Below are 230,686 nucleotides of genomic sequence, written 5' to 3'. Positions count from 1 at the left end.
GCAGTTGAAGGAAGTCCCGGAGGCCGCCCTCGCCGACCGCGACCTGACCGACCAGGAGCGCGAGGCGTTGGCCAGGACCGACATCCGCGAGTTGTTCCAGCTCGGTGTCCACCCCTTCCTGCTCTACAACTTCGGCCTCCGGCTGAACGGCGGCTTCTCCATGGAATGGATGGCGTCTTACCTGGAGCAGCTGAAGGGTCTGGAAGTCGGCGACGTGACGACCTGACCGCGTGACCAGGGCGGCGTATCGACGGCCAGACCCCTCGGCCGCCGACCGGGCCAAGTAGTCGTCGCCTGCCGACGCAGCGGCACAGGCCGCGCCGTCCATCCTTCTCGTGAGTATGTCGCTCAGCGAAATGACAGCTTCCCGGCGAAATAACTCCGGGTCAGAAATGCCGTACCACCATCACCGCCGGAGGAATTTCATGGAGCATCTGATCGACCGGCAGCGCGCCCGTTACCAGGCTTTGCTGGAGCTGGCCGACCGTCCCTTCGACGTGGAGCGGCCGGCGGTGTTCAGCCCGGCGGCCGCCGCGCAGGACGAGGCGAACGTCAAGGGTCTGCTCTTCCGTTGGACGCCCGTTTTCATCCCGTACGAGTACACCAACTGGGGCGAGGAGAGCCTGGCCCATGTGCGGTCGTGCTACATCGGCGACTGGTCGGCCATCGGCAAGCTCCGCGTCCACGGGACCGAGGCCCTGACCGCGCTCACCCGCATCGGCATGAACAACCTGTCACGCTTCGAGCCCGGCCAGATCAAGCATCACGTCCAGCTGGACGAACGCGGCCACATCGCCTCCGAGGGCCTGCTGTACCGGGTGGCCGAGGAGGAGTTCGTCTACAGCGGCGGCGGCGTCGACTGGACCGCCTGGCAGATCGACCAGGGCGACTGGGACGCCAAGAGCGAGGTGATCAGCCCCGACATGTTCATCTTCGAGATCCAGGGGCCGACGTCGCTGTTCGCACTCGAGGCCGCGACCGGCGAGAGCCTGCGCGACATCGGCTTCAACCGGAGCCGCATGACCAGTATCAGCGGCATCCCCGTGCGGATTCTGCGCTCGGGGATCTCCGGGGAGCTGGGGTACGAACTGCACGGGTCCGCCGACGACGCCAACGCGGTCTGGACGGCGGTCGTCGAGGCCGGGGCCGAGCACGGCATCCGCCAACTGGGGATGCGCTCCCAACTCGTGGCCCACATCGAGGCGGGCATCGCGACCGTCGGCATCGACTACCTGCCTTCGTCGATCATCACGCCGGGGGCGCCCAGGCTCTTTCCCCGCGGGATGCCGGACGGCAGTTTCGTCCCGACCGACGTGACGGAGTTCTTCCGCCGCCCCGGTGAGCTCGGCTGGGGCCGTCGCGGAGCCCTCACCTCCCACGACTTCATCGGACGCGACGCGCTGGCCGCGGAGGCGGCCGAAGGCGGCCCGGCGCGCCACCTGGCAGGCCTGCACTGGAACAACGAGGACGTGATCGCCCTGTTCGCCTCCCAGTTCGGCGACGGCCCGGTGCCCGAACCCATGGAGATGCCGCGCAAGATCGGCGCCAGCCTCGACCAGGTGCTGGTCAACGGACGCCCGGTAGGCGTCTCGACCTCCCGCACGTACAGCACGCACCTGCGCCGCACCATCTCCCTCTGCGTCATCGATCGCGACCTGGCGGCACCGGGCACCGAGGTGACGGTGCTGTGGGGGAACCCCGGCACCGCCCAGCGCGAGCTCCGCGCCACCGTCACCTCCCTGCCCATGAAGGAGGACCGCCGTCGCACCGACGTCAGCACGCTGTGATCCTGTCGTGACGCGCGCGTACCTCCTGCGCCGTCGGTGATCGACGATATCCGCGCCCTCCTTTCATCCGTCGCACAAGAAAGGTGAACTTCGTGAAGGCAGCCGTGATACCCGCGGTCAACGGCAGGTGGGAACTGCGCGAGGTGCCTACTCCACAGCCGGGGCCCGGCGAGGTGCTGATGCGGGTGCGCGCCTCCGGCGTATGCGTCAACGACGTCCTGGCCACCACCGGGGCGATCCGGTTCCCCTCGGTCGACCCGGCGATCACCGGACACGAGCCGGCGGGCGAGGTCGTCGCGGTCGGGCCGGGGGTCACCACGCGCCGCGTCGGTGACCGGGTGGGAACCCACTGGGTCCGGGCCGCCTGCGGACGGTGCGACTACTGCCGCCTGGGCCTGCCGGTGACCGGGCAGGCCGCCTTCGCGTGCGCGGCACCCACCACGACCGGTTTCAGCGTGCAGGGCGGACATGCCGAGTACATGGTCGTGGGCGCCGAGGAGACCGTACTCCTGCCCGACGGGCTCCCCTTCGAGTTGGCCGCGCCCATGCTGTGCGCGGGCTACACGGGCTGGTCCGCCCTGCGCGCCGGGGAGCCTCAGCCGCACGAGCGGGTCGCCGTGCTCGGCATCGGCGCGGTGGGCCATCTGGCGGTGCAGTTCGCGCACGCCTGCGGCCTCGAGACGATCGCGATGACAAGCTCGCCGGACAAACACGACGTGGTACGGCGGCTGGGCGCGGACGAGGTCGTGGCGAACGGCGCCGAATTGCGCGCAGCGGGCGGCGCCGACGTCATCTTGGCGACCGGCACGTCGTATCCGGCCGCGGCGGAGGCGCTGACGGGCCTGCGGCCCGGTGGGCGACTGGTCCTGTCGGGCATCGACCCCACCGCCCCCTTCACCGTCCCGCCCTCCGGCAGGGGCCTTCCGTTCATCGGCACTCGCATGCAGGTGATCGGTTCCACCCACAACGGGCCGCAGTACCTCCGGGAGGCCCTCGACCTCGCCGCCGCGGGAAAGGTCACCCCCATGGTCGAGACGTTCCCGAAGGAGGAGGTGGCCACGGTGGTCGGCAAGGTCGCCAAGGGCGCCGTCCGCTTCCGTGCGGTGGTCACCTACTAGGAGGTCGTCCGGGCGGCGACCTCGCCGCCTCGCCGCGCTAAAACAGAAGCACGTTGATGAATTAAGTCAGGGGCAAGGCACCGCTCTATGCTCGACCCGTGACAAAGCAGGCGAAGGCAGCGAGCAGCGGGGCCCGCGGCCCCCGGGGGTCCTATGCGAAGACCGCGGAGGTGCGGCAGAAGATCCTCGACGCCTGCGTCGAGGCATTCGGCGCCGGAGGCTTCCACGGCGCCACCATGAAGGACATCGCAGAGCGAGCCGGCATCAGCCAGACCGGCCTGCTGCACCACTTCGGCAGCAAGGCGGAACTGCTGGTCGAAGTACTCGCCGCACACGAGCGGGAGACGGCCGCGATCGTCCGGGAAGCCGATGACCTGGATGTTCTGCAGACTCAACTGCGGGTCGTACACGCCAACAAGGCCCGACCCGGACTGATCCAGCTGCACAGCATCATCTCGAGCGAGGCCACAGCCGACGGGCATCCCGCTCACGAGCTGTACCGGGCCCGCTACGACAGCCTGCGCCTGCACCTGACCCGCATCTTCGCCGAGTTGCGCGGTCGCGGACGCCTGAAGGTCGACACCAGGCCGGAGGTCCTCGCGAACCTGCTCATCGCATCCATCGACGGACTTCAGATGCAGTGGCTGTACAACCCGGGCGCGGTGGACGTGTCGACAGGCATCGAGGCCTTCCTCGCAGGGGTGGTCGACGACGAGGCCTGAGAACTTCCATGCGACTGAAACCGTGTGCTAGCGTCCACCTCAATCTCGAAATACGAATCTAATTTCGAGATTGAGGTGATCGGTTCGCCGATCGCGCACGCGCAGTCAAGGAGACCTCACATGCCTCGCTCTCGGCCATCCGAGGCTCGCACCCCGGCCGAGACATCCGCTGCATCCGCGCCGTTGGCCGACGCCGCCGCGCCCGCCCCGAGCACGGTCCACGATGTGACCTCGTCCGGTACCGGTCTGCGGCGAAGGCCCCGAGCCGGCCGCCCGGCTCTCCGCCGGCCTCGTCGGCGCGCGACCCCGACCGCACCCGGCGTGGCGGAGGCCGGCGAACACTTCCCCGGGTACGGCACATCCGAAGGCGCAGGCGACCAAGGCATCGATCGGATCGGGCATGCCTTCGTCGACGAGCACCCTGCCGACACGTATCGAAGACCCCGGCGACCCTCCCGCTGAAGGCCGCCGAGGCTCCTCCGGGCGCGGCCGGCCTGTGTGCCCGCGCACCGGCGAGACCGGGATCCGGCTCCTTGTGGGCGACCAGGCGAGCCATGAGCGTGCTCGCGCCTGGTCGGCCGACCCGTCTCGAAGCGGCTTGAGCGCACGACGCCAGATGCCGCGGCGGCGTCGACGGCGGCGGGTCACGGAGACGTCGCAGCGCGCGGCTACGACATCCACGGACGCCGCGCCCCCGATCATCGCCGAACACCGGGACGGCGGCACGCCGACCCCGGAGACAGCCGCCGTCCCGTGTCCCCGGGCGCCGCGAGCCCGGCACGGACAGAGAAGCGAAGCATGACTACAAGGAGACGGACCATCTTGAACGGCAGGCGCGTGAGGATCCCCGCGACACTCGCTCTGGGCGCGGTGATGGTCTTCGGATGCAGTCACCCTCCCGCCCAGACAGCCGAGGCAGCCCGGACAGCCGGGGCAGCCGCGGCAACCCGCACCGATACCGGCATCGCGCTGGTGAACAAGAAGCGACTCTCGCCGCGGCTCAGCGAGCTGACCTTCACCTCGTCCGCTCTCGACGGCACGACCAAGGTGCGCGTACTTCTCCCCCGCGGCTACGACGCGCAGAAGGGGCGCCGTTACCCCGTCCTGTACCTCTACCACGGTGGCGGGCAGAGCGCTTCGAGCTGGACACAGGACGGTGCCGCAGAGGAGATCACGGCCGGCCTGCCCACGATCGTGGTGATGCCGGACGCCGGCTCCACGGAGTGGTATGCCGACTGGTGGAACAACGGCCACCGCGGCCGGCCGATGTGGGAGACCTTCCACATCAACAGGCTCCTCCCTTGGGTGGACGAGCACTACCGCACGATCCCCGAGCGCGGGGCTCGGGCTGCCGCCGGACTGTCGATGGGCGGGTTCGGGGCCGTCTCGTACGCCGCTCGGCACCCCGACCTCTTCGGTGCCGTCGGCTCGTTCTCCGGAGACGTCGACCACCAGAACGTCCAGATGCGCACCATCATCGAGCAGCTCCACCCTTCCCTCTGGGGCCCGTGGGCGACGCAGGAAGTCCGCTGGCGCGGGGACAACCCCTGGGACCTGGCGGCCAATCTGGCCCACACGGACGTGTCCCTGTACACGGGCAACGGCCGGCCCCGGCACGACGGCGAGGCCGTGGACCCCACGGAACAAAGAATCCAGCAGGAGAACGTGTCCTTCCACGAGCGCCTGCTGGATCTCGGCATCCGGCACCGGTGGCACGACTACGGACCCGGCAGCCACACATGGCCCTACTGGCAGGCCGACCTCCGCGCCTGGATACCGCACCTGAAGGCCTACTTCGCCCGCCACTCGCGGCACCGCGCCACTCCCCGGTCGTTCACCTTCTCGTCGATTAAGCCGCAGTACAGCGCCTACGACTGGACCGTACGGATGCGGCGGGAAGTCACCGAGTTCAGCGCACTGAACGTTGCGCGCCAGCGCCGCTTCACGGTGGTCGGGAACGGCTCGGCCACCGTACGGACGCCCTCACTGGCTCGCCCGGGCACGCGGTATCGCGTCACCGTCCGCGACCACGAGGGCGCTTCAGCGCGGTCGGCCACCACCGACGCCCAGGGGCGCTTGACGATTCCCCTCGTACTGGGCACCGGCAACCCGCACCAGCAGTACTCGCCGCACGCCGACACGTCGAGTACGGGCCCCAGCCCTGACGACATGCCGTTCCACACCAGGGGTGACAGCTCCCGCTTCAACCGGGCCGAGGTGACGATCCTCCCGCGTTGAGATCCGCTCGCCCAGCCCTCCGGGCCAGAGGCCCGGGGGGACACCGAGGAAGATCAGCAGAGCCATTCATGCACATCCCGGCACCGGGCGAGGCTCCGCCGCTTGAGCGACTCGGACGGACGTCACTATCGTCTTGCCCAGAGGTGAGACACCTCTCTGCGATGAGGCATCCCGGGAGGCTCCCCCTGACGGTCAAGAACGAGGAACAGGGTGCTGGGCGCGGCATGCGCCGCGACGCGGTCCGCAACCGGCGCAAGCTCCTGGAGGCCGTGGGGGAAGCGCTCAGGACCGAGCCCGGCGCGATGACCATGGCGGTCGTCGCGGAGCGAGCCAACCTGTCGCTGGCCACGGCCTACCGGTACTTCCCGTCGGTCGAGGAGCTCCTCAAGGCCTACCTGCTCGGCGTGATCGTCCAGCTGCGCAACTACAGCCACGACTGCCCCAAGACCGGCCCGGCCCTGTTCGAGGACGTGGTGCGGGAATGGGCTCGTCTGGTCCGCAGCTACGGCCCCGCCATGGTCCAGATCCGGTCGCGCACGGGGTTCCTCACCCGCCTGCGCGGCAACGACGAGGTGATCACCCCGGTCCGGGACGCCTGGGAGCGCCCCATTCGCAGTGTGATGCGGCACCTGGACGTGCCGGATGATCATTTCGATCACGCGTTGTTCCTGTACAACGCCATGTTCGATCCACGCGAGATCCTGGACCTGATCAGCACCGGCCTCCCGGAGGAGGAAGCGATCAGCCGTCTGACGGCGGCCTACTACGGGGCTCTCCAAGGCTGGGCAGGCGCCTGAGGCGCACGATCGGCAGCCGGTGAGGGGCGACTCCCGGCGGGGGCCGCCCCTCAGTACCAGGAACCAACCTCCCACGGCGTCTGCGGTGGGCTTCAGGCATGCCCACCGGACCACAGCGCGCATGCAGCGCGCCCACCGCGGACCCGCTCGGGCATCAACCACCTGCCTCCGGCCGATCCAGCCGCGTCCCCACCCTTGAACCGCTCATCACGATGTGAGAATGTTCTCGCACTTTACATCCATCGTGACTCCCTGGAGATCGGATGAGCGTCCCCTCCCGAACGGCCGGTTCTCTCCCGGAACGCATCAGAGCAGCGTCGAGGCGGCCCAAAACACTGGGCGGTGCGGTGCCGGGCGCCATCTCTCTGGCCATGGGTGAACCGGACAGCAACACGCCGCAGCCAGTGGTGGAGGCTGCCGTCCGGGCGTTGCGCGCCGGTCGCACTCGATACTCGCAGATCACGGGGTCTCCGGATCTCCGCCAGGAAATCGCCTCCCACCTGGCGCGTTCCCAGGGCGCCGGGGTCGACCCTGCGAATGTCGTCGTCACTCACGGAGGCAGCGCCGGCCTCGCCGCCACCGTCCTCTCTCTGCTGAACCCGGGCGATCGAGTGCTGCTCCCCGAACCGACCTACTCCCTGTACGCGGACCACGCAGCCATGGCAGGGGCCGAGGTCGAGTGGATCTCCACGCGCCCTGACGGCTCGATCGACCTGCGCAAACTCGCGGCGGCGGCACCCGGTGCCCGCATGCTCATCCTGTGCAATCCCGTGAATCCCACCGGAATGGTGTTCTCCAAAGCCGATATCGAAGGAGTCGGTGCCATTCTCCGCGCTCACCCCGACCTCTACCTCCTGTCGGACGAGGCATACAGCGACATCGTCTTCGACGGCATCGCGTTCACCTCGGCATCCGAACTGATCTCCGTGCAGGACCGCGTGGTGCTCTCCGGCACGTTCTCCAAGTCGTACTCGATGACCGGCTGGCGCATCGGTTTCATCTGCGCCGCCCCCGCTGTCGCCGAAAAGATCAACCTCGTCCACCGGACGATCAACGGGCCTCTGAACACCTTCGTCCAGGACGCGGCCATCGAGGCGCTACGCATTCCCGACAAGGATCTGCACGCACTCTCGGCGCGCTTCCAGCACCGCCGAGATCTGGTCATGCGGCACCTCGACGGTCTCGACGCGGTGAGCGTCGTCCGGCCTCTCGGGGCGTTCTATGCATTCCCCCGTATCGACAGCGCCCTGTCCTCCGTCGAACTTGTGCAACGGTTCGCCGACGGAGGCGTGCTCGTACGCGCCGGGTCCGAATTCGGCCCGTTGGGCGAGGGACACGTACGCCTGTCCTTCGCCACGGACGACACGGCACTCGAAGAGGGTCTGCGCCGCTTTACGCACGTCATCAAAGCGCTTTAGCACTGCCCTCCTCGATTTCGATCACATATCGGCCTGACCGACAACGCCCATACATTGACTCCCGGAGATCTCGAGTGCGTCACAGAGGTCCCGAACTCCGTGCTGCCCAGCAACTCTTTCAGTGACGAGCCAAGCTCTTTACCAAAAGTCGACGAGGAAGCGTTGACAGGCGGCGCACCCGACCCCATAGTCGACGCAACTGAGACTCGCTTCGCACTTCAGAGTGAGCCGCTCGGTTCGAACGCAAGCACTCCGAGCCTCGGACCCTGCTTCGCGGGGCCAGCGCATCACGTAGGCCAGACGGGCCAACAAGGGCTGGCGCACACCTCAAGTGAAACCCCAATCGCAAGCCGTTCGGCAGTGTTCGTAGGGATGAGTCCCCGATGACGGGAAGCTCACCAACGACTCCGTGCGCGACACGCCGCTCGCAGATCAACCGGCAAGCTCCGCAAGGCGGACGGCCGACGGAAGGAGTTCCCATGGCTTCACGGTGGGTGAAGGGGGCCGGGGTCATGTTGACCGTTGCCTCGCTCGTCACGCTCAGCGCCTGCAGCGGGTCCGGCGACTCGGGCGGTTCGAGCTCCGGCGGCAAGCCGGTGACGGTGGAGTTCTGGGGGGCGGCGGTCGGCCTCGACAAGTCCGTGGCGCTGTGGAACAAGTCCCACCCCGACATCAAGGTCAAGTACAGCCAGATCCCGGCGGGCAGCATCGGCGGCTACGCCAAGATGCAGAACGCGGTGAAGGCCAGCAACGCACCCTGTCTCGGTCAGGTGGGCTACGACACCCTCTCGAACTTCATCGCCACCGGCGCGCTGGAGGACATCTCCCAGTACGCCGACTCCGCCAAGGACAAGTTCGTGCCGTGGACCTGGCAGATGTCCAGCGTCGGCGACAGGGTGTTCGGCATCCCCGTCGACACCGGGCCCATGGCGATGTACTACCGCACCGACCTGTTCAAGAAGTACAAGATCTCGCCGCCGAAGACCTGGGACGATTTCGCCGCGGCCGCGCAGAAGGTACACAGCGCCAACCCCTCGGCCTACCTGACGACCACGCCGCAGGACGCCTATGACCTGGGGGCACTGACCTGGCAGGCCGGGGGCAAGTGGTTCGGTACTGCGAACGACCGGTGGCAGGTGACCATCGACAACCCTCAGACGAGCAAGGTCGCGCAGTACTGGCAGGGCCTGCTGGACAAGAAGCTGGTCACCAGTGACCCGATGCTGGACACGGCCTGGTTCAAGAAGGTGCAGGACGGGCAGCTGCTGTCGCTCGTCAGCGCCGTGTGGGCGGCTCCGCTCATCTCCAAGAACCTGCCCGAGCTGTCCGGCAAGTGGGCCGTGGCGCCCATGCCCCAGTGGTCCGCCGGGCAGGAGGCGGCCGGTAACCGCGGAGGCTCGGCGACCGTGGTGCTCAAGGGCTGCGAGCACCCGAAGGAAGCCACGGAGTTCGCGACCTGGATGAGCACCGACAACGACAGCGTCACCAGTCTGATCAAGAACACGGGTATCTACCCGGCCGCGACGAGCGGACAGCAACTGCCTGCCGTGGACCAGCCGTCGGCGTACTTCGGCGGACAGAACATCTACGACGTGTTCAGGACAGCGGCCGCGAACACGAGCACGGGCTGGGTGTGGGGCCCGACCATGAGCCAGGTTCAGTCCGACATGAAGGACGGGCTCAAGAAGGCCGGAGCCGGGCAGGGCACCATCCCGAAGACCGTGACCTCCGTCCAGGACAGCACCGTCGCGGCCATGAAGAGCCAGGGGCTGAGCGTCGGGAAGTGACGCGCGCGGTGAGCGACGGCGGGCGCCCGGCGGCCTCCCTGACCTGCCGGGCGCCGGAGCCGCGGCTTCACGCCCTTGCCCTCGACATGCGAGTGTCCGTCCTCCCTCGTGCCACCACCGCCCGCGCCCCCGCAGGGCGACGACCAGCCCGACCAGCACCAACGACCAGTCGGTCCCTCACTTCACGGGACCACTTCACGAGCAAGGAGCAGGCATGGCGACAAGAACGCCTGGCGACGCTCTCGCCCACCCCATCGCTGGCTCGGCAGCGAAGCGAATCCCCGGCCGTGGCCACACTCGTTCCGCGGTGCTCTTCCTGGCACCGTTCGGGCTGCTGTTCACGGCGATGTTGCTCGCACCGATCGGCTACGCGGTGTACCAGAGCTTCTTCAGGACGCGCCGCAGCGGCCTCGGACTGGGACCGTCGACGACTGTCTTCGCCGGGTTCGACAACTACGTGACGGCTCTGCACGACAGCCGGTTCATGTCGTCGTTCCTGCGGGTGTTCACGCTCGGCATCGTGCAGGTTCCGGTGATGCTGGGCCTGGCGCTTCTGTTGGCGCTGCTGCTGGACTCGCGTGGCGCCGTGTTCAAGAAGGTCTTCCGGCAGATCTACTTCCTGCCCTACGCGCTGCCGGGCGTGATCGCAGCGATCATGTGGTCGTTCCTGTACGCGCCGAGCGTCAGCCCGTTCACCGCTGCCCTGCGGCACGTCGGGCTCGATGTGAACTTCCTGTCCGGCGACCTCGTGCTCGCCTCGATCGGCAACATGATGACGTGGGCCTGGACCGGCTTCAACATGCTGATCATCTACTCGGCCTTGCAGGCGATCCCCGGCGAACTCACCGAAGCCGCCGTGATGGACGGCTGTTCCGGGTGGCGGGTCGCCTGGCACGTGAAGATTCCCGCGGTACGGCCGGCGCTGATCCTCACCACGGTGTTCTCCATCATCGGTACCGCCCAGCTGTTCAACGAGCCCGCGGTGCTGAGTCAGGTCGCCCCGACCGTCTCCCCCACCTACACGCCGATCCTGGCCACCCAGCAGTCGGCGGACATCAACAACTACAACTACGCGGCCACCCAGTCGGTCATCCTCGCCCTGCTGACCTTCGTGCTGTCGTTCGGCTTCCTCAAGTTCACCCAGCGGAAGGGCACCTTCGCATGACGACCGTCACTCCCTCCGCAACACGTGCCACCGCCGGGCCTCCCGGCCGACTGCGTACGTCATCGCTGGCCGGCCGGGCGGGCGTGTTCGCGGTCATGGCGCTCTTCGCCCTGTACACGCTCATCCCGGTCTGGTGGCTGCTGGTCACCGCGACCAAGAACAGCGGCTACCTGTTCACCACGAACGGGCTGTGGTTCTCCCACTTCGACCTGTGGACCAACATCCGTGACGTCTTCCAGGAACAGGACGGCATCTTCGCCCGGTGGCTCCTGAACAGCGCCCTCTACAGCGTCGGCGGCGCGGCGGTGAGCACGACGCTGTCCGCCATGGCCGGGTACGCGCTGGCCAAGTACCCCTTCCGCGGTCGGGACCTGACCTTCAACGTCATCCTCGGTGCCGTCCTGATCCCGGACGTCATGTTCGCGCTGCCCCTGTACCTGATGTTCAGCCAGGTCCACCTCGTCAACACCTACTGGGCCGTCTTCCTGCCCAGCGTCGTCAGCCCGTTCGGGGTCTACCTGTCGCGCATCTACGCCGGAGCGTCGGTACCGGACGAACTGATCGAAGCCGCGCGACTCGACGGTGCCGGCGAGGCCCGGATCTTCTGGCGGGTCGCCATGCCGATCATGTCCCCCGCACTGGTCACCATCTTCCTGTTCCAGTTCGTCAGCATCTGGAACAACTACCTGCTGCCCCTGCTCATGCTCAACAGCGACGAACTTCAGCCGGTCACCGTCGGGCTGGCCAACTGGAGGGAAGGGGTGAACCAAGGCATCCCCTACAACATCACCATCACCGGCGCGTTCCTCTCGGTGATCCCTCTGATCGTCGCGTTTCTCTTCCTACAGCGGTTCTGGCGCTCCGGACTGGCCGCCGGGAGCGTGAAGTAGGCCTGCCCGCCCAGCATTCCGGCCGGCCACGCGGCTGAGCGGATATCCCCCACCGCCTCCCGCCTACGCGCGCTGCACCCGATCCCCCCGCACCCCTGGAGACCTGACCCTGATGGCCCTGCATCCCAGCATCTTCGCGCGGCTCAGCCAGATCGAGGACCTCCCGTCCTGGCGCGAGGCACTCGCCGATCCGGCCGTGCAACCTCGCCTGCAGGAATACCGGACCTGGAAGGCGGCAGCGGCACTGCCCTCCGTCGAAACCAGCGACGTGAGCATTCCCGGCCCCCACGGCCCGATAGCCGTCCGCGTCTACCGGCCGCCGTCAGCACCGCAGCGGCCTCGCCCTGGCCTGGTCTGGGTACACGGCGGCGGATGGGTCTTCGGCGATCTCGACATGCACGAGGCCGACTGGACCGCCCGCGAGGTGTGCGCCAGGGCCGACGTCGTGGTCGTGAGCGTGGACTACCGGCTCGCGGTCGACGGCGTGACGTATCCAGTGCCGCACGACGACGTCGTGGCGGGCATCCGATGGGTGCGCGAGAACGCCGCGGTGCTCGGCATCGAACCGGCGCGGATCACCGTCGGTGGCGCGAGCGCGGGGGCGAACCTCGCCGCAGGAGCCGTACTTCGCCTGCGGGACGACGACAACTGGCTGCCCGCCACCCTGGTACTGGCCTATGCGACCATGCACGCCGTCTCGCCGCCCCTCGCGCCGGCGCTGGCCGAGGCATTCGCGCCATTGCCGCGCATGGTCCGGATCCTGCCGGAGGACGTGGCCGAGATGACGGCCAACTACCTGGGCGACACGCCGGATCCGCACGGCTACGCCCTCCCCGCGGGCACCGTCCTGGACGGACTCTGTCCCACCCTGGTGCTCGACGCCGAGTACGACGATCTGCGCGCCAGCAGCGAGGCATTCGCGACTGCACTCGTGAAGTCGGGCGTACCCGTGCGGCAGGTCACAGTGCCCGCCGTACTGCACGGCTTCCTCAATCTGCCCGCTTCCCTGGAACCGGTGGACCACGCGCTCGCCGTCCTGGCCCAGACGGTGGCAACGGCTCATGCGGGAGAACTCGCGCCGGACCAGGGAGAACGCGAATGACGGAGCGCCTGTACTCAGTTCAGCTCTATACGCTGCGCGACGGCATCACGACGGATCTCCCGGGGACGCTGGAGCGCGTCGCCGCGATGGGATTCGAGAACGTGGAGTTGTGGAGGTTCGAGCAGTACCGGGACGAGTACCGGCGCGCGCTGTCTGAGACACGGCTGCGCCCGCTGAGCGCACACGCCGATCTCGTCGACGGAGGCGGAGACGCTTCCGCGGTTGTCCGCGCGGCGGCCGAGCTCGGGATCGGCACGCTCATCGAACCGCGGATCGGCGCCGAGCGATGGACCACGCGCGGGGACATCGAAGCGGCGGCTGCGAGACTGAACGCCGTCGCGAGGCGTGCCCGGGACGAGGGCGTCACCATCGGGTACCACAACCACGACCACGAGGTCCGTCACGACTTCGACGGCAGGACCGGCCTCGAAGTCTTCGCGGAGGCGCTGGACGACGACGTCGTCCTGGAACTCGACACTTTCTGGGCCGAGGTCGGTGGTGCTTCCGCCGTGGAGTTGATCTCGCGGCTCGGAGCACGCGTCAAGTTCCTGCACGTCAAGGACGGCCCGTACACCACAACCCTCTCGGAACAGCAGCCGGTCGGCCAGGGTGCGATGCCGGTGACCGACATCCTGAAGGCGGCACCGGAAGCGGTCCGCATCGTGGAACTGGACGACTACGCGGGCGACATGTTCGACGCCGTGCGGCAGAGCTTGCGTTATCTCATGGAGGTCGACCGATGAGCTCGAAGCGGGTGGGGGTCGGTGTCATCGGCGCCGGCGTCATCAGCCGGTACTACCTCGAGAACATGACGCGGTTCCCTGATCTGAACGTTGTCGCGGTAGCCGACCTCGACCAGGAACGCGCCGGTGCTGTTGCAGGTAAGTTCGGGCTGCGGTCCATGCTCGTCCACGAGCTCCTGACGTGCGACGACATCGAGATCGTGCTGAACCTCACCGTCCCCGCCGCCCACTTCGACGTGTCGGCCCGGATCCTCGCGAGCGGCAAGCACGTCTGGAGCGAGAAGCCCCTCGCCACCAGCCGTAGCGACGCACGGACACTGCTGGACGAGGCGGGCCGGCAAGGGCTTCGCGTGGCCTGCGCGCCGGACACGTTCCTCGGTGGTGCCCTGCAGACGGCACAACGAGCGGTCCTCGCGGGCCGCATCGGCGAACCGAAGAGCGCACTGGCGATCATGCAGTCCCCAGGACCGGAGGGCGCGCACCCGAATCCCGCCTTCTACTACGACCAGGGAGCCGGCCCGCTGCTGGACATGGGGCCTTACCACGTCACCGCCCTCGTGCAGACCATGGGCGCCGTCCGGCGCGTGAGTTCGGTTTCCTCAACCGCACGGGCCGTCAGGCGCGTCCTCGTCGGTGCGGACGCCGGGACCGAGTTCGACGTGCGCGTACCGAGTCAGCACATGGCCCTTCTCGAGTTCGCCTCCGGCGCTCGGGCGACCCTCGTCACGAGCTTCGATTCGGGCATCCGCCGCGACCTCCTCGAACTCCACGGGACGCAAGCGTCACTGGAGGTGCCCAACCCCAACCGTTTCGAGGGAACGGGCAGGCTCGTCCCCTTTCACGCCGAGCCGGAAGACGTACCCGCTGTCGGGTCCACGTGGGGCCGGGGAGTGGGGGTGCTGGAGCTCGCTCGCTCGATACGCGACGACGTACCGGAACGCGCCTCCGGCGCTCTCGCCTGCCACGTTCTCGACGTGCTCCTCGCCGTCGAGGAGGCGGCACGGGCCGGGACACCGCTGACCCTCGAATCCACCGTGGCATCGCCGGCTCCCCTGGACGAGGACTGGGACCCCACGGCCGCGACCCTCTAGAACGATCGAACAAGGAAGTTCAATGATCCGCATCCCGTTCAACGACGCGTGGCGCGTCGGCCCTCTCGTGTCCGTTCACGAGGCGATCGTGGTCGCCGGTGCCGGCGAGGAAGAAGTCACCCTGCCGCACGACGCCATGCTGGGGGGAGGGCGGTCCGCGGAGAACTCCGGTGGACCGCAGACGGGCTACTTCCGCGACGGAAAGTGGACCTACGAGAAGCAGTTCGACGTGCCGGAGGAATGGGCGACGAAGCGAGTCACCTTCGAGTTCGAAGGTGTTTACCGCGACGCGATGGTCTACATCAACGGTGCTCTCGCCGGACAGTGGGCAGGCGGATACTCCCGCTTCCACGTCAGCGCGGACCCCTTCCTGAAGTACGGCCAGGTCAACACGATCCGGGTGGACGCCCAGGCGCACCAGGACTCCCGCTGGTACTCGGGAGGCGGCATCCATCGTCCCGTCAACCTCCTCGTCGGCGACCTCGTCCACGTCACCCCGACCGGGCTGCGACTCACCACGCCGGACATCGACGCCGATCTCGCCACCGTGGTGGCGGCGACCGAGATCGTCAACGAGGACGTCTCCACTCGCGTCGTCGAAGTGCTTCTCGAGATCCTGGACGCCGGGGGCGAGGTCGTGACGTCCGACCGGGCCCGGGTCACGCTCCTGGCGGGCGACAGGATCACCACCCACCAGCGGGCGTACGTCCAGCGGCCGTCACTGTGGAGCGTCGAATCACCCCACCTCTACCACGCGTCCGTGCGCCTCTCCGACGACAGCGGCCCGCTCGACGAGGCTTCCACGCACTTCGGTATCCGCACCGTCACCGCCGACCCGATCCGCGGCCTGCGGATCAACGGCAAGACCGTCAAGCTCCGGGGCGGTGCGATCCACCACGACAACGGCATCCTCGGCGCCGCCGACTTCGCCGACGCCGCCGAGCGGCGGGTGCGGATGCTGAAGGCCGCGGGCTTCAACGCCGTACGCTCCGCGCACAATCCGATGAGCGTCGCCCTGCTCGACGCGTGCGACCGCCTCGGCATGCTCGTCATGGACGAGCTGTTCGACGTGTGGACGGTCGCGAAGTCCGGTGACGACTACTCGCGCAGATTCCCGCAGTGGTGGGAACGCGACGTCGACTCGCTCGTGGCGAAGGACTTCAACCACCCCAGCGTGATCATGTACTCGATCGGCAACGAGATCATCGAAGCCGGAACCCCCCACGGCACGCGCCTGGGCCGCCGCATCGCCGACCGGGCACGCGAGCAGGACTCCACCCGCCTGGTCACCCACGCACTCCAGGGCATGTACATCGCCCGCGACAAGATCCCCGCGCTGAAGGCCGAACTGGGCCAGGACGCCGCCCCTGTCCGGGGCCTGAACGACTACCTGGGCCAGGTGACACATCTGATCGACGCCCTCATGGCCTCGCCGGTCGTCGGAGAGCGACTCGCCGAGCCCGCCTCCGTTCTCGATGTCGTGGGGCTCAACTACGGCGAGAGCCGGTACGTGCTGGACAAGGAGGCCCACCCCAACCGCGTCGTCGTGGGCTCGGAGACCTTCCCGACGAAGATCGACCGGCTGTGGCAGCTCGTCACCGAGAACCCCCACGTCATCGGCGACTTCACCTGGACCGCATGGGACTTCCTCGGCGAGGTCGGAACCGGCCGGCACGTCTATCCCGAGGACCAGCAGGTACACCGCGCCCCCTACCCGTGGCTCACCGCCGAATGCGGGGACATCGACATCATCGGGCAGCGTCACCCGATCTCCTACTACCGCGAGATCGTCTACGGGCTCACACAGACGCCCTACCTCGCCGTGCGACACCCCCGCGACGACGGCTACGTCATCAAGCCCAGGGCATGGACCTGGACCGATGTCTCCCCCAGCTGGACCTTCGACGTTCCCGTCGGCTCGCCGCTCCATGTCGAGGCCTACGCGGCAGCCGAAGAGGTCGAGTTCCGGCTCAACGGCACCACCGTCGCGACCGTGCCCGTCGGCACCGAGCGGAACTTCGTCGCCGAAGCCGACGTGCCCTACGAGCCCGGCGTCCTGGAGGTCGTGGCGTACCGCGACGGAGCGGAAGTGGGACGCTCGGCGCTCCACAGCGCCGGCGAACCCACGCACCTGAGCCTGGAGACGGACCGCACCGAACTCAGCGCCGATCCCCAGCGGTTGGCCCACATCGGCATCGCCCTCGTCGACGACAACCGCGTGCTCAACCCGGCCCGGGACACGAAGATCACGATCCGGGTCGACGGTCCCGGGGTCCTCCAGGGATTCGGTACGGGAGCTCCGGCCACCGAGGAGAGCTTCCTCGACGATTCCGCCACGTCGTTCAAGGGACGTGCCCTGGCGATCGTCCGGGCCACCGGGGAAACGGGACGGATCACCGTCACAGGCCGGGCACACGGACTCCCGGACGCCTCCCTCGAGATCGACGTCGTCCAGGCACCCATTCATCACGTGACAGGGGAAGGACAGAAATGACCTACGCGCCGACATCGGCCGGCTCGCCCAACATCGAGGTCGGCCCGAAGTGGCAGCGCCCTGACGGGGAGTTGCTCGCGCAGTTCCAGCGGCACTCGGTCGCGAACATCGGAGACGCACTCGGGCGCCTCGGTATGCCCGACGGTGGCATCACACCTCTCTGGGACGGCTGCCGTGCCGTGGGCAGCGCCCTGACGGTCCTGACGGTCGCCGGAGACGATCTGGCCGTGATCGACGCCGTCGCGCACATCGAACCCGGCGACTTCCTCGTCATCAACGGATTCGGCTACGCGGGCCGGGCCGTGATGGGCGACATCCTCGCCCATTACTTCTCCTCACGGGGAGCCGTAGGAGCGATCGTCGACGGAGCGGTTAGGGACCGCGACGAGATCCGGCAGCAGCAATTCCCCGTATGGTCGCGTTCGGTCACGCCCGCAGGGCCGTGGAAGCACGGCCCGGGAGCCGTCGGGACACCCGTCGCCATCGGCGGTGTCGTCATCAACCCCGGTGACATCGTCGTAGCCGACTCCGACGGCATCGTCGCCGTGCCCCTGCAGAAGGCGCATGACATCGCCGCCGAGCTGGCGCGGATCGCGGAAGCCGAGCAGAGCATGCGCACGCAGGCCAAGCAAGCATCCGCGAAATGAGCCGCGTACATGAAAAGGACGCGCATGCGCAGGGACCAGCGGTTGAACAACGCCAAGCTGATCCAGGCCGCTGCGGAGCTTTTCGAGCGGTGTGAACAGCCGATCAGTCTCGCCGACATCGCCCGGCAGGCGGACGTGTCGGTCGCGACCGCCTACCGGCACTTCGAGTCCGCGGACAACGCGCTCAGCGCCTACCGACGGGACATCGGGAGCAAGTTCCGCGATCACAGTCTCGAACAGCCGAGCCACGGTCTGGCCCTGCTCGAGAGTGTCTGCGGCTACTGGGTGGATCTCGTCCTCGCCGAAGGGGCCGCGCTGGTGCACCGACGGTCGTCGGAGGGATTCCTCGCGCGGTACAAGGCCGATGAGCCCTACCTGGAAGGCCAGGCGGAGGCACTCGCCCGCCCCATCCGCGAACTCGTCGTGATCCTCGGAGTCAACGAGCTCGCCGGAGTCGAGGACGAGGCCGCCTTCCTGTGGAACGTCCTCTTCGACCCTCGGGAGATCTTCGACCTCCGGGACACACTCGCGCTGTCGCCCGCGCAGATCACGCACCGACTGGTGTCGGCGTTCCGCGGCGCACTGCTCGGCTGGGCGACCGCGCGGCTGACTGAACCCGTATGACGGCGAGGAAATCATCAGCGGGCTGGAGCATACCTGCCCCAGCCCTGAGGTCCGCGGCCGGACGTGGTCGACATACGTGCCACAGATTGTTGTCAGGGAGAGGACGATGACTGCATCCACCACCGAGACCGAGCAGCCGGCCGACCGAGGCTTCCAACTGGACGACCGCTATAGCCGCGAAGACGGCATCGTGCACCTCTCCGGAGTCCAGGCTCTCGTCCGTGTTCTCCTGGACCGGTCCAGGCGTGACCGCCGGAACGGGCTGCACACCGCGACGTTCGTATCGGGGTACGAGGGATCACCACTCGCCGGCTACGACATCGAGTTGGGCCGACGCGGGGCGTTGTTGCACGAGCACGACATCGTCCACAAACCGGGTCTGAACGAGGAGCTCGCCGCGACCGCCGTCATGGGCAGCCAGTTGGCCGGCCAGATCGGCACCTCACGGTGCGACGGCGTCGTGGGCATCTGGTACGGCAAGTCCCCCGGCCTCGACCGCGCCTCCGACGCCCTCCGCCACGCGAACCTGGTGGGCACCGACCCCTCCGGCGGCGCTGTCGCGCTGGTCGGCGACGATCCGGGAGCCAAGTCGTCCAGCGTGCCGTGTGCCAGCGAGGCGACGCTCGCGGGCCTGGCGATCCCGACGCTGTACCCGGCCGACGCCCAGGATGTCCTCGACTTCGGGCTCCACGCACAGCTCCTCTCCCGGTTCAGCGGCCTGTGGTCGGGCCTGAAGATCGCTACCGCGGTGGCGGACGCGGCGTCCACAGCCGTCGTGGCGCGCGATCGCATCACGATCACCGAGGGTGACGCGGGCCCCAGCCCGCACAAGCCGAGCTCGCTGCTCCTGGGCGCCAACCTCATGGCCCTCGAGCGCAGCCTGCACGACATACGTCTCCCCCGCGCCGTGGAATACGCCCGGCTCAACGGCCTCAACCGCGTGGTCCAGCGCGGGCCGTCGGACAGGATCGGCATCCTGACGTCCGGCAAGACCTATCTCGACGTCCGCGAGGCCCTCCGCACCATCGGTCTCACCGACAAGGACCTCGCACGGTACGGCATCGGGATCCTCAAGCTCGGCATGATCTTCCCCCTCGAACGCGACGCCGTCACCGAGTTCGCGGACGGCCTCGACCAGCTGGTCGTCGTCGAGGAGAAGCGGCCCTTCCTCGAAGCCGCCGTCAAGGAGATCCTCTACAGCCGCCCCAACGCCCCGTTCGTCCACGGCAAACAGGACCAGGACGGGCAGTCGCTGTTCAGCCGCTCAGGAGAGCTCGACGCGGACAGCATCGCCACCGGACTGTCCAGGGTGCTCTCACCACTCGGCATCGAAGCCGCCCGCGCCTGGCGTCAGCGGCCCAGGGCCCGTACGGCGTTGTCGCTGCCGCTCCTGGCACGCAGCCCCTACTACTGCTCGGGGTGTCCGCACAACACCTCGACCACCACCGGCGGGGACTCACTGGTCGGCGCTGGGATCGGCTGCCACTCGATGGTCGTGTTCATGGATCCCGCACAGGTCGGCACGGTCGTCGGCATGACCCAGATGGGCGGGGAAGGGGCTCAGTGGATCGGGATGGAGCCGTTCGTCGACGCCGACCACTTCGTGCAGAACATCGGTGACGGCACCTTCATGCATTCGGGCAGCCTGGCCGTCCGGGCGGCGATCGCCGCGGGTGTCAACGTCACGTTCAAGCTGCTCTACAACGGAACGGTCGCCATGACCGGCGGCCAGGACGCCGTCGGCGCCCTGCCGGTCGACCGGCTCGCCGCCACGCTCCTCGACGAAGGCGTCGCCAAGGTGATCATCACGACCGAGGACCGGGCACGCATCTCCCGGGCCCGGCTTCCGAAGTCGGTGAAGATTCTCGACCGAGCCGGGATCGAGGACGCACTGGCGGAACTGAAGGCCACTGCCGGTGTCACCGTCCTCATCCACGACCAGGAATGCGCCGCCGAGAAACGGCGGGCCCGTCGACGTGGCAAGGCCGAGACCCCGACGACGCGAGTCTGGATCAACGAGCGCATCTGCGAAGGCTGCGGCGACTGCGGCCGCAAGTCGAACTGCCTGTCGGTTCACCCGGTCCCGACCGAGTTCGGCCGCAAGACCAGGATCGACCAGTCCTCGTGCAACCTGGACTACTCCTGCCTCGACGGCGACTGCCCCGCGTTCATGACCATCACACCCGCAGGCAAGCCGAAGCGCGCCGAACTTCCCGCCCTGGCCGCCACCGACGTCGCCGACCCGGCACGCACGGCCGGTACCGGCTCCTTCAACATGCGGATCACCGGGATCGGGGGAACCGGCATCATCACCGTCTCGCAGGTGCTGGCGACCGCGGCCGTCATCGACGGCCGCCACGCCCGCAGCCTCGACCAGACCGGCCTCGCCCAGAAGGGCGGCGCCGTCGTCTCCGACATCAAGTTCACTGAACATGTCGTGGAACAAGGCGCCAAGATCTCCGAGGGGCACTGCGACCTCTACCTCGCGTGCGATCCGCTCGTCGCGACCGACCCGAAGTACCTCTCCGTCGCCTCCGCGGACCGCACCGTCGCCGTCATGACCACGACCGAGATACCCACCGGGCAGATGGTGGTCGACACCGCCGTCAGCTTCCCGGCTCCCGATGTCGTGCGCCATGCCGTCGACGACGCGACACGCCAGCTCGTCGCTCTGGACTCCGGCGCACTGGCCACACAGCTCTTCGATGACGAGCAGTACGCCAACATGCTGCTGGTGGGCGCCGCGTACCAGACCGGGCTGCTGCCGATGTCGGCTTCAGCCATCGAAGAGGCCACCGCCCTGAACGGAGTCGCCGTCGAGCGCAACGTGCAGGCCTTCCGGCGCGGCCGCCAGGCGGTCGCCGACCCCGAGGCCCTGAGTGCCGCGCTGGCCGACCCGACGCTCCCGGACGTGGAACTGCGGCTGCCCGCCGAGACCACCGAACTCGTGGCGTTCGTCACCGATGATGAGGAATCGGAGCTGCATCGCCTCATCACCGTGCGTGTGGCCGACCTCATCGACTACCAGGACAGGCGCTACGCCCGCGCCTACGTCGACTTCGTCCAGACGGTGGCGGCCACGGAGCGCACTGCCGCCGACGGCTCGACCGAGCTGACCGAGGCTGTCGCCCGCTGCCTCCACAAGCTCATGGCCTACAAGGACGAGTACGAGGTTGCACGACTCGCCATCGACCCGGCCGTGGACGACCGCATCACCGCGGCATTCGGAAGCGGGAGCCGACGCTCCTACCGTCTGCATCCGCCCGTCCTGCGAACCCTGGGCATGGAAAGGAAGGTCGCTCTCGGAAGCTGGTTCCGCCCGGTCCTCAAACTGCTCCGTGGGCTGCGGCGCGTTCGAGGAACCCGCCTCGATGTGTTCGGACTCCAGCACATGCGACGCATCGAGCGCGATCTCATCGCCGAGTACCGGAAGTCGATCAACACCGCACTCGCTCTCCTGAACGAGGAAAACCTGGCCGAAGTCCGCCGACTCGCGGAACTGCCCGATGCGGTCCGTGGATACGAAGGCGTCAAACTCGCGGCCATTGAGCGCTACCAGGCCGAGCAGGCGCGCATACTCGGCAAGTTGCGGGAGAGCGCGGACCCCGTCCCGACGGAAGCCGGGCAGGGCCGTTGAACTCGATGTGAGGCAGGCCGTCTCGCGGGAGCCATCGGCTCAGGGAGTACGGCCGTCCGGACCGGAGGCTCGCCCACAGGTCCGTTGCCCCGCCCCGGACGCGCGCATGGTGAAACTGCCACCATGCCGGTTCCACAGGGGGGACGCGGTCGGCATGAGTGGCCACTCCAACGAGACGCCCAGTTGGTCGGTTCCGTGATCGCCCGCCGTGCGGCTACTTCATTCCCGTGGTAGCGGTTCCCTTGACGAGGTAGCGCTGGCCGACCAAGAGGAAGACGAAGGCCGGGATCAGTCTGATGTCGACAGGGCTCCTCACCTCTCACAAACAGGGGCAACGCGCCGGAAATACAGGGACCTGCCCTGCGCATGTCTCCTTGCCGTGGGCCACCTGGACCGCACAAGACGCGATCTACAACCTGCGCCAAGTCGTACCACCGGGATGCTCCCGCCATTGATGCTCGACATCCCGATCCGCCTCGCAAGATCCGGACCAGGCGCGGGCCAATTCCGCTCCTCACCAAGCGATTTCATTCATTTCCGCAGGTCAGAAGTACATGTGACCGTGTACCGCCAGCAGACGAAGAACCTCCTGGTGTCGTACTCGCCGAAGAAGCTGGGCTTCTTCTAAAGCCTGAAGTCGGTTGCCTGGAGAGGTCGTTGCGCTCCAGGCAACCCGAGCTGAGCATCCCCAACCTACGGGCCGCCAGCTTCTTCCTCAGCCTGCCGCAGCAGCGACGCCGCTGCGGCAGGCCCTCTACGCGGTCATCGCATCGGCTGGCTCTGAGCCATGTTCACCTCGGAAACCTTTCCGGTCTGCATTGCCTTGAGCGCTCAGAACCCAGCAGCACAGAGGCAGCTGATTTTCCCACTCACATGGCGCTGGCATCCTCCGGGACGTAGCGCACTTCTGGATGGGCGGGATCAAAACGAGGCATGCCAGCAGGAAGCACCGGCGCCAGAACGCGAAATACATCACGCATGGCATCGTCGGAAAAATCCATTAGCGTCTCGGTAGACTGGAGTACCGCACCGCCGGCCGCCAGTGGAATCACCCTGCAGAAAGCGCCGCTGGCGGCAAGTGCGGATACCCCGCCAAGCCTTCTGCACAGCTCGTCCGGGCATACCGTGATCCATGAATAGCCGCGCAGAAATTGCCTTGCTTCATCAACGGAATAACGTGGCCGCCGCTCCAGAACCACGTCAAGATTTGTGTCATCTCCCCACGGACCTGTCACATCAACACGAGCGAATGCAGGATTCACATCATTCAGGCTTGCGACAAGGAAATCTGCAATACCTGAGCAGTAGCCCGGGTCCGCCATCTCGTCATCACCAATTTCGAGCAATACCGAGAGAGACATTTTAGGATGGCGAACTGTAATACTGGAGTTCTTGACGTGCGCTGCCGGCCCGTCTCCGCCCCCTCTAAAGAAGAGCAAGTCCCCTGATTCGGGAGCGCTTGAAAGCTCCCGCTCCATGAATGACCACTTCCGCGAAACCGGCGAATAATCCAACTCGCGGCTCGTTTCATCCCTTTGCGTACACGCGATAGAAGACACTTGGCCGCCCTGCTCCTCTACCTGCCGCAGGCCTGACAGTGGCCCGGCAAGAGCAGCCCTGTACCACCCTGCGACGGAACTCCCGATTCCGCCCGCAGTCAACGTGTCCAGAGATGCGCTTATGAACAGATACATGCCCTAGCCTCACTCCAACGCTTTCCTTCTCTGCCTCCGGCGGAGAAGAGCATACGTTCAGGCAGCCAGCGTGAAGAGGCTGGCTCCCCCAACCGTGACTACAACTTCATACGGCGTCATGAAGATCGTGAGCGTTCCAGCGAGCCCACTGCCCACCATTCCCGCTTCGCTGCCCGTCCACGAGCGCTCCGATGGCGGAGCCGTACTATAGAAGCCCGTGGCCGAAGGTGTGGGCTGCGGCGAGGGCTCCGCCGTCGATCTTGGCGCTGCTGTAGTACCCGGGCCGGGGCTAGGGCTTGGCGTCGCACCCTTCTTATCGTCGTCAGGGTCTGTTCCGTAATATCGCATTCCAGAGAACCCATCTCGAGACCACACGGTCCCCGTCCGCCCTCTCGCCCCATAGGTGAATTTTGCGGGAGCGAGACCGGGTCCTACCTCCACTCTCCTTTGGTCACCCGCATCATCGAGAAGGTCCTGGAGCTTTTGCACGTACCTTGCGAGTTGTTTCGGCCCTCCAACGAAGGCACGCTTACTCTTGTCGACCGCATTTTTATCGCTTTTATCTGGATTCAGGGAAGCGTTCGGCTTGACCTCCCATATGTACACCCTGTCTTTCGTCCAGAGCATGACGTCGGCTCGTCCATCGCTGCCCGAGCCGTCCGCCTTGGCACCAGGGATCTCGTTGGCCGTGTGTCCACCTGTTCCGATGTCCACGGTCACATATGCATCGATATGGTGCTCTTTAGCCCAAGCGAGCGCCAGAGCGCCGGTCATGCAAACCGCGGCGTCATGCGGGCTTGCCTGCACTCCCGCACAGTTCTCAAGGTTCGACTCTCCGTGGTTACGTACGACAGTGCTCGAGGCGTCGTTCGATCCCTCTTCGGTGCCGCCCCCAACATTGGTTTCGCTGGCGCCGCCCTCGTTGATGGATTTGATGTTGTCCCGGCTGCAGCTGGGATGGTCGGGTCCGCAGCTTTCGAGACCAGTGGGGTCGCTCCGTGTGATGGGGTTGTTGTTGGCGTAGGCGTACCCGTTCATCTGAAGCGGGTCGGCGAGATTGAAGATCGGGTCGGCGGAGACGAAGCGGCCGGTGTTCTGGTCGTATTCGCGAGCGCCGAGATGGGTGAGACCGGTATTGGTGTCGTCGATGCCGACGCCGAGGTATGTGTGCTGATTTGGCCAGTTGCTCGGCTTGGTGCCACGCGTCTCGCCGTAGGGCTTGAAGGCGCGGCGGGTGACCGTCTGGTCCTTGCCGAGGTCGACGGCGATGCTGGCGGTGCCGAGCTGGTCGGTCAACAGGCAGCTCAATTTGTGACCGGTGTTCGAACCGTTGGTCGTTCGGACGACGGTCGGGGCGCTGGCCTGGCCATAGATGCGGACGGCGTTGACGGGGGTACCGGAGCCGTCGGTCATGACCTCGGTTTCACCGAGGTAGAGCGTGGTGCCCGTGGAGGAGTGCTGGAGTATGCGGTTGCCGCCGGCGTCGTAGACGTACTGCGTCGAGGTGCCCTCGGCAGTGGCGGTGTCCAGCTTCTCTTCGGCTGTCCAGGTCAGGGACTGGTCCTGGGTGGCGCCAGGACGGGTAATAGTGTTGCCGGCCGCATCGAAAATGTACGACTGAGTGCCGGTGGCGGTGCTGCCCTTTGCGCTAGTAAGAGCGGTGAGGGTGTGTGGCTGGATGAGTGTCGACTGACTCGTACCATTTCCGGTGACGAGCTTGCCGTATCCATATGTGCGCGTGACGTCCTGGGTCGTGTCGAGGCCGCTTGCGGTGGCGTGCTGGGTCTGGCTGAGCCGGTTGCCGATGGCGTCGAAGGTGTATGCGTCCCAGTAACTGGTGCTCGTCCCGGTGGCCACAGCGGTGGCGTCCGGGGCAGCGTTGGCGAGTGACGCCTTCAGGGCGTCGTCGGGTGCCGTGGCGTCCGTCTGGCTATCCGGGGCGTTGGCGACAGGGCCAGCCGAGCGTTGGCCGTCGCTTCTGTAGCCCCAGGTGGTTCCGTTCGCCGACTTGCAGCCCGTACCCCCGGTGCCAGGTGTGATGTTCGAGGTCCAGGCATGGACCAGTTCGCCCATCGCGTCGTAGGTGAAGCACTGGGTGTCCCAGGTGGAGACGGTTGCGGAAGTAGCGTTCTGGGATGCTTCGGACGTCACATTGCCGACCGTGTCGTACGAGTAGCGGGTGTCTGCCAGCCGGTGCGGGCCCGCGGACTCCCGGTCTGTGACCGTACGCTGTAGACGACCGGTGCGGTCGTCGATGAAGTTGGTGGTCCATACCCGGTAGGGCTGTGGACCGGTGGCTGTCCGTAGGGCTTCGCCGTAGGGCGAGTAGCTGACATCCGCGGTGTACCAGGCGAGACCCGAAGTCGATTCAGCCAAGCCATCGCCGTCGTAGCGCGTGATCACTTCTTCCCGCGCGAGGCCGCCGGGAGTGGCGGGGAGAGTGGTGCTGCGTGGCTTACCTGTGGGCGTGTAGGTGTAGGCGTATTCGTAGGTGCCGGCGACGCCCTTGGTGAGCGGGGAAGTGTTGGGGATGACGACTTGGCGGCTCGTGACGCGGTAGTCGGCGTCGTAGCCGGTGATGCGGTTGACGTAGTCGCCACTGGGGTCATGTCGGGTGGTCGCGGCCAGCATGCCGTTCGCACCGGGCAGGGTGTCGTACTCCCATTCACGGGTCGGTGTCGCGGACTCGCTGCCTTCACGTGTGGCCTTGACCCGGCCGATCGCGTCGTATTCCGTGTAGACGGACCTTTCACGCGCGTCGACGGCTTCCGTCCGGCGGTCGAGGTCGTCGAAGCGGAAGGATGAATGCCCGGTGTCGGGGTCGTAGGAGTCAGTGAGCCGACCACGGGCGTCGTAGACGTAACTCCAGATGTTGCCCGCCTCGTCGGTGACCTTCTTACGGTTGCCGCGGGGGTCGTACTCGTAGACGGTGTCCCGCCACTGGCTCAGGTCGGACTTGGTGTAGTGCTGGACGCGAATGACGCGACCGAAGGCATCCATCCAGGTCTTGGTCGCGGGTGTGGCGCCTCCGGCGGGCTTGGCGATGACGTAATCGTCGCCGTACACACTGGAGCTGGCGTAGACAGCCGTGCCGCTCTGGACCGTGGTGGCCTTGACAGGACGTTCCAGACCGTCATAGGTCATGGCGCTCCCGCTCGGGACGAGCGTGTCACTCTTCGGCTTGAACTGTTCCGCCTGCGGTTCGCCCTGAGCCAGGTAGGGGTTGTTGGTCTGGGATACCAGGCCGTGATCGTTGTACTTGGTGTCCGTGATGACTCGGCCTGGACCGTGGGCCGGGCTCTGGGTCTGAATGGGCCGCAACATGCCGTCGTAGAGGGTGATTTCCTTGTCGTAGCCTCCGTCGTCACGCAAGGTCTGCACGGTCACAGCGGTGGGCCTGCTGCCGGAGGTGATCTGGTAGGAGATCTGGACGTCCGGGTCCTGGTTTCCGGAGGAATGGGACGGCATCCAGCCCTTCACCAGGCGGCCGAAGGCATCGAACTCGCTGCTGGTGACGTGGCCGTTGGTGTCGGTGCGTGTCAGCACCAGGCCCCGGCCCGGGTCAAGGTCGGTCGTGACCTTGTGCCCGAGGCCGTCGAAGACCTTCATCGACGTGACGGGACCGCCCGTGTCTCCTGGCGTGTACTCGGTCCGGGAGACCAGTTCGTTCTTGGCGTTGGTGACGGTGCGAATACGGCCGAGCGGGTCGTAGGTGTTCAGCGCACTGCGGATCCAGCCGACACCGTCGGCCGCGTTGGTCTGCTCGGTGGTGACAAGCCCAGCAGTCGGGGGATCGCCCCAGGCCTTGTTGTCATAAGCGTCCCGTACAGCGGAGATCAACTGGTCCGTGGTGGCCGTTGCCGCACCGGCGCAGGAGGTGGCGGTAGTGCGGACTTGTTTGGGCAGGCCGATGATGTTGGCGTCGTCGTTGTTCGCATAGTCAGTCTTGGCGCAGGTGTAGTTGCTGTGTTTCTCGGTCCCGCTGCTGTCGGGCTGGACGACGGAGGTTTCGACGGCGAGTGGCAGGCCGTGATCCGGGTCCCTGCTGATGGTCTCGGTGCGTACGGATCGCCAGCTGGAGCCGACCGTCTGCACCGCGTCGCTGCGCTTCGTCCAGACACGGAAGGCGAGGAGGGGGCCAAGCCCACCGTCACGGGCGCGTGAAGCAGTCTGCTGAGAGTCGGGGAAGGTGAGGGTGCGCTTGACCGGCTTGGCATTGTCGGCGCTGCTGTCGTACGTGAGTGTCTCGGCGGCCAGACCCGTGAACTCCGGGCGGTCCTCGCCGAGTTCGATTGTTTTGTTGGAGTCCTTCAGCGTGCCGCCCCCGCCACGGAAGTAGCGTGTTACGGACTTGGACTGCGTCTGGGGTACGTCTGGGCCTGAGGTGGCATCGCCCTTGAGGGTGGTGACCTCCTGGTAGCCGCGCCACACGTTGTAGGTGCGCAGGTCCGGCTTGCTGAACTCGTCGTCGTCCTTGCCCCAGCCTGCGTTGTCATAGCCGTAGGACGTGGTGATGTCCTTGCCGTTGGAGGAGACCTTGTCGTGCCGGTGGACGGAGGAGACGACGTACTTGTTGAACCAGGCGAGGGCGGGCTTCTTCTCATCTCCGTCCGGGGACCAGCGGACGGGGAAGCAGGTGCCGTGGTTGTTCTCGGGAGCGACCGACGGCTCGGTCTTGCATCCGCCGGTGTAGGTCACCTCGATGTCCTCGCCCGCCTCGGTGGTGATCGTGCCGATGCGCGGCCGGGTGAAGCCGGGGCGTGCATCGCCGCTGTAGCGGGGAACGAGGTTGGGCAGGTACTTGTCGGTCAGGTAGTCGCCGAGCGGGTCGTCCGCGTCGACCAAGTATGCGGAGAAGGTCACCGGGGGCAGCTTGGAGCCCTTGGTGTCGCCGGGTCCATAGGCGTAGTGCGTGATGGAGTTCAGCCACAGGCTCGGAGACGTGTTGTACCAGTCGCGCGGGAAGGACTGGTCGAGATCGTATCTGTCGACGGTGGCGAGGCCGCTCACTCCGGGGCGTGCGGCCTCGGTGCTGACGGCGTCCAGGCGCATGCGGGTCCAGAAGGACGGGAAGGCGGGGCACATCTTCGAGTCGGACTTGCAGTTGAGGTTGCCCGGGCTGTCCCACCATGGGCGGTAGGCGGCCGGGTCCTTGGTCTTGTCAAAGTTGGCGGGATCGCACGCCGTGTCGCTGGCGAGGCAGCGCTCCTTGACGTCGAAGACGACCCGCGCAGCCGGGCTGGTCAGACTGTTGGGCCGCAAACCGTACTCGATGCTGGTCGGGTAGCCGCCGCGGACGTACTTCACCGGGCTTTTGAACTTCTTGTTCGCGGCGTAGTAGTTGGTCTCCTGCTGCCAGTTGACGATCATCGTGTTGCCGCTGGTGTCCACGACCTTGTCCAGACCCCACTGCCAGGCCTGTGTACAGCGAGAGGCCGCGAACGTGTCCTTGTGGCACGGCTCGTCGGGGTGGTTGCCGTAGACGGGGGCGGTGAATACGGAGTGAGTGTCCGCGTGCGAGCCGCCCACCTGGTTCAGGCCGTAGTAGTACTTGGCGCCGTCGGAGGTGGTGACGGTCCAGTACGAGTGGCTGTCATCCTCGTTGTCACCGGCGGCATGCAGTTCGACCCGAGTTCCGTCGTCGCTCTGAGGCCGGTAGGTGTTGGTGGTTCCGACCCGGACGAGTTCGGTGGTACGACCGTTGAGGGACATCACTGCGTTGTACGACGCCCAGCACAGGTCCGAGGTCTTGTCCTTCTTGGCTGTGTTGTTCGGTGTCTTGCCGCCAACGTCCTTGGTGTCGTCCTGGCAGGACCGGTAGCGGCGCTCGATGTGTCCTGGGTCGTAGCTCCAGCCTTCACCGATCCATGAGGCTTGCGGCGAGGAAACGGCGGTCTTTCCGTCCACTGCCTGGGAGTTGTACCCGAACGAGACCTGAGGCGTCGGGCCGGCCGGTGCGGGCGGAACCTGCACCGGATACGAGTAGGAGAACGCTCCCGACGAACCGCCCGCCTCCCATTTACCCGAAGCGGCGAGCGGCGTCGCCTTGAAGGTGCCACTGGCTCCCGCCCCGGAGTCGACGGCCGCTACGACGGCCTTGTCGCCGGTGGCCGCGATGGGCTGCGCGTACGAGGCCTGGACGGCCCCTGACGAGCCGCCTGTGGACTCACCGCTCGTCGAGGCCTGGCTTACAGTGCCGTCGGCGGCGGTGTCCACTGTCGCCGAAACCGTCTTGGCAGCCGAGTCGTTGACGGTTTCCAGCTCCTGGTACGCGTCGCACCCCTCGGCGTCGGGGGTGCTCAGATAGCACTCGGGGAACTGGACGAACTTCAGCCGGGACGCCCAGTCGGCGCCGTAGAGGTTCTGGAACTGGGAGTAGTCCAGCTGGACGTCGATGGGCACGGAACCGGTGGCCGGGGCAGTGACCGTCATCAGGGCACCGTCGAGTCCACTTGCCAGGGCGTCGGACCGGTCGTACAGCTTCACCTGCCAAGTCCCGGTCGGTGCCGGTGATTCGGCGGCCTGGGCGAGCTTGACCGGCAGCGTCCCCGCTTGAGTACCGGTGGCTGCGGAAAGCGCATGGGCCACTGACACAGGCGTCGCGCTAGTGGAGGCCGTCGTGGCCGAGCCAGTCGTCGCCGACGTGCTGAAGACGACCGAACCCGTGTCACCGACAGGGACCACGACGGTCTCCTCCGGAGGCGATTGGGAATGCACCGGCGCCCGGAAGGCCATTCCAGTACGGGAGACCGGCTGTGCGGTGCCGGAGGTCAGCGCGTCTTGCTGCAGATCCTCCAACTCAACCCCGCTGCGATCGGGGTCCGGCGGAACCGCCAACGCTTGTGTCGGCAGCAGCGTCACCAACAGGGACGCACCCAAAACTGACACGACCATGCCACGCCATGGCGTCCGCCGGTTCATCGCGAGTCCCCCCACACACTTTGATCAGGTCGCGATGATTCTGTGTGAGGCGCGTGAACGATGAACAGATCAACAAAGTTCAAGTGATGATCGTCACATGCTCAATTAAACGGAAGATATGGCGATGAGTCTTATCCGCTGATGAGTCATCACAAATGATGGCCGCATAGGACGTTTATAGCTTGATGGTGCGTCATTGTTCGTTCTCGCAACACACGTCGCATCTCTGCCGCCTTTACGCGTAGTTGCGGAGGTAATGCCCGGAATCCTGATCCCGGCAAGGGCAGCGCCCTGGCTGTTGTCTCTGACTGAGGTCACGTGTGGACACGCAGGGCACCACTCCTTCGCCGCGCTCCACCCCGATACCAAGGTGATGACGTAATCCGGGTCCTGAGCCATGATCTGCTCCCGATATCCGCGCGCCGAGCCGTGCCGACAGGTGCTGGTCCAGGGGCGGAGGGGGGACTCCTGCACATGTCCATCACATGGCGCCGCCGACCACAGCGCCTTACAGTCGCCGTCACCACCGTGGCCGCCGTCCTCGTGGGCGGTCTCACGTATGCGGGCCTTGACGGTTCCGACCGGGATCGTGCTCCGGCACCGCTTGGGGAGCACGCCGCCCAGCAGCCCTCTCTGATGAGCGAGGCCGATGCCGTCGCCAGTGCCGCCAGGGCCGATAAGCGGGTCGAGGCCACGGCGCTGCGCACCGCTTACTCGACCACCTGGGCCGAGCCCGATGGTTCCCTTCACCGCCGCATCCACGCCAGCCCGATCCGGGCGAAGGTGGACGGCAGCTGGAAGCCGATCGACCCCACCCTTGCCCGCACAAAGGGCGGCTGGTCACCAAAGGCGACCAACACCCAGGTGATCTTTTCCGCCGGCACTCACAGCACCCACTCCGGCCGGACATCCCGTTCACAGACGTCCCGTACACAGCTGACCTCGGGCACCACCACCGAGGACGAAGCGACGACGGGCAACCCTCTCGTCACCCTCTCGACGGGTGGACACGACGTGGTCCTGACCTGGCCCGGCGAGATCCCCGAGCCAGTAATCGACGGTTCCCGGGCTCTCTATCCGGAGATCGTTCCCGGCGTGGACCTGGTCCTGGTGGCGGACGACGGCGGCTTCGCCCAGCTGCTGGTGGTGAAGAACCGTGCCGCTGCTGACAATCCGCGTCTGGCCCAACTGGCGTACGGGCTCTCCTCGCCCGACCTGTCCTTCGCTCTCGATCCCCAAAGCCGCATCCTCCACGCGCGAGACGAGACCGGCAAGGACGTCGCACTGTCCCCCACTCCCCTGATGTGGGACTCCGCGGGACACCCTGCGACCACACACGGCACCACCGACAGCGGGCCGACGCCCAGCGCGAGCGAGGACGACCCAGCGGACGGCGATTCCACAACCGAGGAGACTCCAGAGGAGGAATCCTCGTCTTCTCCGTCGACCACGGCACCGGAAACCCCGGCGCCGGCGGATGGCGAGCGCTCGGACCCCTATCCCGAAACACGGCCAGCCGCGACCGACGAAGCTCCAGCCCCCTCCGCCCCCGACAGCCCCGACACCGGCACGCCGACCCCGCTCGCCGAGCCGACTTCGACCCCGGCCCACACCGGCACCGCCGCGACGCTCGACCTGCCCGGTCTCAGCGGCCCCCAACCCGATTCCCACGGAACCCTCGTCGGTGCCGCCCTGGGCGGCCACACCTGGACTCTGACGCCGAGCCAGAAAATGCTCACCGACGACGACACCGTCTACCCGGTCTTCATAGATCCGCCGTTCGAGAAGCACACCAACGACTGGACCACCGCCTACAGCCTCTGGCCGAAGGCCAAGTTCTACAACGGCAAGGGTTTCAACTCCGGTACGCACGAAGCCCGTGTCGGCTTCGAATCCGACACCTGGGGAACCTCCCGCTCCTTCTTCACCATCGACTGGGATCCCAAGCTGAAGGGCGCCAAGGTGTACAGCGCCACCCTGCACGCGCGCGAGACCTACTCGTGGTCCTGCGACGGGCGCGTCGTCGAGGTGTATCGGACCGGTGCCATAGACGGCGACACCTCGTGGTCGAATCAGCCGAAGTGGTACGAGGAGCTGGATTCCAAGGACGTCGCGCACGGCTACCGTTCGTCACGCTGCCCCGACGACTACGTGGACTTCGATGTCAAGGACGCCGCTGTCCAGGCCGTCGACGGCGGCTGGGACACCCTCACCCTGGGCCTTCGCGCACACAACGAAAACGACCAGTTCGCGTGGAAGAAGTTCCAGGCCGACGGCGGCGACGACCCGTACGTGGATCTCGACTACAACCGGCCACCCAAGGAGCCCACCAACCTCGACATGGATCCCGACTTGTACTGCGACACGACCGCGGACAAGGACGGCAAATACGTCACCGTCGGCAAGACGGCCATCACCCTCTATGCCAGCGCCAGCGACCCTGACGGCAACCTGTCGAAGATCCACTTCGACCTATGGCCCACAGGTGACGGAGACCATCCCATCACCCACCCCGACATCTCCGTCGGCGGCGACGGAGGGTCCAAAGCTCGAGTCCACACGGACGAGATCCCCGCTTCGAAGTTCGTGAACGGCAAGACCTATTCCTGGCAGGCTCGCTCGATCGACAAGAGAGGCTCCTCCTCGACGAACGCACCCAAGGGCGACGTACCGTGCCGCTTCACCTTCGACGGCACACCGCCCCAATCGCCCAAGGTCACCTCTACCGACTTCCCGGACGCCGACGCCAACCACGACGGCGACACCGACGACAACGGCGACAGCGCCTGGAGCGGCAAGAAGTTCGGCACCGCCGGCGGCTTCAGCTTCAAGAGCTCCAGCGACGCAGTGCGTTTCGAGTACGGCTTCAACGGTTCCTACGACCTGCCGCCGGTCACGCGCAAACTCACCGACTCCACCACCGTGACCGTCAGCGGCGTCAAACCGCCGGAGGCCGGACCGAACCTGCTGTATGTCCGCGCCGTGGACAGCGCGGGGAACGTGTCTCAGCCCAGCAAATACTTCTTCTATGTCACGCCCCGCGACACCGCTGACGCACCCGGAGACGCGACCGGCGACAAGCTGCCCGACGTGTTCGTCATCGACGGCAACAGCGATCTTCGGCTCTACCCGTCCGAGGCGACCACTGACCTCACCAAGGGCACCGGTGACCTGCACATCTCCATGCCCGGCGCGTACCGCAACAACCCTGACCGGGACCCGAACGATCCGGACGAGCCGAAATACTCGCCCCTGCCGACGGGCTACTGGAAGGACGCCCTGATCACCCACCTCGGTGACAGCTACCACGGCGACGGGGTCCAGGACCTCGTAGCCCGCCTGGGCGGCAAGCTCTGGCTCTACCCCGGCGACGGCTACGGCGCAGTCAACGTCGACCGGCGCCAGGAGATCTACCTGCCGTCCACCGCCCCCGACCCGGCCTCGTACAGCCAGATCGTGGCCACCGGTGACATCACTGCCGACGGCAACCCGGATCTGTTCGTGGTAACTACCGATGGCCAGCTCTGGGTGTTCTCCGGCTACGAAGGCGGCTCCTACAAGTCGGCCAGCATGCTTGCCTCGTCGGCATGGACCGACCGCGACCTCGTCAGCGTCCAGGACATCAGCGGGGACAACGTCGCCGACCTGCTGTACCGCACCAACGCCAGCGGCCGCCTGCTGCTCCGCACGGGCAAAGCGGCTACGAGTGGCGGAGGCGTCGACCTGAACTCACTGGCTTCCGCGGCGGCTTCTGCGGGTGGCAAGGACGGTGAGTACGCAGCGTCCGGCTGGTACCGCACCGACATCCGGCTGTTCCGTGGCACACCGGATGTCAACGGAGACAAGATTCCGGACATCTGGGCACTCATGGCCGACGGTTCGGCCCGCTTCTATCCCGGAGGCCGCAGCACGGTCGGCACACCCTCCACCGTCATCGGCTCCGGAAGCTGGACGTACAAGCAAGCTCTAGGCTGACCTGGAGGCCGCCAGGCCACCCAGCAGCGCACAGCGACACGCAGGGCCTTCTGGCGGGGAAAAGGGGTGGCGCCCCCGTTCCCCGCCAGGAGGCCCTGTGTCGCCTCGGCGCAGGATCCCGGAACCGTCACCGCCGGTCGACGGTTCGACGGTTCGACGACGCTGTCTACTTGCAGTGCGGGTTGTGGGCACGCTGGTCGTATGACGAGCCTTTTGGCGGACGGCCGGTTGGCCTGCGGCTGTGGTGAAGATCAGATTCCCTGGATGCTGGCGAAATTCGGGTTCCTGGGGCTGGCGGGGCTGGTTCTGACGGTTCTGGTCGTGATGACTCTGGCGGGGTGGTTGATGGCCTCGACGGTGTCGCTGGTCGTGCGGTGGCGGCATCCACCGGTGACGGTCGAGGAAACTCCACCTGGCTCTCTGGACGGTTTCACCTGGCGGACCGACGAGCCCCGCTAGGGTGCGGTCCGTGACCGCCGAGACGTCGGGGGTGGTCGCCGAAGGCCGACAGGCGACCGACTTCATCAACGGCCTGCACGGGGTCGCCTGGACATCTGAACCTGCCGACCCGTGCTCGGCAAACGGGGGAGGTCCCCGGCGGAATCCAGCTCGTCGCACTGCCGATCACAGCGGCGGTCCGAGGAGGCCTCGCCCAGCAGCAACACCTTGCGCCGAGACGGACCAAGATCCGGACCATTTCCGGACCAGACCCCTACAGTGAGCCGCACCAACTGCTGTTTCCCCTGGTCAGCTTTGGTGCAACTGCTGTACCACCAGCAGACGAAGAACCTTCTTGTTTCGTACAGCCCGAAGAAACTCGGGTTCTTCTAGAGCCTGAAGTCGGTTGCCTGGAGACTCCGTTCCACTCCAGGCAACCCGACGCGATATCCACTCAGGCGCTCCGAGCCGAAGGCTCCTCCCCCCTGCCTGACCGAGCCTGCACAGGCCGCCACAGAGCCCGTACAGACAGCCACGCAGCCTGCCGCACAACGACCCCCGCCCCGCCGAAATACGCAGGCGCCACCCCCGTCCGCCAGGCAGAATCGCCCTCATGTTCCAGCGCGCCGAACACCTGCTCACAGCCGTCGACCGGCTCTCCTACCCCCACCGCATGCGTGAGCTGGCCTCCGCTGCCCGGCGCGCCGCGGCAAAGGGGGCGGTCGACGAGCTTGTGACCGGGCTCGCCGCCCACGGCGTCCACGGGCGGCGGCTCGCCGCCACCGTGGCGGACATGGTGCGCCACGACGCGTATCTGCAGGGCTGCCTCGCGGACCCCGACCGCCTCGTCCGCGCCCCCGCGATCAGGGCGCTGCTGCAGGGGCGGCTCACGGACGCCACCGTGATCGAGGCCATCGAGGACGCACCCGCCGCCGTACGGCAGCAGCTCGTGCACGCCATCGCCGTGGCGGGGCGTACCGGCCTCGCCGAGGCGCTGGTCGAGCCGACGTACCGGCGATGGGGCGCCGCAGCCGCCGCGGAACTGCTCGCCTCCTGCACGGCGGAGACCGCCGCCCGGCTGCTGCCCCGTCTGTTCCGCGGACTGAGCTCCTACCGGCTGCTCGCCGCCCGCCATCCCTCTCTGGTGCTCGCCGAGATGGAGCGGCAGCTCGACACCCTCCCCGCCGTCGTACGGGACGGCTGGCTGGCGTCCCACGCGGACGCGCTCGCGCTCCTCGCCGAACGGGATCCGCGCGGCGTGCTGGCTGTGCTCGAGCGTTACGAGACGCTGCCGATGCCCGTGGACCGGAAGCTGCACCTCCTGGTCGAGGCGGATCCCGGCCGCACGGCGCGGCTGCTGCTCCGCCCGAAGCTGCGGTCCCGGCTGAACAGCGGCCACCTCGAACCCGCCGTGCTGCGCCGCCTCGTCCGCCACGCCCCACCGGAACTCACCGACCTCGCCCGTGCCTGGAGCGACAACGCAGCCGCTCTCGCCCGGCTGCTGGCCTGCCTGCCGCCCTCCCGCCGCGGCGCCCTGTTCGACGCGGCGATGGAGGGTAAGGACCTCGCCCAAGCGGACCTCAGCCCCGCCCTGCTCGACGTACTGCCGTACGAGCGGCGCACTGCCGAGGCTCGGCGGATGGCGACGCTGGCCCGCGGCAGGGGCGCGCACTGGACGCAGATACTGACGGCAGCCGCCTATCTGCCGCCGGACGAGGTCCGTGACGACCTGCTCACCGCCGTCCGCCGCTCCGCCGCGGACGACCGCGCCACGGCGTACCCACTGCTCGTCCGCAACGCAGCACGCTCCCGCGACCCGCAGGAAGTGAGCCGGTTGCTGCGTGTGCTGCTGCGGCTGCGCAATGAACAGGACCCGGTCCGCAGCGCCGCCCTCTCCGCACTGGCGGAGGTGCGCCCTTCGCTGTTCGCGGAGGACGCCGCCGAGGACCTCGGACGAATCGCCGTCGACGCCGTCGAAGCCCGCGACTCCTCCTGGAGCACCTGTCACGCGCTCAGCACGCTCGCCTTGTCCGTGCTGCGCGAGCACGCCGTCACGGGTGGCACGCGGCTCGTCGGCTGGGCCCTCGACACCCTCACCCGGCTGTCCGGCCACACCGGCGGCGCGAACGTCGGCCGCCTCGACATCGTGTTGCGGCGCGGCCAGGAGTACGAGGTGCTGGCGGCGCTGAGGCCGTGGCTGGAGGCCGCCACCGACAAGGCCGACTACTCGCTGGTCTTCGCACTCGTACGAGCACTCGGGCGGCGCGCGTGGGGGATGGCAGAACTCCAGGAGTACCTGTGGCAGGCCGTTCAGTTCGGCAACGACGCGTCCGTCCGCACCGCCGTCGACCTTTGGCTGGAGCAGCCGAAGGGGCGCGACGAGCGGGTGGAGCGGATCGTGCGGCTGGAGCCGTCCGCCGCCGTCCTGCCGTCCGTTCTGAGAGTCCTGACGGGCCGGCGTACGGACCTACTCGACCCGGTGCTGGCCGACACCCCACCATACGGCCGCTTCCTGACCGCCCGCAGTCACTGGACGCCACCCACCTACCGGGCCCACCGCTGGGTGCCGCGCCAGCAGCGAGCGGCGGCGGAGCTGCTTGAGCGCACGGCGGGCGACGCGGGGCAGCCGGTGCATGTGCGCGTCCAGGCCCTCTCGGCGGCGGCAGTGATCCCGGAGGCGGACCTGGAAGTCGTCCGCCGCTACACGGGATCGTCGAACGTCCCGCTGGCGGAGGCGGCCCTCGGCGCACTGCCGTGGACCGACCGCCCCGACGAGGTGCTGCCGCTGCTGCTGGAGCACGCGGGCGGCGACCGCGCCCGGGTCGCGGTCGCCGCGGCGACGCGGGCCGCGCAGTACGTCGCGCCGTCGCGGCTGGCCACGGAACTCCGCAGGCTGCTCACGCCGAAGGAGCCGCGGACGGTGAAGGTCACCAGCCGCAAGGAGGCGGTGCGCCTCGCGGCGACGATGCTGCCCCCGGCGCAGGCGGCGCCGCTGCTGCGGGAAGCGTTCGAGCTGCCCGGGCAGCACCACGACGTGCAGTCGGTGTGCGTCGCGTTTGCCCGGGGGATGCTGGCGGAGCCGGCCAGCTGGCCCGTGCTGGAGTCGGCCGCGCAGGGACGCACGGAGCTCCGCCAGGAGCTGGCACGGGCGGCCGTGGCCGAGGTGGACGAGGAGCATCGGGCCAGGTACGCAGGGCTGCTGTACCGCGCCTGCGAGCCGCTCGAACCGGAAACGGCTGCGGCGCTGTTCCCAGCACTGGCGGAATGGGCACCGTGGCAGCCGGAGATCGCCGAGATGCTGGTGGCCGCCACCACTGACCTTGCCGATCGGGCGGTGTGGGCGATGGCCGGGCAGGAGCTGGTGGAGCTCGCGGCGGACGACGACGGCCCGTACCTTCGGGCCCTGCGGGCGATGCTGGAAGCCACAGGAGACCCGGACCAGCCCGACGCCGAGCCCGAACGCGACCGGCCGGCCCGGCAGCGGGCCGCGAGCCTGCTGCACCACCTCCTGCTCCACCATCGCCACCGGGGCGGGGGCCGGCCGACGGCGGACGTACTGCTGCGCGCCGCCGACACCGCCGCCCGGCACGAGGATTTCGCACGCTCCGTCGCCGAACTCCGGCTGTACGCCCTCGAACTGAACAAGGACGCCACCGCGTTGTCGTCGAGCCTGCGCCGATTGGCTGCCGACTGCGAAGGACGTCCGCTGCTCGCCCGGGACATCGCCGAAGGACTCAGCTCGCGGCTCAGCGCGATCAGCGGCCCCGCGCCAGCCGCGTGGTTGGAGACCGCCCGCACGCTGGGTGCGGAACCGGGCCTGGCACAGGGCCTGTTCTCCATCAGGCTCACCGTCTCCGGCGGCAGCCGCTCTCGGTGGACGGAGCCGTGGCGCGGCCGGCTCCGCACCCTGCGCCGGCACGCACACCCCGACGTCCGCGCGTCGGCACGCGAGACGGTCACGGCACGGGAGGCGCCGCCGTCGGTCCCAGGGACGATCCAGTGGTGACCGGGTACTGGCCCGCGCTGTCCGACCAGGTGGAAGACCTCCGGGGCAGCGTAGCTTTTGAGGCAACGGACGATTTGCGCCGGGTCTTGCCCTCCTTGATCCGGCGCTCGTAGTAGTCCTGAGTGCGCGGATCGACCCGTAGACGGGTGAACACGATGCGGTGGAGCGCGGCATTTGCCTGACGGTCGCCACCACGGTTGAGGCGACGGAACTGCCGGCGTCCCGAGGAGCGCTGGACAGGACTGACCCCGCACAGGGCGGCGAAGGACGCCTCACTGTCCGGGCGTTCCGGGTTGTCCCCCACCGTGATCAGCAAAGCGACCGCCCTGTCCGGTCCGATCCTCACCACGTCGAGCAGCTGCGGGGCATGACATTCCACGAGCAGGACCAGACGAGCGTACACATTGCGGATCTCCTCGGAGAGCTGTCCGATCCGGTGAGCCAGCAGATCCAGCGCGATCCGAGTGGCCTGCAGCACAGACTCCTTGCCGACCTCCTCGCGACCGCTGACGTAGGTGAACCGCGCGCAGGTGCGGAAGAGTTCGGCATTGCCCAGTCCGGCCAGATCTTCCCGCAAGGCGTAGTCGGCAGTGATGAGGACGGACTTGAGCTGGTTGATGGCCTGGGTGCGGGCTTTGACGGCTGTGTATGTGCTTGCTCACCTGCCGTAGCCCCCACACAGGTCACCCACTCGACGCACTCCGCGCCGATCACCTCGTGCTTGGACCTCTTTCTCGCCGCGTAACCAGAATTGGGCAGCAGGATCATCGAAGATTGCTACAACTTGCGTCGACCAGGGGCTACCCCCTCGTGCGCGAGACCCATTCGTTGAACGCACCCAAGAGAACATCCGCTTTGGAGCTCTTCCCGCGTATGCGAGGCCGACAACGAACTGCTAGGTCCTGACGAAGTTTCGGGAACTGTGCACGCGTGCGCGGGGACCGACGGGGGGCCGCAGTTGGTAATCCGGCTCCGGCCCCGCTGGGCTGCTGATGAAGCCGCCCGCCCCACGCCCTCGCAACGACGCCCGCTGGGCGGCGTACGCAGAGCGGACCACGGGGCAGCTCGGCTGGCTGGTGAACGGGGGAAGCGAGACACTGGTGGGGAGTCCACTCCTGAGCTGGGACCCACAGGAGTGTTGCCGCCATTGTGCCGCATTCAACAAATCTGACCTGCGCCCTGGCGGGGCGGAGACAACGACCGAGTCAGCCCAGCTCTGACGCTGTTGGGCTCCTGGTACGACTGTTCCACGTCACGCTGCGTCGCCCGGGCTGGGCGCGGACAGGGAAAGCCATGAATCAGTCACCTGCTGACCCCAGCCGTCCGCGGTTGCTGGCGGGACGGTACCGGCTGGTCGAGCAGTTGGGCCACGGGGGGATGGGTACGGTCTGGCGAGCTCGCGACGAGTTGCTCGATCGCGAAGTCGCGGTGAAGGAAGTACGGGTGAGCGGTCTGTCACCGGAGGAACGGTCCGTCTTGCATGCCCGGATGCAACAGGAGGCGCGGGCTGCGGCACGCATCAAACATCCAGGTGTGGTCACCGTGTTCGATGTGCTGCAGGAAGGTGACAGCCCCTGGATCGTCATGGAGTTGATCGACGGCCATTCGCTGGAGGACATCCTCCTCACCGAGGGAACCCTTCTGCCACGGGACGCCGCTCGGTTCGGAGCGGCCATTCTGGCCGCTTTGGACAAGGCACATCAGCTCGGCATTCTGCACCGAGACGTCAAACCGGCGAACGTGCTCCTGGAACGAAGCGGCAGGATCGTGCTCACCGACTTCGGCATCGCACTCCTCGACAACTCCCCGGGGCTCACCCGCACCGGCGACATCGTGGGCTCACCCGACTACCTGGCCCCCGAGCGCGCCACCGGCCATCGGCCGGGCCCGCCCTCGGATCTGTGGTCCTTGGGCGCGACCTTGTACGCGGCAGTCGAGGGCCAGTCGCCGTTCCGGCGCAGCTCGACTCTGAGCACACTGCAATCCGTGATCTCGGACCCGCTGCCCGAACCGCGTCACGCCGGCTCTCTGACCCCCGTCATCGAGGCGCTGCTCCGGAAGGACCCGGAGGCGCGGCCCACGGCACGTCAGGCGCAGCTCATGCTTGAGGAGGTGGCTGCGGGAACGGCAGCCCCACAAGCCGCACACCCCGCGACCGCGGTGATTCCTCCTCAGGCAACGGCGGCCGCGACCGAAGCGCGCGCTGGTCGGTCCGCAACACCGTTGCAATCGACGCCCCCGCCGCCGCACGACACGGACACGGCTTCAGCCGTCACATACTCGCCTCTGGAACCCCCACGCGCCCGACCCGGTCGCCGCATCAGGCTGCTGGTCGTGCTCGTCGCTGCACTGGTGACAGTCCTCATAGGGGGGCTGGTCTGGGCGCTCACCTCCAGAACCGCAACCCCGCCGGACCCGCAGAACAAAGCGCCGGCCGTCGCCGAGACTCCCTCATCGCAGCCTACGAGGCAGTCCCCGAGCCTCACGTCGACGTCCCCGAGCCCCCCACCGACATCCGCGGCCTCCCCACCCACGTCGGCGAGCTCCCCACCGGCACCGGTGAGCTCCGCACCATCGCCGCCTCCAGTCGCGAGCGGCCCGGGGGCTGTCGTGACGGCGTACTTCGATGCCCTCAACGCCGGTGATTACAGGCGTGCTTGGGAACTCGGCGGCAAGAACCTTCAGCGGGGATCGTACGACTCCTTCAGGAACTCCTTCGCAGGTACGGCCCATGAGTCAGCCACGATCACCTCCGTCGCCGGCGAATCCGTGGGGATCCAACTCGACGCCACACAGACGGACGGCACCCACCGCTACTTCTCCGGCACATACACCGTGCGCGACGGTGCCATTGTGGCGGCCGACATCCATGTCAGTGACTGACCGGACGCAGGCCGCGGCAGTTCGGGTTCTCTCGGGCGAAGGGCCACGACCTTGTTCACCGAGAAGTTCCGGAGCCGTGTGCCGCGCGTGGGCCGTAACGCACGCGTCGTCATCGCTTCCTTGCTCCGTGTGCTCGAGAAGTCGAGGGCCCGAGTGCGGCGGGCTCGCCCCGGGCGCTGAGCGCGTGGTTCGACGCCATCCGCCCTCTTAACTGTGCGCTCTTCCCCACGGGAAGGCCCCGTGTGCGCCGGTAGCCTTACTGGCCCTGACAAATACCGGTACACCTCAACCGCCTTCCTGCTGAGCGGTCGTGGGCCGTCGGCGCGGCCCACGATCGTCAGTCGTGCGGCACCAGCGCGACCGGCCGAGTCACGTGGTGGATCAGGGCATGGGCGACCGTGCCGGTGTGCGAGCCGACCGCGGCACGGCGCATCCGGCGCCCCACGACCAGCAGGCCGGCACCGTTCGCCGCCCGTACGAGGACGTGCGCGGGACGACCCTCGTGCAGGTTCTCGCGGACAGCCACAGCGGGGTACTTCGCGCGTCACGGTTCGAGCAGTGCCGCGAGTTCGCGTTCCGCCTCCGCCCTGATCAACGCGCGCTCCTCGGTTCCGGGCGTCGGCCGGGTGAGGGGGACATGCCAGGCATGCACGGCGCGCAGCGGTGCCTGCCGCAGTTGCGCCGCGCGGAAGGCGAAGTCGAGGACCTCGTCGCAGGATCCGCCAATGTCCACGGCTACCGCGACATCGCGGTAGGGGGTACGAGGCGACGCTGTGCCGGAGCCGTCCGGGAGACGTTCGTCCGCCGCTGTCCCCTCGGCGCGGACAAGGACGACCGGGCTCTCGACGTGGGCCGCGGTGGCCGTGGCGACCGACCCCGCCATGAACCCGCCGATGCCGCCGAATCCCTGGCTTCCGATGACCAGCAACTCGGCGTTCTCCGCCTCGGCGAGCAGCGCGGGACCCGGCTGCCTGCGCACCTGCTCGGCGGCGATGTACAGCTGCGGGTACCGCTCGTTCAGCCGCTCGACCGCGGCACGGAGCACCCGGCGTGCGTGGTACTGCGGCGCCTTGAGCTCGGGCAACTCCGCGTCGCCGTCGTTGTCGGGCAGCCCCATGACGACACCTCCAGAATGAGGTCTGGTCCACCTGTCACTACCAGCGGCGCGCCGTCTCGCAGGTGCGGGGAGGGACTGTCCAGGTCCTCCGGAGGTCCGATCGGTCCCTGTTGGAGGGGCGTCCGGCCGAGGTCGCGGCAGGACGGCGGGTCAGTCCAGGACGTGCCGGTGGTCGAGCACCTCCGCGGTGTCCGGCGTGATCCACTCCTGCCCCGGGAGTCGGAAGCGCAGCGGCAGCCGGTTCGGCAGGTTGACCATGTCCTCGTTCTCGACCCGGCGTCCCGCGACCTCCGAGGTGAGCCGGTTGTAGCAGCCGGCCGCGTAGGTGCCCGGGTAGTGCACGTCGTCCGCCGCGCATTCCGGAAGCGCCCCGCGGGTGGCCAGGTATCCGTTGCCCAGGGTGCACAGCGACTCCCTGAGACGCTCACCGGCGGGCTCGTAACCGTCGTACTCCCAGGCCCAGGACGTCACCGTCGTCCTCCCTCTTGGAGCAGCTCCGCGAGGTCGTGTACGACGATGTCGGCGCCGTGCTCGAGCAGTCGCGCCCCGCTCTCCTGGTCGTGGGCTCGGTTCACTCCGACAACGAGGGCGAACCCACCCCGCCGACCTGCTTCGACTCCCGCCAGAGCGTCCTCCACGACGGCGCAACGCCCGGTGGGCACGCCAAGGCGGCGGGCAGCCTCCAGGAAGAGGTCGGGCTGCGGTTTGCCCGCGAGGCCCAGGCGGGCCGCCTCACCCCCGTCGACCAGGACGTCGAAGAGGTCGAGGACCTCGGCCCGGGTGAGGAGCTCGTGGGCGTGCCGGGACGCGGAGGCCGCAGCACACGGCATCCCGGCCCGGCGCAGGGCGCGCACCAGCCGTACGGTCCCCGCGTAGGCGACGATGCCGTGCTCGCGCAACCGCTCGGTGAACAGGCGCTCCTTGTGCTCCGCCACGGCGCGCACGGTTGTGTCTGTCGGGTCGAGACCACGTGACAGGAGGAATGCGGAGGCACCGTCGAACCGGGACTTGCCGTCCACGTAGCGCACGTAGTCGTCCCGGATGCTGAAGGGGCGCCGCTGTCCGGGGTCCTCGGGCGGGTGCTCGGCCAGCAAGGCGTCGAAGGCGGTTTTCCATGCGGCCGCGTGCACGCGGGCGGAGTCGGTGATGACTCCGTCGGTGTCGAACACGACCGCCTTGACGTCCCGCAGCACGGCTGCGATCACCTCGTGGGGCTGGACGGCCATCGCTGCTCCTCTCCCGAGGGGGCCAAGGACAACGTTCACACCAGCTGCGGAACGACGGCCACCGGGCAGTGCGCGTGGTGCAGCAGGGTGTGGCTCACTCGGCCGAGCTGCAGGCCGAAGTGGCCCTGCCTGCGGCGCGCCCCGATGATCACGAGGTCGGCGGCGGCCGAGCGGTTCACGAGGGTCCTGCGGGCGGGGCCTTCGACAGTGGTACGGCGCACACGGACGTCCGGGTGTTCGGCCATGGCGTCGCGCAGCAGCTCGTCGAGCTGGGCCGAGGCCTGCTCCTCGTGCTGATGCAGGGGTTCGTCGGCGAGGGCGGGGTGGTCGGCGCCTTCGTGCGCAGGGCAGCGCCAGGCGCGTACGGCGTCGAGGGTGCACCCGCGCGCCGCGGCCTCATGGAAGGCGAAGCGTACGGCTTCACCACCGGTGGCCGGATCTCCCGCGCCGAGCAGGATCCGCTCGTGCGTACCCGCCAGGCCCGCGCTGTCGCCCCGGACCACGATGACCGGGCAGTGCGCACGGGCCGCCACGGCGAGGCCCACCGAACCGAGCAGCAGTCCCTGCAGCTCACCGCGGCCGCGCGCCCCGGTCACCAGGGCGAAGGCGTTGTTGCCCGCACGCAGGAGGGCATCAGCCGCTTCGGCGGGGACGATGTCGGTGGACACCTTCACGGCCGCGTCGCGTCGTGCGGCACGCTCGGCCGCCGAGGCGACGATGTTCTCGGCCAGCACTTGCTCCGAGGGGCGTTTCCGTCCGGTCGACGGCACAGCCCCCTCGTATCGCTCCCAGAGGGAGGCGTATACCAGCCGCAGGGGCACATCTCGGCGGGCGGCTTCGTCCACCGACCAGTCGACGGCCAGCAGACTCGCATCCGATCCGTCGACGCCCACGACCAGGGGGAGTGTCATCGTCCTCAGCGCCTTCCGTCGGGCTGTCTCGCAGGCAGCCAGGGCTCTCATCTCACCGTCCCACTCGCCGGCGGGCCGCACGAGAGGCGGATGGGCTCTTGCCGAGGACGTTCGGCCCATGCCGACGGCCCAGGTGATGAGGGCGGCTCGGGCGTCGGCGGTCGGCACTCTCGTCGACGAACGGCGAAGGAACCTCGGGCCGGTCGGGTCCCCCACCGTGGCCCGTCCGGCCCACGGGTCGAGGCCAGGCGCCCCGTCGCCGGAGCGCTGGTGCCGGAGAAGAGGAGGTCGCAACGGCTCACGATTCCCTTCAAGACGCCTTCGCGGTCGACCACTGGCAGTCGCTTGACCTTGGCGTGCGCCACTGTGCTCGCGGCCCGGACAAGGGTGGTGTCCTCACCCACCGTGACTGCGGAGCTGGTCATCAGCTCTTGAGCGGTCACGGCGTCGACCTTGGCCAGATCGGACGGACGCGGTACCGCCGGCCAAGGGCCCGGGTCCTGGTCACGGACGCGGTACTCCTCCTTGGGCAGCAGGCTGAGGGACCTCGTTGCGCTGACCTGTCACACGGTCGGTGTCGGCACCCACCATGCCACCGTGGTACCGCCGTCGGCAGGGCTGCTCAACTCCAGTTCCCCGCCCAGCTGTTCGGCCCGTTCGGCCATGTTGCGCAGTCCGCTGCGGCGGCCGTCGGGAGAGATGCCGGTGCCGTTGTCCGTGACCGCGAGACGGACCTGGCGCGAGTCGGCTGTGAGGACGACGTCGGCGCGCCCTGCTTGGGCATGCCGGGCGATGTTGGTCAGTGCCTCGGAGAGTACGGCGACCACATGCTCGGTGATCTCCCGCGGTACGTCGGTGTCGACCAGCCCCTCCAGCCGCACACTGGGTGCGAAGCCCAGGACCGGCGCCGCCTCGCCCGCGATCCGCACCACACGAGCCCGGAGGCCGGTCCCGTCGGTGCCCGCGGGCGATCGCAGGCCGAAGATCGTCGATCTGATGATCTTGATGGTCTCGTCGAGGTCGTCCACCGCTCGCACGACGCGCTCGCACGCCTCGGGGTGCTCGATGAAGCGGCCCGCGCTCTGCAGGGTCATGCCGGTGGCGAACAGCCGCTGGATGGCCAGGTCGTGCAGGTCCCGGGCGATCCGGTCGCGGTCCTTGAGCACCGCGACCTCCTGCGCGTCCTGACGTCGTTCCGCGAGTTCCATCGCGACGGCGGCCTGTGCGGCGAAGGCCTGCAGGGTTTCGGTCTCTGTCGGGGAGAACTCCGGTCGGCCGGAATTCCGCGCCAGCAGGAGCACGCCTCGGGCACCGCCCTCGCCCGTGCCGATGGGCACGGCCACGGCGGGGCCGAGGCCCTGGAAGCGAGGGGGCTCCGGAGAGATCCGATCGTCGTGGGAGACGTCCGTGCTGACGGCCGGGGCCGCAGCGGAGAAGGCGAGCCCCATCAAGGTCGTGTCCACGGGCAGCACGAGCCCCTGGTGCGCCTTGGCGTCCAGCCCGACGGCGATCTCCACGGCGAGTGACCGGGTGTCCTCCACGGGCAGCGCGACCACGGACAGCGCCGACCCCGTGATCTCGCCGGCCCGCTCGGCGATCTGACCGAGCACCTCGCCGCGCCCTCCACCGGACATCAGGCTGTGCGTGATCTCGGCGTTCGCCTGCAGCCAGCGTTCCCGCAGCCGGGACTGCTCGTAGAGGCGGGCGTTGTCGATGGCGACGCCCGCGGCCACTGCCAGGGTCGACAGGACCGATTCGTCCTCCTGGTCGAACCGCGCCCCTCCACGCTTCTCGGTGAGGTACAGGTTGCCGAAGATCTGGTCGCGCACCCGGACGGGGACGCCGAGGAAGGTGTTCATCGGCGGGTGGTGGGGCGGGAAGCCGTACGAGGCCGGGTGCTCGGAGATCTTCGTCAGCCGCAGCGGCTCGGGATGGCTGATCAGCTCACCGAGAATGCCGTGTCCCTCCGGGAAAGGGCCGATCCGGGCGATCTGCTCCTCGGTGACCCCGACGGTGTGGAAGGCGGAAAGCCGCCTCCCGTCCGGACCGATCACACCAAGCGCCGCGTACTCCGCGTCGACCAACGTCGCAGCGGCTTCGGCGATGCTGTACAGCGCCTGCTCCAGATCCAGCTCGCGGCCGACCGAGAGCACCGCCTCCAGCAGGCTGTGCACCCGGTCCCGGGTGCCACGGGCGGCATCCAGCCGCGCCTGAAGCTCCTCAAGCAATTCGTCCAGCTTCAGCTGCGGCAGCCGTACACGGGCCGCCTGAGGCTCCTCGGGGATTCCCACCGGCGCCTCCTCCGATCCCTCGGGCAGGCTGACATCAGCCGCTTCAGTTATGGGTCACGCTACTGGCCGACGGCGGGCGACGGTACGGCTTCGGCCCCGGCGGCAGCGGGCCCGTTGGCCGCCTTCCCCGTGAACTGACGCTTGACGAGCGCCAGTCTTCACCCCACCGGCGTATTGGGCCGTTCGGCCCTTTGCCGGGGACGGGCAGCACCTGCCGGGCGGACCCGGCGGTGTTCGACGCTGAGACCACGTCGTGACCAGAGGAGCCGAACCGGGTCGGCCGAGCCGAGGAGCGCAGCGTCATGGTCCGTTACGTGTACGACGTCCGCGAGGGCCGCCGGGACATGGCTGACCTGTTGGGCGGCAAGGGCGCGAACCTGGCGGAGATGACCCGGCTGGGCCTGCCGGTCCCGCCGGGCTTCACCGTGACCACCGACGCCTGCCGGGGTTTCCTCGCGACCGGCGCCGAGCCGGAGGGCATGTCGACCGAGGTCTCCCGGCACCTGTCCTCCCTGGAGGAGACCGCCGGGCGCCGACTGGGGCAGCGAGACGACCCGCTGCTGGTGTCCGTCCGGTCCGGGGCGCGCTTCTCCATGCCCGGCATGATGGAGACCGTCCTGGACATCGGCCGCAACGACGACTCCGTCCTGGGCCTCGCCAAGACGTCCGGCAGTGACCGCTTCGCCTGGGACTCCTACCGCCGGCTCGTCCAGATGTTCGGCAGCACGGTCATGGGAGTCGACACCGCCCGGTTCGACGAGGCCATGACCCTGCTCAAGGAGGCCCGTGAGGCCCCCGACGACCTGCACCTGGACGCGAGCGACCTCGCTGCCACTCCAGCGACAGGACTTCACCGACCTCCTGGAGGCGATGGACGGACTGCCCGTGACGATCCGCCTGTTGGATCCGCCGTTGCACGAGTTCCTGCCCGACCGCACCGAACTCGCCGTACGCATCGCGGCAGCCGAGGCCCGCGGTGAGCAACCGGTGCCGCACGAGGTCGAGTTGCTCGCCGCGGTGAACCGCATGCACGAGGAGAACCCGATGCTCGGCCTGCGGGGCGTGCGCCTGGGGCTGGTGGTTCCGGGTCTGGTCGCCATGCAGGTGCGGGCCGTCGCCGAGGCGGTCGTGGCCCGCACGAGGGCCGGCGGCTCTCCGCGGGCCGAGATCATGGTGCCGCTGGTCGGCGCGGTCGAGGAACTGCGGATCGAGCGCGCCGAGGTGGAGCGGGTGCTGGACGAGGTGTCGCAGGAGTCCGGTGTTCCGGTGCGGTGCCCGGTCGGCACCATGATCGAGCTGCCCCGTGCCGCGCTCACCGCCGGCCGGATCGCCGAGGAGGCGGAGTTCTTCTCCTTCGGCACGAACGACCTCACCCAGGCCACCTGGGGCTTCTCCCGCGACGACGTCGAGGCGGCCTTCTTCTCCGCCTGTCTCGACCAGGGCGTCTTCCCCACCTCGCCGTTCGAGACGATCGACCGCGACGGCGTGGGGCGGCTGATCCGGATCGTGGTCGAGGAGGGCCGCGCCGCCCGCCCCGGCCTGAGGCTCGGCGTCTGCGGAGAACACGGCGGCGATCCAGACTCCGTCCACTTCTTCCACGCGGCGGGACTGGACTACGTGTCCTGCTCGCCGTTCCGGGTCCCGGTGGCGCGACTGGAAGCGGGCCGGGCCGCACTGCCCGCGAGCGCGGCCAGTGAAAGCCGATGAGGCCGCATGGGCCCATCCCGGGGTCCATCGGCCCTACAGAAAGGTTGCGGTTCGGGAGACAGTGAACTCAAGGAGCGGCACCGATCCCCCGCGGTGTCGCTCCGGCCGTATCTCGGTCCAACAGCGAGCGGCACACCCTCGAACGCACGCGGACGGAAGCCCGTCATGAACCACGACAACAACCACCGGCACATCACCGCGGAACCGTGCCGCCGCATCGAACTGGGCAGCGTCGAGGCGCTCCGCCTGCTGGGCAGCGTGTCGTTGGGGAGGATCGTCTTCACCCGGCACGCGCTGCCGACCGTCCGTCCGGTCAACCACGTCCTGGACGGCGGTGACATCGTCATCCGCACCCAGAGGCCGCATCCCTGACCATGCGCGCCCGGCAGAACGAAGGCCCCGGTGTCGTCGTCGCCTACGAGGCCGACGACATCGACCCGGACACCCATCTGGGCTGGAGCGTGGTGGTGACGGGGTATGCCCGCCTGGTGACCGAACCCGGTGAGCTGGCCCGCTATCAGGGTTTGTTGCGCCCCTGGGTGGACCGGACCGTGGACCGGGCGATTCGAATTCATCCTGATTTGGTCACCGGCGTCCTGCTGACCGCGGACGGCCGCCTGGGCGAGGTCTGAACCACGCTCGGGCGGCCTGCGGAATCGGGGGGTGCGGGGGCGCTCATCCGGTGGGGACGACGAGCACAGGGCAGTGGGAGCGGTGCAGGAGGGCGTGGGTGACCGACCCGAAGTGAGCGCCGTGAGGGCCACCCATGTGGTGCGATCCGATGACGACAACGGCGGCCCCACGGGTGGCCTCGACCAATGCGTGCGCCGGGGTGGTTCGGACCGTTCGGCTTTCGACCTCCACGCCGGGGTACTGCTCGCACATCCCTGCCATCGTGAAGCGTGAGACCGCTTCCTCTGCCCGGCTGTGCACAGCCAGGCGCGTCTGCCCCGGGCTCGTCGCCGGTATCGGCAAGGGCGGTTCCGGGGCCGCGTGCCGGTGCGTCCGGGAATGAAGCACCTGGAGGCGAGCACCGCGCCGCTCTGCCTCCTGCAGGGCGTAGACGGCGGCCTCCGCGTCGGTGTCGCTCTCCAGGCCGAGCAGGACGTTGCGGCGGTCGTCGTCGTGCGGTCGGTCACCGCGTACGACGAGCAGCGGACCGCGCGTGTGCGCGGCGAGTCGCAGACTCACCGAACCGAGCACGAGGCCGGCGACGCCACCCAGTCCTCGCGTGCCCACGACGGTCAGGGCCGCGTCCGCGCTCTCGCGCGTCAGCGCCCGTGCGACGTCTCCTTCCACGGCCGTGGGCACGACCTTCACAACGGGGTACCGCTCGTGTACCCGCGACGCGGCTGAGGCCAGGACCGGTCCCGCTTCGTCACGGTCGGGCACGGCGTACACCACGCGCAGCGCGGTCCCGCGACGAGCCGCCTCGTCCGCGGCCAGGTCCAGTGCCCGGGTGGAGACCAGCGAACCGTCCACTCCGACTACCACGTGATGACGAGGAGTCATAGCCCGCTTCCCTTCTGTGCGCGCTCTGTTGGTCTGCTTCCACCGGTGATGCTCCTCGTCCGCCACTGTTCGGAGCGGGAGTCGAGGGGACCTGCCGAATCGCCGAACGGCCCTCCGGGACAGAGCCGTTCGGTACGGGTGTCAGGAAGGTCAGACAGTGATCCGGCGCCCGGTGATCGTGTGCGGCTCGATCCGCACCCAGAGGTCACGGTGGCCGCCGGCCCAAGGAGCGGTGTATGCCCGTTGGTCGAGCCGGCGCGTCTCGTCAGGATCCGTGACGGTATGTGCCGGCCCGCACGCGAGCACGCTCCAACCACTGCTGAAGGCGTCGTCGATGCGATCGACCTCGAAGGCCACCTGGTGACCGGACGCCCGCGACGGAGTCGTGCCGGAGGCAGTCCGGAATACGATCGCGCCGTCGACGACGCTGTAGTTGACCGGCACGACCGCCGGCGCCGAAGGGGTCGACACCGCGATCCTCCCCACGCCGTGCGTGCCGAGCAGGGACCTGCACTCGTCCGTGCTCAGATCCGTGAACTCGGGTGTGCGAGCGGCCTGTTCGAGGCCGGGTGGACGATCGGCGGCTCCGCCGGTGAGCTCCGACACCCTGGTCTCCAGGACGGAGGCCAGACTCAGGAGCGTGCCCCTGTTCGGAGCGGCACCGGGATGCTCCTCCAGGTGTTTCAGGTAGCTGGGCGCCACGCCCGCCCGGGCGGCTGTCTCCTGCCGGGTCAGGCCAAGGTGTGCGCGCCGGGCAGCGAGTCGGCGTCCCAGGTCGCCCAACGGCCGTTCCGCCGTCGTGGCGGCGTCGGTCCTTGTCCGTTCGGGCATGGCCGTCACGTCCTTTCGTCAGGCCTCGCGCACGGCGACGGCCTCGTGCTGCTCCTCGCCGAGAACGACCTTGAGGGCGCCGGTGTCGCCGGCGCGTGAGAAGACGTCGTACGCCTCCTCCATGCGCTCCAGCGGGAAGGTGTGGGTGACCAGCTGTGCGGTGGGCAGCCGTCCGGCAGCGGCCATCCGCAGCAGAGTGGGGGTGGAGTAGGTGTCGACCAGGCCGGTGGTGATCGTGATGTTCTTGATCCACAGGTCTTCGAGGTGCAGGGTCGCGGGGGCGCCGTGCACGCCGATGTTGGCGACGTGTCCACCGGGGCGGACCATGCGGGTGCACAGTTCGAAGCTCTCCGGCACGCCCACGGCCTCGATGACGACGTCCGCGCCGAGCCCGTCGGTGAGGTCGGCGATCAGTTGCTCGGGGATTTCCCGGGCGTCGGCCACAGCGTCGGCGCCGAGCTTCCGGGCGGCTTCCAGCCGGGAGGGGGCCAGGTCCACCGCGACGATCCGCTCGGGGGTGAACAGCCGGGCCGTGGCGATCGCCGCCAGCCCGATGGGACCGGCGCCGACGACGGCCACGGTGTCTCCGGGGCGCACGTGCCCGTTGAGCACGCCCACCTCGTAGGACGTCGGGAAGATGTCGGCCAGCAGGACGGCTTCCCTGCTGTTCATGGCGGCGGGGAGGGGGTGGACGGACAGGTCGGCGTAAGGGACGCGGACGTACTCGGCCTGGGTGCCGTCGATCAGGTGGCCCAGGATCCAGCCTCCGCCGCCCCGGCACTGGCCGTACATCGTCCGACGGCAGTAGGCGCACCGTCCGCACGCGGTGATGCAGGAGACCAGGACCTGGTCCCCCGGCCGCACGGTCCGGACGTCGCTGCCGACCTCGACGATCTCGCCGACCGCCTCGTGCCCCAGCACGGTGCCGGGAGGCACCTCGGGGACATCGCCCTTGAGGATGTGCAGGTCCGTGCCGCAGATGGTGACGGCGCGGACGCGCACGATCGCGTCGGTGGGCTCCTTGATGGCCGGGTCCGGGACCTCTTCCCAGGCGGACTGCCCGGCGCCGTGGAAGACGTAGCCTTTCATGACGCTCCTCACTCCACTCGATCGGCCGCGGAGCCCGGGTCCGGCCGCGAGGCGTCGACGGCCGGTACGAGCCTGGCGCCGCTCTCGCGTCGATTTGCCCCGCAAGTCCAGCCTGGCCCGTGTCCAGGAGTGTCGCTTGGGCCGGTCGGGCCACTTCCGGGGCCGGACGGGGCCCGACCGCTGCACACGGCAGCCACGAGACACCCCCGTGGGTCCACCAGGCCAGCCCGCAGGGCCGATCGGCCACAACGACCGTCGTGACGCTGTACGGCGAGATCGACCTCATAACGGCGATCCCGCGGCGACGGTTTGGGCGGCGTGGGCACTCAGAAGAAGCTGAGAACTTCCTGTGCCAGGCTGGCGCGCCTTCGAACATCGTGTGTGACCAACCTGCTGGAGGAACTCCCATGGGCCTGATCAACGGCCTGCCCGCGCACGTCTTGCTCGTGCACTTCGTCGTCGTGCTCGTACCGCTGACAGCGCTGGCGCTCGCGGTCTGCGCGATCTGGCCGAGCGCGGCACAGCGCATGGGCATCGTGCTGCCGATCCTGGCCCTGGTCACGCTCGTGAGCGTCCCGCTGGCCACGCAGGCCGGGGAGTGGCTGGAGGAGCACGTCGACAGCAACGCGATGGTGCGCCGACACGCCGCCCTCGGCGACGGCCTGCTGCCCTGGGCAGGGGGTCTGTTCGTTCTGGCGGTCTTCGTCTGGTGGGCGGCCCGCCGCACTGCCGCTTCCGGGTCCGGTACCTCGCGTGGCACACGCGGGTCCGCGGCTCCGGTGCGTATCGCGGTTGCGGTTCTGTCGCTCGTCGTGGCCGTGGGAGCCGCCGTGGACGTCTACCGCATCGGCGATTCGGGGGCGAAGGCCGCGTGGCAGGACGGCTTCTCCAAGACGGCCTCGGGCGGCGACGGGGATGACAACTGACCTGTGGCGGGTTCGCCCCGACGGTCGGGACGAGCGAGTGCGTGCCGGCGCTCACCTGGCGTGTGTCACCGGACACCGTGCGCGTCACGCGGGACCGTCGTCGGCGTGGAGAGCCAGGCGGGGGCAGGCGGCGACGGCCCGGCGGGTGTGGGTGCGCAGATGGTCGGGGACGGCCTGGTCCTTGATGACGGGGTAGCCCCATTCGTCGAGGCTGATCAGCTCGGGGAGCAGTTCGGCGCACAGGCCCTGGCCCGTGCAGGCGATGCGGTCGATGCGCAGGCTTCTGGCGTGGCTCATCGCCATGTCTCCGGGGGTTTGGCGGGCGGCACGGGGATCCGGGCTGGTCGGCGGGCGGCTGCGCAGGCACCACGGGTGAGGTGCTGATCGAGGTCGTCGGCGAAAGTGTGCAGCGCAGAGGCGGCGAGGCGGGCGGCGCCGTCGGGGTGCCGGCAGGCGCCGCGATCCGGCAGCAGGGCGGTACGCCGGTCGAGCCGGGACAGCAGATCCGGGTCGGCATGTCCGGCGGCCAGCGCGGTGAAGTCCTCGGCCACGGCGGGCAGCCCGAAGTGGCAGGGACCGCACTGGTGGGCGCTGTGGGCCGCCAGGTAGGCGAGCATCCTGGCCGTCTCGCTGAGCCCACAGGCCGAGTGGGGAAGCGCAATGAGCACGCCCGCACCGGGCGCGGCCCCCAGGGGAGCCAAGTCACGCCGGGTGAGAGGCGTGCACACGTCCTCCGCCGCCAGCCAGGTGCCGGCGAAGCCACCGAGCAGGACCGCCCCCAGAGCTTCGGTGGCCCCTCCGGCACGGTCGACGATCGTGGCGAGCGGCGTACCGAGCGCGACCTCCTGAACGCCCGGGGTGGCGACGGCGCCGGAGACGGTGACGAGCGTGGTGCCGGGCTCGTCCGGGGTTCCCGTGCGGCGGAACCAGTCGGAGCCGCGGCGGGCGATGAGGGCGAGGTGGGCGAGGGTCTCGGCGTTGTGCACGAGGGTGGGGCGGCGGGCGACACCACGTTCGTGGGTGCGGGGCGGGCTCTCCTGGGGGCGAGCCTGGCCCCCGTTGAGCCAGCGCACCAGCGCGGTCGACTCACTGGAGACGTAGGCGTGCGGAAGGGCGTGCAGACGCAGCCGCACCGGGTCGAGACAGGCGCGGTGTCGTTCGTCCAGGGCGGTGCTGAGCTGCCGGTACTGAGCGGCCCGGGTGCGGGGTAGACATATGTGGACGGTGTCGGCGCCGACCGCGACCGCGGCCAGGACGGCACCGTCGAGGACGAGGTGGGGCGCGACGGCGAGCAGGAACTGGTCCTTGCGACTGGCCGGTTCGCTCTCCATGGCGTTGATGACGACCACGGCCCGGCCACCACGTTGCGCCACGGCCCGCAGCTTGCGCGCGGTGGGGAACCCTGCGCCGCCGCGTCCGGTGAGCCCGGCCGACTCGACGGCCTGCATCAGCTGCATCGACGTCCGGCTGCCGAGAGTCGTGGCGACAGGAGGCTGCCCGTGGCGCCGGAGGTGATCGGTGAGGTCGGCCCGTCGCCCGGTGGCGTGCCATCCGGCCAGCAGTCGGGTGGCGCCGGCGTCGCCCGGCACGGCCGTGTGTTCGTCGGGCGCGGAGGGCGCCGCGGTCGCGGAGCTCATCGTCCGCCTCCGAGAACGATCGATGCCGTGGCGGCGCGCTGGGCCCAGCCCGGCTGCAGCGGTCCTGTGGCCAGGAACGCGCTTGTCACCACCGGCATGGCGGTCGCTCCCAAGGCGGCCACCAGGCGTCCGATGACCCGCCCCGGACCGGCCTTCACCAGTCGCCACCACACGGCACCGACCACCGACATCAGGCAGGCGGCATACAGCCACAGTTGGAGGGAGAGCCGGGTGTCGGTGCCGGTGCCGGCGCTGTGGAAGAGCGCGAGCGGCCAGGCGGCGTAGGCCAGCCAGTGAACAGCCTTCCAGCGGCGCACCCCGAGCCGGCGCCGCAGCGCGCTGGTGACCAGCACCGCAAGCAGCACGTCGAGCGCAGCCGTGCCCAGCCCGAGCCAGAGCGGCCGGTAGGACGCCGAGAACGGCACCACGGACGCTGCCCAGCTCAGGTGTACGAACGGATCGAGCACCGCGGTCACCACGTGGACCGCGAGGAACACCAGGGTGAGCAGGGACAGGTTGCGGTGCAGCAGCCCGACCTCGAACCTGCCGATCCGCTGCGGCGCGGCGCGTCCGCCGGAGGCGATGCCGAGCACCACGGTAGTGGTGAGCAAGATCAGGGCGAGGGTGCCGCCCGCGCGGCTCGCGTACCAAAGGGGGCTGCCGGTCAAGGCGAGTGTCGTCATCGCGGGCCTCCAGGGGCCGTGGTGCAGGAGCCGATGGGAGCGCAAGCGTGGCCGTCGGGCGGCCAGCCGCCCACGCGAACGACGACCTGCGAGGGAGAGAGGGCCGAAATGTGGGTGCTCATGACGCCCCCGTCGTGGTCTGCGGCTGCTGCTGGGTCGCGGCGGGCGGCTGGGCCGGGGGCTGCGGAGCCGGTTGCGCAACGGGAGCCGCGCCCTCCTCGTCGTCGTCATCCTCGCCGTCCTGGTGACCGTTCGGCTCCCTGCTCCCCTCGTCGTCCTTCCCCGCAGGCGACGCCGCGGGATGGTGGACCGGTGTGTTCGCCGGCGCGGGGGCGGCCGAACCAGCTGGCAGCACATGCGTGTAGACACCGCCGAGAGCCGCCGCGCCGGCCGCAGCCGTGACCGCGATCCACAGCGTGGTGCGGCGGCTGCGGCGCAGACCGAGGTCACGTGCGTGCGAGGAAGAAGCCGGGGCGGGTGTCGGCGGGAAGTCGTCGGGCGAGGGGGCCATGGCAGCGCTCCTGAAGATCGGCGGCCCGGATCGGCTGCGTGCACCTCCAGGCTGTGCGCACGGCACCTAGAAACTCGCTCACGTCTCCTTCAGAACCGGTAAAGATCTCAACACCCCGCCCCGCTCGTGCGCGCCCTCCCGCCACAGAGGCAGATCCAGTACGACGGTCAGCCCGCCACCGGGCGTGTCCTCCAGCCGTGCCGTACCGCTGTCGGCGGTGACCAGCCGGTGCACGATGGCCAGCCCCAGGCCCGCGCCCCGGGCCTTGGGGTTGCCGAACCGCCGGAAGGCGACCGCCCTCGCCTCGTCCGTCATCCCGGGACCTTCGTCCCGCACGAACACCCGGACCACATCCCCCACCGTGCCACGGTCGAGGGTGATGCTTCCGCCTTCGAGGGCGGCATCCACGGCGTTGGCGATCAGGTTGTCGAGGATCTGCTCCAGATGCCCCGCACCCAGCGCAACGGTCAACGGCAGCTCCTGGGACACGGCGGTCAGCCGGATATCGCGTTCCTCGGCGCCGGGCGACCAGGCGGCCACTCGCTCGGCCACCACCTCGTCGATCCCCACCGCGGTCGAACGCGGCGCCGCCTCCTCGGCGCGCGCGACCACCAGCAGCCCGTCGACCAACCGGGACAACCGTGCGACCTCCTCTTGCGCGGCGCCCAGCTCCGCGGCGGTGTCACCCTCGGCACCGGCGGCCAGGACGTCGAGGCGCAGCCGCAGCGCGGTCAGCGGGGTGCGCAGCTGGTGGGACACATCGGCGATCACCGGCCGGTGGCCATGGACCAGGGCTTCCGTGCGGGCCGCCATGGTGTTGAAGGTGGCGGCCAGCCCACGCACGTCCGGCGGCCCGGCCCCGACGGCGGCCCGCTCGTCGAGGACGCCCTCACCCAGTCGCCGGGCTCTGACGTCCAGCGTCGACAACGGGCGGCCGACCCAGCGGGCCAGGCGCACGGACAGCAGCGCGGACGCGGCCAGCCCGGCGACGCCGATCTCGGCGGACCAGCCCCAGACAGCCGCGATACGGGTGTCCAGCGGGGCGGCGGAGCGGGCCAGGACGACGGCTCCAGCGGGCCGGCGCACCTCTCCGGCGGGTTCCGCGGCCACAAGCCGTCCCTCGTTCTCCGGCGGCTCCGGCTCGTGCCCGGAGGTGTCGTACACCGCGGCGCAGTCTGCTGACCGACGCACTACGGCCGTGGCGGGAGAAGTACCCGAAGGTGCCCGTGTGGGAAGACGTCCGGCTGCTGCCTCCGGCAGAGGCCCTGGCCCAAGGGACCGCGAGTGCCGGGCTGGTGGTCGTTGGGCGGGCGGCCCGGTAGCGCACCAGGAGCGGTCACACGGGGATCCTGCGCGAGTCCCTGTGCCCTGTCATCGTCGCTCTCCTCACGCTTCGCGTGCCGTCAACTCACCCGCTACGCGCCCTGCCCACGCTTCGATCTGGGTGAAGTCCCGGAAGTCTCCACCCTTTCCGGAGCGCAGGATCATCCCGGCCACCCACCCCTTCGCACCTTCTTCGAGGCAGCCGCCGAAGGTGACGTGTCCGTTCGCGTTCAGCCCTGTCATGGTCCGCTTCACGCCGGGCACGGGCGGGATGTCCCGCTCGGCGGCCGAGGCGTCGAGCGGCCCGCTGCTGAAGAACCAGAGCGGGCGTTCGGCGAGGGTTCGGCCGTGCCGCCGGACGAAGCGGCGGGCGTCCTTGTGCCAGCGTCCGGCGTACAGTCCGCCGCCGACCACGACGGCGTCGTACGAGGACACGCTCGTCACGGAGCGGGCGGGCAGCACCTCCACTGTCAGCCCGTCCTTGCGCAGAACCTCGGCGATGGCTTCGGCTATTTGTGCGGTCGAGCCGCTCGTCGTTCCGTAGGCCACCAGCACCTTGCCAGTCTTGCCGGTCATGGTGGTCCGCCTCCTCTCACAGCTTGCGCAGCCAGTCGTCGGCCACACCGTGCAGTGCCTGTTCGTCGGGCTGGAGCCGTTCGTCGTCCAGGAGCCAGGTGAGCCTGTCGACCACGGCTACGACGCCGTCGATCTGTCGGGTCATGGAGACGGCGATCTCCGTCTCGCTCTTGCGCTCCATCTGGCCGGTGAGGGTGACGACCCCTTCCGTCACGGAGACGTCGATGCTGTGGGGCGGCACCCACAAGGCGCGAACCAGCACCTCGTGGACGACCTGGTCGCGGATCTCCGGGTCCGGCCGCAGGAAGACCTGGAGCAGGTCGCGGCGGGTGACGATGCCGACGAGCCGGTGTTCCTCGTCGAGGACGGGCAGCCGCTCCACGCGCCGCTGGGCCATCGTCCGGGCGGCCTCGACGATGCTGTCGTCGGCACGCACGGTGACCGGCGGCTCGCTCATCAGCTGCCCGGCCGTACGTGCCTGGGCCTTCACGGCCTGCTGCCGGGCGCTGCGCGTCAGCACGGGGAGCCGCCGACGGCGCGGGGGGTCGAAGGGATCAGGGGTTGCCGCCTGGCGCACCATGAGGTCCGTTTCGGAGATGACGCCGATGACCTTGTCGTCCTCGTCGACGACCGGGAGTCCGCTGATGTGGTGGTCGGCGAGCAGCCGCGCCACCTCCTTGAACGGGGTGCCGTACTCGGCCCGGACGACATCACCGGTCATCACGGAGCCGACCTTGTTGTGCTTCATGGCTGATCCTCCTCAGCGGAGTCGGCGCAGATAGGGGTCGTGGGGCCGGCGCGGCAGCAGGCGGACGCGTGCGTCGAGCACGGTGACCTGCCCCGGAGCCGCGAGGACCGGATTGAAGTCGGCCTCGGCGAGCTGCGGCAGATCCGCGGCCATCCGGGACAGCCGCAGCAGCAGTCGTTCCAGGGCTTCGAGGTCGACAGGGGCGCTGCCCTGCGCGCCGAACAGCAGCGGGGCGCAGCGCGGGGACGTGATCAGGTCGTGCACGTCGTGGTCGGTGAGCGGGGCGAGCCGGGCCGCGTGGTCCGCGAGTACTTCGGTGGCCGTACCGCCGAGGCCGAACAGGACCAGTGGAGATCTCCACCGCGTCCTTGTCGTCGCCCGTGTCGTACTCGGCGAGGCCGATCACCCGGCCCTGGGTCTCCGCCAGCAGGGCGCGGTAGCCGGAACGGGCCGGGGCACAGGCGCGGTCGGCGGCCACGGCAGCCGATCGGCGGCTCGCCGCGAAGAACCTGAGCCGCAGGTTCTCCGGGGACATCTCCTCGTAGAGCCCTTCCAGTTGATCGTGGTCTCCGGGCGCCGCGGGGCGGATGCACACGGTGGTGCCGTCCGCGAGCAGGGCGTGGACCGGGGGTCGGTTGAGCACGTCGTCCGTCATGGGGGATCTTCTCCAAGCCTCTCGGCACTTCGAGCATCCAGCGGATCGTGGCTGGCTCCCATGGGCTGTCCGGGGTGCTCCGGGGGCCGGTCGGCCCAACGTTTCCGCTGGTCGTCCCTGGCGTGCGAAGGGGACCGGTGATCGGCGGCACCGGCCCCCTCCGGGCTGTGTCACTCGTCGGCGACGAGGGCTGTGAGGTCGAGGAGCCTGTTGGTGTAGCCCCACTCGTTGTCATACCAGCCGAAGATCTTGACGAGGGTGCCGTTGGCCTGGGTGAGGGCCGGGTCGAAGATGCAGGAGGAGGGATCGCCGATGACGTCGCGGGAAAGGATGGGTGCCTTCGACACCCGGAGGATGCCGTGCAGCGGTCCCTCGGCGGCTGCCGTGAACGCCTCGTTGACCTCGTCCACGGTCGCTTCGCGGCGCAGGACCACGGCGAGGTCGGTGAGGGAACCGTCCTCGACCGGAACACGGACCGCGATCCCGTCCAGCGCGCCGGCCAGCTCCGGCACCACGAGCCCGACGGCACGGGCGGCACCCGTACTGGTCGGGATGATGCTGAGCGCTGCCGAGCGGGCCCGGCGCAGGTCCTTGTGCGGGCTGTCGATCAGGGCCTGGTCGTTGGTGTAGCCGTGGATGGTGGTCATCACGCCGCGGTCGATGCCGAAGACCTCGTGCAGCACCTTCACCATCGGGGCGACGCAGTTGGTGGTGCAGGAGGCGGCCGAGACGATCCGGTCCTGGCTGCGGTCGTACGTCGTGTCGTTGACGCCCATCACGATGGTGGCGTCCGCGTTCTTGCCGGGCGCGGACAGCAGCACGGTGTGAGCGCCGGCCTTCAGGTGCAGGGCGGCCGAGTCGCGGTCGCGGAAGCGGCCGGTGGACTCGATCACGATGCCGGCGCCGTAGTCGGACCAGTGCAGGGCTGACGGATCGCGTTCGGCGCTGACGTCGATGCGCCTGCCGTCGACGGTGATCGAGCTGTCGTCGTGCACGACCTCGCGTCCGATGTGTCCGAACGTGGAGGCGTCGCTCCAGGAGGTGGGCCAGGGTGGCCGGCGAGGTGACGTCGTTGATGGCGACCACCTCGATGTCCTGGGTGCCCGCTTCGGCGCGGTCGAGTGCCGCGCGGAGATAGCTGCGGCCGATGCGACCGAAGCCGTTGATGCCGACACGTACGGTCATGGCGGTGCACTCCCTTGCGTGGAAGGGGCTTTCAGGCGTTCCAGGTCCAGTCGGCGACCTCGGGCAGGTCGGTGCCGTGTTCGCGGATCCACGCCTGGTGGCGGGTGCGGCTTCGGCCATCTCCTGTCGTACGGCGGCGGCGCGGACGGCGAGCCCGGGGACGCGGTCGATGACGTCCATGACCAGGCGGTAGCGGTCGAGGTCGTTGCGGGCGACCATGTCGAAGGGGGTGGTCGTGGTGCCCATCGGCGGCGTGGATGTCGGTGCGGCAGAGCCCGGAGCCCTCGACCCGGACGCGGACCTGGCCGGGGCCGGGCTCGGGGCCGGGCCGTTACTCGATGACCAAAGGCTCGCCGAAGGCTCGTACGACCGCTGCCTTCATGGTGCGACTCCTCGGGTCTCCTGAGTCAGTTGTGCGGGACGACAGCGACGGGGGCGGTGGAGTGGTGCAGGACGGCGTGCGTGACGGGGCCGATGTGGGCGCCGAGCGCGCTGCGGCGGATGCGGCGGCCGACGACGACCAGGGAGGCCTCGCGGGAGGCGTCGACGAGGTGGTTGCCGGGGCTGCCGTAGGAGGACTCCTCGACGACCTCGACCTCAGGGAACTTCTTCCGCCACGGGCTCATGACCTCCCTCAGCGCAGTGGTCTCGGACCGGGCCAGTTCTCCGTGGAGTTCCAGGTCCACGGACAGGCCGTAGGCGTAGTACGGCGGCGGGTTCCAGCCGTGGAACACCCGCAGGGAGGTGCTCCGGCGGGCCGCGGCCGCGAAGGCGAACTCGATCAGCTCCTCGTCCGGGCTCTCGACGTCGAGGCCGAGGACGACGGGCCGGAACGGGGCTGCGGCGGACCGGATGCCGACCGGGTCCATCTCGTGCTCGTCGGCAGCCTGCTCACCGGCCCTCACCAGGACGACAGGCCGCTCGGCATGCGCCACGGCCGACAGACCTACCGAGCCGACCATGAACCCCCCGACCCCGCTCAGTCCGCGCGAGCCCAGGACCAGCAGCTCGGCGTCCTTCGCCGCACCCGCCAGCGCCTCGGCGGGCCGGCCGGACAACTGCTCGGTGATCACCTCGATGCCGGGTGGCGCAGACGGACACCTTCGGCGGCCTCGCGGGGTATCCGCTCGGTCCAGTGCTGCTGGGTCTCGGCGCCCAGAAGAGGCGCCTGGGCCATGGGCGCCGGAACCGGCTCCCAGACGTGCACCAGTTTCAGCGGCAGGCCAAGCAGCTGCGCTTCACGGGCGGCCCACTCGGCCGCCGCGCGGCTCTCGGCCGAGCCGTCGAGACCGACGGTGACGGTGCGGGTCATGATCTCCACCTCCTGGATCGGGGATCCCGATTGGAACTTCTTCTTCGGATGAGGCCCATGGCAGGGGCCGCAGGTCCCTGCCATGGGCCGACCGGCCCAGGCGGGCCTTCGGCACGGCGGACCCCTGCCCCCCCCCTGATGGGGCCCGCCGCGCCTCCCCCGGGTCAGCGCAGCCAGCGGCTGTGGCGGACGAGCGGGAGCTTGGCCCAGACCCTGCCGAGGCCGAGGGTGTCGCCGGCGGAGGCGGCGGCCAGGGCGATCAGCACGACGGCGTAGATGAGGTGGTAGTCCGCGAAGGGGTTCGTCGACATGCTCGGCGAACCGTCGGAGAGGTGCTGGGCGGGCGGCCACTCGGCGACCCACATCAGCGCCATCATCACGGTGCCGGCCACGGCCGCGAACCGCATCGCCGCACCGGCGACGAGCGCGACGCCGATCCCGAGCAGACCGAGCATGAACAGCCAGTCCGCCCACGGGTCCCCGGCCCAGGAGTGGAACGTGGACTCCATCGGTCCGGCGGCGACACCGCTGAGGAAGCCCTTGGTGGGCGAGCCGCCGTCGATCCAGCCCTTGCCGGACGGGGTGGCGTAGCCGAGGCCGAAGGTCTTGTCGAGGAAGGCCCACAGGAAGACGAACCCCGTGAGCAGGCGCAGGGACGCGAAGATGTAGGCCTGCGCGGTGTGCGTGCCGCTGAGTGCCGACACGCCGGACTCGGATGCGGAGGCGGTCCCCCTCCTGCGGAAGGACGGCAGGTGGAAGCCGGAGCTCCGGTGAGGGTGCTCGTGCACGGCCATGGCGGTGATCCCTTCGGGGAGGGTGAGTCCGTTCGGTATCTGTCGTCCCTCACCCTCGTCTTGCGCGGCGGTGGCCGCCGGATGCCGAAGGTCCGCGGGTGCAGGGCTGAACGGCCCTGTCTTCAGGGGCCGTTGGGGCTCGGCGCCGTCGGCCTGTCGATGGCTGAGCTGCTGACCCGGGTCGCCCGTCCGCACGACGACGCCGCCGCCGCCGCCGAGGGAGTCGTGCCCGGCGTCGTCGGCATGCACGACGTTCGACGACTACCTGCAGGCCCGTACGCTCCCTGGCCTGCTGGTCTACCGCTATGACTCGCCACTGTTCTTCGCTGACGCGGCCGTCTTCCACCGCCCCGCCGTCGCCGCCGTGGACGAACAGACCGACACCGTGCGCTGGTTGGTCCTCAGCACCGAGGCCAACGTCGAGGTCGACATCACCGCCCTCGACGCGGTCGATGAACTCCGTCGCGAACTCACCAGCCGTGGCGTGGTGTTCGCCCTGGCCCGGGTCAAGCAGGACCTCACAGGCCGCCGTGGCGGCGAGCTGGTCTCCGCGTCCGGAGCGTTGAAGAGCACCACAGGCACACCGCTGGTCAGCGGGCACATCGAGGTGAATTCCAGCCCCCATCGATCGCGGCGACTTCTGCGGGCGCATCCAGACGTTCGGCCTCCCCGCAGACATGCTCAAGTCGCTTGCGTTGTCTCGTGGTACGCAGGATCTGGGCGGCCATCCACCAGGCGAGGTGGAGGCGTTCCTCGGTGTCCAGAGGCCATTGGCCGGTGAGGGCTCCCTCACGGTCGTCGAGCACTGCCTTCATCACGGTGGCGGCGCGCCTTCGAGCTGCGTGAACAGGTCTCCCACGGCATGGTGCGGCACGCCGTCCCGTGTCGTGCCCCACTAGTAGCCGCGTACGGCGAAGACGTTCTTCGGCATCGCCGGAAACGGCTCGTCGATGTTGCCGATGCGGCGGACCGTGAGTTCGTAGTGCCTGCGGCCAATGCTCGGCGAACTGGCGCAGATACATCTGCGGGACGGTGCGGTCCCGCGTTTGCCCGTTCTCGCGTGCCTCACACAGTAGGCGGCAGCCCTCGGGGATCTACGGGCTGCCGGCGCGGAAGAACTAGCTGGTCCCTGCGTCCCCACTGCGGCCCCATCCGATCCCATTCGACGGCCCATTGGTCCGTGGCCTGCCGTGCTCCTCAATGACGGACCCCAGCCAGGTCGATCCGCTGGTCGAGATCGTGGGCGCACGCCTCCAGCGGCAACGGTTCGGGAGGACTGAAGCTAACGTCGATGTCGGACTGTCGCAGTTTCTTGAGAAGCGAGTGCTCCCATTGGGCCCGCGCCTCCCCACCGGTGCAGACGCCATCGCGTTCCCGCCGTGGAACAGTGGAAGGGAAACGGCAGGGGCTGAGCGGTTCTCCGCGGAGGTCCACGCCCGGCGAAGGAGGACACGATGAGTCGCCCTGTGCTGGCGGGTATCGACGGGTCCGTGCACAGTTCGGTGGCAGCCGGCTGGGCGGCGCGAGAGGCCGCGCGGCGTGGTGTTCAGCTGCGCCTGATACATGCCTTCCCGCTGCTGCCGGGCGCCGCCGTGCCGCTCCCGGCCGTGGACTGGTTGCGGCACATGGGTGAGCAGATGCTCCAGCGGGCGGTTGCCGACCTCGGCGAACGCCACCCGGACCTCGCCATGCGGACTGAACAGGCCGATGACGCACCAGCCTCGGCACTCCTGGCTGCGGCACGCACCGCCGGGATCCTCGTGGTCGGCACACGGGGCGCGGGCGGCTTCGACGGGCTCGTGGTCGGCTCGGTGGCCCTGCGGATGGCCATGGCAGCCCCTTGCCCCGTCGTGTTGGTACCCCAACAGCGCGCCGACGCCTTGGGAGCAGGGAGACCCGCAGCACGCGGCGCCGCCCAGGCGGTGGTTGGATTCGACGCGCATCACCCGGTCAGCGAAACGGCGGACTTCGCGTTCTCGGCCGCTGAGGCACGGGGAGCACATCTGCGGGTGGTCCAGGCATGGACCCTTCCTGCCGACTCCGTGTCTTCCCGAACGCTGGCGGTGACCGAGGAGGACCGTGCCACCTGGGAGGATCAGGAGGTACTGCAACTTTCCGACGCCCTGCGCCCGTGGCAGGAGAAGTACCCGCGGGTGCCGGTCCGTCCCGACGTCGTGCTGCTCCACCCCGCCGAAGCGCTCTTGAACACGTCCCGCGGCTCAGAGCTGCTCGTCGTGGGCCGCCGTACCGATCCGCAGGCGGTCGACGGCAGACTGGGGTCCGTCACCCACGCCGTAGTGCACCACGCCCGCTGTCCGGTGGCAGTCGTTCCGCACATGGGCTGGTCGTGAACCGGCGTCCGACGGCGATCCGGCGAGTGGCTGGGGGTCAGCCGAAGAACACCTTGAACTCGTCGTAGAGCGACGGATCGACCTTCTTGGTCGTCTCTGTGGCGTCGGCGAGCGGAATCCGGACGATCCGCGTGCCGTGCAGGGCCACCATCTTGCCGAAGTCACCGTCCTTGACCGCGTCCACGGCATGCAGTCCGAAGCGCGTGGCCAGCCACCGGTCGAAGGCGCTCGGAGTCCCGCCGCGCTGGACGTGGCCCAGGACCGTGGTGCGAGCATCCGTGCCCGTGCGTTCCGAGATCTCCCGGGCCAGCCACTCGCCGATGCCGGACAGCCGCACATGGCCGAACTCGTCCAACGCCTGGTCCTTGAGCATCATCTGTCCCTCATGGGGGACGGCTCCCTCGGCCACCACGACGATCGGCGCATAGTTGATCTCAAATCGGCTTTGCACCCACGCGCAGACCTGATCGATGTCGAAGGGCCGCTCCGGGATGAGGATCGCGTTGGCGCCGCCCGCGATGCCGGCATGCAGCGCGATCCACCCGGAGTGCCGTCCCATCACCTCGACCACCAGGGTGCGCATGTGCGACTCAGCGGTCGTGTGGAGGCGGTCGACGGCCTCGGTCGCGATGCCGACGGCGGTGTCGAAGCCGAAGGTGTAGTCGGTGCCGGACACGTCGTTGTCGATGGTCTTCGGTACACCGACCAGGTTGATCCCCTGACGGCTCAGCTCGGTGGCGACACCTAGTGTGTCCTCGCCGCCGATCGCTATGAGCGCGTCCACGTTGTGCGCTGCAAGGGTGTCCTGTACACGGCGCAGGCCGTCCTCGTGCTTGAACGGGTTGGTGCGGGAGGAGCCGAGGATGGTGCCGCCGCGGGGGAGGATTCCGCGCACGCTGGGGATGTCGAGCGGCCTCACGTTGTCCTGGAGCAGTCCGAGCCAGCCGTCTCGCAGACCGACGAAGTCAATGCCGTACTCCTGGATGCCCTTGCGGACGACGCTGCGGATCACGGCGTTGAGGCCGGGACAGTCACCGCCGCCGGTCAGCACTCCAACCCTCATGGCCTTCTCCCATCAGCTGGTCACCCGACCTGGTGGCAGCCTTCCCGGTGACCGAAACAGCTTCCGGAACATGGATCACCTCTCTCCAGCCTCCCTCCATACGGTCCGCGGTGGCCACTCGGTCGCCCACCGGCGAGCCGTCGACCACCAGCGGTACGGGATCGTTCCGGTCGGGCCGGCCCCGCTGCCGTGCGCGACGGCGCTGGAACCGAGCAGCAAGCTGTCGAACGCCCGGGGCCCCGGTTGCCGACCTCCCTCCCAGGCTCCACCAGGCCACAACACCCCGCATCAACCGGCCGCACATTACGTAGTCGGCCAGCCAGCCGGGTGCCGCACAGCCGGGCACCGCCGGATCGAGCGCTCGCGGAGCGGTGACGTGGCGGCTCGCGACGGCTGGGGTCACGCTGGAAGGACCGTGAGAGGACGGCGACGGCAATCTCCTGGAGGTGCCATGAGCAGTGCGGACGGGCGTCGGGCGATCGTCGTGGGGGTCGACCCCGACCCCTCGAAGCGGCTGGCACTCGCCTGGGCCGTCGACGAGGCGGATCGCCGTGGCCTGCCGGTTCGGCTGGTGCACGCCCAAGGTGTGCCGACAGGTGGATACCGAACAGGTGAGGCACGGCCCTCCTGGGAGGAGTGGAACCGCACGCTGCACGAAGCGGGTACCGAGTCTCTCAAGGAGGCGGTCGCCTTCGTCGAGTCCCGGCGGCCGACGGTGGAGGTATCGACGGTGCTGGCGGAAGGAGAGCCGGCGTGGGTTCTGCGCGAGGAGGCACGGGACGCCTCCCTGGTCGTGGTGGGCTCCTGGCATCTGAGCACCCGGCGCGAAATGTTCACCTCCGCCTCCGTGGCGCTCCCGCTCTCCGCACACGCTCCCTGCCCGGTCGTCGCCGTTCCGGAGCCGGAGCACATCACCCAGGAGCCCCCGTACTTCGTCGTCGGCGTCGACGGCAGCCCGCATGCCACCGCGGCGGTGGACTGGGCGTTCGAGGAGGCTGCCCTCCGCGGGGCAGTCCTCAGGGCCCTGTACGTGTGGCATCCGCCGCTCCTCGGTGTCCGTGATGAGGACGCGGCGGTGCGGGAATGCCGCCGCGTACTGTCCGAGACGGTCGCGGGCCGCACCGCGACGCACCCGGAAGTCGATCTGCACCACGAAGTCGTCCTGGGCCACCCCGTGCGGGTTCTGACCGAAGCCTCAGAACACGCCCTCGGTCTGGTCGTGGGAACCCGCGGACACGGCGGGTTCACGGGCATGCTGCTGGGCTCGGTGAGCCAGGGAGTACTGCACCAAGCCCACTGCCCCGTCATCACGGTCCCGGTGTGAGGAGGCGCCGAAGGGCCCCTCGCCTGCCCCGGACGGCCCTGGTGGCGCCATACGACCCGCCCGACCATGAAGGAGCGCCGCCGAACGACGGCGGTGCGCCGACGGGGCGGCCGCCGAACTCACTGGAGTCCGTGATGGAAGCCTCACGCAGGGCCCTCCGCGCGATCCCAAGCGGTTCCGCCCGAACCGAGGTCGTGGCGCCAGGCGGGAAGGCGCCGAAGAAGGACGATCTGACCGAGCTGGACCGGGACGCCTACCGTCCAGCCAGATGTCGGCAGCAGCGGCCGGACCTCAGCGCTCACGAGCTGTTCAAGACGCCCCGTCCTCATGCCTTACGTCTTCAGGTGCGCATTGAAGAAGGCAACGATCCGGCGGCGGGCATCTTGGGCCGAGGGCTCGTGGTAGCGGGTCCCAGAGATCTTGCTCAGCACCACCGTCAGCGCTGTCATGTCAGAGGGCGGGTGGTTGTTGAGAAACCCATGGCCGGCTTCGGGATAGACCTTGACGTCGTGTTCCACCCCGTTGACGCTCAAAGCCTGCTCCAGTTGACCGGCGGCGCGGCGTCCCATCGGCGAGCGGTCCTTGCCGCCATAGCTGGCTACGACCGGACAGGCCCCCGCCAGCAACCGCTCGGCGTCCTTCGGGCAGCCGCCGTAGTTGCTGCTGGAGGCAGCGAAACCTCGGCCGGGGGCCAGTGCCAGGGCATACCCGCCGCCCATGCAGTAGCCGATCACCCCGATTCTGCCGGTGCACCAGTCGTGGTTGGCCAGCCAGCCACGAGCGGCTTCGATGTCGTCAAAGGTGCGTCCCTGCCGGGTTTCCAGTTCGCGGACGATGGTGCGCAGGCAACGCAGCATGCCGCCCCACCAGTATTGGTCCGGAGCGGCGGCCAGGTAGCCCTCGCCGGCCAGCCAGTCGGCCTGGTTGCGCGTGTCCTGACTCATCCCCCCGAAGTCGTGCAGCACCACCACCCCCGGCCAAGGCCCCTGTCCGGCTGGAGTGGCCACGTAGGCCGGCATCGCTCCCCTGGGGGTGGCGATCTTCACCTCGGCCATGAGGCCCTCCCGTCCGTTGCCGCCAACCGTAACCCGGTCATGTCCGCGCTGCGCTGCGGGAGATCACCCAAACGGAACCCGCCTTCGACCCGTCACCGCTCAAGATCGGAAAGACAACAGCTTCCTATGAGACAAGCCGTGGGGAGACACGAATGAAGTGGTTGGTGTCGCTGGTTGGCGCCGCGTTCGTCATGGTCACCTTGCGGGACCTGTTTCATACGCTGTGGCACCCCACCCGGCACGGTGGTCTGAGCCGCCTCGTGATGACAGCGCTGTGGCGGCTCGCCCGGCGTTTCCGTGCAACCGGGCGCGTGGTCGGGCTCGTCGGGCCGCTCGCCATGGTGACGGTCGTGGGCATGTGGGCCGTCATGGTCGTCCTTGGCTGGGCGATCGTCTACTGGCCCCACATGCCAGGGGCTTTCACCTTCTCCCCCGGTTCCAAGGCGGCGCAGGAGCCGGCGCTGCTCGACTCCCTGTACCTGTCGCTCGTCACGGTGGCCACCCTCGGGTTGGGCGACATCGCGCCTGCCGAGGGATGGCTCCGTCTGGTCTCACCGCTCGAAGCCCTCGTCGGTTTCGCCCTCCTGACAGCCACCGTCTCCTGGGTGCTGGAGATCTATCCCGCGCTGACCCGCAGGAGGGTCCTGGCCATCCGACTGGCTCTGCTGCGCGACGCCGATCCGGCAACACGGCAGGTCGACTGCACTGCGGGAGCGCTGCTGCTGGACAGCCTGTCCACTGAAGTCGTGCGGGTCCGCATCGACTTCACCCAGTACGCCGAGGCGTACTACTTCCATGACGGGGAGGACCATTCGTCGCTGGCGGCCATGATCGGCTACGCCGCCGTGCTGGCCCAGCGCGGGGAGGGGGCTGGACGGCCGGAGGTGCGACTGGCCGGCACCCTGCTGGCCGGGGCGCTGAAAGACCTCGCCGACGTCCTCGACCAGCGTTTCCTCCGTACAGGCGGCCCGCCGACGGAAGTGTTCGCCGCGTACGCCGCCGACCACGGCCGCGACGGCGCCTAGAAGCTGCGTCACATCTTCTCTCCGCAGATCTCGGGGGTCTGCTGCACGATCGGGTGACATCTTTAAGAGTTCCGCCAGGATGTCGTGCGGGTCGCGAGGACCCACGGCCCGGGTGTCACGGTGGAGCAGGTGGCCACCGACTTCGGGGCCCACCCGATGACGTTGTGGAAGTGAATGCGCCGGGCGGACGTCGACGACGGGTCCAAGCCCGGGGTGACCAGCCAGGAGAGAGCGCGGAACTGCGGGAAGCCAACTCGCATCCGTATTGCCCCAGCGTGGGTGCGGACGCAGCAACTGGACGTCCGTGGACGGTTTCTACGACATGTGCCACGTCGTACCGCAGGACTCGCACGCCAACGCCACAGGTCCAGGACCAAGATCCGGACCAGGTCAGCCCGAAGAAACTCGGGTTCTTCCAGAGCCTGAAGTCGGTTGCCTGGAGGCAGTTGGCTCCAGGCAACCGACCCGAACACGTTGCCGCGCAGGAAGATCATCCGGTGAGCCTCCGTTTCCTACGAGGTCAGGCGGGTACCCGGCTTCCCCGCACTCGCGGGAAGGAGCACCGTGTCGGCAGGAGACATCGGCCCGGTCCTGGTGGCCGCCGCAGGCTCGTCCAGCCTGAGGCTGACCGTGTTCGGCGACGACGGGCAGGTCCTGGCCGAACACCACAGCGCCTCCGCACCCGGCGAAGACGTGTCCGGCCCTTTGCGGCACCTGCTGGCCCGCACGCCATCGCCCACTGCCGTGGGTCACCGCATCGTCCACGGCGGGCCCGGACTGCGCAGCCACGTCCTGGTCGACGACGAGATCCGGGCCGCCCTCAGGAGTGTGGCCGACCTGGCACCGCTGCACGTCCCGCCGGCCCTCACCGTCCTGGACACCGCCCGGAACCTGCTACCCGACGTCCCGCACGCAGCCTGCTTCGACACCGTCTTCCACACCGGCCTGCCCGCCGCCGCCCGCGAGTACGCGGTGCCCGCCACCTGGCGCGAGGAGTACGGGATACGCCGCTACGGCTTCCACGGGCTGTCCTACTCCTGGGCACTCGGCCGGGCGGCCGAGCTGCTCGGTCAGCGCCCCCAGCAGCTCCACCTGGTGATCACCCACCTCGGCGGCGGCTGCTCCGCCTGTGCGGTGCGCAACGGGACCAGCGTCGACACCACCATGGGCTTCACACCGCTGGAGGGGTTGGTGATGTGCCACCGCAGCGGAAGCGTGGACCCCGGCGCCCTGACCTGGCTGCAGACGCGGCACCGTCTGTCCGCCGACGACATCGAGGACGCACTGAATCACCGTTCCGGTCTGCTCGGCCTCTCCGGCACCTCCGACGACACCCGCGACCTCGTCCGCAGCCGGGCAGCGGGCGACGAGCGCGCCGCTCTCGCCCTGGACGTCTTCACTCATCACTGTCGCCGCGGCATCGCCGCGATGGCCGCGTCCCTCGACCGGCTCGACGCCCTGGTCTTCACCGGGGAGATCGGCGAAGACCAGCCCGAGGTCCGCGAAGAGGTATGCACCCGGCTCACCGCCCTCGGCCTGACCGGCGGCCTGCGCACGCCCGACGACGCGAGCCGGCCCGCGATCGTCAGCGGGCCGGGGGCGGACATACCGATCGTGATGGTACCCACCGGAGAGGCCCGGCAGATCGACCACGAGACCCGAGCCCTTCTCCGCGGCCTGTGAGGCGCACGCGCGCCTTCCGCCCCGCCTCGTCGCGTTCGTGAGAGAAGTGCGGAAGAGGTCGCGACCCGCCAGGCACCGCACCGCTACCGCTCCTGCTGGCCCGGCACGCGGTGGCCCCCGTGCCCGCCCGTCCCGTCAGCCCCCGTGCGCGGGGCGATGGCGGCGGAAGGCCGCGAGAAAAGGATGGGGGGGCAGCGCTCCAAGACACATGTCGGCGGGCTCCGGCAGCCGGACCGACCCGCTGCGCCGGCCCGGCCGGGTTTCCGCGGTCAGCGCCGCCCGCCCAGGATGATCTTCCAGACGCGCGTTGCCACCTGCAGATTGAGCCGGGTGTCCACATCCGCCAGGTCGCGGTCGCTGATCTCCCGGATGCGCTGCAGCCGGTAGCGCAGGGTGCTGCGGTGGACCGTCAGTGCGACGGCCGCGTCGTCGTAGTTGCCTCCGCAGTCGAAGTAGCGCGAGAGCGTTTCCACCAACTGCGCGTCGTGCTCTGCGTCGTAGTCGATCAGCCGGCCGAGCCACTCCCGCACGAAACCTTCGAGTTCCCGGAGATCGTTGCCCGGCCCCAGGATCCGGTACAGCCCGAGTTCGTCGAAGAACGTCGTCCCGCTGCGCTCGCGGGAGTTCTGCCGCACCTCCAGGGCCCGCAGTGCCTCCTGATAACAGCGGGGAACCGCGTCCGGGGAGTCGCAGCGGGTGCTCACCCCGATCGCTCCGGCGGATGTCCCCAGCTCATGGGCCAGCGCCGCGTGCACGGCATCGTCGTCGGGCCTTGCTTCGGTCAGCAGGACCACCCGGTCGCCGCGACGGGTGATCAGCGTATGGGCCGCCGTGGTGGCTGTCGCTCGTTCGACGGCCCGGGTGAAGGAGTCGTCTGCGGCGTTGCCCGGCCAGTGCACCACGACCACGTAGTGGGTACGCCGCAGGTCGTGGCCGAGGGCTTCGGCCCGGGCGTAGGCGCTCGTCTCGTCAGTGCCCTCCAGCAGGTCGTCGATCAGCTGGCGGCGCAACCGCAGTTCGACCTCGGTGAGCTCGCGCACATGCAGGAGCTCCTGAGCGAGCAGGCGCTGGGCGTGATCCAAGGCGAACATGGTGTGCTCGTCGGCCGTCGCCTCGGGGTCCTCCAGGGCGAGTACGCCGAGGAGGTGGCCGCGCGGCCTGACGAGGGCGATCAGCCGGGCCTTGACCCTGACCGGGCCCGCCTCGCGCGCGACCAGCCGCAGCATCTCTTCCTGGCGGGTCGAGGACCGCACCGGATGAGGGTCGGGCCGGTCGGGACCGGCCCAGGACCTCAGGTTGCCGAACCGGTCCTCGATGAGTGCCGACAGCCCGGTGAGCTCGTACAGCGCCTGGGTGATGGCGTCCTCGCCACCGCCCCGTGCAGTAACACGGGCGAGGGTCTCGTGCACCTTCTTCTGCAGGTGCAGCTCGGAGTACATCGCGTCCAGCTGCCGCAGTGCGGTGTCCCGTTCGGTGCGGAGGCGGGTCAGTTCGCCGGCGTTGTCGTGCTGCGAGGCGCGTGTTGCCGCCAGTGACAGGGCCGCGGCTGTGAGTTTCACGAGCGTCTCGAGGAGGAAGTGCCCCTGCTCGTCGGGCCCGGAGGGGGAGGAGACCACGATGTAGCCCAGCAGACCGTCGGCTCCGCGCAGGCCGAACGCCCGGTTCCAGGGCCGCGCCGGAAGGGATACGGAGCCGTCGGCCCCGCCCAGCTCCGTCATTTGTGCGTCGTCGACCGTTGGTGCTCCCGCGTCGTGGCCTGGAACGCGTGACAGACCGTCGCCCGTCGCGAGGTATCCCGCCTCGGCGCGGTAGGGGCCAAGGGCTCTGACCTGCCACATGGCCAACCGCACGATCTCACCCTGTTCCGCGCACGTGAACAGAGTGTGCGACAGCACGAGCAGCCCGTGTGGGTCCAGCGCCGCGAGCGGACGGGGGTCGCGCCGTTCGCTGCCCGTGGTGTCTCCCGGGTGGCGGGCCACTTCCTGGTCGGGGACATGAGGCGACAGTCCCTGTGACGGACGGCAGGCCATAGTCCACTCCGTTCTCCGGTCACCGGAGGCGACCAGGCAAGTCGTGGGATTCACGCCTCGGCGAGACCTGAGTACCCAGCCTGGACCGGGCCACCCGGCTTGTCTGGATTGCCTTGTTCTCACGGACCGACCGAGAACGCCGAGTTCTGACCTGCCGGGGGCAGGCGGAGCGTGCTGCCGAGTTGCCACGCTGGGCCTGTCAGGGATCGCTGGCACCTGTAACCGGTGAGGGAGGACTGGCCGATGAACGAGCAGGCCCGCAGGACCATCGCCTCGTACGCGACCTACCAGGAGGCGGAACGCGCCGTCGATCACCTGTCCGATCGGGGTTTCCCCGTCGAGAGGGTGGCCATCGTCGGGCAGGACGTGCGCCTGGTCGAGCAGGTGACCGGCCGCACGGGACTCGGCGGGGCCGCCCTGCACGGCGCGGCGAGCGGCGCCCTGCCCGGCGCCCTGATCGGATGGATCTTCGGGCTGCTGAACTGGCTGGACCCGGTCGTGTCAGGGCTGCTCCTCGCCTTGTACGGGCTGATTTTCGGAGCGGTCGTCGGCGCACTGTTCGGCCTGCTGGCGCACGCGGCCCAGGGTGGCCGCCGGGACTTCGCCTCGATGAGCTTCATGCAGCCCAGCCGGTACGACGTCGTCGCCGACGACGCGGTCGCCGACGAGGCGGTGCGGCTGCTGGCCGAGTTGCCCAGCGGGACCAGTACCGGCACAAGCAGCGGGGCGTGGAAGGGCAGCAGCCGCCCGCGGAGCGGTCCCGCCGTCACCTGAGCCATTACGGAGACCGGGCGCGGCTCCGAGGGGGAACGGGGGCGCCCGTAGCGGAAGGAGTTCCTCATGGCCAAGGCAGTAGGAATCGACCTGGGCACCACGAACTCGGTGATCGCCGTCTGGGAGGGCGGCGAGCCGACGGTCGTGCCCAACAGCGAGGGCAACCGCACGACACCCTCCGTGGTGGCCTTCACCGACACCGGGGAACGGCTGGTGGGTCAGCTGGCCCGCCGCCAGGCGATCCTCAACCCCAAGGGCACCATCTACTCGGCGAAGCGGTTCATCGGCCGGCACTTCGACGAGATCTCCGAAGAGGCCAGGGCGGTTACGTACGACGTCGTCGAGGGCGACGGCGGAGCGGCCCGGTTCAAGGTGCGCGACAAGCTCTACGCGCCTGAGGAGATCAGCGCGCAGGTGCTGCGCAAGCTCGCCGACGACGCCTCCAAGCAGCTGGGAGAGCGGGTCACGGAGGCGGTCATCACGGTGCCCGCCTACTTCAACGACGCCCAGCGCACCGCCACCAAGGACGCCGGCCGGATCGCGGGCCTGGAGGTGCTGCGGATCATCAACGAGCCGACCGCGGCAGCCCTGGCCTACGGCATGGACAAGAAGGAGCACGAGACCGTCCTCGTCTTCGACCTGGGCGGCGGCACCTTCGACGTGAGCATCCTCGACGTCGGTGACGGTGTGGTGGAGGTGCGCTCCACCGCCGGTGACAGCCACCTGGGCGGTGACGACTTCGACCGGCGTCTGGTGGATTACCTCGCGGACGACTTCCAGAAGGAGAACGGCATCGACCTGCGGAAGGATCCGCAGGCCCTGCAGCGTCTGTTCGAGGCGGCGGAGAAGGCCAAGACCGAGCTGAGTTCGGTGACACAGACGCAGGTCAGCCTGCCGTTCATCACCGCCGACGCCGCGGGCCCCAAGCACCTCACCGACTCGATCATGCGGTCCACGTTCGAGCAGATCACCGGCGACCTGGTGGAGCGGTGCCTGGGACCGGTCCAGCAGGCCATGGGGGACGCCAAGGTCGGCGAGAGCGACATCGACGAGGTCATCCTCGTCGGCGGTTCCACCCGTATCCCCGCCGTCCAGGCCCTGGTGCGCCGGCTGACCGGCGGCAAGGAACCCAACATGAGCGTCAACCCCGACGAGGTCGTGGCGATGGGCGCCGCGATCCAGGCCGGGGTCCTCAAGGGCGAGGTCAAGGACGTCCTGCTGCTCGATGTCACCCCGCTGTCGCTGGGTGTCGAGACCCGCGGCGGTGTGATGACGAAGATCATCGAGCGGAACACCACCATCCCGGTGCGCCGCTCCGAGACCTTCTCCACCGCCGAGGACAACCAGCCCGCCGTCGACGTGGTGGTCCTCCAGGGCGAGCGTGAGCGGGCCGCCGACAACCGGGTGCTCGGCCGCTTCCAGCTCACCGACATCCGCCCCGCGCCGCGCGGCGAGCCGCAGATCGAGGTCATCTTCGACATCGACGCCAACGGCATCCTCAACGTCACCGCGCGGGACAAGGACACCGGCAAGGAACAGGGCATCACCATCAGCGAGAGCTCCAACCTCGACCGCACCGAGGTCGAGCGGATGGTCCAGGAGGCCGAGCGCAACCAGGACCAGGACCAGGCCCTCCGTGAGGCCGTCGACGCCCGCAACGAACTGGACGCCATCGCCTACCAGGTCGAGAAGCGCCTCGGCGAGCTCGGCGACGCCGCGCCCGCACATGAGAAGGCCCGCGCCGAGATGCTGGTGTCCGAGGCCCGCGAGGCGGTCAGGAACGAGGTCGGGGCGGACAAGGCCCGGCCACTGACGTCCGAACTCCAGCAGATCTTCGCAGGGCTCGCGGCCCACCAGGCGGGAGCCGCCGCGGGCGGTCCGGCGGGCACCGGCTCACCGGACGGATCCGGTCCCGGCGGAGGGAGCCCGGGCGGCGCAGGAGCCGACGACGACGTGATCGACGCCGAGTTCGACAAGGGCTGAGGTGCCCACCATGCCCATCCCACCCCGGGGCCCAGAGCCCGACCCGCCACCGGAAGGCGCCGTACAGCCGCCGCGCGGGGACCTTGCGCAGCCCGGACAGCCGACCGAACAGGCCGAGCCGGGGCCCGACGCCGCAACCGGCACCGCCGCAGCCGCAGCCGCAGCCGACGACGATTTCGCGGCCGCGCTGCGCGAGGCCGACGACCGCTGGCGCCGCGCCCTGGCCGACCTCGACAACCTGCGCAAACGCCACGCCAGGGAGCTGAAGGGACAGGCCGCGGCCGAACGCGCCCGTACGGCTGCGGCCTTCCTGCCCGTCATCGACAACCTGGAACTTGCCCTGAACCACGCGGCCGCCGACCCCGGTGCCATTGTCGAAGGTGTCCGGGCCGTGCGTGACCAGGCCGTGAACGTCCTGGAGCGGCTGGGCTACCCGCGCCATGCGGAGACCGGCGTGCCGTTCGACCCGGCCCGGCACGAGGTGGTCGGCGTCGTCCAGGAACCCGACGCCGATCCCAACACCGTGGTCCAGGTCCTGCGACCCGGTTACGGGGAAGCCGAGCGGCAGCTGCGGCCTGCCGCCGTGACCGTCGCCAAGCGGGAGTGAGCGGCCATGGCACGCGACTTCTACGAGGTGCTCGGCGTTCCGCGCAGCGCCGACCGTGACGAGATCCAGCGGGCCTATCGCTCCCTGGCCCGCAAGTACCACCCCGACGTCAACAAGGACCCGCGGGCGGAGGAGCGGTTCAAGGAGATCAATGAGGCCTTCAGCGTCCTGTCCGATCCCGAGCAGCGAACCCGCTACGACCGCTTCGGCGAGGACTTCCGGAAGATCCCGGAGGACTGGGAGGAACGGGTCGGCGCCGGTGCCGGCGCGGGAGCCGGCAGCGGCTTCCGGTGGTCCACCGGGGGCGGTCCCCGGGTCCGGTACGCCACCAGCGACTTCGGCGCCGAGGGCGTCGACGTCGACGACCTGTTCGGCTCGTTGTTCGGGGGCGCCGGACGGATGCGTGTCCCCGGAGCCGACCAGGAGGCCGAACTGCCGCTCACCGTCGAGGAGGCCTACCGCGGAGGCCGCCGCACCGTCACCCTCGCCGGGCCCGACGGGCAGCGGCGCTACGAGGTGGACGTACCGGCCGGCGTCACCGACGGCCAACGCATCCGGCTGGCGGGCGAGGGCGGCCGCGGCAGCGGCGACGCTTCCGCGGGAGATCTGTATCTGCGGGTGCGGATCCAGCCGCACCCCCGGTTCCGCCTCGACGGCCGGGACGTGTACGTGCAGCTTCCGGTCACCCCCTGGGAGGCCGCGCTGGGCGCGACCGTGCCGGTGTCCACGCCGAGCGGTGCCACGGCGAAGGTGACCGTGCCCGCCGGGTCCTCCAGCGGACGGCGGCTGCGGCTGCGCGGCGAGGGCATGCCGGGCCCGCGCGGCGCGAACGGAGACCTGTACGCGGAGCTGCGGATCATGGTGCCGCCCCGGCTGAGTGACCGGGAGCGCGAGCTGCTGGAGGAACTTGCCGCAGTCTCCTCATTCGACCCCAGGAGGACGTGATGAGCGACCGACCGGCCAAGGCCCGCCCATCCCCCGCACGCACGACCGAGGTGGGCACGCGGTACGCGATCGTGCCCGTGCCCGTGCTCTCCCTGGCCACCGTGGCCCGTCGTTCGGGTCTCCATCCCGACCTGGTCCGCCGGTTCGTCGCCCTGGGACTGGTCGACGCCGAGCGCGACGCCGCGGGGCGCCTGGTGTTCGACCCCACGGCCCCGGCCGCCCTGGCCCGCGTCCAGCGGCTGCGCACCGGACTCTGCCTCAACTACGCATCCATCGGCCTGGTGCTCGACCTGCTCGATCGCATCAGCCTGCTCGAAGCCGCGCTGCGGCGTGCAGGGACGAGGAGTGATCTTCCACCATGGACATGAACCGCCTGACCCAGAAGTCACAGGAAGCCCTGCAGGAGGCGCAGAGCGCCGCCGGCAGCCTGGGCCACACCGAGGTCGACGGCGAGCATCTGCTGCTCGCCCTCCTCGACCAGGAGGACGGTCTGATCCCTAGGCTGCTGCAACAGGCCGGTGCCAAGCCCGAGGAACTGCGCGCGGCCGTACACGATGAACTCTCCCGGCGCCCGAAGGTCACCGGGCCCGGCGCGGCGCCGGGTCAGGTCTTCGTCACCCAGCGCCTGGCCCGGTTGCTGGACGCGGCCGAGCGGGAGGCCAAACGGCTCAAGGACGAGTACGTGTCCGTGGAGCACCTGCTGCTGGCGCTGGCCGAGGAGGGTTCGTCGACCGCCGCCGGGCGTCTGCTCAACCGGGCCGGCATCACCCGGGACTCGTTCCTGAGCGCGCTCACCCAGGTCCGCGGCAACCAGCGGGTCACCTCCGCCAACCCCGAAGTGGCCTACGAGGCGTTGGAGAAGTACGGCCGCGACCTGGTCGTCGAGGCCAGGGCCGGGCGGCTGGACCCGGTCATCGGCCGGGACGCCGAGATCCGCCGGGTCACGCAGATCCTCAGCCGCAAGTCCAAGAACAACCCCGTCCTGATCGGCGATCCCGGCGTCGGCAAGACCGCGATCGTCGAGGGGCTCGCCCAGCGCATCGTGCGCGGCGATGTGCCCGAGGGCCTGCGCGACAAGATCGTGTTCGCCCTCGACATGGGCTCGCTGGTCGCCGGGGCCAAGTACCGCGGTGAGTTCGAGGAACGCCTCAAGGCCGTGCTGGCCGAGGTGAAGGCCGCCCAGGGGGGCATCCTGCTCTTCGTCGACGAACTGCACACCGTCGTGGGTGCGGGGGCCGCCGAAGGGGCCATGGACGCGGGCAACATGCTCAAGCCGATGCTCGCGCGCGGCGAACTGCACATGATCGGCGCCACCACCCTCGACGAGTACCGCAAGCACATCGAGAAGGACGCCGCCCTCGAACGCCGCTTCCAGCAGGTCCTGGTCGACGAGCCGGACGTGGAGGACACCATCTCCATCCTGCGCGGACTGCGCGAACGCCTGGAGGTCTTCCACGGCGTGAGGATCCAGGACACCGCTCTGGTCTCCGCGGCCACCCTCTCCCACCGCTACATCACCGACCGGTTCCTGCCCGACAAGGCGATCGACCTCGTCGACGAGGCGTGCGCCCGGCTGCGTACCGAGATCGACTCCATGCCCGCCGAACTCGACGAGATCACCCGCCGCGTCACCCGCCTGGAGATCGAGGACGCGGCCCTGTCCAAGGAGAACGACCCCGCCAGCAAGGCCCGACTGGAGGAACTGCGCAGGGAACTGGCCGACCTGCGTAGCGAGGCCGACGCCAAACATGCCCAGTGGGAGGCCGAACGGCAGGCGATCCGCCGCGTGCAGGAACTGCGCCAGGAACTGGAGCAGGTCCGCCACGAGGCGGAGGAGGCCGAACGCGCCTACGACCTCAACCGCGCCGCCGAACTGCGCTACGGCCGCCTGCAGGACCTGGAGCGCCGACTGAAGGCCGAGGAGGAGCAACTGGTCGCCAAACAAGGGCAGAACCGGCTGCTGCGCGAGGTCGTCACCGAGGAGGAGATCGCCGAGATCGTCGCCGCCTGGACCGGCATCCCCGTCGCCCGCCTCCAGGAGGGCGAACGCGAGAAGCTGCTGCGCCTGGACGAGATCCTGCGCGAGCGCGTCATCGGCCAGGACGAGGCCGTCCAGCTCGTCACCGACGCCATCATCCGCGCCCGCTCCGGCATCCGCGATCCGCGCCGCCCCATCGGCTCGTTCATCTTCCTCGGCCCCACCGGCGTCGGGAAGACCGAGCTGGCCAAGACGCTCGCCCGGGCCCTGTTCGACTCCGAGGAGAACATGGTTCGCCTCGACATGAGCGAGTACCAGGAGCGGCACACCGTCAGCCGGCTCATGGGCGCACCGCCCGGATACGTCGGGTACGAGGAAGGCGGCCAGCTCACCGAGGCCGTGCGCCGCAAGCCGTACTCGGTCGTCCTGTTCGACGAGATCGAGAAGGCGCACACCGATGTCTTCAACACCCTGCTGCAGATGCTCGACGACGGCCGCATCACCGATGCCCAGGGCCGCACCGTCGACTTCCGCAACACCGTGATCATCATGACGTCCAACATCGGCTCCGAGCACCTCCTCGACGGCGCGACCGCCGAGGGTGACATCAAGCCGGACGCCCGCGCCCTGGTGATGGGCGAGCTGCGCGGGCACTTCCGCCCGGAGTTCCTCAACCGCGTCGACGACATCGTGCTGTTCAAGCCGCTCGGTGAGCAGCAGATCGAGCGGATCGTGGAGCTGCAGTTCGACGAGCTGCGAAGGCGCCTCGCCGAACGCCGCATCACCGTCGAACTCACCGAGGCAGCCCGGAAGCTGATCGCCCACCAGGGCTACGACCCGGTGTACGGGGCCCGGCCGCTGCGGCGTTACATATCCCACGAGGTCGAGACCATGGTCGGGCGCGCCCTGCTGCGCGGTGACGTCCAGGACGGCGCGACGGTCCGCGTCGACGCCGCACACGGAGAACTGGTCGTCACCTACGACAAGCCCGAGGATGTGAAGGAAGCGAGGGCGGCATGAGCACCCTGCAAGCCACCAACGTCGTCTGCCCGCACTGCGGGCGCACCAACCGGGTGCCGGTGGCCGCCGAGGGCCGCCCCACCTGCGGCAACTGCAAGCAGCCGCTGCCGTGGATGGCCGATGCGGGCGACGACGACTTCACCGAAGTCGTCGAGCAGGCCACCGTGCCCGTCGTCGTCGACCTGTGGGCCACCTGGTGCGGACCCTGCCGCATGGTCAGCCCCGCGCTGGAGCAGGTCGCCACCGACCTGGCAGGAACGATCAAGCTGGTCAAGGTAGACATCGACAAGAACCCGCGTCTGGCACAGCGGTTCGAGGTCCAGGCGGTACCGACGCTGCTGGTCCTCGACAAAGGACAGATCATCGCCCGGCAGGCGGGTGCCGCACCTGCCCCTGCCCTTCGGCGGTGGGTGGAGCAGTCGATCGCGGCCCGGAAAGAGTGATCCACATGACCCTGCACGCAGATCCCCACCTCGCGCTTGTCCGGCCGGTCCAGCCGCTGACACCGGAAGGGTGCCAGGAGTGCCTGCTGCTCGGCTCCCCGTGGGTCCACCTCAGGCTCTGCCTGACCTGCGGCCACGTCGGCTGCTGCGACTCCTCACCGAACAAGCACGCGCGTAAGCACGCGGCTGCCGACGCCCATCCGATCGTGCAGTCGTTCCAGCCCGGCGAGGACTGGCGGTGGTGCTACGTCCACGAGGCGTTCGTGTGATGCCCGGCGACGAGACGCGGCCCGACGCGCCGCCGGTGCCGGACGAGGCGGAGGAGAGCGTCCCCTTCGAGACTCCTGACATCTACGGCGCCTATCCCCGCCTGAGGGACGACCAGATCGCCCGCCTGGCGGAGCACGGCCGGCGGCGCGCGGTTGACGCCGGCGACGAGCTGATCCGGGAGGGGCAGCGGTGCGAGACGTTCTACGTCGTCCTCAGTGGCTCTGTCGCCATCATCGAGAACTACGGCACGCCCGATGAACACCTGCTGCGTGTGCACGGACCTGGCCGCTTCATCGGCGAACTCGGCCTCCTCAACGGACAGGTGGCCTTCTACACCGCCGTGGTCAGGGATCCCGGCGAGATCCTCGCCCTGTCCATGGACCAGCTGCGCGACCTGGTGACCCGGGACCCCACGATCGGTGATGTGGTGCTGCGCGCCTGCCTGGGGCGCCGCGCTCTGCTCGTCGGGCAGGGCGCCGGTTTCCGCATCATCGGCTCGCGCTACTCGCCCGACACCCGTCGGCTGCGCGAGTTCGCCGCCCGCAACCGGCTGCCGCATCGCTGGATCGATCTGGAGACGGACAAGGAGGCCGAGGCACTGCTGCGCCGCTTCGGGGTCGGGCCGGAGCAGACGCCGCTGGTGATCTGGCGGGACACGACCCTGCTGCGCAATCCGAGCAATGCCGAACTGGCCCGGTTCATCGGCCTGCCGGCCCTGCCACCGGGCAACGGCCGCGGCGACCTCCTCATCGTCGGCTCCGGTCCGGCCGGTCTCGCCGCCGCGGTGAACGCCGCCTCGGAGGGCCTCGGCACGACCGTGGTCGAGGCGCTGGCCACCGGCGGCCAGGCCGGGACGTCGTCCCGCATCGAGAATCTGCTCGGCTTCCCTTCAGGCATCTCCGGCGCCGAACTCACCGAGCGCGCCGTGCTCCAGGCGGAGAAGTTCGGCGCCCGGATCAGCGTCCCGGCGGAGGCCGCCCGGCTCGAACGGCGGGACGACCACTACGCCGTCGGATTCGCCGACGGCAGCGAGGTCACCGCCCGTACCGTCGTCCTGGCCACCGGTGCCCGATACCGCCGCCTCCGGGTGCCCGGCATCGAGCCGTTGGAGGGCACCAGCGTCCACTACTCCGCGACCGTCTACGAGGCGCAGCAGTGCCGTACCGACCCGGTGGCGGTGGTCGGCGGCGGCAACTCCGCGGGCCAGGCGGTGCTCTTCCTGGCCGGATACGCACCGCAGGTGCATCTGCTCGTCCGTGGTCCGAGCCTCGATGCGCACATGTCCCGCTATCTGATCGATCAGATCGAGCGCCACCCCCGAGTACGGGTGCTGCTGCACACCGAGGTGACCGAGGCACTGGGCGACAAGACGCTCGAGGCGGTCACCGTGGTCGACCACCGTACGGGCGAGCACCGCCACCTCGAGGTGCGGGCCCTGTTCGTCTTCACCGGCGCCGACCCGCACACCGATTGGCTGTCCGGCGTGCTCGCCCTCGATGCGCGCGGCTTCGTGCTCACCGGGGCGGAGGCGCAGGCCTGCTCCGTTCCCGAGCTGTGGCAGAGCCAGGGCCGCGACTGCCTGACGTTGGAGACCAGCCTGCCCGGCGTCTTCGCCGCCGGCGATCTGCGCAGCGGCTCGGTGAAGCGCGTGGCCTCCGCGGTCGGCGAAGGCGCGATGAGCATCCACTTCGTGCACCGCTACCTGGGCCGCACCGCCGCGCCCGGCAACACCGACACCTCCCCGCACACCCGTCCGAAACAGTCCGCTTGGCTCGCATGACGCCCAGCGGGGACACCACGAGAAGGAGAAGGAGGCGATGGCCATGGCCACGCCCGTCCGACGCCACCGCGGTGGCGCAATGCAGGACAGGCCCGTCGGCTGGGCACGCAATCCACTGACGGAGTTCGATCAACTGCTCAGCGAGATGAGCGGGCTGATGGAATCCACGGTGGGAAGCGCGGCGCCGGCAGTCGCGTGGACGCCCCTGGCGGATGTCACGGAGTCCGACGACGCCTTCCACGTCGAGATCGAACTCCCCGGCGTCAAGAAGAAGGACATCAACGTCGAGGCGAACGGCCAGGAGCTGGTGGTCACCGGAGAGATCAAGGAGAAGGAGCGCAAAGGCGTCCTGCGCCGGAGTACCCGCCGCACCGGGTCCTTCGAGTACCGGCTGCGGCTGCCCGGAGAGCTCGACACCGAGAAGATCAATGCGCAGATCTCGGACGGGATGCTCAACATCACCGTCCCCAAGGCCGAGGTCGCAAAGCCCCGGCACATCGAGATCAGCGAGACGAGTGAAAGCACCGAGAGCAAGGGCTGAGACCCGAACGCCGCGGTTCCGGACACATGTCCGGCACCGCGGCCGGGCGGCCGAGGCTCGACACCGAGGGACTCATGAACGACGTCCGCACCCCCTCACGGCGGCGGAGACGCGGCAGGTGGCTCCCCACCGGCTTCCTTTCGGCCCCGCAGGCGCCAGGCGCGCAGCAGCCGAAGGGGAAGCAGGCCCAGCGGTGCTCGTCGGCCGATGTCGGCCTGGTCCTCGCGGTCGAATGCACGGGCGTAGCGCTCGGCGTCCTGGGCCGTCGGATATCGCTTGCTTCCCTCCGTTCCACACCCACGCGCGCAGTGCCAGCGCATCGTGTCGCCCTCATGGCGAAAGCGAAAACGGTGTCCCAGAAGGCGGCAGCGCAGCACAGCAGACCACCCTATGCGGATCTGCCCGTTTCAGCCTGTTCTGTCCATCTCCAGGTGACAGCCCATGGCCCTGAACGAGGAGGCATGGCATGACCACCACTGCCGAACTCGGTGTCGTCACGACCAAGGTCCCCGCCCGGCTCGACCGGCTGCCGTGGTCCCGATTCCATTGGCGGATCGTCATCGGCCTGGGAACCGTCTGGATTCTGGACGGGCTCGAAGTGACCATCGTCGGGGCGGTTGCCGCCCGTATGACCGAGCCGGACAGCGGCATCAACCTGACCAGCGCCGACATCGGCACTGCCGCTGCCATCTACGTGGCAGGCGCCTGTGCGGGCGCTCTCCTGTTCGGGAGGCTCACCGACCGCTACGGGCGCAAGAAGCTGTTCATGCTCACGCTCGGCATCTACATCCTCGCCACCGTCGCGACCGCGTTCGCCCACGACGCCTGGTACCTCTACCTCGCCCGCTTCGTCACCGGTATGGGCATCGGCGGAGAGTATGCCGCGATCAACTCGGCCATCGACGAGCTGATTCCTGCCCGCAACCGTGGGCAGGTGGATCTGGCCATCAACGGCAGCTACTGGGTCGGTGCGGCGACCGGCAGTCTGGTCGCCGTCCTGCTTCTCAACGAGAGTCTTCTGCCGGCGGATCTCGGCTGGAGGCTGGCCTTCGGTCTGGGCGGCATTCTGGGCCTGGGCATCATGCTGGTACGCCGCCACGTGCCGGAAAGCCCGCGCTGGCTGTTCATCCACGGGCACCAAGCCGAGGCTGAACGCATCGTCGACCAGATCGAGGCCGAAGTGCGCCAGGAGACGGGCCTCGATCTGCCGGAACCGGGCGAGGCGGTCACCGTACGGCAGCGCGACGTCATCCCGTTCAGGGAGATCGCCGGCGTGGCTCTGCGGCGGTACCCGCGTCGCGCCCTTCTCGGTCTGGCGCTCTTCGTCGGACAGGCGTTCCTGTACAACGCGATCGTCTTCGACCTGGGCACGCTCCTGAACGGTTTCTTCGACATCGGCTCCGGCTCGATCCCCTACTTCCTTGCGATCTTCGCGATCGTCAACTTCCTCGGACCACTCCTTCTCGGCCGACTGTTCGACACCGTCGGCAGGAAGCCGATGATCGCGGGCACCTACTTCGGCTCGGCAGTCGTGGCAGCCGTCCTCGCCGTCCTGCTGATCAACGGCTCCCTGACGACATGGTCGTTCTTCCTGCTGGTCTCCCTGACCTTCTTCGTGGCGTCCGCGGGAGCGAGCTCGGCGTACTTGACGGTGAGCGAGGTCTTCCCCATGGAGACCCGAGCCCTGTCCATCTCGCTGTTCTTCGCGATCGGCACGGCCGTGGGCGGAATCACCGGCCCGCTGCTGTTCGGCCACCTGATCCACAGTGGCGATGCCAACCTGGTGGCCATCGGCTTCCTCGTCGGAGCGGCAGCCATGGCGCTGGGCGGGCTGGCCGAGGTGTTCTTCGGTGTCCGGGCCGAACAACAGTCCCTGGAGAACATCGCCCGGCCGCTCACCGCCGAGGAAGCCGAGGCAGCCTCGCGCGACGAGCTCGCGCCACAGGAGGCACGGGACCGCATCCGGCCCGCGCACGTCCGGCGGGCCGCGCACGAGCGGGACCTGCGTATCGCCGACCGCACCGCCCGCCGCCGGGAGCGGGAGCGTGCCGGAGTCCGCCGCTATCGCCCGGGCACCGGACCGGGCAGCACTCTGTACTCGCCGGGGATGGCCGGCACCGCGGGCACGGCAAGCCGTACGTCCGCCATGGCCGAACAAGGCCTCGACGACGAGATCGAACAGATCACCCACGCACTCCAGGAAGCCGGCCCGACGAGCCGCGACCGACTCGAACAGGCCGTGGGCGGCCGTTCCTGGGGCCCCGGCCGCTTCCGCCGCGCCCTGCGTGAGGCCGAGCGGGAGTCCCGGGCCAAGAGGCTTGCGAACGGCAGCTACGCGCCGGACTGACCCAGTCGGCGCACAGCGCACCAGGCACCACCATGACCAGCGGTGACCGGGACACAAGGAGGCAGCGATGAAATACGACGGATTCCTCGCCCGTGTACGCGAGCTGGGCGAATACAACGACCAGGCCGAAGCCGCGCACGTCACCAACGCCGTGCTGGAAGTGCTGGCCCAACGCATCAGCCCCGGAGAGGTCAAAGACCTCGCGTCCCAGCTGCCCGGCCCGCTGGGACAAGTTCTGGACCGAGCCAAGCCGCAGCAGGCGCAGAGCTTCGGGATCGAAGAGTTCTACCGCCGGGTCGCCGAACGCACCGATGCCCGGCCGCGTACGGCGCAATGGGACGCCAGCGCGGTGCTGACCACCGTTGCCGAGGCTGTCACCGGCGGAGAACTGAACCAGGTCATCAGCCAACTCCCCTCCAGTTACGCCGTGCTGTTCGGCAAGGCCGACCTCGCGGACTGAGCCCGTGAGACGCCCAGAACGAAAGGCCCACGAAAAATGGTTGAGACAGGTTTCTCCTCGTTCGACACCATGGTGGACAAGGCGAATCGGCTCCTGAAGGACGTCGAGGAGGCCTTCGAGTGGCCCAGAGACCGGCGCAAGCAGTCGTACGCGGCACTTCGGGCCGTGCTGCACCCGCTCCGGGACCGTCTCCCGGTCGAGACGGCCGTACAGTTCGGCGCCCAACTGCCGACCCTCATCAGAGGCATCTACTACGACGGCTGGAAACCAGCCGAGACGCCGGTGAAGATGAGCAATGAGGAGTTCTTCGCACGGGTCCGGAGCGAATTCCCCTATGCGGTGGAGGGCGGCAGCGAGAAGGTGGTGCGCACCGTACTCAAGACTCTGGAGCGCCATGTGAGCGCCGGCGAATGGCAGCACCTCAAATCCCGGGTGCCGAACTCGTTTGCCGCGCTCTTGCCGTGATCCGAGCGGAGGTTGGTGGCCGCAGTTGCACCACAGCACATGCCCACCGGTGGGCATACACCGGTGGGCATGTGCAACCGCTGCGGATCGTTGCGGCAGCCGGGGAGGCAGAGCACGCTGAAGCCTGTGGCCGCAGCCTGGTCCGGTCGCCAGCTCACAGCAGGAGGTCGAAGACGGCTCGGGCCTCGTCCCAGTGCTGGGTCTGGGGGTTCTTCAGGTCGGGGTGGAGGATCTTGAAGCTCTGGGCAAGGGCCAGGCTGAGCCCGCCGATGATGTCCGGATAGGCCTCCTCGGTCTCCTCGTCGGGCGTGCGGTCCAGAGCGGGGTGGGTGGCGAGCTGTTCCAGGATCGGCTTGAGTTCTACTTCCTGGTCGATCTTCCGGAAACGGTGAATGCTCTCCTGCAGGCCCTTCGTGATCGGTAGGTCACAGGTCCGGATGACGTCACGCCCATTGGCCTTGGCGGTGGCCTGGGCGACGGTCAGCAGGTCGTAGAGCTTGGCGTCGACGAAGTCGTTGTAGCGCTTGAGATCGTTCTTGTCGACGTCCAGCCCCGCGGCCGCGCGGAAGAACCTTTCGAACCTGGCGATGGACATCACGGTCATGACGGCAACCTCCAGCTGCGGACGCCGGGTGGAACTCCCGGTCCTCTGGGCTTGCCAGTCAGCCTGGCCGACGGGGGTGCGCGAACGCATGCGCATGTCGGGCCCAATTGGCTGCCCTGTATTGCCCTGCCAGGCCCAGGCGTCCGAAGGAGGCCGTACGGCGCGGTGGACAACACGCCGGGGAGCACTTGGGATCGCGGGACAGCCGACGAGGAGGGTCCAGCCATGCGGGTGTCGTCTCAGGACGTCACGGTCGTGGTTCTCCTGGCGGATCCGGACACGTTGACGCAGATCGCGAAGCGCATGGCCCATCGTCGTGGCCCTCACCGATCTCCCGCTGCACTCCAACGGGCAAGCTCGCTGTGGCGCATTGGGATCAGGCCTGGAGAGCGACGAGGCGATCCGGGCAGCCGCATACTCCGAGCGCGAACGACCGGTTCCCGGACGCCCGTGCGGCATCGCCGCTCACCGCTGGCCGGCGTACCGGCAAGCACAGAGGCGGCGGCGCAGCCGACGCGACCCGGCAGCGCGTTCCGGCTAGGCTCACACCCGTGAGATGGCTGCGGGCCTTCGCGGAGGTCGTGCGATCAGGGCTCACCATCGAGGAGACGCGACTGGAGCCCCTGCTCGCGCTGCGCACGGCAGCCGGAGTGGCGATCGTCGTCGGGTTGGCGCTGTGGCTGGTCTCCCCTGCGTACGCCGCGTCCGCCGCCCTGGGTGCCTACTCCGCGGGTGGGGCCACCTTCCAGCGCACTTGGCGTCCGCGCAAGGTGATCGCGCTCGGTGCGGGCGCGGGTCTGGCGCTCAGCACCTTCGTGGGCTACCTGGCCGCAGGGCGACTCGTGACGTTCCTCCCACTGCTGGCCGTATGGGCCTTTGCCGCGGGGCTGGCGTGGGCTCTCGGCTCGACCGCTGGGATCGTCGCTGCGACGACGGTCGGCAGCATGCTGGTGACCATCACCCTGCCCACGAGTGCCGGGCGCGCCCTGGAGCACGCCGGGGTCATCGCACTGGGGGGCGTGGCGCAGGCCGTGCTGATTCTGCTGTTCCCGGTCCGCCGTTGGGGGGCGCATCGTGACGCGCTCGCCGACGCCCTGGCCGCCGTGGCGGACTACGCCCGCCGGCTGCGGCACGACCCCACCGCGCCGTTCGACCCTGAGCCGCTGATGACGGCCCGGGACGCGGCGGCCGTGACGCCGTCACAGGCCCGCACCCGTCCCCCCGTCCTCCACGGCCCCCGGGGCCTCGCCGAGCGCATTGTTCCGGTCGTCGCCGCGCTCGCCGACCCCGACGTCGGCGCCCCGCCGGAGGGACCCGGGCGGGACCGCGCACGGGAGTTGCTCAACGCGGCCGCCGACGTCCTGGACGCGGCCGCCCGTACGGTCCGACGCGGCACTCCCACCGAGGTGCCGACCGGGGCGGTGGAGGCCTTGCACGTCGATGAGGAGCACGAGGTGCTGGAGGGGCCCGCGCGGCAGGCCGCCGAGCGCCTCGTGGAGCTGCTCGGCGAGGCGTTGGAGATCGCCGGGAGCGGCGAGGCGCGCGACAAGACGCCTACGCCGCACGGACCCGCGAGCGCCCAGATCCTGGTGCGCCCGACCATGTTCCGGCTCCTCCCGGTCGTCGTCCGGGCGGTCCGCCCAGAACTCCGCCGGGACTCGCCCGTGTTCCGGCATGCCGTCCGCCTCGCGGCGGTGGCGACGCTCGGCTATCTGATCGCTTCCCGGCTGCCCCTGCACCACGGCTACTGGGCGCCCATCGCCTCGGTGATGGTGATGCGGCCGGACTTCCACCGGACGTACGCGCGAGCGGTGGCCCGTCTCGCCGGAACCCTGGCGGGGGTCGCGCTCGCCACCGGGATGGTGCGGGCCCTGGGACCGGACGCCCATGTGTTCGGGGCGCTGGCGGTGGTCTCGGCGGCCCTGTCGTACACGCTGGTCCGTACCGGCTACGCCTACTCCCAGTGCTTCACTGCCGCGTACGTCGTCTTCCTGCTCGGCATGGGCGGCCAGGCATGGGAGCAGACGGTCCCGGAGCGGGTGGTGCTCACCCTGCTCGGCGGGGTCCTGGCGATGCTGGCGTACGTGGTGTTCCCCGCATGGGAGACCCCCCGGCTGCCGGGCCGGCTTGCGGACTGGCTCGACGCCAACGGCCGTTACGCGGCAGCGGTGCTCCGCAGCTATGCCGAACCGACCCCGGAACAACGCGCCGACGTGCGCAGGGCCCTGCTGGCGAGCAGGGAGGCACGTGCCGCCTGGAAGGAAGCCTACGACCAGGCACGGCAGGAACCGGTCCGCCCCAGGGGGCTGACATCGCGCGAGGCGGAGGAGGCGGAGGAAGCGCTCAAGGGGTTCGACCGGGCGGCGATGGTCATGGAGAGCCACGTCCCGCGGGTCGACAGCCGTTTCGCCCCCGAGGCCGAGCGGCTCGCCGAGGCTCTGGAGGCGGACACCGCCCGGGCGGCAGTCGATGTGCGCGAGCACCGGAATCCGGACTGGGGGCGCGTGGAGGAGGCGCTCCACGCGTGGGCGGGCGCCGCCGGGGACCGGAGCCCGGTACTGCGACGCGGCGCGGAACTGCAGAAGCGGGCCTTGGAGGATCTCGCCACAGCTGTAAGCCGCACACCCCTGGAACGTGACGTCGGCTCCGCTCGCGAGGAGCAACGGGTGCGGGCGGCCATGGCTGCGGAAGACGATGGATCAGGACCTCGGAACCGGGGCGGCTGACGGCTCGGTGACAAGGAGCCCCCGCGCTCGGAAGTCCGTGATGTCGGGGGCAAGGGCGTCGATCGCCTCGTCCGCGGTGGTCGCCGGGTGACCGGCGTCGGTGGGTCAGCGTGCGCCGGGCGAACATGGGCGCGAGGACGCGATGTCCGCCGTGGGCCCCAGTACCGGAAGGGCGGGAACTCCCCGAGCAGATCGGTGAGTTCGTCGTGCAGGGCTTGCGGGTGGGTGTAGCAGTCGGGCTCCTTGCGGCCGTCGGCGTGGTAGACGGGGCGCGGGGTCGGTCCAGTTGACGTCGGCTCCCATGGCGTACCACCAGCACACGTTGGCGACGGTGTAGCCGGGGGCCGGTCGGCGGACGGTCTCCCAGATCTTCTCCCCGCCGACGAGCCGGTTGCGCCGGCGCCACAGCAGCACCTCGCCGAGGTCGCGGAAGTACCAGCCGTTGGCCACCGCACCGTGCACAGCCGGGGTCTCCCCGGTGAGCAGGGTCGACTGGACTGTGCAGGTGACCGCGGGCAGCACGGGGTCCAGGCGGGCCCGGAACCCGCGTTCACCGAGGGCGCGCAGGTGGGGCATGTGGGAGAGGAGCCGCGGGGTGACCGGCTCGGGGGTCTCGTACTCGTCGTACGTGGCTATGTGGTCACCGTCCTTACCCAGGGGATTGGCCCGGGGCGGGCCGCCGGTCGCTTCCGCCGGCCCGCCCCGCGTTCGCCTCGCCAACGTAGGACTCCCGTCGTCCCGGGCTCCCGGGGCCACGGGGCCACGGGCCCGACCGGATCCCGCACCGGCCCGGGCGGGGCGGGATCACGAGCCCAGACCACCGTCCCGGGCCAACTCGTGCACCACGGAGAAGTAACTGCCCATCCGCGCGGCCACGGCGGGACTGAACACCGCGCCCTTGCGGGCGACGGTGGGCAGGGCCGCGACGACCATGTCGTCGTCGTCCGACATGGACATCATGAGCACCCTGGGTCCCTCGGTACCGAGGTGCTGGGCGGCGGTGATGGCCGCGACCACGGAGATCCCGGAGGCGTCCGGCATCTGTACGTCCATCAGGACCACGTCGGCGCGCACGCGTTCGTGCACGAGGGCGCGTACGGCCTCCTCGGCGCTCTCCGCCTCGCCCACCACCTCGAGGTCCTCGATGTCCTCCGTGGCCAGCCGCACACCGGCCCGGAACAGCGGATGGTCGTCCACCACGAACACACCTATGGTCACGCTTCGCTCCCCGGGAGGGTCACGCGGACGAGGGTTCCGGGTGGGCCGTCGGGCCGGGGCACCGTGCCACGGCGTCATTTGGCCGCGAAGAAACACACCTGCGCCCTCAGGCCCTCCCGGCCAATGGCTCGAGCCGCACCACGAGATCGGCCGGGCTGGGCTGTGCCGCGATCTCCGCCCGTACTTCGCGCGCGACCCGCGCCGGGCCGGTCTCCTGGAGCAGCCGCAGCAGTGCCGCCTCGACGGAAGCCGCGTCCGTCTCCTCGGGAGCGAGGGTCAGCCCGGCTCCCCGGGCCGCGACGACGGCCGCGTTGGCCGGCTGGTCGGCCATGCGCGGCAGCACCAGCTGCGGTACGCCGTGGACGAGTGCCGCCAGCGAGGTGCCGGCCCCTCCGTGGTGGACGATGGCCGAGCAGCTCGGCAGCAGGGCGCTGAGCGGAACCCATCCGGCCACCCGGACGTTGGCGGGCACCGGGCCGAGCGCCGCCGCCTGCTCCTCCCCCATCGCGAGCACCACGTCCAGGTCGAGAGCCCCGCACCGGTCCAGGAACGTGCTCAGCTCCCCGAGTTCACCGGACAGCGGCAGCACACTGCCCAGGGTGAGACAGACCCGGGGCCGGGCCGGCGCCGACAGCAGCCACTCGGGCAGCAGACGGCTCTCGTTGTACGGCACACAACGCATCAGCCACTCCGTGGCGCTGTGGCGGCCGCCCATGCTCGGGGGGCGTATGTCGATGACGGCGGTCGCAACGGCCGGTTCGGCGACCCCGAGTGCGGCCCTCGTGGGCTCCAGGTACTCGGCGATGGATTTGCGGTAGCCGACGGCCTGTTCGTCACCGCCCGCCCAGGCCAGCCGCACGCTCTGCTCGACGAGGGGCACCCCGAGGGTGGCCGCGACCAGGGGCCCTGCGCCCTGCTCCAGGGTGGACAGCACGAGGTCCGGGCGGAACTCCCGGGCGAGGGCCAGCAGACCCGCGGCCATCTCCTCCCCGAACAGACCCAGGCCGCCGCGCCGGGGCCTGGGCTCGCCCGGCGGAGTCAGGTGGATCGCCCGGCTCGCCTCCATGAACTCGGCGAACACGTCACGGCCCGGGCACACGTCGACGGCCGGGAGACCGGCGGCGACCAGGGTCCGCGCCGCCTGGGCGTTGTTGGCGACCAGGACCTCGTGCCCGGCGGCCCGCAGGGCCCAGGCGAGAGGCACGGTGGGCAGGTACAGTCCCGAGCCCGGGGCTGCCATGGACAGGACTCTCATCGCGGGATGCCTTCCGTTGCGCGCGGACCGTCGACGAGGAGCCGAGCGGTGCCGGTACGAGTGCCGAGGCGTTCGGCGGTGTCGGACGTGGTGATGAGCAGGACGGGTCGCGCGTCGGCGAGCATGAACTCGATGCGTTCGCTCGGATAGGCGGGGTCGATGGGCAGATAGGCCGCGCCCGCCTTGAGGACCGCGAGGAGGGACACGACCATCTCGGTCGACCGCGGCATCGCGAGGGCGACGATGTCCTCGGGGCCGATGCCCCGCCCCGTCAGGTCGGTCGCCAGCCGCTCCGCCCGGTCGTCCAGTTCCCGGTAGGTGATGGTCAGGCCGCCGTGGCGGACCGCGGTGTTGTCGGGGGTGGCGGCGGCCTGGGCGGCGAACAGTTCGGCGACGGAGCGGCGCGGTACCGGCCGGGCCGTGTCGTTCCACTCCACGAGGAGGCTGTGCTCGTCCTCGCCCAGCAGGTCGATGCCGTCGACGCGGATGTCGGCCGCCGCGTCGGCGAACAGGCGCAGCAGCCGCAGGAGGCGGTCCCCGATGCGCCGGGCGGCGGTGCCGGTGATGACGTCCGGCCGGTGGCCGAGGTGGAGCACGAGCCGCTCACCGGGATGGGCGAGCAGGCTCAACGGGTAGTGGACGGTGTTGTGCGCCTCGGTTCCCGCCACCCGGACGCCCCCGACGGTGTCGACCGCCCTGTCGACCGGATAGTTCTCGAACACGACGAGCGTGTCGAAGAGTTCGCCGTCGATGTCCACGAGGGTCTGGATCTCGGTCAGCCCGAGATGGTGATGAGCGACCAGCCTGGACTGCTCCTCCTGGAGCCGGGTGTACAGCGCGGCGAGGGTCTCCGCGCGGTCCGTGCGGACGCGCACCGGCACCGTGTTGACGAGCATGCCGACCACCGACTCGACATCGGGCAGCTCCGGGGCCCGGCCGGACACCGTCGTCCCGAACACGACGTCGTCGGCGCCGGTGAGCCGGGACAGGAGCAGGCCCCAGGTGCCCTGCACCACGGTGTTGAGGGTGACCCCCAGCCGCCGGGCCCGGTCTGTGACGGCGGCGGTGAGGTCCTCGGGGACGGTGAGGACGATCTGCTCCGTCGCCGTCGCCGTGTGACTGTCGGCGTACGGCGCCACCCTGGTCGCTTCCGCGAGGCCGCTCAACGCCGCTCGCCACGCCTCTCGGGCGGCGGGTGCGTCCTGCTCGCCGCGCCACGCGAAGAACGTCTGGGGGGAGACCGCCGGCGGCAGGACGGAGGCGTCACCGCCGACGCCGTAGACGGTGAAGAGCTCGCGCAGCAGCAGCGAGGTGGACCAGCCGTCCAGCACGATGTGATGGTTGGTCAGCACGAGCCGGCAGCGGTCGGCCCGGAGCCGGATCAGGGTGAAGCGCGCCAGTGGGGCGGCCGCGAGGTCGAACCGGCCCGCGCGTGTGCGCCGGGTGATCCGCTCGACCTCGGCGGACAGTTCGCCGTCCGGGAGGGCGGTGAGGTCGTGCTCCTCCCAGGGCGTGGCCACCTCGGATTGGATCACCTGCACGGTGTCGCCGGCGGTCCGGCGGCGAAAACTCGCCCGCAGGGTCGGATGGCGGCGTACGACGGCCTGCACCGAGCGGCGCAGCGCCGGCACGTCGAGCTGCCCCTCCAGGTCCAGTGCCACCTGCACGTTGTAGAGGGCCGAGCCTGCGTCGTCGTACGCCGCGTGGAAGAGCAGTCCTTCCTGGAGCGGGGTGAGCGGCAGGATGTTCTCGATTTTCGGTGTACGGCGCGTCGCACTCGTCACAGGTCCCCCTCCAGGGCCAGTTCTTCCTGAAGCCGGTCGATCTCGTCCTGGGAGAGCGCGACCAGGGGCAGGTCGGAGGGGCTGTGGCCGCCCGCGTCCGGCCGTCGCACGTGATCGACGAGGGTCCGCAGGGCGCGGAACCAGATCTCCCCCAGCTCCTCGACCTCCTGGGCGGTGAACAGCTCTGCCGCCCAGGCCCATTCGGCGACGAGCGCCGGCGCGCGCAGCTCGTCCCCCTCGGACGCACGGTCGTCGCGGACGAGGGTGTTGAGCTCGATGGTGTGCGCCAGGGGCAGTCCGGGGTCGGCACCGCCCGAGAAGCCGCCGATCTCGTGGGCCGGGGACCAGTCCTCGCTGTCGGCGGGCGCGCTGAACCGCCCGAGGTGGTTGAAGCCGATCTCGGGCACCGGCAGCCCGGCGAGGACCTGCCGGGTGCGCGGGTTGAGATACCGGAGCAGTCCGTGTCCCAGCCCTCGGTCGGGGATGGCGGCCAGCTGCTCCTTGACGCGCTTGAGCGCCCGGCCCGCCTCGGGACCCGCCGCCCACAGGTCGGCCCGGTCGAGGACGCCGGGGTCGAGGCGGACCGGGTGGACACTGGTGAACCAGCCCACCGTGCGGGACAGGTCGACACCGCCCACCGCGTCCTGCACCCGGCCGTGCCCCTCGACGTCCACGCGCACGGGGCCGACGGGACGCCCGCGGCGACGGCACCACTCCTGCACCGCCAGAGCCATGCCGGTCAGCAGGACGTCGTCGGCGGTGGCGTGGAAGGTCTCGGTGACCTCCGTCAGCAGCGCCGCGGTCGTCTCGGCCGGCAGGGTCAGCGACAGGGTCCGCCGGGTGGCCACCACATCGCGGCCGGGGTCCGGAGCACGGTTGCCGAGCGGATCGCTCTCTCCCGCCAACTGCTCTTCCCACAGCGCCAGTTCGTCCTCCCGGTACGGGTTGAGCGCTTCCTCCGCCAGCAGCCGCGTCCACCGGCGCAGCGACGTGGGCACGGGAGCCGGCTCGACGGCCTCGCCGCCGCGCAGCGCCGCTACGGCTTCGGCGAGGTCGCCCACCAGGATCCGCCAGGACACACCGTCCACGGCCAGATGGTGGACGACCAGCAGCAGGTACCCGGGGTCGGCGGGCCCCGAATCGAGCCGGACGGCCTGCCACATCAGCCCGTTCTCCGGGTCCAGCCGGTCCCGGGCGAGCTCGGCCTGGCGTCGGGCGGCCTCGCGCAGCCTGTCTCCGTTCAGCCCGCGGACGTCGTGACGGAGGAGGTGCGGGGCACCCTCGGCGTCAACCCCGGCAGCTCCGGAATCACCGCCTCCGCCGGGTGCCATGATCTCCAGTCCCCACCGCGGTCCCTCGTCCGCGCGCCGCAGCCGCAGCCGCAGCCGCAGCGCCTCATGCCGCTCCCCCACCGACCTCAGCGCCGCAGTGAGGGTCCCGTCGTCCACGCCGGCCGGCAGCCGCAGCACCATCGACTGGCTGAACCGCCGTACGGGGCCCCGCAGTTCGCGCAGCCGCTCCATCACCGGCGTCGGACTCAGCGGGCCCGGACCCGCCTCGTCGTCCTCCGGTGCCGTCTCGGGTCCTTCGTCCTCCCGTGCCGCGCCCGCCAGTTCGGCCGGGCTGCGGTGGCGGAAGAGGTCGCGGGGGGTGAAGACAAGGCCCTCGCGCCGGGCCCGGCTCACCAGTTGGATGGAAGTGATGCTGTCCCCGCCCAGGGCGAAGAAGCTCTCGTCGGCGCCGACCCGCGGCACGCCCAGGACCTGCGCGAACAGTTCGCACAGCAGTCGCTCGCGGCTGGTGCGCGGGGCCCGCACGGTGTCCCGCGCGGATTCGTGCTCCTGCGGCGCGGGCAGCGCCTCGCGGTCCAGTTTGCCGTTGGCGGTGACCGGCAGCCGGTCGAGGACCACATGGGCGGCCGGGACCATGTGGGCGGGCAGCACCTCGGCGGCACGGGCCGTCACATCGTCGACGTCGATGTCCGCGCCGGGCCGCGGGACCAGGTAGGCGATCAGCCGGGGGCCGCCCGCCGTGCCCTCGCGGGCCAGGACGGCCGCGCGCTCCACGGTGGGATGCCGGGCCAGTACGGCCTCGATCTCGCCGGGCTCGACCCGGTGTCCCCGGATCTTGACCTGGTCGTCGCCGCGGCCGAGGTAGTCGAGGGTGCCGTCGGGCAACCACCGGACCAGGTCACCGGTGCGGTACATCCGGCCCCCCGGCGCGGCGAACGGGTCGGCCAGGAAACGGGTGGCCGACAGGGCGGGCCGGTTCAGATAGCCACGGGCCACCCCGGCGCCGCCGAGGTACAGCTCGCCGGGCACCCCGACGGGGACGGGGCGCAGCCACCGGTCCAGGACGTATGCCCGGGTATGCGGCAGCGGCCGGCCGATGGGCGGGGCGAGCACCTCGCGCGGGTCGGTGGACTCCCAGTCGGTGGCGTAGACGGTCCCTTCTGTCGGGCCGTAGAGGTTCACGATCCCCGTGCCGGGCAGTGACTCGCGGATCTGGCGGACGAGTTGCTCGGGCAGGGCCTCGCCCGCGAGCACGAGCAGCGGAGCCGAGAACCGCAGCGGCGGGCTGGCGAGCAGTCCGGCCAGGGCCGAGGGCACACCGCTGATCAGGGAGCCGGTCCAGGGCCGCTCCGCCAGCTCCAGCAGGTTCCGTACGATCTCCACCTGCCCGCCGGCCACCAGCGGGGCGAAGAGCTCGAAGACCGACACGTCGAAGGTCAGTGAAGTGGCGGCCAGCACGCGCCGCAGTCGGTCGGTGCCGAATCTGTCGGCCGCCCAGCCCAGCAGGGCGTCCATGGCGGAGCGCGGCACGACGACGGCCTTGGGGCGCCCGGTGGAGCCGGAGGTGTGGATGACGTAGGCGGTGCCGGTGCCGGGGCAGGTGTCCGGGAGGTCGTCGTCCGAGAACCCGGCGAGGGCGTCCACGGAGCCGGGGTCGTCCAGGCACAGGCGCGGCAGCACGGACGGGTCCGGCAGCCCGGGCGGGGTCTCTCCGCCGAGCAGCAGCAGGACAGGCGCGGCGTCCTCGACGATGAAGGCCGTGCGCGCCGCCGGATGCCCGTGGTCCACGGGCAGGTAGCCGGCGCCCGCCTTCAGGACGGCCAGCAGGGCGACCATCATGTCCACCGACCGGGGTACCGCCACGGCCACCAGGTCCTCGGGGCCGACGCCGCGCGTCTTCAGCAGCCGGGCCAGCCGGTTGGCGCGCGCGTTCAGTTCACCGTAGCTCAGGGACTCCGGTCCGCAGACCACCGCCGTGCGGCCGGGGGTGCGGGCCGCCCGGTCCTGGACCGCCGCGGTGACCGGGAGGGGGCGGGCCGCCGGACCGGTGTCGTTCCAGCCGTCGGTGAGCCGGCTCAACTCGGCCGCGTCCAGGGCCTCGATGGCGCGGGTCGGGGTGTCGAGGCCGGTCACGGCGATGGTCCGCAGCACCTGGGCGCAGCGGTCGGCGATGCGTTCGGCCTCGTCGGGTGTGAACAGATCCGGCCGGTAGGTGAACTGGAGGGTGAGCAAAGGCCCGGGGGTGACGATCAGCGCCAGCGGATAGTGCACGTCGTTGTGGGTGCGCAGGTCCGTGACGCGCGGTCCATCGGTGTCCGGGCCGACGGTCATGGCGTCCGCGTCCAGGGGGTAGTTCTCGAAGACCGTCAGCGTGTCGAACAGCTCGCCTTCCAGGCCGGTCAGCCGCTGGATGTCGGCCATCCCGAGGTGGTGGTGGGCCGAGAGCCGGGACTGTTCGTCCTGCAGGCGGGCGAGCAGCGTGCCGAGGGGTTCGTCGGGATCCAGTCGCACCCGCACCGGAACGGTGTTGATGAAACAGCCGATCATCGTCTCGGTGCCCGGCAGCTCCGGCGGCCGTCCCGCGACGGTGGTGCCGAAGACGATGTCGTCGCTGTCGGTCAGTCGGCTGAGCAGCAGGCTCCACGCCGCCTGGACCAGGGTGTTGGCCGTGACGCCGTGCGCCCGCGCCCGCCCGGTCAGTGCGGCCGTGACGGATTCGGGGAGCCGGACGGTGTGGGAGGCGGGGACGACGGAGGTACGGACGTCGCCCTGCGGGGCGAGCCGGGTCGGTGCCGGCAGCTCGGCGAGTGTCTCGCGCCACGCCTCCTCGGCCGCCGCCCGGTCCTGCCGCTCCCGCCACCGCAGGTACTCCCGCCAGGACGTGTCGGGCCGCGGCGGGGCGCCGGTGCCCCGGTTCCGGTAGAGGGCGAAGAGCTCCTGGAGCAACAGGGGCATCGACCAGCCGTCCAGGATGATGTGGTGGTTGGTCACGGCCAGGGTGAAGCGCCGTTCGTCCAGACGCAGCAGAGTGCAGCGCAGCAGGGGCGCCTCGGCGAGGTCGAAGCGCCGGCTCAGGTCCTCGCGGACGAGGCGTTCCGCCTGTGCGGCCCGCTCCGCGGGATCGGTCGCGCTCAGGTCGACGTACCGCCACGGTGTGGGGACCTGAGCCCGGATGACCTGGACGGGTCCGCCGTGTGGACGGTGCCGTACGCAGGCACGCAGGACGGGGTGACGGCGCAGGAGGGTGGCGACCGCCTCGCGCAGGGCCCCGGCGTCGACGTCGCCCGCCAGGTCGAGCGCGACCTGTACGTGGTAGACGTCGGGCGCCCGGTCGTCGTAGGCGGCGTGGAAGGCCAGGCCCTGCTGGAGCGGTGTCAGCGGCAGGATGTCCTCGGCGTCCGGGCAGGCGCCGGTGATCTCGTCGACGTCCTGCTGTGCGAGGCGGGCCAGCGGGAAGTCCGACGGGGTGTGCCCGCCGGCGCCCGGGCGGCGGGCACAGGCCGCGAGGGCACCGAGGGCCCGGAACCAGGTGTCGGCGAGGTCGCGGACGTCGTCCTCGGCCAGAAGGCCGCCCGGCCAGGACCATTCGGCCGCCAGCCGGGGACCGGTGGCGTCGTCGTGGACGAGGGCGTTGATCTCCAGTGCGTGGGCGAAGGGTGCTGCGGGGTCGGCGTCGCCGGTCAGTCCGGTGCCGTCCGCGACCGGCGACCATCCGCCGCGGCTGCCCGTGAGGGCGAACCTGCCGAGGTAGTTGAAGCCGATGTCCGCGGTGGCCGGTCCGGCGAGGACGGGGCCGGTGCGGGGGTTGAGATGGCGCAGCAACCCGAATCCCAGCCCGTTGCCGGGGACGGCCGCCAGTTGTTCCTTGACGGTCCGCAGGGCGTCACCGGCCGCCGGTCCCGCGGCCCAGACGTCCTCCCAGTCGGTGACCTCGGGGTCGACGCCGACCGGGAAGAGGGTGGTGAACCAGCCGACGGTACGGGACAGATCGGCGCCGTCCACGGCCTCCTCCTCGCGGCCGTGCCCCTCCACGTCGACGAGCACCGGGGCGCGGGCGCCGCCGTTTCTCCGGCGCAGGTCCTGGACGGCAAGCGCCAGCGCGGTGAGCAGCACATCGTTGGCCGTGGCGTGAAAGGCGGCGGTGACCTCGGTGAACAGGGCCGCTGTGGTGGCGCTGTCGAGGCGGGACACCAGGGTGCGCCGGGTGGCGTGGGTGTCGCGCGCGGTATCGAGCGGGCGGCCGCCGAGCGGGGTCCCGGTCCGCGTGAGGACCCGCCGCCAGTACGGGAGTTCCGCCTCCCGTTCCGGCGTCAACGCCGACTCGGCCAGCGCCCGCGCCCACTGCCGGAACGGCATGGCCACCGGAGCCGGACTCGGTCGGCCGCCCTCGGCCAGGGCCGTGTACGCGTCGGCGAGGTCGGGCACGAGGACGCGCCAGGACACTCCGTCGACGGCGAGGTGATGCACCGTCAGGAGCAGGGTGCCCGGACGGTCCTGGCCCGCGTCGCACCAGACAGCTTGCAGCATCGTCCCGGCCTCGGGATCCAGCCGGTCCCGGGCCGCCTCTTCCGCTGCCCGCATGTCGTCGCCCGGACCGAGTCCGACCAGGCAGTCCCGCGCGTCCACCGAGCCGGGGGGCCGGGTCTCCAGAGCCCAGGTGTCGCCGTCCCGGGTGAGTTTCAGGCGCAGGGTGTCGTGGTGGTCCAGGACGGTCTGCAGGGCCCCGCACAGCGTCTCCTCGGACAGTCCGGAGGGGACGTCCAGGCGCAGGGACTGGCTGAACCGCCGTACCGGGCCGCCGCGTTGCCGCAGCTCGTGGACGATCGGCGTGAGCGGGACGGGGCCTGTTCCCGAACCGGGTTCGGCGTCCACGACGCGGGTGCCGGCGACCTCGGCGAGCCTGGCCACGGTCCGGTGCTCGAAGACGTCCCGCGGCGTGAACACGAGCCCGGTGGCGCGCGCCCGGCTGACCAGCTGGATCGAGCTGATGCTGTCCCCGCCGTGGTCGAAGAAGCTGTCGTCGACGCCGACGGCGGGCAGTCCCAGCACCTCGGCGAAGAGCGCGCACAGCAGTTCCTCGCGCGGGCCGCGCGCCTGCCGGCCGGACCCCGTGGCCCGGAAGTCGGGTGCCGGAAGCGCCTGGCGGTCCAGTTTTCCGTTGGCCGTGGTGGGCAGTTCCTCCAGGACCATGACGGCGGCGGGGACCATGTGGTCGGGCAGCTTCTCCCGCAGGTAGGCGCGCAGTGCCGACGACAGCCGCCCGGCCTCCCGCACGACCGAAGGCCGGTTGGTGTACGGCTGCGGCGGCGCGCCCGCGGCGGGCAGGCACACGTCCGTCAACGCGCCGGTGTGTTCCGGCGGCAGGAAGAGCACGTCCAGTTCGCCGCGGGTGCCGTCGCCGCTCCAGGTGACCACCGTGCGGTGGCCGAGTCGCTCCCCCAGCTCGTGGAAGGCCTCGGGGACCGTGTCGGTGGGGGCGTCCGGCTCCGGCGGGGCCTGCGGGGTGAACACCCGTCGGGTCGCCGCCACTTCGGGTGCGAGTCGGGCGTTGGGTACGCCGACGAGGCGCAGCCCGTCCGGATCGCGCCGGGCGAGCCTCTCGCGCAGGGCCGCGAGGTCGGGGATCTCGGTGCCCCAGGCGGCTCTCGGCACCTCGCGCAGGGACAGCGGCGGCCGGTCGGAGCGCTTGTGCAGGACGACGTCGTAGCGGTAGCGGCTCAGTTCGTTGTCGTAGCGTCCGCGCTTGACCCTGATGTCGACCCCTGCGGCGTCGGCGGTGTCCCGGGCCAGGGTGGTGAAGAAGTGCGGGTCCACGAGGAGTTCGTTCTCCTGGAGGGCCCGTTGCGCGACGGCCCGCCGCACGGCCCGCGGTTCCTCGCCGGCGGGGGTGCGGGCCAGTTGGACGGCGGTGTCGAAGAACCGACGCAGACGCAGATTGCGGACGTCGCCGACGAAGACCGCGCCGCCCGGCCGGAGCAGGCGCAACGCTCCTCGCAGCACGGCCCGCAGGTAGTCGGCACCGGGGAAGTACTGCGCCACGGAGTTGAGGACCACGGTGTCGAAGAAGCGCTCGGGCAGGCCGTCCAGGTCGTCGGCCGGCCGGGTACGCAGTTCCACCCGGCCGTGCAGCTCGGGCCGGCCCTCGATGTGCCGGCGCAGGGCGGCGATCGCGGCGGCGGAGAAGTCGGTCGCCCAGTAGCGCTCTGTCCCGGGGGCGAGCCGGGACAGCAGCAGGCCGCTGCCGACGCCGATCTCCAGCACCCGGCGGGGCCGGAGCGAGCGGATGGCCTCCACCGTGGTGTCCCGCCACTCGTTCATCTCGTCCAGCGGCATGGGGCGGCCGGTGTAGCTGCTGTCCCAGCCGGCGAAGTCCTCGCCGAAGGCCGCCTCGGGCTCGGCGCTGTACATCGACTGGTAGAGCTGTTGCCACTGGTCGACGTGCTCGCCGCGGATCTCGTCGAGACGGGCGGCGAGCCGGTCCCGGTCGGGCACGGCGTAGCCGACCAGACAGCGCCCGGAGGGGCCGTCGTCACGGGCGATCACCGCCACCTCGCCGACCTCCGGGTGCTCCCCCAGCACCGAGGCGATCTCGCCGGGTTCGATGCGTACGCCGCGGATCTTGACCTGGTCGTCCGCCCGTCCCAGGTAGACGAGGTTTCCCTCGGCGTCCCAGTGGGCCAGGTCCCCGGTGCGGTACATGCGGTCGCCGGGCTCGCCGAAGGGGCAGGCCACGAAGCGCTCGGCGGTGACTGCCGGTCGCTCGAAGTACCCGCGGGCGAGACCGGCGCCTGCGAGGTAGAGCTCGCCCGGCACTCCTTCGGGCACCGGTCGCAGCGCCTTGTTCAGCACGTACACGCGGGTGTTGGCGATCGGACGCCCGATCGGCGGGGCCGTCGTCGCCGCGGGGTCGCACTGCCACGACGTGACGTCGATGGACGCTTCGGTAGGCCCGTACAGGTTGTGCAGCTCGCAGTCGAGCACCGCGAAGAAGCGGGCGGCGAGTTCGGCGGGAAGCGCCTCCCCGCTGCAGATGACCCGGTGCAGACTCGTGCAGTCGCCCGCCCCGGGGTCGGACAGGAAGGCCTGCAGCATGGACGGCACGAAGTGCACGGTGGTGATGCGCTGTGCACGGATGACGGACGTGAGGTACTCGGGATCGCGGTGCCGGCCTGGTTCGGCCATGACCAGGGTGGCGCCGGCTGTCAGGGGCCACAGGAACTCCCATACGGAGACGTCGAATCCGCACGAGGTCTTCTGGAGCACCCGGTCCTGTTCCGTGAGCCGGTAGCGGTCCTGCGTCCAGCGCAGCCGGTTCGCCAGCCCGGCATGGGTGTTGACCGCGCCCTTGGGGCGGCCGGTGGAGCCTGAGGTGTGCAGGATGTAGGCGGGTGAGTCCGGCAGGAGCGGGCGGGGACGGTCCGCCGGGGTGATGTCCTGAGCGAGCGGTTCGCTCAGCGCGTCGTCCAGTGGCGCGTCGTCGAGGAGGAGCTGGGGGGTGCCGGCGGTGTCGGGCAGCCGGGCCGTCGTGTCGCGGGTGGTGATCAGCAGGGCCGGGTGCGTGTCGTCGAGCAGTTGGGCGATCCGGTCGGCCGGGTACTCCGGGTCGACCGGCAGGAAGGCGGCGCCCGACTTGAGGACCGCGAGCAGGGCGGTCGTCAGTTCCACGGACCGGGGTACGGCCAGGGCGACGACGTCCTCGGGCCCCAACCCCCGGGCGAGCAGGAGACGGGCGAGACGGTTGGCCCGCTCGTTCAGCTCCCGGTAGGTGAGGACACCTCGCGCGTCGACGACCGCCTGGGCGTCGGGTGCGGCGGCGGCGCGGGCCTGGATCAGGTCGATGACCGTCTCCGGACCGTACCCGCTCCGGGTGGCGTTGCGCGCGTCGAGCAGCCGCTCCAGGTCGTCGGAGCGGAACACGTCGAGGGCGTCGCCGGGGGTGCCGGGTTCCGCGGCGGCCATGTGCTCCAGCAGCCGCAGCAGGCCGTCGCGGTGGACGGTCAGGTCCCGCAGGTCGTAGAGCTCGGAGTTGCCGTCGACATCCATCCGGCATCGGCCGCCGCGGGCATCCGGGTAGAACACGAATGCCAGATCGTCGACCGGACCATTGGTGAGATTGTGAACGGCGGCCTGGCAGTCGCCGAACCGCACCTCCTGGTCGAAGAACTGGAGGTTGACATGCGGCCCGACCAGCGGACTGCGCTCATCACCCGACCCGAGGTCGTTCCGCAGGTCCTCGTATCGATAGCGCTGATGGCGTAAGCACAGTCGCACTTCCGCCGCCACGTTTTCCAATAAGCATTCCAGTGCTTTACCTGGAGTTGCCTGAACCCGCAGGGGGACGACATTGGACATCATCCCGGGAAGGTTTCTGGACAACTTCCCGAATCGGGCAGTCACCGGCAGTCCGAGGACGACGTCGGGCTCCCCGGTGAGCCGTGCCGTGTACAGGACGGATGCCGTGGCGAATACGGTGGGAAGCGTCACCCCGCAGCGGCCCGCAAGCCCTTCGAGGGCGGTGATGCTTTCCTTCTCAAGTACCGCCGTCACCCGCCCGCGACCAACAGGACGATTGCGTTCCGCTTTCCCGAATTCGGCGGGTGCGGGGCTGCCGGCCAGCTTCGCCTTCCAGAACTGGCGATCGGCCTCGAATGTACGGGAGTTCCGGTAGTCACGGTCCATCCGCACCTGTTCACCGAAGGGCGCGAAGCCCGGCCCCTCCAGCGTGCGCCCTTCGGCCAGCGCGGTGTACGCGGCGCCCGCGCGACGCACGAACAGCGCACCGGAGAAGCCGTCCATGGCGACATGGTGGCCGCGCAGGAACCAGAGGTGCCGTTCGTCCTCCACCTGGATCAGCGCCAGGGAGAACATCCGCCCGCACTCCGGCGCCAGGGGCACGTCGAGGGCCTCGGCCATCCACTCCGTCGCCGCCTCGAACGACCGCTCCCGGTCCCGAAAGTCCAGGCAGGGCATGGTGAACTCCGCCGCGCCGTCGACGACTTGGACCGGCTCGCGGCCCGTCTCGTCGATGCGCGCCCACATGCCGGGCCACTCACAGAGCGTCTCGCGCGCCGCACGCACGAGGAGGTCGGACCGGAGGGGGCCGGTGATGTCGACGTACACCGCGACGCTGTAGTCGAGGCCCTCCCGCGCGAGGCGCTGGGCGAGCCACATTCCGGTCTGCGCGGTGGTGAGAGGGAATTCCTGACGCGCTGGTGCGGACATGCCGAAGTCCTCCGCGAAGCTGATGACGGTCGTAGCCCACTCGAAGACAGGCGTGCTGAAAACAGCCGTCGGCGCACCCCGCGCCGACCCGGTTGCCTTCCCTGACTGTTTTCTCTGAGTTTCCCTGGAAGTTCGAGGGAAGCGTCAGCGCGGTTTCCCGGCGCGGCCCCGTTTCAAACAGAATGCCGGACCCATGTGAAACCCCCGTCCCCGTATGCCGTACCGCGCTCCCCGGGCCTGACTCACGTCGAACACCTGGGCGGCGACACTCACGCCAGGTTACACAGATGCAATGCCTATGCAAGGGCACGAACGGAATCAAGGAATCCGGTACCGGCGTGCCCGCCCCTCTGAACAGCCGTCATTCCTGCAGGTCAGTAGGTACTGGACATACCGGTACGACGGGAATGACCTTGACACCGCTTGAGAGGGCTACCTATGCTCGGACCCCGTTGGCATCAATCGGACTGTTGTACGAGGTAGTTCGATTGCAATGGGTCTGACGGCGCGGGGCATCCTCGATTGAGCGGCCGTACAAGCAGGGCATCGGTCCGCAATTGACTCCTTTTACTGTCGGCCTTCCTTCATTCACTTGCCTGACGGGGGCTGTCCGAATGACCGATCTCGCAGCGTTAACGGGTCTTTCCTTCGATCTGCGGACGAAGGCGTTCCTGGACTATCTGGACCGCCGGCGCGCGCAGACGTCGGTCGTCAAGAGCGACCAGCCAGGGGTGTGGGAGGTCTTCGGCTACGACGAGGCCGTGCAGGTGCTCGGCGATCACGGGACCTTCTCCAACGACATGAACGACCTCATCCCGGAGGACGAGCGGGAACTGGCGAGCGCCGCCCAGGGCAACTTCCTCGGGATCGACCCGCCCCGCCACACCCAGATGCGCGAGCTGGTGCGACGGGCCTTCACTCCCCACGTCGTGGCCGGCCTGGAGCCGGTCATCGAGCGCACGGCCGAGCAACTTCTGGACGAGGTCGAGCTGTCGGCCGACGGCACGGGCACCGTCGATCTCGTGGCCGGCTTCGCCAGCCCGCTGACCGCGCGGGTCATCGCGAAGCTCTTCGGCATCCCGGAACAGGACCATGTCCTGTTCACCATCTGGGCGGACGCCCTGCTCGGTGCCCGGCCCGCCGGTGAGCTGGGCAAGGCCGACGAGTCCGCCGTGCGCGAACTCGGCGACCTCGTGCGCTCCGCCTCGGCCTACCTCCTGGAGCTCATCCACGAGCGCCGCGCCCACCCCCGGGACGATCTGATCAGCAGCCTCGCCCAGGCGGAGGTCGACGGACGTGGCCTCGACGACCACGAGATCGTCGGCGTCATCGGCATGTTCGTCATCGCGGGGCATCTTCCGTCGTCCGTGCTGATCGGCAGCACCGTCATGGCGCTGGACACCCACCCCGACACCTTCGCGGAGGTCCGCGCCGACCACGGCCTGCTGCCCCAGGTCGTGGAGGAGGTGCTGCGCTGGCGCCCGCCACTGGTCCGGGACCAGCGGGTCACGGCGTGCGAGACGGAGCTCGGCGGCGAACGCATCCCGGCCGGCGCGATGGTGTGCGTGTGGCTCGCCTCCGCCCACCGGGACGCCTCCCGCTTCCCACAGGCCGACGCGTTCGACATCCACCGCGAGAACCGGACCCGCCACATCGCCTTCGGCAAGGGCATCCACTTCTGTCTCGGCGCACCACTGGCCCGCATGGAGACCCGAATCGCGCTGACCGCCCTCCTGCGCCGCTACGACCGGATCGAGGTGCTGCGCGACGGCGGCATCCAGTTCCACCCGTCGATCGGTGTCCTGGGACCGGTACGCCTGCCGACCGCGGTGCACGCCCTCGCGCCGACCGTGTGACGCCCGCGGCCGGCCCCACCGCTCACGGGCCCGGGCGACCGCCCAACCACCGTCCGGCCCACCGGCGTTGCCGCCCGGGCCGCCCACTCACCGGCCCGCCGACGCGAGCGCCCCTCCCCTGACCCACCGGCCTCGAAGCCCCCGTCCGGACCGGCCACGGTCCGGGCGCCGGCGCCGGCCCTCTCCCACACGTCCTGCGACGGTCCGCGCCACCCCGACGACCGGTGTGCGCGCCCGTCCGGAGCCGACCCCTGCTGTCCGCGGCGAGGAAACCCCATGGCGACTGACCGGCCGACCCTCTCCCACCCCCAGGACGGGGAGCCCCCTGTCCCGCCGAGCCCGCACCGGCTCAACCCCGCCTACGTGATCTACACGTCCGGGTCCACGGGAGTGCCCAAGGGCACCGTGATCCCCGGCGAGAACCTCACGAACCTGCTGGCCGACTTCCAGGAGCGGCTCTCCTTCGGGCCCGAGGACCGGCTGCTCGCGGTCACCACCTTCGGCTTCGACATCTCCAACCTGGAACTGCTGCTCCCCCTGATCTCCGGGGGCGAACTCGTGCTCGCGCCGCAGGAGGCGACGCACGATCCGGCGGCCCTGCGGCAGCTCGTCGACGAGACGGGTGCGACGGTCGTCCAGGCGACCCCGACACTGTGGCAGAGCGTGCTGGACAGCGAGCCGGAGGCGCTGCGGGGGCTGAAGGTCCTGGTCGGCGGCGAGGCCCTGACGGAGCGTCTGGCGCAGGGTCTGGGCGCGGCGGCGCGGGAGGTCACGAACGTCTACGGGCCCACCGAGACGACGATCTGGTCGACGAGCGCCGTCGTCGGCCCGGCCACCGCGGGCCGGCCGCCGATCGGGCGCCCGCTGGCGAACACCCGGACCCATGTGCTCGACCGCCGGCTGCGGCCGGTACCCCTCGGCGGCACCGGCGAACTGTTCATCGCGGGCGCCGGTGTGGCCCGCGGTTATCTGGGCCGTCCCGCCCTGACCGCCGACCGGTTCGTGGCGGACCCCTTCGGCCCGCCGGGAACGCGTATGTACCGCACCGGGGACCTGGTGCGCCGACGTGAGGACGGCGATCTGGAGTTCCTCGGCCGGGCCGACGGCCAGGTCAAGATCCGGGGTTTCCGGATCGAGCTCGGCGAGGTCGAACACGCCCTGGCGGGCCACCCCGAGATCGCCCAGGCCGCCGTGGTGGTTCGGGACCTCGGCGCCGGCGGACCCGCCCTCGTCGCGTACGCCGTGCCCCTGCCCGGTGCCGACCCCGACCCTGCCGGGCTGCGTGCCCATCTGGCCGAGCGCCTGCCCGGGCACATGCTGCCCACCGCACTGACCGTGCTGGACGCGCTGCCGCTCACCCCGAACGGCAAGCTGGACCGCCGGGCGCTGCCCGCCCCCGATCTCGGCCCGACGGTGTCGGGACGCGCACCGCGCACCCCGCAGGAGGAGATCCTGTGCGAGCTGTTCGCGCAGGTCCTCGAAGTACCGGCGGTGGGCCTGGACGACCACTTCTTCGGCCTGGGAGGCCACTCCCTGCTCGCGACCCGGCTCGCCAACGCCATCCGGTCGCGGCTGGGCGTGGACCTCCCCGTGCGCACGCTGTTCGAGGCGCCCACCGTGGCCGCGCTCGCCCGGCGGATCGCCGGATCCGGCAGCACGCGCACCGCCCTGACGCCCAGGGAGCGCCCCGAGCGGATCCCGCTGTCCTTCGGGCAGCGCCGGCTGTGGTTCATCAACCGAATGGACGGCGGCGGCGCGGCGTACCACATGCAGAGCGTGCTGCGGCTGCGCGGCGAGCTGGACCGTACGGCGCTCGCCGAGGCCCTGGCGGACGTGGTGGCCCGGCACGAGTCGCTGCGCACCGTCTTCCCCGAGGCGGACGGCGAGCCCCACCAACTGGTCCTGGAACCAGGGGACGCGCGCCCCGTTCCGGCCGTGACGGACACCGACGAGAGCGGGCTTCCGGCCGCGCTGCGGGCCGCTGCCGCGCAGCCCTTCGAACTCACGCGGGAACTCCCCTTGCGGGCGCACCTGTTCGCGCTGTCCCCGACCGAGCATGTGCTGATGGTGGTCCAGCACCACATCGCCGCCGACGGCTGGTCGCTCACGGTGCTGGCCAGCGACCTCGGTCGCGCGTACCGCGCCAGAAGTCGCGGCGAGGCACCCGACTGGCGCCCGCTGCCGGTGCAGTACGCGGACTACGCCCTCTGGCAGCGCGAGATCCTCGGCGACGAGCGGGACCCCGACAGCCTGCTGACGGCACAGACGGAGTTCTGGAAACGGGCCCTGGACGGCCTGCCCGAGCAGACCCTGCTTCCCACGGACCGGCTCAGGCCGCGGACCGCGGGTTTCCGGGGCGAGACGGTCCCGCTGGACCTGGACGCAGACCTCCACCAACGGCTGCTCGACCTCGCCCACCGGCACAACGCGAGCCTGTTCATGGTGCTCCACGCGGCGCTCGCCGCGCTGTGCACCCGGCTCGGGGCGGGGACCGACATCCCCATCGGCTCCCCGGTGTCGGGCCGGACGGACGATGCGTTGGACGATCTGATCGGCTTCTTCGTCAACACTCTGGTCCTGCGCACCCGTACGGACGGCGACCCACGTTTCACCGACCTCCTGGCGTCCGTGCGCCAGAACGCCCTGGCGGCCTACGACCACCAGGACCTGCCCTTCGAGCGGCTGGTCGAGACGCTCAATCCCGACCGGTCGCTGTCCCAGCACCCGCTGTTCCAGATCTTCCTGGCCCTCCAGAACACCCCGGACGCCGACATCCGCTTCGAGGGCGTAGCCGTGCGGCCGCAGGACGAGGCGCTGCCGTCGGCCAAGTTCGATCTCGCGTTCAATCTGGCCGAACGCTTCGGGGAGGAGCGCGCGGCACAGGGCGTCCACGGCACCGTCGAGTTCCGCACCGACCTCTTCGACCGCGGCACCGTCGAAACCCTCGTCGCCCGTCTGGTCAGGTTCCTGCGGGCGGTCGCGGCGGACCCGCGCCGGCGGATCGGCGCGGTGGAGATCCTCGGCGAGGAGGAGCGCCTGTGGCTGCTCGGCGGCGCTCCCGCACAGGTTCCCTCGGACGACTCCCCGGAGCATCGCCCGCTCGACGGATCACCCGGCCGGCTCGCCGCGGAACCCGGCACCCTGCACACCCGCTTCGCCCGCACGGCCGCCGCCCACCCGGACGCCCTCGCCCTGCGCGCCAGGGACCGGGAGATGACCTACCGCGAAGTGGACCGGCGCGCCGACGCGTTGGCGCGGGCGCTCAGGGCGCGGGGTGTCGGTACGGAGAGCCGGGTCGCCGTCTTCCTGGAGCGCTCGCCGGAGCTGGTCGTGTCGATGCTCGCCGTGTGGAAGGCGGGCGGTGTGTGCGTCCCGCTGCACGAGGCCTTCCCGGCGGACCGGCTGGAGTGGGTCATGGCGGACACGGCGGCCGTCGTGCTGCTGACGGACCGGACGATGCTCGGCCGGGGCTTCCGCCATGACGCGCGGGTGGTCGTGGTGGACCGGGACGCGGAGGTGGAGGCGGCACCGGCGGGCCCGGAGGTTCCCGTCCTTCCCGACCAGCTGGCGTACATCATGTACACCTCCGGCTCCACCGGCCTGCCCAAGGGCGTGGCCGTCACCCACCGGGACGTGGTGGCGCTCGCCTGCGACCCGTGCTGGGACACCGGCAACCACGAACGCGTCCTCATGCACGCGCCCTACGCGTTCGACATCTGCGACTACGAGCTGTGGGTGCCGCTCCTCGCCGGCGGTGAGGTGGTGCTGGCCCCGCCCGGACGACTGGACACCGCCGACCTGGCCCGGCTCATCGAGGGCGAGAAGGTCACCGCGGTGCACTTCACCGCCGGTCTGCTGCGCGTGCTCGCCGAGGACGCGCCCGGCTGTCTGTCCCAGGTGCGCGAGGTGCTCACCGGAGGCGACATCGTGTCGCCGGTCGCCGTCGAGCGCGTCCTGGAGCACGCGCCCGGTGCGCTCGTGCGCCAGCTCTACGGCCCCACCGAGATGACGCTGTGCGCCACCCACCACGAGGTGCGCGCGCCCTACACGGCCGAGGGCCGGGTGCCCCTCGGACGCCCGCTCGCCGGTACCCGCGTCTACGTTCTGGACGAGCGGTTGCGGCCGGTGCCGCCCGGGGTGACGGGCGAGGTGTATCTGGCGGGGTCCGGTCTGGCCCGGGGCTATCTGGGCCGGGCCGGTCTCACCGCGGAGCGGTTCGTGGCCGCCCCCTGGGGGCCGCCGGGCGAACGGATGTACCGCACTGGTGACCTGGGCCGTTGGAACGGCCGGTGGCAGCTGGAGTTCGTCGGGCGCGGCGACGACCAGGTCAAGATCAGAGGTTTCCGAGTCGAGCCGGGCGAGGTCGCCGCGAAGCTCGCGGACCACGCCGAGGTCTCCCAGGCCGAGGTCCTGGTGCGCACCGGGCACTTGGGCGAACGTCAGCTGATCGGCTACGTCGTACCGCACGGGCGGCGGTCCGCCACCCACGTCGAGGAGGGCACGCGGCAGCACGTCGCCGAGTGGCGGCAGATCTACGACGGCATGTACAGCGGTTCCGACACGTCTGTCGTCGGCTCCGACACCGCCCCGCCCGGCTCCGGCGGCACCGGGTTCGGCTCCGACTTCTCCGGCTGGGAGAGCAGTTACGACGGCCGCCCCATTCCGGTGGCCGAGATGCGCGAGTGGCGTGAGTGCACCGTCGAGCGCATCCGTGCCCTGCGTCCCCGTCATGTCCTGGAGATCGGCGCGGGCAACGGTCTGATCCTGTCCCGGCTGTACTCCACCTGCGCCTCCTACTGGGCCACCGACTTCTCACCCCGGGCGATCGAGACGCTGCGGGCCCACGTGGGTGCGGAGAGTTCGGTCCGGCTGCGGACCCAGCCGGCGGACGACCTGACCGGTCTGCCCGCCGGACACTTCGACACGATCGTCCTCAACTCGGTCGTGCAGTACTTCCCGGACGCGGACTATCTGCGGAGGGTGCTGACCGGGCTGACCGGCCTGCTCGCCCCCGGCGGCGCGCTGTTCGTCGGCGACGTCCGCAACCTGGAACTCCTGGACACCTTCCACGCGGCCGTCGAACTGGCCCGCGCGGACGAGGGCGAGGATCCGGCCGCGGTGCGGCGCAGGGCCCGGCGCCGGGTCGAGCGGGAGAAGGAGCTGCTGGTGGCCCCCGGCTTCTTCCACGACTTCGCCCGGATCACCGAGGGCGTCGCGGCGGCCGACGTACGGGTCAAACGAGGCCACGCGCACAACGAGTTGACGCGGTACCGCTACGACGTCGTCCTGCGCGCGGCGACAGACACGTCGGCGACGGACGGGGAGGCGCCCGGCCCCAAGGCCGCCGCCCCCGTCCTCGACTGGGCCGAGGCCCGCGGCGATCTCGGCGCGCTGCGCGCCCGCCTGGCCGGGAGCAGGCCGTCGGCGCTGCGTGTCACCGGCGTCCCGGACGGCCGCACCGCGCACGAACGCGCCGCCGCCGCGGCCCTGTACGCGGGCGAAGCCCTCGCCGGGACCGCGGTCGGCGTGGACCCGGCCCTGCTGTACGAACTGGGCGACCGCCTCGGCTACGAGACGACGGTGAGCTGGGCGGGACCCGGCTCCCCGGGCCTGCTCGACGTGCTCTTCACCGACGCCTCCCGGCACACCGGCCCCCTCCCGTCGATCGGCTGGTCCGGCCCCGAACCCGGCCCGGACGCCGTGCCGGCCCGGCACACCAACGCGCCCGCCGCCTTCCAGGAGGCCCGGCGGCTCTCCGCGGCGCTCCGCTCCCACCTCGGGGAGCGGCTGCCGGAGTACATGATCCCGTCGGCTTTCGTGGTGCTGGACCGTTTCCCGGTCACCCCCAACGGCAAGCTCGACCGCGAGGCGCTGCCGGAGCCCGATCCTGGCGACGCGGTGGGCAGGGGTGTGCCGCGGTCCGCACGGGAGGAGCAACTCTGCGCGCTGTTCGCCGAGTTGCTCGGTCTGCCGCGGGTGGGCGTCGAGGACGACTTCTTCCGGTTGGGCGGGCATTCGCTGCTGGCGATCCGGCTGGTCAACGCGATACGTTCGGCGTTCGGCACGGAACTCGGCGTCCGCGCGGTGTTCGAGGCACCGACCGTCGCCGCCCTCGCCGAGCGACTCGACCGGGCCGGCCCCGCGCAGGCCCCCCTGGTCCCGGCGGACCGACCCGACCCGCTGCCGGTGTCGTACGCCCAGCGCAGGCTGTGGTTCCTGCACCGTCTGGAGGAGCGCGACGGCGCCTACAACATCCCCGTCGCCCTGCGGCTGACCGGTGACCTGGACGAGGGCGCCCTGCGGCGGGCCCTGCACGACGTGGTGGTCCGGCACGAGTCGCTGCGCACGGTGTTCGCCGAGGACGACGGCGAGCCGGTGCAGCGCATCCTGGACGCACAGGACGCCCAGCCGGATCTCGGCGTGGTGGACGTCGGCGAGGACGCCGACGCCCTGGAACGCGCTCTGACCGGGGCGGCCGGCCGGGGCTTCGACCTGGGCACACAACTGCCGCTGCGGGCGACCCTGTTGAGGCTGGCGCCGACGGAACACGTGCTCCTCGTGGTCCTGCACCACATCGCCGCCGACGGCTGGTCCATGGACCCCCTGGCTCGGGACCTCGGCGCGGCCTACGCGGCCCGCCGCGCCGGACGGGCCCCGCGGTTCACGCCGTTGCCTGTGCAGTACGCCGACTACGCCGTGTGGCAGCGGACCGTGCTCGGCAGCGAGACCGACCCGGGCAGTCGGATCAGCGGCCAGCTCGCCCACTGGCGGGACCGGCTGGCGGATCTCCCGGCCGGCACGGAGCTGCCCACCGACCGTCCGCGGCCGCCCGAGTTCAGCTACCGGGGCGCGGAGGTCCCCCTCCGGTTGCCGGCGCAGCTCCACGCGGACCTCGTCGGCCTCGCCCAGGAGCACGGCGCCACCCTCTTCATGGTGCTGCATGCCGCCCTCGCCGCACTGCTCACCCGGCTCGGCGCGGGTACGGACATCCCGCTCGGAACCCCGGTGGCCGGACGCGCCGACGCACAGCTCGACGACCTCGTCGGCTTCTTCGTCAACACGCTCCTCCTGCGCACCGACACCGGCGGCGACCCGGCCTTCGGCGATCTGCTGCGCCGGGTGGCGGAGCAGGACCTGGAGGCGTACGCCCATCAGGACGTGCCGTTCGAGCGGCTGGTGGAGGTGCTGGCGCCGCCGCGGTCACTGGCCCGGCACCCGCTGTTCCAGGTGATGCTGGCCCTGCAACCGGCCACCGGCGTCGCGACGGAACTGCCCGGACTGCGCACCGCCGCGCAGCCGATCCCGCAGCGCACGGTCAAGTTCGACCTGGATCTCCAGCTACGCGAGATCCGATCACCGGACGGCGCGCCGTGCGGTGTCGAGGGCGGCATCGTCTACAGCACGGACCTGTTCGACGAGGCCACCGTCGTCGCCCTCGGCGACCGGCTGGTCCGGTTCCTGCGGGCGGTGGCCGACGATCCGGGCCTGGCCATCGGAGACGTCGACATCCTGACCGGGGACGAACGGCCGGCCCGGGCCGGGGAATCCGGCGAAGAGCGTCCCGAACCGGTGATCCGCCGGTTCGAGGCCCAGGTCCGGCGGACCCCGGAGCGGCCCGCGGTGAGCGGCGCGGGCACGACCCTGTCGTACGCGGAACTCGACGCCGAGGCCAACCGGCTGGCGCGGTGTCTGGCGGCCCGGGGAGCGGGTCCGGAGCGGGTCGTCGCCGTGGCGGTGCCGCGTTCGGCGCGGATGCTGGTCGCGGTCCTCGCGGTGCTGAAGTGCGGTGCGGCCTATCTTCCGGTCGACCGCGGCCAGCCGGCCGACCGGGTCGCGTTCACCTTCGGCGACGCCGGTCCCGTCCTGGTGATCACCGAGGGGGACGCGCCGGCGGGTCTGCCCGATCCGTCCGTCGTGCCCCGGGTGGCGCTGGACGATCCCGGGGTCGCGGCCACGCTCGCCGGCACCGGCGACGGTCCCTTCGGGGACGCGGTCGACGAACGCCATCCCGCGTACGTCATCTACACCTCGGGATCCACGGGCACTCCCAAGGGAGTGGTGGTGTCCCGCCGCAGCATGGCCTGTCTGCTGGACTGGGCGGTGGAGCGGTTCGGCGCCGAGGATCTGGAGCGGGTCCTGGCCGCCACCTCGCTCTCCTTCGACGTCTCGGTGTTCGAGCTGTTCGCGCCGCTGCTGACCGGCGGTCATGTGGAGATCGTGCGCGACCTCCTGGAGCTGGCCGATCGGCCTTGGTCGGGGACGCTGGCCGGCGGTGTGCCGTCGGTGTTCTCGGCCCTGCTGGCCGGCGGACGGGCTCCGTTCGAGGCGCGGACGCTGGCGATGGCCGGGGAGGCCCTGCCCGAGCACGTGGTGCGGCAGGTGCGGGAGCTGCGGCCGGGTGTGCGGATCGCCAACATCTACGGTCCGACGGAGGCCACCGTCTACGCGACGGCCTGGTTCTCGGAGGGCGAGGAGATTCTGGCCCCGCCCATCGGGCGGCCGCTCCCCCATGTCCGGGCCCAGGTGCTGGACGAGCGGCTGCGGCCGGTGCCCACCGGAGTGCCCGGGGAACTGTATCTCTCGGGCGAGGGCCTGGCGCGCGGCTATCTCGGCCGGCCCGCGCTGTCCGCCGAGCGGTTCGTAGCCGATCCCTGGGGTCCGCCCGGCGGCCGCATGTACCGCACCGGTGACCTGGTGCGGCGCCGTGCGGACGGTTGCCTGGACTATCTGGGGCGCACCGACGACCAGGTCAAGGTGCGCGGTTACCGCATCGAGCCCGGGGAGATCGAGAACGTTCTGACCCGGCACCCGGAGGTGGTCAACGCGGCGGTCTCCGCGCTGCCCGACCCGGAAGGGGTACGGCGTCTGGTGGCTCACGTGGCGGTGCGTGCGGGCGCTTCGGCCACCGCCGCGCAGCTCACGGCGCACGTCGGCGCGGCTCTGCCGGAGTACATGGTGCCGACCGCGTTCGTGCTGCTGGACGAGCTCCCGGTCAACGCAAACGGCAAGCTCGACCGTGCGGCGCTCCCGGCCCCGGAGCTGGGCTGCCGTCCGACCGGGGACCGGGTGCGGGATCCGCGCGAGGAGTTGATGGGCGAGCTGTTCGCCCAGGTCCTCGCAGTGCCCTCGGTCGGTCCCGACGACAACTTCTTCGGGCTCGGCGGGCACAGTCTGATGGCCACCCGGCTGGCCAACGCGGTCCGCACCGCGTTCGGGGCCGAACTCCCGTTGCGCGCGATCTTCGAGGCACCCACACCGCGGGGCCTGGCGGCACTGCTCGACACGGCGGACAGCGCCCGCCCGGTCCTCGCCCCGGCGGAGCGGCCCGGGACGATCCCGCTGTCGTACGCCCAGCGGCGGCTGTGGTTCCTCAACCGGCTCGACGGCGACTCGGGGCGGTACAACATCCCGCTCGCCCTGCGCCTGGCGGGCAGGCTGGACCCGGACGCCCTCGGCGCCGCCCTCGGAGACCTGATGGACCGCCACGAGTCCCTGCGTACCGTCTTCCCCGACACCGACGGCGTTCCCCGCCAGCACGTCCTCGCGCCCGGCGACCGCCCGCTCGGCCCGGAACCGGTGCCCGTGTCCCGGGAGGACCTGCCCCATGCCCTGTCGGAGGCAGCGCGGCGGAGCTTCGACCTGGCCGTCGATCCGCCGCTGCACGCGACGTTGTGGCGGACCGCGCCGGACGAGCACGTCCTGCTGCTCGTCCTGCACCACATCGCCGGTGACGGCGCCTCGTACGCCCCGCTCGCCAGGGACCTGGGCACCGCCTACCGGGCACGTGCGGCCGGTCAAGCCCCTGACTGGCGGCCGCTGCCCGTCCAGTACGCGGACTACACGCTCTGGCAACGGCGGCTGCTCGGCGCGGAGGACGATCCAGGCAGCCCTGTCTCACGTCAGCTCGCGCACTGGCAGAAGACGCTGGCCGGGCTGCCTCAGGAGCTGACACTGCCCGTCGACCGGCCGCGGCCCGCCGTGATCGGCCACGGGGGCGGTCAGGTACCGCTCAGCGTGGACGCGGACCTGCACCGAAGGCTGACGGCGCTGTCCCGGCGGGAGGGCGTCACCGCCTTCATGCTCTTCCAGGCGGCCCTCGCGGCCCTGCTCACCCGGCTCGGGGCGGGTACGGACATCCCGGTCGGCAGCCCGCTCGCAGGCCGGGGCGACCAGGCGCTCGACGATCTGGTGGGATTCTTCGCCAACACGGTCGTGCTGCGCACCGACACTTCCGGAAACCCCGACTTCGCCGAGCTGCTGCGCCGGGTCCGGGAGACCGCCCTGGCGGCCTACGCCCATCAGGACGTGCCGTTCGAGCGGCTGGTCGAGGTGCTGAGTCCGGCCCGCTCGGTGTCCCGGCACCCGCTGTTCCAGGTCCTTCTGGTGCTCCAGAACACCGAACCGCCCCGGTTCGACCTGGAGGGCCTGACGATCAACGCGGCCGAGGTCGATCCGCAGACGGCCCGGTTCGACCTGGACGTGTCCCTCAGCGAGACGTTCGCGGAGGACGGCGGCCCCTCGGGCGTCCACGGCAGCATCCGGTACAACGCTGACCTCTTCGACGAGGCCACGGTCGCCGCCGTCGCCGAGCGGCTGGTCCTGCTGCTCGAAGCCGTCGCGGCCGACCCGCACATCCCGGTCGGCTCCCTGAACGTGCTCCTGCCGGCCGAGCGGCGGCGCCTCGACGAGTGGTCCGGCGGGGCTGCGGGGGCCGCGCCCGCGACACCCCTTCCCGAACTGTTCCAGGCCCAGGTGGCGCGCACCCCGCGCCGGACGGCACTGCGCTTCGACGACGGCACGCTGTCGTACGACGAGCTCAACCGCCGGGCCAACCGGCTGGCCCACCGGCTCGCCGCGCTCGGCGCGGGCCCGGAGCGCACGGTGGGGCTGCTGCTGCCGCGCTCCCCCGAGCAGGTCGTCGCCGTCCTCGCCGTCCTGAAAGCGGGTGCCGCCTTCCTCCCCGTGGATCCGGACTATCCCGCCGCACGGATCCGGCACATGCTGGCCGACGCGCGGCCCTTTCTCGTGCTCACCGTGCGGGCACTCGCCGACCGGCTTCCGCAAGGGACGCCCGCCCTGGTGCTGGACGATCCTGCCGTCGCCGCGAGGACGAGGGCGGCGCCCGCCACGGATCCGGTCGACGAGGAGCGTACGACCCCGCTGCGCACCGCCCATCCGGCCTACGTCATCTACACGTCGGGGTCAACGGGCCGGCCCAACGGGGTGGTGGTGTCCCACGAGGGCATCGCCAACCTGGCGGCCCGGCAGATCGAACGGTTCCGGGTCGCCGCGGGCGACCGGGTGCTCCAGTTCGCCTCCCCGGGCTTCGACGCGGCGTTCTCCGAACTGTGCATGGCACTGCTGTCCGGGGCGGAGCTGGTGGTGGCCGACAAGGACCACCTCACTCCCGGCCGGCCGCTGGCCGAGCTGATCGCCCGGCAGGGCGTCACCCATGTGACCCTGCCGCCGGTGGCCCTGTCCGCCATGCCGCCGGACCGCCTCGGCCCCGTGCGCACCCTGGTGACCGCCGGGGACGCGCTGCCCGCGGACGCGGTTCGGCGCTGGGGTGCCGGGCGGCGTCTGGTCAACGCGTACGGGCCGACCGAGACGACGGTCTGCGCCACCATGAGCGAGCCGCTGTCCGGTACGGACCGCCCGTCGATCGGCCGTCCGCCGGCCGGCGTGGGCATCCGCGTCCTCGACGACAACCTGCGCCCCGTCCCGCCGGGGGTGGCCGGTGAACTCTATGTGCACGGCCCGGGTCTGGCCCGCGGATATCTGGGCCGGCCGGGCCTGACCGCGGCACGGTTCGTGGCCGACCCGTACGGCGCGCCGGGGTCGCGCATGTACCGCACCGGTGACCTCGTCCGCCGGGACCGCGACGGGGATCTGCACTTCCTGGGCCGCGCGGACCATCAGGTCTCGGTCCGCGGCTTCCGCGTGGAACCGGCCGAGATCGAGAACGTGCTGCTGGCCGACCCGGCCGTGGCCCAGGCGGTGGTGACGGTCCATCAGGAGGGCACCGATGACGGGGTGTTGACCGGGTACGTGGTGCCCGCCGAGGGCGCCGCGCCGGACGCCGCCGTGCTCCGCGGGCGGGCCGGCGAGTCGCTGCCCGCCCACATGGTGCCCGCCGCCGTGGTCGTCCTGGACGCACTGCCGGTCACGCCGAACGGCAAGCTGGACCGGGCGGCCCTGCCCGCGCCGCGGTTCACCGGGGTGTCCGACCGAGCGGCGCGCAGCCCTCGCGAGGCCGCGCTGCGGGAGCTGTTCGCGGAGGTCCTCGGAGTGCCCGCGATCGGTCTCGACGACAGCTTCTTCGACGTAGGTGGCCACTCCATGCTGGCCGCCCGGCTGATCGACCGGATCCACGGCGCCCTGGGCCTCCGGATCGGGCTGCGTCTCCTCTTCGAGGCCCCCTCGGTGGCGCGGCTGGCACGCGCACTGGACGGCACCGCCGAACACGACCGCCACGGCGGGGAATTCGACGTCCTGCTGCCGCTGCGGCCGGGCGGCGGGGCGCCGCCCGTGTTCTGTGTCCATCCGGCGGCCGGCCTCGGCTGGTCCTTCACCGGACTCGCCCGGCACCTGGACCTGCGGCACCCGGTGTACGCGCTGCAGTCGCCCGGTGCCGCGGGCGGCCCCGGACGGATCCCGCCGACGGTGGCCGAGACGGCCGAGGTGTACGCCGAGCACATCCGCCGGGTGGCCCCGCACGGGCCGTACCACCTGCTGGGCTGGTCGGCGGGCGGGCTGATCGCCCACGAGATCGCCGTACGGCTGCAGGCCGCAGGTGAACAGGTGGGTCTGCTGGCGGTGCTGGACGGCTATCCGCTGGCCGGCCTGCCGGCGGCCATGGCCCCCGCCCCCGACGAGGCCGCCGAGGCGGTGCGCCGGCAGACCTCGGGGCTCCAGTTCGACGACGCCGTACGGGAGAACCTCACCGCGGTGTACCGCGAGGTCACCCGGGCGGCGCGGGGCTTCACCCCCGGCGTCTTCCGCGGGGACCTGCTGCACTTCGGCGCCAGGGACACCCTGCTCCCTCCCGCCCTCTGGCAGCCCTACGTCGACGGGCGTCTGCGCCGGACGGACGTCCCCTGCGCGCACGAGGAGTTGACCCGCCCCGCGGCTCTCGCCGTGATCGGTCCCGCGCTCTCGGCCGCGCTGCGCGAGACCACTCCCGCTTTCGAACACCACGAGAAAGGAACCGACGCATGACCAACCCCTTCGAGGACGATCAGGCCACCTACCTCGTCCTGCGCAACGAGGAGGGCCAGCACTCGCTGTGGCCGTCCTTCGTGGAGGTGCCGGCCGGCTGGCAGACCGTCCACGGCCGGGCCGACCGCCAGTCGTGCCTCGACTACGTCAACGAGCACTGGACCGACATGAGGCCCAACAGCTTGATCTCCGCCATGGACGGGAGCGATGCGCGGTGAACACCGGACAGCCCTCCTTCGACGACCTGTGCGTCGACCACGTCAGGATCTGCGTCACCGATCTCGACGCCGCGACAGCCGAGTTCGTCGACGGATACGGCCTGACCGTCGCCGACGTGCTGGATGACCCCGGCGCACAGCGCACGGCCGTCCTCGTCCGCGAGGACATCCGGCTCCTACTGAGCCAGCCCCTGGCCGAGGACCACCCCAGCGCCGTCTACACGCGGCTGCACGGCGACGGTGTCTGCGACATCGCCCTGGGCACCGCCGACGCCGAGGGTGCTTTCACGGAGGCCGTCCGGCGGGGCGCCCGGCCGCTCGCGGCGCTTCACCGGCACGACGACGGGGTGGTCACCGCCTCCGTGGGCGGCTTCGGCGACGTGGCGCACACCTTCGTCCAGCGGCCGGTCCCGAGCGGCCGGCCGCACGGAGCGCCGGGGTCCCGGGCAGCCGCACGCGACACGGGACTTCGCCATGTCGACCACTTCGCCGTGTGCGTGGAGGCCGGCGATCTCGCCGGCACCGTGGAGTTCTACGAGCAGGTCATGGACTTCCGGATGATCTTCGAAGAGAAGATAGTCGTTGGTGCCCAGTCGATGAACTCCCAGGTGGTGCAGAGCCGTTCGGGCCTGGTGACGCTGACCGTCATCGAGCCGGACACCAGCCGGGAACCGGGCCAGATCGACGCGTTCGTCAAGAATCACGGCGGTGCCGGTGTGCAGCACGTCGCGTTCACCAGCGGCGACATCGTGCACTCCGTGACGGCGATGCGGGCCGGCGGCGTGGGTTTCCTGGACACTCCCGACGCGTACTACAGCAGGCTGCCCGAGCGGCTCGCGCTGTCCCGGTACTCGCCCGCCGAACTCGGGAACCTGGACATCCTGGCCGACGAGGACCACGCCGGCCAGCTGTTCCAGATCTTCACCCGTTCCACCCACCCGCGCCGGACCCTCTTCTTCGAGGTCATCGAGCGCGCCGGGGCCACCACGTTCGGCAGCGGCAACATCAAGGCCCTGTACGAGGCCGTAGAGGCGGAGGGGATGTGACCTCGCCCGGAAGCGGCCCCGCCCTGGAGGCGTCACCCCTGAGCGGTCCGCTCGCCGACGCGCCTCCCGGTCTGGCCGGGATCAGGAGCGCGGCGCGGGCCGTCACGGACCCGGCGGTGTGGGACTTCATCGAGGGCGGCAGCGGTGCGGAGACGGCTTTGGCGGCCAACCGGGCGGCCCTCGACGGCGTGGCGCTCCTGCCCCGGGTGCTGACCGGCCGAACCGGCACCGACCTGTCCGGCCGGCTGCTGGGCACCGACGCCGCGATGCCGGTCGCGGTCGCGCCGATGGCCTATCAGTGCCTGCTGCATCCCGAGGGCGAGCGGGCGGTCGCCCGGGCGGCCCGCGCCGCCGGAGTGCCGTTCGTGCTCAGTACCCTGAGCAGTCGTCCCCTGGAGGAGGTCGTCGCCACCGAGGCGGACGTCTGGTTCCAGCTGTACTGGCTGCGCGAGCGGTCCCTGGCCGACGAACTCGTCGCCCACGCCGAGGACTCGGGCTGCCGGGCGCTCATGGTCACCGTGGACGTCCCGACCATGGGGCGGCGCTGGCGGGACGTGCGCAACGGGTTCTCGCTGCCGCCTCACGTGCGCGCCGCGAACCTGGGCCCCGGGCTCGACGACCTGGCGCACCGGTCCACACCAGGGGTCTCGGCCGTCGCCGATCACACGCGGTCCCTGTTCGGCGTCCCGACTCTGCGGGACCTGGAACGGTTGCGGCGACGCAGCTCTCTTCCCCTGGTGGTGAAGGGCGTTCTCGACGCGCGTGATGCCCGGCGCGTGGCGGAGTGCGGCGCCGACGCCGTGGTGGTCTCCAACCACGGGGGCCGCCAGTTCGACGGCGCTCCGCCGAGCATCGCCCAACTCCCGTCCGTGGCCGAGGCGGTGGCCGGTCTCTGCGCGGTGCTGCTGGACAGCGGCATACGTACCGGCACGGACGTGCTGCGCGCCCTGGCTCTCGGGGCCTCGGGCGTGCTGGTCGGCCGCCCGGTGCTGTGGGGGCTCGCGGCGCACGGGGAGAAGGGGGTCGCCGAGGTGCTCTCCGTCCTGCGGGACGAGCTCCGGGAGGGGCTGCTGCTGACCGGCTGCGCCGACCTCGCGGCCGCCGCGGATCTCCGCGTCCGGAGGTGGGCCGCCGATGCCTGACCAACCTCTCGCAGACCCGACCGCCGACCTGGACCTGGCCGGGCTGCACACCTCGCTGGAGGATCCGGCGCTCGCCTCCATGACGTTCCTCAACGAGGTCACCGGGCGCCACCCGAAGGCCCTGTCCTTCGCACCGGGCCGGCCCACGGAGGAGAGCTTCGACGTCGAGGCCGTGCACCGGTATCTGCGCCGGTTCTGCGACCACCTGGCCACGGACCGCGGTCACACGCCCGAGGAGGTCCGCAGGACCCTGTGCCAGTACGGGCGGACGAGCGGCATCGTGCACGAACTTATCGCACGCCAACTGGAGGCGGACGAGGGGCTGCGCACCGAACCGGAGTCGATCGTGGTCACCGTCGGCTGCCAGGAGGCGATGTACCTGGTCCTGCGCGCCCTGCGCCGCGACGAGCACGATGTCGTGCTGGCCGTCTCACCGACCTATGTCGGCCTGACGGGCGCCGCGCGGCTGGTGGACATGCCGGTGCTGCCGGTGGCGAGCGGCCGCACCGGTATCGATCTGGCGGACCTCACCGCCCAGGTCCGCGGTGCGCGCGAGCGCGGTCTGCGCCCCCGCGCCTGCTACCTCGTGCCGGACTTCGCCAACCCGTCCGGGCTGAGCCTCGACCTCGCAACCCGCGGCGAGCTGCTGGCCCTCGCCGAGCGGGAGGGCATCCTGCTGCTGGAGGACAACCCGTACGGCATGTTCCACGACGGCTCGGGACGCGTGCCCACCCTCAAGGCGCTGGACACCGGGCGGCGGGTGATTCACTTCGGGTCCTTCGCGAAGACCGTGCTCCCCGGCGCCCGGGTGGGCTATGTGGTGGCCGACCAGCGGGTCGGGGACGGACAGGGGCGGGTCCAGGGATTCGCCGAGCACCTGTCGAGGATCAAGAGCATGGTCACGGTCAACACCTCCCCCATCAGCCAGGCCGTCGTCGGCGGCGCGCTCCTGGAGAACGACTTCAGCCTGGAGCGCGCGACCTCGCGGTCGCGGCACGTGTATCAACGCAATCTCGCGCATGTCCTGCGCGGTCTGGAAACCCGCTTCGGCCGGTGCGACTCCGTCTCCTGGAACACGCCGAGGGGCGGCTTTTTCATCGTGGTCACCGTGCCGTTCACGGTGGACGACGAATTGCTCGAACGATCGGGCCGTTCCTTCGGCGTGCTGTGGACTCCGGTATCCCACTTCTACGACGGGAAAGGCGGCCGAAATCAGATTCGACTGTCCTGCAGTTCTCTTGACAGCACACAAGTGGAAGAAGGCCTGAACAGACTTGCGAACCTATTCGTAGACAAAGGTGTGCTCGGAGTTGACACCGGTACCGACTCGATGCCTGGGTGTAGTAGCGTAAGCATGTAGATTACACTGAGGAGTCGACTTGTTACGTTGCGAATCCGTCAGCAAGCGCTACGGCCGGGGGCGTTGGGTCCTCCAGGACGTGGACCTGGAGGTCTCGGGCGGCGACGTCCTCGCGGTCGTGGGCGGCAACGGCTCGGGAAAGTCGACCCTGTTGAGAATCCTCGTGGGCCTGTCGCAGCCCACGTCCGGACAGGTGCTGGGCCGGCCGCGGCACATCGGCTACGTACCGGACCGCTTCACCGCCCACGAACGGGTCTCCGCGCTCTCCTACCTCACCCACATGGGGCGCATCCGGGGTCTGTCCGGCGCGGCGGCGCGGACCCGGGCCGGCCGGCTGCTGGACCGGCTGGCGCTGGTGGGCGGCCGGAACGCCGCGCTGCGCACTCTGTCCAAGGGCAACGCCCAGAAGGTCGCGCTCGCCCAGGCGCTGCTCGTGGAGCCCGCCCTGCTGGTCCTCGACGAGCCGTGGTCGGGCCTGGACGCCTCGGCGCACGGCGTATTGGCCGAGTTCATCGGGGAGGTGTCCGCCGCCGGCGGGGCCGTGGTCTTCACCGACCACCGTGAGGCGATCACCGAGACGCACGCGACCGGTGTGTTCGCCATCGGCGACGGGCGGGTGAGCCCGCGCGGCGGACCGCACTCCGGCGGGCGGGTCAGGGAGGTCGAACTGGCCCTGACGGTGCCGGTCACCGGCGTGCGCCCCCTCGAAGTGAACTGGTACGCCCTGCCCGGGGTGACGGACGCCGCGCGCCGGGACGACGCGATCGTCCTGCGCGTCGCGCGGGAACACTCGGACACCGTGCTCCTGACGGCGCTGCAACATCACTGGTCCGTGGAGAGTCTCACGCGGCCGGGCGTCGACCACGCCTCCCGCGTGGGCGCGAGGAGGGCTGCCCTGTGATCGCCCTGGTGCGCTACATGTTCACCGTGATGCTGCTCTCGCAGCGCTATCTGGCGCCGCTCCTGCTGTTCGTCGGCCTCCTCGCGGTTCTGACGAGCAGTGACTCGGGCCCCCTGGCCGCCACCTACGGCTCGGCGTCCGGAGGCATGCTGGTCTGCTCGGTCTGGCTCACCATGGCGCTGATCGGGCTGGAGGACCAGACGCACCGCTCGGTCGTCGTCGTCACCGCGGGCAGCCAACTGCGGGTGCTGCTCGGTTCTGTGGGCACGGCCGCCCTGTGGTGCCTGCCGTTGACGGCGGCCGGCCTCGTCCTGCCACTGCTGTTCGGCTCGCACACCTTCACCCTCGCCGACGCGATCCTGGGCACCGAGGCCCAACTCACCTGCGCCTTCACGGGTATCGCGATCGGCGTCCTCTGTTCGCGGCTGCTCTTCCGCCGGCAGGGCTACGCGCTGCTCCTGGCCCTGATCCTGCTGCTGGCCGTCCTGCTGGCCAAGGGCGTCTCACCGGTCAACGTGCTGCTCGGCGACCTCCAGAACGCGTCCGACTCGGCGGATCTCCTGGGCTCCACCGCCGTCCTGCTCGCGATCTCGGCGGGAGTCCTCGCAGCGGCGGTGGCGGCCACGCAGGCGATCAGCGTCAGAAGGAGCTGAGCCGGCAGCGGGGTCGACCCCGCTGCCGCCCGCCACCCGCCCACGCGAACCGTTCAGGCCACGGCGCCCGCGTCCCCCTCGCCCACGCCGGGGATGTCATGGACGGATCGCAGCGTCGAGCAGGCCAGGACGGCGACGGCCCCCAGGGCGGTGAGCCCGGCCAGCACGAGGGCCGTGCCGGTACCGGCGGCGGCCCCCATCGCTCCACCGAGCAGGTCGGCGAGCGCCCCGCCCAGGAGGGCGCCGAGCGGAATCGCGCAGAAGTTGATCGTCCGCGAGGTGGCATGCACCCGGCCCAGCAGCTCGGGCCGGGTGACCGACTGCCGCAGCGTGGTGACCGTCGCGTTCCACACCGGCACCCAGGCCGAGGCCGACGCGCCCACCACGATCAGTGTCGGCAGGGCGGGCAGCCACAGGGCCAGCGGAGCGGCGACCCACAGAACTCCGGAGGCACTGGCGGCGATGAGCGTCCTGCCCAGGCCGAACCGGACGAGCATCCGGTCGGCCACCCACGCACCAGCGACCCCGCCGAGCCCGACCAGGGTGAACAGGACACCGACGGTTCCCGGACCGAGCCCCAGTGTGCGATAGGCGAAGAGCAGGGACACCGTGGAGGCCGCGGTGTTGCCCAGGTTGCGGATCACGGCGGCCACCGTGGCCGGCCGCAGCAGTGGGTGCCGCCACAGGGCCAGTACGCCCGCCTTCATCTCGGCGAACAGCGAAGCCCCCGGTTGCCGTGGTGGCGCCGGGGGCTCCGGGGTACGCAGTCGCAAGAGGGTCATCACCGGTATGAGGAACGAAGCGGCGATCACGGCGAGCGCGCTGGTGCCGGACAGGGCCTGGCTCAACAAGCCCCCCAGAGCGGGGCTCGCCAGCAGGGCCAGCGAAGTGGACACCTCCAGCCGCGCGTTGGCCCTCGCGAGCATCTCCCGGGGCAGCAGGGTCGGCAGATGTGACTGATTCGCGACGTCGTACAGGACTCCGAAGGCGCCGGCGGCAAGCGCCGCCAGGCACAGATCGGCCATGCCCATGGTTCCGACGGCGACGGCGAACGGGATCCAGGACAGCGCCAGCATGGTGCCGACGGTCGCCAGCAGCATGGCCGGCCTGCGCCGCCGACGGTCCATCAGCACTCCGGCGAACAGGCCCAACACGGGATAGGCGGCGGTACCGACGGCGTTCAGTGCGCCGACCCACAGGCCGGAGGCGTGGAACGTGACGATCGCGATGGTGGGAAACAGGAAGATGGCCATTTGATGACCCACCACACTGACAGTCTGTCCCACCCAATACCATCGGAAGTCCTGGCGGGCCAGGGCGATTTCCGGTGCGACATCCTCAAGAGCCGTCTTTTGCCCGGACTTCCGATCTGCCTTCCGCGCTGTGTTCTGTTCGACTCGCCACCAGGCCATGGCCCTCCCCGTTCGTGGCCGCAGAGCGCAGACATGTCCCCGGAATTGAAACACGTGCAGGCAACAGACGGCCACAACGCCGGAGTTGGAAATGCCGATCGATTTTCGAACCGCCCGGGAAAATCATCCGGGCGACAGGGAATTTCCCACTCTCCGTAAAGCCAGGCCCGACTGCCCGGTCACCTCTCACCGCGGGCCGGGTCAGCGGGCCACGTCGGCGTACAGCACATGATGGTCCGAGACCGGATTCGGATGCACACGATGCCTGGCGGCGACGTAGCCGCGCAGGAAGACGTAGTCGAACTTGCTCTGCCAGTCGGTGGTCGGCTCGCAGGTCGTGGCGGCGCCGGGACGGCAGCGGGGGTCCGCGTCCGTGGCCAGTTTCCACATCTTGGTGAGTTCGTAGGCGTCCGGCACGGCGTTGAAGTCGCCGATGACGATCGCCCGGTCGTGCCGGGCGACCTCCTTGGCGAGGACGCCGACCTGGGCCGCCCGGACCGCCTCCTGACGTCGTTCGGCGAGGTGGGTGTTGAAGACCCGGACCGGGTGGCCGCCCACCGTGGTGGTGACCTCCATGTATCCGCGGTCCTCGGAGCCGCCGTCGGGATACTCCTCGGTGACGACGTCGGTCATCGGGGCCGCCGACAGGATCGCCTCGCCGTAGCCGCCCGGGTTCCAGGGCGCTCCCCCGCACCGGCCCCAGCTCTGGAGAACCGCCCCGTACTCGACGTGGTAGACGAGTCCGTGGAGGTTCTCCAGATAGTCCCGGATCTTCTCGACGTCACCCACGCACGCTTCCTGGAGGCCGATGACCTGCGGTGCGAACGTGGCGATCTCCGCTGCCCGGTCGTCGTTGCCCGTCTCGCAGGGGTTGCAGAGGTTCCAGGTCATGACGCGGTTCGGTACGACGTCCCTGACGGCTTTGGCGGGCGCGGACCGGGCGTCCAGGGCACCGCTCGGCGCGCTGGGACCGGAGAGCACCATCCAGGCCACGACCATGGCACCCACGAGCAACCACGTGCCCTTTCCGAGCACCATTGCCTCCTCGACGTGGATCCGCAGGGCGACTGACGTCTACTGAACGATGTTATGGGACCGGGCTCACTCCTCGTCGCGCAGTCGGGCCGCCAGGGAGGTCAGGGGCTCGGTCTCCTCGGTGCGGCCCACGGCGGTCAGGTGGGAGACCGCGGCGTCGAGGCGGGTGAGGGCGGGGGCGGGGCGTTCCAGGTAGAGGCCCTCCACGGCGCCCGCGAGGCGGACGCACTCCGCCCACTCGCCGGCCCGGTCGTCCTCCGGTCCCGGCTCGCCGAGCAGGGCCAGGGCCTTCTCCAGGGCGGCCAGGGCGTCCTCGTAGGCGCCGGCGTAGGCGCTCACCCGCCCGTGTTCGTAGGCCAGGGCGCTGTCCAGGGAGCGGCCGCGGGGCTCGTACCCGGCGGCGCTGGCCTCCTCGGCGATCCGGCCCGCGTCGGCGAGGAAGGCGCGCGCTTCGGCGAGTCCCTCGGTGCCCTCCTGCTGGGCCTGGAGGCGGGCGAGTTCGCGCAGGCAGTTGCTGAGCAGTTCGTAGCGCGGGTCCCGGGCGTGGGCGGCGATCGCCTGGTCCGCGGCCTCGCGGGCCCGGTCGAACTCGCCGGACTCACCGAGGAGTACGGCCGTCTCCGCGGCGATCATGGCGTGGCTGCCCGGGTCGTCGTCCCAGCCGGCCGACTCGGCCGCGAGCGCGGCGAACTCGGCCGTGGCGGCCTTGACGTCCTCTCCGGCGCGCAGTGCGCGGGCGCGGGTCAGGCGCAACTGGGCGGTGAGCCGGTCGTCCAGCTCTCCGGCGGCGACGTCCGGTTCGGCCAGCAGGGAGTCGAGCAGGGCGATGCAGTCCTCGACCCGGTCCAGGTCGAGGCTGAGCTGGGCCGCGTTGCTGTAGGTGCAGAACGCGTCGATCCGGTTGCCGCGGCGCAGGTCCGTCTCCGCCGAGCGCGTCAGGTGCCGCAGGGCCTCGCCGGGGCGGCCCAGGTGCATGCAGGCCTCGGCCAGATCGCCGTGGAGGCGGGTGGTGTCGATCGTGTCGGCCGGCCAGTCGGCGGCCTGTCGCAGTGCTTCGGTGAGGTCCGTGTGCGCGGCCCCGGGGTCCCGGAGGGCGAGCTGGAGCCGGCCGCGCAGTCCGAGGGTGCGGGGCACGTGCCAGGCGGGGCCCTGCGCCTTCAGCCGGTCGAGAAGGGCGTCGATCTCGGTGACGGCGGCGGGCAGGTCGCCGGAGATGGCGTGCGTACTGGCCCGCAGCATCAGGGCGCCGGAGATCTGCCCGGCGAGGTCGTGCCGGGTGGCGAACGCGTGCAGCAGGTCGGTCTCGGCGAAGACCGGCGCGGCGTGTTCCTCGCTTCCGGTTGTCTGGAGGCGCAGGCCGTGGGCGGTCGCCCGCAGCCGCAGCAGGCGGGCCTCCAGGTAGGGAGGGAGGCCGGTCGTCTCCTCGTGCAGGCGGACCACGGACGCATGCGCGGCGGTCAGCGCGGCCGCCTTCGCCTCGGCTCCGTCCGTGTCCTGCGCGGGGATCTGGGCGGCGGCGAGCAGGGCGCAGGCGCGGGCGACCGCCGCGTGACCGGGCTCCGAGGCGTCGTCGTAGAGAGCCGCGGCCTCCTCGTGGAGCGCGGCGGCTTCGGCGAAGTCGTCCTTGTTGGCCGCCGAGGTCGCTTCGTCGGCCAGCAGGTCCGCGCGCAGCCGGACCAGCGGGCCCACGGCCGGGTCATCGGGGTGGGAGTAGTCGCGGGTGGCGACGAGCGTGCGCAGCCGCGCGAAGCAGGTCTGGGCCTCCGGGTGCCCCTCTTCCTCCCACTTCCTTGCCTGGACGATGAGCTCGGGCAGGGCGTCGGGGACGGCGGTGGCCGTACGGGAGACGGGCGCGGTGACCGGGGCGGCCGGGGCCACGTCGTCGAGACCGCGGGGGCGCAGGGTCAGCTCCAGCGCGTCGAGGAGGGGGGCCCGGTCGAGGCGGGTCCTGCGGCGGCCGGTGTGGGTCGAGGTGCCGTTGCGGGCGTCGAAGCGGGCGGCGAGGTCGTCCGCGCGGCCCCGCACCTCGGCGCGCAGGCCGGACACCGTCCAGGTGCGGCCCGCGTATCCGGCGGCGGGCAGTTCGCCGTGGCCGAGGTGCTCGACACGCTGGAGGAGGACCTCGACGCCGGTGAGGAAGTCGAGCTGGTCCAACGGCGAGTCGACCTCGTCGAACAGGTTCCGGTTCTCGGCGAGCAGCTCCAGGCCGCGCGCCTCGTTGCCGGTCAGCGCGCAGAACTCCAGGTGCCGGCCGACCTCCCCGGACATCGAGGGGTTGCGGCGGCAGCCGCGGTAGCCGACGAGGTGCAGTTCGCGGGCCCGGTCGGCGGCGCCGGTGCGCAGCAGGGGCAGCAGCGCGTACGAGAGGGAGCGGGCCGGCTCCTCCTGGCAGGACTCCTTGCCGTTCAGGACGGGCTCCCAGGTGCGCAGGGCCCGCTGGTCGTCGCCCGCCGCGAGGTGGAACAGGGCGCGCTCGCAGATCTCGCAGGCCTCGCAGTCGCTGAGCCGGGTGCGGGTGCGGCCCGCCCACAACTCGTAGGCGAGGGTCGTGTCCTCGCCCACGTGGGCGGCGAGCTGGTACGCCTGGCTGTAGTACGGCTGGAGGCCGAGGCCGGCCTTCTCGTAGCGGTCGCGCATCTCCGTCAGCCACTGGCGGAGGCTGGCCAGCGGTATCTCGGGCAGCTGACGCAGGGCGTGGCCCACCCACTTGAACCGCCAGAACACCATGTGGCGCAGGCGCTCGTCGAAGACGTCGGGCTGCTCGTCGAAGAGGGTGAGCAGCCGGGCGAAGACGACGGGTGACTTCCGGGGTTCGGAGCCGTAGGTGTACGCCTCCTGGAGTTCGAGGAGCGCGTGGACGAGCGGGACGGGCTCCTCGAACTGCTCGGCGACGTCGACGAGTTCCTCGGCGGTGACGGTGCGGGTCCGGCCGTAGGGACGCTGGTCGTTGTCCTGGAGCGCCTGGTACAGCTCGTCGGTGGTCTGGATCGCGGTGGGCATCGTCAGCTGTCCTTGCGGAGGGCGTGGGCGAGGAGGTCGAGGAAGGAGCGGTTGATGAGGCTCGACTCGGCGGGCCTGAGCGGGCGCCGGGACAGCATCGCGGCCTGCCCGTAGAGGGCTTCGGCGCTGGTGCGGGCCAGCTCGGGCTCGTCGATGGTGACGGCGGTGCGGACCAGCGGGTTGAGCTGGTTGAGGATCAGCTGGGCGCGCGGGGCCTCCTGGCGCAGGGCGCCGAGGATGTCGCCCCACACACCGCCCTGCTGCTCGCGGGCGAGCTGGGAGCGGGTGCGTTCGTGCCGGGCCTCGCGGCTGTCGAGGAGGAGGGCGGGGGCGGAGGCCGGCTGGAAGGTGCGCAGCGCGACATCGCAGTCGAAGACGGCGAGGGCGTCACGGGCCTGGGCGAGATAGGCCGAGGCGGCCAGTTCCGTCTCGCGGTCCACCGGGTCGAGGTGGGCGGTGAGGGTCCCGGGGTCGAGGTCCGCGACGGTGACCTCGGGCCTGATCTCCGGCAGCCGGTGCACCAGTTGACGGTCGTAGGTGTAGCCGCCGTTGACGACGCCGAGCCCGGCGGCCGAGGCGATCGCCGCGACCTGGCGGAACTCCTCCACGCTCGACGTGACGAGCACGGTGCGGTGGGTGCGCGCGAACTCGTCGAGGGTGGCGTGCCCGTCGGTGGTCTCGAACGGCAGCCAGGGCAGCAGCATCCGCATGATCTCGTCGTCGTGGACCGCGAGGGACTTCACGGCCAGGTGGTGGACCTGGAGGAAGCGGCCGAGCAGTTCGGGGTCGCTGGCGGCGGCCCTGGCGATCCACGCGCGCAGGCGTTCGGCGAGCGCGTCGCGGACGGCGGCGAGGGTGTCGTCCTCGTACAGGGACTCGCGGGACGCCGTCGGGCGCAGGCTCTCGGCGTCGACGACACAGCGGACGAAGAAGGCCCAGTCGGGCAGGATCTCCTCGGCCTGCTCGGACAGCAGCATGCCTTTGACGTGCACGCGGTGGCCGTGGCGGCGTCCGGCCGGTACCGCCTCGGGCAGCACGCAGGCGATGCCCTTCAGACCCACGGCCGGCAGGTCGAGTTCGATGGTGTCCAGCGGCGTGAACCCGAAGACCTCCTCGCCATAGGCGGCCAGGGCCCGGGAGCGGGCTCCGGGGGTGGCGTGGCTGCGCGCCCAGGGTGCGGGCTCGGGGTTGACGGGCGCGCCCTGGCCGCCGGGCCCTGCGGTGCCGTCGTCGAAGGTCACCGGGTGGCGCAGCAGGGAGCCGAAGTGGCGGGCCAGCGCGTGCACCTGGGCCGGGCGGGTCCACTCGCCCGCGTCGGCGCGGGGCGTCAGGGTGACGGTGGTGCCGGGCCGGGGGCGGGTGGAGGCGGGCAGGGTACGGACGGTGTAGCTGCCGTCGCCGCGACCACGCCATTCCACGGCGGGCGCGTCGGGGGTCCGGGCGGAGCGGCTCAGGACGTGGATCTCGTCCGCGACCAGGAAGCAGGAGAGCAGGCCGATGCCGAACTGGCCGATGAAGTCGGCGCGTTGGTCGGCGATCTGCTCCGCGCGCTTGCTGCTTCGGCCGATCGTGGCGAGGAAGGTGTGCACGTCGGCCTCGGTGAGACCGACGCCGTCGTCCTCGACGCGTACCACGGAGCCGTCGGCGTACAGGCGGATGCCGAACGCGTCGGCGGGGGCGCCCTGTTCGAGGCTGCGCCGGGCGGTCAGCGCGTCCACCGCGTTCTGGAGGAGCTCACGCAGATAGACGCGGGGGCTGGAGTAGAGGTGATGGGAGAGGAGATCGACGAGGCCGCGCAGGTCCACCTGGAAGGTGCGGTCGGCGGTGGGGCTCGCAGGGGTGTCGGGCAGAGTCATCGGGCAGTCCGGGGTGAGGTCTTCGGCGAGGGGCGGGCGGGGACGGGCTCAGGCACGGCGCCGGAAGCGGGCGTACGCCTTCTCCGGCTGGGCCATGTACTTCCAGGGCCACGAGGTGAAGGCGCCGCCCAGCTCGTGGAAGACCCGCGGGGCCACGACGCTCTCGGCGGACAGGGCCAGGGCCATGGCGAAGATGTTGAAGTCCTCCTGCCAGCCGAGGGGCCTGTCGTAGGCGGGGTGGAGAATGCTGCGCCGGGCCGCCTCTCTCAGCTCCTCCTGGACCTGGGGGCTGTCGAGATGGTTCTGACTGTCCGACTCCACCCACTCCTCGATGTGGGCCATGGCGACCGCACAGCCGAGACGGTGCCCGTCGGGCGCGCCGGCGAAGGACTCGCGGGCGAACGCGAGGGCCTGGCCGGGCTCGCCGCCCCACCTGGGCTGCAACTGGGACACCCACTCGATGTGGGTCTCCAGGTCCAGCGGGTCGCGGCGCAGGGCGGCGTCGCGCCGGGTCTCGTTGACCACGGGGCCGAGCGACATGCCGCGGCCGGAGGTGAGGAGGCGGCGCCAGGGGGTGACCCAGTCCGGCCGCAGCTCGGCGGCTTCGAGCAGCTGCTCCTCGGCGATCTCCAGGCGCTCGTGGATGGTCCGCCACTGCTCCTGCGTGACGTTCACGGCGCGTGCGGAGGTACGCGCCTCCCAACCCCAGCTGATGTGACGTGTCCCGGATACCAGCAGGGCGGTCGCCCGGTGCTCCTTGTCCTCCTCGACGGCCCGGCCGATCCAGTCCTGCAGACCGTCCAGCTCGGCGAGTTCGCCGAGCACCGCGTGGTCGCTGCCCAGGTCGAAGGGGGCCAGTGCCGCCTTGACCGCCTCCCAGTCCCCGGCGTCGGCCGCTTCCACCAGCGCGAGCACCCGGGTGTCCCCGAGGGCGCGCAGCGGATACGTCCCGTTCTTCTGTCTGCGCGGGACGGGCAGGGCGTACGGATTCGCCTCCGGTCTCTCCGCATCCCTGCCGAACAGCTTGCCGAACATGCCGCGCCCTCCCCTGGTCCCGCGTGATCGTCCGTGCAGCATAAACGGCCCCACCGACACCGCTTCCACAGGGTTTTCACCGGCACTCCACCTGCTGAGCTGCCAGGTCACCAGCGGGTTCCCCGGTCACCGAAAAGTGCGTTCTTCCATGTCAGCGAATGCTCTCCTACGGTTTGTCAGTAACCAAAAGAGATCAATGGGCTTGAGTGCCCGAGCATGGAGGCGCAGAAAATGTCCATCACCCTGCTGAACCCCGACGGACTGCCGGAGATCGATGTCTACCGGCATGTGGCGGTCGCGTCCGGATCGAGGCTGGTGTTCGTCGCCGGTCAGGTCGCCTGGGACGCCGAGGGCCGCACGGTCGGTGCGGGTGACCTCGCCGCGCAGGTCGAGCAGAGCTACCTCAACGTCGGCACAGCCCTGGCCGCGGCCGGCGGCTCCTTCGACGACGTGGCGAAACTGAACGTCCACGTCGTCGACTGGACGGCCGACAAGATGCCACAGCTCCTGGAGGGGATCTCGCGGGCGGCCGCGAAACTGGGGGTCACCCCGGTCCCGCCGGCCACGCTGCTGGGCGTCGCGGCACTGGACGTCCCCGACCACCTGGTCGAGATCGAGGCCATCGCGGTCCTCGACTGAGCACGGGCCGGAGAACGGGGCGCCGGAGCGTCGGCCGGGCCTGGACGATGCCCCGCCGCTCCAGGAGGTCCAGCGACAGCTCCCAGGTGCCGGTCACCGGGACGGCTGCCCTGCCTACCGGGCGGGCGCTCGTCGAGGGCCACGCGGCAGTCGGCGTACGTCCGCACGGTCGTCGTGCCCGGCCGGGCGGGGAACGCCGGGGTCGCCGCGAGATGCGAGCCCGCGCCGGGACGGACGGTTCCCCCGGACCGCGCTCACCGGCCGTCCCGCTGTGCGTGCGCCTCGGCGAGGAGGAGGTAGGCGGCGGCCGTCCAGGTGTAGGCGCGGTCGCGCAGGCCCGTTCCGGTCAGGGCGTCGAAGTTCTCCGCGAAGCCGTGCTTCTCGCACAGGGCGCGGAAGCGGGCGCTGACCTCGTCCGCCAGCCGGTGGTGGCCGCCGCGGCGAAGTCCGTCCTCGACGAGGACCGTGGCGGGGGCCCAGATCGGGCCGCGCCAGTAGCCGTCGGGGAGGTAGTACGGCGAGGTCGGCAGCTCCGTGGCCAGGCCGTACGGGGTCAGATGGGCCTCGATCCGGCCGGCCAGCACCTCGCCGATGTCGGGCGGCAGATGCTCACCCAGCACGATCGGCATCAGGTCGAGCAGGCTGGACGTACTCCAGGTGTCGCCGCTGTCGACGCCCCGGGCGACGAACCGGTCGCCAGTCCACAGCTGGTCGAGCATGGCCCGCTGTGTCTCCTCGGCGGCCCGCGTCCACCTGCGGGCGTCGTCAGGTCTTTCCAAGTGCTCCGCCAGGTCGGCGAGTTCGCGCAGCTGGAGGGTGAGGAAGGCGGCCAGGTCCGCGGTGACGACGACCCGTTCGGGGTCGAAGGTGGTGGCGTTGTCCCAGCCGCTGTCGTTGCCGTGCTGGTAGTGCGGCAGGTCGGCGCCGGGAGCGCGCCGGGCGGTGAGCCAGAACTCCGTCCAGCGTGCCAGCCTGTCGTACGTCCCGGTCAGTTCCGCCCGCCCCACGGGGGTGGGCAGCCGACGGCGCAGGTGGCCGAACGTCCAGCCGTGGATGGGCGGTTTGACGAAGTTGTGGAGCACTTCGGAGTGGGTGACGGAGTCGGGCAGCGCCCCGGTCTGGTCCTGGTGGTCGAAGGGCAGCTGGAACTGGTCCCAGGCCAGCTCGGGGCAACCGGGCGCCAGGGCAAGGGCGTTGAAGCAGTGGTCCCAGCTCCAGACCTTGTCCATCCAGTGCTTGGACATCAGCACTCCGGGCCGCGTGACCAGGCCGGCCGGGCGTACGGTCGCCGACCACAGGACGTAGGCGGCGAGTTCGGCCGCCGGAGTCGCGGAGGAGCGCCAGGGGGCCACGGTGTCGACGAAGTCCGCGAAGGAGTTCCGCACGGCCTCGACGACCTTGCCGAAGGTCGCCGTCGGCACATAGGCGGGGCGGGCGGTGTCGAGTTCCTCGACCGCGATCTCCCACGATCCGTCCGCCTCGGCGCCGACCGTGAGACCGCGCTCACCGCCGCCCAGTGCCTGGGAACCGGACACCTCGGCCACCGTGCCGGACAGCAGGGTGACCCGGTAGCGGCGGCCGGTCTCGTACGAGGTGAACACATAGGCGTCGACGGCCGGTTCGCGGAAGAAGTACGTCCCGCTGAACGGGGTCAGCGTCCGGGCCGCCGCCGAGATCCGCAGCGACGCACCCGCACCGCGCAGTCGTACGGTGTCCGGCGTCTCGTAGGCGAGGTCGATGCGCCCGGCCGCGCCGGTCCAGCTCAGCAGTCCCGGTGTCGCCTCGACCAGGGTCTCGGCCCGCTCGCCGGTCGCGGGGTCGAGCGGCACGAGGCTCAGGACGGCGTGCATGCCGTTCTGGTGCGAGACGAGGTGGAGGTCCTCGGCGCGGGTCTTCTCCGCGAGTACGGGGGAGATGCCGAACCAGGAGCCGTGGGTGCTGAACGGGATGTCCTGGACGGAGAAGGCCGGGCCGGGGCGGTCGGCGGTCATGAAGGGGCACTCGTTTCTCGAGCAGGGATCGTCGGTGGTCGTCGGGGAAGGGGGCGCCGCGGACGTCAGTCCTTGACGGCACCGGCGGTCACGCCGGCGGCGACGTAGCGCTGGGCGAGGACGAGGATGACCGTGGCGGGCAGGGAGGCGACGACGGCGGTGGCCATGATGGCGTTCCACTGCTGGTTGTTGTTGCCGATGTAGTGGTAGATGCCGAGGGTGATCGGCTCGTGGGCGCCGCCGTTGACCAGGGTGCTGGCGAAGATGAAGTCGGACCAGGACCACAGGAACGCGAACAGCGACACGGTGACGACGGAGTTGCGGCTCATCGGCAGCACGACCGACCAGAAGGTGCGCAGGGCGTGCGCGCCGTCCATCTGCGCGGCCTGGAGGAGTTCGCCGGGGATGGTGGACATGAACGCGGTGAAGATGAGCACCGCGAAGGGCACGGCGAGGGTGGAGTCGGCCACGATCAGGCCGGGCACCGACTGGAGCAGACCGAGCTGGAGGTAGATGGCGTAGAAGCCCATCGCCATGATGATGCCCGGGATCATCTGCGCGACCAGCAGGACGAAGCCCAGGATGCCGCCGCCGCGCGGGCGCAGCTTGGCCAGCGCGTAGCCGGCCGGGGCTGCCAGGGCCACGGTCAGGGCGACGGTGCCGAGGCCGATGACGAGGCTGGTGCCGAGGTAGGGCAACTGCTGGTCGACGACGGCCCGGTAGCCCTCCAGCGTGACGTGGGCGGGGAACAGGTCGGGTGGGCTCTTGCGCATGTCCTGGTCGCGGGTGAGGGACACGTTGAGCATCCAGTAGACCGGGAAGAGCATGATCGCGGTCAGCAGCAGGCCGAGGGCGGTCTTCAGAGGCCTTGTTCTCATGACAGTGCCTGCTTTCGCTGGACCCGCACATAGATCAGGCCGAAGACCAGGGCGGCGAGCACCAACAGGTTGCCGACGGCGGCGCCGGGGCCGAAGGCGGGCAGCAGGTTGCCGAAGCCGAGCTGGTAGGACCAGGTGGCGAAGGTGGTGGACGAGTCGGCCGGACCGCCCTTGGTCATGATCCAGATGATGTCGAAGACCTTGAGCGTGTAGACCAGGCCCAGCAGCAGCGTGATCGCGGACACCGGGCGCAGCAGCGGGAAGGTGATGCGCCAGAAGCGGCGCCAGGCGTTCGCCCCGTCCAGGGCGGCGGCCTCGTACAGGCTGGTGGGGATGGACTGCAGGCCGCTGTAGAGGACGACGAGGTTGAAGGGGACGCCGATCCAGATGTTGGCGATGATCACAGAGGTCAGGGACCAGGACGGCGAGGTCAGCCAGTTCACCGGGCCGATGCCGACGGCGTGCAGGACGGCGTTGACGACGCCCGATTCACTGTTGAGCATCCACGACCAGGTCGACGCCGACACGATCAGCGGCAGCAGCCACGGCACCAGGAACAGGGCCCGCAGGGTCGCCGAGAGCCGGAAGTTCTGGTGGAAGAAGACCGCCAGCGCCAGCCCGATCGCGTACTGGAAGACCAGGCACACGCCGGTGAACACCACGGTGTGCAGGAGGGCCGGGGCGAAGGTCGGATCGTCGAAGACCATCCGGTAGTTCGCCAGCCCCGTGAAGGGCGCGTCGCCCCGCACGAACGAGCGCACGGTGTAGTGGCGCAGGCTCAGGTCGAGGTTGCGGTACAGCGGATAGGCGTAGAACAGGCCGAGGTAGAGGGTCACCGGGGCCAGGAACGCCCAGGCGGCCCACTGCGGGGAGACGGGACGGCGCGGCGCCTCCTGGGACGCGCCGTCGGAGTCGGTCCGCGGGGGCGGCACTTGTGTCATCTGGCTCATCAACTGGCCCCCTGGTGCACTCACTTGACGGCGGACTGGGCGTCGGTCAGCGCATCCTTCGGGGACTTCGAACCGCTGAGTGCGGACTGGACGGCCTTCCACATCTGCTCGGAGATCTTCGGGTACTTGGTGCCCAGGTCATCGCTGGTGCGGCCCTTGGCGGTCCTGACCGCGGCGACCCAGGGCCTCAGTTCGGCGTTCGCCGCCACCTGCTTGTCCTGGACCTCGGTGGTGGGGGCCACGTAGGACAGGGTGGTGTCGGTGTCGTACAGGTTCTGGGTGCTGGTCAGGCAGGTCGCCAGCTTCTGGGAGGTGGGGTAGCGGCCGGTGTCGTCCTGGGCGGGGAGGGTGACGAACTCGCCGCCGGTCGGGGCAGCCGCGTTGCCGCCGGAGGCGCCGGGGATCGGGAGCACGCCGTAGTCGAGGCCGGCCTTCTTGGCGCCCGCGAGCTGCCAGGTGCCGTTCTCCGCGAAGGCGTACTCGCCGGTCGTGAACTCCTGCCAGCTGGTCGTCTGGGTGTTGTTGAGGACCGAGTTGGGGGCGACGCCGCTCTTGACCCAGCCCTTCCACAGGGAGAGCGCCGACTCGCCCTGCGCGGAGTCGAGTTGGGTCAGTTTCGCGCCCGCGCCCCAGAACCAGGGCAGGAACTGGAAGCTGCCCTCCTCGGTGCCGATCGCGGAGAAGGTGATGCCCTTCTTGCCGGCCTTCTTCACCTTCTCCAGCGCCGCGGTCAGGGACGGCCAGTCCTTCACCGAGGCGACGCCCACACCGGCTTCCTTCAGGACCTTCTTGTTGTAGTAGAGGGCCAGGGTGTTGGCGCCGATCGGGGTGCCGTACGTCTTGCCGCCCGACTGGCCGGCCGCTAGGAGGTTGGGGTCGGTCTTCGAGGTGTCCAGATTGTTGTCGTCGGTCGTGGTGAGGACGCCCGCCTCGGCAAGGGTGGAGACCACCGGGTTGTCGACGATGAGGAGGTCCGGGGAGTTGCCCTGCTGGGCGGCCAGGAGGGCCTTGTTCGTCAGGTCGCTGGTGTCGAACGCCGTCCGCTTGATCTTGACGCCCGCCGCGGTGCCGCACTTGTCCAGCAGCTTCGTCCAGGCCGAGCCCTTGGCGAACTGCGGATACGGGTCCCAGACGGTGTACGTGCCGCTGTCGGCACCCTCGGAGCCGCCGCCCGAGCCGGAGCCGCAGGCCGTGACGCCGGCAGCGACGGCCAGGGACATGAGGACCGCGGCGGTCGGACGGTGCCGTCTGGAGAAGCTGTTCATGGCGGGTTCCTTCGGTGTGTGGGCATGCGGGTGCCGCGGCGGTGGGTCGCGCGGAGAAAAGGGCACCGCGAGCGACGCCGTCGGGTGGTCGGGCGCGCGGCGGTGTGACGTGTGCTCGGGCGAACCGATCAGGTCTGCGGGGCCCCCGCGGGGCCGGTGCTGGCCCGCAGCGAGATCGGCGGGGTGAGGAGGTGCTGCCGGGGCGGCGCGTCGGGGTGGTCCAGCCGCTCCACCAGCAGGTCGACGGCGAGCCGGCCCATCTCGGCCGCCGGGACGTCGGCGGCGGTGAGCTGCGGGGTCACCGTCTCCGCCCAGCGGTTGGCGACGACCCCGGTGACGGAGAAGTCGCGCGGCACATGGCGGCCGGCGTGGGCGAGGCCCCGGTACAGGCCGCCCAGTGCGGCCTCGTTCAGGGTGACCAGGGCCGTGGTGGCCGGGTCGTCGTGCAGGATCTGTTCCAGGCAGGCCTGGCCCGAGGCGGCGTCGTCCCCGCAGCAGTACGTGCGGACCGTCAGCCCGCGTTCGGCCGCGGCCTTGGTGAAGCCGTCCAGGCCGCGGTGGGCGGACTCGTACCCGGTCCTCAGCAGTTGTTCGGGCCGGTTGACGAAGGCGACCCGGCGGTGGCCGAGGTCGGCGAGGTGATGGACGCAGGCCGCCGCCAGCGCGGTGTGGTCCAGGGCGACGTACCAGCCGCCCTCCGGGTGGGCGGTGCGGCCGATGGCGACGGAGGGGAAGCCGAGCGCGGCCAGGTGTTCGGCCCGGTCGTCCTCCAGCCGGATCTCCATCAGGATCGCGCCGTCGACCCGCCGCTCCCCCAGCAGCCGCTGGAAGGAACGGTCGCTGTCCACGCCGCTGGGTGACAGCAGCACGTCGTAGTCGTGGGCCGCGGCGGCCTCCACCACGCTGCCGATGAAGTCCAGCTGCATGCCCGTGTAGTGGTTCCCGGCCGGCGGGAAGACCAGACCGATGGTGCTGGTCCGGCCGTTGGCCAGGGCGCGGGCACTGGCGCTGGGCTGGTAGCCCAGTTCGTCGACGATGCGCTGGATCTTCCGGCGCGTGTCCTCCGACACGGGGCGCTTGCCGCTCAGCGCGTAGGACACGGTGCTGCGCGAGACACCGGCCCGCCGGGCGATCTCACCGATGTTCACGGCGACTCCTCGGGACGGGCGACCGGCTTGTCGAACCGGTTCGCGTGGAAGTGAACGTAGGAACTGTCCCGGCGCCTGTCAATACTCTCGCCGTAATCGCCAACGAGGGCCGTGGGACGGCGAGATCCCTGTGTCGAGGGGATTGCTGGCCGGATGTCCCGGTGCTAGCTTCGCCGAACCGGTTCGGCGCGGTCGCCCATCGCGGCTTCCTCGCCGCGCGCCGTTGCAGAGCCGCCCCACCCCCTCCCCCGCACGCGCCTCTTCCCCCCGCACCCGCCTGGATCGAATCGGTTCGACGGCACCCCGAGGCGGGCCGACCTGAACCCGTTACTCGACGATTGAGGACGTTCTCCATGTCATCCGCTGACAGATCCACGCGCCGCCGGGCGCCGGCCGCCATGGCGCTGGCCCTCGGCGCGGGCCTGCTGGCCGCGCCCGCCGTGCCCGCGCACGCGGCCGGGACGCCCGGGCCCGCCGCCCGCTACACCTTCGACCAGGACGACCTCGCCTCCGGAAAGATCACCGACAGCTCCGGCAACGGCCTGACAGCCAGCCTGGTGAACGGCGCGACGGCCCAGTCCGTGGCGGGCGCGGACGGCGGCAGGGCGCTGGCCCTGCCCGGCGGGGCGCCCACCTCCGACGGCGCCTACGTCCGGCTGCCCCGCGAAGTGGTCGGTGACGCCAGCGACCTGACCGTCTCCGCCCGGGTGAAGTGGAGCGGCGACACATCGTCCTGGCAGCGCATCTTCGACCTTGGCACCGACACCACCCGGTACCTCTTCAGCACGCCGTACAACGGCAACGGGCTGTTCCAGACCTCCGTGACCACCGGCGGAGGCGGCGCCGAGAACCAGGTCCGCGGCTACGCGCCGCTGCCCGCGGACGCCTGGCGGACGGTCACCGTCACCCTCGACACCACCGCGGGCCGGCTCACCACGTACCTCGACGGTGTGGCGGTCTCCTCCACCGTGACCGCCGTCAAGGCCAAGGACCTGCTGAGCGGTTCGGCGACCGCCGCCGGCTTCATAGGCAAGTCCTTCTACCCGGACCCGCTCCTCAAGGGTGCCGTCGACGACTTCGCCGTGTGGCACTCGGCGCTCACCGCCGAGCAGGTGGCCGGCCTGGTCGGAGCCGTGCCGACCCTCCAGGACCTCTCGAAGACCTCCTTCGACGTCCGGACGACCGACGGGACCGCCCCGACCCTCCCGGCGGCCGTCCGCGCCACCTTCACCGACGGCTACGACCGCGACACACCGGTCACCTGGGACGCCGTACCGCCCGAGAAGTACGCCCGCCCCGGGACCTTCACGGTGGCCGGAACCGCGGCCGGTCGGGCGGTGCAGGCGACCGTCACCGTGGTCCGCGAGGGGCAGCTCACCGTCGACCTCGGCTCGGACACCGGCGCGTTCCACGGCGGCGCCTCCGGCACCCTCTACGGCGTGTACGGACCGGACGTCCCCACCAACAACGTCATCGAGGGCATGGGTCTGCGCACGGTCTCCACCAAGGCCCAGGACGGCCCGCAGCACCCCGGTGCCGACGCGCTGGACGTGGTGAAGCCGCTCGCCGACTCCACCGACGGCGATGTGTACATCTACATGACCGACATCCACCGCGGCTTCCCCTACGAGTGGCCGGGTGACACCCCTGCGGAGAAGCTCAGGCTCTACGAGGAGAAGATCGCGGGGCAGGTCGACCAGGTGCTGAAGCTGCCGAAGCAGTACCAGGACAACATCGTCTTCGTGCCGTTCAACGAGCCCGAGGGCAACATGTTCGGCACCGGTCAGTGGAGTTACGACAAGGTCAGCTGGCTCAGCGACCCCAAGGACTACTTCGCCGCCTGGGACTCCGCCTACAGGCTCATCAAGGGCAGGATGCCCGGCGCCCGCATCGCCGGCCCCAACACCAGCGTCCTGTACGACCAGGTGAAGGGCTTCCTCACCCACACCCTGGCCGCCGGCACCCTCCCGGACGTCATCACCTGGCACGAGCTGAGCCACCCGGAGGCGGTGCGCGAGAGCGTGGCCAAGTACCGGGTGTGGGAGAAGGAGCTGTTCAAGGGCACCGACCGCGAGGGCACCGAACTCCCCGTCAACATCAACGAGTACGCCTTCAACTACCACACCTCCGTCCCCGGCCAGATGATCCAGTGGGTCTCCGCGATCGAGGAGTCCAAGGTGGACGCCGACATCGCCTACTGGAACATCGACGGCAACCTCTCCGACTCCGCGGTGCAGTCCAACCGCGGCAACGGCCAGTGGTGGCTGCTGAACTCGTACGCCTCGATGAGCGGGCACACGGTGTCGGTGACCCCGCCGTTCCCGGGCGAGAACTACACCATGCAGGGTGTGGCCACCCTCGACGAGAAGAAGAAGCAGGCCCGGCTGATCTTCGGCGGCTCCACCGGCAAGGGGCACATCACCTTCGCGGGCGTCCCGAAGAAACTCTTCGGCAAGAACGTGCACGCGTGGGTGCGGGAGATCGAGTGGAGCGGACAGGTCGGCGACAACTCCGGCCCGAAGCTGCTCACCGAGACGAACCTGAAGGTCGCGGACGACGGCTCGGTCACCGTCCACTTCGGTGACGGCACGCTGCCGAGGCTGAAGGAGTCCTCGGCGTACGAGATCGTGCTCAGCCCGGCCGGGAAGGCCGCGAAGACCCAGTCACCGCCGGTGCGTTGGCAGGGCTCCTACGAGGCGGAGGACGCCGCCCACACCGGGTCCGGCTACTCGAAGAACGGCCCGGAGGGCTCCACCTCCGACGTGTCGAAGTTCTACACCTCCGGCGGCTACGACGTGGGCGGGCTGCGCAGCGGCTCGGACGTCACGCTCGACTTCCCGGTGGACGTGCCCGAGGACGGCACCTACGACCTGAGCGTCTTCGCCAACTCCCTCAACACCTTCGACAAGGTGAAGGAGCAGGGCCCCACCAATGTCTTCCTGCGCGTGGACGGCCAGGCGGGCAGCGAGCAGCAGTTGTATCTGCCGCTCGGCTACAAGTGGGTGGTGTGGGACCACACCGACACCAAGGTGCGGCTCACCAAGGGCCGGCACACCCTGACGCTCGCCGCGAAGAGCCTGGACGGCAAGCGCGTGACGAAGGGTGACGCGATCGTCGACCGCCTCACCCTGTCCCTGCCGGCCGCCTCGGGCAACACGCAGGTCCACGAGGGCGAGCTGGCCTGGCTGGGCGGCGGAGCACAGCCCGTCTACGACGTGCCGGGCTCCGGCTCCGGCTCGGGCGCGGCCCGGATCGCGAAGGGCCAGACGGCCACGTTCTGGGTGTACTCCCCCGCCGACCGTGAGGCCACGCTCAAGGTCGACACCCTCGGCGGGGCCGGCGCCCGGATCTCCGTCAACGGACACGACGTCCTGCGTCTCGCCAAGGACCGCAACCGTGTCGCGGTCTCCCTCTCCGGTGGCGTCAACAAGGTGACGCTGACGGGTGGTTCGTCCCCCACCCTGGTCGACCGTCTCACGGTCACGCCGAGCGAGGGCGCGCTCAAAGCGCGTACCTACGAGGCCCAGGACGCGGTACTCGCGGGCTCGGCCACGCTCACCCCGCTCTCCCTGGCCACCGACGGCACGGCGATCAGCGGCGTCGGCGGCGACCCGGGCAACGGCAACACGGCCACCTTCACCGTCGCCGCGGACCGGGCCGGGCTGTACGCGCTGCGGATCCGCTACTCCAACCCGGAGCAGTCGGAGGCCACCCACTACAACCCGGACCCGCTGGCCCGCCACGCCGACATCACCGTCAACGGCGGCGAGACGAGGCGGGTCGGCTTCCCGCACAGTTTCCACCAGAACAACTTCTGGGAGCTGACCGTCCCGGTCACCCTGAAGAAGGGACAGAACACGATCGCCTTCCGCTCCGAGGAACTGCCGAACTTCGACGGCACGACCTACGCCTCGGACACCTTCCCCGGTGTGCTGCTCCGCTCCCGGTACGCGCCGCTGATCGACCGGATCGCCGTGGCACCGTACTCACGGGAGAGGTGATCGTCACCGGCGGCGCCGCGAGGCGCCGCCGGTCTCGGCCCGAGCTCATCTCCCGGAGGCCGCCTCGTGCGCCGAGTCGCGCGAGCCGGAGGCCGGGCGCCCCCCGCCGGTCGGCGGGGGTGCCGTCGAGGCGCGTACGACGAGCTCGACCGGCGGGTCGCTCGCCGGTGCCGGCTCTGCGTCCGGTTTCTCGATGGCCTGCACCAGGAGCCGGAGCCCTTCGCGGGCGACGGCGTCGAAGGGCTGGCGCACGGTGGTCAGCGGTGGGGTGACATAGGCGGAGACGGGGATGTCGTCGAAGCCGATGACGCTCACGTCCTGCGGCACCCGCAGGCCCGCCTCCAGGAGGGCGCGGATCAGGCCGACGGCCATGTCGTCGTTGGCGGCGAACACCGCGGTGACGTCACCGGCGGCGGCGAGTTCGTGGCCCGCCGTGTAGCCGGACGAGGCCGACCAGTCGCCCTCGATGACGGGCGGCTGCTCCCTCTCGCGGTCCGCGAGCGCCGCCCGCCAGCCCTGGAGCCGGTCCCGGGCGGCGAACCACCTCTGCGGACCGGCGAGATGATGGACCGTCACATGTCCGAGGTCCAGCAGGTGTTCGGTGGCCGCCCGGGCCAGCGACTCGGCGCCGACGCCCGCGGCCACGGCGCGTGGACCGCCGAAGGCGGCGGGTGCCCCGAGGACCAGGACCGGGATGTCGACATTGAGCGACACCGAGCCCTCGTCGATCGGTTCGGAGACGACGATGCCGTCCACGCCCTGTCCGAGGAGCGACTCCACGGCCCCGGCGACACCCGCCGGGTCGCCCTCCAGTGTGTTGACGACGCGGAGCGCGTATCCCGCGTCCCGGGCGGCCCGCTCGATACAGATGAGCAGGGAGGCGGGACCGTACAGGGCGGTGCCGAGGGTGACCACGCCGATCGAACGGGTGCGTCCCGAGGCCAGGGCCCGGGCGGCGCCGTTCAGCCGGTAACCGAGGTCCGCCGCGACCTGGAGCACCCGCTCGCGTACATCGGCGGACACGTATCGCTCGCCGTTGAAGACCCGGGAGACCGTCTTCTGCGAGACGCCCGCCAGCCGGGCCACGTCCACGGCGCGCGGCGCGCCGGGGCTGCCGCCCTGTCCTCCTGCTGGCGTCATTGCTGTCTCCCGATGTCCGGCGGCTCAGATCCTAACCAGAGCGGTCCGCCGAGGGCCTGTCCGCCCTCCACGACTGCACGGTCATGACTGCGCTGCCGGCTGAGGCGTGTCAAGGGTTCGCGCCCGGTCGAAGGGTGGCAGGGGGCGGGGCCAGGCGCGCTCACTTCCCCCGGTCCACACCGTGCCACGGAGGGGCGAACCGCGGATCAGCGCGCCGGGGACGATCCGCGGCGCCGGCCGGTCATCCGGGTGCGAGGCCGTCGATCATCAGGCCGAGAGTGAAGTCGAACCGGTCGTGGCCCTCGCCGGCGGTGAGTTCGGCGGCGTGGCGGGTGGTGTGGGGGAAGGTCTCGGCGGGCAGGGCGGCGAACCGGCGCAGCAGTTCGTCGCGGTCGAGGACCCACTCGGAGTCCTCGTGCGCCGACCGCCGGCGAGCGATGGACGTCTCGAGGGTGTACGCGGCCACGTACAGCAAGAGCGCGTCGACGGCCCAGGCGGCGGACTGCGCGGCGACACCGCCGGCGAGCAGGATCCCCAGCATCCCCTCGCTGACCCGGACGATCTCGACGTCGGTGGGGGCCATGGCGAGCGCGGCGCGGGAGATGCCGGGGTACTTCAGGTACTGGTCTCGGAGCTGGGCGCACACGCCCCGGATCTGCTCCCGCCAGGCCGCGGGGTCGGGTTCGGGCAGGGCCAGTGCGGAGCACAGCCGTCCGATGAGCAGCTCGTCGAGGTCCGCCTTGTTCACCACGTGGGCGTAGAGCGAGGCGGGTCCGGTCTCCAGCGCGCCTGCCAGTCGGCGCATGGTCAGGGCCTCGTACCCCTCGGTGGCGACGAGGCCCAGCGCGGTGTCGACGACCTGCTCCACGGTGATCGGGACCGTGCGGCGCCGCGGCCTGGGGTCGGTTCCGGCCTCGGGAAGGGGCGGCCGGTGGCGGGCCGCGCGTCGCTCTCTCGGGTTCACCGGGACATCATAACTTGACACGAACAGTGTTCCATCATAGAACGGTGTTCGTGACAGTGAAGGTGAACCAGAAGCTGGACCAGGACATGGACGTGACCGTGGTCGGAGCCGGGCCGGTGGGTCTTGTGCTCGCCGCGGAGCTGGCCCTCTCCGGGGCCAGGGTCCAGATACTCGAACGCCGGGCCGAGCCGGACGGGGCGATGAAGGCGCAGTCCGTCAACGTGCCGACGGCCGAGGCACTCGACCGCCGCGGCCTGCTGCCCGCCGCCGAACAGGTGCAGCGCCAGACCCTCCAGCAGGTGGGGTCCTTCGCCCCGGCGACCGGCGACCGGCCACCCGGTGCGGGCCGGCCAGGGCCCGGGACGCGGTTCACCGGGCACTTCGCGGGCATGGCCCTCGACCCCGCCCTCGTGGACTGGTCCGATCCCGACCTCGCCGCGCACACCGCCGCCGACGGGGCGCGGATCCTGCCGCAGCCGCAGCTGGAGGCGCTGCTGGCCGACCATGTCGCGCGTCTCGGCGTCCCGGTGCGTCGCGAGGTGGAGGTGACCGCGCTCCACGACACCGGCGAGGACGTGCTCGTCGGCACCAGCGCCGGGCCGGTGCGCACCCGGTGGCTGGTCGGCTGCGACGGCGGACACAGCACCGTGCGCCGCCTCGCGGGCATCGACTTCCCCGGCACCGACCCCGAACTCACCGGCTACCAGGCGGTCGCCGAGATCGCCGACCCGTCGGTGCTCACCGACGGATGGACTTGGTCGCCCCGGGGGGTGTACCGCTACGGACCGCAGCCCGGGCGGGTGGCCACCGTGGAGTTCGACAGCCCTCCGGCCGACCGCTCCACCCCGGTCACCCTGGAAGCGGTGCAATCCAGTCTGCGCCGCGTCTCGGGTACGGACGTCACGCTCACCGCACTGCGTGCCGCACCGACCCGTTGGACCGACAACTCCCGCCAGGCCGCCGCCTACCGGTCGGGGCGGGTGCTGCTGGCCGGTGACGCCGCGCACGTCCACCCGCCGTTCGGCGGCCAGGGACTCAACCTCGGCGTCGGCGACGCGACGAACCTCGGCTGGAAGCTCGGTGCCGTACTCGCCGGGTGGGCGCCCGAAGGACTGCTGGACACCTACGACGCGGAGCGCCGGCCCCTCGGCGCCTGGGTGCTGGACTGGACGCGGGCCCAGATCGGCGTGCTGCGCGGGGACGCCAAGTCTGGCGCGCTCCGGGAGATCGTCGCCGACCTGCTGAGCACCCGGGACGGCACGACCTACGCGGTCAAGAAGATCTCCGGGGTCACCCAGCGCTTCGACCTGCCCGGCGACCATCCGCTGGTGGGCCGCTTCGCCCCCGACCTGTGGCTGCTGGACGGCTCCCGGCTGGCCGACCACGGCCACCGCGGCGGGTTCCTGCTGCTCGACCGCACCACGGACGGCGCGTTCGCCCGTCTCGCCGCGGGCTGGAACGGGCGTGTGAACGCCGTGCGGGACGCTCCCGGCACGCCGACCGGGGTGCTGGTACGCCCGGACGGGGTGGTCGCCTGGGCCCGCGGGACCGACGCCGACGGCGGCCTCGAAGCCGCCCTGCGCCGCTGGGCCGGCACCCCGTCCGTCGTCCGGTGAGAGTCCGCCGACCGATGCGGCCGTCGGAGCGAGGGCGGCGAAGCCTCAGAGGCCAGGCGCTCACCCGGCCGCGGTCAGGAAACCACCCTTGACCCAGAGCCGCCCCAGCCGGGACCATGTTGCGTATCAGTCGCACTGTTGCGTAATGCGCAGCCATCGGGAGGACTCCGTGTCTCTTCGACCGCTACCCGACCGCGAGTTCGTCCTCACGCTGTCCTGCCCGGACCGGTCCGGCCTTGTCCATGCCGTCACCGGCTTCCTGGTCGGGCACTCCGGGAACATCCAGGAGAGCCAGCAGTTCGACGACCGGCTCCAGGACCGCTTCTTCATGCGCGTCCACTTCGACGTCTCGGACCCGGGCACCACCCTGGAGGATCTGCGGTCCGGCTTCGCGCCGGTCGCCGAGGCGTACCGGATCACCTGGCAGCTGCGGAACGCGGGCACCCCCACCCGCACCCTGATCATGGTGTCGAAGTTCGGCCACTGCCTGAACGACCTGCTCTTCCGGCAGCGCACCGGCGCGCTCGGCATCGAGGTGCCGGCGATCGTCTCCAACCACCGGGACTTCGCACCGCTCGCCGAGAGCTACGGCATCCCCTTCCACCATGTGCCGGTGACCCCGGAGACGAAGGCGGACGCGGAGGCGCGGCTGCTCGAACTGGTCGACCGGCTGGACATCGACCTGGTGGTCCTCGCCCGGTACATGCAGATCCTGTCGAACGACCTGTGCAAGCAGCTCGAAGGCCGGGCGATCAACATCCACCACTCGTTCCTGCCGAGCTTCAAGGGCGCGAGGCCCTACGTCCAGGCGCACGAGCGGGGCGTGAAGCTCGTGGGGGCCACGGCCCACTACGTCACCCCGGACCTCGACGAGGGGCCCATCATCGAGCAGGACGTCATCCGCGTGAACCACGCCCAGAGCGCCGAGAGTCTGGTCACCCTGGGGCGGGACGTCGAGGCACAGGTCCTCGCCCGGGCCGTGGAGTGGCACTGCCAGAGCCGCGTCATGATCAACGGTCATCGCACGGTGGTCTTCCGCTGACCAGCGTCGACCTGTTCGCATAAGGTTCCGCCATGAGCAACAACGGCACCGAGTCCGGGGGCACGTCCGGCGGCGGGGTGCAGTCCGTCGACCGGGCTGTCACCGTGCTGGAGATCCTCGCGCAGCGCGGCGAGGCAGGCGTCAGTGAAGTGGCCGAGGCGATCGACGTCCACAAGTCCACCGCGTTCCGTCTGCTGGGCGCGCTGGAGGCGCACGGGATGGTCGAGCAGGAGGGCGAGCGCGGGAAGTACCGCCTGGGCTTCGGCATCGTGCGGCTGGCCGGCGCGGTCACCGGGCGCATCGACGTCACCAAGCACGGCCGCGGGATCTGCGAGCGCCTCGCCGACAAACTGGGCGAGACGATGAACATCGCGGTCCTGGAGTCCCATCATGTGATCAACCTCGACCAGGTGCGCGGCCGGTCCGCCATCACCGCGCAGAACTGGGTCGGGCGGCTGACGCCGATGCACTGCACGTCGAGCGGCAAGGTCCTGCTCGCCCATGTCACGGACAGGCGCCGGGACGAACTCGTCGCCACGGCCGGGCTGGAGCGGATGACGGCACACACCCTCACCTCCCGGAAAGAGCTGGAGGCGGAGCTGGTCCGGGTCCGTGAGCAGGGCTACGCCATGACGGTGGAGGAGTACGAGGAGGGCCTCAACGCCATGGCGGCGCCCGTGCGTTCGGGCGAGGGCAAGGTCGTCGCCGCCCTCACCGCCTCGGGCCCCGCCTTCCGGCTCACCGAGGAGCGGATGCACGAACTGGCACCGGTGCTGGTGGAGGGCGCCGACGAACTCAGCCGCCGGCTGGGCTACTTGGGCTGACGCCCGCTCGTCCGGGGGACCGTGGACGTCGGTCGCGCCAGGCACCCGAGCCGCCATGGACCCGGTCGCCCGTGCCGCCCCGGACGCCGAGAGTCCCGGTCTTCCTGGGGCGCCGCAGAGCTCAGGGCGCTGCCGTCAGGTGTCCTCCCGCGCGGCGTCCGCCTGCGCCCCGCTCACCCCCGAAGACGGGACATCGCCGGGTCGAAGAGCGGTTCCTCGGCCACGACCGCCTCGACGCGCTGGTCGAAGTAGCCGATGTGCACGGTGGTCCCGGGGGTGGTGAGCTCCGCCGGCAGCCAGGCGTAGGCGATGCCCTTGCCGATGGTGTGGCCGAAGGCGGCGCTGGTGACGTGGCCGACCGCGCGCTGCCCGTCGTACACCGGCTCCTTGCCCATCACGACGGCCCGCGGGTCCTCGATGGTCAGGCAGGTCAGCTTCCGCCGTACGTCGGCCCTGCGCCGCTCCAGCGCGGCCCTGCCGACGAAGTCCTCCTTGTCGGCCTTGACGGCGAAGCCGACCCCGGCCTCGTAGGGGTCGTGCTCGTAGGTCATGTCGGTGCCGAAGGAGCGGTAACCCTTCTCCAGGCGGAGGCTGTTGAAGGCGCCCCGCCCGGCCGCGATGCCGCCCAGCGGGCGGGCCGCCCGCCACAGGGTGTCCCACAGCTTCTGGCCGAGGTCGGCCGTGGTGTACAGCTCCCAGCCGAGCTCACCGACGTACGACAGGCGCATGGCCGTCACCGGCACGGACCCGATATGGGCGCGCTTGGCGCGGAAGTACTTCAGGCCCGTCGCCGAGAAGTCCTCGTCGGTGAGCGGCTGGAGGACGTCCCGGGCCAGCGGTCCCCACAGGCCGATGCAGCAAGTGCCGGGGGTGATGTCGCGGACCTGGACGGTGCCGTCGGCGGGCAGGTGGCGGGTGAACCAGTCGAGGTCGAGGTTGCCGTTGGCGCCGACCTGGAAGACGTCGGGGGCCAGCCGGGCGACGGTGATGTCGCTGCGGATGCCGCCGTCGTGGTCCAGGAGCAGCGTGTACGTCACCGAGCCGACGGACTTGGCGACCTTGCCGGTGCACAGCCGCTCCAGGAAGTCGGCCGCGCCCCGCCCGCTCACCTCCAGGCGCTTGAGGGCCGTCATGTCGTACATCGCGACGGTCTCGCGGGTGGTCTGGGCCTCGGCGCCGACGATCGGCGACCAGTACCGGGCGGCCCAGTCGTTGGGGGTGACGATCGAACGGCCCTCCACCAGGCCCGCGTTGGCCTCGTACCACTGCGGCCGCTCCCAGCCGTTCGCCTCCAGGAAGAAGGCGCCGAGCTCCTGCTGGCGGGCGTGGAAGGGGGTGGTGCGGATCGGGCGCGGGTCGCCGGAGGGCTGGAGCGGGTGCAGGATGTCGTAGACCTCGACGAAGTTCTGGCAGTCGCGGGCCAGGACGTACTCCGGGGAGAGCTGGTGCGGCTCGAAGCGGTTGACGTCGCACTCGTGGAGGTCGAAGGAGGAGCAGTGGCCGTCGACCAGCCACTCGGCGACGGCCCGGCCGACACCGGCGGAGTGGGTGACCCAGACGGCCTCGGCGACCCAGAAGCCCTTGACGTCCGGGGACTCGCCGAGCAGGGGCAGGCCGTCGGTGGTGAAGGAGAACAGGCCGTTGATGCCCTCCTCGACCTTGGCGTCCTTCGTGGCCGGGAGCAGTGACTGCGTCTCGGTCCAGGCGTCCGCGAAGTCGTCCTCGGTGAACTTCAGGACCGAGGGCATGGTGTCGGCCTCGTCGACGGAGAGGATCTCGTCGGCCGTGATGGGCATGGGGCGGTGGCCGTAGTAGCCGATGCCGAGGGTGTCGTGGCGGTCGCGGTAGTAGAGGTCGGCGTCCTGGTGGCGCAGGATCGGGCGCACCGCCTCCTGCGTCTGGCCCGCGAGCGCGGGGACCGGGCCGGTCCAGGCGAGCTGGTGGCCGAGCGGGGTGAGCGGGAGGTTCATGCCGACCATGCGGGCGATCCGCGGGCCCCAGATGCCGGCGCAGCACACGACGATGTCGGCTGCCAGGTCTCCCTGGTCGGTGCGGACGCCTGTGACCTCGCCGTCGGCCCGGAGCACGTCCAGGACCTCGTGGCGGGCCAGGAAGGTCACTCCGCGCTCGGTGGCCCGGCGGATCTGCGCCTCGACGGCGAGGACGGCCTTGGCGAGGCCGTCGGTCGGGATGTGCAGGCCGGCGAGGACCCGGTCGCGGTTGACCAGGGGGTGCTTCTCGACGCACTCGTCGGCGGTCAGGATCCGCGACTCGACGCCCCAGGCGGTGAGCCAGCCGTGCCGGCGGTGGAGCTCGGTGACGCGCTCCGGGGTGGTCGCCACCTCCAGGCCGCCGACCTGGAGGAAGCAGGGCTGTCCGTCGACGTCGAGGGAGCAGAACTTCTCGACGGTGTAGCGGGCCAGCTCGGTCATGGTCTTGGAGGAGTTGGCCTGGAAGACCAGGCCCGGGGCGTGCGACGACGACCCCCCGGTGGCCGGGAGCGGGCCCTGGTCGACCACGGTCACCTCGGTCCAGCCGCGCGCGGAGATCTCGTCGGCGAGTGCCGCGCCGACGACGCCCGCTCCGATGATGACCACTCGGGGTCCCGCCATCGCCGCACCTCCGGTAAGTTGCTTTGTGCGCAACACGATTCAGGCTGCGCAACTCAATGTGCCCGCCGTGCGGGTGGGTGTCAAGAGGCCCGGTGACGTGGCGGAACGGGCGGGGAAGCGGCTCCGGAAACGGCGATGCCCGGTGGGCGGCGCACATCCGGGCGCGCCGCCCACCGGGCTTTCCTGTCAGGCCTGCTTGATCCCTGACGGGCCTACTTGATCCAGGCGTCGACCTTGCTCCGGTTGGCGTCGACCCACTTCTTGGCCGCCGCGTCCGGCGTCATCTTGTCCACCGCGATGTACTTGGCCACGGTGTTCTGGTCGTCGTTGGTCCAGTTGAACTTCTTCACCAGGTCGTAGGCCGGGCTGCCCGACTTGGCGAACTTGGCGCTGACGATCTTGTCGAGGTCGTAGACGGGGTAGTCGCAGGCGACCTTGGCCGGATCGGCGTCGCAGCCCGTCTTGTACGCGGGCAGGTCGACCTTGACCAGGGGCACCTCGGACAGGAACCACTGCGGCTCGTAGAAGTAGCCGATGACCCACTGCTTGTTCTTCTCGGCGTTGCGGTACGCCTGGATCAGCGCGGTCTCGCTGCCCGCGTACACCACCTTGAAGTCCAGCTTGAGGTTCTTCACCAGCGCCTCGTCGTTGGTGACGTACGACGGGTCGCCGTCCAGGAGCTGGCCCTTGCCGCCGGACTCCGAGGTCTTGAACTTCGCGGCGTACTTGTCGAGGTTCTTCCAGTCCTTGATGTCCGGGTGGGCCTTGGCCAGCCACGGCGGCACGTACCAGCCGATGATGCCCTTGTTGCCGGTCGAGCCGGCCTCCACGGCGGTCTTCTGCTGGGTGATGTACTTCTTCCTCAGGTCGTCGTGGCCCCAGTTCTCCAGGACGGCGTCGACCTCGCCGGTGCCGAAGCCCTGCCAGGCGATCTCCTCCTTGAGGTCCTTCTTGGTGACCTTGCACTTCAGGTCGTGCTCGGCGACGTACGCGACGACCGCCGCGTCCGCCTCGTAGCCCACCCACGGGTTGACCGCGAGGTTGAAGGTGCCGCACTTGCCCGAGCTGCCCGAACCGCCGGCCTCCGAGGAGTCACCGACCTTCGCGCCGCCGCAGGCCGTGAGGGTGAGGCCGAGGACGGCCAGGCCGGCCGCGCCGGCTCGCCAGTGTCTTGCCATCGTGTGGTGCTCCTCAATTGGTGGTGCGGCGAGCCGCTGCCTGAGTGATCCGGTCGAACATGACGCCGAGCAGGACGATGGCGAGACCGGCCGCCAGGCCCTTGCCGTACAGCTGACCCTGGGAGAAGCCGGCCACCACGTCGTAGCCGAGGGCGCCCGCGCCGACGAGGCCGCCGACGACGACCATCGACAGCACGTAGATGAGGCCCTGGTTGGTCGCGAGCGTCAGGGCGCTGCGGGCCATCGGGAGCTGGACCTTGGTGATGATCTGCCAGGTGTTGCACCCGGTGGAGGTGGCCGCCTCGACGGTGGTCGCGGGCACGGTCCGCACCCCGTCGGCGATGATCTTGATGGCGACCGGTGCCGCGTAGACGATCGCGGCGACGATGGCCGTGAACCGGGTCGCGCCGAACAGGGCGAGGAACGGCACGAGGTAGACGAAGGGCGGCATGACCTGGGCCGCGTCGAGGGTGGGCCGCACGAGCCGGTCCACCAGGGCGCTGCGCCCCATCCACACCCCGAAGACCATGCCGAGCAGCATGACGAGGACGGTCGCCACGACGGTCGAGGCGAGGGTCGTCATGCCGTCCGACCACACGCCGGTGGCGACGAGCAGGCCCACGCACACGGCGGTGGTGATCCCGGCGCGCCACCCGCCGAGGACCACGGCGATCCCGATCAGGGCGGCGCCGACGAGCCACCACGGGGAGTCGGTGAGCAGCGTCTGGAACGGGTTGAGCAGGCCGTTGGTGATGACGTCCCGGAAGCCGTTGGTCAGCCCGGACAGGTTGTCCTGCGCCCAGGTGGTCACGTTGTCGGCCGCCTTGGCGATGGTGCTGCCGGTGCCGCCGTCGCCGGGGAACTCGGCCGCCCACAGGTAGGTGTGGGACAGATACACGAGTACGGCCGCCACCGCTCCCCCGGCCACGAGCAGGTGCCGCCGCCACCTGAGCAGCGGGTTGCCGGACCGCCTGGCCGCCTCCGCGCGTCCGCTGGCCGCGGTGGTGACCCGGTCCAGGACGATGGCCATGACGACGATGGCGAGGCCCGCGTTGAAGGCCGTGCCGACGTCGAGGGACTGCAGGGCCTGGACGACGGTCTTGCCGAGGCCGGGCGCGTCGATCAGGGCCGCGATGGTCACCATGGCCAGGGCGGCCATGATGGTCTGGTTGACGCCCATCACCACGGTTCGTTTGGACATCGGCAGCAGGACCTTGAGCAGCGACTGTCTGCGGGTGGCGCCCATGGAGGCGGCCGCCTCGACCGTCGCGCCGGGCACGGAACGGATGGCGTGCGCGGTGATGCGGATGGCCGGCGGTGCCGCGTAGATGACGGTGGCGATGGTGGCGGAGGCTCCACCGATGAGGAAGATCAGGGTCAGCGGCGCCAGGTAGACGAAGGTCGGCATCGTCTGCATGAAGTCCAGGAAGGGGGTGACGATCCGGTTGACCCGCTCGGACAGGCCCGCCCATACGCCCAGCGGGAGGGCGAACAGCAGCGCCACCAGGACCGCGGAGAGGGTCAGAGCCAGGGTGTCCATGCTCTCCTGCCACAGGCCCTGGAGCCCGAGGAAGGTGAAGCCGGCCACGGCCAGCAGCGCGACCCGCCAGTTGGCGACCGCCCAGGAGACATAGCCGGCGAGGCCGACCACGCCGAGCCAGCCGATCTGCGGGACCGGGCGGTCGCCGGACGGCTGGGAGATCAGGTCCTGGACGAAGGTCACCAGGTTGTCGATGACCAGCCGGATCTCGTTGAAGAAGTACAGGAACAGCGGGTTGGAGTTGCGGTTGGCGCCGATGGAGTCGTTGACGTCGTTGAGCCAGCGGTGCAGGTCGGTGAGGTCGGCCGCGGCCAGCGACAGGGTCTGCCGTCCGCGCAGTACGGCGAAGAGCAGGAGCCAGACGACCAGGATCGCGCCGACCCCCATGGACCGGCTGATCCGGCGTACGGGGACGACGGGTGGCGGCGGGACGGACTGCTGCGCCTCCCCCGAGGTCTCGGGTTTCTCCATGGCGACGGTCATCACGCGTCGCCGTCCTGTCCGGCGACCACCGCGAGGATCTCCTCGTCGCCGACGATGCCGAGCAGTTCGCCGTTCTCGACGACCTTGACGGGCTTCTCCGCCGCGAGCACCGCGCGGGTGGCCTCCTTCACCACCACGTCCGGGCCCAACTCGGGTCCGTCCAGGGGGTCTTCGGGAGTTGCCGGGCGCATGATCCAGCGCAGGGTGAGCACATCGCCGCGCGGCACGTCCTTGACGAAGTCGCGCACGTAGTCGTCGGCGGGGGCGCCGACGAGTTCGTCGCCGGTGCCGCACTGGACCGTCTTGCCGTCGCGCATGATGAGGATGCGGTCGCCGAGCTTCAGGGCCTCGGAGAGGTCGTGGGTGATGAACACCATCGTCTTGCCGACCTCGTGGTGCAGCCGGATGACCTCGTTCTGCATGTCACGGCGGATCAGCGGGTCGAGCGCCGAGAAGGGCTCGTCGAAGAGGAGGACGTCCGGATCGCCGGCCAACGCCCTTGCCAGGCCCACGCGTTGCTGCATTCCTCCGGAGAGCTGGTCGGGGTAGGAGTTCTCGTACCCCGACAGGCCCACGAGTTCGACGACCTCCAGCGCCCGCCTGGTGCGCTCGGCCCGGCCCATGCCGCGGATCTCAAGGCCGAACGCCACGTTGTCGACGACGCGGCGGTGGGGCAGCAGACCGAAGTGCTGGAAGACCATGGAGAACTTGCTGCGCCGCAGTTCGCGCAGCCGCCGCTCGTCGGCGTCCCGGATGTTCTCGCCCTCGAAGACGATCTCACCGGCGGTGGGCTCGATCAGCCGGGTCAGACAGCGCACCAGGGTGGACTTGCCGGAGCCGGACAACCCCATGACGACGAAGACCTCGCCGGGCGCGACATCGAAGTCCACGTCCCGTACGGCGGCGGTGCAGCCGGTGCGGTCCATGAGCTCGCGGCGGGTGAGCCCGCTCAGCTCCTCGGAGTCCGGTACCTGGTCCGCCTTCGGCCCGAACACCTTCCACAGCCCGCGTACGGATATGACGGGCGTGGGGGCCGCGTCCTCGGGGGTGCCGCGGCGCGGCGGCACCTCGGTCTGGGTTGGGGTCATGGTCGACCTCTTCTCGGCGTTCAGCCGCGGAACCAGTGCTGCGGCCGGGGTTGGATGTTCTGCCAGATGTGCTTGGCCTCGCGGTACTCGTCGAGGCCGGTCGGTCCCAGTTCCCGGCCCACACCGGAGTGTCCGAAGCCACCCCACTCGGCCTGCGGCACATAGGGGTGGTAGTCGTTGATCCACACGGTGCCGTGCCGCAGCCGGCGGGCGACCCGCTGGGCCTTCCCGGCGTCCTGCGTCCACACCGCCCCGGCGAGGCCGTACTCGGTGTCGTTCGCGATGCGTACGGCGTCGTCCTCACCGGTGAAGCGCTCCACGGTCAGCACCGGCCCGAAGGACTCCTCGTGCACCACCCGCATGTCCTGCCGGCACTCGTCGAGCACGGTGGGCGGGTAGTAGTGGCCGTTCGCGAGGGCCGGGTCGGCGGGCCGTTCGCCGCCGCAGCGCAGGACGGCGCCCTCTGCCACGCCGGCCGCCACGTAGGCCTCGACCTTCTGAAGGTGCTGCGCGGAGATCAGCGCCCCGGTCTCGGCCCCGGGGTCGAAGGGGCCGCCGAGGCGGATCTGCCGGGCCCGGCGGACCACCTCGTCGACGAAGCGGTCGTGCAGACAGTCCTCGACGATCAGCCGGGCACCGGCCGAGCAGACCTGCCCGGAGTGCAGGAAGACGGCCGTGAGCGCGAAGTCCACGGCCGTCTCGAAGTCGGCGTCGGCGAAGACGACGTTGGGGTTCTTGCCGCCGAGTTCCAGCGCGACCTTCTTCACGGTCGCGGCCGCGGTGGCCATGATCCGTTTGCCGGTCTCCACGCCTCCGGTGAAGGAGACCATGTCGACACGGGGGTCCTCGGACAGCGGTGCGCCCACCTCGGGTCCGGTGCCGAGGACGAGGTTGGCGGCACCGGCGGGAAGTCCGGCCTCCTCCAGCGCCCTCATCAGCAGGACCGAGGTGGAGGGGGTGAGCTCGCTGGGCTTGAGGACGATCGTGTTGCCGGCGAGAAGGGCCGGGGCGACCTTCCAACTCGCTTGCAGCAGGGGGTAGTTCCACGGGGTGATCAGTCCGCAGACCCCGATCGGCTCGTAGACCACGCGGCTGACGGCGTCGTCCCGGCCGGTGTCGATCACACGGCCGGCGTCGGTGCCGCCGAGCCCGCCGTAGTAGCGGAAGCAGGAGACGACGTCGGCGATGTCGTACTCGCTCTCCACCAGCCGCTTGCCGGTGTCCAGCGACTCGGCGCGGGCGAACTCCTTGGCGTCGCGCTCGATCAGGTCGGCGGTGCGCAGCAGCAGGGCACCCCGCTCCCGCTCGGGGGTGTGCGGCCAGGGCCCTTCGTCGAAGGCCCGGCGGGCGGCGGCGACGGCCGCCTCGCTGTCGGGGCGGGTCCCCTCGGACACGGTCGCGGAGAGCGTGCCGTCAGCGGGGCAACGGATCTCCCGATGGCCTCCGGCCACCGGATCCCGCCATTCACCGTCCACGTACAGGTCTGCCACGTCGGGAGCCCTTCGAGCGATTTCGTTGCGCATGACGCATCGCATTGCTTGTGGTGGAACACTCTGGAGACTGCGGCAACCCACGTCAAGGGGTTGGGGGATGACGGTTTGGGCACGCGGGCGCGTTGCGCGCCGCTGGAACCCGGCGGGTTTCCGGTACAAGCGGTCCCCGGAAAAATCCGCGTTACCCCGCCTGCGTCCGGGCGTCCCGGTGCCGGTAGTACGCGGCCTCGGAGGGCGCGAGCGGCTCCTTGCCGAGGATGAGGTCGGCCGCCTTCTCCGCGATCATCATCACCGGCGCGTAGATGTTGCCGTTGGTGACGTAGGGCATCACCGAGGCGTCGACGACCCGCAGCCCCTCGACTCCGTGCACGCGCATGCTGGCGGGGTCGACGACGGCCATCTCGTCGGTGCCCATCTTGCAGGTGCAGGAGGGGTGCAGGGCGGTCTCGCCGTCCTTGGCGACCCAGGCGAGGATCTCCTCGTCGGTCTCGACGGACGGTCCCGGTGACACCTCTCCGTCGTTGTAGGGGGCCAGGGCGGGCTGGTTGAGGAGCCTGCGGGCGACCCGGACCGCCTCGACCCACTCGCGGCGGTCCTGTTCGGTGGACAGGTAGTTGAAGCGCAGCGCCGGGTGCTCGTTCGGATCCCTGCTCTTGATCTTCACGGAGCCGATGGCGTCGGAGTACATGGGCCCCACGTGCACCTGGTAGCCGTGTCCGCCGGCCGGCACGGAGCCGTCGTAGCGGACCGCGATGGGCAGGAAGTGGAACATCAGGTTGGGGTAGTCCACGTCGTCGTTGCTGCGGGCGAAGCCGCCGGCCTCGAAGTGGTTGGTCGCGGCGGGCCCCTTGCGGAAGAGCCACTGCAGGCCGATGAAGGGGGCACGCCATTTCGCGAGGTACGGCTGCATGGAGACGGGCTGCTTGCAGGCGTACTGGATGTACACCTCCAGGTGGTCCTGCATGTTCTCGCCGACGCCCGGCAGATCGTGGACGACGTCGATGCCGAGGGCGCGCAGTTCCTCCGCGTTGCCGACGCCGGAGAGCTGGAGCAGTTGCGGGGAGTTGATCGCGCCGCCGCAGAGGACGACCTCCTTGGCGCGCACCTGCTGGAGCGCCCCGCGGCCGCGCCGGTACTCGACGCCGACGGCCTTCTTGCCCTCGAAGAGGACCCGGGTGACGAGGGCGCGCGTCCTGACCGTGAGGTTGGGACGCTTCCTGACGGGCTTCAGATAGGCCTTGGAGGCCGACAGCCGGCGTCCGCGGTGGACGTTGCGGTCGAACTTGGCGAAGCCTTCCTGCCGGTAGCCGTTGACGTCCTGGGTGGGCGCGTAGCCGGCCTCCTCGGTGGCCTTCTGGAAGGCGGTGAAGAGCGGGTTCGTGGCCGGGCCGCGCTCCAGGACGAGCGGGCCGTCGTGGCCGCGGAACTCGTCGTCGGGGTCGGCCGCGAGACAGTTCTCCATGCGCTTGAAGTACGGCAGACAGTGCGCGTAGTCCCAGGTCTCCATGCCGGGATCGGCGGCCCAGCGCTCGTAGTCCATGGGGTTGCCGCGCTGGAAGATCATGCCGTTGATGCTGCTGGAGCCGCCCAGCACCTTGCCTCGGGCGTGATAGACGCGCCGGCCGCCCATGTGCGGCTCGGGTTCGGACTCGTACTTCCAGTCGTAGAAGCGGCTGCCGATCGGGTAGGTCAGCGCCGCGGGCATGTGGATGAAGACGTCCCACGGGTAGTCGGGGCGGCCGGCCTCCAGGACCAGCACCCGGTTGCCCGGGTCGGCGGAGAGCCGGTTGGCCAGTGCGCTGCCGGCCGATCCACCACCGACGATGACGAAGTCGTACTGCTGGGGAGCCATGGTGCCTCGTCTCGCTCGCGCCGTCGATGTGCGCGGCATGCTAGTACGGGTAGCGTGATACGCACCAGGTTGCGAAGCGCGCAACTTCCACGACATATGCACGAGCTCCCCGAAACAGACTCACACCCTTGTTGTTTACCCCCCGTATAGTTGCGTTGTGAGCAACTACAACCCGGATAACGAAACGACAGGGTCGTCGAACGGCGGAGTGCAGTCCGTGGACCGGGCCATTCACGTCATGGAGATCCTGGCCCAGCGCGGCGAGGCCGGGGTCAGCGAGGTGGCCGCCGAGATCGACGTGCACAAGTCCACGGCGTTCCGGCTGCTCGGCGCCCTGGAAGCGCGCGGGCTGGTGGAACAGGCGGGTGAGCGCGGCAAGTACCGGCTCGGTTTCGGCATCGTGCGCCTGGCCGGCGCGGTCACCGGACGCATCGACATCACCCAGCAGAGCCGTCCGGTCTGCGAGGACCTCGCCGAGGAACTGGGCGAGACCGTGAACCTCGCCGTGATGCAGGAGCGCTACGCGGTCAACCTCTACCAGGTGCGCGGCCCGGGTGCCGTCACCGCACAGAACTGGGTCGGCCAGCTGACGCCGTTGCACGCCACGTCGAGCGGGAAGATCCTGCTGGCCCACCTGCCCGCCAAGGAGCGCACCGCGCTGCTGACCGAGACAGGGCTGAAGAAGGTCACCCCGCGCACCATCACCGCGAAGACGAAGCTGGAGAAGAACCTCGCCGAGGCCCGGGAGCGGGGGTACGCCTGGGCCCTGGAGGAGCTGGAGCTCGGCCTGCACGCCATGGCCGCTCCGGTCCGCGACCGGGACGGAGAGGTCATCGCAGCGCTCAGCGCCTCGGGACCCGCGTACCGGCTCTCCGAGGAGCGCCTGCACGAGCTCGCCCCGGTCCTGGTCAAGGGCGCCGAGGAGATCAGCCACCGGATGGGCTACCTGGGCTGAGCCCCGAGCCGGGCCTGGACCCAGTCGTGGAACGCGCCGATGTGGTGCTCGCTGGGGACCAGGACACCGCCCTTGGCGTACAGCCGTGAGCTCATGGCCGGCTGTGTGCGCTCGCACGCGTCGAAGTCCTGCCGGTTGACCCGGTCGAACAGCTCCACCGAGCGGCTGACGTCCTTGCCGCTCCGGACAACATCCGGCAGATACAGCCAGTCGCACTCCACGACCGTGCGGTCGGCGGCGACCGGGTACATCCGGTGGAAGATCACATGGTCGGGCACGAGGTTGACGAACACCTGCGGGCGCACGGTGATCGCGTAGTACCGGCGGTCCTGGTCCTCGGAGATCCCCGGGATGCGGTCCAGCCCCTCCGAGCCGTCGACGGTGAAGCCCTGGATGCCCTCACCGAACTCCGCGCCGTGCCCCACGTAGTACTGGGCGGCGTATCCGTCGGCGAACTCCGGGAGCACCTCGGTGAGTTCGGGGTGGATGGTCGCGCAGTGGTAGCACTCCATGAAGTTCTCGATGATCAGTTTCCAGTTGGCCTTCACGTCGTACGTGATCCGCCGGCCGATCTGGAGGTTGTCGATGTCGTAGTGCTCGATCGACTCGGTGTCGCCGAGGCGCGTGACCACCTCCTGGACGACCTCGTCGAAGGGCGGCGGGTTCTCGGCGAGGCACACCCACACATAGCCGAGCCACTCGCGCACCGCCACGCTCGCCAGGCCGTACTCGGTCCGGCCCACGTCCGGCATCTTGGTCAGGTTCGGCGCGGCCACGAGCTTGCCCGTCAGGTCGTACGTCCAGGCGTGGTAGGGGCATTGGAACGCCCGCTTCACCTCCCCCGACTCCTCCGTGCACAGCCTGGCGCCCCGGTGCCGGCAGACGTTGAAGTACGCGCGCACCGAGTTGTCCCGTGCCCGGGTGATCAGGATGCTCTCCCGGCCCACCTGCACGGTCCGGAAGGCGCCGGGTTTGGGCAGGTCGGAGGCGCGCACGGCGCAGAACCACATCGCTTCGAAGATGTGCTCCTGCTCCTGGGCGAAGATTCCGGGATCCGTGTAGGAGGCGCCGGGGAGGGTGGCGATCAGGCTGTCCGGCAGGCTGGTCGAGGTCACAGTGCACTCCTCAGGGACGTCGTGGGCCGGTGACGCACGCACGTCGGGACGGGCGGGCGGCGTTCTGTGCGGAGCGGCAGCGGCGGTGCTGTCAGGCCGCGGCGGCGAGCTGCTTGCGCCAGCGCGTGAACAGCCGCGGCTGGTTCATCCCGAGCACGGCGACCGGATGCCCGGAACGCCGGTAGACGGCCAGGACGTTGTGGTCGTCCCGGGCGCCCTCCTCGATCGTCACGCTGTCGGCGGCGGCCGCGTGACCGGCGAACTGGATCTTCACGCCGTACTGGTCCGACCAGAAGTACGGCGGCCTCGGCGCGCTCGGTTCCACCGCGCCGCCCGCCAGCAGCGCGGTCACGGCCGCTTCGGGCCGCTCCCGGGCGCCCGTCCAGTGCTCCACGCGGCGGTGCAGGCCCGCGCGCGGGTCGTACCAGGAGGCGCAGTCCCCGACCGCGACCACGCCGGCCAGCCGGGTGCGGCCGTCGGCGCCGCAGGTGACGCCGTCGTCGAGGGCGAGCCCCGAACCCGCGAGCCACTCGACGCACGGACGCGCGCCGACCCCCACGACCACGATGTCGGCGGGAAAGCTGCGGCCGTCCTCCAGCAGGACGGCCTCGACCCGGCTCTCGCCGCGCAGCCCCTTGACGCCCACCCCGCACAACAGCCGTACGCCGTGGTCCGCGTGGAGGGCGGAGACGATGCCGCCCATGGTCTCGCCGAGCGGCCCGGCGAGCGGGGTCGGGGCCGCCTCCACGACGGTCACGTCGAGCCCGAGGGCGTACGCCGTGGAGGCGACCTCGGCGCCGACGAACCCGCCGCCGATCACCACCAGCCGTCCCCCGAGGGCCAGTTCGTCGCGCAGGGCGCGGGCGTCGTCCAGGGTGCGCAGGGTGTGCACCCCGGCCAGGCCGTGCGTGCCGGGCAGGGTCCGGGCGGCGGCGCCGGTCGCGATGACGACGCCGTCCGCCCGCACCTCGCTGCCGTCGGCGAGCCGTACGGCGCGCTGCGGGGCGTCGAGGCCGACGGCGCGGACACCGAGCAGCCACTCGGCCCGCAGGTCCTCGTCGTCCGACTCCAGCGCGAGATCCGCCTCGGCCAGGGAACCGGCCAGGAACTCCTTGGACAACGGGGGCCTGTCGTACGGGCGGTGGAGTTCGTCGCCGATGACGACGAGCCGCCCGTCGAAGCCCTGCTTCCGCAGTGAACGCGCCGCCGACAGACCGGCGAGCGAGGCGCCGACCACGGCGACCGTCCTCACGCGGGTCCGCCGGCGAGCCGGGCCGCGACGCAGGGCGGCAGGTTGGGCGCGTCCAGGGACAACTGGACGTAGATCATGCCGTCCTCGACACGGACCTCGTGGGTGCGGACCGGGCGCTTGGCCGGCGGAGCGTCCACGGCGCCCGTCCGCAGGTCGAACTTCGAGGCGTGCAGCGGGCATTCGACCTCGCAGCCCTCCAACCAGCCGTCGGCGAGCGAGGCGTCCTGATGGGTGCAGGTGTCGTCGATGGCGAAGAGCTCGCCGTCGTCGGTGTGGAACACCGAGACCGGCGGATCGATGTCGAGCCGGTGGGCCTCGCCTCGGGGAAGGTCCACGAGACGGCACGCGGGAATCATCATGACACCTCGGTGCGTATAGCGAAACGGATTGCGTTGAACGCAACGTCAGTTTGAGGGCGGCCGCAAACCCTTGTCAAGGCGTCCAGAGGCCGGACCCGCACGAACATCGACGTTGCTTCCTGCGCAACATCGTGCACGATGAACAACGCCGAGGCCCCCCTCACAGGACCACCACGGAGCGCAGCACCTCGCCGCGGTGCATCTTCTCGAACGCCTTCTCCACGTCCCCGAGGCCGATGGTCTCCGAGACGAACGCGTCGAGGTCGAAGCGCCCGTCCAGGTAGAGGTCGATGAGCGCCGGGAAGTCCCGCGAGGGCAGGCAGTCGCCGTACCAGCTGGACTTCAGGGCGCCACCGCGCCCGAAGACGTCGAGCAGCGGCAGCTCCAGCTTCATCTCGGGGGTCGGCACACCGACCAGGACGACGGTGCCGGCGAGGTCGCGGGCATAGAAGGCCTGCCGGTACGTCTCGGGGCGGCCGACCGCCTCGACGACCACGTCGGCGCCGAAGCCGCCGGTCAGTTCGCGCACCGCCGCCACGACGTCCGTGGCCGAGCCGTCGACGGTGTGGGTGGCGCCCATCCCCGTGGCCCGCTCCAGCTTGCGCGGATCGACGTCGACGGCGATGACCTTGGCCGCGCCGGCGAGCCGCGCCCCCGCGACGGCGGCCATGCCGACCCCGCCGCAGCCGATGACGGCGACCGAGTCCCCGCGGCCGACGGCGCCGGTGTTCACGGCCGCGCCGAAGCCCGCCATGACACCGCAGCCGAGCAGTCCCGCGGCCGTCGCCGGGGCCGCCGGGTCCACCTTGGTGCACTGCCCGGCGGCGACCAGGGTCTTCTCCGCGAACGCGCCGATGCCGAGGGCGGGCGAGAGCGGGGTGCCGTCGAGCAGGGTCATCGGCTGGGTCGCGTTGTGGGTGGCGAAGCAGTACCAGGGTTTGCCCTTGCCGCACGCCCGGCACTCACCGCACACCGCGCGCCAGTTGAGGATGACGAAGTCGCCCGGTTCGACACCGGTCACGCCCTCCCCCACGGCTTCGACGCGCCCGGCCGCCTCGTGCCCGAGCAGGAAGGGGAAGTCGTCGTTGATCCCGCCCTCCCGGTAGTGGAGGTCGGTGTGGCAGACCCCGCACGCCTCCACCTTCACCAGCGCCTCGCCGGGTCCCGGGTCGGGGACCACGATCGTCTCGACGGAGACCGGGGCGCCCTTCGACCGGGCGACGACAGCACGAACCTCATGAGCCATGGGTCTCTCCTCCGACAGCCCTGCGGGTTGCCTCATTTGATACACGCATCACCATGCGCAACTGAGCATCGGGGAGGCAGGGCCATGGGTCAAGACGTCGGTCCCGGCCGGATCGCCACGACGGACCCTTCCGGACAGGTCCATCCGCCCCTCGAAGGGGTTACGGCAAGAAAGGTCAGTTGACGACATGTGGCCACGGCGGGGACCGGCGTGCACTGAGATGGCCCCGACCGTCGGACACACGGGCAGGGGTGAGCATGGGCGACGTCGCGAAAGCACATAGGGCCGGAACAACGCAGACCGCCCTCGAGCGAGCACGCGGGACCAGCGTGGCGTCTCCGGACACGGGCGTGCGGGGTACGCCCGCTTCGGGAACCCCCGCCCGGGAACCGACCGCCGCCCCAGGAGCCGCCGCCCCGGAGCCGACCGTCGCCCCAGCAGCCACCGCCGCACGGCCCGCCCTCCCGAAACCAGCCGCACCACCGAACCCCACCCCGAAAACCACCCCGCCACGGCACACCGACACAGAAGCGATCGCCCCGGAACCGACCACCACCCCAGAAGCCACCGCCCCAGAACCGACCACCACCCCAGAAGCCACCGCCGCACGGCCCACCCACCCGAAACCAGCCACACCACCGAACCCCACCCCGAAAACCACCCCGCCACGGCACACCGACACAGAAGCCATCACCCCGGGGACCCGCACCCCGGAGAACCCCGCCTCCGGAGCCGCCGAGGAGCGGTTTCGGGGGCTGTTGGAGGCCGCGCCCGATGCGATGGTCATCGTCGACGACGCCGGGATCATCAAGCTCGTCAACGCCCAGACCGAGGCACTCTTCGGCTACGCCCGCGAGGACCTGCTCGGCCGTCCCGTCGAACTGCTCATGCCGCACCGCTTCCGCGGCCAGCACGGCGTGCACCGCGGCCGGTACGCGGCCAACCGCCAGGTCCGCCCGATGGGCGCCGGACTCGATCTGCACGGCCTGCGCAAGGACGGCACCGAGTTCCCCGTAGAGATCAGCCTGAGCCCGATGGAGACGGCGGACGGACTGCTGGTCTCCGCCGCCGTCCGCGACGTCAGCGACCGCAAGGCCGCCGAGGCCCGCATCAACGAACTCGCCGCCCTCGTCGAGTCCTCCCAGGACGCGATCCTCGCCAATACCCTCGACGGCTACATCACCTACTGGAACGCGGCCGCGCAACGCCTCTACGGCTACACCGCCGAGGAGGCCATCGGCCGGCACGTGTCGATGCTCTCCCCCGCCGCCCTGCACGGCGACATCAACGCCTTGCTGAAACGGCTGCGGCACGGCGAGAAGGTGGAGCACTTCGAGACCCTGCGGGTCACCAAGGTCGGCACCCTGCTGGACGTCGACGTCACCCTGTGGCCGACCCGGGACACCCAAGGCAAGGTCGTCGGGGCCTGCGCCATCGTCCGGGACATCAGCGACCGCAAACGCGCCGAGGCCGAACTCACCGAACTGTACGAGCAGCAGCGGCACATCGCGCTCACCCTCCAGCGCAGCCTCATGGGCACCCCACCCGCCCTGCCCGGCCTCGCCACCGCCAGCCGCTACCGCCCGGCCACCCAGGGCGCCGGCGTGGGCGGTGACTGGTTCGACCTGGTCCCCCTCGGAGCCGGACGGGTGGGGGTGCTCATCGGCGATGTCATGGGCCGCGGCCTGGAGGCGGCCGCCGTCATGGGCCAGCTCCGCTCGGCCGCGCACGCCCTCGCCAAGACCGGAATGCAGCCACGTCAGCTCATGCAGGAGCTGGAGAACTGCGTCACCGACCTCGACGTCCCCGACCAGCTGGTCACCTGCTGCTATCTGACGATCGCCCCGGACACCGGCACGGTCACCGTCTGCTCCGCCGGTCACCTGCCGACCCTGGTCGCCATCCCCGGCGAGGGGGTGCGCAGCCTGGCCGTACCGGTCAACGCCCCGCTCGGGGTCGGTGACGTTCTCTACGAGCAGTCGTCCGTGGCAATCCCTCCCGGCGCCACACTCGTCCTCTACACCGACGGCCTCATCGAGACGCCCGGCAGCGACATCGAGGAACGCATAGCGGAACTCACCTCGCTGCTGGACGATTTCTTCCTCGACCCGCCGTGTCTGGAGGCCGCCGCCGACCATGTCCTCGCCGGTCTGCTGCCGGACGCGGAGAGCCACAACGACGACGTCACCCTCCTGCTCGCCCAGTTGCCGGACGCGCCGCCGGACGCCATGAGCACCGACCTCGCCGCCGTCCCCTCGTCGGTCCCGGAGGGCAGGGCCTTCTTGAGCAAGGCCCTGCCCTCCTGGGACTGCGCCGCCCTGGCGGACGAAGGGCTGCTGCTGCTCTCCGAGACCCTCACCAATGCGGTCCAGCACGGCCAGGGCCCCATCCGCGTCCACCTGTGCCGCACCTCCACCGGCCTCACGGTCGAGGTGAGCGACCACAGCCCGCATCTGCCGCAGCCCCGCCACGCCGCCGACGACGAGGAGTCCGGCCGCGGCCTCCTCCTGGTCAGAACCCTCGCCGACACCTGGGGCGTCCGCCCGACGGACGAGGGCAAGACGACCTGGTTCACGCTGAAACTGTGAGGCGCGGCTCAGGGGGGAGAGGGGGAGACCGGCCGGGAGGACACGCGGTCGCAGGAGCCGGAGCGCCCGTCACTCCCCCACGTAGGCCGCCAGGTGCTCCGCCGTGAGGGTGCCCCCTGTGGCGACCAGCTCCGCGGGCGTCCCCTCGAACACGATCCGTCCGCCGTCGTGGCCCGCGCCCGGGCCGAGGTCGATGATCCAGTCGGCGTGGGCCATGACCGCCTGGTGGTGCTCGACGACGATGACGGACTTGCCGGAGTCGACGAGCCGGTCGAGCAGGCCGAGGAGCTGTTCGACGTCGGCGAGGTGGAGGCCGGTGGTCGGCTCGTCGAGGATGAACACACCGCCCTTCTCCCCCATGTGGGTCGCCAGCTTCAGCCGCTGCCGCTCACCGCCGGACAGCGTGGTGAGCGGCTGGCCGAGGGTGAGATAGCCGAGCCCGACGTCCGAGAGGCGCTCCAGGATCTTGTGCGCGGTCGGCGTGCGCGCCTCACCGGCGCCGAAGAACTCCTCCGCCTCCGTCACCGGCATCGCGAGCACCTCGCTGATGTCCCGCCCGCCGAGGTGGTACTCAAGGACGGAGGCCTGGAACCGCTTCCCCTCGCACTCCTCGCAGGTCGTGGCGACCCCGGCCATCATCGCGAGGTCGGTGTAGACGACCCCCGCGCCGTTGCAGGTGGGGCAGGCGCCCTCGGAGTTGGCGCTGAACAGCGCCGGCTTCACCCCGTTGGCCTTCGCGAACGCCTTGCGGATCGGCTCCAGCAGTCCGGTGTACGTCGCCGGGTTGCTGCGCCTGGAGCCGCGGATGGCGCCCTGGTCGACGGACACGATCCCCTCCGTGGCCGGGATCGACCCGTGCACCAGCGAGCTCTTGCCGGAGCCCGCGACCCCGGTGATCACGGTGAGCACCCCGAGCGGGATGTCGACGTCGACGTCCTGGAGGTTGTGCGTGCTCGCGGCGCGGATCTCCAGCGCACCGGTGGCCTTGCGGACCGTGTCCTTGAGTCCGGCCCGGTCGTCGAAGTGGCGGCCGGTGACGGTGCCGCTGGTCCGCAGCCCCTCCACGGTGCCCTCGAAGCAGACCGAGCCGCCCGCGGTGCCGGCCCCGGGGCCGAGGTCGACGACATGGTCGGCGATCACGATCGTCTCCGGCTTGTGCTCCACGACGAGCACCGTGTTGCCCTTGTCGCGCAGGCGCAGCAGCAGGTTGTTCATGCGCTGGATGTCATGGGGGTGCAGCCCGATCGTCGGCTCGTCGAAGACGTAGGTGACGTCGGTGAGCGACGAGCCGAGATGGCGGATCATCTTGGTGCGCTGCGCCTCGCCGCCGGACAGCGTGCCCGAGGAGCGGTCGAGGGAGAGATAGCCGAGCCCGATCTCCACGAAGGAGTCGAGGGTCTCGCCCAGGGCGGTCAGCAGCGGCCCGACCGACGGCTCGTCCAGCGCGCGCACCCATTCGGCGAGGTCGCTGATCTGCATCGCGCAGGCGTCGGCGATGCTGATCCCCTTGATCTTCGAGGACCGGGCGCCCTCGCTCAGCCGGGTGCCCCCGCACTCGGGGCAGACCATGAAGGTGATCGCACGGTCCACGAACTCGCGGATGTGCGGCTGCATCGACTCGCGGTCCTTGGCGAGCATCGACTTCTGGATGCGCGGGACGAGACCCTCGTAGGTCATGTTGATGCCCGCGATCTTCATCCTGACCGGCTCGCGGTACAGGAAGTCCTGGAGCTCGCGCTTGGTGAACTTCCGGATCGGCTTGTCCGCGTCGAAGAACCCGGACTCGCTGTAGAGCCGGTAGTTCCAGCCGCCGGCCTTGTAGCCGGGGATGGTCATCGCGCCCTCGGCGAGCGACTTGGAGTCGTCGTAGAGCTGGGTGAGGTCGATGTCGTTGACCGTGCCCCGGCCCTCGCAGCGCGGGCACATGCCGCCGACGATGCTGAAGCTGCGGCGCTCCTTCACGGTCTGTCCGCCGCGCTCCATGGTCACTGCGCCCGCCCCGCTGATCGAGGCGACGTTGAAGGAGAACGCCTTGGGCGAGCCGATGTGCGGGGTCCCGAGTCTGCTGAAGAGGATGCGCAGCATCGCGTTGGTGTCGGTGACGGTGCCCACGGTGGAGCGCGGGTCGCCGCCGAGGCGCTGCTGGTCGACGGTGATGGCGGTGGTCAGTCCGTCGAGGACGTCGACCTCGGGCCGCCCCAGGGTCGGCATGAAGCCCTGCACGAAGGCGCTGTAGGTCTCGTTGATCAGCCGCTGCGACTCGGCGGCGATGGTGTCGAAGACCAGCGAGCTCTTGCCCGAGCCGGAGACTCCGGTGAATACCGTGAGCCGGCGCTTCGGGATCTCGATGCTGACGTCCTTGAGGTTGTTCTCGCGCGCCCCGTGCACGCGGATCAGGTCGTGGCTGTCAGCGGCGTGCCGGTCGCCCGCAGTGGCCTTGCTCATGGTGATGTGTCCTCCCGTTTTCGACAGCTTCGAACATTACGTCGGCGCGCATGGCTCAGCGCAGCTCCTGGACGCGGATCACGTTGCCCGCGGGGTCGAGGAAGGCGCAGTCCCGGATGCCGTACGGCTGCTCGATCGGCTCCTGGATCACCTCGGCGCGGGCCTGGAGCCGCTCGAAGACGGTGTCGAGGTCGGGGGTGGCGAGCAGGAGCTCGGGGTCCTCGCCCGCCGGGCGCAGCACGACCGAGGTACCGGCCGGGCCCGCGGGGCCGACGGTGATCCGGCGCGCCAAGCCCTGACCCACGTCACCGCGTACCTCGAAGCCCAGCACGTCCCGGTAGAAGGCCAGGGAGGCCTCCGGGTCGTCGTGCGGGAGGAAGCTCGCCCCGATCGTGATGTCCATGTCCGTCACGCTAGCCAGCGCCTCCGGCCGGCGCTTCTCGAATCCTGACCGGTCCGCCGGTCTCAGCGCACCAGGCCCGCGATGTGTGTCGTGACGGTGTCGAGGATGTCCTCCCAGGCGGCCGCGTCGCCGAGGACGAGGTAGTTCAGGGTGAGCCCGTCGGTCATGGCCGCGAGATAGCGGGCCAGCACGGAGACGGGCACCCGCAGCTCCAGATCCATGTCCCCCCGCAGCCGCTCGATCAGCTCGGCGTACGCCTCGCCGTACAGCTCGTACTGGCGTCTGGCCAGGTGCTCGAAGCCGGGCTCGCGCAGGGCGTACTGGGTGAGTTCGTAGGTGAGCATGTGTGTCTCGGGGTGGGCGCGGACGTGGTCCCAGTAGGCCCGGAAACCGGCGGCGACGGTCTCCTCCAGGGTGTCCCTGGGGCGCAGTGCCTCCTGGACCACGCTCACCGACTGATCGGTGAGCGTGGTGATCACGGCCTCGATCAGGGCCTGCTTGGAGTCGAAGCAGTAGTGGAAGACGCTGAGGGACAGACCGGCCTCGGCGGCGATGGACCGGGTCGTCGTCCTGGCGACGCCGTCCCGGGCCATCGCCCTGATCGCCGCTTCCGTCAGCTGTCTGCGCCGCTCGGCCGACGGCATGCGTGCCATGCGTGTCTCCCGCTGTCCCGTGATTCAGCCGCTGTGGACGCCCACCTCGTAGAGCGAGTATCCCCAGTCGGTGCCGCGGTCGAGACCGTGGACCCTGACGTAGCGGGCCGGTGTCCCGGCGAACTTGGCGGTGTCCAGGCCACCGTCACCGGAGGTCGTGGACCAGACGCTCTGCCAGTTCGTCCCGTCCGTCGACAGCTCGATCCGGTACGACTTCCCGTACGCCCGCTCCCAGTCGAGGGTGACCCTGGAGACCAGGTGGGTGGAGCCCAGGTCGACCTGCCACCACTGGTCGTCGCTCCAGTCGCTCGCCCAGCGGGAGGAGTCGTCACCGTCGACCGCCCGCCCTGGCTGATAGCTGGTGAACGGGTTGGTCTCCGACGAACTGGCCGTCGCCGGCCTCCCGTCGGCGAGGTTCACGGACGCCTGGTGCCGCTCGGAGGCGCCCCACGTGTCCAGGTAGGACTCGGCGCCACGGAACAGGTCGTCGACCACACCCTGTCCGCCGACGAGCCGGATGTCCTCGATCCAGTCCGGGATCATGCCGACATGGGCGGCCCCGTCCGTGTTGAAGTCGAAGGTGCGCTGCCCGGACGTCTCCTTGTCGATGACCGAACCGCCGTCGACGCTCTTGAAGGGGTACGTCACCTTGTTCGCGGCGTCCGCTCCGCGCGGTGCGGGGTGGTCGCCGATGCCGTTGAAGTCAGTGCCGTAGCCGTAGCCCACGCCGTACTTGTCGCGCAGCGCGTCGGTGCGCTTCGCCTCCGCGGCGAACCCTTCGGAGCCGTGCATGTACTGGGCGACGAAGCCGCCGAGGGAGTAGACCCGCTCGGTCCAGTTGAGGTCCATCCAGCTGTGCGAGGAGAGCACGCCCGGGTAGTTCGCGGCCTCGAAGATGTCGAGGACCTGTCCGGTGGCCTTGACGCTCATGTGGTCGATCTCGAGCATCATCTTGCGTTTCATCATGCCGCGCACGGCGTATTCGCCGAGATCGGTGAGCCCGCGGACGTTGCACTGCGCGGCCTTGTCGTACTCCGGGACCTCGGTGCCGGCCGGCAGGTCGGCCTCCGCCTCCGAGGCGGCCGTACCGATGGGGTTGTCGTGCTGCGGGCCCTTGCAGGTCTCGGTCTTCCAGAAGGTGCCGGTGGACAGGAACTGGCCGACGTTGATGGCGGTGCCGAGGCCGCCCTCGTCGAAGCGGACCCCGCACAGGGCGTTGTCGAACTTGTGGCACAGGAACATCGAGCGCACGCCAAGGCCGTACAGCTCGTCGAGCCCCTTGTCGATGTCCGCCTTGCTGCACTGCCCGATGTCGAGGATCTGCTTGCAGCCGAACGGCTCGGAGGTCTCGACGCCGAGGACCACCGCCAACTTGCCCTGCTCGATGACCTGTCGGGCCTGCGCGCTGTCGGTGACGATCCGGAACCAGCCCTTGCCGGTGCCCCCGTACATCTTGTCGACGAAGGCCTGGAGGTCGTACGTCATCCTGGCCTGGAGGCGGATCGAGGTCATCTCGTCACAACTGCGGTCCTTGAACGGGTAGACCGAGCAGATCATGCCGTTGGTGACGAGGTCGTTGACGAGCACCCGCTGGCCACCGCGCCAGGCCCGCTCCACCCAGGCGTAGTAGTTCGCCTGATGGGTCATCGAGTCGTACGCCGGCCAGTCCTTGAAGGTCGGCCAGCCGACCGGGTCGTGCTTGCCGTCACCGCCGTGGGTGATGTAGTCGAAGAGCGCGAGGCTGCCGTCGGGGTAGTGCTCGGGGCAGTCCTTGAGCGCGTCGGCGACTCCGGCCTCGGAGTACACCTTGCCGCAGATCAGCCGCCCGCCGAAGGCCTCGTTGGAGAAGAGGTGGTTGTGGGCGTCGATGAACCCCTTCACCTCACCGGCGGAGTCGGTGCCGGTGAAGGGCGCTCCGGTGACGTTGATCCCGGCGTCGGGGGTGGGCCTGGACGTCGGTGTCCACCAGTCGGTGGCCGCCGAACTCGGCGTGGGGCCGAGGATGGCGGCCAGCACCAGGAAGAGCACGGAGACGACAGTGATGTTCTTGCGGCTGCGGCAGAAGCGTCCAGCCATGGCCCACGTCCCTCGGTCGGCGGGGGGCGCCGTCGACCGAGGGCGTTTTGACTGCCCTTGGAGTTGTCATGACCGGCGCAATAGATGCGTCGAGGATCGCGACCGAGCGCGTTCCGAGTCAAGGGTCCGGGACAGTTGACCTGATACCTGGGGGCCATCAACCGTTCACGCAGGCCGCCCCGTTGAGAGTGAAAGCGGCGGGCGCGGTGTTCGTGGCACCCTTGCCGCCGATGAACCCGACGGTGACCGAAGCTCCGGCGGCGATGGTGTTGGTGTAGGAGGCCGGGGCGACGGTCACCGAGCCACCGCTCTGTGCGGCGGTCCCGCCCCACATGGTGGCGACGGTCTGCCCGTCGGCGAAGGTGAAGCCGAGCTTCCAGCCGGTGACCGCGGAGGTGCCGGTGTTGCGGATGACGATCTCGCCCTGGAAGCCGCCTTGCCATTCACCGACCGCGCGGTAGCCCACCGAACAGCTCCCGGTGGGCGTGTTCGCGGTGGTGACGCCGACCGTCGCCGAGCGGGCCGAGCGATTGCCGGCGGCGTCCCGGGCGTAGACGGCGAAGGAGTAGGCCGTGCCCGCGGTCAGGCCGGTCACGGTCACCGAGTTCGTCGTCGAGGCCGCGACCTTGGTCTCGGTGCCACCGCTGACGCGGACGACGTCGTACCCGGCCACGCCAACGTTGTCAGCGGACGCCGTCCAGGTCAGCCGGGCCGAGGTCGCCGTGACCGCGGAAGCGGTGGGGGCGCCGGGGGCGGTCGGGGCCTGGGTGTCGGTGGAACCGCCGCCGAAGACGGTGGCTTCCTTGGCGGTCTGGGCGATGCCGTTGGCTCCGTTGAAGATGCGCTGACCCCATGACGTCATCCGCGTCGGGTCGAAGTCGAGCACGAGGTCGAGGACCGGATCGGTGTTGCCGCTCCAGGACCAGGCCAGATAGCCGAGGTGGAGTTGCTCGGCGGTGGCCATCATGGTGTCCTCGTCCGGATCGCCCCACTGGTCGGCGGGGCCGCCGAACTCCCCGATCACGATCGGCAGTTTGGCGCTCACGAAGGCGTTCAGGTAGTCGGTGATCTCCGTAGCGGTGTCGAAGACGCTGTACATGTGGATCGAGAAGATCAGGTTGCCGGTGGTGTCGGCCGCGTACACGGACTGGGCGTTGGTGCGCATGACCTGCTGCCAGTCCTGGCCCCAGTTGGGCGCGTCCACCATGATCGTGTGCGCGAGGCCGGCGCTCCGCAGCTTCTGGATCGCGGCGATCGTCGGAGCGGTCCAGCCGGCCGGGTCGGTGTTGCCCCAGGGCTCGTTGCCGATGTTGATGATGATGTAGTTCTCCTGGCCGGCCAGCACGCTTTTCAGGCCGATCCAGTAGTCGGCGGCCTGGTCGAGGGTGCCGGCGGCGCTGTCCTCGCCGTAACCGGTGGTGTCGTGCACCTCCAGGACGCAGATGAGCCGGTTGGCCTTGCACTGGGCGACGACGTCGGCCACGTCCGAGGCGGTGTTGGCGGTCCAGCGGTGGCCGTCGGCGAGGACCACGCGGACGGTGTTGGCGCCCTGCGCCTTGATGTCGGCCAGCGACCCCAGCTCGTTCGGGTACCAGGTGTGGGCGTGGTTGACGCCGCGCATCACGAAGTCGTTGCCGTTGCCCTCGACCAGGCGGCCGTTGCTGATGTGCAGACCGGCGGCCTGGACGCCGGTCTGCTGGGCGGCCTGGGCCGTGCCGGGAGCGAGGGCGCCGAGCACCACCAGCCCGACGAGGGCCGCCAGCCGGGCCAGGAGGGTGCCTAAGGGGCTCTTTCTTGTTCTTCTCACTGCGGCTCCAGGGGTGGGTGAGGAAGTCGGATGGGTGTGGGTGAGGCGACCGAAGGAGTGTGGGAGCGCTCCCATGAACCCACTTTGCCAAGTACACGTCAAGGCGCGGGGCGGAATTGGGCAGGCTCCCTCGGCAACTTCCTCGGGGCCTGCGCTCGCATAGGGTTCCGAGCCTCGACCACCGCATCCGGGAGGCACGTTGACCACACGACCCGTCGACCCCGACGCCGTCAACGCCGAGGCCTGGCACGTCTACGGCGACCACCATCTGCGGCGCGGCACCGTGCTCCCGGAGCTGGAGCGGTTCGACTGGGGCCCGGGAGGCACCGGCCCGGGCGCGGGGATCCTCGGTGAGCTCGCCGGGCGGCGGGTGCTGGACCTCGGCTGCGGACCGGGCCGGCACGCGGCGCACATCGTGCGGACGTACGGCGCCTCGGTGGACGCGGTCGACTCCTCCCCCACCCAGTGCGAACGCGCCCGCGCCCGCTACGGCTCCCTGTCCGGCCTGCGCCTGATCAGGGCCGACGCCGTCGCACACCTCGGCACGGCGGAACCGTACGACGTCGTCTACTCCGTCAACGCGGTGCCGTACATCGATCCCCGCCGCCTGCTGCCCGCCCTCGCCACCAGCCTCCGGCCCGGCGGGAGGCTGTGCTTCACCGTGCTGCACACCAACTCGCGCGGCGACAGCCCCTCCCGCGTCGTCGAGTCCCGGCCCGAGCTCCTGCGGCTCGCCGGGGGCGGGGAGACGACCGTGCGGATGTGGGTGCTGACTCCGGAGCTCTGGACGGACCTGCTCGGCGAGCACGGCCAGCGCGTCGAGGGCGTCGACGTCCTCGACTCGCCGGAGGACGGCAACCACGCCTCGTACCGGATCTTCCGGGTGACCCGGCCGGTCCGGGTCTCCTCCCGCCCACGCGGCAACCGGGCTCCGGTGCCGCACGCGGCGATCGGGGTCGGCGCCATCCTGTACGGCCCCCGGGGGCTGCTTCTCGGCCGGCACCGGCGCGGCACCTGGGAGCTGCCCGGCGGCACGGTGGAACCCGGGGAGTCGCTGCGGGAGACGGTCGTGCGCGAACTCCGCGAGGAGACCGGGATCGAGGCACGCCCGGCCGACGTCCGGCTGCTGGGCACGCTCCTCGACGCTGTCGACGGCGTGGTGCGGATGACCGTGGCCGCACAGGTCACCGCGTGGCGGGGCGAGCCCTGCGACCAGCCGGACGAACGGGTCGGCGACTGGCGCTGGTTCGCCCTGGACCGGCTCCCGGAGAACCTGTTCGTGTGCAGCGCCCAGGGCCTGACCGCCTGGCGCCCGGACCTGCCGGTCGATCACACTCCGGCCCACTTCACGCCGTTCGCCGGCTAGGAGGCGTGCAACCCCCTCGCAACCTTCCCCGTGCTGCACTCGGCGACCATGGACGAGGATTCCGTACCTGCCGTGAACGACGAGGTGCCGCGCGTCGAGCTCACGCCCGCGGCCGCCGAGCTGCTGCGCCGGTTGCGCGAGGCGCACGGGCCGCTGATGTTCCACCAGTCCGGCGGTTGCTGCGACGGCAGCGCGCCGATGTGCTTCCCGGAGGGCGAGTTCCGCACCGGCGGCTCGGACGTGCTGCTCGCCGAGCTGGACGTGCCGGGGGTCGGGGAACCGGTGACCTTCTGGATGTCGAGGAGCCAGTACGAGGTGTGGGCCCACACCCGGCTGATCGTCGACGTCGTCGCGGGCCGGGGCAGCGGATTCTCTCTGGAGGCACCCGAGGGGGTGCGTTTCCTCATCCGTTCGCGTGTGGTCGGCGCCGAGTAGCCCCTCGGGTCGCCGTCGTCTGGTGCACTTCCTCTGAGTTCTGGGACAGTTGACACGACCTCAGGGGAGAGCTGTGACGCACCGTCAAAGCCGTTCCGGCGCAGGCAGATCGGTACTCACGTTTCTCGCGGCACTCGGCACTCTGGCCGGTGCCGCCCTGGTGGGGGCGGCCCCGGCCGGCGCCGCGCCGGGGTGGACACGGCTCGCGACGGGCGTGCAGTACGAGCAGTTCGACATCCCCGCGGCCGCGGGACCGGCACACGCCCATGTGATCCGCGTGGACCTGAGCGAGCCCGGCGTGCGGGTGGAGCTGCTGTATCCGGGGGCGGTGGCCGCGCGGGCCACGGTGTCCCGGCTGGCCACCGCACAGGGCGCACTCGCGGGGGTGAACGGCGACTTCTTCAACATCTCGGAAGCCCAGCACCCCGGCGTCGAGGCCACCGGCGCGAGTGTGGGCCCGGCGATCGCGCAGGGCCGTGCCCTCAAGGCCGCGGTGCCGAAGGGGCAGCGCTTCGGGCCCGCGCTGCCGCCCGGCGCGAGCACCAGGGACGTGTTCGGCGTGGGCACCGACCGACGGGCCCGCCTCGACGACCTGGCGCTCGACGGGTCGGTGCGCACCCCCGAGGGGCAACTGCCGCTCCGCGGGCTGAACCAGTACGCGCTGCCCGTCGGTTCGGTCGGGGCGTTCACCTCGGGCTGGGGCAGCGCGGCCCGGGTGCGGGCGACCTGCGGGACGGACAGGGACCGGGCCGCCCCCTGCAGCACCGACACGTACGAGGTGACGGTCCGGGGCGGGCAGGTCGTCGCCGCCGCCGACTCCCCGGGCAGCGGGCCGATCGCCGTCGGCACCACCGTGCTCGTGGGCCGGGAGGCGGGAGCGCAGCAGCTGCGGAAGCTCTCGGTCGGCTCGGCGGTGACCGTGCAGCACCGCCTGGTCGCGGCCTCGGCGGGAATCGCGTACCGCTTCGCGCTCGGCGGCTATCCGGTGCTCGACGGCGGCCGCCCGCTGCCCGGGCTCGACGACACGACGTCGGCCGTGCGCACGGCCGTGGGGATCGCGGACAGCGGCCGGCGGCTGTATCTCCTCGCGCTGGACGGTGCGGCCGACTATCGCAGTGGGCTGACGATCGCCGAAGTCGCCGACACCATGCGCACGTTGGGCTCGGTCGACGCCTTCAGCCTGGACGGCGGCGGCTCCACGACCATGGCCGCCCGCAAGCCGGGCGCCGGCACCGTCACCGCGCTCAACCACCCCTCGGGCGGCGCCGAACGGGCCGTACCGAACGGCATCGGGGTCTTCTCGGCGACCTGAGGCGGCCCCGGTCAGGGGCGCAGACCGCTGACGATGTCGGCTGTCGCCGTGACGCCGCTGTGAATGGTGGGCGCGAGGCTCGTACCGGCCAGATAGAAGCCGAGCAGCGCGCACACCAGCGCGTGGGAGAACTTGAGTCCGCCGCTGCGCAGGAAGATCACCGCCAGGATCAGCAGCAGCACCAGTACCGAGATGGAAATCGCCATGGACAGCCTCCTCCGCCACGCCGCCGGGTCCGTTTCGCGGCGTTCGGCCGCAAGTGTGGCGTAGCGGAGGGTTCGTCCGGGCGGCTGAAGTGTCCTCCGAACGAGTGGTGTTCGCGCCCGCTTGCAGGCGCCTATCGGTGGGCGTCGAGGAAGGCCTCCAGGCCCGCCAGGTCGTCGGTGTTGAAGTAGTCGACGTCGGCGGCGAGGAGCTCGGTCCACATCACGTCCCGGGCGGGGCCTGCCAGGTCCGGAGTGGCCCAGAACCGCACCTTCTGCCCGCGCGCGTGGGCTTGTTGGACGATGCTCCGCAGCTTCTGCCGCTCGGCGTCGGGGAAGGCGCCCTCGCCGAGCCAGGTGAAGTTGAGGGTCCAGTTGTCGCTGATCAGCGGGATGAGGGAGGCGGGCACGGCGGTGCCGAGGTCGGCGAGCCGGCCGTCGTAGAAGGCCCGGCGCACTCTCTGGGCCTCCAGCGGGATGCGGGCGGCGCGGTCGCCGGAGATGACGGCGGTGACGGGGCCGGTGACGGCCTTGCCGTGCACGTACGTGGTGAACAGGTGCCGGTAGCGCCGCAGATGGCGGTCGAGTTCGAGGTAGGTCGAGGAGCCCTCGGTCTTGATGTCGACGAGCAGTTGGAGGGAGTGGCGGTGACCCCGGTACACGGAGCCGTGGTTGGCCTTGACGATCCTGGCCAGCGGGTCGAGGTAGAGGGACTCCAGGGTGCGCGTCGGGTCGAGGTCGTCCACGGTGTGGCCGATGAGGAGCTGGTCGCCGACGAGGAAGATGTCCGCCTCGACGCTGCCGAAACGGTGGTCGAGGGCGTCCAGGAGGGGGCGCGGGTGTTCGTAGTCGTTGTGGGCGTGGGCGCGCCACAGCGGACGGGGGCGGTGCTTGGGGCTGTCGGCCCACGCACTGGCGGCGGGCGGGGCCAGGGTCGCCGCGGCCGCGGCGCCGAGGGCGGTGAGGGCTCTGCGACGGGTGATGAGGGCCATGTTCTGCCTCCCTGTGGGGCGGGTCGGAACCACAGGGAGTATGGGGCCCTTCGGCCCTCAATGGACCTGTACGTGACAGGAGTTGGCCGGACCGCCGCCGCCCGTTCACTCCTTCCGCGCAGGCGCACGGAAAAGCCCGCCCCAGGTGGGGCGGGCTTCACGGTCCTTCGCCGGGTGACGCTCAGGGCGCCTGGAGGTCGACGAGTTCGGCCAACCGGACGCGGTGGGCGCCCGCCGTGCCGTACGCGATCGAGTCGGCCTTGGCCCGCTTGAGATACAGATGGATCGGGTGCTCCCACGTCATGCCGATCCCGGCGTGCAGCTGGAGCGCCTCCTCGGCCGCGTGCACGGCGACGGAGGCCGCGTAGGCCTGCGCGACGGCGACCGCCACGTCGGTGTCCTCACCCGTCGCGAGCGCGTCGGCGGCATTGCGGGCGGCGGCGCGGAGGTTGACGACCTCCAGCCACAGCTGGGCGAGCCGGTGCTTGAGCGCCTGGAAGCCGCCGACGGGCCGGTTGAACTGCTTGCGCTCCTTGAGGTAGCGCACCGTCTCGGTCAACGTCCACTCGGCGAGCCCGAGTTGCTCGGAGGCGAGCAGTCCGGCCCCGGCCCGCAGGGCGCGGTGCACGGCGACTTCGGCATCGCCCAGCAGACGGCCCTGAGCCCCGTCGAGGCTGACGGTCGCGAGCGGCCGGGTCAGGTCGAAGGAGATCTGCGGGGTGACGGTGGCGGCGGCGGACTCCACCGCGTACAGCCCGCCGTCGTCCGCGGGCACCAGCAGCACATCGGCCGCCTGGGCGTCCGCGATGGCGGTCAACTCCCCGTGCAGGGCTCCGCCTTCATGGCGTACGACTTTGTAGGCACCGCCCGGGGCGACGTTCAGGGCGACGGCGAGGGCACCGATCCTGCGCCCTGACGCGAGCTCGTCGAGCAGGTCGTCGGCGTGGCAGGCGAGCAGCGCCTCGGTGGCGACGACCGCACTGGTGAGATAGGGAACGGGAGCGACCGCGCGCCCCAACTCCTCCAGGACGACGGCGACTTCGCGGTGCGTGGCACCCTGGCCGCCCTTGTCCTCAGGGACCAGGAGTCCCGCGAGGCCCATGCCGTCCGCGAGGGCCTTCCAGGCCGCGAGGTCGTGCGGGGTGTCCGACTCGGTGCGGGCGATCACACCCGGCGCGTCGCAGTGGTCGGCGAGCAGATCCCGTACGGCGGCCCGCAGCGCCTCTTCCTCCTCGGAGTACAGCAGATCGGGCTGTGCGCTCATCGGGACAGGTCCTTCCAGGCGACGTCCTTGTCGGTGCGCGGCTCGGCCGGGAGGCCCAGGACGCGCTCGGCGACGATGTTCAGCAGGACCTCGGTGGTCCCGCCCTCGATGCTGTTGCCCTTGGAGCGCAGGTAGCGGTAGCCGGCGTCGCGGCCGGTGAAGTCCACGAGCTCGGGCCGGCGCATGGTCCAGTCGTCGTACAACAGGCCCTCCTCGCCGCGCAGTTCGACCTCCAGGCCGCTGATCTCCTGGTTGAGGCGGGCGAAGGCGAGCTTCATGCCGGCGCCCTCGGGCCCGGGCTGTCCGGCGACGAGCTGCTGGCGCAGGCGTTCGGCGGTGAGGCGGGCGACCTCGGAGTCGACCCAGAGCTTCAGCAGGTGCTGGTGCAGCTCCTGGGTGCGCAGTTCGGGGCGCTCACGCCAGGTCTTCGAGACCGGGCCGATCATGCCGCCCTCGCGGGGCAGCCGCATGCCGCCGATGGCGACGCGCTCGTTGTTCAGCGTGGTCTGCGCGACCCGCCAGCCGTCGCCGACCTCGCCGAGGCGGCGGGAGTCGGGGAGGCGGACGTCGGTGAGGAAGACCTCGTTGAACTCGGCCTCGCCGGTGATCTGCCGCAGCGGGCGGACGTCGACGCCGGGGTCGGTCATGTCGCAGATGAAGTAGGTGATGCCCGCGTGCTTGGGCACGTCCGGGTCGGTGCGGGCGATGAGGATGGCCCAGCGCGAGTTGTGGGCGCCGGAGGTCCACACCTTCTGCCCGTTGACCACCCAGTCGTCGCCCTCCCGCACCGCACGCGTACCGAGCGCGGCGAGGTCGGATCCCGCGCCGGGTTCGCTGAACAGCTGGCACCACACCTCCTCCCCCACCCACAGGGGCCGCAGGAAGCGCCGCTTCTGCTCCTCGGTGCCGTACTTGAGGATCGTCGGCGCGGCCATGCCGAGGCCGATGCCGTTGCGCCGCGGGTCATTGTCGGGGGCGCCCGCGGCCTCCAGCTCGGCGTCCACGACGGCCTGGAGGGAACGGGGCGCGTTCAGTCCGCCGAGGCCTTCCGGGTAGTGCACCCAGGCGAGCCCCGCGTCGAAGCGGGCCTTGAGGAAGTCGAGCCGGTCCGTGCTCGCCGGCGGGTGTGCGGCCAGCAACTCGGCGGTGCGGCGCTTGAGTTCGGCTGCGTCGGTCATGCCTGTGCTCCCGTGGGTACGACGGCGATCCGGCCCGTGGTCACCCCGTCGCCGAGGCGCTGCACGGCGTCCGCGGCCCCGGCCAGCGGCACCCGCTCGCTGATCAGCGGCTTGATCGCGCCCCGGGCGGCCAGTTCGGTGAGCTGCTCGTGGCAGTGCTGGACCAGCTTCGGGTTCTTGGTGTTGTACAGGCCCCAGTGCAGGCCCAGGATCGCGTAGTTCTTCACCAGGGCGTGGTTGAGGGCCGGGCTCGGGATGGTTCCACTGGCGAAGCCGACGACCACGATCCGCCCCTCGAAGGCGACGACCTTGGTCGACTGCGTGTAGGCCTCGCCGCCCACCGGGTCGTAGATCACGTCCGCGCCCCGGCCCCCGGTGGCCTCCTTCACGGCGGCGACGACGTCCTCGCTCCGCCGGTCGACCACCACGTCACAGCCCAGCTCCCGAGCCACGGCGGCCTTTTCGGCACCGCCGACGACACCGATGACGGTGGCCCCGGCGGCCTTGCCGAGCTGCACGGCCGCGCTGCCGACCCCTCCGGCGGCAGCGTGGACGAGCAGCGTCTCACCGGCTTCGAGGTGGGCCCGCCGGTGCAGTCCGAACCAGCCCGTCTGGTAGCCGATGTGCAGTGCGGCGGCCTCGGCGTCGTCCAGCGAGTCCGGCGCGGACAGCACAGCGGCGGCGTCCGCGACGGCGTACTCGGCGAAACCGCCGTGCGGCAGCGCGGGGTTGGCGATCACGCGCCGCCCGTCCTCGGTCTCGCCGCAGATCTCCACGCCCGGGGTGAAGGGCAGCGGCGGACGCACCTGGTAGTGGCCGCGGCACATCAGCACGTCCGGGAAGTTGATGTTCGCGGCGCGCACCTTCAACAGGACCTGGCCGTCGCCGGGCACGGGCTGCGCCACGTCCGCGAGGCGCATCACCTCGCTCGGCTCACCGTTCTCGTGCACTTGCCAAGCCTGCATGGGGGGCCTCCACGGGACTGCGTCGTCATGCCGGGGTCTGACCGGGATCCTGTGCATACTAAGCGGTCGCTTGCCGATCAGGGAACAGTCCGCGGGGAAAGTGTGGGCATGCACACCGAGGGGCCGCGCAGCGGTTGCACGACCCGGTGAGGCCTGAACAGGGTGACAGGGACGAGTCGGGCACCCGTCCCTCACCAGATGGTCCCCGACGATCCCCGGAAAGGACCCGCGCACATGACGGTCATCAACAGCCCGCTGCCGGACAAGGAACGCGACATCGCGGGGGCCGCCCTCCAGGCGACCCTGGTCGATCTGCTCGACCTGTCCCTGGTCGCCAAGCAGGCGCACTGGAACCTGTACGGGCCGCGCTTCCGTTCCATCCACCTCCAGCTCGACGAGGTGGTCACCACCGCCCGCGACTACGCCGACACGGTGGCCGAACGCGCCGCGGCGCTGGGGGTCAGCCCGGACGGGCGGGCCGCCACCGTCGCCGCCACCAGCGGGGTGCCGCAGTTCTCACCCGGTTGGACGAAGGACACGGACGCCGTCGGCGCCCTGGTGAAGGCCTTCTCCGCGGTCGTCGAACGGGTGCGGGAACGCATCGAGCAGACCGGCCCGGCGGACGCCGTGACCCAGGACCTGCTGATCGGCCTCACCGCCGATCTGGAGAAGCAGAGCTGGATGTTCCAGGCCGAGCACGGGGGCTGAGCCCGCCGAACGGCCGCGGACCCGCCCCGGCCCCGCGCCGGCGCTCAGTGCTCCAGCCGGTGCGGATGGGCCGGGTACACGCCCAGGATGCGTACCTCGGTGGAGAAGAACCGCAGTTCGTGCAGGGCCAGGGCGACATGCGGCTCGTCGGGATGGCCCTCGATCTCGACGTAGAAGCGGCTGGCGTTCAGCCCCGCGCCGATCTGGTAGCTCTCGATCTTCGTGAGGTTGACCCCGCTGGTGGCGAACCCGCCGAGCGCCTTGAACAGGGCGCTCGGGATGTTGCGCACGGAGAAGAACAGGCTCGTCATCGTCGGCTCCCCGGTGTCCGGGGCGACGACGGCCTCCCGGGACAGGACGACGAACCGCGTGGTGTTGTCGGGGTCGTCCTCGACCCCGGAGCGCAGCACGTCGAGGCCGTACAGCCCGGCCGCGGCGGGCGGGGCGAGCGCCGCGTGCCGCGGATCCGCCAGCTCCGCCACCTCGCGCGCCGCTCCGGCCGTGTCGTCGGTGACCAGGGTGCGCCAGCCGCCCTCCCGCAGCACCTTGCGGCACTGCCCGAGGGCGTGCACATGGCTGCGTACGCACTCCACCTGGTCCGGAGTCGCCCCGGGCACGCCCATCAGGTCGAAGCGGATGGCGAGGAAGTGCTCGGCGATGATGAACAGCCCCGACTCGGGCAGCAGGTGGTGCACGTCCGCCACCCGTCCGGCCGCGGAGTTGTCCACCGGGATCACGGCCAGGTCGGCCGTGCCGAGCGTCACCGCGTCCAGCGCCTGTTCGAAACCCGTGCAGGGCTGCTCGGCGCACCCGGGGTAGAGGGTGTGCGCGGCGGTCGCCGAGTTGGATCCGGGTTCACCTTGGTAAGCGACGGTGGTCACTGGGCTCGGTCTCTTGTCGTCGGGGGGGCAGAAGCTCCGTAACGTACCAGGGAACCCCCGCCCTCAGATCCAGGTGTCCAGCCACATCCTGGAGTGCCACTCGGCGTACGGAATCGTCTCGCCGGTGTAGAGCGGGAAGAAGTAGATGAAGTTCCAGGCGATGAGCAGGACGAGGGTGCCCGCGGCCACCGCGCCCCGGGTGCGCCGTGTGCGGTCCGCCCCCGGTGGCCCCAGGATCGCGCCCACCGTCATCGCCACGGCCAGGCACAGGTACGGCACGAAGACGACCGCGTAGAAGGAGAAGACCGTACGGTCCTGGTACAGGAACCAGGGCAGACAACCGGCGCCCACCGCGCACAGGACGGCCCCGGCCCGCCAGTCACGGCGCAGCGCCCACCGGAAGAGCAGATAGAGCAGGGCTGCGCACGCCGACCACCACAGGAGCGGGGTCCCGAGGGCGAGGACCGTCTGGGAGCAGTGGACCGCCGTACGGCAGCCGTCCTGGCCGGGTTCGGGCGACTGGTAGTCGAACAGCACGGGGCGCCCCTGGACCAGCCAGCTCCAGGGATTGGACTCGTACTTGTGCGGGTTGTGCAGGCCCACGTTGAAGTCGTACACGTTGGACTCGTAGTGCCACAGGCTGCGCAGCGGGGCGGGGATCCACGACCAGGTGCCGCCGCGGCCGTCGGCCCAGTGGCGGTCGTACCCGTCGTCGGACAGGAACCAGCCGGTCCAGCTCGCCAGATAGGTCACCACCGCGACCGGGACCAGGGACAGGAGGGACCCGCCGAGACCGTTGTTCAGCACCGCCAGCCAGGGGCGGCGGGAACCGGCCACGCGGCGGGAGCCGACGTCCCACAGCACCGTCAGGACCACGAAGAAGACCAGTACGTACAGGCCGTTCCACTTGGTGGCGGCCGCCAGTCCCAGGAAGACGCCGGCGGCGAGCCGCCAGGGACGCCACCCGGTCCCGGTGTGGTCGCCGGCGTGCTCGTCCGGGCGCGCGCGGCCGTCCTCACCGACCGGCAGGGCGGCCGCGAGCCTGGCCCGTGCACGGTCCCGGTCGACCAGCAGGGAGCCGAAGGCCGCCAGGACGAAGAACATGACGACGAGGTCCAGCAGGGCGGTACGGCTCATCACCACGTGCAGGCCGTCCATCGCGAGGAGCGCGCCGGCCAGGCAGCCCAGCACGGTCGAACGGAACAGCCGGCGTCCGATGCGGCACAGCATGAGCACCGACAGGGTGCCGAGGGCCGCCGTCATGAAGCGCCAGCCGAAGGGGGTGAGGCCGAACATCCACTCCCCGAGGGCGATCACCCACTTGCCCGTCGGCGGGTGCGCGACGAACGTTCCCGTGTGGGAGAGCGAGACGACCTGCGGGTCGGCAAGGATCTGCGGGTCGGCGATCTTGCGGTCCGGCCAGGTGCCCTCGTAACCGAGCCGCAGCAGGGACCAGGCGTCCTTGGCGTAGTAGGTCTCGTCGAAGATCACGGCCCGCGGCCGGCCGAGGTGCCGGAAGCGGATCACCCCGGCCAGGGCGGCGACGAGCAACGGGCCCAGCCAGTCCCACACCGACGCCTTCGGAAATCGCGGAACGAGACGCTCGCGCAGCTCGGTTGCCGGGTGGGCCGCGTACCCGAACCGGCGAAGCCGCGCCTGCCAGTCCCGGGGCGCTGTCTCCGCGCGGGTGTCGACGACGGGGGAACAGGTCACGTCACTGCTGGTCACCGAACAGCCTGCCGTGCAGCGGGGAGCGCCCAGGGCGATATTTCGTCCACCCGGTGAACTTACCCGGGCCGTCGTCGAGTTGTCTCAGATCTTCACGCCTTCCGGGGCCGGGGCCCGTACGTGCATCCGCTCGCCCTGCGGCCCGAAGAGACTGAGGAACTCCGCGGGCCCCTCCCCCGTCGACCCGAACCAGTGCGGCACCCGGGTGTCGAACTCCGCCGCCTCGCCCGCCGACATCACCACGTCATGGTCGCCCAGCACCACCCGCAGCCGCCCCGCCAGCACGTACAGCCACTCGTAGCCCTCGTGGGTGCGCAGCTCCGGCTCCTCGTCGCGGCGCGGCACCAGCACCTTGAACGCCTGGAGGCCGCCGGGCTGCCGGGTGAGCGGCCAGAAGGTGCGGCCGTGCCGTTCGAGCGGGGCGGACCGCACCCGGGGGTCGCCGACCGGCGGGGCGCCGACCAGTTCGTCGAGCGGCACCTGGTGGGCCTGGGCGATCGGCAGCAGCAGCTCCAGGCTGGGCTTGCGCAGACCGGACTCCAGCCGGGAGAGCGTGCTCACGGAGATGCCGGTGGTCTCGGAGAGGGCGGCGAGGGTCACCTCCCGGTCCTTGCGCAGCCGCCTGAGCCTGGGTCCCACTTCGGCGAGAACGTCGTCGGTGCTCATACCCGTATTGCAGAATCGGCAAAGTCGTTTGTCAATCCCGCGTCCGCGGAGCGACCGTGTCGGCATGACCGAGACACACGGCGAGACATACGGCGAGACCTACGAAGTGATCGTTGTCGGTGGCGGCGCGGCAGGCCTGTCCGCCGCCCTGGTCCTGGGCCGGGCCCGGCGCCGCACCCTGGTCGTCGACGCGGGCGAACCACGCAACGCGCCCGCCGCGCACATGCAGGGCTTCCTCACCCGGGACGGCATGCCGCCCGCCGAGTTCCTGGCGATCGGCCGCGAGGAGATCAGGGAGTACGGCGTCGAGCTGGTCCGGGACCGGGTGACCGAGGTCGCCCCGGGCTTCACCGTGACCCTGGCGGGCGGACGCGTGGTCCGGGCCCGCCGCCTGGTCGTCGCGACCGGCCTCAAGGACGAGCTCCCGGGCGTGCCGGGCGTCGCCGGGCGCTTCGGCAAGGACGTCCTGCACTGCCCGTACTGCCACGGCTGGGAGGTCCGCGACCAGGCCTTCGGCGTGCTCGCCACGAGCCCGCTCAGCGTGCACCAGGCGCTGATGGTCTCCCAGTGGTCGAAGGACGTGACCCTGTTCCTGCACACGGTCGCCGAGTCCGCGCTCTCGGACGACGACCTGCGCAGGCTGGCCGCGGCCGGTGTCCGGGTGGTGCCGGGCGAGGTCGCCGAGCTGGTCGTGACGGACGACAGGCTCACCGCCGTACGGCTGGAGGACGGCACGACGCATGCGCGCGAGGTCGTCTTCACCGCCCCTCGGGCCGTCCCGCGGACCGGCTTGCTGGAGCGGCTCGGAGCAGGCTTCCAGGAGACGCCCTTCGGCAGCTACCCCGTGGTCGACGGGACCGGGCAGACGACCGTGCCCGGCGTGTACGCCGTGGGCAACGCGGCCGGCTTCGGCGAACAGGTGATCAACGCGGCGAGCGCCGGGTACCGGGCGGCCGCCACGATCAACGGGGAGCTGCTGATGAGCGACCTCGACGCGGCCGCCGGGGTGTAGACCCGGCCCCTCCGGTGCACCCTTGATGCATGCTGCTTGCCCGGCTGGCACACGTGTCCCAGGAAGTCGCCGCCACCTCGGCCCGGTCCCGGAAGATCGCGCTCCTCGCAGAGCTGTTCCGGGAGGCCGAGGCGGACGACGTCCCGATCGTCATCCCCTATCTGGCGGGCCGCCTCCCGCAGGGCCGGCTCGGTGTCGGCTGGAAGGTGCTGAGCCGCCCGGTCGCCCCGGCCGCCGAGCCGACCCTGACCGTGCACGCGGTGGACGCCCTGCTGAGCGAGCTGGGCAAGGTCGCGGGCGCGGGCTCGCAGGCCGAACGCGCCCGCCTGGTCGGTGAGTTGATGGGCGCGGCCACCGAGGACGAGCAACGCTTCCTGTTCGGGCTGATCACCGGCGAGGTGCGGCAGGGGGCGCTGGACGCGGTGGCGGTCGAGGGGCTCGCCCGGGCGACCGGGGCGCCCCCGGCCGACGTACGCCGTGCCGTGATGCTCGCGGGCTCCCTCCAGACGGTGGCCGAGGCCCTGCTCACCGACGGCCCGCCCGCCCTGGACCGGTTCCGCCTCACCGTCGGCCGCCCGGTCCTGCCGATGCTGGCGCACAGCGCCTCCTCGGTGGCCGAGGCGGTCGACAAGCTCGGCACCTGCGCGGTCGAGGAGAAGCTGGACGGCATCCGTGTGCAGATCCACCGGGACGGCGATGTCGTACGGCTGTACACCCGCACCCTCGACGACATCACCGACCGGCTGCCCGAACTGACCTCCGCGGCACTGGAGTTGAGGGGTGAGCGGTTCATCCTGGACGGCGAGGTGATCGCCTTCGGCGAGGACGGGCGCCCGCGGTCCTTCCAGGAGACCGCGGGCCGGGTCGGCTCCCGGGTGGACGTGACGACGGCCGCCGAGGCGGTGCCCGTCTCCCCCGTCCTCTTCGACGCGCTGTCCGTCGACGACCGCGACCTGCTCGACCTGCCCTTCGCCGAACGGCACGCGGAGCTGGCCCGGTTGGTGCCCGAGCCGATGCGGGTCCGGCGCACACTGGTGTCCGGGCCACAGGGTCTGGGGGCGGCCGAGGAGTTCCTCGCCGAGACCCTGGAGCGCGGCCACGAGGGCGTCGTGGTGAAGTCCCTCGACGCTCCGTACAGCGCGGGCCGGCGCGGTGCGTCCTGGCTCAAGGTCAAGCCCGTGCACACCCTCGACCTGGTGGTGCTGGCCGCCGAGTGGGGCCACGGCCGGCGCACCGGCAAGCTCTCCAACCTGCACCTAGGCGCCCGCACGGCCGACGGCGGCTTCGCCATGCTCGGCAAGACCTTCAAGGGCATGACCGACGCGATGCTCACCTGGCAGACCGGGCGTCTCCAGGAGCTGGCGGTGGACAGCGGCGGTTACGTGGTGACCGTACGGCCCGAACTCGTCGTCGAGATCGCCTACGACGGCCTCCAGAGGTCGACCCGCTACCCGGCCGGGGTCACCCTCCGGTTCGCCCGAGTGGTCCGCTACCGGGAGGACAAGAGGCCGGAGGAGGCAGACACGGTGGAGACGTTGCTGGCCGCACACCCGGAGGTGAAGCCGTGAAGACCAGTGCCGGGCTGCTGTTGTTCCGGCACACGTCCGACGGTCTTGAGGTGTTGCTGGGCCATATGGGCGGCCCGTTCTTCGCGCGCCGGGACGCCGGGGCGTGGAGCGTGCCGAAGGGTGAGTACGAGCCCGAGTCGGAGTCGGCCTGGGATGCGGCCAGGCGGGAGTTCCAGGAGGAGCTGGGGCTGCCGCCGCCGGACGGGGAGGCCGTACCGCTCGGGGAGGTCCGGCAGACGAACGGCAAGGTCGTCACGGCGTGGGCCATCGAGGCCGACCTCGATCCGGCGACCGTGGTGCCGGGGGTGTTCAGCATGGAGTGGCCGCCGAAGTCCGGGCGGACCCAGGAGTTTCCCGAGCTGGACCGCGTCGAGTGGTTCGGGCTCGACCGGGCCCGGGCCGTGATCGTCAAGGCGCAGTCGGCGTTTCTCGACCGGCTGGCTGAGCACTCGGCCTGACGTCCACGCGTTGCGGTCGTCCCCGCCGCGCGGGAAGGTCGAAGCACAGTCAGCTCTTCAGGAGGTCGGTCATGCCCATCGCGACGGTGAACCCGGCGAACGGCGAGACGCTCAAGACGTACGAGGCCATGGGCGAGGAGGAGATCGAACGCAGGCTCCAGCTCGCGGAGGCGACGTTCCGCACCTACCGCACGACGTCCTTCGCGGACCGTGCCCGTCTCCTGAACCGGGCCGCCGAGCTCCTCGACGACGCCCAGCAGGACATCGCCCGGGTCATGACCACCGAGATGGGCAAGCCGGTCAAGCAGGCCCGCGCGGAGGCCGCCAAGTGCGCCAAGGCGATGCGCTGGTACGCCGAGCACGCGGAGTCACTGCTGGCCGACGAGGAGCCCGCCGCGTCCGACGTCAAGGACTCCGGCGCCTCCCGCGCCCTGGTCCGCTACCGGCCGCTGGGGCCCGTCCTCGCGGTGATGCCGTGGAACTTCCCGCTGTGGCAGGTGATCCGCTTCGCCGCGCCCGCGCTGATGGCGGGCAACGTCGGTCTCCTCAAGCACGCCTCGAACGTGCCGCAGACCGCCCTGTTCCTGGAGGACCTCTTCCACCAGGCGGGGTTCCCGCAGGGCTGCTTCCAGACCCTGCTCGTCGGGTCCGGCGCGGTCGACGAGATCCTGCGCGACGACCGCGTCAAGGCGGCCACGCTCACGGGCAGTGAGCCCGCCGGGCGGGCGGTCGCCTCCACCGCCGGGGACATGGTGAAGAAGACCGTGCTGGAGCTCGGCGGCAGCGATCCGTACATCGTCATGCCCTCGGCGGACGTCGACCGGGCCGCCGAGGTCGCGGTGACCGCGCGGGTGCAGAACAACGGGCAGTCCTGCATCGCCGCCAAGCGGTTCATCGTGCACACGGACGTCTACGACCGTTTCGCCGAGCGGTTCGTCGAGGGCATGAAGGCCCTCAAGGTCGGCGACCCGCTGGAGGAGGACACCGAGGTCGGACCGCTGTCGAGCGAGCAGGGACGCAGCGACCTGGAGGAACTGGTCGACGACGCCAGGCGCAGCGGGGCGAGTGTGCTGTGCGGCGGCCAGCGGCCCGACGGGCCCGGCTGGTACTACCCGCCGACCGTCATCGCCGACGTGGACCGCGAGATGCGCATCCACCGCGAGGAGACCTTCGGGCCGGTGGCCACGCTGTACCGGGCGGCCGACCTCGACGAGGCGGTGCTGATCGCCAACGACTCGGCGTTCGGACTGAGTTCCAACGTGTGGACGCGCGACGAGGCCGAGGTCGACCGGTTCGTACGGGATCTGGAGGCCGGCGGGGTGTACGTGAACGGGATGACCGCCTCGCATCCGGCGTTCCCGTTCGGCGGGGTGAAGCGGTCCGGGTACGGGCGTGAGCTGTCCGGGCACGGAATCAGGGAGTTCTGCAACATCACGACGGTTTGGCACGGAGCGTGACACTTGCGCGGCTAACATCCCGGGTGTGAACCGCGAAGTGACTCTGCCTCTGATCGTCGACGACCGCGGGACCCTGCAGGTGGCTGCGGCCGATGTGAGCAAGCTGCTCCGCAGTCTCGGCGGGCGGTGGCTGCACCTGGTCGAGGCCGGCGCCGACGGGCTGGACGAGGATACGGTCGCCGCCCTGACGATCGAGCTCGCGAAGCTCGCCGACCGGATCGACGTCGCGTGCATCGCGCACAGCAGCGGCGGGGCGCCGTAGGACGTTCTGCTCGGCGTCCCGCGTTCGGCGCAACCCGGCGCGAAGTCGTCCGCCCCTCGGGTGATCGTGGACGGGACCAGTCTTCGGTTCCGGGACGGGACGGCGTGAGATGAGCGAAGAGACGATCACCGAGATCCTGCCCCCGATCCGGCACTGGCCGGCGCTCGACCTGAACGGCGTCGACTTCGACCCGGTGCTGACCGAGCTGATGCGCGAGGGGCCGCTCACCCGCATCCGGCTGCCGCACGGCGAGGGCTGGGCCTGGCTGGTCACCCGGTACGACGACGTACGGACGGTGACCGAGGATCCGCGCTTCAGCCGCGAGGCCGTCATGGACCGGCCGGTCACCCGGCTCGACCCGCACGGCACCCCAAGGCGCGGAGCGGTCACCTTCCTCGACCCGCCCCACCACACCCGGCTGCGCCGCTCCGTGGCCGCAGCCTTCAGCGCCGAGGGTGTGGAGCGGATCCGGGAGAAGTCCCGCCGGATGCTCGACGACCTGATCGACGAGCTGCTCCAGGACGGCCCGCCCGCCGACCTCACCGCGGCGGTGCTCAGCCCCTTCCCCGCCGCGGTGCTCTGCGAGCTGATGGGCGTCCCGGCCGCCGACCGGCTCGGCATGCACGCCTGGACCCGGCTGATCCTGGCCCCCTCGCACGGCGCCCGGACCGGCGAGCGGGCCAGGGAGGAGATGGGCGCATACTTCGCCGACCTCATCGGTCTCCGGGAGGGCGGCACCGGCGAGGACGTGGCCTCCCTGCTCGGGGCCGCCCTCGGCCGCGGCGAGGTGACGCTGGAGGAGGCCGCGGAGCTAGCGGTACTGCTCCAGATCGGCGGCGCGACGGTGACGGACAACACCGGCCAGCTGTTCCACCTGCTGCTGACCCGCCCCGCCCTGGCCGAACGCCTGCGCGCCGAGCCGGAGATCCGCCCGCGGGCCGTCGAGGAGCTACTGCGCTTCATCCCGCACCGCAACACGGTCGGGCTGGCGCGGATCGCCCTGGAGGACGTGGGGATCAGAGGAGTGCGGATCCGGGCCGGCGACGCGATCTACGTGTCGTACCTGTCCGCGAACCGGGATCCGGACATCTTCCCCTACCCGGAGACGATCGACTTCTCCCGCAGCCCCAACCCGCACGTGGCCTTCGGCTCCGGCCCGCACCACTGCCCGGGCGCGACCCTGGCCCGGCTGGTGGCCGGGCTGCTGGTCGAGGCGCTGCTCGACCGGGTGCCGGGCCTGAGGCCGGCGGTGCCGCCGGAGCAGGTGCCCTTCAAAAGGGGCACGTCGATCCGCGGCCCCGAGGCGCTCCCGGTGACGTGGTGACGGCCGTCAGCGGATGGACATGCCGGACAGGGTCCGGGCGATGACCAGGCGCTGGATCTCGCTCGTGCCCTCGAAGATCGTATAGATCGCCGCGTCGCGGTGCATACGCTCCACCGGGTACTCCCGGGTGTAGCCGTTGCCGCCCAGGATCTGTACGGCCTGCGCCGTGACCTTCTTCGCCGTCTCGCTGGCGAAGAGCTTCGACATCGAGCCCTCGGCGGCGGTGAACTGCCTGCCGTTGATCGCCATCCAGGAGGCACGCCAGACCAGGAGACGGGCCGCGTCGATGGAGGTGCGCATGTCGGCGAGCTGGAAGGCCACGCCCTGGTTGTCGATGATCGGCCGCCCGAACTGCTCACGGGTCTTGGCGTAGTCGAGGGCGACCTCGTACGCGGCGCGGGCGGTGCCCACGGCCATGGCACCCACGGCGGGCCGCGAGGCCTCGAACGTGGCCATCGCCGCGTTCTTCACCCGCTCCCCGCCGGTCTTCGCCCGCTCACGGGCCCGGGCGAGGCGCTGGTCGAGCTTCTCCTTGCCGCCGAGGAGGCAGGAGCCGGGCACCCGTACGTTGTCCAGCACCACCTCGGCCGTGTGCGAGGCGCGGATGCCGTGCTTCTTGAACTTCTGGCCCTGGGACAGCCCCGGCGTGTTCGGCGGCACGATGAAGGAGGCGTGGCCCTTGGACCCGAGCTCCGCGTCGACGACCGCGACGACGACATGGACGTTGGCGATGCCGCCGTTGGTCGCCCAGGTCTTCGTGCCGTTGAGCACCCACTCGTCCTTGGCCTCGTCGTACACGGCACGCGTGCGCATGGAGGCCACGTCGGAACCGGCGTCCGGCTCGGACGAGCAGAACGCGGCGACCTTGACGTCGTTGGCGTCGCCGTACATCTGGGGGATCCAGGTGCCGATCTGCTCCTCGGTTCCGTTGGCGAGGACGCCGACAGCGGCGAGACCGGTGCCTACGATCGACAGGGCGATGCCCGCGTCGCCCCAGAACAGCTCCTCCATCGCCATCGGGATGCCGAGCCCGGTGGGGTCGAAGTACTGCTGGGCGTAGAAGTCGAGGGAGTAGATGCCTACCTTCGCGGCCTCCTGGATGACCGGCCAGGGAGTCTCCTCACGCTCGTCCCATTCGGCGGCCGCGGGGCGGATGACGTCGGCGGCGAAGCCGTGCAGCCAGTCCCGGACCTCCTTCTGTTCGTCGTTGAGCTCCATGGTGAACTCGGCCATGTCCCCTCCAGCGGCGACGCACGTGCATGTTACTTGCGGTAACCCGAGTGTGTTACCCACGGGTAGGAAAAGTCAACTCCCACGGAACAGTCAGCAGCCTGTTCGATGTCCATCATCGGTCGGGTGTTAGTTTGCGCAGGCGTTACCGATTCAGCACGGGTGGGGAGAGCTCATGGACACCACACAGCGGACCGATCAGCAGCGGTCCGCCGACCGCCGTCGGCGTGAACTGCTGGAAGCCGCGGACAGAGTGGTGCTGCGCGACGGCCCGCAGGCCTCCATGAACGCCATCGCCGCGGAGGCCGGCATCACCAAGCCGATTCTGTATCGGCACTTCGGTGACAAGGGGGGACTTTACGCCGCGCTCGCCAAGCGGCACACCGACGCCCTGCTGGACTCGCTGCGGGCGGCGCTGGACGCTCCCGCGGACCGGCGCGAGCGGGTCGAGGCGACCCTGGACACCTACCTGGCCGCGATCGAGGCCCGGCCTCAGGTCTACCGGTTCCTGATGCACCCCGCCGACGGGGGCCAGGCCGGGGACCAGGGGTTCGATGTCGGCCAGCATTCCGCGCCCCTTCTGCGCAGGATGGGTGAAGAGTTGGGGCAGGTCATCGAGGACCGACTGGATCTCGGGCCCGGCAGTCAGCTGCTCTCCCGGGTGTGGGGGCACGGGATCGTCGGGATGATGTACGCGGCGGGTGACTGGTGGCTGGGGGAACGGCCGTGTTCCCGGGCCGAGTTGGTGCGGAACATGGCTGACCTGCTGTGGGGGCGGCTCGCTGCGGCGGGGGACAAGGTGGGGGGTCCGGGGTTCTGACGGTTGCGTGTCGGCTGCGGGCTCGTGGGGGCTGGTCGCGCAGTTCCCCGCGCCCCTAGGTGGGTTGACCTGCCCGGCGCCAAGAGGCCCGCCGCACCTTTCGCATCAGCTTGCGGTGACGCCATCCCTTCACCTGGTCCGCGTAGACCTTGCCTGCCAAGTGATCGCACTCGTGTTGAAGGCACCGTGCGAAGAACCCCGTCCCGTGCACGGTGATCGGCTCGCCCGTCGCCGTGAAACCCTCCACCACCGCGTGATCGTGGCGTTCCACCCCCGCCTCCAGACCCGGCAGGGACAGGCAGCCCTCGGGGCCCCTGAGCACCACACCGTCCTTCTCCACCAGGCGTGGGTTCACCACATGTCCCAGGTGGCGCACCTCTTCGTCGTCGGGGCAGTCGTAGACGAACACGCGCAGGGGGACGCCCACTTGGTTCGCCGCGAGGCCCACCCCCTCGTACGCGTACATCGTCGCGAACAGGTCCTCCACGAGCGTCGCCAGTTCCGGGCCGAAGTCCGATACGTCCCCGCAGGGTTCGTGCAGTGCGGGGTCGCCGAGCAGGGTGAGGGGCCGGACGCGGCCGTGGGTGCCCGGAATGGAGCCGTTTCGCATGGCCGCAAGGGTACGGCGATTCGGGAGTGCCTACGGATCTCGATAGGCTGAGGTCCACACCACGTGGCCGGAGGCTGAGGCGCGGCGCGTACGCAAGGAGGATCGAGATCTGATGACAGGCAACTCGGACCCGCTCTCGCCGCGGGCCAAGCTGGCCGTGACGGCGGGCAAGGCCGTCGCGGCGGCATCCCGAGCCGCGGGTCGCGGCAGCGGTTCGGTCATCGGCGGCCGAGTGGCCCTCAAACTCGACCCCGACCTCCTTGCCAGGCTCGCCCAGAACCTGGACGTCGTCCTCGTCTCGGCGACCAACGGCAAGACCACCACGACCCGGCTGATCGCGGAGGCGCTGGGCGCCGCCGGACCCGTCGTCTCCAACGCCCTCGGCGCCAACATGCCCGCCGGCATCACCTCGGCGCTCGCCGGCGGCTCGGAGGCCCGGTACGGCGTCATCGAGGTCGACGAGAAGTACCTCGCGGGCGTGGCCCGGGACACCGACCCCAAGTGCATCGCCCTGCTGAACCTCTCCCGCGACCAGCTGGACCGCGCCGCCGAGACCCGCATGCTCGCGGAGAACTGGCGCGAGGGGCTGGCGGGTTCGAAGGCCGTGGTCGTCGCCAACGCCGACGACCCGCTCGTCGTGTGGGCCGCCTCCTCCTCCCCCAACGTCATCTGGGTCGCCGCCGGACAGATGTGGAAGGACGACGCCTGGTCCTGCCCGTCCTGCGGTGGCGTGATGCAGCGGCCGGGCGACGACTGGTTCTGCGGCGAGTGCGGGTTCCGGCGGCCCACGCCCAGCTGGGCGCTCTCCGGCGACCATGTGCTCGACCCGCACGGCTCCGCGTGGCCGATCCACCTCCAGCTGCCCGGCCGCGCCAACAAGGCCAACGCCGCCTCCTCCGCCGCCGTGGCCGCCGTGTTCGGTGTGCCGCCGCAGGTCGCCCTGGAACGCATGTACCAGGTGCAGGCGGTGGCCGGCCGCTACGACGTGGTCCAGTTCCAGCAGCGCGACCTGCGACTGCTGCTCGCGAAGAACCCGGCCGGCTGGCTGGAGACGTTCAGCCTGATCGACCCGCCGCCGACGCCGGTGATCCTCTCCGTCAACGCGCGCGGCGCCGACGGCACCGACACCTCCTGGCTGTGGGACGTCGACTACACGCGCCTCACCGGCCACCCGATCTGCGTGATCGGCGACCGCAAGCTGGACCTCGCGGTCCGCCTGGAGGTCGCGAACCAGAACTTCCAGGTCTGCGACAACCTCGACCAGGCGGTGCAGATGAGCCCGCCGGGCCGTATCGAGGTCATCGCCAACTACACCGCCTTCCAGGACCTGCGCCGCCGCGTCGGCAACTGACTCAGGGGACTTTTGTGAGCGACAACCAACTGCGGGTCGTCTGGATCTACCCCGACCTGCTCAGCACCTACGGCGACCAGGGCAACGCCCTCGTCATCGAGCGCCGGGCCCGCCAGCGCGGCCTCGACGTGGCCCGCCTGGACGTGCGCAGCGACCAGCCGATCCCGACCTCCGGCGACATCTACCTGATCGGCGGCGGCGAGGACCGGCCGCAGCGGCTGGCCGCCGAGCGGCTGCGCCGGGACGGCGGTCTGCACCGGGCCGTCGGCAACGGCGCGATCGTCTTCTCGGTGTGCGCCGGCTACCAGATCCTCGGCCACGAGTTCATCAACGACCTCGGCCAGCGCGAGCCCGGCCTCGGCCTGCTCGACGTGGTCTCCGTGCGCGGCGAGGGCGAGCGGTGTGTCGGTGACGTGCTCGCCGACATCGACCCGCGGCTCGGCCTGCCCCCGCTGACCGGCTTCGAGAACCACCAGGGCGTCACTCACCTCGGGCCCACCGCCCGCCCGTTCGCCAACGTCAAGCTGGGCAAGGGCAACGGCACAGGTGACGGTACGGAGGGGGCGTACAACGACACGGTCTTCGGCACGTACATGCACGGGCCCGTGCTCGCGCGCAACCCGCTGATCGCCGACCTGCTGCTGAAGCTGGCGCTCGACGTGAACGCGCTGCCGCCGACCGACGACCGCTGGTACGAGGCGCTGCGCAACGAGCGCATCACGGCCGCTCAGCAGCCTGCCTGAGCAGGGTGTTCACCTCGGTTCCAGGCGGGTGTCACCAGCCCGTCTGACGAGATCTCCGCACAGGTGAGCGGGGTCGTCCAGCTGGCGGACGCATGCTTCGGCCCCGCCCCCTCCTGCCGCTAGGGTGGCGGGGTTCGAGCCGGACAGCGTGGTCCGGACCCGTGCCCCGTTTCACTCGCTGAGAAGGTTCTTGCGGCTATGCGCATTGGTGTCCTCACGTCCGGCGGCGACTGTCCCGGCCTGAACGCCGTCATCCGGTCCGTCGTGCACCGTGCCGTCGCCGACCACGGCGACGAGGTCATCGGTTTCCGGGACGGCTGGAAGGGCCTCCTGGAGTGCGACTACCTCAAGCTCGACCTCGACGCGGTGGGCGGCATCCTGGCCCGCGGCGGCACGATCCTCGGCTCCTCCCGGGTCCAGCCCTCGCATCTGCGGGACGGCGTGGAGCGGGCCAGGGGACATGTCGAGGAGCTCGGGCTCGACGCGATCATCCCCATCGGCGGCGAGGGCACCCTGAAGGCGGCCCGGCTGATGTCGGACGCCGGTCTGCCGATCGTGGGCGTGCCGAAGACGATCGACAACGACATCGCGGTGACGGACGTCACCTTCGGGTTCGACACGGCCGTCGGGGTGGCGACCGAGGCCCTCGACCGGCTCAAGACCACCGCCGAGTCCCATCAGCGGGTGCTCGTCGTCGAGGTCATGGGGCGGCACACCGGGTGGATAGCGCTGCACTCCGGGATGGCGGCCGGCGCGCACGCCATCGTCGTACCGGAGCGTCCCTTCGACATCGAGGAGCTGGCCCGGCGGGTCGGCGAGCGGTTCGAGGCCGGGAAGCGGTTCGCGATCGTCGTCGCGGCCGAAGGGGCCAAGCCGGCGCCCGGTTCCATGGCCTTCGACGAGGGCGCCAAGGACATCTACGGGCACGAGCGCTTCGCCGGGATCGCCCGCCAGCTGTCGATCGAGCTGGAGGAGCGGCTGGGGAAGGAGGCCCGGCCGGTCATCCTCGGGCATGTGCAGCGCGGCGGTACGCCGACCGCGTACGACCGGGTGCTCGCCACCCGGTTCGGCTGGCACGCGGTGGAGGCCGTGCACCGGGGGGAGTTCGGTCACATGACCGCGCTGCGGGGGACCGACATCGTGATGGTGCCGCTGGCGGAGGCCGTGGAGACGCTGAAGACGGTGCCGGAGGACCGGTACGCCGAGGCGGAGTGCGTGCTCTAGGCCGTACGGCGGGTGCGGGCCGTGCGTGGCTGGTCGCGCAGTGCCCCGCGCCCCTGAACGGCGCGACAGTCGCCCCCGGCTGCAAGATCAGCCGGGGGCGGTTCTAGTCTGTGTGGCGGACAGACTCGTACAACCCCCACGAATCAGGAGCCGCCGCGATGGACCACAGCGGGCACGGCATGACGCACGATCTGCCGCCGTTCACGCTGGGACGAGGGCTTCAGTGGTCGGCCGACCCCTTCTTCCTCGTCGCCTGCCTCCTCGCGCTCGGCCTGTACGCCTGGGGAGTCGTGCGGCTGCGGCGGCGGGGGGACGCGTGGTCCGTGGGGCGGACCGTGTCCTATGTGCTCGGTGTGCTGTCCATCGGGCTGATGATGTGCACGAAGCTGAACGACTACGGCATGGTCATGTTCAGCGTGCACATGGTGCAGCACATGGTGATCAGCATGCTGTCGCCGATCCTCATCCTGCTCGGCGCCCCGGTCACCCTGGCCCTTCGGGCCCTGCCGGTCGCGGGCAAGGGGCGCAAGGGGCCGCGGGAGCTGCTGCTGGCGCTGCTGCACAGCCGGTACATGCGGATCGTCACGCATCCCGCGTTCACCATTCCGCTGTTCATCGCGAGCCTGTACGGCCTCTACTTCACGCCGATCTTCGACTCCCTGATGGGGTCGAAGACCGGGCACGTCGCGATGATGGTCCACTTCCTCGCGGTCGGTGTCGTCTTCTTCTGGCCGATCATCGGCGTCGACCCGGGGCCGCACCGGCCCGGGTATCTGATGCGGATGCTGGAGCTGTTCGCCGGGATGCCGTTCCACGCCTTCTTCGGCATCGCGCTGATGATGGCCTCCGAGCCCATGGTGGAGACGTTCAAGAACCCGCCCGCCTCGCTCGGCATCGACGCGCTCTCCGACCAGAACTACGCCGGCGGTATCGCCTGGGCGTTCAGTGAGATCCCGTCCGTCCTGGTACTGATCGCACTGCTGTTCCAGTGGTACGGCTCCGAGCAGCGGCAGGCCAAGCGCACCGACCGGGCAGCGGACCGGGACGGCGACAAGGAACTCGAGGCGTACAACGCATATTTGGCCTCATTGAGCACCCACGAACGTTAAAGGCTTCGCCTTTCCGGAGCATTCAGTAGCATGAAGCGCGTTGGGGGAACCGCCGCCGGGGGGAGCGGTCATGACACTTCGCGCGTTTATGCACAGGATCGCCGTTCTGGCGGTTTTCTCACTGCTGCTGAGCGGTTGTGAGAAGGGAAATCCACTGACGGTGGTCAAGGCGGTCGCTGTCGGCGTGCCCTCGCTCGCGCCGTTCTTCGAGGAGAACAGCGGACTGGGCGAGGACGCCGCCGCCGTGCGGGCACAGCCCGTGCGAGGAAGTCTCCAGCAGGGGGACACACCCGGCCTGTACGGCGGCAGCAAGAAGCCGACCATCTGTGACGTCACCCGACTCGAACGATTTCTCACCGACCCCAGAAATCACGCGAAGGCCCAGGCGTGGGCCGGGGTGCTGCACATCGCCACGGACGAGATACCGGAATATCTCGATCGGCTCACACCGGTCCTGCTGCGTCACGACACTCTCGTCAAGAACCACGACTACAAAAAGGAAAAGGCCGCCCCGTACAACTCCTTGATCCAGGCGGGAATCGCGATTCTCGTCGATGAACAAGGGCTTCCGGCTGTGAAGTGCTCGTGCGGAAATCCACTGCGGCCCTTCGAGGGTGACACCGGCCGGATTTCCGTCCAGTTCGAGGACGGCAACAAGAAGTGGGCGGGATACGAACGTGAGTCCGTGGTGGCCGTGAAACCGGCGCCGCGGAAACTGGAACGCGTCGCTCTGGTCGACGTCCAGGAACCCTCCCGGGGCATCGACCGCCCGGTCGGCACCACCGGCGAGAAGGACACCCCCTTCGACGCGCAGAGGCGGCGCACGGTGCCGGATCTTGCCGGGCGGAGCTTCGCCCAGGCCGCCCGGGAGCTGGTCGCCGCCGGTCTGGCGGCCGGGTACGCCGGACGGAGGGCGCCGTCCGGGGACGCGAAGGTCACGGCGACCGATCCGCCCGCGGGAACCGAGCTGCCGTTCGGGCGGTACGTGATGCTGACGGTGGCCGGGGGCGGCACGAGTGCCTCCGGCGGGGGGACCGGGCCCACTACCACTCCCCCGCCGCCGCCCTCGGGGGTAACGCCACCTTCGGGAGCACCGGGTTCGTCGGGTTCGTCCAGCGGGCGGCCCGGGACGTCTTCCTCGAAGCCGCCGTCGTCGTCGAGCGCCAAGCCCGGGGGATCTCCGTCACCGCCGTCGTCGAGTACGGCTCCGGGCTCGCCGTCGCCCGAGAGGTCGAGCATGCGGCCGAGCCCACCGCCCTCGCCCGCTTCGCCGCCGACCAGAGCCCCGGTCACCAGCAGCGCGCCCGCTCAGCCTCCTCCGTCACTGCCCCCGCCGCCTCCGTCGACCAGTGCGCCCCTCACGAGCCGGCCGGCGACCAGCGAGCCCGCGACCAGCGAGCCCGCCACGGACGGGCCGAGCACCACCGTCGCCACCTAGCGTCCCGCAGAACCGGGGAGTCACCGGATGCCTTCAGGATCACCGACGTCGGGAGTGGGCCGGCTCATCGCCGGCCGGTATCTGCTGCTGAACCCGCTCGGCAGCGGCGGCATGGGCCATGTGTGGCTCGCCCACGACCAGAGACTCGTCTGTGAGGTCGCGCTCAAGGAGATCGCGTTCCGTGATCCGGTGGAGGCGGACCACGAGCGGGAGGCCCGGGTGGCACGGGCCCGCGCGGAGGCCCGGCACGCGGCGGGGCTGCGCGGCCACCCGCATGTGGTGACGGTGCACGACGTGCTGGAGCACGAGGGGCTGCCGTGGATCGTCATGGAGTACGTCGCGGACGCCGTGGACCTGCGCGACCTGGTCGCCTCGCACGGACCGCTCGCCCCGGCGGAGTGCGCCCGCATCGGCCTGGCCGTGCTCGACGCGCTGACCGCCGGTCACCAGCGGGGCGTGCTGCACCGGGACGTGAAGCCGGCGAACATCCTGCTGGCGCCGGACCGCGCGGGATCGCCGTACGGCCGTGTCCTGCTCACCGACTACGGCATCTCCGTGCGGCCCGATGCGGGCGAGACCCGGTACACGCTGGCGTCGGTGCTGGTGGGCACGGCGGGCTATCTGGCGCCGGAGCGGGCCACGGGCGGCACGCCCACTCCGGCCGCCGACCTGTTCTCGCTGGGCTGCACGCTGTACCACGCGGTGGAGGGCGTGGGTCCTTTCGAGCGGGAGTCCCATCTCGCCGAGGTGACCGCGGTGGTCATGGAGGAGCCGCGGCCCGCCGTGCGCGCCGGTGCGCTGGGTCCCGTACTGCGGGCGCTGCTCGTCAAGGACCCCGGGCAACGGTGGTCGGCGGCGGAGGCGGAGGCCGCGCTGACGCGGATCGTGACCCCGCAGGCCGAGCCGTACGTCCGGACGCAGACCGACCTCGGTTCCCAGCCGCCCTGGGCGGCCGTGCAGCCGCCGCCCGGGCCGCCGCCTCTTGACGGGCACCGGCCGCACACCGAGGTGCTGCCCCCGCAGAGCGGCCACCGGCGGGGGCGCTCGCACGCCCTGCGGGCCGTTCTCGCCTGCGGTCTCGGGCTGCTGCTGGCCCTGGGCGGTGTGTGGTACGCCATGGCCGACCGGTCGTCGGACGGCGGGGGCGGGTCCCGGGGCGCGCGGCAGCCGTACGGCGAGACGGTCGGGCTCACGCGCGCGCTGCGGGACGACGACTGCGTGATCGCCGACTGGCCTGGCTCGCAGCGGTTCCGGGGGACGCCCCGGCTGCGGCTGGACCCCACCTGCGCCACGGCCCCGGACGGCCAGGTGACGGCGTTCGCCCCGGCCGCCTCCGCGGACGAGGCGCGGCGGACGGGGGTGGTGGAGTGCGAGGAGCGGACGCGGGAGACCCGGGCCCGGCTTGCGGACGCCCGCAGCCAGGCCGTCGTACCGACCGACAGCGGGTTCGAGGCTGCAGGCCGGCGTACCGCGTGTCTGGTGCTGGGCGGGAACGGGCCGCTGTACGGGCCGATCGGCAGCCGTCGCAGGATGGGCTCGGGGTTCGCGGACACGGCGACCATGCAGCGGCGGGACTGCCTGGACGTGCGCACCAACCGGGACGCCCGGCTGGTCTCCTGCGCGGGCTCCTACGACGAGCAGGTGCTCGCGTTCACCCGACTGGCCCCCGACGTCACGCTGTCCGAGGCGCGGACCGAGTCGGACACAGCGTGCGCACGGGACGTGCCGCCGGGCGACTACGGCTTCGATCCGTCGGTGTACACGGCGGGCTCCTGGACCAGTGCGGGGCCCTGGAAGAACGGCACACATTTCGTCGTGTGCACCGTGCGCAGGCAGAACGGGGGCACCATGGAGGGGGACGAATCCTGAGGAGGGTGTTGCGATGCCCGGTAGCGGTTCCACGGATGGCTCGACCCGGACGATGGGGGTGCTCACCGTCGGCGCCCTCGTCGCGGTGACCGCCTACACGGTGGCGCTCGGCAGCAACGGCTGGCTGTGGTTCGGCTGGGTCGTGCTGGGTCTGATCACTCTCGGCATGGTGGCCACCCGCAGCACCTGACCTTCAGCCGTCCGTGAGACGGCCCGCCGAGTGCACGCCCGGCTGGTACTTGGGCAGCCGGGCGGTGATCTTCATGCCCGCGCCGACGGCGGTCTCGATGACGAGGCCGTAGGAGTCCCCGTACACCTGGCGGAGCCGGTCGTCGACGTTGGACAGGCCGATGCCGCCCGAGGGGCTGACCTCGCCCGCGAGGATACGGCGGAGCAGGACCGGGTCCATGCCTGCGCCGTCGTCCTCGATGACGACCAGGGCCTCGGCGCCGGCGTCCTGGGCGGTGATCTGGAGGTGGCACTTCTCGGTCTTGCCCTCCAGACCGTGCTTGATGGCGTTCTCGACCAGGGGCTGAAGGCACAGGAACGGCAGGGTGACGGGCAGTACCTCCGGGGCGATCTGGAGGGTGACGGCGAGGCGGTCGCCGAAGCGTGCCCTGACGAGCGCCAAGTAGTGGTCAATGGCGTGGAGTTCGTCGGCGAGGGTGGTGAAGTCGCCGTGCCTGCGGAACGAGTAGCGGGTGAAGTCGGCGAATTCGAGGAGCAGTTCGCGGGCCCGCTCGGGGTCGGTGCGGACGAACGAGGCGATCACCGCGAGCGAGTTGAAGATGAAGTGCGGGGAGATCTGGGCCCTAAGTGCCTTGATCTCGGCCTCGATCAGCCGGGTGCGGGACTGGTCCAGGTCCGCCAACTCCAGTTGGACGCTCACCCAGCGGGCGACCTCGCCGGCCGCGCGGACCAGGACGGCCGACTCGCGGGGCGCGCAGGCGACCAGGGCGCCGTGGACGCGGTCGTCGACGGTGAGCGGGGTGACGACCGCCCAGCGCACCGGGCAGTCCGGGGCGTCGCAGGTCAGCGGGAAGGCCTCGCCGCGGCCGGTCTCCAACGGACCCGCGAGGCGTTCCATGATCTCGGTGCGGTGGTGGCTGCCCACGCCGTCCCAGACCAGGACCTGCTTCTGGTCGGTGAGGCACAGCGCGTCCGTGCCCAGCAGGGAGCGCAGTCTGCGCGCCGACTTGCGGGCGGTCTCCTCCGTCAGCCCGGCCCGCAGCGGGGGCGCGGCCAGGGAGGCGGTGTGCAGGGTCTCGAAGGTGGCGTGCTCGACGGGGGTGCCGAGGCCGCCCAGGGTCTGCGGGTGAGCCGTGCGCCGGCCCAGCCAGAAGCCCGCGGCGAGCAGCGGGAGGATCGCCACGCACAGCCCGGCCAGGAATCCGCTCATGCCCTCACCCGCCTCATGACGTGATCTCCGCCCGCAGTTCCTCCGGCAGGTGGAAGCGGGCCAGGATGGCCGCCGTGCCCGCCGGTACCCGGCTCGCGGTGGCCAGGGACACCAGCACCATGGTGAGGAAGCCGAGCGGCACCGACCAGAGCGCGGGCCAGGCGAGCAGGGCGTGCAGCGGGCCGCCGGCCGGGAAACCGGCCATCGTCGCGGCCACGGCGAGGAAGGCGGAGCCGCCGCCGACCAGCATGCCCGCCGCCGCGCCGGGCGGGGTCAGCCGCCGCCACCAGATGCCGAGCACCAGCAGCGGACAGAACGAGGAGGCGGAGACGGCGAAGGCGAGCCCGACCGCGTCGGCGACGGGCAGTCCGCCGACCAGGACGCTCGCGGCGAGCGGGGCGCACATCGCGAGGACGGTGCCGAGTCGGAAGTGCCGTACGCCGCGCGCGGGCAGGACGTCCTGGGTGAGCACGCCCGCCACGGCCATGGTGAGCCCGGAGGCCGTGGACAGGAACGCGGCGAAGGCACCGCCCGCCACCAGCGCGCCCAGCAGGTCGCCGCCGAGGCCGCCGATCATGCGCTCGGGGAGCAGCAGGACGGCGGCGTCGGCGTCGCCGGTGAGGGTGAGTTCGGGGGCGTACAGGCGGCCGAGGGCGCCGTAGACCGGGGGCAGGAGGTAGAAGCAGCCGATCAGGCCGAGGACGGCGACCGTGGTGCGGCGGGCGGCGACGCCGTGCGGGCTGGTGTAGAAGCGGACGACGACGTGCGGCAGGCCCATGGTGCCGAGGAAGGTGGCGAGGATCAGTCCGTACGTGGCGTACAGGGGCCGGTCCTCGCGGCCCGCGGCCAGCGAGGTCGACATGCCGTCGCTGGTGCCGCGGTCGGCGGTGGGGACCGTGGTGCCCTTGGCGAAGGTGAGGCGGGTGCCGCGTTCGATGTGGTGCGTGCCGGTGGCGAGTCGGAGCCTCTGGTCGTCGTGCGGGCGGCCGTCGACCGTGCCGGTGACGGTGACCGTCAGAGGGCTCTCCAGCTTGAGGTCGAGGGTGGAGTCGAGGCGGACCACCCGCTGTTCGCGGAAGGCCGCCGGTTCCTCGAAGGCTTGGCTGGGGGCGCCGTCGCCCTGCCAGGCGAGGATGAGGAAGAGGGCGGGGACGAGCAGCGCGGTGAGCTTGAGCCAGTACTGGAAGGCCTGCACGAAGGTGATGCTGCGCATGCCGCCCGCGGCGACCGTGGCGACCACGACGGCGGCGACGATGACTCCGCCGAGCCACTGGGGCGCTCCGGTCAGAACGGTCAACGTAAGCCCGGCTCCTTGGAGTTGGGGCAGCAGGTAGAGCCAGCCGACGCCGACGACGAAGGCGCCCGCGAGCCGCCTGACGGCCTGCGACGCGAGCCGGGCCTCGGCGAAGTCGGGGAGGGTGTAGGCGCCGGAGCGGCGCAGCGGGGCGGCGACGAACAGGAGCAGGACGAGGTAGCCGGCCGTGTAGCCGACCGGGTACCAGAGCATGTCGGGGCCCTGGACGAGGACCAGTCCGGCGATGCCCAGGAAGGACGCGGCGGAGAGGTACTCGCCGCTGATGGCGGCCGCGTTGAGGCGGGGGCCGACGGTGCGGGAGGCGACGTAGAAGTCGGAGGTGGTGCGGGAGATGCGCAGGCCGAAGGCGCCGACGAGGACGGTGGCGACCACGACCAGCGCGACGGCGGGGACGGAATAGCTGGAGTTCATCGGTCCTCGACCAGCCGCACGAAGTCCCGTTCGTTGCGCTCGGCGCGGCGCACGTACCAGCGGGCCAGCAGGACCATCGGGACGTAGAGGCCGAAGCCGAGGACGCCCCATTCGAGGCGGTGGGCGTCCGGCATGGCCGCGAAGAGCAGCGGGAGCGGGCCGATGAGCAGTCCGAGGAAGGCGAACACCGCGAGGGCGGCGCGCAGTTGGGTGCGCATCAATGAGCGGACGTAGGTGTGGCCGAGGGTGGTCTGTTCGTCGATCTCGGTGCGCGGCCGGTAGTAGCCGGAGGCGGGGCGGCCGCGGCGGGGCGGGCCGGTGACGACGACCCGGCGCTCCCCGGGGTCCTGGCCGGGCACGGTCAGGGCCTCCTCATCAGCAGGTCCCGCAGTTCGCGGGTGTGGCGGCGGCTGACCTGGAGCTCCTCGCCGCCGACGAGGACGCTCACCGTGCCCGCGTCGAGGCGGAGTTCGCCGACGTGGCGCAGGGCGACGAGATGGCGGCGGTGGATGCGGACGAAGCCGCGCGAGCGCCAGCGTTCCTCCAGCGTGGACAGCGGGATCCGGACGAGGTGGCTGCCCCGGTCGGTGTGCAGCCGGGCGTAGTCGCCCTGGGCCTCGACGTGGGTGATGTCGTCGACGGCGACGAACCGGGTCACCCCGCCGAGTTCGACGGGTATGTGGTCGGGGTCGGGTTCGTGCACGGGGATGCGGGGCGCGGCGCCGAGGCGCTCGGCGGCCCGTCGGACGGCTTCCGCGAGGCGCTCCTTGCGGACCGGTTTGAGGACGTAGTCGACGGCCTTGAGGTCGAAGGCCTGGACGGCGAAGTCCTCGTGGGCGGTGACGAACACGACCAGCGGCGGCTTGGCGAAGCCGGTCAGCAGCCGGGCGAGGTCGAGGCCGTCGAGGCCCGGCATGTTGATGTCCAGGAAGACGACGTCGATGGCCTCGGGCCCGTTCGGCCCGGACTCCAGCGCGCGGTTGATGCGGCGCAGCGCCTCGGTCGCGTCACCGGCCCCCTCCACGCTGCCGATCCGGGGGTCGGCGTTGAGAAGGTAGAGCAGTTCCTCCAGCGAGGGGCGTTCGTCGTCGACAGCCAGGGCGCGCAGCATGACCCCGGAGTCTAGGAGTAATTCGTACGACTGGACACGTGCCGAGATGCGGACGCCTCCGCTGGATACAGTGCCGACATGAACAGCAGGACCGCCGCGTTCGACGAGCTCGACCGGAAGATCATCACCGCTCTGATGGCGAACGCCAGGACCTCCTTCGCGGAGATCGGTTCGGCGATCGGGCTGTCCTCCACGGCGGTGAAGCGGCGGGTGGACCGGCTGCGGGAGACCGGGGGTGATCACCGGGTTCACGGCCACGGTCCAGCCGTCGGCGCTGGGCTGGCGCACGGAGGCGTACGTCGAGGTGTACTGCGAGGGCGCGGCCCCGCCGCGGCGGCTCGCGGAGGTGGTCCGCAACCATCCGGAGATCACCGCGGCGATGACGGTGACCGGCGGCGCGGACGCGCTGCTGCACGTGCGGGCGCGGGACGTGGAGCACTTCGAGGAGGTGCTGGAGCGCATCCGCGTGGAGCCGTTCATCCGGAAGACGATCAGCGTGATGGTGCTGTCCCACCTCATCCCGGAAAGCCCCGAGGCGGGGGCGAGCCAGCCTGCGCCGGAGGCGTAGCCGTTAAACGCACCAACCGTGCGTTTCACCGAAGGAACACGCAGCATTCCTGCACAGACACGCAATTCTTGTTGCTTGTCGAGCCTGCCGCCCGTTTTCTACCGTGGTGTCAACCCTCAGTAGACACCGCAGGAAGCGGAGGAACCCCTCTGTGTCCGACTCCCGTGTGCCGCTCCGACGGCGTTTCCTCGTCTGCGAACCCAGACACTTCGCCGTGCAGTACGCGATCAATCCCTGGATGCATCCCGACACCCATGTCGACGTGGACCTGGCGCAGGAGCAGTGGCGGACACTGATCCGCGCCTACGAGGCCCACGGTCACAGCGTCGACGCCGTGGAGCCGGTGCCCGGTCTCCCGGACATGGTCTTCGCCGCGAACTCGGCGGTCGTCGTCGGCGGCCGCGTCTTCGGCTCCCTGTTCCACGCCCCGCAGCGGCGCCCCGAGTCCACGCACTACGACCTGTGGTTCAAGAAGGCCGGCTACGAGGTCCAGCGCCCCGGGTCGGTCTGCGAGGGCGAGGGCGACCTCGTCTGGACGGGCCGGTACGTGCTCGCCGGCACCGGGTTCCGCACGACCCGCGAGGCGCACCGCGAGGTGCAGGAGTTCTTCGGCCACCCGGTGGTCAGCCTGACGCTGGTGGACCCGCACTTCTACCACCTGGACACCGCGCTCTTCGTCCTGGACGACGACAACATCGCCTATTACCCCGAGGCCTTTTCGCCGGGCAGCCGCGCGGTACTCGCCCAGCTGTACCCGGACGCGGTGCTCGCGACCCGCGACGACGCGATGGCGTTCGGTCTGAACTCCGTGTCCGACGGCCGGCACGTCTTCATCGCCCCGCAGGCCGAGGCCCTCGCCCTGCGCCTCGACGCCCACGGCTATGTCCCCGTCCCCGTCGACCTCTCCGAGTTCCACAAGGCCGGCGGCGGCATCAAGTGCTGCACCCAGGAGATCCGCTCATGACCGCACCCGTAGGTACGCGTTCCTCCGCCGATCTCATCAGCGCCGAGGAACCGGTCCTCGCGCACAACTACCATCCGCTGCCCGTGGTCGTCGCCCGTGCCGAGGGCACCTGGGTGGAGGACGTGGAGGGCCGCCGCTACCTGGACATGCTGGCCGGGTACTCGGCCCTCAACTTCGGTCACCGCCATCCGGCGCTGATCGAGGCGGCCCACCGGCAGCTGGACCGGCTGACGCTGACCTCCCGCGCCTTCCACAACGACCGGCTCGCCGAGTTCGCGGAGCGCCTGGCCGAGCTGACCGGCCTGGACATGGTGCTGCCGATGAACACCGGCGCGGAGGCCGTGGAGAGCGGCATCAAGGTGGCCCGCAAGTGGGCGTACGACGTCAAGGGCGTCCCGGCCGACCGGGCCACGATCGTGGTGGCGGCGGAGAACTTCCACGGCCGTACGACGACGATCGTGTCGTTCTCCACGGACGAGACGGCCAGGGCGGGCTTCGGCCCCTTCACCCCGGGCTTCCGGATCGTGCCGTACAACGACCTGGCGGCGCTGGAAGCGGCGGTCGACGAGACGACGGCCGCGGTGCTCCTCGAACCCATCCAGGGCGAGGCCGGGGTCGTCATCCCGGACGAGGGCTATCTGACCGGCGTCCGCGAGCTCACCCGCCGCAAGGGCTGCCTGTTCGTCGCGGACGAGATCCAGTCGGGCCTCGGCCGCACGGGCCGTACCCTCGCCGTCGAGCACGAGGGGGTCGTTCCGGACGTCCTGCTGCTGGGCAAGGCCCTGGGCGGCGGCATCGTCCCGGTCTCCGCGGTGGTCGCCCGCCGGGACGTCCTCGGTGTGCTGCGCCCGGGCGAACACGGCTCGACCTTCGGCGGCAACCCGCTGGCGGCGGCGGTGGGCACGGCGGTGGTCGAACTCCTGGAGACGGGCGAGTTCCAGCGCCGGGCGGCCGAGCTGGGCACGGTCCTGCGGGACGGCCTGACGGGCCTGGTCGGCAGGGGCGTGGTCGGCTTCCGCGCGCGGGGCCTGTGGGCGGGCGTGGACATCGACCCGGCGATCGGCACGGGCCGCGAGATCAGCAAGCTGCTGATGCACGAGGGCATCCTGGTCAAGGACACCCACGGCTCCACGATCCGCCTGGCTCCGCCGCTGACGATCACGGCGGAGGAACTGGCATCGGCGCTGGGAGTACTGGAAAAGGTCCTGCGGCGCTGACCCGCCCCGCCCCCTCCGGCCGCGCACTCCCGCACACCGGGTGAAGATGTGACGAAGAGGTGATAGACCACTCTCAGCGACAGAGAGGTCGTCCGTGGGCGCTCAGCAGGAGCACGACACCGCGCGGCACCGGTTCGACGTGGCCGATGCCGCGCCTCTGCTGCTGGACGCCCACGGGATCGTCAGGGGCTGGACCAGGGACGCCGAGCGCCTGCTGGACTACGGCGCCCGGGAGGCCGTGGGGATGGCGGCCGCCGCCCTGCTCACCGCCGAGGACGCCGACCGCCTGCCCGAACTCGCGCAGCGCTGCCGTACCGACGGCGGCTGGGCGGGCCTGCTGACCGCCCGGCGCAGGGGCGGTCCGCCGGTCCGGGTGATGGCGCGGATCACGGCGGCGGACGACTCCGACGGCTCCGCCCGCTGGCTGGTCCTGCTGTCCGAGATGGCGCAGGCCCCCGGCTGGGACATGAGCCGCCGGGTGCTGGAACAGATGGTCACCCGCTCCCCCATCGGCATAGCGATCGTGGACACGGACCTGCGCTGCGTGTGGTCCAACCCGGCGCTGGAACAGTTCGGCAGCGGCCCGGCCCAGCGCCGGCTGGGCCTGCGCTTCGCGGAGATCCAGCCGGGTCTGGACGCCGACGCGATCGAGGCGCAGATGCGGCACGTGCTGGAGACCGGTGAGGCGGTCGTGGGGTACGAGCACGTCGGCCGGCTCCGCTCCGCCCCGCACCGGGAGACCGCGCACACCATGTCGTTCACCCGGCTCGACGACGACCGGGGCCATCCGATGGGCATCTACTACACGGTTGTCGACATCACCGAGCGGCACCGTGCCCGGCAGCGCCTCGCCCTGCTCGACCGGGCCGGCGAGTACATCGGGCGCAGCCTGGACATCCGGCGCACCGCGCAGGAGCTGGCCGACGTGGCCGTACCGGCGCTGGCCGACTACATCACCGTCGACCTGCTGGAGTCGGTGCTGCGGGGAGCGGAGCCCACCACGCGGGTGACGCTGCTGCGGGCCGGGCAGCAGTCGGTGAACGAGGGCGTCCCCGAGGCCCTCGTCGAGGTCGGCGAGGAGGCCGCCTACCGGCCCGGCTCGCCCCCGCTGCGGTGTCTGGCCGAGGGCGTGCCCCTGCGGGAGGAGCGACTCGACCCGCTGGCCGCCGAGTGGGCGACCGACATACCCGGCGGACGGCAGGCCACGTTCCTGGAGCTGGGTCTGCACAGCGCGCTGGTCGTGCCGATCCGGGCGCGGGGCGCGACCCTCGGCGTCGCCACCTTCTTCCGCCGGCGCCGCCAGGAACCCTTCGACGAGGACGACCTGAACCTCGCCGAGGACCTGGTCTCCAGGGCCGCCGTGTGTGTCGACAACGCCTGGCGCTACACCCGGGAACGCGAGGCCGCGCTCGTGCTCCAGCGCAGTCTGCTCCCGCACCGGCTGCCGGAGCAGGACGCCGTGGAGGTGACCGCCTGCTACCGGCCCGCCGACGAACTGACGGGCCTCGGCGGGGACTGGTACGACCTCATCCCGCTCTCCGGCGCCCGCGTCGCCCTCGTGGTCGGCGAGGTGCCCGGGCACGGGATCCGGGCCGCCGCGGCGATGGGCCGGCTGCGGACCGCCGTACGGACGCTGGCGGCGCTGGATCTGCCGCCCGAGGAGGTGCTGGGTCACCTGGACGACCTGGTCGCCCGGACGGCGCGTGAGGAGGGCGTGGGGCCGGAGCCTGAGGACACGGACAGCGCCCGGGGCTCGGGATGCGTGTACGTCGTCTACGACCCCGTCGACGGGCAGTGCGCGATGGCCGCCGCCGGCCATCCCGCACCCGCCGTGATCATGCCCGACGGTACGGTCACCTTCGTGGACCTTCCGCAGGGACCCTCGCTCGGCGTCGGCGGTCCGCCCTTCGAGTCGGTCGAGCTGGCCCTGGCCGAGGGCAGCATCCTGGCGCTGCACACCGACGGGCTGCTCGCCCGCGGCGAGGAGTGGGCTGTGGACGCGGGGCGCAGCCGGCTGCGCGAGGCCCTGGAGAGGTCCGCGGCCTCGCTCGACCTGCGCTGCCGCGCCGTCGTCGACGCCCTGGCCCCGGCCCGGCCGCACGACGACGTGGCCCTGCTCATGGCCCGCACCCGGCTGCTGGGCCCCGACCAGGTCGCGGACTGGGACGTGCCCGTCGACCCGGCCCGGGTCGCCGAGGCCCGCAAGACGGCGTCCCGGCAGCTGACGGAGTGGGGTCTGGAAGAGTTCGCCTTCACCACGGAGCTGGTCGTCAGCGAGCTGGTCACCAACGCCATCCGGCACGCCGTCGGCCCCATCCGGCTCCGGCTGATCCGAGAACGGTCCCTGATCTGCGAGGTGTTCGACAGCGGGGACACCACGCCCCATCTGCGCCACCCGCGCACCACCGACGAAGGCGGCCGGGGGCTGCTGCTGGTCTCCCAGTTCGCCCGGCGCTGGGGCACCCGGTTCGTACCCGAGGGAAAGATCATCTGGGCCGAGCAGTCCCTCGCGGATCCGCCGGACTGACCTCCACTCTCCTCACATAGCGTGGGAAAATAGGGCGATCCCGGCAGGGAGGCGGCAGCCATGAGCGAAAGTTTCACCGACCCCGACTACGAGGCCGTGTTCCAGGCCCTGCCCGGCATGGTCGCGCTGCTGACGCCCGAGCTGGTGTACGCGGACGTCAACGAGGAGTTCCTGCGCACGGCCGGGCGCCGGCGGGAGGAGGTCGTGGGCCGCTATCTCTTCGACGTCTTCCCGGACAACCCGAACGACCCCGCGTCGACCGGCACCCGCAATCTGGCCGCCTCCCTGCGCAGAGTGCTGGAGACCGGGGAGCGCGACGCCATGGCCCTCCAGCGGTACGACGTCGAGGTGCCGGACCGGCCGGGAGTATGGGAGGAGCGCTACTGGAGCCCCTGCAACGCCCCGGTGCTCGGCGCGGACGGCAAGGTCGAGCTGCTCGTGCACCGGGTCGAGGAGGTCACCGAGCTGATCCGCGCCCGCGGCGGCCCGAGCGGCGACGGGGACCGCGTCCTGGAGGCCGAGCTGTACACCCGCGCCCGTGAACTCCAGGAGGTCAACGAGCGGTTGCGGCAGGCCCACGCCCGTGACCGCCAGGTCGCCCTGGCCCTCCAGGAGGCCATGCTGCCCACCTACCGGCAGACGCTGCACCACACGGCCGCCGTGCGCTACCGTCCGGCGGTCGGCGCGCTGCACGTGTGCGGCGACTGGTACGACCTGGTCGACCTGGTGGGCGGCCACCGCGTCGGCGTCTCGGTCGGTGACGTGGTGGGCCACGGTCTGGCGGCCGCCGGAGTGATGGGCCAGCTGCGCAGCGCCCTGAGCGCCGCCTCCCGGGTGGCCGAGGGCCCGGCACAGGCCCTGGACGTGCTGGGCCGGTACGCCCACGTGGTCGACGGCGCCGAGTCCGCCACCGCGGTCACCACCTTCATCGACTTCGACCACGGCACCCTCACCTACAGCAGCGCCGGGCACCCGCCGCCGATGCTGGTGCACCGCGACGGCCGGGTGGAGTGCCTGGACAAGGCGACCGACCCGCCGCTCGACGCCCGTCCCCACCCGACCCGCCGGCCGCAGGCCGCGACCACCTTCACCAGCGGCGCCACCCTCGCCCTGTACACCGACGGCCTGGTGGAGCGGCGCCGCGAGGACATCGACACCGGGCTCACCCGGCTCGCCGAGTCCCTCGCCCGGCACCGCGAGGACGACCCCGAGACCCTCGCCGACGCGGTCCTCCTGGAGCTCCTCCCGCCCGGCGGCGCCACGGACGACACGGCGCTGGTGATCGTACGGCTGTGAACAGGCCAAGGTCCGGTGAGAGCTGTCCTCGGCCCTGTTCCGGGGCCCGCCACCTGCCCCTACACTGGCAGCCCCATCTCACGCCGGTTGACCAGCCAGAACGCGGAGTTGAGCCGTCCGCCCGACCGAGGAGCGCCCCCTCTTGTTCTACTACCTGCTCAAATACGTGCTGTTGGGGCCGTTGCTGAGACTGGTCTTCCGGCCTCGAATAGAGGGCCTGGAGCACATCCCGGAGTCGGGTGCGGCCATCGTCGCCGGCAACCACCTCTCGTTCTCCGACCATTTCCTGATGCCCGCGGTGCTCACGCGGCGCATCACCTTCCTGGCGAAGGCCGAGTACTTCACCGGGCCCGGTATCAAGGGCCGGCTGACCGCCTTCTTCTTCCGCAGCGCCGGGCAGATCCCGGTCGACCGCTCCGGCAAGGAGGCGGGCAAGGCCGCCATCCGCGAGGGCCTGGGCGTGCTGCGCAAGGACGAACTGCTCGGCATCTACCCGGAGGGCACCCGCTCCCACGACGGCCGCCTCTACAAGGGCAAGGTCGGCGTCGCCGTGATGGCGCTCAGGGCGCAGGTTCCGGTCATCCCCTGCGCGATGATCGGCACCTTCGAGGCACAGCCGCCCGGCAAGGTCATCCCCAACATCCATCCCGTGGTGATCCGCTTCGGCAAGCCGCTGGACTTCTCCCGCTACGCCGGGATGGAGAACGAGAAGGCGATCCTGCGGGCCATCACCGACGAGATCATGTACGCCATCCTGAAGCTGTCCGACCAGGAGTACGTCGACCAGTACGCGGCCGTGGTGAAAGCGGAGGAGGCCGCCGCGGCGAAGGAGCGGAAGTTCCCGCGGCTGCCGCTGAGTTGAGGTCTGCTGTCGGCAGAACCCCCTGGAGGGACCGGGGGTGAGCGCCGTACCGTCGCCGCATGACACGACGTGCTGTGGTGATCGGGGCGACGGGACAGATCGGGCGGGCGGCCGTGACGGCGCTCGCCGGGGACGGCTGGGAGGTGACGGCCCTCTCCCGGGGCGGCGGACGGGACGAGAGCTGGCCCGCGCAGGTGCGTACCGCGCGGGCCGACCGGGAGGACGACGCCGCCCTGGCCGCCGCGGTGGGCGACGGCTGCGAGGTCCTGGTGGACCTGGTCGCCTACGGGCCCGCGCACGCACGGCAGTTGGTGGCCCTGGCCGACCGCGTGGGCTCGGCCGTGGTGGTCTCCAGCATCTCGGTGTACGAGGACGACAAGGGCCGCAATTTCGACACCCAGGGCGAGCCGGACGGCTTCCCGGAGTACCCGGCGCCCCTGACCGAGGAGCAGCAGACCGTCACTCCGGGCGAGACCTCGTACAGCACCCGCAAGTCCGGGCTTGAGCGTGAACTCCTCGCGGCCGGGGAGCGGTTGCCCGCCACGCTGCTGCGGGCCGGTGCGGTCCACGGACCGCACTGCCGGACGCCTCGCGAGCTCTACTTCGTCAAGCGCAACCTGGACGGCCGGACCCGGCGGATTCTCCCCTTCGGCGGTCAGAGCCGTTTCCATTCCGCGAGCGTCCACAACATCGCCGAGCTGATCCGGCTCGCGTCCGCGCGGCCGGGCACCCGGGCCCTGAACGCCGTGGATCCGCAGGCCCCGACGGTGGCGGAGATCGCCGGCGCGATCGACGCCGTGATGGGCGTGGAGACGGAGACGGTCCTGCTGGACGGGCCGCCGCCGTCGCCGACCGTGGGCGACACCCCGTGGTCGACGCCCGTGCCGGTCGTCTGCGACATGTCCGCCGCCGAACGGGAGTTGGGCTACCGGGCGGTGGTGCGGTACGCGGACCGGCTGGCGGAGACGGTCGCCTGGATCGAGGGCCACCTGGCCGGACGGGACTGGCGGGAGGCGTACCCGAGGATGTTCCAGACCTACGGCGACCTCTTCGACTACGCGGCGGAGGACGCGTATCTGGAGTCGCTCGGCGCATGAGAAGAGGCGGCCGGTGGCTCCGGCCGCCTCATCCCGTCGTACGTGCTACGGCTTCGGCGTGGCGTGCGGGGTGCAGGTCACGTCGGCCTTGTCCAGCTCGCCGCTGAGCAGGTAGGCGTCCACCCGCGGGTTGATGCACGGGTTGACCAGGCCGGTCACACCGTGGGAGCCCGCGTCCTTCTCGGTGATGAGGCGGGAGCCCTTGAAGCGCTTGTGCAGTTCGACGCCGCCGTCGTACGGGGTGGCCGCGTCACGCTCGGACTGCACGATCAGCACGCCGGGCAGACCCTTGCCGGTCCTGACGGTCACCGGGGTCTGCTGCTTGACCGGCCAGGTGGCGCAGGGCAGGTTCAGCCAGGCGTTGGCCCAGGTCATGAACGGGTACTTCGTGTGGAGCGCGGTGTTGTCGCGGTCCCACTTCTTCCAGCTGGTGGGCCACTTGGCGTCGGTGCACTCGACGGCCGTGTAGACGGCGTTGCCGTTCTCCGAGGAGATGTTGCCCGCGGTGTCCGTGGGGTCCGGGGCGGCCGCGTCGACCAGCGCCTGGGTGTCACCGGCGAAGTACTTGCCGAACACCGTCGCGACCGGCACCCACGAGGAGTCGTAGTACGGGGCGCTCTGGAAGAAGCCGATCAGCTCGGCCGGGCCGACGACCCCGCCGATGGGGTTCTTCTTGGCGGTGGCCCGCAGTTCGAGCCACTTCGCCTCGACCGCGGCCCGGGTGGTGCCGAGGTGGAAGGCGGCGTCGTTGGCGGCGACCCAGTCCTCCCAGTCCTTCCAGCGGCCCTCGAAGGCGATGTCCTGGTCGAGGTTGGCCTCGTACCAGATCTTCTCCTTGGACGGGTTGACCACGCTGTCGACGACCATGCGGCGCACGTGGCCGGGGTACATCGTGCCGTAGACGGCGCCGATGTAGGTGCCGTAGGAGACGCCCAGGTAGTTGAGCTTCTTCTCGCCGAGCGCGGCACGGATGACGTCCAGGTCGCGCACGGTGTTGGGCGTGGTCATCTGCTGGAGCATCGCCTTGCCGGTGCGCTCGGCGCAGCCCTCGGCGTACTCACGGGCCAGCTTGCGCTGGGCGCGCTTGTCGGCCTCGCTGTCCGGCACCGGGTCCATCTTGGGCGCCTTCACGAACTCCTGCGGGTCCACACAGGAGATGGGCGCGGAGTGCCCGACACCGCGCGGGTCGAAGCCCACGAAGTCGTAGGCCTTGGCCACGTTGGCCCAGATCGGGCTCTTGTTGACGACGCGGAGCGGGAAGCGCATGCCCGAGCCGCCGGGACCGCCCGGGTTGTAGACGAGGGCGCCCTGGCGCTCCGCCGTGGTGCCGGTGTTGCCGATGTGGTCGACGGCGAGCTTGATCTGCTTGCCGTGCGGCTTCGCGTAGTCCAGCGGCACGCTGACCCAGCCGCACTGGACCGGCTTCGCGATCCCCCAGTCCGCGGGACAGTCCGCCCAGTCGATACCGGCCTTCGCGGCGCGGGCGGCGGCGATCGCGGCGCCGGCCGTCTCACGGTCCTGTCCGTGCCGGGCCGTCCTGTCGAACGTGTTGGCGCCGGACGCGGGTGCCGCGACGGCACCCGATATGAGTGTGGCCGTGATGAGCACGCCGGCCGAACCGAGTGCCGTGGTGCGCCACTTCGGTCTCGTCTCCCTCAAGAGGGATCCCTCCCCGTACGTCGATTCGATTCGTACGGGGATCCTCGTGGTTGTGAAGTCCCTGTGAACAGGGTTTGTTGGGCTTCTTTGCCAATCCGATAAACGGAAGAACCTGTTCGCTCGGCGGACTACGGGACGAGTGCCGCCAGCGCGGCGTCCAGCAGCCGGCGCAGCAACAGGGCGTCCGGGGCCACGGCGGTGACGAGCGCGGCGGGTCCGGCGAGGGGCATGACGGCGGCACCCTCGCCGAGCACCCGCGCCGACACCGGCTCGTCGGCGAACTCCGGCCGTACGACGAGGAGCTGGCCGACCGCCCGGTGACCCGCGAGCACGGCCGGGCCGTCCCAGCCGCCCGGCGCCCCGGGTCCGCAGGCCAGCTCCTGGTCGAGCACGGTCCGTCCCGCGACCCGCAGCACGAGCCGGCTGGTGAGCCGCCCGGGCTCCTCCCCCACCCGCCCGAGGACCTGCTCCTCCCGCAGCACGAACCGGGCCGTCGCGCCGAGGTCGATCCGCGTGCCGACGTACAGGTCGCTGCCGCCCGCGCAGATCAACTGCTCGGGCAGCCAGTGCAGTTCGCCCCCGTCAGCGACGGTGAGCCGTACGTCGTAACGGGCCTCGCCCTTGGTCTGCCCCGGCAGGGCGATGGTGGCGGCGGCCGATCCGACGCGCAGCCGGGCGCCCTCCCGGACGTCGGCCGCCACGGTGAAGTGGTCGCCGCCGAGAGGTCCGCTCATCGCGCCGACGAGCATGACCCGCGGCTCCGCGCCGCTCCCCCGGGTCCGCCGCAGCGCCAGCGGCCCGTCGCTCTCCAGCACGGGCAGGGCCGTGCCGCCGCGCCCATCGTCGCGCGCGACCATCCGGGCGGTGGCCCGCACCCCGGCCACGGCCGCGGTCACGCCGTCCACGCGGCGAGCCGCGCCCGCACCCAGTCGGCCACGGCCGTCACGCCTGCCTCGCTGCGCAGGGACTGGAAGACGACGGGGAGTTCGGCGCGCTGGGCCTTGGCGTCGGCGGCCATCCGCGCGAGGTCGGAGCCGACGTACGGGGCCAGGTCGGTCTTGTTGACGATGAGCAGGTCGGCGGTGGTGACGCCGGGGCCGCCCTTCCTCGGGATGTCGTCTCCGCCGGCCACGTCGATGACGAAGATCTGGGCGTCGACCAGGCCCTTGGAGAAGGTGGCGGTGAGGTTGTCGCCGCCGCTCTCCACGAGGATGAGGTCCAGGGGGCCGACCTCGTCCTCCAGGTCCTCGACGGCTTCCAGGTTGGCGGAGATGTCGTCCCGGATCGCGGTGTGCGGGCAGGCGCCGGTCTCCACCGCGGTGATCCGCTCGGGCGGCAGCACGGCTTCCCTGAGCAGGAACTCGGCGTCCTCGCGGGTGTAGATGTCGTTGGTGACGACGGCGAGGGACAGCTCGTCGCGCAGGGCCCGGCAGAGGGCGGCGACGGTGGCGGTCTTGCCGGAGCCGACGGGGCCGCCGAGGCCGATGCGGAGGGCTCTGCGGGTGCCGTCGGGTCGGTGCGCGTCGGCGCTCAGTGCGGTGGGTCCGTCGTGGGAGTGGTCGAGGTGCATGTGCGGCTCCTGGGGGGTCGTGGTCGGGTGCGGGTGCGTGGGGGCTGGTCGCGCAGTTCCCCGCGCCCCTTAAAAGCAGTGGGTCGACTGAGCGTCCTAGGATGCGAACAGGCGTACTGGCCAAGCCGCGTGCAGCTCGGCGGCGATCTCCAGCAAGGGCGCCGAAGCCGCGGGCAGCGCGTCGGTCCCCTCGTCGACCACCCTCCGCGCCGCCTCCACCGCCTGGTCCGCGACGCGGTCCAACTCCGGTGCCAGTCGCGCCAGTGCACCCGTCGCATCGAAGGGGTCGAGGCTCAGCAGGCGGACCGTCGCACTCGCCGGGCCGCTCACGCTCTCGTACGCCGCGCAGTAGGCCGCGTCCAGGGGCTCCAGGCCCGCCGCCCGGGCCGCCAGCCCCAGTACCACGGGCTGGTGCGCCCCTTTCGGGAACTCCCGTGCCACCGCGTCGAGTTCGTACGACGGCCAGGTCGCCCGGGCCGCCCGCATCAGCTGGCGGCCCAGTTTTCGCCCAGCAGCCCGCAGCGCGGGAGAGGGGGTACGGGCGTCCGCTGCCTCGTCCAACTGCCGTGGGTCGGCACCGAGTACGGCCGCCGCGGCGAGCGCCGCCGAGACCAGCCCGGTCGTGTGCAGCCGTCCCCGGCAGAAGGACTCCAGACCCTCTGCCCCGGTGATCCGCCCCGCCTTGACGGCCGCCTCGGCCCCGCCGGAGTGCGCGTGCCCTCCGGCGGGGAACCGGCCGTCGGCCAGGACCAGAAGTGCGGCCCTGGACATCAGAAGAGGAAGTAACGCTGAGCCATGGGCAGTTCGGCCGCCGGTGTGGCCTCCACCAGCTCCCCGTCGATGTGCACGGCGAAGCTGTCGGGGTCCACGCGTACGTCGGGCCGCGCGTCGTTCTCCCGCATGCCGGCCTTGGTGACCCCGCGCGTCGACTCGGTGGCCACGAACCGCTTGCCGAGCTGGAGCCGCTCCGGCAGTCCGTCCTCGATGGCAAGGGGCGCCACGAAGTTGAAGGAGTTCGAGGCGGGGGCCCGCCCGATCGCCCCGTACATCGGCCGGGGAAGGATCGGCTGCGGGGTCGGGATGGACGCGTTCGCGTCGCCCATCTGCGCGTAGGCGATCTGGCCGCCCTTGATCACGAGGTGCGGCTTGACCCCGAAGAACGCGGGCTCCCACAGCACCAGGTCGGCCAGCTTGCCCGTCTCCACCGACCCCACCTCGTGCGCGAGTCCCTGGGCGACGGCGGGGTTGATCGTGTACTTGGCGACATAGCGCCGCACCCGGTGGTTGTCCGCCTGCCCGTCGCCCGGCAGCGCGCCCCGGCGGCGCTTCATGACGTGCGCGGTCTGCCAGGTCCGCATGATGACCTCGCCGACGCGTCCCATGGCCTGGGCGTCGGACGAGATGATCGAGATGGCGCCCAGGTCGTGCAGGATGTCCTCGGCGCCGATGGTGGTGGGGCGGATGCGGGACTCGGCGAAGGCGAGGTCCTCGGGCACCGCCGCGTTGAGGTGGTGGCACACCATCAGCATGTCGAGGTGTTCCTCGGCGGTGTTGACGGTGAAGGGCCGGGTCGGGTTGGTCGAGCTCGGCAGCACGTGCGGCTGGGAGACCACGGTCATGATGTCCGGCGCGTGCCCGCCGCCCGCACCCTCGGTGTGGTAGGCGTGTATGCCCCGGCCGGCGATCGCGGCCAGCGTGTCGCCGACGAAGCCGGCCTCGTTGAGGGTGTCCGTGTGGATGGCGACCTGGATGCCGGTGCGCTCGGCGACGGTCAGCGAGGCGTCGATGACGGCCGGGGTCGAGCCCCAGTCCTCGTGCAGCTTGAGGCCGAGCGCGCCCCCGCGGATCTGCGAGAGCATCGCCTCGTGGGAGACGGTGTTGCCCTTGCCGAGGAAGCCGATGTTGAGCGGGTACTGCTCCATCGCCTCCAGCATCCGGGCGAGATGCCAGGGGCCGGGGGTGACGGTGGTGGCCTTGGAGCCCTCGGCGGGGCCTGTGCCGCCGCCCACCAGGGTGGTCACGCCGGACGCCAGCGCCTCGTCGGCGATCTGCGGACAGATGAAGTGGACGTGCGCGTCGACCGCGCCGGCGGTCAGGATCCGCCCGTTGCCCGCGATGATCTCGGTCTCGGGGCCGATGACGAGGTCCGGGTGGACCCCGTCCATGGTGTCGGGGTTGCCCGCCTTGCCGATGCCGGTGATCCGGCCGTCGCGGATGCCGATGTCGGCCTTGACGACGCCCCAGTGGTCGACGACGACCGCGCCGGTGATGACGGTGTCCGGGGTGCCGTCTGCGCGCGTAGCGCGCGACTGGCCCATCGACTCGCGGATGACCTTGCCGCCGCCGAACACGGCCTCGTCACCGGCGAGCCCGGGGCCGCCGGAACGATCCTCCTCGATCTCGATCAGCAGATCGGTGTCGGCGAGCCGGATGCGGTCGCCGGTGGTGGGGCCGAACAGGTCGGCGTAGGCGGCACGAGAGATCTCAGGCATCGAGGGCACCTCCGGTCTCCCCGCGCAGCCCCGGCACCACGCGGGCGCCGGCGAGCGGGACGAGTTCCACGTCGACCGGGACACCGGGCTCGAAGCGCACGGCGGTGCCGGCGGCGACGTTCAGCCGCTTGCCACGGGCCGCCGCGCGGTCGAACTCCAGGCCGGGGTTGGTCTCGGCGAAGTGGTAGTGGGAGCCGACCTGGACGGGCCGGTCGGCGGCGTTGAGGACGGTCAGCCGGGTGACCTCACGACCCTCGTTGCAGGCAATCGGCCCGTCGGCGAAGAGGAGCTCTCCGGGAATCATCAAGCCCCCTCAGACGATCGGGTCGTGGACGGTGACGAGCTTGGTGCCGTCCGGGAAGGTCGCCTCGACCTGGACGTCGTGGATCATCTCGGGGATGCCCTCCATGACGTCGTCACGGGTCAGCAACTTCCGCCCGGAGGACATGAGTTCGGCGACGGTACGGCCGTCACGCGCGCCTTCGAGGATGTGGGACGTGATGAGGGCGACCGCCTCGGGGTGGTTGAGCCTGAGCCCGCGGGCCCGGCGCTTCTCGGCCACGTCGGCCGCCACGTGGATGAGCAGCCTCTCTTGCTCGTGCGGGGTCAGTTGCACGTCCCACCTCACAGTCCTCGCTCCGGACCGTGCGGGGCCCGGTTGCCTCAGCCCCGGGGCAAAGTCCCTGGTGGCGTGGATCCGCAGGCTAGTTGGATCCGGTTTCAGGGGTGTTAACCGAGCTGTGATCCATCAACGCGTGCCGACTTCGTCCCGCACGCTCATCAGCGCCCGCAGGCCGTCGCCGAGGACCTCGGCGGGCGTCGGCCCCAACAGGGCCTGCTGGGCGAGGAAGCCCATCGCGGCCGCCATCATCGTGCGGGCCACGTGCTCCGGGGGTACGTCCGACCGCATCGTCCCGGCGTCCTGGTACGCCCCGACGATCCGCGACCAGGTCTCGCGCACGGCGCCGTAGCCCTCGCGCAGGAGGGCCGCGAGCTCCTCGTTGCGGAGCGTCTCGGTCCACACCTGGACGACCAGCCGCGGGAACGCCGGACGCCCGTCGACGGTCACGGACTCCTTGGTGGCGAGGACGCGGCTGAGCACGGACGCCACCAGGAGGTCCGGAGGCGGGGGCGGGCTGCTGCGGGCCGCCTCCTCGAAACCCTCGTGGACCTGGCCGAGCACCTCCTCGACGATCGCGGCGATGAGCTGCTCCTTGCCGCTGAAGTAGCGGTACACGGCCCCGGCCGAGAGGTCGACCTCCTTCAGGACGTCATGCATGGACGTGGCGTGGAAGCCGTTGCGAGCGAAGCAGACAGCCGCGCCGTCGAGGATCTGCCGACGTCTGGCGTCGAGGTGTGCCTGGGATACGCGAGCCATGGCGCCCAACGTAAAACGAACATTCCTTCTTGACAAGGCGCACGGACGGCGAGACGGTGTTCGCGAGACCAAAACGAACGATCCTTCTTTTTAGCGGGGTTCAACTGGGCCCCGGAGAGGACCACCATGTCCACCCGTCGCCTGATCGCGGTCGTCGTCCTGGTGCCGCTGCTCGCCGCCCTGGCCCTGTGGGCCTTCGCCTGGCCCGCCGCCCGCACCGCCCCGCGCGACCTGCCACTCGGCGTGGCCGGGCCGCCCGCCGCGACGGCACAGGTGGAGCAGGGGCTCCGGCAGCACGAGGGCGCCTTCGAGCTCCACCGCTACACCGACGAGGGGGCCGCGCGGGCGGCGATCGAGGACCGGACCGTATACGGCGCGGTCGTCGTCACCCCGCAGGGCCCGGAACTGCTCACCGCGTCGGCGGCAAGCCCGGTCGTGGCCCAGCTCCTCCAGCAGGCCGTGACCCGGCAGGCCGCGGCGAGCGGCGCCGAGGTGAGGACCGTGGACGTCGTCCCGGCTCCTGCGTCCGACCCGAGGGGCGCGGCCGTGAGCTCGTCCGTGCTGCCGCTGGCGCTGAGCGGCATCATCGCGGGCGCGCTCGTGACCCTGCTCGGACTGCGCGGCTCGCGTGCCGTGACCGCGCTGATCGTCGCCGCCGCGCTGGTGGGCCTCATCGCGGCCGCGCTGGCCCACAGCTGGCTCGGCGCCCTCACCGGCAGCTGGTGGGCGGAGGCGGGGACGCTCGCCCTGGCGATGCTGGCGGTGAGCGCGGCCGTCGCGGGACTCGCCGCCCTGGTCGGGCCCGCGGGCATCGGCGCCGTCGCGTTCCTGGTGATGTTCCTCGGCAACCCGTTCTCCGGCGCCGCCTCGGCCCCGCAGCTGCTGCCCGAGCCGGTGGGCACCATCGGCCAGTGGCTGCCGCCGGGCGCGAGCGCGACCCTGCTGCGCTCGGTGTCCTTCTTCGACGGCGCGGCAGCGACCGGTCCCGCCCTGACCCTCACGTGGTGGGCGGCGCTGGGCCTGGGTGCCGTAGTACTGGGGAACGCCCTGAAGTCCCGGACGAAGCACGCGTCGCCGGCCCCCGACGAGCGCGCGCTCACGCCGGTCGGCTGACCGAGCACTGCGACCCGGCCCGCCGGGGCTGGGAGCCGTAGCCCGGCGTACGCGCGAGCGCGATCCCGCCCGCCGATCCTGGGGGCCGTAGTACTGGGGAGCGAAATGGCGACCGCGCCCCCCTCAACTGACCGAACCCGCTCTCCGCACCCGGCCCCGCAGAGGACGTCCGAGCCAATGAGCGCCGTCGGCCGGTGACTGCCGCTGGGCACGAGCGCGACCCGGCCCGGGGGCTGGGAGCCGTAGCCCTCCGTACGCACTGACGTCGCGGCCGAGGGACGCCACACCCGCCGCCAGGCTTGCACGCGCCCCCGCGCCTCTCCCCCACACCACGCGACCCCGCGGTCGCCGCCCGAGCCCGTGAACACCGTCGACCCGTGGCCGGCGCGGGGCGCGCAAGCGCGATCCTGCCCGCCGGGCTGGATGGCGTAGGGCTGCGGGGAAACGCCGACAGCGACCGGCCCCCGTCAGCTGACCGAACCCGCTGTCCGAGCCGGTGGCCCCATCGGCCCGTGGACGGCGCCGGGCACGAGCGCGGCGGCCCTGTCCGCGCGGGGCCGGGGGCCGTAGCCCCGCGGAACGCACAATCGCGACCGCCCCTCTCGCGCGCCCCCGGCTAGGACGCCCCGCTGCCCCGATGATGCGCCGCGATTCCGAACCGCTGCTGTTCGCGAGGAGCGGAAGCGACCTCTCGGACCGTGGAGACCGCGCTGATCACCGGTTCCTCGACGGGTTCCTGGGACTCCTCCAGCCGTTCGAGGTCGGCGGCCGAGACCAGGGCGACCAGGGGCTTTCCGTGCCGTGTGACGACGACGCGCTCGCCGCCGTACACCACCCGGTTGATCAGGTCGGCGAGTTCAGCCCTGGCTTGCGTCACCGGAATCTCGTAGGCCATACCCCCATCATAACGTCACGTACGTCCTGTACATTTTTTACAGACGTCGAAGGAGGGGTACCCATGGCCCGACCGACCGCCCGCTACGTCCTGCCCGAGTTCCATGAGCGCACGAGCTTCGGGCAGAAGTCGATGGATCCGTACTCGAAACTGCTGGAGGAGCGGATCGTCTTCCTCGGGACGCGGATCGACGACATCTCGGCGAACGATCTGATGGCGCAGTTCATGTACCTCGAACACCAGGCCCCGGACCGGGACATCGCCCTGTACATCAACTCCCCCGGCGGCTCGTTCAGCGCGATGTCGGCTATCTACGACACGATGCAGTACGTCAGTTGCGACGTGGAGACGACCTGCCTCGGCCAGGCCGGCTCCTCCGCGGCGGTGCTGCTCGCGGCTGGCACCCCGGGCAAGCGGTCCGTGCTGCCGGGCGCCCGGGTGGTGATCCACCAGCCCGCGCTGAGCGAGCCCGTGCAGGGGCAGGCCAGTGATCTGGCCATCCAGGCAGACGAGTTGCTCCGGGTGCGGGCCCGCCTGGAGGAGATGCTCGTCCGGCACACCGGGCGCAGCCGCGAGCAGGTGAGCGCGGACATCGAGCGGGACAAGATCCTCGACGCGCAGGGCGCTCTGGACTACGGCCTGGCGGACGCGATCGTCCCGAGCCGCAAGTCCTCCCCCACCGCACCGGGCGCGAGGTGAGCCCTCGATGGTGCCGGATCTTCCCCCGCTGCCCGCGCTCACGCGCGCCGAGGGCGAGCTGATCGACCGTTATCTGGAGGTGGTCGACCTGCTGGGCCGGATCAACCCGGCCCGGCGGGAGGACACCTACGGCGGACTGCGCGCGGCCCAGGCGCTGGTGACCAGGGCGGCCGAGCTGCGTGACGCGCTGGCGCTGATGCACGGCCGGGGCGAGCGAGAACTGCACGCCGAGACACTGGCGCGGGCCCTGCGGGTCCTGGACGGCGAACGGCGTACGGCCCGGGTCACCGTGCCGCCCGAATCCGACAACTGACGCACCGGCAGCAATTCCGGACGCCCCGTGGTCTGACGAGGCGCCCGGGGCGCGGTTGAAACGGACCAAAAGGCGTACCGCCATTTGCAGGAGGCTCGGCTCCTTTTTCGGGACCGCCGAGGTTGCACAACGCGCGTGGTTCAGGGCGGGAATGAGGAGTTTCTGTGCTGGTCGCGCGGCCCGTGGGGCCCTCGACGCCCCTTCGCTAGCTCAGGTGTCCACCCGAACGGGTGAGTGGTGAGTAACAACACAAACCCCCGGTTCCATTGGGTTTTTGGGACATCCGTGCGCCAAGATCCCTGTCTGACGACAAGCCCCCGCCGCAGCGGCGGGGCGATCCGGGCGGACGCCGAGTCCTGCCGCCGCCCGGATGACCGGTCGACAGGAGTGGATCGGCAGGAGTGGAGGACCCAAGCAACGACGGGTCGCCGGAACGGTCACGCCATGACCGGGTCGAGCAGCCCTTGGGGTGAAGCCGCGTCAGCGGCCGGGCAACTTCGCCAGCCCGAATCCGACAGGTCATCCTTCACAGGCGGCTGACGAAGGGTTGCGCATGACTGCGCTCAATCGTGTCCCGTCGCTGATGGTCCGGGCCGGTACGGCCTCGGCCTTCGCCATCGCCGCCGTGGGCGGCTCCGTCGTGGTTCCGGGCGTCGCAGCCGACGCCGCCGCCGCGACACCGGCGACGAAGGCGCTCAAGGTAGCGGCCTCCAAGAAGGGCTCGCCGTACAAGTACGGCGCCACCGGGCCCCGCCGCTTCGACTGCTCAGGGCTCACGCTGTACTCGTTCAAGAAGGCGGGCAAGAAGCTCCCGCGCACGGCGGCCCAGCAGTACAACAAGACCCGCCACATCGGCTCGGGCAGCCGCAAGGCCGGCGACCTGGTGTTCTTCCACTCGGGTTCGAACGTCTACCACGTCGGCATCTACGCCGGGAAGGGAAAGATCTGGCACGCCCCGAAGACCGGGGACGTGGTGAGGCTGCAGAAGATCTGGACGAAGAGCGTCTGGTACGGCCGGGTCAAGTGACGCCCCCGAGGGGGCGGCGGCGACCTGACCTCCCGCCGTCCCCTCGGGTCTCCCGGGACGCGTGACACGGCTTCAGGTGGTTACCCGTGCCCGCATGGCCGACCACCGCCCGTGCACCGCCCGCAACGAGACCCCGCTGGAGCGCGCCGACCGCAACTTCGGCGAGCTGCTCCAGGAACTGCGCGTCACCCAGACCGGAGTGCAGATCCTCTTCGCCTTTCTGCTGACCCTGGCCTTCACCCAGCGCTTCCCGTCCCTCGACACCTTCCAGCGCGCCACGTACGTCACCACACTGCTGTTCGCGGTGCTCGCGGCGGCCCTCTTCACCGCGCCGGCCGCCCTGCACCGCTCGCTCTTCCAGCGCGGCGCCAAGGCCCGCATCGTGCAGGTCTCCTCCCGGCTAGCCACGATCGGCATGGGCGTTCTGGTGCTCGCGTTCACCGGCTCGGTGCTGCTCGTGGTGGACGTGACGACGGACCGGGCCGGCGGACTGGCCGCGGGCGCGGCGACCCTGCTGATGTGTCTGGGCCTGTGGGGCCTGCTCCCCCGCCTGGTCCTGCGGGCGGGACGCGCAGAGGAGCACAGGGCGGCGCAGGCGCAGGCACAGGCGCAGTCGCACCCGGCCCCCGGGCCGACGGAGCGCGAGGTGATCAGGCCGCGAGCGGCCGTTCGGCCCGGAGCATCACCGCGAGAGCCGTCACCGCGTCTGCGATGACCCCGGGACACATCGCCCTGTCGAACTGATGTCTTCTACGGCTCCTGCTGCCCCGCGGCGGTGACCGGCTCCGCCGGTACCGTCCACGGGAGTTCGATCGAGACGGTCTTGCCGCCTTCGCCGGTGGGCCTGACTCTCAGCCTGCCGCCGCTCTCGGCGGCGAGCCAGCGGATGATCACCATCCCCCGTCCGTTGTCCTGCTGGACCGCGGCCGGCAGGCGCTTGGGGAAGCGGGGGTGGCTGTCGGTGACCCCGATGCGCAGCTGTTCGTCACGGTCCAGCTCGATGTCCACCGTGAAGGTGGGTGACTGCCCGAAGGTGTGCTGTACGGCGTTGGTGGCGAGTTCGGAGACGATGAGCCGGACGGTCTCGGCGGCGTCCGTGGTCGGCGCCAGCCCCCACTCCGCCAGGGTGCTCAGGACGTAGGTGCGGGCCGCGGAGACCGAGGCGGGTTCGCTCGGCAGAGTGACGGATGCTTCCAGGTGGTCTGCCATGGCGACGTCGTCCCTTTCCCACGGGACCGGAGTCCGACACGGTGCGGATGGTTCGAGTACGGTCCCGGACTGGTGGTTCATCGTCAGAGTGCCATCACGGAGGCCGCGACGGGTGCCGATCCACCAAGATGTGCATATATCTGTCGCTCGAAGCGGTGAACTCTGCGACGCGAGACCGTATTTGGGCAGCTCGTCAGGAGTAAGGAGGAGCGCATGCAGCACGGCCCCGCGGTGCGCCGGCGGAAACTGGGCGCCGAACTGCGTGCGTTGCGCGCGAGTGCGGGGCTCACCAGCGGTGAGGCGGCCCGGCTCGTGGGCTGGCACCAGTCGAAGGTGAGCCGCATCGAGACCGGTGCCAGCGGGGTGAAACCGGCCGATGTGCGGTTACTTCTCGACGCCTACCGCGTGGGGGACGCGAATCTGCGGGAACTGCTGCTGGTATTGGCGGGCTCCGACGAGAGCGGCGGCCGGCACCACTGGTGGCACGCGTACCGGGGTGTCCTGCCGCCGACGTACCGGGACTTCATCAGTCTGGAGTCCCAGGCGAGCGCGATGCGCACGCTGGAGACCTCGGTCGTGCCCGGGCTGCTCCAGACGCCCGAGTACGCCCGCGCGGTGACCCGGGCCGCCGTGGACGGCCTGGACGACGAACGTCTCGACGCGCTGGTCGAGGTCCGGCTGGCCCGGCAGGACATCCTCCGTGCGCAGCCGCCCCTGGAGTTGAGCGCGGTCCTGGACGAGGCGGTGCTGCGACGGGAGGTCGGCGGCCCCGAGGTGATGGCCCGTCAGCGAAAGAGACTCCTGGAGGCGGCCCGGCTGCCTCAAGTGCGGCTGCAGGTACTGCCGTTCACTGCCGGGGCGCATGTGGGTATCACCGGGCCTTTCGTAATCTTCTCATTTTCGCGCACTTCTGATCTGGATGTGGTTGTTCTCGACCACTTGACGAGTAGCCTCTATCTCGAGCGGAAAGAAGACCTCCAGGCCTACACCGAGGCCTTCAACACCCTTCGGATCCACGCCCTTTCGCCCGAGGACTCGTTGGATTACCTCGCCGAGATGGGTGACGGCGCGTAAGGAGGCACCATGTCCGCACTGCCTCGGAACGTCATCTCCAGTACCCGATTGCCCGAAGTTCGCTGGCTGCGCAGCAGCTACAGCACAGGAGCGAACAACTGCGTCGAGACAGCGAGGCCGTCGGCCGGGCCATGTGCCGGGCTGCTCGCCGTACGCGACTCCAAGAACCCGGACGGACCCGCGCTGCTCTTCTCCCCCGAGAGCTGGGCGGGCTTCGTGCGCGCGTTCTGACCGTTTCAGCCCGTTCGGCGCACGGCCGTGTCACGCCGACTCATGGTCGTGTCCCGCCGATCACCTGAACTGCGCGTTCGATCTGCTCCTCGGAGAGGTCCGCGCGGGCGGTCAGCCTGAGCCGTGAGATGCCGTCGGGCACGGACGGGGGCCGGAAACAGCCCACGAAGAGCCCGGCGGCACGGCAGTCGGCCGCCCACTGAACGGCCTCCTCCGGGGAGGGTGCGCGCACCGAGACCACCGCGGCGTCCGGACGTACCGCTTCCAGACCCGCGGCGGTCAGGCGTGCGTGCAG

Annotated in this window: 165 protein-coding genes, 12 pseudogenes and 1 riboswitch (2 of these 178 running past the window's edge); of the genes and pseudogenes, 90 read left to right on the top strand and 87 right to left on the bottom strand. The window is 70.7% G+C overall.

The window, feature by feature from the left end; translation table 11 throughout:
* The 17 genes from RKD20_RS38470 to RKD20_RS38390 all read left to right on the top strand — a co-directional run.
* Positions 1 to 226, top strand: partial view of a hypothetical protein gene (locus RKD20_RS38470; protein ID WP_424881720.1) — the 3' portion only. It extends 62 nt beyond the left edge of the window; 226 of the gene's 288 nt are visible here — the last part of the coding sequence; its start codon lies beyond the left edge, outside the window; its stop codon occupies positions 224 to 226.
* Between the two features lie 199 nt (positions 227 to 425).
* Entirely contained in the window at positions 426 to 1,787 is a 1,362-nt protein-coding gene (locus RKD20_RS38465; RefSeq protein ID WP_075662675.1) for a glycine cleavage T C-terminal barrel domain-containing protein, read from the top strand.
* Positions 1,788 to 1,879: 92 nt separating this feature from the next.
* Positions 1,880 to 2,905 carry an alcohol dehydrogenase catalytic domain-containing protein gene (locus RKD20_RS38460; RefSeq protein ID WP_424881719.1) on the top strand — a complete coding sequence of 342 codons (1,026 nt, stop codon included), beginning with the start codon at positions 1,880 to 1,882 and terminating at the stop codon, positions 2,903 to 2,905.
* A gap of 98 nt (positions 2,906 to 3,003) precedes the next feature.
* Positions 3,004 to 3,627: a TetR/AcrR family transcriptional regulator gene (locus RKD20_RS38455; protein ID WP_063768379.1), complete on the top strand. Its 624-nt coding sequence runs from the start codon at positions 3,004 to 3,006 to the stop codon at positions 3,625 to 3,627.
* Between the two features lie 822 nt (positions 3,628 to 4,449).
* Positions 4,450 to 5,865 carry an alpha/beta hydrolase gene (locus RKD20_RS38450; protein ID WP_143569459.1) on the top strand — a complete coding sequence of 472 codons (1,416 nt, stop codon included), beginning with the start codon at positions 4,450 to 4,452 and terminating at the stop codon, positions 5,863 to 5,865.
* A gap of 224 nt (positions 5,866 to 6,089) precedes the next feature.
* Positions 6,090 to 6,662, top strand: a complete 573-nt coding sequence (locus RKD20_RS38445) for a TetR/AcrR family transcriptional regulator (protein WP_266728786.1) — start codon at positions 6,090 to 6,092, stop codon at positions 6,660 to 6,662.
* A 371-nt stretch (positions 6,663 to 7,033) separates the two neighbouring features.
* Positions 7,034 to 8,080: a pyridoxal phosphate-dependent aminotransferase gene (locus RKD20_RS38440; protein ID WP_218638902.1), complete on the top strand. Its 1,047-nt coding sequence runs from the start codon at positions 7,034 to 7,036 to the stop codon at positions 8,078 to 8,080.
* Between the two features lie 479 nt (positions 8,081 to 8,559).
* A complete protein-coding gene (locus tag RKD20_RS38435) occupies positions 8,560 to 9,867 on the top strand; it encodes a sugar ABC transporter substrate-binding protein (protein WP_328435239.1) in 1,308 nt (435 codons plus the stop codon).
* A gap of 307 nt (positions 9,868 to 10,174) precedes the next feature.
* Entirely contained in the window at positions 10,175 to 11,032 is an 858-nt protein-coding gene (locus RKD20_RS38430) for a sugar ABC transporter permease (protein WP_338682848.1), read from the top strand.
* Positions 11,029 to 11,922, top strand: coding sequence for a carbohydrate ABC transporter permease (locus tag RKD20_RS38425; protein WP_424881718.1), 894 nt, complete (start codon positions 11,029 to 11,031; stop codon positions 11,920 to 11,922). Before RKD20_RS38430 ends, RKD20_RS38425 begins: the two co-directional genes overlap by 4 nt.
* A gap of 112 nt (positions 11,923 to 12,034) precedes the next feature.
* Positions 12,035 to 13,024: an alpha/beta hydrolase gene (locus tag RKD20_RS38420; protein WP_424881717.1), complete on the top strand. Its 990-nt coding sequence runs from the start codon at positions 12,035 to 12,037 to the stop codon at positions 13,022 to 13,024.
* Positions 13,021 to 13,767: a sugar phosphate isomerase/epimerase gene (locus tag RKD20_RS38415; protein WP_334591650.1), complete on the top strand. Its 747-nt coding sequence runs from the start codon at positions 13,021 to 13,023 to the stop codon at positions 13,765 to 13,767. The genes RKD20_RS38420 and RKD20_RS38415 overlap by 4 nt, the downstream gene beginning before the upstream one ends.
* Entirely contained in the window at positions 13,764 to 14,858 is a 1,095-nt protein-coding gene (locus RKD20_RS38410; RefSeq protein WP_424881716.1) for a Gfo/Idh/MocA family protein, read from the top strand. The genes RKD20_RS38415 and RKD20_RS38410 overlap by 4 nt, the downstream gene beginning before the upstream one ends.
* Before the next feature lie 22 nt (positions 14,859 to 14,880).
* The gene (locus RKD20_RS38405; protein ID WP_424881715.1) at positions 14,881 to 17,352 is read left to right on the top strand and encodes a glycoside hydrolase family 2 TIM barrel-domain containing protein; all 2,472 of its coding nucleotides are present in this window, start codon (positions 14,881 to 14,883) and stop codon (positions 17,350 to 17,352) included.
* Positions 17,349 to 17,999, top strand: a complete 651-nt coding sequence (locus RKD20_RS38400) for an RraA family protein (protein ID WP_424881714.1) — start codon at positions 17,349 to 17,351, stop codon at positions 17,997 to 17,999. The genes RKD20_RS38405 and RKD20_RS38400 overlap by 4 nt, the downstream gene beginning before the upstream one ends.
* Positions 18,000 to 18,008: 9 nt before the next feature.
* Positions 18,009 to 18,623 (top strand): TetR/AcrR family transcriptional regulator, encoded by a 615-nt coding sequence (locus RKD20_RS38395; RefSeq protein WP_424881713.1) that lies wholly within the window; start codon positions 18,009 to 18,011, stop codon positions 18,621 to 18,623.
* Positions 18,624 to 18,729: 106 nt separating this feature from the next.
* Positions 18,730 to 22,260 (top strand): indolepyruvate ferredoxin oxidoreductase family protein, encoded by a 3,531-nt coding sequence (locus RKD20_RS38390; protein WP_424881712.1) that lies wholly within the window; start codon positions 18,730 to 18,732, stop codon positions 22,258 to 22,260.
* Between the two features lie 869 nt (positions 22,261 to 23,129).
* On the opposite strand, the gene RKD20_RS38385 is transcribed toward RKD20_RS38390, so the two are convergent.
* Together RKD20_RS38385 and RKD20_RS38380 are read right to left on the bottom strand one after the other, a co-directional pair.
* A complete protein-coding gene (locus RKD20_RS38385; RefSeq protein WP_424881711.1) occupies positions 23,130 to 23,819 on the bottom strand; it encodes a hypothetical protein in 690 nt (229 codons plus the stop codon).
* Positions 23,820 to 24,011: 192 nt separating this feature from the next.
* Complete coding sequence (locus RKD20_RS38380; RefSeq protein ID WP_424883418.1) at positions 24,012 to 30,815, bottom strand: RHS repeat domain-containing protein; 6,804 nt, start codon at positions 30,813 to 30,815, stop codon at positions 24,012 to 24,014.
* Between the two features lie 696 nt (positions 30,816 to 31,511).
* Between RKD20_RS38380 and RKD20_RS38375 the strand changes: the two genes are divergently transcribed.
* The 3 genes from RKD20_RS38375 (at position 31,512) to RKD20_RS38365 (ending at position 39,294) form a co-directional block, all read left to right on the top strand.
* A complete protein-coding gene (locus RKD20_RS38375) occupies positions 31,512 to 34,850 on the top strand; it encodes a DNRLRE domain-containing protein (protein WP_424881710.1) in 3,339 nt (1,112 codons plus the stop codon).
* A 201-nt stretch (positions 34,851 to 35,051) separates the two neighbouring features.
* Complete coding sequence (locus tag RKD20_RS38370) at positions 35,052 to 35,309, top strand: hypothetical protein (protein ID WP_424881709.1); 258 nt, start codon at positions 35,052 to 35,054, stop codon at positions 35,307 to 35,309.
* A 592-nt stretch (positions 35,310 to 35,901) separates the two neighbouring features.
* The gene (locus RKD20_RS38365) at positions 35,902 to 39,294 is read left to right on the top strand and encodes a hypothetical protein (RefSeq protein WP_424881708.1); all 3,393 of its coding nucleotides are present in this window, start codon (positions 35,902 to 35,904) and stop codon (positions 39,292 to 39,294) included.
* On the opposite strand, the gene RKD20_RS38360 is transcribed toward RKD20_RS38365, so the two are convergent.
* Positions 39,245 to 39,871, bottom strand: coding sequence for a transposase (locus tag RKD20_RS38360; protein ID WP_424881707.1), 627 nt, complete (start codon positions 39,869 to 39,871; stop codon positions 39,245 to 39,247). The two genes, RKD20_RS38365 and RKD20_RS38360, sit on opposite strands and share 50 nt — an antisense overlap.
* A gap of 716 nt (positions 39,872 to 40,587) precedes the next feature.
* Here RKD20_RS38360 and RKD20_RS38355 point away from each other — a divergent pair.
* Complete coding sequence (locus RKD20_RS38355; RefSeq protein WP_424881706.1) at positions 40,588 to 42,177, top strand: serine/threonine-protein kinase; 1,590 nt, start codon at positions 40,588 to 40,590, stop codon at positions 42,175 to 42,177.
* A gap of 337 nt (positions 42,178 to 42,514) precedes the next feature.
* Here the strand turns inward: RKD20_RS38355 and RKD20_RS38350 are convergent.
* The 6 genes and pseudogenes from RKD20_RS38350 to RKD20_RS38325 all read right to left on the bottom strand — a co-directional run bounded on the left by RKD20_RS38350 (position 42,515) and on the right by RKD20_RS38325 (position 47,722).
* Positions 42,515 to 43,294 (bottom strand): annotated as a pseudogene (locus tag RKD20_RS38350) (universal stress protein).
* A 156-nt stretch (positions 43,295 to 43,450) separates the two neighbouring features.
* Positions 43,451 to 43,765 (bottom strand): annotated as a pseudogene (locus RKD20_RS38345) (glycoside hydrolase family 65 protein); the annotation flags it as partial.
* Positions 43,762 to 44,520 (bottom strand): HAD family hydrolase, encoded by a 759-nt coding sequence (locus RKD20_RS38340; RefSeq protein ID WP_424881705.1) that lies wholly within the window; start codon positions 44,518 to 44,520, stop codon positions 43,762 to 43,764. The gene RKD20_RS38340 and the pseudogene RKD20_RS38345, both read right to left, overlap by 4 nt.
* A 35-nt stretch (positions 44,521 to 44,555) precedes the next feature.
* Positions 44,556 to 45,431 (bottom strand): universal stress protein, encoded by an 876-nt coding sequence (locus RKD20_RS38335; protein WP_424881704.1) that lies wholly within the window; start codon positions 45,429 to 45,431, stop codon positions 44,556 to 44,558.
* A 47-nt stretch (positions 45,432 to 45,478) separates the two neighbouring features.
* Positions 45,479 to 45,856 carry a CBS domain-containing protein gene (locus RKD20_RS38330; protein ID WP_424883417.1) on the bottom strand — a complete coding sequence of 126 codons (378 nt, stop codon included), beginning with the start codon at positions 45,854 to 45,856 and terminating at the stop codon, positions 45,479 to 45,481.
* A gap of 138 nt (positions 45,857 to 45,994) precedes the next feature.
* Positions 45,995 to 47,722 carry a GAF domain-containing protein gene (locus tag RKD20_RS38325; RefSeq protein ID WP_424881703.1) on the bottom strand — a complete coding sequence of 576 codons (1,728 nt, stop codon included), beginning with the start codon at positions 47,720 to 47,722 and terminating at the stop codon, positions 45,995 to 45,997.
* A 302-nt stretch (positions 47,723 to 48,024) separates the two neighbouring features.
* On the opposite strand from RKD20_RS38325, the pseudogene RKD20_RS38320 reads away from it, so the two are divergent.
* Together RKD20_RS38320 and RKD20_RS38315 are read left to right on the top strand one after the other, a co-directional pair.
* Positions 48,025 to 49,429: pseudogene (locus RKD20_RS38320) on the top strand (putative PEP-binding protein).
* Positions 49,430 to 49,594: 165 nt separating this feature from the next.
* Positions 49,595 to 50,061 (top strand): annotated as a pseudogene (locus RKD20_RS38315) (pyridoxamine 5'-phosphate oxidase family protein).
* A gap of 43 nt (positions 50,062 to 50,104) precedes the next feature.
* On the opposite strand, the gene RKD20_RS38310 reads toward RKD20_RS38315, so the two are convergent.
* The 3 genes from RKD20_RS38310 to RKD20_RS38300 all read right to left on the bottom strand — a co-directional run bounded on the left by RKD20_RS38310 (position 50,105) and on the right by RKD20_RS38300 (position 52,861).
* Positions 50,105 to 50,941: a universal stress protein gene (locus tag RKD20_RS38310; protein ID WP_424881702.1), complete on the bottom strand. Its 837-nt coding sequence runs from the start codon at positions 50,939 to 50,941 to the stop codon at positions 50,105 to 50,107.
* 150 nt (positions 50,942 to 51,091) lie between these two features.
* Positions 51,092 to 51,781 carry a helix-turn-helix domain-containing protein gene (locus RKD20_RS38305; RefSeq protein ID WP_424881701.1) on the bottom strand — a complete coding sequence of 230 codons (690 nt, stop codon included), beginning with the start codon at positions 51,779 to 51,781 and terminating at the stop codon, positions 51,092 to 51,094.
* 9 nt (positions 51,782 to 51,790) lie between these two features.
* On the bottom strand, positions 51,791 to 52,861 hold the full coding sequence (locus RKD20_RS38300; RefSeq protein ID WP_424881700.1) for a zinc-dependent alcohol dehydrogenase family protein: 1,071 nt from the start codon (positions 52,859 to 52,861) through the stop codon (positions 51,791 to 51,793).
* Positions 52,862 to 53,268: 407 nt separating this feature from the next.
* On the opposite strand from RKD20_RS38300, the gene RKD20_RS38295 reads away from it, so the two are divergent.
* The gene (locus tag RKD20_RS38295; protein ID WP_424881699.1) at positions 53,269 to 53,787 is read left to right on the top strand and encodes a DUF2231 domain-containing protein; all 519 of its coding nucleotides are present in this window, start codon (positions 53,269 to 53,271) and stop codon (positions 53,785 to 53,787) included.
* An 84-nt stretch (positions 53,788 to 53,871) separates the two neighbouring features.
* Here RKD20_RS38295 and RKD20_RS38290 read toward each other — a convergent pair whose 3' ends face one another.
* From RKD20_RS38290 to RKD20_RS38225, 14 genes and pseudogenes are all read right to left on the bottom strand, one after another.
* A complete protein-coding gene (locus RKD20_RS38290) occupies positions 53,872 to 54,084 on the bottom strand; it encodes a ferredoxin (RefSeq protein ID WP_424881698.1) in 213 nt (70 codons plus the stop codon).
* Positions 54,081 to 55,424 carry an NADH-ubiquinone oxidoreductase-F iron-sulfur binding region domain-containing protein gene (locus RKD20_RS38285; protein WP_424881697.1) on the bottom strand — a complete coding sequence of 448 codons (1,344 nt, stop codon included), beginning with the start codon at positions 55,422 to 55,424 and terminating at the stop codon, positions 54,081 to 54,083. Before RKD20_RS38285 ends, RKD20_RS38290 begins: the two co-directional genes overlap by 4 nt.
* On the bottom strand, positions 55,421 to 56,107 hold the full coding sequence (locus RKD20_RS38280) for a ferric reductase-like transmembrane domain-containing protein (protein WP_424881696.1): 687 nt from the start codon (positions 56,105 to 56,107) through the stop codon (positions 55,421 to 55,423). Before RKD20_RS38280 ends, RKD20_RS38285 begins: the two co-directional genes overlap by 4 nt.
* Before the next feature lie 118 nt (positions 56,108 to 56,225).
* Complete coding sequence (locus tag RKD20_RS38275; protein ID WP_424881695.1) at positions 56,226 to 56,618, bottom strand: hypothetical protein; 393 nt, start codon at positions 56,616 to 56,618, stop codon at positions 56,226 to 56,228.
* Between the two features lie 78 nt (positions 56,619 to 56,696).
* On the bottom strand, positions 56,697 to 57,782 hold the full coding sequence (locus RKD20_RS38270) for a HAMP domain-containing sensor histidine kinase (protein ID WP_424881694.1): 1,086 nt from the start codon (positions 57,780 to 57,782) through the stop codon (positions 56,697 to 56,699).
* A gap of 222 nt (positions 57,783 to 58,004) precedes the next feature.
* On the bottom strand, positions 58,005 to 58,517 hold the full coding sequence (locus tag RKD20_RS38265; RefSeq protein WP_424881693.1) for a flavodoxin domain-containing protein: 513 nt from the start codon (positions 58,515 to 58,517) through the stop codon (positions 58,005 to 58,007).
* 16 nt (positions 58,518 to 58,533) lie between these two features.
* Positions 58,534 to 59,265, bottom strand: a complete 732-nt coding sequence (locus tag RKD20_RS38260; protein WP_424881692.1) for a CBS domain-containing protein — start codon at positions 59,263 to 59,265, stop codon at positions 58,534 to 58,536.
* 12 nt (positions 59,266 to 59,277) lie between these two features.
* Positions 59,278 to 59,616: pseudogene (locus RKD20_RS38255) on the bottom strand (acetate--CoA ligase family protein); the annotation flags it as partial.
* A 474-nt stretch (positions 59,617 to 60,090) separates the two neighbouring features.
* Positions 60,091 to 61,105: pseudogene (gene gap / locus RKD20_RS38250) on the bottom strand (type I glyceraldehyde-3-phosphate dehydrogenase).
* A gap of 31 nt (positions 61,106 to 61,136) precedes the next feature.
* Positions 61,137 to 61,348 (bottom strand): annotated as a pseudogene (locus RKD20_RS38245) (hypothetical protein); the annotation flags it as partial.
* A pseudogene (locus tag RKD20_RS38240) lies at positions 61,284 to 61,487 on the bottom strand (hypothetical protein); the annotation flags it as partial. The pseudogenes RKD20_RS38240 and RKD20_RS38245, both read right to left, overlap by 65 nt.
* A gap of 25 nt (positions 61,488 to 61,512) precedes the next feature.
* Positions 61,513 to 61,974: a universal stress protein gene (locus RKD20_RS38235; protein WP_424883416.1), complete on the bottom strand. Its 462-nt coding sequence runs from the start codon at positions 61,972 to 61,974 to the stop codon at positions 61,513 to 61,515.
* 90 nt (positions 61,975 to 62,064) lie between these two features.
* A pseudogene (locus tag RKD20_RS38230) lies at positions 62,065 to 62,417 on the bottom strand (universal stress protein); the annotation flags it as partial.
* A gap of 164 nt (positions 62,418 to 62,581) precedes the next feature.
* The gene (locus RKD20_RS38225; RefSeq protein WP_424881691.1) at positions 62,582 to 63,211 is read right to left on the bottom strand and encodes a hypothetical protein; all 630 of its coding nucleotides are present in this window, start codon (positions 63,209 to 63,211) and stop codon (positions 62,582 to 62,584) included.
* A 135-nt stretch (positions 63,212 to 63,346) separates the two neighbouring features.
* Here RKD20_RS38225 and RKD20_RS38220 point away from each other — a divergent pair.
* Positions 63,347 to 63,731 (top strand): annotated as a pseudogene (locus RKD20_RS38220) (STAS domain-containing protein); the annotation flags it as partial.
* Between the two features lie 934 nt (positions 63,732 to 64,665).
* A complete protein-coding gene (locus tag RKD20_RS38215; protein ID WP_424881690.1) occupies positions 64,666 to 65,562 on the top strand; it encodes a universal stress protein in 897 nt (298 codons plus the stop codon).
* 37 nt (positions 65,563 to 65,599) lie between these two features.
* Here RKD20_RS38215 and RKD20_RS38210 read toward each other — a convergent pair whose 3' ends face one another.
* Positions 65,600 to 66,625, bottom strand: coding sequence for a 6-phosphofructokinase (locus RKD20_RS38210; RefSeq protein WP_424881689.1), 1,026 nt, complete (start codon positions 66,623 to 66,625; stop codon positions 65,600 to 65,602).
* A 451-nt stretch (positions 66,626 to 67,076) separates the two neighbouring features.
* Here RKD20_RS38210 and RKD20_RS38205 point away from each other — a divergent pair, with 451 nt between their 5' ends.
* Positions 67,077 to 67,949 carry a universal stress protein gene (locus RKD20_RS38205; protein WP_424881688.1) on the top strand — a complete coding sequence of 291 codons (873 nt, stop codon included), beginning with the start codon at positions 67,077 to 67,079 and terminating at the stop codon, positions 67,947 to 67,949.
* A gap of 332 nt (positions 67,950 to 68,281) precedes the next feature.
* Here the strand turns inward: RKD20_RS38205 and RKD20_RS38200 are convergent, their stop codons facing one another.
* Positions 68,282 to 69,004 carry a dienelactone hydrolase family protein gene (locus RKD20_RS38200; protein WP_424881687.1) on the bottom strand — a complete coding sequence of 241 codons (723 nt, stop codon included), beginning with the start codon at positions 69,002 to 69,004 and terminating at the stop codon, positions 68,282 to 68,284.
* Between the two features lie 152 nt (positions 69,005 to 69,156).
* On the opposite strand from RKD20_RS38200, the gene RKD20_RS38195 reads away from it, so the two are divergent.
* Together RKD20_RS38195 and RKD20_RS38190 are read left to right on the top strand one after the other, a co-directional pair.
* Positions 69,157 to 70,029, top strand: coding sequence for a potassium channel family protein (locus RKD20_RS38195; RefSeq protein ID WP_424881686.1), 873 nt, complete (start codon positions 69,157 to 69,159; stop codon positions 70,027 to 70,029).
* A gap of 564 nt (positions 70,030 to 70,593) precedes the next feature.
* Complete coding sequence (locus RKD20_RS38190) at positions 70,594 to 71,712, top strand: acetate/propionate family kinase (protein WP_424881685.1); 1,119 nt, start codon at positions 70,594 to 70,596, stop codon at positions 71,710 to 71,712.
* A 269-nt stretch (positions 71,713 to 71,981) separates the two neighbouring features.
* Here RKD20_RS38190 and RKD20_RS38185 read toward each other — a convergent pair whose 3' ends face one another.
* On the bottom strand, positions 71,982 to 73,742 hold the full coding sequence (locus RKD20_RS38185; protein ID WP_424881684.1) for a PucR family transcriptional regulator: 1,761 nt from the start codon (positions 73,740 to 73,742) through the stop codon (positions 71,982 to 71,984).
* 243 nt (positions 73,743 to 73,985) lie between these two features.
* Here RKD20_RS38185 and RKD20_RS38180 point away from each other — a divergent pair, with 243 nt between their 5' ends.
* From RKD20_RS38180 to RKD20_RS38120, 13 genes are all read left to right on the top strand, one after another.
* A complete protein-coding gene (locus RKD20_RS38180) occupies positions 73,986 to 74,516 on the top strand; it encodes a general stress protein (protein WP_424881683.1) in 531 nt (176 codons plus the stop codon).
* 66 nt (positions 74,517 to 74,582) lie between these two features.
* Positions 74,583 to 76,499: a molecular chaperone DnaK gene (dnaK, locus tag RKD20_RS38175; protein ID WP_424881682.1), complete on the top strand. Its 1,917-nt coding sequence runs from the start codon at positions 74,583 to 74,585 to the stop codon at positions 76,497 to 76,499.
* A 10-nt stretch (positions 76,500 to 76,509) separates the two neighbouring features.
* Positions 76,510 to 77,106 (top strand): nucleotide exchange factor GrpE, encoded by a 597-nt coding sequence (locus RKD20_RS38170; protein WP_424881681.1) that lies wholly within the window; start codon positions 76,510 to 76,512, stop codon positions 77,104 to 77,106.
* 6 nt (positions 77,107 to 77,112) lie between these two features.
* Complete coding sequence (locus RKD20_RS38165; protein ID WP_424881680.1) at positions 77,113 to 78,051, top strand: DnaJ C-terminal domain-containing protein; 939 nt, start codon at positions 77,113 to 77,115, stop codon at positions 78,049 to 78,051.
* Positions 78,051 to 78,419 carry a chaperone modulator CbpM gene (locus RKD20_RS38160; protein WP_424881679.1) on the top strand — a complete coding sequence of 123 codons (369 nt, stop codon included), beginning with the start codon at positions 78,051 to 78,053 and terminating at the stop codon, positions 78,417 to 78,419. Before RKD20_RS38165 ends, RKD20_RS38160 begins: the two co-directional genes overlap by 1 nt.
* Positions 78,410 to 81,049 (top strand): ATP-dependent chaperone ClpB, encoded by a 2,640-nt coding sequence (gene clpB, locus RKD20_RS38155; protein ID WP_424881678.1) that lies wholly within the window; start codon positions 78,410 to 78,412, stop codon positions 81,047 to 81,049. Before RKD20_RS38160 ends, clpB begins: the two co-directional genes overlap by 10 nt.
* Positions 81,046 to 81,492: a thioredoxin gene (gene trxA / locus RKD20_RS38150; protein WP_020123228.1), complete on the top strand. Its 447-nt coding sequence runs from the start codon at positions 81,046 to 81,048 to the stop codon at positions 81,490 to 81,492. Before clpB ends, trxA begins: the two co-directional genes overlap by 4 nt.
* 5 nt (positions 81,493 to 81,497) lie before the next feature.
* Positions 81,498 to 81,761 carry a UBP-type zinc finger domain-containing protein gene (locus RKD20_RS38145; protein ID WP_020123227.1) on the top strand — a complete coding sequence of 88 codons (264 nt, stop codon included), beginning with the start codon at positions 81,498 to 81,500 and terminating at the stop codon, positions 81,759 to 81,761.
* Positions 81,761 to 83,542 (top strand): FAD-dependent oxidoreductase, encoded by a 1,782-nt coding sequence (locus RKD20_RS38140; RefSeq protein ID WP_424881677.1) that lies wholly within the window; start codon positions 81,761 to 81,763, stop codon positions 83,540 to 83,542. Before RKD20_RS38145 ends, RKD20_RS38140 begins: the two co-directional genes overlap by 1 nt.
* Positions 83,543 to 83,585: 43 nt before the next feature.
* Positions 83,586 to 84,083: an Hsp20/alpha crystallin family protein gene (locus RKD20_RS38135; protein WP_424881676.1), complete on the top strand. Its 498-nt coding sequence runs from the start codon at positions 83,586 to 83,588 to the stop codon at positions 84,081 to 84,083.
* A 466-nt stretch (positions 84,084 to 84,549) separates the two neighbouring features.
* Positions 84,550 to 86,430, top strand: coding sequence for an MFS transporter (locus RKD20_RS38130; protein WP_424881675.1), 1,881 nt, complete (start codon positions 84,550 to 84,552; stop codon positions 86,428 to 86,430).
* Positions 86,431 to 86,497: 67 nt separating this feature from the next.
* A complete protein-coding gene (locus RKD20_RS38125; RefSeq protein ID WP_424881674.1) occupies positions 86,498 to 86,890 on the top strand; it encodes a DUF2267 domain-containing protein in 393 nt (130 codons plus the stop codon).
* A 36-nt stretch (positions 86,891 to 86,926) separates the two neighbouring features.
* A complete protein-coding gene (locus RKD20_RS38120) occupies positions 86,927 to 87,355 on the top strand; it encodes a DUF2267 domain-containing protein (protein WP_424881673.1) in 429 nt (142 codons plus the stop codon).
* Between the two features lie 154 nt (positions 87,356 to 87,509).
* Here the strand turns inward: RKD20_RS38120 and RKD20_RS38115 are convergent, their stop codons facing one another.
* The gene (locus RKD20_RS38115; RefSeq protein WP_020123221.1) at positions 87,510 to 87,959 is read right to left on the bottom strand and encodes a DUF1931 family protein; all 450 of its coding nucleotides are present in this window, start codon (positions 87,957 to 87,959) and stop codon (positions 87,510 to 87,512) included.
* 551 nt (positions 87,960 to 88,510) lie between these two features.
* On the opposite strand from RKD20_RS38115, the gene RKD20_RS38110 reads away from it, so the two are divergent.
* Positions 88,511 to 90,685 carry an FUSC family protein gene (locus tag RKD20_RS38110; RefSeq protein WP_424881672.1) on the top strand — a complete coding sequence of 725 codons (2,175 nt, stop codon included), beginning with the start codon at positions 88,511 to 88,513 and terminating at the stop codon, positions 90,683 to 90,685.
* A 152-nt stretch (positions 90,686 to 90,837) separates the two neighbouring features.
* Here the strand turns inward: RKD20_RS38110 and RKD20_RS38105 are convergent.
* The 5 genes and pseudogenes from RKD20_RS38105 to RKD20_RS38085 form a co-directional block, all read right to left on the bottom strand.
* Positions 90,838 to 91,261 (bottom strand): annotated as a pseudogene (locus RKD20_RS38105) (alkaline phosphatase family protein); the annotation flags it as partial.
* A 228-nt stretch (positions 91,262 to 91,489) separates the two neighbouring features.
* Positions 91,490 to 91,903: a response regulator gene (locus tag RKD20_RS38100; protein WP_424881671.1), complete on the bottom strand. Its 414-nt coding sequence runs from the start codon at positions 91,901 to 91,903 to the stop codon at positions 91,490 to 91,492.
* 106 nt (positions 91,904 to 92,009) lie between these two features.
* Positions 92,010 to 93,143: a nucleotide disphospho-sugar-binding domain-containing protein gene (locus tag RKD20_RS38095; protein ID WP_424881670.1), complete on the bottom strand. Its 1,134-nt coding sequence runs from the start codon at positions 93,141 to 93,143 to the stop codon at positions 92,010 to 92,012.
* A gap of 11 nt (positions 93,144 to 93,154) precedes the next feature.
* Entirely contained in the window at positions 93,155 to 94,942 is a 1,788-nt protein-coding gene (locus RKD20_RS38090) for a condensation domain-containing protein (protein WP_424881669.1), read from the bottom strand.
* On the bottom strand, positions 94,939 to 105,456 hold the full coding sequence (locus RKD20_RS38085) for an amino acid adenylation domain-containing protein (protein WP_424881668.1): 10,518 nt from the start codon (positions 105,454 to 105,456) through the stop codon (positions 94,939 to 94,941). Before RKD20_RS38085 ends, RKD20_RS38090 begins: the two co-directional genes overlap by 4 nt.
* A gap of 614 nt (positions 105,457 to 106,070) precedes the next feature.
* Here RKD20_RS38085 and RKD20_RS38080 point away from each other — a divergent pair.
* From RKD20_RS38080 to RKD20_RS38045, 8 genes are all read left to right on the top strand, one after another.
* Positions 106,071 to 107,312, top strand: a complete 1,242-nt coding sequence (locus tag RKD20_RS38080) for a cytochrome P450 (protein ID WP_424881667.1) — start codon at positions 106,071 to 106,073, stop codon at positions 107,310 to 107,312.
* A gap of 276 nt (positions 107,313 to 107,588) precedes the next feature.
* The gene (locus RKD20_RS38075; protein ID WP_424881666.1) at positions 107,589 to 120,530 is read left to right on the top strand and encodes an amino acid adenylation domain-containing protein; all 12,942 of its coding nucleotides are present in this window, start codon (positions 107,589 to 107,591) and stop codon (positions 120,528 to 120,530) included.
* The gene (locus tag RKD20_RS38070; protein ID WP_424881665.1) at positions 120,527 to 120,748 is read left to right on the top strand and encodes an MbtH family protein; all 222 of its coding nucleotides are present in this window, start codon (positions 120,527 to 120,529) and stop codon (positions 120,746 to 120,748) included. The genes RKD20_RS38075 and RKD20_RS38070 overlap by 4 nt, the downstream gene beginning before the upstream one ends.
* Positions 120,745 to 121,794, top strand: coding sequence for a 4-hydroxyphenylpyruvate dioxygenase (gene hppD, locus RKD20_RS38065; protein WP_424881664.1), 1,050 nt, complete (start codon positions 120,745 to 120,747; stop codon positions 121,792 to 121,794). The genes RKD20_RS38070 and hppD overlap by 4 nt, the downstream gene beginning before the upstream one ends.
* The gene (locus tag RKD20_RS38060) at positions 121,791 to 122,936 is read left to right on the top strand and encodes an alpha-hydroxy acid oxidase (RefSeq protein WP_424881663.1); all 1,146 of its coding nucleotides are present in this window, start codon (positions 121,791 to 121,793) and stop codon (positions 122,934 to 122,936) included. Before hppD ends, RKD20_RS38060 begins: the two co-directional genes overlap by 4 nt.
* A complete protein-coding gene (locus RKD20_RS38055; protein WP_424881662.1) occupies positions 122,929 to 124,296 on the top strand; it encodes a PLP-dependent aminotransferase family protein in 1,368 nt (455 codons plus the stop codon). Before RKD20_RS38060 ends, RKD20_RS38055 begins: the two co-directional genes overlap by 8 nt.
* Positions 124,297 to 124,375: 79 nt before the next feature.
* Positions 124,376 to 125,197 (top strand): ATP-binding cassette domain-containing protein, encoded by an 822-nt coding sequence (locus RKD20_RS38050; RefSeq protein WP_424883415.1) that lies wholly within the window; start codon positions 124,376 to 124,378, stop codon positions 125,195 to 125,197.
* A complete protein-coding gene (locus RKD20_RS38045; RefSeq protein ID WP_424881661.1) occupies positions 125,194 to 125,850 on the top strand; it encodes a hypothetical protein in 657 nt (218 codons plus the stop codon). The genes RKD20_RS38050 and RKD20_RS38045 overlap by 4 nt, the downstream gene beginning before the upstream one ends.
* Positions 125,851 to 125,903: 53 nt before the next feature.
* On the opposite strand, the gene RKD20_RS38040 is transcribed toward RKD20_RS38045, so the two are convergent.
* From RKD20_RS38040 to RKD20_RS38020, 5 genes are all read right to left on the bottom strand, one after another.
* Positions 125,904 to 127,262: an MFS transporter gene (locus RKD20_RS38040; protein ID WP_424881660.1), complete on the bottom strand. Its 1,359-nt coding sequence runs from the start codon at positions 127,260 to 127,262 to the stop codon at positions 125,904 to 125,906.
* Between the two features lie 201 nt (positions 127,263 to 127,463).
* A complete protein-coding gene (locus RKD20_RS38035; RefSeq protein ID WP_424881659.1) occupies positions 127,464 to 128,300 on the bottom strand; it encodes an endonuclease/exonuclease/phosphatase family protein in 837 nt (278 codons plus the stop codon).
* A gap of 63 nt (positions 128,301 to 128,363) precedes the next feature.
* The gene (locus tag RKD20_RS38030) at positions 128,364 to 131,297 is read right to left on the bottom strand and encodes a hypothetical protein (RefSeq protein WP_424881658.1); all 2,934 of its coding nucleotides are present in this window, start codon (positions 131,295 to 131,297) and stop codon (positions 128,364 to 128,366) included.
* 2 nt (positions 131,298 to 131,299) lie between these two features.
* Positions 131,300 to 133,153 carry an HSP90 family protein gene (locus RKD20_RS38025; protein WP_424881657.1) on the bottom strand — a complete coding sequence of 618 codons (1,854 nt, stop codon included), beginning with the start codon at positions 133,151 to 133,153 and terminating at the stop codon, positions 131,300 to 131,302.
* Positions 133,154 to 133,201: 48 nt separating this feature from the next.
* Positions 133,202 to 134,188: a hypothetical protein gene (locus RKD20_RS38020; protein ID WP_424881656.1), complete on the bottom strand. Its 987-nt coding sequence runs from the start codon at positions 134,186 to 134,188 to the stop codon at positions 133,202 to 133,204.
* Between the two features lie 231 nt (positions 134,189 to 134,419).
* On the opposite strand from RKD20_RS38020, the gene RKD20_RS38015 reads away from it, so the two are divergent.
* The gene (locus RKD20_RS38015; RefSeq protein ID WP_424881655.1) at positions 134,420 to 134,827 is read left to right on the top strand and encodes a RidA family protein; all 408 of its coding nucleotides are present in this window, start codon (positions 134,420 to 134,422) and stop codon (positions 134,825 to 134,827) included.
* Between the two features lie 254 nt (positions 134,828 to 135,081).
* Here RKD20_RS38015 and RKD20_RS38010 read toward each other — a convergent pair whose 3' ends face one another.
* From RKD20_RS38010 to RKD20_RS37990, 5 genes are all read right to left on the bottom strand, one after another.
* On the bottom strand, positions 135,082 to 136,818 hold the full coding sequence (locus RKD20_RS38010; protein WP_424881654.1) for an amylo-alpha-1,6-glucosidase: 1,737 nt from the start codon (positions 136,816 to 136,818) through the stop codon (positions 135,082 to 135,084).
* Positions 136,819 to 136,883: 65 nt separating this feature from the next.
* Positions 136,884 to 137,696, bottom strand: a complete 813-nt coding sequence (locus RKD20_RS38005) for a carbohydrate ABC transporter permease (protein WP_424881653.1) — start codon at positions 137,694 to 137,696, stop codon at positions 136,884 to 136,886.
* A complete protein-coding gene (locus RKD20_RS38000) occupies positions 137,693 to 138,637 on the bottom strand; it encodes a carbohydrate ABC transporter permease (protein ID WP_424883414.1) in 945 nt (314 codons plus the stop codon). Before RKD20_RS38000 ends, RKD20_RS38005 begins: the two co-directional genes overlap by 4 nt.
* A 29-nt stretch (positions 138,638 to 138,666) precedes the next feature.
* Positions 138,667 to 139,911 (bottom strand): sugar ABC transporter substrate-binding protein, encoded by a 1,245-nt coding sequence (locus RKD20_RS37995; RefSeq protein WP_424881652.1) that lies wholly within the window; start codon positions 139,909 to 139,911, stop codon positions 138,667 to 138,669.
* Positions 139,912 to 140,039: 128 nt separating this feature from the next.
* A complete protein-coding gene (locus tag RKD20_RS37990) occupies positions 140,040 to 141,059 on the bottom strand; it encodes a LacI family DNA-binding transcriptional regulator (protein WP_424881651.1) in 1,020 nt (339 codons plus the stop codon).
* 398 nt (positions 141,060 to 141,457) lie between these two features.
* Between RKD20_RS37990 and RKD20_RS37985 the strand changes: the two genes are divergently transcribed.
* The gene (locus tag RKD20_RS37985; protein WP_424883413.1) at positions 141,458 to 145,060 is read left to right on the top strand and encodes a LamG-like jellyroll fold domain-containing protein; all 3,603 of its coding nucleotides are present in this window, start codon (positions 141,458 to 141,460) and stop codon (positions 145,058 to 145,060) included.
* A 45-nt stretch (positions 145,061 to 145,105) separates the two neighbouring features.
* Here the strand turns inward: RKD20_RS37985 and RKD20_RS37980 are convergent, their stop codons facing one another.
* Entirely contained in the window at positions 145,106 to 146,200 is a 1,095-nt protein-coding gene (locus RKD20_RS37980) for a LacI family DNA-binding transcriptional regulator (RefSeq protein ID WP_424881650.1), read from the bottom strand.
* Positions 146,201 to 146,441: 241 nt separating this feature from the next.
* Complete coding sequence (locus tag RKD20_RS37975; RefSeq protein ID WP_424881649.1) at positions 146,442 to 147,164, bottom strand: TetR/AcrR family transcriptional regulator; 723 nt, start codon at positions 147,162 to 147,164, stop codon at positions 146,442 to 146,444.
* Positions 147,165 to 147,178: 14 nt separating this feature from the next.
* Between RKD20_RS37975 and RKD20_RS37970 the strand changes: the two genes are divergently transcribed.
* From RKD20_RS37970 to RKD20_RS37960, 3 genes are all read left to right on the top strand, one after another.
* Positions 147,179 to 148,780 (top strand): FAD-dependent monooxygenase, encoded by a 1,602-nt coding sequence (locus RKD20_RS37970; RefSeq protein WP_424881648.1) that lies wholly within the window; start codon positions 147,179 to 147,181, stop codon positions 148,778 to 148,780.
* A gap of 169 nt (positions 148,781 to 148,949) precedes the next feature.
* On the top strand, positions 148,950 to 149,822 hold the full coding sequence (gene purU, locus RKD20_RS37965) for a formyltetrahydrofolate deformylase (protein ID WP_424881647.1): 873 nt from the start codon (positions 148,950 to 148,952) through the stop codon (positions 149,820 to 149,822).
* 32 nt (positions 149,823 to 149,854) lie between these two features.
* The gene (locus tag RKD20_RS37960; RefSeq protein WP_424881646.1) at positions 149,855 to 150,646 is read left to right on the top strand and encodes an IclR family transcriptional regulator; all 792 of its coding nucleotides are present in this window, start codon (positions 149,855 to 149,857) and stop codon (positions 150,644 to 150,646) included.
* A gap of 173 nt (positions 150,647 to 150,819) precedes the next feature.
* On the opposite strand, the gene RKD20_RS37955 is transcribed toward RKD20_RS37960, so the two are convergent.
* The 6 genes from RKD20_RS37955 to betA all read right to left on the bottom strand — a co-directional run bounded on the left by RKD20_RS37955 (position 150,820) and on the right by betA (position 160,892).
* Positions 150,820 to 153,258, bottom strand: coding sequence for a GcvT family protein (locus tag RKD20_RS37955; protein WP_424881645.1), 2,439 nt, complete (start codon positions 153,256 to 153,258; stop codon positions 150,820 to 150,822).
* Positions 153,259 to 153,470: 212 nt separating this feature from the next.
* Positions 153,471 to 154,436 (bottom strand): ABC transporter substrate-binding protein, encoded by a 966-nt coding sequence (locus RKD20_RS37950; RefSeq protein WP_424881644.1) that lies wholly within the window; start codon positions 154,434 to 154,436, stop codon positions 153,471 to 153,473.
* Between the two features lie 13 nt (positions 154,437 to 154,449).
* Complete coding sequence (locus RKD20_RS37945; protein ID WP_424883412.1) at positions 154,450 to 156,459, bottom strand: ABC transporter permease; 2,010 nt, start codon at positions 156,457 to 156,459, stop codon at positions 154,450 to 154,452.
* On the bottom strand, positions 156,459 to 157,547 hold the full coding sequence (locus RKD20_RS37940) for a quaternary amine ABC transporter ATP-binding protein (protein WP_424881643.1): 1,089 nt from the start codon (positions 157,545 to 157,547) through the stop codon (positions 156,459 to 156,461). The genes RKD20_RS37945 and RKD20_RS37940 overlap by 1 nt, the downstream gene beginning before the upstream one ends.
* 20 nt (positions 157,548 to 157,567) lie before the next feature.
* Positions 157,568 to 159,037, bottom strand: coding sequence for an aldehyde dehydrogenase family protein (locus RKD20_RS37935; RefSeq protein WP_424881642.1), 1,470 nt, complete (start codon positions 159,035 to 159,037; stop codon positions 157,568 to 157,570).
* Between the two features lie 184 nt (positions 159,038 to 159,221).
* Positions 159,222 to 160,892 carry a choline dehydrogenase gene (gene betA / locus RKD20_RS37930; RefSeq protein ID WP_424881641.1) on the bottom strand — a complete coding sequence of 557 codons (1,671 nt, stop codon included), beginning with the start codon at positions 160,890 to 160,892 and terminating at the stop codon, positions 159,222 to 159,224.
* Positions 160,893 to 161,100: 208 nt separating this feature from the next.
* Here betA and RKD20_RS37925 point away from each other — a divergent pair, with 208 nt between their 5' ends.
* A complete protein-coding gene (locus RKD20_RS37925) occupies positions 161,101 to 161,847 on the top strand; it encodes an IclR family transcriptional regulator (protein WP_020123319.1) in 747 nt (248 codons plus the stop codon).
* Here the strand turns inward: RKD20_RS37925 and RKD20_RS37920 are convergent.
* The 4 genes from RKD20_RS37920 to RKD20_RS37905 form a co-directional block, all read right to left on the bottom strand.
* Positions 161,835 to 162,962, bottom strand: coding sequence for an aromatic ring-hydroxylating oxygenase subunit alpha (locus RKD20_RS37920; RefSeq protein ID WP_424881640.1), 1,128 nt, complete (start codon positions 162,960 to 162,962; stop codon positions 161,835 to 161,837). The two genes, RKD20_RS37925 and RKD20_RS37920, sit on opposite strands and share 13 nt — an antisense overlap.
* Positions 162,963 to 163,053: 91 nt before the next feature.
* Positions 163,054 to 164,214, bottom strand: coding sequence for an NAD(P)/FAD-dependent oxidoreductase (locus RKD20_RS37915; protein ID WP_424881639.1), 1,161 nt, complete (start codon positions 164,212 to 164,214; stop codon positions 163,054 to 163,056).
* A complete protein-coding gene (locus tag RKD20_RS37910) occupies positions 164,211 to 164,573 on the bottom strand; it encodes a bifunctional 3-phenylpropionate/cinnamic acid dioxygenase ferredoxin subunit (RefSeq protein WP_424881638.1) in 363 nt (120 codons plus the stop codon). Before RKD20_RS37910 ends, RKD20_RS37915 begins: the two co-directional genes overlap by 4 nt.
* 160 nt (positions 164,574 to 164,733) lie before the next feature.
* Positions 164,734 to 165,819 (bottom strand): S-(hydroxymethyl)mycothiol dehydrogenase, encoded by a 1,086-nt coding sequence (locus RKD20_RS37905; RefSeq protein WP_424881637.1) that lies wholly within the window; start codon positions 165,817 to 165,819, stop codon positions 164,734 to 164,736.
* Positions 165,820 to 166,598: 779 nt separating this feature from the next.
* Between RKD20_RS37905 and RKD20_RS37900 the strand changes: the two genes are divergently transcribed.
* On the top strand, positions 166,599 to 168,407 hold the full coding sequence (locus RKD20_RS37900) for a PAS domain S-box protein (protein WP_424881636.1): 1,809 nt from the start codon (positions 166,599 to 166,601) through the stop codon (positions 168,405 to 168,407).
* 69 nt (positions 168,408 to 168,476) lie between these two features.
* Here RKD20_RS37900 and RKD20_RS37895 read toward each other — a convergent pair whose 3' ends face one another.
* From RKD20_RS37895 to RKD20_RS37875, 5 genes are all read right to left on the bottom strand, one after another.
* Complete coding sequence (locus RKD20_RS37895) at positions 168,477 to 170,852, bottom strand: ATP-binding cassette domain-containing protein (RefSeq protein ID WP_424881635.1); 2,376 nt, start codon at positions 170,850 to 170,852, stop codon at positions 168,477 to 168,479.
* Between the two features lie 55 nt (positions 170,853 to 170,907).
* Positions 170,908 to 171,255, bottom strand: a complete 348-nt coding sequence (locus tag RKD20_RS37890; protein ID WP_424881634.1) for a VOC family protein — start codon at positions 171,253 to 171,255, stop codon at positions 170,908 to 170,910.
* 62 nt (positions 171,256 to 171,317) lie between these two features.
* The gene (locus RKD20_RS37885) at positions 171,318 to 171,908 is read right to left on the bottom strand and encodes a TetR/AcrR family transcriptional regulator (RefSeq protein ID WP_424881633.1); all 591 of its coding nucleotides are present in this window, start codon (positions 171,906 to 171,908) and stop codon (positions 171,318 to 171,320) included.
* 24 nt (positions 171,909 to 171,932) lie between these two features.
* Positions 171,933 to 173,984, bottom strand: coding sequence for a discoidin domain-containing protein (locus RKD20_RS37880; RefSeq protein ID WP_424881632.1), 2,052 nt, complete (start codon positions 173,982 to 173,984; stop codon positions 171,933 to 171,935).
* A gap of 157 nt (positions 173,985 to 174,141) precedes the next feature.
* Complete coding sequence (locus RKD20_RS37875) at positions 174,142 to 175,791, bottom strand: cellulase family glycosylhydrolase (RefSeq protein WP_424881631.1); 1,650 nt, start codon at positions 175,789 to 175,791, stop codon at positions 174,142 to 174,144.
* Positions 175,792 to 175,990: 199 nt separating this feature from the next.
* On the opposite strand from RKD20_RS37875, the gene RKD20_RS37870 reads away from it, so the two are divergent.
* The 3 genes from RKD20_RS37870 to RKD20_RS37860 all read left to right on the top strand — a co-directional run bounded on the left by RKD20_RS37870 (position 175,991) and on the right by RKD20_RS37860 (position 178,904).
* Positions 175,991 to 177,157: a bifunctional class I SAM-dependent methyltransferase/NUDIX hydrolase gene (locus RKD20_RS37870; RefSeq protein WP_424881630.1), complete on the top strand. Its 1,167-nt coding sequence runs from the start codon at positions 175,991 to 175,993 to the stop codon at positions 177,155 to 177,157.
* A 48-nt stretch (positions 177,158 to 177,205) separates the two neighbouring features.
* Entirely contained in the window at positions 177,206 to 177,592 is a 387-nt protein-coding gene (locus tag RKD20_RS37865; RefSeq protein ID WP_424881629.1) for a DUF779 domain-containing protein, read from the top strand.
* A gap of 73 nt (positions 177,593 to 177,665) precedes the next feature.
* Positions 177,666 to 178,904, top strand: a complete 1,239-nt coding sequence (locus RKD20_RS37860; RefSeq protein WP_424881628.1) for a phosphodiester glycosidase family protein — start codon at positions 177,666 to 177,668, stop codon at positions 178,902 to 178,904.
* Positions 178,905 to 178,915: 11 nt separating this feature from the next.
* On the opposite strand, the gene RKD20_RS37855 is transcribed toward RKD20_RS37860, so the two are convergent.
* The 5 genes from RKD20_RS37855 to RKD20_RS37835 form a co-directional block, all read right to left on the bottom strand.
* The gene (locus tag RKD20_RS37855; RefSeq protein ID WP_007380378.1) at positions 178,916 to 179,110 is read right to left on the bottom strand and encodes a hypothetical protein; all 195 of its coding nucleotides are present in this window, start codon (positions 179,108 to 179,110) and stop codon (positions 178,916 to 178,918) included.
* A 131-nt stretch (positions 179,111 to 179,241) separates the two neighbouring features.
* Positions 179,242 to 180,099, bottom strand: a complete 858-nt coding sequence (locus RKD20_RS37850) for a phosphatidylinositol-specific phospholipase C/glycerophosphodiester phosphodiesterase family protein (RefSeq protein ID WP_424881627.1) — start codon at positions 180,097 to 180,099, stop codon at positions 179,242 to 179,244.
* 181 nt (positions 180,100 to 180,280) lie between these two features.
* Positions 180,281 to 181,363, bottom strand: a complete 1,083-nt coding sequence (locus tag RKD20_RS37845; RefSeq protein WP_424881626.1) for an acyl-CoA dehydrogenase family protein — start codon at positions 181,361 to 181,363, stop codon at positions 180,281 to 180,283.
* Positions 181,360 to 182,541: an acyl-CoA dehydrogenase family protein gene (locus RKD20_RS37840; RefSeq protein WP_424881625.1), complete on the bottom strand. Its 1,182-nt coding sequence runs from the start codon at positions 182,539 to 182,541 to the stop codon at positions 181,360 to 181,362. Before RKD20_RS37840 ends, RKD20_RS37845 begins: the two co-directional genes overlap by 4 nt.
* Positions 182,538 to 183,506 carry an NADPH:quinone oxidoreductase family protein gene (locus RKD20_RS37835; protein WP_424881624.1) on the bottom strand — a complete coding sequence of 323 codons (969 nt, stop codon included), beginning with the start codon at positions 183,504 to 183,506 and terminating at the stop codon, positions 182,538 to 182,540. Before RKD20_RS37835 ends, RKD20_RS37840 begins: the two co-directional genes overlap by 4 nt.
* Before the next feature lie 234 nt (positions 183,507 to 183,740).
* Between RKD20_RS37835 and RKD20_RS37830 the strand changes: the two genes are divergently transcribed.
* Positions 183,741 to 184,214, top strand: coding sequence for a Dps family protein (locus RKD20_RS37830; protein WP_424881623.1), 474 nt, complete (start codon positions 183,741 to 183,743; stop codon positions 184,212 to 184,214).
* A 44-nt stretch (positions 184,215 to 184,258) separates the two neighbouring features.
* On the opposite strand, the gene RKD20_RS37825 is transcribed toward RKD20_RS37830, so the two are convergent.
* From RKD20_RS37825 to RKD20_RS37815, 3 genes are all read right to left on the bottom strand, one after another.
* Positions 184,259 to 185,095: a prephenate dehydratase gene (locus RKD20_RS37825; protein WP_424881622.1), complete on the bottom strand. Its 837-nt coding sequence runs from the start codon at positions 185,093 to 185,095 to the stop codon at positions 184,259 to 184,261.
* A 63-nt stretch (positions 185,096 to 185,158) separates the two neighbouring features.
* A complete protein-coding gene (locus RKD20_RS37820; RefSeq protein WP_424881621.1) occupies positions 185,159 to 186,823 on the bottom strand; it encodes a dolichyl-phosphate-mannose--protein mannosyltransferase in 1,665 nt (554 codons plus the stop codon).
* Between the two features lie 84 nt (positions 186,824 to 186,907).
* Positions 186,908 to 187,489 carry a helix-turn-helix domain-containing protein gene (locus RKD20_RS37815; RefSeq protein ID WP_424881620.1) on the bottom strand — a complete coding sequence of 194 codons (582 nt, stop codon included), beginning with the start codon at positions 187,487 to 187,489 and terminating at the stop codon, positions 186,908 to 186,910.
* A 64-nt stretch (positions 187,490 to 187,553) separates the two neighbouring features.
* Between RKD20_RS37815 and RKD20_RS37810 the strand changes: the two genes are divergently transcribed.
* The 6 genes from RKD20_RS37810 (at position 187,554) to RKD20_RS37785 (ending at position 193,570) form a co-directional block, all read left to right on the top strand.
* The gene (locus tag RKD20_RS37810) at positions 187,554 to 188,501 is read left to right on the top strand and encodes an NAD(P)/FAD-dependent oxidoreductase (RefSeq protein ID WP_424881619.1); all 948 of its coding nucleotides are present in this window, start codon (positions 187,554 to 187,556) and stop codon (positions 188,499 to 188,501) included.
* A gap of 29 nt (positions 188,502 to 188,530) precedes the next feature.
* Positions 188,531 to 190,069, top strand: coding sequence for an ATP-dependent DNA ligase (locus RKD20_RS37805; RefSeq protein WP_424881618.1), 1,539 nt, complete (start codon positions 188,531 to 188,533; stop codon positions 190,067 to 190,069).
* The gene (locus tag RKD20_RS37800) at positions 190,066 to 190,527 is read left to right on the top strand and encodes an NUDIX domain-containing protein (protein WP_424881617.1); all 462 of its coding nucleotides are present in this window, start codon (positions 190,066 to 190,068) and stop codon (positions 190,525 to 190,527) included. The genes RKD20_RS37805 and RKD20_RS37800 overlap by 4 nt, the downstream gene beginning before the upstream one ends.
* A 71-nt stretch (positions 190,528 to 190,598) precedes the next feature.
* Positions 190,599 to 191,984, top strand: coding sequence for an NADP-dependent succinic semialdehyde dehydrogenase (locus RKD20_RS37795; protein ID WP_424881616.1), 1,386 nt, complete (start codon positions 190,599 to 190,601; stop codon positions 191,982 to 191,984).
* 25 nt (positions 191,985 to 192,009) lie between these two features.
* Positions 192,010 to 192,246 carry a DUF6213 family protein gene (locus RKD20_RS37790; RefSeq protein WP_007380390.1) on the top strand — a complete coding sequence of 79 codons (237 nt, stop codon included), beginning with the start codon at positions 192,010 to 192,012 and terminating at the stop codon, positions 192,244 to 192,246.
* Between the two features lie 109 nt (positions 192,247 to 192,355).
* The gene (locus RKD20_RS37785) at positions 192,356 to 193,570 is read left to right on the top strand and encodes a cytochrome P450 (RefSeq protein WP_424881615.1); all 1,215 of its coding nucleotides are present in this window, start codon (positions 192,356 to 192,358) and stop codon (positions 193,568 to 193,570) included.
* Positions 193,571 to 193,576: 6 nt separating this feature from the next.
* On the opposite strand, the gene RKD20_RS37780 is transcribed toward RKD20_RS37785, so the two are convergent.
* A complete protein-coding gene (locus RKD20_RS37780; RefSeq protein ID WP_424881614.1) occupies positions 193,577 to 194,803 on the bottom strand; it encodes an acyl-CoA dehydrogenase family protein in 1,227 nt (408 codons plus the stop codon).
* Between the two features lie 172 nt (positions 194,804 to 194,975).
* Here RKD20_RS37780 and RKD20_RS37775 point away from each other — a divergent pair, with 172 nt between their 5' ends.
* Positions 194,976 to 195,620 (top strand): TetR family transcriptional regulator, encoded by a 645-nt coding sequence (locus RKD20_RS37775; protein WP_020123346.1) that lies wholly within the window; start codon positions 194,976 to 194,978, stop codon positions 195,618 to 195,620.
* A gap of 55 nt (positions 195,621 to 195,675) precedes the next feature.
* On the opposite strand, the gene def is transcribed toward RKD20_RS37775, so the two are convergent.
* Positions 195,676 to 196,230, bottom strand: coding sequence for a peptide deformylase (gene def / locus RKD20_RS37770; protein WP_424881613.1), 555 nt, complete (start codon positions 196,228 to 196,230; stop codon positions 195,676 to 195,678).
* A gap of 112 nt (positions 196,231 to 196,342) precedes the next feature.
* Between def and RKD20_RS37765 the strand changes: the two genes are divergently transcribed.
* The 7 genes from RKD20_RS37765 (at position 196,343) to RKD20_RS37735 (ending at position 204,154) form a co-directional block, all read left to right on the top strand.
* Complete coding sequence (locus RKD20_RS37765; protein ID WP_007380394.1) at positions 196,343 to 197,581, top strand: MurT ligase domain-containing protein; 1,239 nt, start codon at positions 196,343 to 196,345, stop codon at positions 197,579 to 197,581.
* A 14-nt stretch (positions 197,582 to 197,595) separates the two neighbouring features.
* Positions 197,596 to 198,324 (top strand): type 1 glutamine amidotransferase, encoded by a 729-nt coding sequence (locus RKD20_RS37760; protein ID WP_020123348.1) that lies wholly within the window; start codon positions 197,596 to 197,598, stop codon positions 198,322 to 198,324.
* Positions 198,325 to 198,522: 198 nt separating this feature from the next.
* A complete protein-coding gene (locus tag RKD20_RS37755; RefSeq protein WP_307183167.1) occupies positions 198,523 to 199,548 on the top strand; it encodes a 6-phosphofructokinase in 1,026 nt (341 codons plus the stop codon).
* Positions 199,549 to 199,706: 158 nt separating this feature from the next.
* Positions 199,707 to 200,657 (top strand): cytochrome c oxidase assembly protein, encoded by a 951-nt coding sequence (locus tag RKD20_RS37750; protein WP_424881612.1) that lies wholly within the window; start codon positions 199,707 to 199,709, stop codon positions 200,655 to 200,657.
* A 70-nt stretch (positions 200,658 to 200,727) separates the two neighbouring features.
* Complete coding sequence (locus RKD20_RS37745; protein ID WP_424881611.1) at positions 200,728 to 202,095, top strand: DUF6777 domain-containing protein; 1,368 nt, start codon at positions 200,728 to 200,730, stop codon at positions 202,093 to 202,095.
* Positions 202,096 to 202,122: 27 nt separating this feature from the next.
* A complete protein-coding gene (locus tag RKD20_RS37740; protein WP_424881610.1) occupies positions 202,123 to 203,964 on the top strand; it encodes a protein kinase domain-containing protein in 1,842 nt (613 codons plus the stop codon).
* Between the two features lie 13 nt (positions 203,965 to 203,977).
* A complete protein-coding gene (locus tag RKD20_RS37735; RefSeq protein ID WP_020123355.1) occupies positions 203,978 to 204,154 on the top strand; it encodes a hypothetical protein in 177 nt (58 codons plus the stop codon).
* 3 nt (positions 204,155 to 204,157) lie between these two features.
* On the opposite strand, the gene RKD20_RS37730 is transcribed toward RKD20_RS37735, so the two are convergent.
* From RKD20_RS37730 to RKD20_RS37715, 4 genes are read right to left on the bottom strand one after another with little or no spacing between them, the layout of a single operon-like run.
* Complete coding sequence (locus tag RKD20_RS37730; RefSeq protein WP_424881609.1) at positions 204,158 to 205,363, bottom strand: sensor histidine kinase; 1,206 nt, start codon at positions 205,361 to 205,363, stop codon at positions 204,158 to 204,160.
* A 13-nt stretch (positions 205,364 to 205,376) separates the two neighbouring features.
* Positions 205,377 to 207,089: a cation acetate symporter gene (locus RKD20_RS37725; RefSeq protein ID WP_424881608.1), complete on the bottom strand. Its 1,713-nt coding sequence runs from the start codon at positions 207,087 to 207,089 to the stop codon at positions 205,377 to 205,379.
* A complete protein-coding gene (locus RKD20_RS37720; RefSeq protein ID WP_020123358.1) occupies positions 207,086 to 207,448 on the bottom strand; it encodes a hypothetical protein in 363 nt (120 codons plus the stop codon). Before RKD20_RS37720 ends, RKD20_RS37725 begins: the two co-directional genes overlap by 4 nt.
* A gap of 2 nt (positions 207,449 to 207,450) precedes the next feature.
* Entirely contained in the window at positions 207,451 to 208,200 is a 750-nt protein-coding gene (locus tag RKD20_RS37715) for a LytR/AlgR family response regulator transcription factor (protein WP_424881607.1), read from the bottom strand.
* Between the two features lie 78 nt (positions 208,201 to 208,278).
* On the opposite strand from RKD20_RS37715, the pseudogene RKD20_RS37710 reads away from it, so the two are divergent.
* The 7 genes and pseudogenes from RKD20_RS37710 to RKD20_RS37680 all read left to right on the top strand — a co-directional run bounded on the left by RKD20_RS37710 (position 208,279) and on the right by RKD20_RS37680 (position 216,731).
* Positions 208,279 to 208,768, top strand: a pseudogene (locus tag RKD20_RS37710) (Lrp/AsnC family transcriptional regulator).
* Positions 208,769 to 208,919: 151 nt separating this feature from the next.
* The gene (ddaH, locus tag RKD20_RS37705) at positions 208,920 to 209,732 is read left to right on the top strand and encodes a dimethylargininase (RefSeq protein ID WP_424881606.1); all 813 of its coding nucleotides are present in this window, start codon (positions 208,920 to 208,922) and stop codon (positions 209,730 to 209,732) included.
* Complete coding sequence (gene rocD / locus RKD20_RS37700; protein WP_424881605.1) at positions 209,729 to 210,949, top strand: ornithine--oxo-acid transaminase; 1,221 nt, start codon at positions 209,729 to 209,731, stop codon at positions 210,947 to 210,949. Before ddaH ends, rocD begins: the two co-directional genes overlap by 4 nt.
* 94 nt (positions 210,950 to 211,043) lie before the next feature.
* A complete protein-coding gene (locus RKD20_RS37695; protein ID WP_424881604.1) occupies positions 211,044 to 213,476 on the top strand; it encodes a SpoIIE family protein phosphatase in 2,433 nt (810 codons plus the stop codon).
* Between the two features lie 60 nt (positions 213,477 to 213,536).
* Positions 213,537 to 214,772, top strand: coding sequence for a PP2C family protein-serine/threonine phosphatase (locus tag RKD20_RS37690; RefSeq protein ID WP_424881603.1), 1,236 nt, complete (start codon positions 213,537 to 213,539; stop codon positions 214,770 to 214,772).
* A 142-nt stretch (positions 214,773 to 214,914) separates the two neighbouring features.
* Positions 214,915 to 215,634 (top strand): lysophospholipid acyltransferase family protein, encoded by a 720-nt coding sequence (locus RKD20_RS37685; RefSeq protein WP_424881602.1) that lies wholly within the window; start codon positions 214,915 to 214,917, stop codon positions 215,632 to 215,634.
* Between the two features lie 74 nt (positions 215,635 to 215,708).
* Positions 215,709 to 216,731, top strand: a complete 1,023-nt coding sequence (locus RKD20_RS37680; protein WP_424883411.1) for an NAD-dependent epimerase/dehydratase family protein — start codon at positions 215,709 to 215,711, stop codon at positions 216,729 to 216,731.
* Positions 216,732 to 216,776: 45 nt separating this feature from the next.
* On the opposite strand, the gene RKD20_RS37675 is transcribed toward RKD20_RS37680, so the two are convergent.
* From RKD20_RS37675 to RKD20_RS37640, 8 genes are all read right to left on the bottom strand, one after another.
* Positions 216,777 to 218,390, bottom strand: coding sequence for an alpha/beta hydrolase (locus tag RKD20_RS37675; protein ID WP_424881601.1), 1,614 nt, complete (start codon positions 218,388 to 218,390; stop codon positions 216,777 to 216,779).
* 128 nt (positions 218,391 to 218,518) lie between these two features.
* The gene (locus RKD20_RS37670; RefSeq protein WP_424881600.1) at positions 218,519 to 219,295 is read right to left on the bottom strand and encodes an urease accessory protein UreD; all 777 of its coding nucleotides are present in this window, start codon (positions 219,293 to 219,295) and stop codon (positions 218,519 to 218,521) included.
* Entirely contained in the window at positions 219,283 to 219,960 is a 678-nt protein-coding gene (gene ureG, locus RKD20_RS37665) for an urease accessory protein UreG (RefSeq protein WP_424881599.1), read from the bottom strand. Before ureG ends, RKD20_RS37670 begins: the two co-directional genes overlap by 13 nt.
* 96 nt (positions 219,961 to 220,056) lie before the next feature.
* The gene (locus RKD20_RS37660; protein WP_424881598.1) at positions 220,057 to 220,731 is read right to left on the bottom strand and encodes an urease accessory protein UreF; all 675 of its coding nucleotides are present in this window, start codon (positions 220,729 to 220,731) and stop codon (positions 220,057 to 220,059) included.
* Positions 220,731 to 222,452 (bottom strand): urease subunit alpha, encoded by a 1,722-nt coding sequence (locus tag RKD20_RS37655; protein ID WP_424881597.1) that lies wholly within the window; start codon positions 222,450 to 222,452, stop codon positions 220,731 to 220,733. The genes RKD20_RS37660 and RKD20_RS37655 overlap by 1 nt, the downstream gene beginning before the upstream one ends.
* Positions 222,445 to 222,756 (bottom strand): urease subunit beta, encoded by a 312-nt coding sequence (locus RKD20_RS37650; protein WP_424881596.1) that lies wholly within the window; start codon positions 222,754 to 222,756, stop codon positions 222,445 to 222,447. The genes RKD20_RS37655 and RKD20_RS37650 overlap by 8 nt, the downstream gene beginning before the upstream one ends.
* 9 nt (positions 222,757 to 222,765) lie before the next feature.
* Positions 222,766 to 223,068 carry an urease subunit gamma gene (locus RKD20_RS37645; protein WP_028808600.1) on the bottom strand — a complete coding sequence of 101 codons (303 nt, stop codon included), beginning with the start codon at positions 223,066 to 223,068 and terminating at the stop codon, positions 222,766 to 222,768.
* Positions 223,069 to 223,200: 132 nt separating this feature from the next.
* The gene (locus tag RKD20_RS37640) at positions 223,201 to 223,830 is read right to left on the bottom strand and encodes a TetR/AcrR family transcriptional regulator (RefSeq protein ID WP_424881595.1); all 630 of its coding nucleotides are present in this window, start codon (positions 223,828 to 223,830) and stop codon (positions 223,201 to 223,203) included.
* 126 nt (positions 223,831 to 223,956) lie between these two features.
* Here RKD20_RS37640 and RKD20_RS37635 point away from each other — a divergent pair, with 126 nt between their 5' ends.
* Positions 223,957 to 224,943: an ABC transporter permease gene (locus RKD20_RS37635; RefSeq protein ID WP_424881594.1), complete on the top strand. Its 987-nt coding sequence runs from the start codon at positions 223,957 to 223,959 to the stop codon at positions 224,941 to 224,943.
* 616 nt (positions 224,944 to 225,559) lie between these two features.
* Here RKD20_RS37635 and RKD20_RS37630 read toward each other — a convergent pair.
* Positions 225,560 to 225,838, bottom strand: coding sequence for a type II toxin-antitoxin system Phd/YefM family antitoxin (locus tag RKD20_RS37630; protein ID WP_402264910.1), 279 nt, complete (start codon positions 225,836 to 225,838; stop codon positions 225,560 to 225,562).
* Positions 225,839 to 225,901: 63 nt separating this feature from the next.
* Here RKD20_RS37630 and RKD20_RS37625 point away from each other — a divergent pair, with 63 nt between their 5' ends.
* The 4 genes from RKD20_RS37625 (at position 225,902) to RKD20_RS37610 (ending at position 228,592) form a co-directional block, all read left to right on the top strand.
* Positions 225,902 to 226,537: an ATP-dependent Clp protease proteolytic subunit gene (locus tag RKD20_RS37625; RefSeq protein WP_424881593.1), complete on the top strand. Its 636-nt coding sequence runs from the start codon at positions 225,902 to 225,904 to the stop codon at positions 226,535 to 226,537.
* A gap of 7 nt (positions 226,538 to 226,544) precedes the next feature.
* Positions 226,545 to 226,850: a hypothetical protein gene (locus tag RKD20_RS37620; protein ID WP_424881592.1), complete on the top strand. Its 306-nt coding sequence runs from the start codon at positions 226,545 to 226,547 to the stop codon at positions 226,848 to 226,850.
* 416 nt (positions 226,851 to 227,266) lie between these two features.
* Positions 227,267 to 227,400: riboswitch (cyclic di-AMP (ydaO/yuaA leader) on the top strand.
* A 3-nt stretch (positions 227,401 to 227,403) separates the two neighbouring features.
* Positions 227,404 to 227,877 (top strand): C40 family peptidase, encoded by a 474-nt coding sequence (locus RKD20_RS37615; protein WP_020122382.1) that lies wholly within the window; start codon positions 227,404 to 227,406, stop codon positions 227,875 to 227,877.
* A 94-nt stretch (positions 227,878 to 227,971) separates the two neighbouring features.
* A complete protein-coding gene (locus RKD20_RS37610; protein ID WP_424881591.1) occupies positions 227,972 to 228,592 on the top strand; it encodes a DUF6328 family protein in 621 nt (206 codons plus the stop codon).
* A gap of 35 nt (positions 228,593 to 228,627) precedes the next feature.
* Here the strand turns inward: RKD20_RS37610 and RKD20_RS37605 are convergent, their stop codons facing one another.
* Positions 228,628 to 229,086 carry an ATP-binding protein gene (locus tag RKD20_RS37605; protein ID WP_424881590.1) on the bottom strand — a complete coding sequence of 153 codons (459 nt, stop codon included), beginning with the start codon at positions 229,084 to 229,086 and terminating at the stop codon, positions 228,628 to 228,630.
* Positions 229,087 to 229,299: 213 nt separating this feature from the next.
* Between RKD20_RS37605 and RKD20_RS37600 the strand changes: the two genes are divergently transcribed.
* Complete coding sequence (locus RKD20_RS37600; RefSeq protein WP_424881589.1) at positions 229,300 to 230,160, top strand: helix-turn-helix domain-containing protein; 861 nt, start codon at positions 229,300 to 229,302, stop codon at positions 230,158 to 230,160.
* Positions 230,161 to 230,169: 9 nt separating this feature from the next.
* Positions 230,170 to 230,391 (top strand): DUF397 domain-containing protein, encoded by a 222-nt coding sequence (locus RKD20_RS37595; RefSeq protein ID WP_078612751.1) that lies wholly within the window; start codon positions 230,170 to 230,172, stop codon positions 230,389 to 230,391.
* A 40-nt stretch (positions 230,392 to 230,431) separates the two neighbouring features.
* Here the strand turns inward: RKD20_RS37595 and RKD20_RS37590 are convergent, their stop codons facing one another.
* Positions 230,432 to 230,686 carry the 3' portion of an 8-amino-7-oxononanoate synthase gene (locus RKD20_RS37590; protein ID WP_424881588.1) on the bottom strand. 873 nt of this gene lie beyond the right edge of the window, so the window shows 255 of its 1,128 coding nt (coding positions 874-1,128); the start codon falls outside the window, past its right edge — the gene reads right to left on this strand; its stop codon occupies positions 230,432 to 230,434.

Source organism: Streptomyces sp. SLBN-8D4 (assembly GCF_049739545.1).
Taxonomy (GTDB): Bacteria; Actinomycetota; Actinomycetes; order Streptomycetales; family Streptomycetaceae; genus Streptomyces; species Streptomyces canus_C.
The sequence above is the reverse complement of the archived record's forward strand: the minus strand, read 5'-3'. Positions and strand labels throughout refer to the sequence as shown.

Bases quoted from the DNA above. Each gene is read 5' to 3' on its own strand.
- RKD20_RS38020 (WP_424881656.1), bottom strand. From the start codon at position 134,188: ATGTTCGGCAAGCTGTTCGGCAGGGATGCGGAGAGACCGGAGGCGAAT.
- RKD20_RS38115 (WP_020123221.1), bottom strand. From the start codon at position 87,959: ATGACCGTGATGTCCATCGCCAGGTTCGAAAGGTTCTTCCGCGCGGCC.
- RKD20_RS37655 (WP_424881597.1), bottom strand. From the start codon at position 222,452: ATGCCTGAGATCTCTCGTGCCGCCTACGCCGACCTGTTCGGCCCCACC.
- RKD20_RS37850 (WP_424881627.1), bottom strand. From the start codon at position 180,099: ATGGCCCTCATCACCCGTCGCAGAGCCCTCACCGCCCTCGGCGCCGCG.
- RKD20_RS38415 (WP_334591650.1), top strand. From the start codon at position 13,021: ATGACGGAGCGCCTGTACTCAGTTCAGCTCTATACGCTGCGCGACGGC.
- RKD20_RS38030 (WP_424881658.1), bottom strand. From the start codon at position 131,297: ATGCCCACCGCGATCCAGACCACCGACGAGCTGTACCAGGCGCTCCAG.
- RKD20_RS37830 (WP_424881623.1), top strand. From the start codon at position 183,741: ATGACGGTCATCAACAGCCCGCTGCCGGACAAGGAACGCGACATCGCG.
- RKD20_RS38435 (WP_328435239.1), top strand. From the start codon at position 8,560: ATGGCTTCACGGTGGGTGAAGGGGGCCGGGGTCATGTTGACCGTTGCC.
- RKD20_RS37610 (WP_424881591.1), top strand. From the start codon at position 227,972: ATGGCCGACCACCGCCCGTGCACCGCCCGCAACGAGACCCCGCTGGAG.
- RKD20_RS37940 (WP_424881643.1), bottom strand. From the start codon at position 157,547: ATGACCCCAACCCAGACCGAGGTGCCGCCGCGCCGCGGCACCCCCGAG.
- RKD20_RS38275 (WP_424881695.1), bottom strand. From the start codon at position 56,618: ATGGCCCCCTCGCCCGACGACTTCCCGCCGACACCCGCCCCGGCTTCT.
- RKD20_RS38055 (WP_424881662.1), top strand. From the start codon at position 122,929: ATGCCTGACCAACCTCTCGCAGACCCGACCGCCGACCTGGACCTGGCC.
- RKD20_RS38080 (WP_424881667.1), top strand. From the start codon at position 106,071: ATGACCGATCTCGCAGCGTTAACGGGTCTTTCCTTCGATCTGCGGACG.
- RKD20_RS37805 (WP_424881618.1), top strand. From the start codon at position 188,531: ATGCTGCTTGCCCGGCTGGCACACGTGTCCCAGGAAGTCGCCGCCACC.
- RKD20_RS38425 (WP_424881718.1), top strand. From the start codon at position 11,029: ATGACGACCGTCACTCCCTCCGCAACACGTGCCACCGCCGGGCCTCCC.
- RKD20_RS38420 (WP_424881717.1), top strand. From the start codon at position 12,035: ATGGCCCTGCATCCCAGCATCTTCGCGCGGCTCAGCCAGATCGAGGAC.
- RKD20_RS37950 (WP_424881644.1), bottom strand. From the start codon at position 154,436: ATGGCAAGACACTGGCGAGCCGGCGCGGCCGGCCTGGCCGTCCTCGGC.
- RKD20_RS38355 (WP_424881706.1), top strand. From the start codon at position 40,588: ATGAATCAGTCACCTGCTGACCCCAGCCGTCCGCGGTTGCTGGCGGGA.
- RKD20_RS38010 (WP_424881654.1), bottom strand. From the start codon at position 136,818: ATGACCGCCGACCGCCCCGGCCCGGCCTTCTCCGTCCAGGACATCCCG.
- RKD20_RS37635 (WP_424881594.1), top strand. From the start codon at position 223,957: ATGTCCACCCGTCGCCTGATCGCGGTCGTCGTCCTGGTGCCGCTGCTC.
- RKD20_RS38200 (WP_424881687.1), bottom strand. From the start codon at position 69,004: ATGGCCGAGGTGAAGATCGCCACCCCCAGGGGAGCGATGCCGGCCTAC.
- RKD20_RS38260 (WP_424881692.1), bottom strand. From the start codon at position 59,265: ATGAAGCACAACAAGGTCGGCTCCGTGATGACCGGTGATGTCGTCCGG.
- RKD20_RS38465 (WP_075662675.1), top strand. From the start codon at position 426: ATGGAGCATCTGATCGACCGGCAGCGCGCCCGTTACCAGGCTTTGCTG.
- RKD20_RS38215 (WP_424881690.1), top strand. From the start codon at position 64,666: ATGAGTCGCCCTGTGCTGGCGGGTATCGACGGGTCCGTGCACAGTTCG.
- RKD20_RS38440 (WP_218638902.1), top strand. From the start codon at position 7,034: ATGGGTGAACCGGACAGCAACACGCCGCAGCCAGTGGTGGAGGCTGCC.
- def (WP_424881613.1), bottom strand. From the start codon at position 196,230: ATGCGAAACGGCTCCATTCCGGGCACCCACGGCCGCGTCCGGCCCCTC.
- RKD20_RS37960 (WP_424881646.1), top strand. From the start codon at position 149,855: ATGAGCAACAACGGCACCGAGTCCGGGGGCACGTCCGGCGGCGGGGTG.
- RKD20_RS38085 (WP_424881668.1), bottom strand. From the start codon at position 105,456: ATGTCCGCACCAGCGCGTCAGGAATTCCCTCTCACCACCGCGCAGACC.
- RKD20_RS37755 (WP_307183167.1), top strand. From the start codon at position 198,523: ATGCGCATTGGTGTCCTCACGTCCGGCGGCGACTGTCCCGGCCTGAAC.
- RKD20_RS38300 (WP_424881700.1), bottom strand. From the start codon at position 52,861: ATGAAAGGCTACGTCTTCCACGGCGCCGGGCAGTCCGCCTGGGAAGAG.
- RKD20_RS38000 (WP_424883414.1), bottom strand. From the start codon at position 138,637: ATGACACAAGTGCCGCCCCCGCGGACCGACTCCGACGGCGCGTCCCAG.
- RKD20_RS38185 (WP_424881684.1), bottom strand. From the start codon at position 73,742: ATGGCCTGCCGTCCGTCACAGGGACTGTCGCCTCATGTCCCCGACCAG.
- RKD20_RS37835 (WP_424881624.1), bottom strand. From the start codon at position 183,506: ATGCAGGCTTGGCAAGTGCACGAGAACGGTGAGCCGAGCGAGGTGATG.
- RKD20_RS37995 (WP_424881652.1), bottom strand. From the start codon at position 139,911: ATGAACAGCTTCTCCAGACGGCACCGTCCGACCGCCGCGGTCCTCATG.
- RKD20_RS37660 (WP_424881598.1), bottom strand. From the start codon at position 220,731: ATGTCCAGGGCCGCACTTCTGGTCCTGGCCGACGGCCGGTTCCCCGCC.
- RKD20_RS37845 (WP_424881626.1), bottom strand. From the start codon at position 181,363: ATGAGCGCACAGCCCGATCTGCTGTACTCCGAGGAGGAAGAGGCGCTG.
- RKD20_RS38135 (WP_424881676.1), top strand. From the start codon at position 83,586: ATGGCCACGCCCGTCCGACGCCACCGCGGTGGCGCAATGCAGGACAGG.
- RKD20_RS37815 (WP_424881620.1), bottom strand. From the start codon at position 187,489: ATGAGCACCGACGACGTTCTCGCCGAAGTGGGACCCAGGCTCAGGCGG.
- RKD20_RS38145 (WP_020123227.1), top strand. From the start codon at position 81,498: ATGACCCTGCACGCAGATCCCCACCTCGCGCTTGTCCGGCCGGTCCAG.
- RKD20_RS37840 (WP_424881625.1), bottom strand. From the start codon at position 182,541: ATGACCGACGCAGCCGAACTCAAGCGCCGCACCGCCGAGTTGCTGGCC.
- RKD20_RS37740 (WP_424881610.1), top strand. From the start codon at position 202,123: ATGCCTTCAGGATCACCGACGTCGGGAGTGGGCCGGCTCATCGCCGGC.
- RKD20_RS37980 (WP_424881650.1), bottom strand. From the start codon at position 146,200: ATGACGCCAGCAGGAGGACAGGGCGGCAGCCCCGGCGCGCCGCGCGCC.
- RKD20_RS38225 (WP_424881691.1), bottom strand. From the start codon at position 63,211: ATGGCCGTGCACGAGCACCCTCACCGGAGCTCCGGCTTCCACCTGCCG.
- RKD20_RS38160 (WP_424881679.1), top strand. From the start codon at position 78,051: ATGAGCGACCGACCGGCCAAGGCCCGCCCATCCCCCGCACGCACGACC.
- RKD20_RS37750 (WP_424881612.1), top strand. From the start codon at position 199,707: ATGGACCACAGCGGGCACGGCATGACGCACGATCTGCCGCCGTTCACG.
- RKD20_RS38280 (WP_424881696.1), bottom strand. From the start codon at position 56,107: ATGACGACACTCGCCTTGACCGGCAGCCCCCTTTGGTACGCGAGCCGC.
- RKD20_RS38025 (WP_424881657.1), bottom strand. From the start codon at position 133,153: ATGACTCTGCCCGACACCCCTGCGAGCCCCACCGCCGACCGCACCTTC.
- RKD20_RS38040 (WP_424881660.1), bottom strand. From the start codon at position 127,262: ATGGCCTGGTGGCGAGTCGAACAGAACACAGCGCGGAAGGCAGATCGG.
- dnaK (WP_424881682.1), top strand. From the start codon at position 74,583: ATGGCCAAGGCAGTAGGAATCGACCTGGGCACCACGAACTCGGTGATC.
- RKD20_RS37620 (WP_424881592.1), top strand. From the start codon at position 226,545: ATGGTGCCGGATCTTCCCCCGCTGCCCGCGCTCACGCGCGCCGAGGGC.
- RKD20_RS38210 (WP_424881689.1), bottom strand. From the start codon at position 66,625: ATGAGGGTTGGAGTGCTGACCGGCGGCGGTGACTGTCCCGGCCTCAAC.
- RKD20_RS37890 (WP_424881634.1), bottom strand. From the start codon at position 171,255: ATGGACATCACGATCGGGGCGAGCTTCCTCCCGCACGACGACCCGGAG.
- RKD20_RS37640 (WP_424881595.1), bottom strand. From the start codon at position 223,830: ATGGCTCGCGTATCCCAGGCACACCTCGACGCCAGACGTCGGCAGATC.
- RKD20_RS38035 (WP_424881659.1), bottom strand. From the start codon at position 128,300: ATGGTGCTCGGAAAGGGCACGTGGTTGCTCGTGGGTGCCATGGTCGTG.
- RKD20_RS37810 (WP_424881619.1), top strand. From the start codon at position 187,554: ATGACCGAGACACACGGCGAGACATACGGCGAGACCTACGAAGTGATC.
- RKD20_RS38095 (WP_424881670.1), bottom strand. From the start codon at position 93,143: ATGGCAGCCCCGGGCTCGGGACTGTACCTGCCCACCGTGCCTCTCGCC.
- RKD20_RS38400 (WP_424881714.1), top strand. From the start codon at position 17,349: ATGACCTACGCGCCGACATCGGCCGGCTCGCCCAACATCGAGGTCGGC.
- RKD20_RS38365 (WP_424881708.1), top strand. From the start codon at position 35,902: ATGTTCCAGCGCGCCGAACACCTGCTCACAGCCGTCGACCGGCTCTCC.
- RKD20_RS37780 (WP_424881614.1), bottom strand. From the start codon at position 194,803: ATGGCCGAGTTCACCATGGAGCTCAACGACGAACAGAAGGAGGTCCGG.
- RKD20_RS37600 (WP_424881589.1), top strand. From the start codon at position 229,300: ATGCAGCACGGCCCCGCGGTGCGCCGGCGGAAACTGGGCGCCGAACTG.
- RKD20_RS37900 (WP_424881636.1), top strand. From the start codon at position 166,599: ATGGTCATCGTCGACGACGCCGGGATCATCAAGCTCGTCAACGCCCAG.
- ureG (WP_424881599.1), bottom strand. From the start codon at position 219,960: ATGCACCTCGACCACTCCCACGACGGACCCACCGCACTGAGCGCCGAC.
- RKD20_RS37945 (WP_424883412.1), bottom strand. From the start codon at position 156,459: ATGACCGTCGCCATGGAGAAACCCGAGACCTCGGGGGAGGCGCAGCAG.
- RKD20_RS37775 (WP_020123346.1), top strand. From the start codon at position 194,976: ATGGACACCACACAGCGGACCGATCAGCAGCGGTCCGCCGACCGCCGT.
- RKD20_RS37725 (WP_424881608.1), bottom strand. From the start codon at position 207,089: ATGAACTCCAGCTATTCCGTCCCCGCCGTCGCGCTGGTCGTGGTCGCC.
- RKD20_RS37605 (WP_424881590.1), bottom strand. From the start codon at position 229,086: ATGGCAGACCACCTGGAAGCATCCGTCACTCTGCCGAGCGAACCCGCC.
- RKD20_RS38180 (WP_424881683.1), top strand. From the start codon at position 73,986: ATGAACGAGCAGGCCCGCAGGACCATCGCCTCGTACGCGACCTACCAG.
- RKD20_RS37795 (WP_424881616.1), top strand. From the start codon at position 190,599: ATGCCCATCGCGACGGTGAACCCGGCGAACGGCGAGACGCTCAAGACG.
- RKD20_RS37715 (WP_424881607.1), bottom strand. From the start codon at position 208,200: ATGCTGCGCGCCCTGGCTGTCGACGACGAACGCCCCTCGCTGGAGGAA.
- RKD20_RS37735 (WP_020123355.1), top strand. From the start codon at position 203,978: ATGCCCGGTAGCGGTTCCACGGATGGCTCGACCCGGACGATGGGGGTG.
- RKD20_RS38265 (WP_424881693.1), bottom strand. From the start codon at position 58,517: ATGACCGGCAAGACTGGCAAGGTGCTGGTGGCCTACGGAACGACGAGC.
- RKD20_RS38195 (WP_424881686.1), top strand. From the start codon at position 69,157: ATGAAGTGGTTGGTGTCGCTGGTTGGCGCCGCGTTCGTCATGGTCACC.
- RKD20_RS38290 (WP_424881698.1), bottom strand. From the start codon at position 54,084: ATGAGCCACGCCAGAAGCCTGCGCATCGACCGCATCGCCTGCACGGGC.
- RKD20_RS38120 (WP_424881673.1), top strand. From the start codon at position 86,927: ATGGTTGAGACAGGTTTCTCCTCGTTCGACACCATGGTGGACAAGGCG.
- RKD20_RS37630 (WP_402264910.1), bottom strand. From the start codon at position 225,838: ATGGCCTACGAGATTCCGGTGACGCAAGCCAGGGCTGAACTCGCCGAC.
- rocD (WP_424881605.1), top strand. From the start codon at position 209,729: ATGACCGCACCCGTAGGTACGCGTTCCTCCGCCGATCTCATCAGCGCC.
- RKD20_RS37730 (WP_424881609.1), bottom strand. From the start codon at position 205,363: ATGAGCGGATTCCTGGCCGGGCTGTGCGTGGCGATCCTCCCGCTGCTC.
- RKD20_RS37885 (WP_424881633.1), bottom strand. From the start codon at position 171,908: ATGGCACGCATGCCGTCGGCCGAGCGGCGCAGACAGCTGACGGAAGCG.
- RKD20_RS37625 (WP_424881593.1), top strand. From the start codon at position 225,902: ATGGCCCGACCGACCGCCCGCTACGTCCTGCCCGAGTTCCATGAGCGC.
- RKD20_RS37650 (WP_424881596.1), bottom strand. From the start codon at position 222,756: ATGATTCCCGGAGAGCTCCTCTTCGCCGACGGGCCGATTGCCTGCAAC.
- RKD20_RS37765 (WP_007380394.1), top strand. From the start codon at position 196,343: ATGACAGGCAACTCGGACCCGCTCTCGCCGCGGGCCAAGCTGGCCGTG.
- RKD20_RS38070 (WP_424881665.1), top strand. From the start codon at position 120,527: ATGACCAACCCCTTCGAGGACGATCAGGCCACCTACCTCGTCCTGCGC.
- RKD20_RS37895 (WP_424881635.1), bottom strand. From the start codon at position 170,852: ATGAGCAAGGCCACTGCGGGCGACCGGCACGCCGCTGACAGCCACGAC.
- RKD20_RS37785 (WP_424881615.1), top strand. From the start codon at position 192,356: ATGAGCGAAGAGACGATCACCGAGATCCTGCCCCCGATCCGGCACTGG.
- RKD20_RS38390 (WP_424881712.1), top strand. From the start codon at position 18,730: ATGACTGCATCCACCACCGAGACCGAGCAGCCGGCCGACCGAGGCTTC.
- RKD20_RS38170 (WP_424881681.1), top strand. From the start codon at position 76,510: ATGCCCATCCCACCCCGGGGCCCAGAGCCCGACCCGCCACCGGAAGGC.
- RKD20_RS38205 (WP_424881688.1), top strand. From the start codon at position 67,077: ATGAGCAGTGCGGACGGGCGTCGGGCGATCGTCGTGGGGGTCGACCCC.
- betA (WP_424881641.1), bottom strand. From the start codon at position 160,892: ATGGCTCCCCAGCAGTACGACTTCGTCATCGTCGGTGGTGGATCGGCC.
- RKD20_RS38310 (WP_424881702.1), bottom strand. From the start codon at position 50,941: ATGACTCCTCGTCATCACGTGGTAGTCGGAGTGGACGGTTCGCTGGTC.
- RKD20_RS37855 (WP_007380378.1), bottom strand. From the start codon at position 179,110: ATGGCGATTTCCATCTCGGTACTGGTGCTGCTGCTGATCCTGGCGGTG.
- RKD20_RS38285 (WP_424881697.1), bottom strand. From the start codon at position 55,424: ATGAGCTCCGCGACCGCGGCGCCCTCCGCGCCCGACGAACACACGGCC.
- RKD20_RS38075 (WP_424881666.1), top strand. From the start codon at position 107,589: ATGGCGACTGACCGGCCGACCCTCTCCCACCCCCAGGACGGGGAGCCC.
- RKD20_RS37985 (WP_424883413.1), top strand. From the start codon at position 141,458: ATGGCGCTGGCCCTCGGCGCGGGCCTGCTGGCCGCGCCCGCCGTGCCC.
- RKD20_RS38375 (WP_424881710.1), top strand. From the start codon at position 31,512: ATGAGCGAGGCCGATGCCGTCGCCAGTGCCGCCAGGGCCGATAAGCGG.
- RKD20_RS37745 (WP_424881611.1), top strand. From the start codon at position 200,728: ATGACACTTCGCGCGTTTATGCACAGGATCGCCGTTCTGGCGGTTTTC.
- RKD20_RS38340 (WP_424881705.1), bottom strand. From the start codon at position 44,520: ATGGCCGTCCAGCCCCACGAGGTGATCGCAGCCGTGCTGCGGGACGTC.
- clpB (WP_424881678.1), top strand. From the start codon at position 78,410: ATGGACATGAACCGCCTGACCCAGAAGTCACAGGAAGCCCTGCAGGAG.
- RKD20_RS38335 (WP_424881704.1), bottom strand. From the start codon at position 45,431: ATGACACTCCCCCTGGTCGTGGGCGTCGACGGATCGGATGCGAGTCTG.
- RKD20_RS38405 (WP_424881715.1), top strand. From the start codon at position 14,881: ATGATCCGCATCCCGTTCAACGACGCGTGGCGCGTCGGCCCTCTCGTG.
- RKD20_RS37595 (WP_078612751.1), top strand. From the start codon at position 230,170: ATGTCCGCACTGCCTCGGAACGTCATCTCCAGTACCCGATTGCCCGAA.
- RKD20_RS38370 (WP_424881709.1), top strand. From the start codon at position 35,052: ATGACGAGCCTTTTGGCGGACGGCCGGTTGGCCTGCGGCTGTGGTGAA.
- RKD20_RS38235 (WP_424883416.1), bottom strand. From the start codon at position 61,974: ATGGACCCGGTCGGCATCCGGTCCGCCGCAGCCCCGTTCCGGCCCGTC.
- RKD20_RS37615 (WP_020122382.1), top strand. From the start codon at position 227,404: ATGACTGCGCTCAATCGTGTCCCGTCGCTGATGGTCCGGGCCGGTACG.
- RKD20_RS38165 (WP_424881680.1), top strand. From the start codon at position 77,113: ATGGCACGCGACTTCTACGAGGTGCTCGGCGTTCCGCGCAGCGCCGAC.
- RKD20_RS38005 (WP_424881653.1), bottom strand. From the start codon at position 137,696: ATGAGAACAAGGCCTCTGAAGACCGCCCTCGGCCTGCTGCTGACCGCG.
- trxA (WP_020123228.1), top strand. From the start codon at position 81,046: ATGAGCACCCTGCAAGCCACCAACGTCGTCTGCCCGCACTGCGGGCGC.
- RKD20_RS38295 (WP_424881699.1), top strand. From the start codon at position 53,269: ATGGGCCTGATCAACGGCCTGCCCGCGCACGTCTTGCTCGTGCACTTC.
- RKD20_RS38395 (WP_424881713.1), top strand. From the start codon at position 18,009: ATGAAAAGGACGCGCATGCGCAGGGACCAGCGGTTGAACAACGCCAAG.
- RKD20_RS37865 (WP_424881629.1), top strand. From the start codon at position 177,206: ATGGACGAGGATTCCGTACCTGCCGTGAACGACGAGGTGCCGCGCGTC.
- RKD20_RS38130 (WP_424881675.1), top strand. From the start codon at position 84,550: ATGACCACCACTGCCGAACTCGGTGTCGTCACGACCAAGGTCCCCGCC.
- RKD20_RS38015 (WP_424881655.1), top strand. From the start codon at position 134,420: ATGTCCATCACCCTGCTGAACCCCGACGGACTGCCGGAGATCGATGTC.
- RKD20_RS37955 (WP_424881645.1), bottom strand. From the start codon at position 153,258: ATGGCGGGACCCCGAGTGGTCATCATCGGAGCGGGCGTCGTCGGCGCG.
- RKD20_RS38410 (WP_424881716.1), top strand. From the start codon at position 13,764: ATGAGCTCGAAGCGGGTGGGGGTCGGTGTCATCGGCGCCGGCGTCATC.
- RKD20_RS37690 (WP_424881603.1), top strand. From the start codon at position 213,537: ATGAGCGAAAGTTTCACCGACCCCGACTACGAGGCCGTGTTCCAGGCC.
- RKD20_RS38445 (WP_266728786.1), top strand. From the start codon at position 6,090: ATGCGCCGCGACGCGGTCCGCAACCGGCGCAAGCTCCTGGAGGCCGTG.
- RKD20_RS37880 (WP_424881632.1), bottom strand. From the start codon at position 173,984: ATGGCTGGACGCTTCTGCCGCAGCCGCAAGAACATCACTGTCGTCTCC.
- RKD20_RS37905 (WP_424881637.1), bottom strand. From the start codon at position 165,819: ATGGCTCATGAGGTTCGTGCTGTCGTCGCCCGGTCGAAGGGCGCCCCG.
- RKD20_RS38125 (WP_424881674.1), top strand. From the start codon at position 86,498: ATGAAATACGACGGATTCCTCGCCCGTGTACGCGAGCTGGGCGAATAC.
- RKD20_RS38140 (WP_424881677.1), top strand. From the start codon at position 81,761: ATGCCCGGCGACGAGACGCGGCCCGACGCGCCGCCGGTGCCGGACGAG.
- RKD20_RS38330 (WP_424883417.1), bottom strand. From the start codon at position 45,856: ATGACCAGCTCCGCAGTCACGGTGGGTGAGGACACCACCCTTGTCCGG.
- RKD20_RS37910 (WP_424881638.1), bottom strand. From the start codon at position 164,573: ATGATGATTCCCGCGTGCCGTCTCGTGGACCTTCCCCGAGGCGAGGCC.